This window comes from Leptospira kmetyi serovar Malaysia str. Bejo-Iso9, assembly GCF_000243735.2.
Lineage (GTDB): Bacteria > Spirochaetota > Leptospiria > Leptospirales > Leptospiraceae > Leptospira > Leptospira kmetyi.
In genome coordinates, this window is sequence record NZ_AHMP02000003.1 from 1,845,001 (window position 1) to 2,075,686 (window position 230,686).

A 230,686-nucleotide genomic window follows, 5' to 3' on the forward strand; every position below is an offset into this window, starting at 1 on the left:
TCTCAACGACAAGCCCCGGTTCCGCTCGACAACGAATCTCCCGAACTTTTGGCGACAAGCCTTCTTCCCGAAAACGAACCCGTTCCCGTAACAAGCGGAGAACCATAGAACTTAGTTCTCGTTTCTTCCTTGAAGGCAAAGAATCGGCTCAGACTTCATTCTTATTTGGGAATTCTTTCCATTCTCTTTTTAAGTTTTAGAATTTTTCTTTCTCTCGTTTCATTTCCTTCCTCGGTTGCGTCTTCGTTTTCATTTTTGATTTCAACGCAAGAGATCGCGCTCCTTTCCGGAAAGATCGGAATCGTCCTCGGTTTGTTCGCATTCTTAACAGGAGCCGGTCTCGGTAAATATATGTTCGTTCAAAATTCCGAATATACCGAAATTCATATCATTCTTCTGTTGGCGGGTTTGGCCTTGCAGATTCCGAGCATCTCCGAAAATCATTCCAACTTTTACGCAAATCTCGTCGCTTGGATCAGCTATCCTCTTCTGATCGCGGGTTGGATTTACGGAAGAAGAATCCGTCGCAAACGAAAATAGCCCCGATTCTTTTCGAAATCGGCAACGTCTTCTTTCAAAAAGATTCTTTATTCCATTGCAAAAATTATAAACCGTTTCAGATTGCCTCCTCAGTTTAAGGAGAAGTTATGGACTTCAATTTATCAGAAGATGAACTTTTGTTCATCAATTCGTTTTCCGATTTTTGTAAAAAAGAAATCGAACCGTTTGCGGAAGAAGCGGATCGTAAAAAGGAAATTCCAAGATCTCATTTTCATAAACTTGCACAGGTAGGTTATATCGGTTTGCCGCACGAGGAACAATACGGCGGCTCGAACGCGGGAACGTTTCAATCCTTGATCGCGATGCAAACTTTAGGAAAGGCTTGCGGCTCCACGTTTTTTTCCGTGGGCGCTTCGGGCGGTTTGTTCGGCTTGCCCCTTCTTCATTTCGGAACCGAAGAACAAAAAAGAAAGTATTTACCTTCCATCAACGCCGGAACCAAGATCGGTTCTCTCGGAATCACGGAACCCGATTCCGGCTCGGACGTTTCTTCGATTCGAACGGTCGCGAAAGAAATTTCCAAAGGTGTATATCAACTCTCTGGACAAAAAACGTACATCACGAATTCTCCGATCGCGGACGATTGTTTGGTTCTTGCGAGGGTTCAGGATTTAAACGGAAAAGAAAAAGGGCTTACGCATTTTTTCGTCGATCTGAATTCCAAAGGAGTTCAAAGATCCGCGCCGATGGAGAAGTTAGGTCTAAAGGCTTCGCCCACGGGCGCTTTGTTTTTCGAAGACGTGGAAGTTTCTTCGGAGGACATTCTCGGTTCGCTCGGAAAAGGTTTTAGACAAACCATGCAAACGTTCAACATGGAAAGAATTTCTCTCGCCGCGTGGTCCATCGGTTTGATGGAATCTTGTTTAGAAGAATCGAAAGCGTTCGCTTCGACGAGAAAAAGTTTCGGCAAGTCGATCGCACAACATCAATCGGTGGGAAATCTTCTCGCGGAAATTTATACGAAACTCGAAGCGTCCCGCTGGTTTACATACAACGTAGCCTGGGAAATGGAACAAGCAGATTCATTAGGAAAAGGGAATATGCATCTTTCCGGAAAATGCGCGTCCTGCAAGTTGTTCGCGACCACTTCCGCAAGAGAAGTGACCAATCTCGCGGTTCAAATCCACGGAGGCGCGGGTTTTATGGAAGAATACAAAGTCTCCAGACTTTACAGGGACGTGCGCCTCGGCGAAATCGGAGGCGGAACGAGCGAGATTCAAAAGCTGATCATTGCAGGAAGCATTATGAAAAGCTCATAAACTTCCCTTCTTGGCTCCGTTCGGATTTTCGATCATTTCCTTCAAGTAAGAATGGATTTCCGGATCGTTGTCCTGTATGAGCTGCCAAAAGGAGAATCCTCGGATCTTGTATTTTTTCAACAGATTCATCTTGGTTTCGAAGGATCGTTTGTTCATATAAAACGCGACTCGGTCGCAACCGCCCAATGTATACCAAAGAGAAGGATCGTCGTAAACATATCCTTCGTGGCGATACAAATACGGACGAAGATAAATCCAATCGCCGGTTTTTCTCGCGTCCTTAAATATTTTCGTCACGTCGGTCGGCTCTTCGGATCTCGGATTCCAGTTCGCTTTAATATACTGCGCCCTCGAATAAAAAACCGCCTTGGAAGGAATGTCGCAGTTGAGGGGCCAATCGTATCCGTAGGTGGGGATAGCCATATACAATTTAGAATTAGGAATCTTTTTAGTAGAATATTCTAATATTCTTTCGATCCACCAGGATGGCGCCTGAGGCCCCGGTCCGGGAAACGCGTTTTTTCTCGGATGCAATTCGTAGGCCATAATCTTGACCTTATCCGCGACCTTTCCCAAAAACTCGTAGTCGTGCGAAAGTTGCCCCCGATACGCTTCGTAAAAATCCACGTTCATCTTTTTTCCGGATTCTTTGCAGAGATATTCCGAAGGTTCCTCGGCGAACGTTTTCGGATGAATCGCGACGGATAAAAGTTTATTCCGTTTTTTTAATTCTCCGGACAAAAGAGTTAAGAAGGTTTCGAAACTTTCCTTTTTATCGCAGGTCATTCCCTCGTAGTCGATGTCGATCCCGTCGTATCCGTACGTTTCGATTTCTTTGAGAATTTGTCCGATATGATAGTCTCTGATTTTCGTATTTCCGTTTAAACCGATCGCATCGGAAACCTTTTCAAAATCGTTTTCCCATCGAAAGATGGTCGGTATGATTTTCGTCTTCGGCGAAATCGTTTTCAAGGCCCAGATGTAAACTTCCTGAGCCTTAGGGTTCCAGACAGATTTGATGTTCCCGGTGTTGCTCCTTCCGCCTTCCAGAGTGTATAAAAACGGATGAATCTCGTCGTAAAGAGTTATGTTCTGAGTCATCGCGACGATATCGGCGGACCAAGTAGAAGCGAGAAATTCCTTTTCGTTTTTTTCGAAAGAAGTTTCCGAATTGTTAAGCGAAGTGAGTTTTGATAAAAACGGAATTTCCTTTTCGCGAAGAAACCCCTTCCATTCGTTCTGAAAGACGAAATACGCCGCAAAAATTGCAATTAAAAAAGAAAGAATCGATATAAGTAGTTTTGATTTCAAGCCGTTGATCCCGAGTAAAAGTTCGGTTTTCAACCAGCGTAATCGGGCAACCCTCTTCTGCAATTTGAATTCCCGTCCGAAATCGTTCCGCTTGGCCGCTTTGTTTCCATTTGATTCAATAAAAACTTTCTTTCAAAGGCCGAGCGGCTCTTTTAAGATGGGTTATCTTTTCGATCCTACTTCTTTTCTTCCAAGAGACTTTTTGTGTGTTTCAAAGTTAAATTCAAGACCCCGATTCTTCTCATAATCGCCTTTCACTTTTTTCCGTTGAACGTCGCTTATGCGGAGACGTCTTCGATTCCGAAAGCGAAATCGGGAATTCTGAATTTATCGGATTGGGATTTTCACGGCGAAAAAACGATTCCCGTTACGGGAGAATGGAAATTCTTCTGGAATCGTTTTATAAAACCGAACGATTTTGATCCGAAAAATAATGCGACAGGATATGTATGGATCGAAACTCCTTCGGTTTGGAACGGAACGTCGTTTAACGGAGATACCGTGGGAAGTCACGGATTCGCATCCTACGAACTTACGATTCTCCTTCCGGAGAATATTCCGAACTCGGCGCTTACGATTCCGGACATAGGCACCGCTTACAATCTGTATGTGAACGGAAAGTTGATCGCAAACGCGGGAAACGTCGGAGACAAACCGGAAACCTCGCACGCGCTTTACAAACCTCAAATCGTCGTCCTCCCGGATTCGAAAACTCTTCATCTAGTATTACATGTTTCTAATTTTCAAAATCGATGGGGAGGTTATTGGTTTCCGATTCGAATCGGAAGTTTAAAGGATATTCTCGGAGAAGCGCAAACGAAAAAAGGAATCAGCCTAGCGGTTTGTATCGCCGCGGTTCTTATGGCGGTCTTCAATCTTGTGTTTTTCTTTTTCAGAAAAAAAGATCCCGCTCCGCTTTTTTTCGCGACTCATTGTATTCTCATTTTGATCCGAGGTCTTACCACCGGCGAACGTCTCGGGCATCTTATGTTTCCGAACGTTCCTTGGGAGATATTAAACCGACTTGAATACATTTCCGTTTATTTATCCGCGCCCGCTTTGTATGCCTTCCTCCATAGATTTTGTTATACGAAATTCTGGGAAAAGTACGGTCTTCTTTTCGACCTTCCTTATTTCGTCACGGCTTTAATCGTCGCGGTTTTTCCGAATCAGATCTACACTCTGACGCTCAATCCGATTTCGATATACGGTTTTTTCGTAACGATTCCGGGTTGGAGCATTCTACTTCTTTACGGAATCCATAAAAAATACGAGGGAGCGTGGATTTTATTTTTGGGTTATATCGTGATCATGTTCGGCACGTTCCACGATATCGCGCTTAACATGGGTTTTCTGCACACTTCGACGTATGTGCTTCCGTACGGACAACTCGCGATGATCGCTTCTCACGCGGTGTTGATTTCGAAACGTTTTTCGAATTCGTTAAACCGTTCGGAGAACCTTTCCCACAAGATGAAAAGTCTCGTTTCCTCCACGCGGGAAATCATGACCTCGGCTTCGTTCAACGCGGCGGCGCAAACAACTTTGAAAATTCTTTCCAAAAACATCGAGGATATGAATCGGAAGAATTCACTTTTGAACATCGAAAGACATTCAAAAAACGGAATATTAAATTCTTTGCCTTCCAAAAACGATGGGTTGAATATTTATTTACCGGAATCGAATTCCTCCCTTTGGAAACAATATTCTCTCGATGAAGAGGACAATCTTTCGATTCGCGACGTTTCGGGTTTTATTTCGAAAGAATCTCTGGAGATCGATCTCAAAGCGTTGCATTCTCCCGCCGTCATCGGAGAAAGTTTTCTGCTTCCGGTACAAAACAGCAAGGCGAGTTTCGTCATCTTGGATCTTCCGATCGGAATTTTTTTGAATTCCGATTCCGAAATGGATTGGGTGCAGGGAATCGCATACGCGCTCGCGCTTTCGATACAAAACGTTCTCAGACAGGATCGGGAAAAACTCGCGATCATCGGAGAATTATCGGGGGAGATCGCACACGACATAGGACATCACGTAATTCTCATCCAAAAGGTTTTGAGAAATCTCAACTCGGACAAAAACGAAAAGAAGGATTTCGATCTTGCAAGGGCCAAAAAGGAAACGGACGCGTTGGCGAACCTTTCTTTGGATATATTAGAATTTTCTAAAAAAGTAATCATTCTCGACTTTAAGGAAGTGGATATCCGAAAATTTTTCCAGGGAATCAAAGAGGATTTGGAACTTTTTTTCGAGGGAAGTGGAATCCGTTTTTCCTGCGACATCGCCGCGGATGGAACCGTTCGATTGGACCCGCTTCGGATTCAAAGACTGATTCTGAACATCGCCAAAAATTCCTTGGAGGCCATCGGCGATCGCGGCAATTTTCTTCTTCAAGTGGAAAAGGAAGGACCCATTCTTTACATCGTCTTTACGGACGACGGTCCCGGTTTCAGCGAAGAATCGAAAATCAGATTCTACAACTCCATGATGGAAACCAAAAAACCTCTCGGAAGCGGACTCGGACTTTCCATCGTTCGAAAGATCGCGCTCGCGCACGGTGGGGAAGTTTTGATCGATTCCAGTCCGGGAAAAGGTAGCAGATTTACCGTTCTGCTACCCTGCTGATTTAAAATTCCATTTCGTTTAATACTTCGTTTAACAAAATCAACAAAACGGAACCCGAAAAAAATCCAAAGAATCCTGGAGGGAAAGAAGCGATGCGACGTCGCTTCGAATCCATTCTCAATCGCAGATCGATAAGGAACCCGTATTCTCCGCGGTCGTGGGTTGACCGAATCCGAAATCGATCTTGGTCGCCCACCCGTTCGAATCATACGTATACGTCATCGCTCCGTCCGAAGAAGTGGTGGGTTTCGTCGCTCCTGCCGCGTACGTATTTGTGATCGTTTGTCCGCCGGAAGTCGTTTTAGGAAATCCTAATGTATCGTAATTGGAATACGTAACCGTAGGAGACGCGACCGCGGTCAACTGATTCGAGCTGTTGTATGTGAACGTGTTGGTCGTTGCGCCCTCTACTCTACTTACAAGACCTCTTTGAACGTGCTGATTCGAAAACGGAGGAGGATCCACAACTCCGAGTTTGGCCGCAACCGCGGTCGAATAGGTGCGGACCACGGTGTTTCCCGTGTTGGGAACGCAGGTGTAAATTTTTCCGGCCACGGCGCACGTGTATGTGGTTACTGCGGAGGAGTTACCGTCCTTTACCGCGACTTTCTGAGGAACGTTGAAACAGTTTCCGTTTGCTAATGCGACAAGAGCCGCGACCAAGGAAGTATTGTCGTCCGATTCGTTCTTTTTACAATCCGCTGATACGAGTAGAACGGCGGCGAGATTTAAGGACACGATTAATTTCTTCATTTAAGAAACTCCAAAATTTTCAAAAAGTTTTTTCCGAATCAAAAACTGATTCTGAAGAAAGATTATCATCGAACACGGATTTTGTGAATTTCGGGAACTACGGAGAAAAAGTCGTACGGTAAGTAGTCGGTTAGAAAAGACCGGAGGCTTTGAGTTGAACGAGAATACGTCCGAGTTCTATGAGATTCTCGGTTTCCAATTTTTTAAAGATCGAAGCTCTATGGGTTTCGACGGTTCTTATGCTGAGATCCAATTCTTCCGCGATCTCACGGTTCATCTTTCCGTTTGCGAGAAGGTTTAGAATTTCCTTTTCTCGTTTCGTCAATCGATTGATCAGATTTCCGATCTCTTTCGTGATTTCCGTTTCGGGTCTGAAATTTTTTACTTCTTCCGGAAACACTTTGCCGCCGTTTAAGACCGTCTTCATCGCTGAGATCAGCGCGGTCATAGATTCGCTTTTTAGAATATATCCGTCGGCTCCGAGCGCGAAAGCTTTTTGAAGATAAGACCAATCTCTGTGCATCGTTAGGAACAATATCTTCAAATCCGGAAATTTATTTTTGATCGTTTCGAGTTCTTGAATTCCATTCTCCTCTTGCAAAGAGATATCGCTGATCAGAAGATCCACTCTTGAAAAGCTCATTCTTCGAATCGCTTCCTTCAAAGAATGCGCGGAACCTACGAAATCGAATTCGGGATCGGCTTCGATCTCCGCTTGCAATCCGGTTCGTACGACGGGATGATCGTCTACAAGAAAGATTGAACTTTTTTTCGCGCGAACCATTCTACCGTAAGTTAATCCGACTTAAAACCTTGTAAATAGATTCTTTTGAAGATTATTTTAAACCGACTTCAGAAAAACCGCGACTTTCATACGTTGCAAAAAAGGAATCTGTTTTTATAACTTGATTTAATTGCCGTTAGGTTTCATCCATTGATGTCATGAAATTTCTTTTCCGTTTTGAGCTCTTTATTATCCCCTTTCTTGTTTTTATTCTAAGCACTTGCAAAATTTCTTATGGATTTCAGACGATCGGTATGCCGAAACCGGATCGTCACGATCGAACCGGAACCTTTATGGGATACGATTACTTTCTCTGGGATTGCGTTCAGGGAAAACGAACCGTGGTTTATCGTTGGGAAAAGGAGATGCCTTTTTTGGATTTTGATCCGTATCACAAGGAAGAGGTTCTTTGCGGGAATGTGACCGAGTTCGAAAGGAAGAATGGAATCGGAAAGTAAAGTCGAAATCGGAAAGTTGGCCGGAGTTACGACCCACTTTCCCTGAGAACCGGATCTTTAAACCTGGATTCCTTTTTTCTTGAGAATATCGAGCGCGGTTTGTCGTAACAAGGGATGAATTTGAAACTCGGAGGCGTCCGGAAAACTGGAAGTGGTCGTAACCCCGCCCCCCGAAACCGCAGGGTCCGCGGGTGAGGCCTTAAACTTGTCCGCGCCGATCCACTGGCTGAGAGCCCACATCATTCTTTGGAAAATTTCGTCGATCCGCTTTTGATAACCGGCCTTTTTGTAATACCCGTATGCGAGCAAGGGCATCTTCTTCTCATACATAAAATGATCCCCGAGACGAATCAGACCGTCCTTATAGTCCGCTTTTATAAAAAGATCTCTGGCTTTTCGAATATCGCCTTCGTTGAAAGCCCGGTTTCCTTCTCGAATCGTTTCGGCCCTTTCTCTGGAATCCATACTCAAACCATCGGATATTTTTCTGAATTCCGCAAGTGAAAAACGCGAGGGAGAATGGCCGGGGTTACGACCACTTTCAGGAAATTTCGGAAATTCATTCTTTTTTTAAAGCTCCCGGAAAAGACTGGCACCAAAGAGGTACTTCATGAGCGAACTCAAAGCCGGGTCCAAGGCTCCCGGTTTCACGGCACTCAACGAAAAAGGGGAAAAGGTCAAATTGACCGACCTGAGCGGGACCAAAGGAACCGTTCTCTATTTTTATCCCAAGGATCAAACCCCGGGATGTACGACCGAAGCCTGCGATTTTCGGGATAATTTTTCGAGAATCAAAAAGACCGGGTATAACGTGGTCGGAGTTTCAAAAGATAGCGTAAAATCCCATCAGAAATTTATTGAAAAGCAAGAGCTGAACTTCACCCTGATCTCGGACGAAGACGGAAAGATTTGCGAATCCTACGGGGTCTGGCAGATGAAAAAGTTTATGGGAAGAGAATTTATGGGAATCGTCCGTTCCACCTTCCTCATCGGAGCCGACGGAAAAATCTTAAAAGTATATCCTAAGGTAAGCGTGAAAGGTCATGTCGACGAGATCCTTTCCGATATCAAATCACTGGAGAAAAAATGAAACTGGATAAGAATAAAATCCAAACCTCGATCGGAAAAAATCCGTCGAAAGCGTTTTATAAACTACAGATTCTACTCAAGGATCATTTTCCCGAGAATCTAAAGACGAAATTTTCCTTACAAACATCTTCCGGAATTTTCACCGGAGACAACGGACAAGTTTTTACGGATGAATCCGAAAAGATCATCTACTTGGGGTTAGGCGATTCTTCCAAAGTGAAGATCCGCGGGGTCGCACAACATTTTTTTCAATTCGGAGAAAAGTTGAAAAAATGGGACGGGGTCGGATTGGAAATTCACCTTCCGAAAATTCTCACCACCGCCCTTTCCGCTGAATTGCTCGTGTATCAAATTCTGAATTCTTTGGAACAAGGCGCTTACGCGATCAACGTTCTTGCAAAAGAATTTAAGGAGAATTCCAAAAAGACCGGAAACGTTTCCTTTGTTCTTCAAGACGCGGCAAAAGTAAAGGAAGCAGAAAAAGGATTAAAACGCGGAAAAGTAGTCAGCCGTTACATCAACGGAGCGCGTTACATCGCACATCTTCCGGCAAATCATTTCACACCGGAAGAATTCGTATCCAGATCCAAAGAGATCGCGAAGGACAACGGACTGAAGATCACAGTTTTCGACGAACCGCAGTTGAAAAAGGAAAAGATGGGAGGAATTCTTTCCGTTTGCGAAGGCTCCGATAAAAAAGCGAAGATGATTCTTTTGGAATATACTCCCGCAAAACCGAGCACGAAGAAAAAACTCGCGATCATCGGAAAAGGTCTTACCTTCGATTCCGGCGGGATCAGCATCAAACCCGCACAAGACATGCACGAAATGAAATATGATATGTGCGGAGCCGCCGCGGCGATTCACGCAATCGGAGCGATCGCCGAACTCGGATTAGGCGTTCCCGTAATCGCGGCGATCGGAGTTGCGGAGAATATGCCGGATGCTGCGGCCATCAAACCCGGAGACGTTTATACGGCTCACAACGGAATCACCGTCGAAGTGCAAAACACGGACGCGGAAGGACGTTTGGTTTTGGGAGACGTTCTTTCTTATGTGGGAAAAAAATTCAAACCGGACTATATGCTGGATCTTGCAACCTTAACCGGAGCGATCATCATTTCTCTCGGACACGAGGCGGCCGGTGTTATGAGCAATTCCGAAACTCTTACCAATTTGTTGAAGGAAGCTTCCGCGAGTTCGGACGAAAGAATCTGGGAAATGCCTCTTTGGGACGAATATTCGGAGGACCTCAAAAGCGATATCGCCGATATCCGAAACGTAGCGGGAAGAGCGGGCGGTTCCTTATCCGCGGCTAAGTTTTTGGAAAGATTCGTGGATCCGGGAATCGCTTGGGCGCATATCGACATCGCGGGCGCCGCTTGGAGAAAAAAATCCTCGGGAACTCAGATCGGAAACGGACCAACCGGTTACGGGGTTCGCCTTTTGGTGGATCTCGCGGAAAAGATCGGAAAGAAAAAATAACCGATTTCGTCTAACGCGCTTCCGTATTAAGGATGGGGAACGCGCTTTGACGGTAACCTCAAAGAGTGGAAATGGTCGTGGCGGCAAGTACGACCATTTCCGGTTTATCTCCGATGGAATGATCCATCAGATTTTTAATTCCGAACGTTCCACCGTGTTTTCGAATCAGGATATCGGCTAACGTCAATCCCAAACCCGAAAATACCTTTTCCGTTTTGACCTTCTCGTCTATAAATTTCGCCAAACGATAAAACGGTTGTTTGACGAGGTCCTCTTGTTCTGCGGAAATTCCGTTCAGATACGAGGGATCGAACTTATTCTTAACATAAAGATTGAAAAGCCCCGCACCGCACGAAAAATACACGTCGACTACGCTTCCGCTTTCCGAATACTTCAACGCGTTTACGAGCAGTTCGTGAAACACGATCGTAAAAGAATGCAAATCGACTTTCACGAATTGTTTCTGGGAAATCTTATTTTTACTCCCGATTTTAAAACGAAGCTTTCGTTCCTCAATAGAATCACATTCGTCCTTTTCGAAAGTACGAAAACATTCGGTCAACGTTTCGACCAGTTCGTTTACGGATAGAATTTCCAACTTGGGAGCGACGTCCCGATTGAGCAAGGTCAGAGTGTCTTCGAGGCGCGTAACGTTCTTTTCGATGTATTCCGTATTCTCCGCAAGCATCGTCATCAAATCTTCGGAGATCTCGTATGCGGAGTCCTTTTTTTCCGCGGAACCGTGAATCATCTTAACCAAAGCGATCAAAGCGCCGATTCCGCCTCCGCTAAAGAGAGCGTATTTGATATTGTTGAGAGTAATCTTGGAAAGTTCGAGTAAGGAATCCAATTCCGTAAGTTTGGAACGTTTATAGGAAACCCAATCCAATTGTTTTTTGAGCCTTATATCCGATTCTTCTTCGAGCAAACGAGCCAGTCTTCGTTTATAAAGTTCTTGTGCAATTTCATCCACCACGGCTTTGTATTCGGCGTGATCGATCGGCTTGAGAATGTAATCGAATACTCCGAGATTCATCGTATCGATGATCGTATTCGGTTCCGAGTTAGCAGTCATCACTACGAAGATGGAATCGGGTTGTTCCTGTTTTACGGTTTCGATAAACTGTCTTCCGCCCATCATCGGCATTTCCAAGTCGACGAAATAAGCGTCCGGTTTGAATTCTTCCTTTTTTTCCAAGGCTTGAATTCCGTTTTGAACCTCGCAGTATTCGAGTCCTAGGTTCCGAAAGAAACGGCCGAGATGAGCTCTCAAAAGCGAATCGTCTTCCAGGATCATAATTTTAGGAAGAATTGCGGATTCGGTTTTCATCTGACCACCTCACGATTCTAAAGAATGTAGCTTCAAACGAAAGAGAAATTTTTCTGTTGAAACTGATTGAATAGTAAGACGTAAAAAATTTTATAAATCTTTTTCGAATCTATAGAATCGCGTTATGATGCCATTACGACCATGAAATAAATTATTTAAATAATGCCGAAGAACTCGGTCATTTCGGCTGTTTTGTAAAAAATTTCAGGATTTTCGATTTCGTTTTTTTAAGAATGGTTCAAAACTGAGGCAAGATTTGCCGCGAAAACAAAGGTAGCACCTCCGTTTCGCGGCATCCCTTAAGGGATTCAACCTTTACAATATTCTAAAATTCTAATTTTTTTTAAATTGTGGCCAACGCGGCGTTCGCGAGATCGTAACCTCCCGTCTGCGCCGGATGAAAACTCGGTTTCAAATACAAAAAGAACGCTTTGGAAGTTTCCAAAAACAGAATTCTCCCGAACGGTCTGGAAACTTTCATATCTTGAAAGTATTTTTTGAATCCGATTTCCTGATCGGTCAAAATAAACCAGTGTTGGAAAAACAAAACGTAACCCCAGAAAATCCAAGAGGCCAAAAAGAATCCGAAAATTCTCAAAGCATAACTGTTGGAAACCGTCTGAAGAACGTCGTAAGCAACGGATTTGTGTTCGATCTCTTCGCAAGCGTGCCAAAGAAGAAGTTCCCTCATTTCTCCGTAAGCGTGATCGTGAAATCCGTGTCTTAAAGTGATTTCCCCCATCGTAGCGGTGTAGTGTTCCATCCCTGCAGTAACAGAAAGTTTCAGTTTTTTTCCGAAGAAGAATTCAAAAAACGGAAGCATCACTTTGAACGCGCTCCATTCGAAAAATTTTACGAAACGCGCGACCGGTCTTCCTTGTTTTGCAAGAGCTTCGAGAACCTTCTCGTGTTCTTTTCCGTGTTGCACTTCCTGTCCGATAAACGCTTTGATTCCGGTTTGGAGCTGAGGATCTTTCACTTGATCCGCGTAAGCCTTTACGCTTTTGATAAAGAATCTTTCGCCTTCCGGAAAAAGAATGTGATACGCGTTGATGATATGAGTGATGAACGAATTCCCATCAAAATAGTGACTCGGCAAATCGCCCATTCCCTCAAAGTCCATCTTACGAACCGTAGGTTGATTCGCGTTGATTGGTTTCAAATTTCTCTTTTTCGTTTTCGTTTCAACGGTCATGATTTCACTCCTTCAAACTTACTATATCTTTGTAGCGATCACTATAGAATATTCTAAACCGAAGCGCGCGCCGATCTCTGAAAAGATCTGATCGATTTCGAAATCAGTAGAGAAAATCGAGACTTTTTCGAGGAAAGTGGTCGGAACCACGTCCACTTTTCGAGTTTTACGAGAGGATTTTAAGAATTCTTCTGAATTCCGGAAAGAATGGAAATGATTCCAAGCTCCAAGGTTTGGAAAAAGTCGATCCGAAAGACCGCAAAATCCGGGGAAGAATTGAGAACTTTCACTACGATCGGAGCCGGTTCGGCGTGGTGCCAAAGCCCGATGATCAGCGCGTGCAAATACGTCAGAAACAAAACGGCTTCATCCGACGTTTTGAGTTTTAAGGCCCGACAAAGTTCGGGAGCGGATTCGAGAACGCTCTTTCGAACCGAATCCTTAAAACGAAGCGCGCTTTCAAAAACCACGTTTTTTTCCAAAAGCGCAGAAGCGATCGCCATCAAACGGACCGTTCTTTGGTTTTCCTTTAGAGAATTCGTGATCCAAGACGCAAGTTCCGCCGAAGAAAGTCCCGGATTTTTAGAACGAAGAAAATTCTGAAACGCCTCGAACCAAGCGTCGTAATCCATTCTATGAATTTCGAGAAAAAGTTCTTCCTTGGTTTTGAAATAAAGATACAGAGTTCCCTTGGCGACCCCCGCCTTTTTGGCGATCTGATCCATGGAAATTTTTTCAAAAGAAGATTTGTTAAAAAGGGAAATCGCGGCCCGAACCAAAAGTTCCTTTTTGATTTTCTTATCGTCGTCTTTTACGGCTCGGCTTTTCATAAAGGCAATTCTTCGTTTTAAGGGAGAATTCTTCGAACACGAAGTCTTCTTATTTCCAACAATCTTTCCGCCGATTACAAAAACAATCCCCTTTTCCATAAAAACTTCCGACGTACGTGGTTGACAATGACTCAAGGTCATTATAAAGTGACCGAAAGTCAATACTTAATGACCTTGAGTCATTAATATAGGAGTCAAAGAAGAATGAAACGTAAAACCGTGTTAATCACAGGGTCGTCTTCCGGAATCGGAAAAGCGGCCGCAAAGTATTTCCAAGCAAAGGGCTGGAACGTGATCGCAACGATGAGAAATCCCGAAAACGATCAGGACCTTAAAAATCTTCCGAACCTACTCTGCACAAAACTCGACGTAACCAAACCCGACACGATCGAAAAGGCGATCGCAGAGGGAATCAAAACCTTCGGCGAGATCGACGTATTGGTAAACAACGCCGGTTACGGACTTGTAGGACCGTTCGAAGGAGCGAGCAAGGAACAAATCCAAAGACAATTCGATACGAACGTATTCGGAGCGATGGACGTGATTCAAAAAATTCTCCCCCACTTCCGAAACAAAAAAAAGGGACTCATTATCAACGTCGCGTCTATGGGCGGAAGAATCACCTTCCCTCTTTATAGTCTCTATCATTCCACAAAATGGGCCTTGGAAGGTTTCACCGAATCTCTTCAATACGAATTGTCTCCGTTCGGAATCCGAGTAAAGCTCATTGAACCCGGCGCGATCGCCACCGATTTTATCGGCCGTTCCTCCGACTCCACTTCCGATCAAGCTCCGGGAGAATATAAGAAATTTTCGGACGCGGTTTTTAAGAACATGGAAGACGCGATGATGACCAGTCGTTCCGAAACCGTTGCGAAAGTAATTTTCAAAGCCGCAAAAAGTTCTTCCAAACGTCTTCGTTACGTAGTAGGAATGGACGCTAAAGCGCTTTTAAGTTTGCGGAAATTTCTTTCCGACGGAGTTCTATTCTCCATGATGAAACTCGCGTTGCTTAGATCCGCGAAAGCGGCTTAACTTTAATTCCGCGTATAAGGAGAGAGTATGTTCGGAAATCGGATTCAAAAATTTTCTTTCTTATCTTTGATCGTTCTTTCGGGAATCGTCGTTTTGATTTTTTTGCAGACGGGTTGTTTGAGTTCGTTCGGCGGAACTCCCGAAGGCAAACGACTGGAAAGAATGCAGACTTCCAAAATGTTCAAGGACGGAAAGTTCGAAAACGATCCCTTTGTTCCGAATTTGATTTCCGGTTCTTACACGGAAATTCTTCGAAGACAACTTTTCGGTAACGAACAAAGAACCCCTCCTTCTCCGATTCCGGTAATTCATCCCGATCGCCAAAGTTTTTCCGCAGTTCCCAAACCGGGACTGAGAGCGATCTGGCTCGGTCACACGGGAGTTCTTGTGGAAATCGACGGAGTGAGAATTCTGACCGATCCCGTTTTTTCCGAGAAAGTATCTCCGTTTACGAGCGTAGGTCCGGAAAGATTTTTCCAATCTCCGATTTCCCTCGAAGAACTTCCTCCGATCGACGCGGTCGTGATTTCACACGATCACTACGATCATTTGGATATGATCACCGCAAAACATCTTTCTTCCAAAGGAACCAAGTATTTCGTTCCTTTGGGAATCGGCGCGCACTTGGAACGTTGGGGCGTTCCCGAGTCACAGATCGTAGAACTCGATTGGTGGGAAAAGGGAAACGTCGGGAAAGTGGAAATCATTTGCACGCCCGCGGTTCATTATTCGGGCCGGGGAATGTTCAACGCGAAGTCTACTCTTTGGTCTTCTTGGAGCGTAATCGGTCCCGAAAATAAATTCTTTCATAGCGGGGATACGGGTTATTCTCCTCATTTTGCCGAGATCGGTAAACGTCTCGGACCTTTCGACCTGACTTCGATCAAGGTCGGAGCTTACGACGTCACTTGGGAAGGAATTCACATGAACCCCGAGAAAGCGGTTCAAGCGCACGTGGATTTAAAAGCAAAACGAATGCTTCCGGTTCATTGGGGAACGTTCAATCTTGCGATTCACGATTGGGACGAACCGATTCGTCGAAGCGTCGACGCGGCAAAAAATCTTTCTGTAGACTTGGTCGCGCCGAAACCGGGCGAAGTCGTGGACGCAAAAGCACCGTTCATTTTCGAAGCTTGGTGGGAAAAGGTGAAATAATCGAAGAGTAAGATCGAAGGTGGAACGAAACGCATAACAGAAAGGTCCTCTCGGAGAGGACCGATTCAAGAACACTTTCGATCTGTTTTAAAATCCGATTATAATATTAGTTTATTATAATTTTCTAAATCGATTGGAGTTTGAACAAACTCCGAAGAAGTTTTGATCTTCGCAAAAATATATCCGAGTCCCGATAAAAACGAAGCGTGCACATACGAAGCGGGAATTTTCGTTTTTTCAAAGGAAAGTTCCTTGGTCGCGCATGCGTCCGCAATGACGGTGATATCCTTATAACCGAGATCAAAGGCGGCGCGTACGGTAGAATCGACGACCATGTGAGTCATCATTCCGTAGACAACGAGCTTCTTTACTTTTTTACGTTTCAGCTCCTCTTCCAATCCCGTGTTGATAAACGCATTGACCGTGTGTTTGATCAGAATTGTTTCTCCGGGAATCGGCCCGTTTGATTCTTCCATTTGAACCCCTGCGGTTCCGGGAAAGAAGAAGGTGGCCCCTTTCCGAGTGGAAACGTGTTGAACGTGAATCACGGGCCATTCCTTTTTTCTAAAGTATTCCAAGACGGTTTTTCCTCGACTCGCCGCTTGTTCCGCTCCTTCCAATTCGAATTTTCCTCCGGGAAAAAAATCCTTTTGTAGGTCCAAAATCAAAAGCGCCGTGTCCGCGTTTGCAAGTTCGGAAGAAACCGGATTCTCCCTTTCGTCGATCGTTGAACAGGAAACGATCCAGCATAGAATCGGAATCAACGCCGTTTTTTTGAATGAATTCATTCTTACCTCCATATTTCGAAACCTTTACAAGAATTTTCGTCTTCGTTTCTGTCGGTTTCGATCTACAGAGATTATAAAGGATCTATACTATTCTTAAAAATGATTTGTTCTAATAGTTAAAATCAGTAAAATTGATAGTATGGAAATTTCAAGTCTGAAGATATTCAGGGAAGTCGCCGTGGAAGGAAGTTTTACCAAGGCCGCGGAGAAACTTCACTACGTTCAATCGAACGTTACGATGAGAATTCAACTTTTGGAACGGGAACTCGGCGATCGATTGTTTCAAAGAACGAAGGCCGGTGTGACTCTGACTCCGAAGGGAAAAATTCTTTTGGAATATGCGGAGAAGATCCTTTTCTTTTCCGACGAAGCGCGCAAGGCGCTTTCTTCGTCGGGAGATCCGCAAGGCGTTCTTCGAATCGGTTCGGGGGAAACGACGTCTTCGATTCGACTTCCCTCTTACATCGCGAAATTTCATTCTAAGTTTCCGAAGGTAAAACTTTCGATTCATCCGGGGAACACCGGAGATCTTTTACAAGGGCTGATCAAACGGGAATTGGACGGAGCTTTTTTGTATGAGGATTTTTCCCATCCGACGACGGTTTCCCGACCTATTTTTACGGAGAATTTAAAGGTCGTAACTCCGAAAAATTTTAAAACGATCCGAGCGCTGGCCTCTTCTTTGGACAATCTTTCGATTCTCGTTTTTAAACCGGGCTGCATCTTCCGCAATCGTTTGGAGCAATGGCTCCTTTCTCAAAAGATCGGGCCGAGGTCGGCCGTTGAATTGAATTCGATGGATTCCATTCTTTCCTGCGTTATGGCCGGGATGGGAATCTCTTTGCTGCCCGAATCCATTTTGAAATCCAGAAAGTTGGACCGGTTCATTTCCAGTTTTCCAATTCCGAAAGAATTTTCGCAGGTTCGGACCTTTTTCGTGTTTCGAAAGGACGTTTCTCCGACCACGGCTTTAGGCGAGTTCCGAGATGGTTTGTTTTCTACAGTCTCTTAGGTCGGACGCGGCTTCAGGACCTCGGCGGGACCTCGCTCGAGTCTTGTTCCCGTCGTGGTTGTGGTAGGGATTTCTAGATTTTTTTCGAAAATGGCCGGGGTTCCGACCCAATTTTATGTCCTCTAAACGGATCCTAAGCTCACTTTAAATCCTTGACCTGTAGTGCACCGCCAAAAAACTGGTCTCAGATTGTGCGACGCACAAATTTGAATCTACGGAGGCATCCCATGAATTTTCGCAAGATGACCCGATTTCGTTTCCGTTACTTACTTTGGTTGCTCTTACCCTTGAGCTTCCAACTGCTTCTCGCACCACTTGCGGGAGCTCTCAATCAGAAAAAGATCGCCCTGGACGAAGAATCCATAGAAATCAAAGCCATCCAGGCGTACGTGGCGGAGGTCCGACCATCCCTTTCCTCTGAATCCCTGCAAAAACTATCCCAAGTCATTCTCCAGGAATCCAGAAGACTGGAACTCGAGTCCTGCACGTTCCGTTGTTCCGACACGGACAAAGTCAGCCTACTGATCGGATTGATCCATCTCGAATCCGAGTTCAAGGCGACCGCTCGCTCTCCCAAAGACGCCCGCGGTTTTATGCAAATCATGCCCGCAACGGCAACCTGGCTTTCCAAAAAAGAAGGCTGGAAAATCAACCTATCGGATCTTCACAAACCGGAAGTAAACATCCATCTCGGAGTTTCTTACCTAAACTTTCTTTTGGATCTGAGAAAGGGCGATACCACGAAAGCGCTTCTTTCCTATAACGCCGGACCGGGCGCCGTGGATCGTTGGGGCGGGGTTCCGGAATACAACGAGATCATTTTGAGCAACCAATCCCGTTACTTGGAATTGAGAGAAAAGATTTCCAATTCGATTCAGTAACTTTTTATAATTCGTAACTTTGAAATGCGAGTCGATGCGGTTTTCGTCTTCGGCTCGTATCCGCTTCCGATCTCCGATCCTTTTCTCGAGTGATCGATCAACACTTAACAACAATTAGGTGGGCATTCTCCGACGAACAACAAGAAGGAGGAAAGAATTAAGGAACCCAATCCGATTTATTGAAATACTTGTCTTCCATTTCCCGAAGAACGCCGGAACGCCCGATCTCGGAAAGAAAGAATTCAAAATTCCGAATAAACACGGGATCGGAAAGGGGAAAGGCCGCGCTGATATCCTCTCTTTGCACCGGTTCCAAAAGCGGTCTGAAATTGGAAGCGACCGATTTGTCCTTGAGAAGAAGTCCCTTGATATAAAAAGAATCCGCCACTAAACAACTCGCGGTTCCGTTTTTTACGGCCTCCCAAGCGGACGGCGTGTCTCCGTATGTGAAGATTCGATTGTTTTTGAATTTTTTCAGAAGATATTCGTGACGATTGGAAAACGATCGAACCGCAAACGTAATACCGCTTACGTCCGCCAAGTCGAGAATACTTCGAAAACTCTGCGTGGTGATGATATTTCCTTCCGGCGGAGGCGGCAAAGAAGTCTTTCGAATCAAAGCCGCGGGAGTGGAAATCAAATACGCCGCGCTGAATCTCACCTTTTTCGATCGTTCGAGATTGCTCGAGATTCCGGATAACGCGATATCGGCTTCCTTCTTTTTGATCGCATCCGCAAATTCGCTGAACTCGGGATAAGGAATGAATTTATACTTCACTCCCAAAAAATCCGCGTAGGCCTTTCCCAATTCGTAATCGAAACCGGGAAAACCTTCCTTTGCGTTCGGAACGTAGAACGGTTCGTCGGCGGGATTGCCTGCGACCTTCAATTCTCCCTTTTCCAAAATTTCCTTGAGTCGGGAAGAATTATAAAATTTGAATGTTTCTTCTTCCGCGTTCAAACGAGAACGTTCAAACGATCCGATAAAACAAAAGACGGTCAAAAGAATCGAATAAAAAATTCGGAAGATCGGAAATCTCATGTTCGGTAATTTTACGGAAAACGTTTCAGTCTTCCCGCAACTCCGTAAGATTTTTATAATATTCTAAACTTTCCGGATTGCTGAGAGCTTCCTTGTTGGTGACGGGTTCCCCTTGAACGGTTCTTTTTACGGCGATCTCCACCTTTTTCATGTTGATCGTGTAAGGAATGTCCGCAACGGCAAGAATTTTGGAAGGAACGTGTCTCGGCGAAACCTTATCTCTGATTTCTTTTTTCAAAACTTGAACCAAAGAATCGCTCAACGTCTTTCCGGGCGCCATCTTTAAAAACAAAACGATTCTTACGTCCTCTTTCCAATCCTGTCCTATGATGACGGAGTCCGCAATCTCGGGAAAGGTTTCGATCAAACTGTAAAGATCGGCGGTTCCGATTCTCACTCCTCCCGGATTGAGAGTCGCGTCCGATCTTCCGTAAACGACAAGACCTCCGTTCTTCGTAAGCTCCGCAAAATCGCCGTGACACCAAACTCCCGGAAAACTTTCGAAGTATGCGGACTTATATTTTTTTCCTTCGGGATCTTTCCAAAAATACAAAGGCATCGACGGAAAGGGTTGTTTGCAAACGAGTTCTCCCTTTTCTTCCATTACCGGTTTTCCGGTTTCGTTCCAAATCTCCACGTCCATGCCGAGTCCTCTGCACTGGATTTCTCCTTCGTAAACGGGAAGAATCGGATTCCCCAAAGCGAAACATCCGTTGAGATCGGTTCCGCCCGAGATCGAAGAAAGTTGAAGATCCTTTTTCCAATTTTGATAAACGTATCGAAAGCCGATCGATGTTAAGGGAGAACCCGTGGATAAAACCGCGCGCATCGAACTTAGATCCAATCCCTTCGGTTGAAAGCCGGATTTCTCCAAGGTAAGAATGTATTTCGCTCCGACTCCGAAGACGTTGATCTTTTCTTCCGCGGCGATTTGAAAAAGAATTTCGGGTCCGGGATGAAACGGATTTCCGTCGAACAAAACCACCGTCGCGCCGACGGACAAGGAACTTACGAGCCAGTTCCACATCATCCAACCGCATGTCGTATAATAAAAAATTCTTTCTTCGAGTTTCAGATCGGAATGAAGAACCAATTCTTTCCAGTGATTGATAAACACTCCGGCTCCCTGCACCATACATTTCGGAAGTCCGGTCGTTCCGGATGAATACATGATATAAACCGGATGATCGAAACCGGTTTGATAAAACTCAAGAGCCGCGCCTTGATTTTCCCGGAGAATACTTTCAAAAAAATGAATATTCTTTTTCGGATATCCTTCGGGTAAGGAAGTCGTCGTTCCTTCTTTGAAATGCAGAATCCCTTTTTTGTAATCCGATACGACGACCGCTTCGAGTGAAGGTATGGAAGCGACAATCTGCGTTAGATTCTCCGCAAGAGAAAGATCCTTTCCTTTAAACGCATATCGATCCGTGGTAAACAATATCTTAGGTTCGATTTGACCGAAACGATCCAACACTCCTTTGGCTCCGAAGTCCGGAGAACAGGAACTCCAAATCGCTCCGATCGAAGTCGTCGCGAGCATCGCGATCACGGTTTCGGGAACGTTAGGCATAAGACCCGCGACCCGATCGCCGGGAACCACTCCCCTTTTTTTCAGATCCTGCGCGACCGCGCCCACATAAGAACGAAGTTCCGCATAACTGATTTCCCTTCTCGATCCGTCCTCTCCTCTGTAAATCAGAGCGGGAAAAGAATCGTTTCTACGAAGAAGATTCTCCGCAAAATTCAATTTTGCCCCGGGAAAAAACCGAGAATCCGTAAAATTCTCCGCTTTGCGAAAAGCGGTTTCGTATTTTTGAGAATGGATCGTTTCCGAAAATTCCCAGATGCTTTCCCAAAACGCGCCGATATCCTTTACGGACCAGGCCCTGAGTTCTTCGAACGCGGTTAGATCGAGATTCTTTTTTTCTTTTAGAAATTTTCTATAACGGATTAGATTGGATGATTCGATTCGCTCGGAGGAAGGCGCCCATAACTCTTGATGCATGTAAAATCTCGGTTCTTTATTTTTTCGCTCTCTATTACATTTTTTTCGAAAGGTCGGGTCAACATGAATTTTGATTGAGAAACGGGACGCGCTCTATATGTTTAGAAAAAAATAATTCCGAGAAAGCCATTGAACTCATTCGAACACATTCATTTCGCAGAAATCATTTTGATCGCGTCCGGTATTCTTTACACTTTGCACGGTTTGATTCATCAGCTGATCGTAGGCGCGGCCGTCGGATTTTTCCAATTTCCGGATATCAGACAATCCCGTTTGATTCTGATGATGTGGATCACCACGGGCGCGTTTATGAGCTTTTTGGGTTTTCTTCCCGCGGCTTTGATTTTATTTTTCGGCCCTCAACCCGCGGTCGTTGCGACCTTGATCACCGAAGCGATCGCGGTCGGTTTCTTATCGCTTCACATTTATCTTTCCGGTTACAAAACTCACACACAACCCGTAAAGATCGGCTTCTTTTTCAGCCTCGGTTTTACGATCGTTTTGGCGGGTTATCTGGTAAGTTTGCGATTCTAAGTTAGACGAAACTTCGTTTAAGAACGCAGATTCTTTTGGTATTTGCTAAAATCCTCAAGAGCCTTTGCATACAAATGTTCTCTTAGATTGTTTTTCATCATTTCAAGAAAGACGTCCAGATTTTTGATCCCGGCGCTCACTTTGATTTTCAAAAAAGAATAATCGCCAAATACGAAAGTACCCGAGTAGGAATTGAATCGGACCGATTTGACATCGTGCCAAAACATACGTTTGTCCCTCGTAAAAAAGCCCTTCTCCAGCATCCCCGAAGAATCCACCGATACGGAATAAAACTTAGAATAGAGAAGAATCCAAATTCCGAAAAAACAAAGAAGCAGCCAAAACGATAGAAGAAAGTTTAGATTTTCATTCTCGGTTTGAGGGATCAAAAAATAAGAACCAAGAAAAAACAGAAAGAATAGAATCGAGGTAATGTATCCCGTAATCACGAAACTTTTCGGAAGTTGAAACGTATTCTTTGTGGCTTCCGGATTGTTTGTCGTATCGATAACGAATAACTTCTGAATCCAATATTTGGATCCGAAGAAAAGAAGAATGCTGAACAAAGATCCGATTGTGATTTGAACGATATATTCTTTCATGAGCAAGATTCGAATTTGTTCGCGGGCAATTTCGCGAAAACTCAAGAGTCGCTTTCTATGGATCGCGACTGTATGGAACCGAAGATTTTCCAACTACGTTGGAAACCAAATGCTTATCGCTCCGCGGTATTTGGCGACATCGTTTCTTACGGAAACTCGTTTCACAGCTTCGCTGTGAGCCAATCGCAACGCTCAGCTGCTTTTTGGCGACATCGTTTCTTACGGAAACGATGTCGGCTCGAAATAGGCTAAGTTCTCGGGGCCTTCGTGGATCACGATTCGATCCACCTTGCCGCCCGCGGTATGAACGCTTTCTTTCAAATAATGATAAAACCAACGCGCGATGTTTTCCGAAGTCGGATTGATCGTTTTAAATTCTTCCAAATCGTTGATGAGAATATGATCCAATTTCGCTACGAGTTCTTTGAGTTTCTGTTTGGAAGTGAGAAAGTCGAAACTGATTCCGTCTTCTCCGATATTCTTTTTTCCCGAAAGATACAATTCCACTTTCCAGGAATGTCCGTGAATCGGTTCGTCCGAACCGTCCGGAAAATACCGGTAAAGGAAATGAGAGGATTCAAAGCGCTCCTCGATTCTGATATAAAATCTTCCTGATTCTTCAAAAAACATAGCTCTTGACTTTCTTTCCCAGGTCTATATATTGGAAGCAACTGCAAATTCGAGGCGGTTTCGTATTCGACGAGGTTCGGCTCGGTTGTTTTTTCGCGGTTTGCAGAGGCAAAATATCTCGCAAAGTTTTTCAAGGGGCGAGTATTTTAGTGATAGGAGATATTCAATGACAGAAGTGGTCAAGCCAAGATTTTATAAGGAAATGACTGTAGGTGAGGCTATGGCTGTTCACCCGGAAGCGGGGCTTGTTTTTTCGAGCTACCATTTAGGCGGTTGCTCTCACTGCTCCATCAACGAACTCGAAACCATCGAGCAGGTTTGTATGGGTTACGGCGTGGAAGTGGATGTTCTGATTGAAAGCCTGAACAATCTTCTCGAAGACTCGGAAGACTAAAAAAATCATCCCGGGGAAAATCGATTCTCCGGGTTCTTTTCCTTTTCCCCAAATACTCTTCTTTCTTTTTTGAAACCCGCGCTTCTACGAAGCGGGCGGAATATAATAATAACGAACTCCGGCCTTTCTGAAATAATTCCGAATCCGATTGTCTTCGCTTCGGACCTCGGTTGCGTCGAGAGGTTTCAAACCTTTTCGAAACGTTCCTTCGTTGATCTGAAGAATTTCGCCTAACGTATCGAATCTATAAAACTCAAGACCGGTTTCCCTTTTGAGAACCAAAAGACTCATGGTCAAAAAACTTTCGTTTCTATATTCCTCTTCGTAGAGTCCGTATACGAACGCGCTCGGAAAAATTCTATAGACGGTCCCTTTGTATTCCACCGTGTTTTTTCTACGGTCCAAATCCTTGAGAATTGTATAAGAAGAACGATCCGTGATGAAGTAAATCGTTCCGCAGCGAAACGTAATATACTGATTTCCTTTTTTACTCGTAGCGGAAGGAAGAACGACTCCGGAAGAAATCATATCGCCGGGAGAATAATGATTCTCCGCGATTTTACCGAGACGATTGCGAAGCGACTCGTCCAAAAATTCCACCGAGTCCGTGCGTTTCATTTTTCCGAGTTGATGAAAGATCCGATCGAACTCGTTCTTTTCGTAACCCTTGTTCTTCACGAAGGTATCGAGTTGTTTTTTAAGGGACTTCAGTCGGATTTGAAAATAGGGAGAATCGTTTTTACCCGCGAGACCGAACATTTCCTCCCATAAGGATTCCAGTTCGCGGATCTCGTCCTTTTGGTCGAAGGTCTTTTTTTCAACCTCTTCCAATATGGCTTCGAATTTATGTTTTAAATCGAAAAAGAATCGGGAATCTCTTACCGGGTCCATACGCGTGTTTTTATTATCGGACGTTGTATCGTTTTTTTCAACGTGAGAATTTTTTGAAAACGACGCGCCCTAACTTTAGTTCGCGTGTTTTCTACTCTTGATGGAAAGAATGATTCCCACGGCCGTCATGGACATGATCAAGTGCGATCCGCCGTAACTCATAAACGATAAGGGAATCCCGGTCACGGGCATAAGACCGATGACGATCCCGATATTGATCGCCATGTGATAAAAAAGAAGGGCGACGATCCCCGAAGCGAGAAGAGATCCGAATCTGTCCTTACTTTCGTAACTGATCTGAAGTCCGCGCAAAGGAATCGAAAATAAAAAGAACAACAAAAACACCGAACCCAAAAATCCGGTTTGTTCCGCCCAAGAGGCGAAGATAAAGTCGGTGCTGGATTCGGGAACGTGAGGAATTCTTCCTTCGGTCATCTCCGCGTTCATAATTCCTTTTCCGAAAAATCTTCCCGAACCTACCGCGGGTTTGGACGCGCGTAGTTGATAACCCGCGCCTTGTTTGAATTCTTCCGGATTCAGGAACGCGGTCAAACGTACGACCTGGTTTTCGCGGAACGGAACCGTTTTCATCACGACCACCGCGGAGATCAGACTGATCCCCAAGATCCCGAGAGGAATATAATATTGTCTTAATGTTCTACTTCCTCTCGCGATTCGAATCCCCACCATCACGAGACTCGCGATCAAAAAGATCGCACCGAACGTCAAAAGAAGTTTTTGATTGGATAAAATCTTAAAGAAGAATCCGCCTTCCACTTCCACGACCTGATCGACCACTTCCTTAAGAGCGTTTAACGTCTTGGGCGTGAGATTCGCGGCTTTCAAATCCTTTCCGTCGAGCGCGAGCCAGATTTTTCCGCCGAGTCGATTGACCACGGATAAAAGATCGGTCTTTCCGGTTCTTTGTAAAAAGTCGGAGATGTCGTTTATCAAAGTCAGTCTGGAATATTCCACAAACATAGGAACCATCAAGGTGATTCCCCCGAACGCGAGCAAGGATCCGATATGGAGAATGTCCGCTCCTCCGAGAAAGAGCATCGTAAAAAGGATCGGCAAAAAAGAAACCGCGGTTCCGAAGTCGGGTTGCAGAAGAATAAAAACCATCGGAACGATCACGATGACGAATGGGATCGCGAGAACCACGAGGTTCTTCATATCCTTTTCTTTGAGAACCATAAACTGACCGAGCAGAATCACCGTGGACAACTTCGCGAACTCGGAAGCCTGAATCCCGATCGGTCCGATCTTCAACCAAGAACGAGCCCCTCTTCCAGAAGGAAGGTGTCCGATCCCCGGAATCAGAGTGATCATCAAAAGAAAAACCGTAAAGACGTAGATCACGAGAGCGTAAGCGCCTAACAACTGATAGTTGACCCGTGATACGAAATACATGATCACAAGACCGATGATAAAATAGAACAACTGACGATACCACTTACCGGGTCCGTCTTCGAAATTGACTTCCTGACTGTAAAGCGTCAGAACGCTGCAAAGAACTACGATCACGACCGAGATCACCAAAAAGTAATCGATCTTTTCAATGGACTTATCTGGCTTCAAGCGTTCCCTCCTGTCCGGTCGACGGTGAAGAAGGTGGAGCTATATCTTGCGATTTTTTGAATGTTCCCGGCGGGAACGCGGCGTGAAACATTTCTCTTGCAACCGGTGCGGCTCCCGCGGCCCCACCGACTCCGTATTCCACGAACACCACGATTAACACTTGTTCGCTGGCGGGCGCGTTTGCGGGTGCGTAACCCACAAACCAAGCGTGGTTCGAACCGGACGCGCCTCTTCTTCTGGTTTGAGCCGTTCCCGTCTTTCCTGCGATATCGGGTAAGAACGGTTTATTTAAAACGTATGCGGCAGTTCCGCTTTTGACCACAAGTTTCAATCCTTCTTTGATCGCCTCGACCGAAGACTGATTGATCGGAATGTCTCTTAGGATTTGAGGAGTGGTTCTATTGATGATGGAGTTATCCACGGGATCGCGGATTTCGCTCACTACGTACGGTTGATAGATTTGTCCGCGATTGAGTAAGCCCATATAAAACAAGGCCATTCCCATCGGAGTCGAGGAAATAAAACCCTGACCGATGGACAAGTTGATCGTATCTCCGTCGAACCACTTGGTTCCGTAAGTTCTTTTTTTCCAAGCGGAAGAAGGAACAAAACCGGTGATCTCTCCGGGAAGATCGACCTTGGATTTGTTTTCCAATCCGAAAAGACGGGAATAATTCAAGATCGCATCGGAACCGAGCTTGTATCCGAGATTGTAAAAATAAACCGAACAGGATTTTTGAAGAGCGTGCGCGAGATCGTTGGTTCCGTGACCGCCCTTTTCCCAACACATAAAAACCTGATCGGGAACGCCGGCGAACGTAGACTTAAGCACAAAACTACCGTTACACGAATAAGAAGTTTCCGGAGTATAACCGATCTTGTGCTGACTTTCAAGAGCGGCAAGTGCGACTAACGTTTTATATGTCGAAGCGGGAGGGAACTTGGATTGAATCGCAAGATTTAAAAATCCGCCGTTGTCTTTTACACGTTTGAAGTGGCCGGTTCGATCCGCTTTATTCTTACCCGAAAGAATGTTCGGATCGTAACTCGGATTGGATGCCATCGCAAGAATTTCTCCGGTTGCAACCTTCACCGCGATCGCGGTTCCTCTGCTGCCTTTGAGGGCCTTGTGAGCGGCGATCTGAATGTCCTTATCGATCGTAAGAATTAAATTATTACCCGGGGAAGAATGTTCCACCACGCGTTCTTCTTCGATGTTTCCTTCGGAACTTCGTTTTTGAATTCTAAATCCGTCCACACCCCGAAGTTCGGAATCGTATTCGAGTTCGAGACCGTTCTTACCGAGATATTGATAGGATTTGATTTCTCCGGTTACGAGATCGTCCCTTGTCGGTTTTCCGATATAACCCGTGACGTGCGCGAGCGCGGGTCCCATCTTGTAGATTCTTCTCGGAGAAGGAAGAAGAATGATGTATTTTGATATATTATCGAATACTGATATTCTTTCCTGTTGAGCGGTGGTGATCCCTTCCAAAAGAACGATCGGTTTTTTGGATTTGAGATTTCTGGAAAATCGCGGTTCGATCAGTTCGTCTTCGTAATACGAAATCGGAATCGAAAGCGTTCTTGCAAATTCGTGAATGAACGTTTTTACCGATGCGGGATCGTATTTAAACAAGGACGTATTTAAAACCGCGTCCAAGGAAGAATAATTCGAAACGAGAGCCATCGAAGTTTCCGGCGTAAGAAAATTCCGATCGAACATTTGGCCCCGAGCCGCGGGCATGATCTCGCTCTTTCTTACGAACTTCTCCGCTTTGAGAGCGTTGTCCGTTCCGTTGAAAATCTGAAGATTAAAAAGCTGAAAGATAAACGCGGCTAACGTAAAAACTACGAGCCCGGAAAAGATATAAAGACGAAGACGGAAACTTCTTTCAAGACGGTATTCCGACGCAGACTGCGCTCCGCCTAACAACTTACGCGTCCCCCATGTGATCCAATTGATAGATCCAAGTCAAAGCGTAAAAAAACGCGGGCGCGATCAGAGCGTTGAAGATGGAAGTGAAGAATAAGGAATAACTCATATTCTCGTGAAAGAAAAGGGAGAATAGATAATACGTAGCGACTCGGGTAACGAACGTGATCAACAAAGAATAGATCGTGATCGAAAGATAATTCTCGTGATACGCGGAACGCGCAAACTTACCCACGAGATAACCGATCAGACAAAACGTCAAAGAATGCAAACCGATCTTATACGTGACCACATTGCCGGCGGCGATTTCACCGCCGAGACCGGAGTCCGTCAAAAGACCTCCGAAAAATCCGATCCAAAGACCGTAGAGAGGACCTCTTCGTAGCGCAAAAAACAATACGAGAAGAATCATGAAGTCGGGTTTGATCGCGGAGCCGATCTCGAAAAGATTGGAACCGTTTAAGAAGTGCGCGATTAAGATACCGACCGCGATAACGAGTTTTTCTAAGATCATTGCAGGTCGTCCTCGCTCGGAGCCGCGCCCGGATTTTTCGGCGCGTTTGTCTGCGGCTTATTGCCGTTAGGCGAAAGAGGATTTTTGGATTGATTCTCTTTTTGACGATCCTCTCCCGGATAATTGAGTTCTCCGAAATACGGATTTTCGATCGTGATGTTTTGTCCTTCCGGCCAAGTCTCGAGCCATTTTTCGGGCAACTTGAGAATGATCGTTACACTTTCGAGCATCTCGAAACGAACGAACGGTTTTAAGAATGCGGTTTTGAAACTTCCGTTTCTTTGTCCTTCTTCGGTAATGATTCCCACGGGAATTCCCGCGGGAAAAACTCCTCCCCCGCCGGAAGTATAAACCGGTTTTCCGATTTTACTCAAGGACTCCGTGTATTGAATCATCTCGCTCGGTCCCATCGGATATTCTCCGAAGACTCTCGGATCGATGATGATTCCGCTGTCGATATAATTCAAAAGAGCTTCGGTTCCTCTTCCCGAGTTTCCGGAAAGATTGGCCCAAAGATTCGTATCGGGCATCGATACTCCCATGTTGAAGTTGGAGTTGATGAGAGGTTGTACGACCGCCGATCCGCCCGTAACCGCGATCACTTTACCGACAAGCGCTTCGATGATCGCGCCCTTTTGATCCACGGCTCTTGCGGTCACCGGCATATAGGGTTTGAGTCCCGCGTCGGCGCCTTTGTCGATGATGATGGTTCTATAGATCGAATTCAATCGAACGGATAAAACTTCCGCCTTTAAACTCGCGTATTTTTGTCTGCTTTGAAAACGAAGTTCTTTGCGAAGCGTATCATTCTCGCGATTCGCTTTTTCCAAATCCTGAGGAAGAAGTTTATAATCTTCCATGACCGCGACGCAAGAATCCCTTTCCTTACGAACGGTTTCAAAAGATTCTAATTTGTTATACGCGCCTTTGAAAAATCCGCCGAAGGAATCGATGGAGCCGGATACGATATCTCCGACTCTTTGGAAACTTGCGATTCCTCGTACGATTACGTTGCTTCGGAAGGTTAAGGAAAGAATGGAGAATAGAACGCAAAAGAGGAGAGAGACAGTCTCTTTACTTCGGCTGAGTTGAAACCATAACATCGAATCTTCTTTTGCTCCCCGACTTGCCCGAACCGTAAAGGTCCGGGACTAAAGCGCGTTTTTCTCGAAACGGATTAACGGATTCCCGGTTTGATGTATTTCAACTCGTCGAGATACTTTCCGGTTCCGAGAACCACACAAGTCAATGGGTTCTCCGCACGGAAAACGGGAACCCCGGTTTCCTTAGAAAGATACGTTTCCAATCCTCTCAAAAGACAACCGCCTCCGGTCAGAACGATTCCTCTTTCCACGATATCCGATGCAAGCTCGGGCGGAGTTCTTTCCAGAACTCGTTTGATTCCGTCGAGAATTTCGTCTGTCGGTTCCTTGAGTGCTTTGCGGATCTCGTTGGATTCCAGTTCGAGAGTTCTCGGTAAACCGGAGATCGCATCCCGACCACGTACTTCCATCGTCTCCGCTTTCTTTTCAGGGTAAGCGTTCCCGATCGTAAGTTTGATATCTTCCGCGGTTCTTTCCCCGACGACCAGGTTGTATTGGTTTCTGAGATATTTTATGATTGCTTCGTCGAACTCGTCCCCACCCGTACGGATGGATTCCGCGATTACCATTCCCCCTAAAGAAATGACAGCGATCTCGGTGGTTCCACCGCCGATATCCACGATCATATTTCCCGCAGGTTCGTTGATCGGGATGTTTGCTCCGATCGCAGCGGCAAGCGCTTCTTCTATGAGGAAGATTTCTCGCGCGCCCGCTTGTTCCGCCGATTCGCGAACGGCGCGTCTTTCCACCTCGGTAATTCCGGACGGAACTCCGATCACGATTCTCGGTTTTACGAAAGTGGTGCGGTTGTGCACTTTAGCGATAAAATAACGGATCATTTTTTCGACGGTTTCGAAGTCGGCGATTACCCCGTCTTTCATCGGACGGATCGCAACGATCTCTCCGGGGGTTCTACCAAGCATACGTTTTGCTTCCTGCCCTACTGCGAGAACTTTACCGGTGGCCGCGTGAACCGCAACTACGGAAGGTTCGGAAAGAACGATCCCTTGTCCTTTTACATGCACCAGAGTATTTGCCGTCCCCAGGTCGATTCCCATATCGTTGGAAAAGAGGGCATAGAGATTATCAAATATCATTTCGTGTACCTTTCAACCGTGGAGGTTTTTTATCTTTATTATCTGTTTAAAACGGAAATTCCTGCAGAACTTTCCGGCTTGGACCGGTTTCAATAATTTCAGCGGTAAGGTTCCCGGCAACCTCAAAACAAAAAAATCAGAAAACAAATTAAGCTGGATTCGATTTTAGCGGAAAAGCATTCTGTTCAACCATGGTTCAGGAAAAACCTCTCGCGGCCATAGACCTCGGCACCAATTCATTCCACATGATCATCGTTCGGGTTCGCACAAACGGAACCTTTGAAGCCATCGCTAGAGAAAAAGAATCCGTTCGTTTAGGGAATCGTCTACAGGAAGGCGGACCCATCGATCCGGATTCGTTTCGAAGAGGCATCGATTGCCTCAAACGATTTAAGATCCTCGCCGAAAACGCGGGAGCCGAAATCAGAGCGGTTGCTACAAGCGCGTTACGAGAGGCTTCCAATCAGGAAGAATTCTTAGAAGCCGCTTATCAAGAAGCCGGTATATCCATCGACGTAGTGAGCGGTTATGAAGAAGCCCGTTTGATCTACTTCGGAATCCTTCAAGGCATCCCCGTTTTCGATCGGAAGATCATGATGATCGATATCGGCGGCGGAAGTACGGAGATCTTAGTCGGCCACAGAGGCAACATTCTATTCTCCAAAAGTTTTAAGTTAGGGGCCATTCGACTCACCGAAAAATACTTCAAAGAAGAAACTCTTTCCAACTCCGATATACGAAAGTGCAGACTTTATATCGAGGAAATGCTTCTTCCGTTTCGAAAGATTCTCCGGGATTTAAAACCGGATTTGGTCGTGGGTTCTTCGGGAACGATCCAGTCGATCGCGGGAATGATTCTCGCGGCCCGAGGGGAAACCGAGGAAATTCCTTTGAACAATTTCTCCTTCGTTACCTCGGAATTCAAAAAGATCCGCAACCTGATTTTGGAAGCGGACACTTCCAAAAAAAGAGCCAAAATCCCTGGCCTGGATGCAAAACGAGCGGACATCATCGTGGGCGGAACCTTGATCCTCGAGGAAATTTTCGATCTCGCTAACGTTCCCGCGTTGACCGTTTCCGAGTTTGCGCTTCGGGAAGGAATCGTCTACGACGCCATCCGAAAATGGGAACACTTCGAGAATACGGAACATTCCAAACACCTGGACGATATCCGTCAAACCGCTGTTCACAACTTTATGCGCGCCTTTTCCCGGGACGAAGAATATTCCCAGCACGTGGCCGAGTTGAGTCTTCAGATCTTCGATCAGCTGAAACCTCTTCACAAACTCGGACAAGAACAAAGGGAACTTTTGGAAGCCGCTTCCCTTCTTCACGAGATCGGTCAATCGATATCGCATTCCGCGTATCACAAACACAGCTATTATATGATTCGAAATTCGGAGATGCTCGTGGGTTTTACGTTTCTGGAAATCGAGATCATCGCGTTGACCGCGCGTTATCACAGAAAGAATACTCCGAAACCGAAACATCGGGAGTTCAACAAACTCGCGGAAAAAAACCGGAGCCTCGTTTTACAACTCTCCGCGATCCTAAGAATCAGCTCCGCGTTAAACCGAAATCGAGGCGGACTCGTTTCTTCCGTACAGTGCAGGATCGAAAAGAATCGAATCCAGTTCGCATTAAAAACGAACAAGGGTTACGATCCTTCTTTGGAAATCTGGGCCGCGGAGGAACAAAAAGAAGCCTTCGAGGAAACCTTCGGATATTCGGTCGCGTTTACGACCGCACCGTAAACTTTTACGGAACCGAAAAGAGATCGACCGAGGTCAAAAACATTCAAAATTAATAATATTCTATTTTGCACAACAGGAGAAGGTTTTCATGAATCCAAAATTCAAACTCGGCGCGGCGATCGCGGGCGGAATTTTTATATTCTTATTTTTCTTTCGTCTCGCCTACGGATACGCATACGGTTCCAAAACCGCTGGATCGGATCTCTCTTACAACATACAATCCGGAGCAAACGGAGAAGGTGCGTTCTACAAACAAAACATCGCCTCCAAAAAGATCCGATACGAAAACGCCGGATCTCCTCCGAAAAGTGTGGATCAAAAATACGAAAAGGTTGCGACCATAGAATCCCAATCCTCCGAGATCGAAGAAGACGAAAAGAAAGTCCGCGAGCTCATCAACAAATCCGGCTCGATCATTCAGAATGAAAACAGCTCGGGTCTCAAACAAAGAAAAAATCGAATCGTCAAACTCGCGGTCGGAGTTCCTCCCGAAAAATTCGACGAACTCGTGGATCAATTCAAACAAATCGGAAAATCCCTTCTTTTGACGATCGACAAAAAAGATAAGACCAACGAATACAAGGATCTTCAGGCAAAAAAAGAATCTCTTTTGAAAACGAGAAATTCTTTGAACTCTCTTAAAAGCAAGGGTGGAAGAATCGACGAGTTCGTAACTCTCGAAAATCGGATTTTGGAAATCGAGGATGAGATTCAAAAACTGGGGATCAGTTTGGGAGAATTCGATTCCGAAAACGAATTCTGCACCGTCTTACTCACGTTATACGAAAATAAATCCTCGGACGAGATCGGAATTTTTCACCGGATCAAGGTTGCGCTCGAATGGACGATCAAGTATTATCTTCTTTTGTCTTTCTGTTTCCTTTTTGCGGTTTTGTCGGTTCATTATTCGTTTCCTGTTTTGGAAAGAATCCGCGCCCTCGTTACGAAAAAGTCGGGTTCTTGAAAACTACTTTTTAGAACCGGAATCGATTGTTCCGACAAAGTATATGCAAACAAAAGAATGGACCTTCCGATTTTCGATTGGAGTCAACCGTGATGTTTTGTGGTAGTTCCTACATTTTTGAAAACAAACGAACGGCGTAGGATGTAATAGTTACTACACTTTCCGGTAGTACGAGTAATTTGTGTTCGTTCTAAAACGCGAATCGGTTGTTCCGACAAAATATCCGCTCTAAAAAAAGATTGATCTTTTCGGACAAACTTCGGTGCGAATTTTGTTTTTCAAAAATCGAAGATCGCATAAAACGGAACGGTTCCTTACCAAATTCAAACCCGAGAGGATTTTAATGAACGTCGAAGAAGTCATGAAAGAACTGAAAAAACTCGGATCGGAATCCGTTAAAAAGATTTTTCTCAACCACGGAGCCAAAGGAGAAATTTTCGGCGTTAAGGTCGGAGATCTGAAAAAATTACAGAAGAAGATCAAAAAGGATAACGAACTTTCTCTCGGTCTTTATAAAACCGGAAACGTGGACGCGATGTATCTCGCCGGTTTGATCGCGGACGAAAAACGAATTCAAAAAAAAGATCTTCAATCTTGGGTAAAGAACGCCGGATCGCCTATGATCAGTGAATGCACAGTCGCGTGGATCGCGGCGGAAAGCGATCACGGTTGGGAGCTCGCAAGAGAATGGATCGAATCCGATCAGGAAGGAATCGCGTCTTCGGGTTGGAGCACTTTTTCCAGTTTGTTATCGATCGTTCCCGACGAACAAATCGACAAAAAAGAAATTTCCAAACTTCTCAAACGAGTCGAAACGAAAATTCACAAATCCAAAAACCGCGTGAAATATTGTATGAACGGTTTTGTCATCGCGGTCGGCGGCTTTTACAAGGAACTTTCCGAAGAAGCGTTGGAAACCGCAAAAAGAATCGGAACCGTTGAAGTGTTTACGGGAAAAACCGCTTGCAACGTTCCCGAAGCCCGCGAATACATTTTAAAGATCAAAAAGATGGGGAAGATCGGAAACAAAAAAAAGATGGCTCGTTGTTAAGCGACATTCCGTTCGGATTAAAACATTAAAACGAAACAAGCAACGAAGCGAAAGTTCCGGTCCAGTTAGTTTCGACGTTTATTTTTTACTTTGATCTAACGCGAGAATTTCCTTTGCCAAAATCGGAACAAGCTTTTGCATCCCGCATGTATTCAAGTGCGTGTAATCCCCGAAATCACTTTCTAAAAAATGCCGACTACCTACTTTCAAACTCGGAACTTCCTGATCTATAAGAATCGTATCCCATAATTGAGTTTGCGGAAGAGGAGAAACTCTCGCGTCAAAGTCGGGACGAAAGGATAAGGACAACGCGAGCACCGGAATTCCTTTTTCTCTCCAATAGGAAAATAATTCTTTCCAAGCGTCTACGGAAGACTTTCGAACCCTTTGTAACGCCGCCTCGGGACTCGGAGGCAAAGGAATGGGATCGGAATTCGGAACACAAACCCCGTCGTAAGGAATCTGTTTTCCCCAATCCAAGTATCCCTTGTTTTTTGAATATTCCATTTCCAGAAATCGATTTCGGTTTCGATTTGCGTTCCATTTATCTAGAGGGTTTCCGGAAAGAAGGCGTTCCAGATTCCTTTCCGTATAGCTGAATTCGTCCCCTTCTCCCACGATTTTTACGGTCGTAGAAACGGAAGCGTTCAGACGCAGAAAAGGGAAGATTCTCCCCAAAAGATAATACAAACCCGTGGAAATATTTTTTAGATAAAAATCTCCGAAACGAACATTTGTAAAAATTTCGGGATGAAAGGAATCGTAGTTCAATACGAGACTTTTATGCGCGCTTGCTACGTCCATATCGGAAAGCGAAAACACGGAGCCGTTTACGATGATAAGAGAAGGTTTGATTCCGATTTTTCTTTCGTATTCCCGATAACGCAAAAGAATTCCCTCCGGTTGTTCGGAAGGCCTGGGAAGAAACCAAATCGATCGTCCGATTTTTTTCTCCAACTCCTGCGGATGAATCCCGGAAAGGATCTGGCTGTCCCCCAAAAATAAAACGGGACCGTATTGTTCGTTCGTCTTCAAAGAAGTCGATTTTGTAAACAGAGAATCATCCAAAAGGGAAAGACGATCGTATAAAAAAGAATTTTTCTCCTGAAACGGAACCAAATACGGAAACGAGATCGCCTGAAACAGAATCAACAAAATCAAAAACATGATCGTTGGAAGCATTAGATTTTTATAATTCATAAATCCGTATCGCACTCGCACATCAAGCCTTTGATAAAACGTTCCTAAAACTGAAAGTAAAAAAATTCTTTCTTTTCAAACACTCCGAAAAGAAAAAATAAAACCGCTACTCCGAACGACAAGGGAATCCATCGATGCGGCCTCGAAACGATTCTTTCCAAAAACGAATCCGTTCCACTGGAAAGGATCATCCAAGGTTCCACCAAAATCAACGGAGATAACAAAAAGAACAACTTGAGCGCAAAGATCGGATTCCAATACCCTCCTCCGATCGCATTCAAAACCAAGACCCAAAGTTCTCCTGGGGAACGAACCTGAAACAACAAAAGCCCGAGCGCAAACATCCAAAACGTGAGCAAAACTCCGAACAACTTCAAAGTCCATTCTAAAATTAGAATATTCGAAGAAACGAATCTAAGAACGTATTTTTGAAACAGATTGTATCCGACCACTTGAAGTCCGCAATAACAACCCCATACCAGATAGCCGTAAGTGGCTCCGTGCCACAATCCTCCCAAAACCCATACGATCATCAGATTTACGTTCTGTCTAAACACCGAAACTCGGTTACCACCCAAAGGAATGTAAAGATAATCGCGCAACCAAGTGGACAAGGAGATATGCCAGCGTTTCCAAAATTCGGAAGGACTCGAAGAGATAAACGGAAAGTTAAAGTTGAGAGAAAGACGAAAGCCCATCATCTTTGCGAGTCCCCGCGCCGCGTCCGTATAACCGCTGAAGTCCGCATAAACCTGAAAGGCGAAACAAAACGCGATCCACAAAATCATTCCGGGCGGCAATTGCATTCCCGCTTCCATCGCCTTCCCCGTAAAAAGCAAAAGATGATCTCCGATAAAGACCTTCTTGAAAATTCCCCACAAGAAAAGAACGGCGCCGGATAAAAATCCTTCGCTCGTTATTCTTCTTTCGGTCTCGATCTGAGGCAAAAGCGAATCCGGTCTTTCGATCGGTCCCGCAAGAAGCAAAGGAAAGAATAGATCGTAAACTCCAAAGCGGATAAAGTTTTTGCAGGGAAGAATTTTTCCGGAACGTATATCCGAAAGATAACTGATATTGTGGAACGTATAAAACGAAATTCCAACCGGAAGAAGAATTTCAGGCAAGGCGACGGCCGATTTCGGCAAAACGACTCCGAGAGTATCGTTCCAAATACTTAATAAAAACAGAATATACTTAAAGAAAATCAGAATCCCTAAATTTAAGGAAATCAAAAAAGTGAAAAATCGAGAGCGGTCGCGGCCTTCTAAGTTACCGAGACGAATTCCTCCCGCGTAGTTGAACGCGATGCAGAACAAAAGAAGAAGAACCATTTCCGGTTTCCAAAAACCGTAAAAGAACAATCCTCCGAAAAACAAAAGACGGTTTTGTCCGATGGTTCCGAGACGAAGATAGATAACGTAAAAGATAAAAAAGAAAACGAGAAAATTCAGAGAATTGAATAACATTCTCTCTCTTAAGATTCTTCGAGTAGTTCGAGAATTCTTTCCTTTTCTTTCGTATCTGCCGGATAACAAAGAGTGTGTTGAATTACGGACGTTTGAAAGTCCTTGGATTTTCGATCCGTGTCGTTCAATTTATTTTTGATCTTACGAATCAGAATCTGGGTTTCCTCCCGATCCTTTCCGTCCAGAATCACAGCGTATTTCCCCTGACCGATTCTATAATTGAAATCGGATTCGGAAAGATTCTCCTGAATGGCCTTGCGCAACTCTTCGCTGTACGACGCGAAAAATCCAGAACCTTTCAGTTTTACCATTCTGGATACATTCTGAACTTTGAATATAGTCAAACTGAAGGAGCTCGCAAGTCTCGAAGCCTTGAGAATCATCTCCTGGATCTTTTCCTCCACGGGGCTGAACGGATCCTTAAAAACGGAATCCCGTTCCTGAATGAGCAAAAGATTGGAGAACACGGGCGCCAAAACCTCGGAGATTCCCACTGCGGTTTCGCGATCCGAATCCGTCCAAGGAACGTCCGTTTCGTGAACGATGAGCATTCCGACTAACCAGTGTAAGTTGATAAAAGGAATCACGATAAAATCGGACATCAGCCCCAATTCGTCGTTCGATAACTTACGCATGAGTTCGGGATGCTTTCGAAAATTTTCGATCCGAAAAACTCCGGGGATGTTGGATACGATCCCTACGATCGAACTTTCCAACGGAAGAGTGAAAGTCCCCACGTGTTCTGGAGTTAGAAGATTGGAAGCAAAAACTCGGAATTCGTTTTTCGTATGTCCGTCTAAAATCATAAAGGTGGCTCGACGTACCTTCAATTCATCCTTAAACGTCGCGATGAGTTTATCGTAAGCCTCGTCCATCGCCCGGATCGATGCGAAATCCCGAGCGAGAGAAATGATCAACTCGTTCGCGCGGATCACTTCCTTCAGGTTTTGATTTTCCTGATGCAGTTGTTCCGTATCGTAAATTCTTCTGTAAACCGAACCTGCGATTTCTCCGATGATCTTTAAAAATTCAAGATCTTCGATCGTATAATCCTCACCGCTGATCGTTTTACTTAAGATGATGATTCCGAAAAAATCGTCCATGTAACGGATCGGAACGAGTAGTTCCGCTTCGGAGCGATTGATGATTTCTTTTTCTTTTGCGGGAAGAGTCGGCTTTAAAAGTTCCTTCGCATATAAAACGGAACCCGCGTTATGCACCGCGTGATAAATTTCCTCTTCGGATGAGACGGTCCATTCTTGATTGAAATTCTCGCCTTGGTAATCTTCCAAACGGAAGAATTCTTGATTTCCGTTTTTCGAGGAAAAGATTCCGATCGACTCGGCTCCGATCTGACCCATGATCGAAAAGAGAAGATTCTCAAAGAAGTTCGCGAAGTCCGTCGACGCTCCGATTTCTTTGCTGATCTCGAAAACGGAAACGTAGTTATCCAATTTTTTTCTGGAAGCGATTTGAAGATCGATCGGCGACGTGGAGAAGTTGGAATCGTCGTCGAATAAAAATTCTCCCTGTTCTGCGGACGGCGCCTTCGAATCTTTTTTCGCGGGAGTTCGATTCGCTTCCTGTTCCGCTTCTTTGACCCAATCGGTAAACGGATCTTCGTTTGCGAGATCCTGAGTTCCGATCTCATCCAAGTCCGTCGACGTTTCTTCCGAAGCCGTTACGTCATCCAAATCGGAAAGAGATTCGTGTTCGGATTCAACGTTGGATTCGGTTTGTGTTTCCGAATCCGATTCTTCTCCGAAAAGTTCGTCCAAAGAAAAATCTTCCGCATCGGAGGAAGAATCGTGCATCGACGTCGGTTCGCCGAACGGATCCTCGCCCATCTCTTCCGTGTGAACTCCTTCCGGTGCTGCGAGTTCGTCCGGAAGATCCAAAATAGTTTCATCGCCTTCGCCCGCGTTTAGATCGGTTTCAAAGGAAGAATCCGGAAACTCGATCTGAGTATCGAAGTCATCCGAGCTTCCCAAATCGGATTCAAAATCCGTAATAGAGTCCGCAGAAGGAGGTGCGGCCATCGTCGCGATCGGAGCCTGCGTTTCCTCGCTCGAAGAAAAATCTTCGGGCGATTCTTTCCTCATACCGAGAGCTTTTTGTAAAAAACTTTTTTTACCTCGGAAAGATTCCGATTTTTTTAATAATGATTTTTTTTCTTCCGAATCGGAAGAGGATTGTGACGAGGACGCACCCGAGGAATCGGATTTGACTAACTTACTGACCCTCTCGAGCAAACCCATCGGTTATACGCCAATTTGTTTCATTAGTTTTTTATAAAGTTCGAAATAATCGGATTGGGAGAATTCGCGTATCAGATCGTCCGGAAGATTTCCGAGGAGTTCGTCCAGATACGTCATGATCCGTTTCATTTCCTCTTTGGAAGGAACCGCTTCGCCCGTCGGAGCCGCAGTTTGCGCCGCCGAATCCTCGTCCGGAGTTTTACGCAATTCCTCCATCGGAGAAAGTTCTTCCTCGTCCGCATATTCGTCGAGGACGATGATCATCTCTTCGTCTTCCACGGTTTCCGCGGTCGGAACGATATCGGTTCCGGAACCTAACGGCTGTAAGGCGGCGACGTCTTCGTCCATGGATTCGAACGCGTCCAGATCCGAAGATGCTGGAAGTTCTCCGAGAATTTCGTTCAGATCCTGGCCCTCTTCTTCGGGAGCTTCCACATCCGATAATAAATTTCCGAGTTCGTCTTCCGACAAAGCGATCGGTCCTTCGTCTTCTTCCGACGTTTCATCGGAGGTAAGAATATGATCCAACTCGTCCGTGGAAAGTGCGATCGGTTCCTCGTCTTCCAAAGGAACTTCTTCCTGTTCGGACAAAGGAGCGTCCCAATCGATCTCCGTATCGGAACCGGGAAACGCTTCGGCGCTTGCGGGTTCCGCATCATCCGTAAGAATGTGATCCAGTTCGTCCGAAGAAAGCGCGATCGGCTCTTCCGCCTCGAGATCGGAATCCGCTGTTTCGGCTAACGGAGAATCCCAATCGACTGCGTCTTCGGTGCCCGGAAAACTTTCCGACGTTGCGGGTTCTACCTCGTCCGTAAGAATATGATCTAGTTCGTCGAGTGAAAGAGAAATCGGTTCCTCCGCTTCTTCCTCGTCCGTAACGGACGGAGTCTCGGGAGAAAAGTCAAAGGAAGAAACGTCGTCGCTTGCGACTTCGGATTCTTCGTCTGCGAGAAGATTTCCGAGCTCTTCGTCGGAAAGTGCGATCGGACCTTCCTCTTCTCCGTCTTCCAAAAAGGAATCGGTCGGAGTTTGTGTTTCCAAAGCGTCGAGATCGTTCGTGGGAAGTTCAAAGTCGTCAAAGGAAAGAGAATCGTCTTCGGTGGATGTAGTTTCGGACGTTTCGCCGATTCCATCCAGTTCGTCCACGGGAAGAGAAATCAGATCGTCCTCTTCACCCGTTGAACTTTCGTCAAAAAGGGATTCTACGTTTGTGGATTCTTCCTGATCGGAGGATAATAAATTTCCGAGTTCTTCTTCGGACAATGCGATCGGTTCCCCGTCGTCCTCGTTCAATTCTTCCGTTGCGGTCATGGAATCGTCCGGTTCGAAAGAAAAATCGGAATGATCCGGGATCGTTTCCCCTTCTTCCGTTAAACCGAACTCGTCCGGTCCGCCTAAGTCTTGTTCAACGGGAAGGGAGAATGAATCGTCCTCCGAGAACATGGAACCCGTGTCTTCGGACAAAGAGTCTCCGTCCAAAAGATCCGCAAAACCGTCGCTCGAAATTTCCCCGGACGAGGAGGGAGCCGCGTCGTCCGATAATAAGTTTCCGAGTTCTTCTTCGGAAAGTGCGATCGGCTCGTTGTCCTCTTCGGAATCCAAGGAATCGACCGGTTGAAAATCGAAATCGGATTCGGAGGTCGCCGTTGAAATTTCGTCTAACGTGTCTTCCGAAAGACCCGTATCGGATTGAATGTTATCCAGTTCGTCGAGCGAAAGGGAAATCGGTTCCTCGTCTTCCGCATCCAAAGAGAAATCGGAAGTCGTAGAAGGCTCGGCGGAGGTTAAGTCGTCAATGTTGGACGAGAAATCGAATGAATCGGTAGAGTCCGTCGATTCGTTCGATTCTCCGGTTTCCAACGAATCGTCCGCGAGAAGATTTCCGAGTTCGTCTTCCGACAAAGCGATTGGACCTTCCTCGTCTCCGTTGTCGAGAGAATCGAGGGAGGGTTGAAAATCAAAATTGGATTCTTCCCTATAAGGAGTTTCTTCCGACAGGGAAGGAAGTCCATCCTCTTCGGGAAGGTCGTCCGTATGAGTGATAAAATCGGGTAAGTCGTCGTCATCGTGTTTGGCCGAAGTAGGTTCGGGCGCGCTCGTTCCGAGTATATCGTCCAGTTCGTTTCCGCTCAGAGAAACCGGACCTTCGTCATCCATGTCGTCTAACGTCATCGATGCCGGAGCGGAACCCCAATCTGGTCCGTCGCCCTCGTCCAAAATTCCTCCGAGTTCGGAATCGGATAAGGTGATATTCTCCTCTTCATCCGCACCCGGATTCGAGAAGTCCGCGATCGAAGATTCTGCGGAAGTAATTTCGCCTAACTCGTCTTCGGAGAGTGTGATCGGGCCTTCTTCTTCGGTTAAAAAATCGTCTTCGTCAAAGGACAGATCTCCGTGATCGAGTTCCTCGACGGGATGATCGTCGTCCATTGTAAAATCCTGAAGGGAGAAGTCTGGTTTTACCCCCTGCAGATCGTCTTCGTGTAAGGAGATCGGACCTTCGTCGTGAAGATCGTCCGGCAATCCGAACTCGTCGAGATCGTCCAATTCTTCCCCGAAACTGATCGCGTCGGGTTCTTCGGTAAGATAACTGTCCAACTCGGAAAAATCCTCGTCGGAATGTTCCGCTTCGTCAGCGGGTATAAAAAACGAATCATCATTTTCTAAATTAGAAATACTAGATATTCCCGAACCGGACAATCCCTCTATGTCCAGGAGTTTGTCGATTTCCGCGTCGATGAGCGGATCGGTAAGTTCGAGATCGAGCGAATCCTCGTCGAGGTTAAATTCTCCGGAGGAAGAGGATAAGGAAGAAGAACTTTCTTCCGGATGAAAGGAGAAATCGTTTTCGAAACTCGTCGGATATTCCTCTCCCGAACTCGCGATCAGACTTTCTAACGGATCGGCTTCGATGGACATGTCTTCCAATCCACCCGACTTGGATGGCGGCTCCGGTTCGTTCGAGCCCAACATGGAATCGATATCGTCGAATTGTAGCTCGTCCATACCGGAATCCTGGCTCCCACCGGGAGAATTATCATCCTTTATCATGTCGTAGTCTTCCGCCATCTTCCTAATAACATTATTCTTTCAATTCAATGACCTGTCCATCCAGGATTTCCCGGTTCAGGTCCAGTTCAATCGAAGTGTTTTTTTTAACGCCGCCCGCGGCGAAAATCAAATCCGCGAGAGTATCCCCCGCTTTGAGTTTATAAACCCCGGGTTTGTTTATATTTCCACGGATCGCCGCGGAAATACTTTCGGGTTCGAATATGCTTCGAACCCAGTCCCGGTTTCTTCTCAAAAGAAATCCGACACTTAGAAATAAAACCAATAAGCCGATCATTCGGACGGTTATTTTCATAAGCATCTTATTCCCTGATCTCCATTGTATTCGGAGAAAAGGGAATCTCTGCTACTATTTTCGGTTAGAGGGACCCCTAAAAGTTAGCGCGATGCGACTAAAATTCGGGTTTTTGTTTTTTGGAGGAGAAGATTTTTAGATGCGGACGGAGGTAATTTTTCGGCTTCCGCCAATGCCTTTTTCTCTGTTTCCAGATCGATGTCTTCTTTCAAAGCGCCGTGATCCGTGAGAATGCTGATCGAGTTTTCCTTCACTTCGATAAAGCCGCCTTCCACGGAAAGCGCCTTGATCTTGTCGCCCTTACGGATTTCCAGAACGCCGATTCCGAGAACCGCGACGAGCGGCGCGTGGTTGGGAAGGATTCCGAAGAATCCTTCGTTGCCGGGAACTACGAGTGAGTCCACCTCTCCCTTATAGAGGATCTTTTCGGGAGAGATTACGGATACGTTCAGTTTATGTGCGGACATGCACTTATCCTTTGTATCCTTTCGCTTTCTCGATCGCGTCGTCGATGGATCCGACCATGTAGAACGCCTGCTCGGGAAGGTGATCGTAGTTTCCGGAAATCACTTCTTTGAAAGAGCGAACCGTGTCCGCGAGTTTCACGTATTTTCCGGGAGCTCCCGTGAACACTTCCGCAACGTGGAAAGGCTGAGAAAGGAACTTCTCGATCTTTCTCGCTCTCGCAACGAGAACCTTGTCGTCTTCGGAAAGTTCGTCCATACCGAGAATCGCGATGATATCTTGTAAGTCTTTGTATCTCTGAAGAATTCTCTGAACTTCACGCGCTACGGTGTAATGCTCTTCTCCGAGAACCTGCGCGTTCATCACGCGGGAAGTGGAATCGAGCGGGTCAACCGCAGGATAAATCCCTTTATCGGAAATCGCACGGGAAAGAACCGTAGTCGCATCCAAGTGCGCGAACGCGTTCGCTGGAGCCGGGTCGGTCAAGTCGTCGGCAGGAACGTAAATCGCCTGAACGGAAGTGATCGATCCTTTTTTAGTGGATGTAATTCTTTCTTGGAGCGCACCCATTTCGGTGGAAAGAGTCGGCTGATATCCCACCGCGGACGGCATTCTTCCCAAAAGAGCGGAAACTTCGGAACCCGCTTGGGAGAATCGGAAGATGTTGTCCACGAACAGAAGAACGTCGGTTCCGATCGAATCGCGGAAGTGTTCCGCCATTGTAAGAGCGGATAACGCAACGCGAAGACGAGCGCCCGGAGGCTCGTTCATCTGACCGTAGCAAAGAACGGTCTTGTCGATCACTCCGGATTCTTTCATCTCTCTCCAGAGGTCGTTTCCTTCGCGGGTTCTTTCGCCCACTCCGGCAAATACGGAGAATCCACCGTGTTGTTTTGCGATGTTGTTGATGAGTTCCTGAATGAGAACCGTCTTACCAACCCCTGCTCCACCGAAAAGTCCGGTCTTTCCACCTTTGATGTAAGGAGCGAGAAGATCGATGACCTTGATTCCGGTTTCGAAGACTTCGGTTTTGGAAGTCAGTTCGTCGAACGCGGGAGCAGGTCTGTGAATCGGGCGGGTTTCTTTTACGGTGATTGCGGGACCCTCGTCGATCGTTTTACCGAGAACGTTGAAGATTCTTCCCAAAGTCGCGTCTCCGACGGGAACGCTGATCGGCTTTCCGGTGTTGGTCACTTCTTGACCGCGGATGAGTCCGTCCGTGGAGGAAAGAGCGATCGCACGAACCGCCTTACCGCCGATATGTGTTTGCACTTCCGCGATGATGGTTTCTTTTTTTCCGGAAACGATTCCTTCGATTTCCAACGCGTTATAAATTTCGGGAAGTTCTCCGTTTTCGAACTCGATGTCCAATACGGATCCGATGATCTGTTTGATTTTACCTTTATTCATCCAAGTCGCTCCAATACCATGTAGATTAGTTCAGTGAATCCGCTCCGGCAACAATCTCGGAAATTTCCTGAGTGATTTTTGCCTGTCTTACGCGGTTGTATCCGCGAGTGAGCAGTTTGATCATTTCCGAAGCCGCGTCGGTCGCGGACTTCATCGCGATTCTTCTTGCGATTTGTTCCGAACAATTCGCTTCGAGAATCGCCTTTAAGAATGCGGTCTTTACGACAAGAGGAAGCAGAGACTCAAGCACCGTTTCCGGGCTCGGTTCATACGCGATCATGTCGCTTACGCTTCCTTCTTTTGCAACTTCGAACGGAAGAACTCTCGTTACTTCCGGCTTTTGAGACGCGGAAGAATAATAGACGGTCGATACGATCTCGACCGCGTCCACTTCTTCCTTGGCGAAAAGTTCCAAGAAGAGATTCGCGAATTCTTCGGCTTCCTTATATCCGGACTTGTCGTCGAGATGTGTGTAGGTTTTTTCCGCTTTTTCACCGGCGAATTTAAAGAAGGAGATCCCCTTCTTTCCTACGATAAAAAGTCGAACGTTCACGCCCGCCTTTTTCCATTCCGCCACCTTCGCTTTTGCGAGTCGGTTTACGTTGGAGTTGTATCCTCCGCAAAGACCGCGATTTGCGGTGATGACGAGAAGCGCGACGGTTTTGATCTTGTCCGGTCTTCTGAGGAAGGGGCTATGCACCACTCCTCCCAGAGACGCAAGAGAAGACACGAGTTCCTTAATCTTGTTGGAAAAAGGATGAGACGCGTTTACCCGGTCGCTGATCTTTTTGGACTTGGCCGTTGAAACCATTTCCATCGTCCGGGTGATCTTTCTCGTGTTCTTGACCGAGGTGATTCTTTTTTTTATTTCCCTTGGAGTTGCCAAAGCGAACCTCTATCTCAGTGCTTTCTTAAATATTCTTCAGCGATCGCGCTCAAAACTTCCCCGAGTTTTTCTTCGTCGGAGATTTTCTTTTCTTTGCGGATTGCATCCAATACTTCGGAGTATTTCTCTTTAATCGTTGTTAGGAGATACTTTCCGTATTCTTGAACCTTCGCGACAGGAATCTTATCCATAAAACCGCGGGTTACCGCGAAGATTTCCACAACTTGTTCTTCCACCGGAAACGGAGAAGATACGGGCTGTTTCAACATCTGAACGATTCTGTTACCGCGATCCAACTGTGCTTGGGTTGCAGGGTCGAGTTCGGTTCCGAGCTGAGCGAACGCTTCCAAGTCGCGGAACTGAGCGAGTTCGAGTTTCATCTTACCGGCGACTTGTTTCATCGCTTTGATCTGCGCCGCAGATCCGACCCGTGAAACCGAAATCCCCACGTCTACCGCGGGACGGTTACCGGATGCGAACAAGTTGGATTGAAGATAAATCTGTCCGTCGGTAATCGAAATCACGTTCGTAGGAATGTATGCTGAAACCTCGCCTTCTTGCGTCTCGATGATCGGAAGCGCGGTCAAAGAACCAGCGCCGTATTTGTCGTCGAGTTTCGCCGCTCTTTCGAGAAGTCTGGAGTGAAGATAGAATACGTCTCCAGGATAAGCTTCACGACCCGGAGGACGACGAAGCAGAAGGGACATCTGACGATAGGCAACCGCTTGTTTAGAAAGGTCATCGTAAACTACGAGAGTAGCTTTCTTTTCGTTATACATAAAGTATTCCGCCATACTACATCCCGAATAAGGAGCGATGTATTGAAGCGGAGCGGGTTCGGCAGCGGTTGCGGAAACCACGATCGTATATTCGAGTGCGCCTTTGTTTCTAAGCATCTCAACCGTAGAAGCTACGGTAGAAGCTTTCTGACCGATCGCAACGTAAACGCAGATCACTCCGGTTCCTTTTTGGTTGATGATCGTATCGAGTGCGATGGAAGTTTTTCCGGTTCCACGGTCGCCGATGATGAGCTCTCTTTGTCCGCGTCCGACTGGGATCATCGCGTCGATCGCTTTGATTCCGGTTTGCATCGGCTCGCCGACGGGTTGTCTCATCGCGATACCGGGAGCGGGAGATTCAACGGGTCTTGTAAGTTTCGCGTTGATCGGACCTTTTCCGTCGAGTGGTTCACCTAACGGGTTTACTACGCGGCCGAGAAGTTCCGGACCAACCGGAACTTCGAGAATCCGGTTCGTTCTTTTTACGCTGAATCCTTCTTGGATTTCGAGGTAATTTCCGTAAACGACCACACCCACGGAGTTGTCTTCGAGGTTGAACGCCTGACCGAAGATTCCGTTTTGGAATTCGACCATCTCGCCGGACATCACGTTTTTGAGTCCGTAAACCCGAGCGATACCGTCTCCGATCTCGAGGACCGTTCCGACTTCTTCTACGCTGAGGTCTTTCTTATAATTTAAAATTTCCTGTTTGAGAACGGACGTAATCTCGTCTGTTTTAATTTTCATAGATGGCTCCAACCGGTAATTTCTTTTCCAGCATGGCTTTCTTGATTTCCTTGAGCTGGGAAGCGATTGACTTTTCGATTTTTAAGTCATTGAATTGTACGACAAATCCGCCCAGAAGAGACTTATCTTCCGAGACTTCCAGGATGAATTCCGATTTGAACTTTTCCGAAAGTATGGATCCGAGTTTGGTGATTTGAGAAGGTTCTAAAGAAGGATAACTTCTTACTTGCGCGCGAACTCTTCCTTTCTTCTTATCCAGCTCTTCCGTAAACTGCTTTTGAATTTCGGGAAAACTGATAAATCTTCCCTTGTTTAAAAGCACTCCGAGAAAATTCAAAGTGATCTCTGAAACCTTCCCCCGGAGATTTTTTACAAGAATCGCTTCTTTCTCTTCCACGGTTACCGTGGGAGAAAGAAAGAAATTCCTGATCTTTTCCTCTTGAAAGAGAAGCTGAACTAAATCCGCGAGTTCTTGTTCCACTTCTTCCGGAGCGGAACTTGCTCCTAAAAGCGCAGACGCGTATATTTTCGAGACACCGGAGTCGTTCATGATTTTATGCGCTCAGTTTTTTGAGTTTTTCTAGTTCGTTTTCAACGAAAGCTTTGTAGTCTTCGCTTTTAAGTTGTTTTTCCAGAACCTTACTCGCGACGGAGATCGTCATATCGACCATCTGCGCTTGGAGTTGTTCCAGAGCCTTTCCTTTAGCGAGTTCGATCTCTTTCACTGCCTGATCTTTCTGAGCTTTCACTTCTTGGTTGGTTTCTTCCAAGAGTTTGTTCTTCAGTTTCAGAGCATCGGATTTGGCTTCAGCGACGATCGCGTTCGCCTCATCTTTCGCAGAGTTCAACCTAGCTTCGTAATCCTTCAGAAGAGCTTCCGCTTCCGAACGGAGTTCTGAGGCCTTTTTGATATCGTTCTGAACGGTTTCAGCTCTTTCGTCGAGAGCATTCAGAATTACATCCCAGGCAAACTTTTTCAGAACTAAGACTACAACTAGAAAGGTAACCAGAGTCCAGACTACCAGACCCGGGTTTACATCTAGGAGGCTTAATCCCTTAGCAGCTAAGAGTACCAAGTTTTACTTTCCTTTTTCTTCGGTTGCAGCAGGTGCAGAAGCTTTTGTTTGGTTAGCAACAGTAGCTTTCAGACCTTCGTTCAGAGTTCCCGCAGCTTGGAAAGCGATCACGAGAGCGAACAGAGCGGCACCTTCGATAAGAGCTGCGGCGATAATCATAGCAGTTTGGATCTTTCCACCTGCTTCCGGTTGTCTTGAGATCCCTTCCGTAGCGGATCCACCGATTCTTCCGATTCCGAGAGCCGCGCCGAGAATTGCGACTCCTGCTGCGATTCCTACACCAATATATCCTAATCCAAATTCCATATTGCTCATTGCCTCCTGTGTTTATTGCAATATTCTACAATCAATGCCTATGCATGCTCAATCCCACGAAAAGGGAAGTAAGCAGAACGAAAATATACGCCTGAAGGAAAGCCACGAAGATTTCCAAGACGTAGATCAATCCGGAGCCGATCACCGAAACGGGAACGATTCCCCAAGATTGAAACTGAAAGATAAATCCCATCAAAGCGAGAATGATAACGTGTCCCGCGGTCATGTTCGCCAAAAGACGCACGGTGAGTGCGAACGTTTTCGCCATCGGAGAAACGATGAACTCCAAAGGCCACATAATCAGATACAAAGGAAGTGGAACTCCGTTCGGAACGGAATGCCAGATAAACTTCGGTCCTTGATAGATAAAACCCGCGGAGTAGATCAAGAACATCGTAAGAAGCGCGAGAGTCATCGTAACGGAAATATCTCCGGTTACCGTGATACCGCTCCAAATCTTCGCCAGAAACGGAGCTTCATGGGAAGAATGAGCCGCGTGATGCACCAAGGTTTCCGGAACGGGGGTGAAAATTCCCAGTTTGGTTCCCGCAAGAATACCGAAGTCTTTACCGACAACGAGCAATTCTCCGACGGAAGGAACCAATCCCATCAGGTTACAAAAAAGAATAAAGAAGAATAAAGTGAAGATGTAGTGGTAATAGCCGTGACCGTGTCCGTGCATACTTTCATCCACGATGTCCTTGCGTAAGAAGTTTACGAAAACTTCCACGGTGTTCGCGAAACGGGACTGAACCTTCAAAGGATTTCTTGCGATGATTTTCGCCGCAGGAATAAAGATGATAAAAAGAAGAAACGCGACGATCCACATCATCGTGACTCGTTTCGTGATGTGCATGTCGAAACCGCCGACATAGTGAAAACGTTTTCCGGTTTCGTGATCGGTGAAGATCGAAGAAGAGGAAGGATCGAAACCATTCTCCCCTTCGAAAACCTGCACACCTCCGAAGTTGAGCGGAAATTCCGCGTTGTCCATCAAGTGATGAACAATCACTTCATTTAGATCAAAGGCAGCTTCGTGAGAAGATTCCTCCGATGCAAATATTGGAAGTTGAAATAATACGATTAAGAGCGCAAAGAAGATAAACTTTTTTGTCATAAAAGAAGTCTTGTTTAGAACCATTTTTCGAGTCAAAAGCGGAAACGCGAATTTACGAACCACTTGCACAGAATTGGCGGTCTTCCGGCATCTTTTATATGTATGAGCGATTCCGGAAATTCAGCTCGCGAATACAACTATTAGAAAGTGGCTGAAATGAGCAATCAAAAAACCAATTATAAGATCAGAACTATCGTTCTGTGAAACTGTAATCCAAAGGGCTATTCCGTTACAAAAGAACGAGGCCGTCAAAATGCCCATTTGAATTCCCACACCTTTTTCGGGATATTTGAGAATCACAAGTATTTTGAGTAGGCAAAACGGAACAAGTAAGGACAATGCAAGAATACTTCCCGAAAGAAATTTCCGATCCGGGTAACTGAGCTCGTAAGTGATCGTCAGAATCAAAACTTGAATCGCTAATCCTATAAGATACTTTTTTAAACTCATGAGATTCTTCTTTGTGTCCTTTCTCTTTCTGGTTCCAGGAAGAATGGATCGCGACGAAAGCATATTCAAATTTGATAAATTCTTTAAAATTCGGTGGGAGATCCTACATTGTGTAGTAAGTCCGTCGATTTGTATGAGATCCTACACTTAGTAGTGAGTCCGTCGGTTTGTATGAGATCCTACATTTAGTAGTGAGTCCGTCGGTTTGTATGAGATCCTACATTTAGTAGTGAGTCCGTCGGTTTGTATGAGATCCTACACTTCGTAGTGAGTCCGTCGGTTTGTATGAGATCCTACACTTTACCGAAAACGGTCGGGATCTCCATTCTCCCCTTAACGTTGGCGAGGAGAAACCGAAGGCTTAGAAGAAGGTGGAATCAAACTCGAATCCAAAGCCGGGCCGTCCCAAATCATCCGGATAAAATCCGGATCGGAACGAAACGAATTGAAATCCTCGTCCTTTTCGAAATCCACGGTTTGTTTTCCCAAAAAGAACGCCATCTTCATATATTGAAGCATCTCTTGTTTGTTCCCTTGAAGCGCGTGTAAACAAGCAAGATTGAAAGCGAGCCTCGCGTCCCCGATGGGATTCGGAATCATTTTTTGAATCAAAGGAAGAAATTGAAAGTCCTTACTAGCGCTCGTATAAGCGATGAGATCCGCCGTAAAGTATTCTCGGGAAGAATAAAGATTTCCGGTTTTGGTTCCCTGAATGGCGCTATCGCCGATCCCAAGAAACGGAATTGTTTCCGAATAAAGTTTCGCGATCAAAGCGGCGGACGACCATTGTTTCTGTTGAATATAAGAATTAAATTTGGAAGCGGTTTCCGCGAGAATAAAATTTCTTAGAGATTCCTTGAGTTCGGGAGAATCTTCATTGCGAAACGTTTCCAAGTTTTCGATCCATTCTCTTTCCGCGGCGATCCGTTCTTGTCCTTCGCTTCGTTCCATGGCTTGCACCGATTTCGTCCAACGTTCGGACGCTTTCATCGGAAACAAAACTGCGCAGTTCAGGAAAAACCCGGCAGAACAAACAAGGAATAAAGGATAAATACGGTTTAAGCTCATAGTCGTTGATCGATTGAAAGAGTAACCAAAGGATTTGGAAAAGTTTCCCGGTTTTTTGTTTCGTAAGATTTTTTTTTGAAACCGAGCCTTTTTGTGGCTTTTCAAAAGCGAACAAATGTTCAACTTGATGGACCGTAGAATAAAAAGCGAATTCATGCGACAAGATTACCCGAAGATCAATTTCGAATCTCCCGCTATCTTAAAATACCGCCTTCCAACCGTTTGGAAAAACTCACAGGAAATCGATTCGGACAACTCGGCATCCGAATCAACGATCAATGGCGAATTTGTTTTGGATGGAAAGAAGGAAACGCATAGCATAAGACGTGGAAATCGTAGATTATCATTAGGAGAACGAAACAGGAAAAAGATCCCGAACGTCCATCCAGCTGAAATATTAAACGAAGAGTTTCTGCTTCCGATGAAAATCACCGCGTATAGACTTGCAAAAGAAACAAAACTGAATCCTACACGAATCAGCGAAATCATTCGCGGCAAAAGAGGAATTACCGCGGATACGGCGTTGCGGTTTTCGAAGTTTTTCGGAAACTCGGTGGAATTCTGGATGGGAATCCAAGACGAATTCGAAATCCGGGAGGAACGTCGCAAAATAGGACCGGAATTGGAAGGAATTCGACATTACAAAGAACTGATTAAAGCGTGATCGATTTTATTCCAAACAAAGTAAGGCGGCAAAACATAATGATTTTCTAATATAAAACTCGCTTCGAAAAAGAAATTCTTATAAAGAACAACGCTACAATATCGCCTATCGATTTATCGTTTCATTTGCACAATCCGCGATTCAAAGTCGAGTTGATTCTTATTTCTTCAAAGTAGTTCTGTAGATGATATAATAAATTCCGTACGAAAATCCGAGCAGACAAGCGCCCAACAAACCGAACGGGGAAGAATGAAATTTCGTATCCAGATAATTTCCGAGATAAACGGCACCGACCACGATAACCGCGAACTCCATTCCGAGCCCCGCGTATTCCCAAGGAGAAACTTCCTTTTCTTTCGGTTTAGAATCTTTTTGAAATCCGGATGCGTCCGGAACGTTCCGAACTTCCTTATTCTTATCTTGATCCGGATCGGAAGATTCTGAATTCTTTTCGGACATACGTTTTTAATTCCTCGTATCAGGTTAAGACGTTTTTGGTCGACGTTCCCAGAATCAGCGGAGAATCGAACCGATCCGATTCCAACGCACTTCCATTCTCCAGATTCTATAACGAAGAGTGCGTTCGATCCAACCCGCCCTGCTTTCTTCGCGCACCAAGCCGATTTCGGACGGATGACAATTCTTTACCAACTCTTCGCCTTGGTATCGTTCGGCGAACTCGGGACCTTTTTCGGAAAGTTCTTTTCCGTTTTTATATTCGCAGACGTTGTCCTTCCAGTTGATGGAAAAATAAATCACGAGCGCTTTCCCGAGAATGTCTTCGCGTTTAACGAATCCCCAAGCGCGGGAATCGTGAGAATCGTCGCGGTTGTCCCCGACGACCATGTATTGATTTTCGGGAATTTCGCACCCGATCGAAAAATTGCATTCGTAACCGTCGAGTCGTTTGCGGTCTTCTTCGTATCCTTCGAGAACGTAGTGTTCGAATCCCGGTTTCTTTTCCAAAAACAAGGATCTCGTCGGCGCGTAAAGATTGTCCAAGTCACCGAGCAAATCCCCTTCTTCCACTTCGACCGGATCGTATCCTTGAAACGTATCGGAACCCTTTTCCTTGTATTCGATGACCGAATAGTTTACGTTTCCTTTTTTCGTGGAAAGAAATTTCGAAGTGATTCGGATCGTGTCGCCCGGAAGTCCGATCACACGTTTTACGTATCGTTTTGCAAAGAATCCGTCCCTGCTGTCTCCGAGGCTCAGAGCGCGCAATGGAGGCGCAAACGTTACGATGTCTCCGCGTTTCGGATCGTCGATTCGGAAAAGTTCGGATTCGGTAAACGGCATTCGAATCGAATATCTCATCTTATTTACGAATAGAAAATCCCCGATTTTTAAGGTGGGAATCATCGATCCCGAGGGAATGTTATTCGCGTCTAAAACCGAGGATTTGAAGGCAAATACCAGGATCACGATGAGAATAAAGGAAAAAGTAGAGCTAAGCGGAGATTCTTCCCCTGGGGACGAATCTTTTGTTTTTACCTCGGGTTCCAGGTTCATAGGGAAAGCAAAAAGAATCTCACTTCAGTTGTCAATCCTGCGTTAAAAATTCTATCGGTTTTTCAAAAACCGTCGATACTTCTACTGTGAAAGAGCAGATAGACCGCAAACTCATCGAACTCAGAAGGACCCTCGTTTCTCTTACCGATCAGTATCCGATCTGCGGACTGAAAGGCGGGACCGAAACGGAGGATATGGACGCGGATGAAATCCGAATTCTCCATTTGGTGGCTAAGGATCTGATCCCGGTCACGGTTAAAATCGGAGGACCGGAGGCGAGGACGGATATCCGTATGCTCGTCAAAGAGGAGATCGAAGGGATCTGCGCCCCTATGATCGAATCCTCTTACGCTCTTAAGAATTTTATTCAGACATTAAAAAGTATGCTCACTCCCGTGAACTACGGAAAGGTCTCCAAGTCGATCAACTTGGAAACGATCACGGGTTATAAGAATCTTATGGAAATCGCCGACTCCCGTCCTTTCGAGGATTTGGATCAGGTTACGGCGGCTCGTTCCGATCTTTCGGCTTCCATGGGTTTGATTCCGGACGACGAAGAAGTGATGAGAGTAACGAAGAATATCGTCTATCTCTCCAGAGAAAGAGGCAAAAGAACCTCCGTCGGCGGCACGATTACGAAATCCAATTTCAGAAAAATCGCAGAAGTCATCGGTCCCGATTTGGTCAACTCGAGACACGTCGTCGTAAACGTTCAAGATTCGTTGAAAAAGAGCGCGGAAGAAGTAGCTGAAGCGATGTTGTTTTTCGAGATCGAACTCTACGATCTATTCTCCGTTTTAAAACCCGAAAAGGCTTTCTCTTATAAGAATAGAATGGAAACCAACCGGGAAAGAATCGGAGCGAGAAAGGTTCTCTACTCGATTCGATAAGAATGGCGAAAGATACCCGGGATCTCATTCTCAAAACCTCCCTCAAACTTTTTTCCGAACAGGGTTATCACGGAACCACGATGAGACAGGTCGCCTCCAAAGCGAGCATGTCTCTCGGGCTCGCGTATCGTTATTTCGATTCCAAGGAAGCGATCTTGGAAGGAATCATCGAATCACATGATAAAATTCTAAAACGTTACGTGACGGACGAGGTTGTCGCAAATCCGAGCCGAGAGGATCTGATCGTGAACGTTTCGGAAAGTATCATCACTTTAGTAAAGGAAAACGAGGATTATCTTCGTCTTTATTGGAATCTGATGCTTCAACCGAAGATCCATCGTTTGAAACGCCGGAACATTCATCTTGTGAATATGATCTTTTTTGAAACTTCGAAAAAGACGATCCGCTCCATTAAACCGAACTACACGGAATTCGAGATCAAAAATCTCGCGTCGACCACGATCGGTTATATGATCAATTATCTTACGAACAAAAAAGAATTCTCCCTCGACGACTTTCGGAATTACCTCGTTCACACTCTGAAGAATACATAATTCGATTCCGTTAGAATCGAATTAGCCAATTGATAGCCGAGCCTTATCTCGCGACCCATCGGGAGCGAGATTGAGTTTCTCGTTGGCTCCCAGCGAAGTTGGGAAATCCGAGCGACCCGTAGGAAGCGAGTCGCCGAGTTGCAAGGTGGTGGGAAAACCTCCGACCAAACTCCCCGTCACGGAATCGCTCTTTCCGCAAGTTCAATTCTTTGCCGAGTTGTCGTACCTCCGACAAGATTCTCCTCAAATTTATTTCCTTGCCAACCGTGCCGAGACGAATACCCTCAACCGTCGGAGACATTTCCTTTGAAGCGGATCTTATTTACGGAATTCTTCCCCGAAGGAAGTCAGGAAAAATCGGTCGCAAGCCCGTGCGAAGTCCTTTTGGAAGCGGGCGACAAACCGGCGGGTCTTCCCGAGTTGGATTGGCTTTGTTCGAAAGGTCTTGTTTGGATCGACCTCGATTCCACCGAAGGCGAAGACTTGGATTTTCTCGCAAGAGAATGCAACTTTCATCCGCTCGCAATCGAAGACTGCATCAATAAAAATCAAAGACCGAAGCTCGATGAATACGGAACTTACATCTTCATCGTTCTCCACCGTTTTCAATACGACGCGGATAAAAAAATCCTAAGAAGCAACGAGATTCACATCTTTTACAACGAAAAGTTCGTGGTAACGGTTCATCAAAAGGAAGAACCTTTGATTGAACAACTTCGGGCACGTTGTATGACACAAGGAAACCCCCTTTCCAGAGGAACCGATCAGATTCTTTATATGCTTTTCGATCAAACCGTGGATTCCAATTTTCCGATCTTGGATAAGATGAGCGAAGAGATCGTTCGGATCGAGACCCAGATCCTCGTCAATCAGGACAGCCAACAAACGATCGCAGGAATTCTTTTTTTAAAACGAAATCTGACTCGAATTCGCAGGGTTCTTTCTCCGCAAAGGGAAATCGTAAACAGTCTGATCCGGCGAGACAGTAATTTCCTAAGTCCGAAGATCCAGATCTATTTCCGGGACGTTTACGATCACTTGAGCAGATTGTATGAAACGATCGACATGGACCGGGATCTTCTCGGGAACACGATGGACGCGTATTTTTCAGTGATCTCCCAAAGAACGAACGATATTGTTAAGCGACTTACTTTGATCAGTTTGATCTTTATGCCGCTGACCTTTCTCACGGGTTTTTTCGGAATGAACTTCACGGCGATCCCGTATGACAGCCAGCCGTTTTTAATTCTTACGCTCGGACTCGCGTCCCTCATTCCGCCGGGAATGATCTACTGGTTTCGTAAAAAACACTGGTTCAAAGGATAAATCGTTCTTTAGGAAACGTTCTCCCGAAATCTTTCCTTTAAGTTCGAGACGTATTCCCTTCCGACCGGAAGAACGGTTTCGTCCTCGTCGTTTAAAAAAACCTCGTAGCCGCCGCCCGCGTTCGATTTCATCCCGGAAATATATTCCAAATTAAGAATATACTTTTTGTGAATTCTCACGAAACGATCGCTCGGAAGTTCGGCTTCCAAGTCGCCTAACAATTTCGGGGTTTCATGGTCCTTTTCCAAGCTGTGTAAAACGCATTTTTTACCGTTTGCGGTCAGATAAAGAAGTTTGGAAAGACTCATCCTGTGCAGGATCCCCGATTCGCGGAAAAACAAAAAGGTCTCCGCCTTGTTGCCCTTTTTACGGACGGATAAGAATTCCTCCACCCTTGACATCGTTTCCCGAAATCTTTCGCGAGAATATGGTTTCAAAAGATAATCCAGCGCACCGGCCTCAAAGGCGCGTAACGCGTGATCCCGATACGCGGTCGTAAACACGAGCGCGGGCGCGGGTTTTCCCCTTTCGTCCAAAACTTGAATCCCCGATTTTTCCGGAAGATTTACGTCCAAAAAAACGAGATCGAAACTTTTTTTGTCCAGGATTTCCAGAGCCTGACGTCCGTTTCCTGCGACGGATTCTATCTTAAACGAGGGCCATTCTTCCAGATACTTACGCAGAAGTTCCCGGGCGGGAGCTTCGTCCTCCACAATCAAAACTGAATATAATAAATCCTTCATACAGAATATTCCAAAAGAACCATGGTTCCCCCGGACTCCCTTTCCTCTAATTTTAAAATGGCGTCCCGAAAATTATAATCGAGTCTTGCCTGAATATTTCTGAGCGTACTTCGGATCGCCTGCATCCCGAACCCTCCTCCCGGTCCAGCATATTGCCTTCTCGAAGTGGAAATCGTTCCGTTATCTTCTATGGAAATCCGGATCTTCCCGTTTTTGATCTCCGCGCTTACGTAGATTCTTCTTTGAACGTTTTCGGAATTGATCGAATGTTTAAAACTATTCTCGACCAAGGGTTGGATCGAAAGAGGAGGAATCGAAATCCCCGAAAAATCCCCCTTACTTTCCATTCTTAGCTCCATAAAATCGGCGAAACGAATCTTCTGAAGTTCGAGATAATTCTTCGTAAACTCCCATTCTTCCTTAAAGGAAACGAGACGTTCGGAATGTCTTTCCGTCAAAAACCGATACGAATCGGACAAAAGAAGAATCGCTCGATCGGCGCGCGCCGGATCGATTTCGAGTAACGCGTGAATCGTATTCAAGGTATTGAATAGATAATGAGGGTCCATTCTCGATTGAAGAGCCGCGTAATGAAGTTCCTTGAGCGCGCTTTCGGATTCTTTCTTTTTTTCGATCAGAATCTGCATCGATTTTTCCAAAACCGAGATGAATAACGCGAGGATCAGGGAACTCAGAAGAATATTGTAAGAACCGCTGTGATGTCTTCCGGGCGATTCCTCCGTGAGAGCGATCGCATGAAGAATTCCTCCCGCGGCCACGCCCACGATCGCGGCGAAACAAGATGCTAAAATTAAAATGACACCCGATTTTATAAATCCGTGTTTTTGTCTCGAGGAGTTCAGGGATTCCACGGTCATCTCCACGATTCCGCAAACGGAATGCGTCGTAATCTGTGTCGCAAAGAAGACTTTCCAAAACGGAGAATCGGAGTTGTGGGCGATTAATAGGGCGTTCATGGTTCCGATTACGGTGTTGATGGAGAACCAAAAAAATAGTTTAAACCAACGAATACGCTTACCGGAGTTCATTTCTCATTTACCTGCTTAGATGTGCATTTGAGCGCATAATTTATTTCCCGTCATTCCGGATTTCATCCTTTGGTTCCCCTAAATCTGACGTTCATTTCCTCCAAGGATAACCTTTCGGTAAAAGAATTGCCAGTGTTTGTTTTAATAAGAAGAAAGAGGTAGGATGAAAAAAAAACAGAATCAATTGACGGAAATAAGTTTTTCCCTGTTAATAACTGATCAGGGGAATCATGAACTCGCATCGAATTTGCCTAATTCTGTTTTTATCCTTATTTTTGGCCCGGAATATGTACTCTGAACAGGTAGTCACATCGAAAAAAGACGAACCGGACGCCTATTACGGTTTGGACATAAGGGGAGTTATTTCTCCGTCCTACGGCGCGAAGTTGAACAACGACTCGAGCGGAACCGTAAACAACGGAGCCAATCCGTATCTCAATCCGAACGACCGGGTCGGGTTTTCGACTCCTTGGACTCTTCTGATGATTTCCAAAAAGTTCGAAGATACCGGAATTCAAACCGAACTCTGGGGAGAATTGATCCGCAACGTCCAGCTAACATCGGATACGCGAGTCGACGGCGGAACAAAACAAAATCCTTATATTCTCAGCATACGCAGAGCGAGCATTAAAAAAACCTGGGAGACTTCCGCCGGAGAATACACCCTGAATTTCGGAATGCAGGAACTCCCCCATACTTATACGCAGTGGAGCAACTTTTGGAGATGGAGATACATCGACCGTGGTCCTCTCGAATCACTCGGCTTCTCCCCCCAACCCGCGGACATCGGACTGAGCGCGCTCGGCAAATGGTCGATCGTAAGTTCTCAGGTGATGGTGAGCAACGGAGAAGGTTATAGAGAATCGCAAAACACCAATTCGGCGGGAATGGATATATCTTCACGCTTTTCCGTTGAACCGGAGTTAGGCGAAAAAGGTAAGGCTGGTTTTCATTTTTTTTACAGAAGGGAGAATGCGTTCGGCGCCCGTAAAAACGAGTGTTTCGAAGGAAGAACGAATTGTCTTCCGAACGACCTCAATCCGAACACGAGTCTTTTTAAAGGAAGTCGTTCCCTTCAATCCGATACGGCCGGTTCCGAATTCGATCTGATCTGGAACGGCGCGGTGAAATTCAACTTGGGAATCGGAGCCTTCGCAAAAAGACAATACGGAGGCGAAATCCGGGATCGATTCCAACCCTTCTCCGCACCGTTGGTCTACGGCAAGGATCGTTTTGGAAAAGGCGGTTATGCTTGGCTTTCGGTCGGAATCGGAAACTTCAGCATCCTGGGAAGAATCGAACGCGGAACCGGATCCAACGGAATCGTCGGTGCGACCGAAACGCAACAAAGGGAATGGATTCCCGGAACGGGGGTTCCCGTTTCGACTCAAACGTTGCCGACCGCGCTTTCGACGTCGGTTCCCGAAACGTCTAACAACGGTTATTCGAGCAAGAGTTCCTTTCGAAGAGTCAGTCTTTTTATGGAATGGATCGTGATTCCCCAGTTTAAGATGGCGCTCGGTTATGTGGAGAATACGAACTACAACTCGAACGGAATCGCGCAGAACGTTTACGTCGATCAAAACGGCGTCGAAAAAACCGAAAAGGATTATTTAAACCAGTATAGTATCGGAGGACCGGGAATCGTTTCCTATTCCTCCGTGGATAAGCAGATTATCTTAAGAACCACGATAGAGTTTTAAATTAGGAGATTGTTATGAACCACAAGGTAAAGATCGCTTCCATTCTGATTTCCCTTACGATCACGGGAAGTTCGATCGTACTCCTCAGCCAGGAATCGAAAACGGGAGACGCAAAGATCGGCTTTCTATTAGGAAAAGCGAATGTTCAAAAAGCGGGAAAAACTTCCTGGGAACCTCTCAAATCGAACGACTTTGTGGACGAAGGGGATTTGATCTCCACGGGAAACGGATCCAGAGTCACGGTTCTTTATAAGGGTTCGGAGTTTAAAATCCAACAGAACAGTAAGGTGAAACTTACAAGTCTTTACGGAGAAAACAAGGACGGAAAAGTCGAAGTCAACTCCGGGTTCGCTTGGTTTAAGATCGTCGGACTGAAAGGAAAAAAATTCGACGTATCGACCGCAACGTCCACGGCGGGCGTGCGTGGAACCGCGTTCTCCGTTTTATACGATCCGAAAACCAAGGATTCTTCCTTTTGCACCTGCGAAGGTAAGGTTGCCGTTTCGGATTCCGAAGGAAAGGAAGTCATTCAGGAAAAAGGAAAAGGAACCGTCGTTTCTCCGAAACAATCCGAGATGAAAAAAGTGGAATATGACGGAATCATTAAGAAGATGAAAACTCTTCCCGGTTTCGAAGCGAGATTGAAACAGAATCTCTCTTTGAAAAACTGTCTCTCTTGTCACACTCCGGAAGGATGGACTCCTCCCGAAGACATTCAAAAAGACGAGACGTACGGCAAACAATAGTTTCTTCTAAACCAGAAACCAACATTCTCTGAGCCCGGTTCACGCCGGGCTTTTTTGTTTTTTTGTTACAAATTCGAATTCGTTCTTGCGAAGAAATTCGATGGTTCGCGAAAGATCGATCGATTCTTTCCCGCCCTCGCCGAAGTTCGATGCGATGCGAGAATCACTTGACACCACCCTTTCCTCCGTTAGATATAATTCTTCCAAAAAAGAGATAGGAGTTATTTATGATGCCCGAATTACATATCAATTACCTTGCGGTGCTCGCCGCGGTGGTCGTTCACTTTATCATCGGTTTTTTATGGTACGGACCGATCTTCGGCAAAGTATGGATGAAGGAAATGAACATTCCAGCGGACTTCCAACCCGATAAAAAGGAAATGTATAAGTCGATGGGACTGATGGTGATCGGTTCGTTTTTAATGTCTTACGTTTTGTTCTATACGACGAACGTTTGGAGAGCCTCTTCCTGGCACGCAGGAGAAGACAATCCAGCGTATCTCTACGGATTCTTTTCCGGATTTTATACTTGGCTCGGATTTTACGTTCCGATGCTCATCAATAACGTGGCCTTTGAAGGTCGATCCTGGAAATTTTTCTCCATCGGTGCGGGATACAACTTCGTCGCCTTGCAGGCCGTTGCGATGATTCTTTCCTATTGGAGATGATCTCGTTCGACAAAAGAAAAATTCTTAAGTCCTAAAATTCTCCCCAAACCAGTTAGGACAAAAAAAGACCGCCCTTACAAGCGGTCTTTTTTATTTGAGTAGATTAGAATATTCTAATCTACTGATTCTTTTCCGGAATCGATTAAGGGCAAGTGATCAGAACCCCCGGATCGGAAGCCGCAGGTCCTCCCGCAGTCAGACGAAGTCCTCCGAATACGTACGGATACGGTTCCGTATCGGCGATCGGAAGAGTGTAAAGAAAGGAATGTGTGGTTTTCGTAATGATCCCGCAAGCGTTTCCGTTGGAAGGATTGGTAAGCGCCGGAAGACTGATGCTCGCAGGAAGCGGAATCTCCTTCAAAACGTTGTTGACCAAGGGAACGATCAAGGACGGAACCAACGGATCGACCACCGCGAGAATTCCCTTCGGATCCAGACCGAACGGATTGGGTGCACCGGCGCCCGCCGATCCTTCTAAAATATCCAGCGTATAAGAAAGGGTCGGTCCGTTCGAGATCACGATCTTAAGCGCATTCAAATTTGCGTATGCAGGATTGTTCGTAGGATTGGAGAAGGTTACGAAATCAAAGTCCGCGATCCCCTTCAAACTTGCTCTCGCAGTGCTGATGAGATACGTCGAGTTATCCGCTCTTTTTCCCAAGATCGAGAGTTGAATGTCCGTGAAGTTCACTTCCAATTTCGGTTTCGCGGTTCCGGTCACCGGCTTCAACGTTCCGTTCGGAGCTTGAATCGGATCGACCTTGATGATGATATCGTCGGTTCCGCTGATCGCGGGAACCAAGGTTCCGGTCGTAGGATTGATTCCGATCAACTGCGATCTTCCCGGAGCGAGAATGTTGATGATCGGTGAAACCTTAATCAAGGACTCGGTCAACTGAAAGAGAGGATCGGTTCCCGCATACAACTTGATCGTATCGATAAATCCTTTGTCGATGTTTAGATCCAAGGCGCGGTTCTTCCAAAGATGATACGTGGCTTGTGTGATCGAATCGACCGTTAAAGAAAGTAAAAGCCCCGGGTTCGCCGCGCTTTTGGAGAACTGATAGATATTACTCATCGGTCCCGTAGGTTTGGAAACCACGAAGCCGGTCGTCAACTGATGCGTACGAGGAGAACCGATCGGGCTCGCCGCGGTGATTCCCAAATCGATGGAACCTACGATTCCCTTATTGACTCCGGTGACTCTCACTTCCGAATCGCTTCCCAATTGAATCTTAACGTTCAAAGGAAAGTTCGCAAGCGGAGCGGGAAGATAAGAAGGAAGAGCGATGTTCACTCCGGGATTTTTCAAAGATCCGATGATCGAATTCAAAACGGAAGGAGCCACGTCTTCGATGAAGTTACGCAACATCGAACGTGTGATCAGAGGAGTCAAAGAGGGAACCATTCCGTTCGCGGCTCCTTCGGTGGTTCCCGCAAGCCAACCCGCGAGTCCGCTCGTGGTCGCCTCGAGTTTCACCTGATTGACTCTTCCGTCCCGATCCTTTACGGTAAGATTGTTCGACCAATCGGTCGTGTTGAAGTTGGAAAGATCCGTGATCGGAGTAAAAATGTTAAGCGAAGCGTCTCCGTTCGTATCCACGGTCAAACTCGCCTTACCGATCGTAGAACGGTCCGCAGGCGGAGCGTCGTTGTAATTCAAATAAGCGGTTGTGGAGAATACGAAACGGTTCCCCGCGCCGATCACGAGAAACAAGGAACCCCGGCTTCTTGCGATCATCACCATGTCGACCGCGAGAGTTTTGCCTTTGAAGTTAAAACCCAATTCTCCCGTATTGTTTGCGACCATCGATACTCCGATGTTCTGCAACGCGGGATAACCGGAAACGTTCGTATAAACGTTAATTCCCGTGATATAAACGTCGATGTCGAAATCCGTACAACTCGTAAAGATCAAAGTCGCACAACCTTCCTGCGTAAAACCTCCGGGCTCGTCTCCGGCCGGTCCGCAATATCCGTCTCCGTATCCGGTCGCCGCGTCCCCGTAGTTACGGATATAGTTGGGCATCGAAAAACTTCCGATTCCGTTGTAGTCGATGCAATAACCGCTTCTTCGAGCCGTCGTTATCGGAAGACCCGCGAACTGATTGAACGTCTGATTGGTTACCTTAAAATTTCCCGCGGTGAATCTTTCCAAAACCTTGGAAAGAAACGGCATCGCCTGAGCTTGATCCAAAATGATCGAACCGCCTTTCGCGATCATGTTATTCGGCGTAGTATTCACATTACCATAATTGAATGTGGCAAAACGTTTAAAGACCTTGCCCGAGTTTACGGTGATTTCGTAATAATAAACGTTCCCGCCTACGAAAGGGGGAAGAGCGGATGCACTCAGATTCGTATTGATCGTCGCGGTCATATCGCAAGCGACGCCGGAACTGCTGCAGATCGTAATTCCGGCCGTGTTCGTATCGCCCATATGTTTGAGTTTGATGGATTGGATCGAATTCGCGCCCGCAACCGGATTGGTGAACGTGGAAGTCAGAGTCAGGGTCGGAGTCGTCGCCTTGTTGAACGTGACGTCGTTCGTTCCACCGAGCACGTTAGTCGTGTTTATCTTATTGGTCATCAGATAATCCGGTTCCGTTTTGAACGTTTGGCTGTAACTCGTAAGACTTTGACCGTCGATGGTTTTGGAAGCGTTGGTAAGACTGAACGTATATTGTTCGTTGGTTTTGAATTCGCGATACGGATCGAATACCAAACGGGAACTGGAAGCCCAGTAGAATTCTCCGCCCTTACCCGGACCCGCGAGAACTCCGGTGCTCGGACTCAAAACCAAATCGGCTTGAACCGTCGCCTTGTTCATCGGATGAGAAAAACGGATCTCGATACTTTTGTAACGATCCACGTCCGAATACGAGGAAATAAAAAGAACGGCCTCGGGGGCCACCGCTCCGAAATTCGCGGGAAGACTCGTAGGAGTGTCCGTTTCGGTATAAGGCGCGACCACGTTAGTCGAAACCGTGATATCGGTCGCCACTCCGAAAAGGGAAAGAACGCTGTTGAGAGGAGACCCCGCGTTTTTATCCGCGGAACAACTTATTCCTAAGAAAATCGAAATCGCAAACATACCCGCGAATCTTAAAGCTTTCTTTTCGTTCATCTTCATTACCCCGCTCTTCTCTTTGTGTATCATTGTTGCACCGAAAACATAAAATTCATATCGTCCCACAACGTCGACGTGGGTTGATCGTTGTTCCAATTGTCATACATATAAAAACCCACAGGGGAGAATTTTCTTCCCGCCTGATAGATGTCCGCCATCTGACGAATCAGAGTTCCCGTGGAAAAAAGAAAGGAACGATTCGTATCCTGTGTGTTTTGAATGATGTCCGATCTTAAAAAATTCTTCAGATCCGCGAAAAGATCTTTCACCGCAAAGTCCGGATTCATAAACATTCTCGCTTCGAGATAACTGAAAAAACCGCCCGGCGTCGAGATGTAATAGCCGGTTCCGTAAAGCGATCTTCCGTACGGAGCCATCGCTTCCAACACGGGCGGAACGCTCTTGGTGAGAATATTCGTGATCGTATAAGATCTTGTGTTGTCCGGATTGTAAAACAGGGAAGAACCGAGATTCAAAAGTTGTGTGATATCGGTACTGCTCGGTGAAATGTCCAACAAAAGATTGAGAAGAAAATCCAAACTCGCGACGATCGACCAGCCCGAACTTCTGGAAAGATAATCTTTGAAAAGATTCACGACGTCGTCCACTCCGCTCCAAAGAGGATCGAAGATGTTCGTTCCGTTTACGGTCGGATAGTTCGCGACCTTGTCTCTCCACTCCGTGAACTTAGTCTCGATGTTGAACTGAACCGCGGTCGGAGTTTCGGCGTTGAGTTTGATCTCTCCCATCACCAACTTCAGTCCGTTAAAGACTTTCGTTTTAACGTTTACGTTAGCCGGAAGACCGAGTTGACCTAAGAATTTAACGAGCCCCGTAAGAAGCTGAGTTTTACCGATCAGATTCAAGGCCCCATCCTGAAAACGTCTCGTGTTTTCGGAAAGAACGCTGATTAAAGTTCGATATTCTTGCGGACCGGAACTCGTCATCGGAAAGTATTCCATCGTCGAAGCGATCGGATTTCTAAAACCGTCCGCCATACCGACCGTACGAACCTGAGTAAAACTTGGCGGAGTCGGATTCGTAGGATTGGTTGCGGTCGTATCCGGACCGTAAAACACCAAGGGCCTGGAAAGAATTTCCGCAAGACCGGTGAGGAGCGTATAAGGATTTTTGAAACCTGCGGTTTGTTGACCGGAAACCTGATCGTCCATCGCTTTTGCTAATGCGACAACGAGAGGAGTCAAAGTATTTCTTTGCTCCCAGTTCGCGTTTACTAAATCGGGAATCACACGAGTCGCCGTGGTAAAACCCAATCGTTCCAAGACGGGAACGTTGAGCGAAATTACGGGCGGAAGCATTCCGTAGATCAAATCGGGATTCGGAACGATCAAGGACCAAAGAGCCGGATAAACGAACGTAACTTGAAATGCCTGTTGACCGTCCGCGCCGAATCCCCAACCTTCGAGCAACATCACGGAATCTCCCGGAGTATTGGAAAGATAGGTAAGATCGGCGCCCGCAGCGTTATACGCCTTTACGTAGTTCGCGTTGTCGATGGTCCAACGTCCGTTGTCGGTTGCACAAGCGCTCGGAAGACAGTTCGGCTTCAAGCTGAGCATTCCCACGAGACCGTTTCCGATCGCAGTAATAAAAAGGGCCTCTTCAAAAGCCACGGTCGCCGCAAGTTTCGCTCTTACGGGGAGAACCGCGACGAAACGTTTTTCATACATCAACCACTGAAGATTTTTGTAAAAGGCTTCCTCGTCGCTGTCCACGGCGCGTTGCGCATCCGTCTTTGGAATTTCGGTAATTGTATAATATGCGTTTGTTAGGTTACCGGCGGTACTTATAGAATTTGCAGATTTTATTCCTCTTAAACCAATGAAACAATAAGAATCATTGGGTAAATTTGGTCCTGCTGCGGGAGGTGCCGTTGGGTCAAAACATCGTTTTGTAGGTGTGTCATTCGCTACTGAATCTGGAATATCTAAACGAATTTCATATCGACGAGTTTGCCAAGTCGGTTTGTAAAGAGTCTCGGAAAGATCGTTGTTTCTCGTGATCGTTCCGTCCGGAGAAAGATAATTCCCGGAACCGTCTCTCCGATTCTTATTGTAGTAAGGACCGTAACCTCCGTAGGTCACCCGTTTGATCCAGTTCAAAGCCCAGGGAAGAGTTTTGTTATAAACACGATCAAAGTTCCCGGCCGCAGGATTGGCAATCGGCGCCGTTGCACCACGAGCATTGTCCTCCAGTAGAGAAAGGACCCTACTATTCAAATTAAATTTATGTACATCCATTAAGCCAGTTACTGGATTATATCTAAAAACTTTATCGCTATTGTAGCTTAAATTCGTAATATTCTTAAAATTGAATGAATCCGAAGAACCCATCACCGACTTGAGAGAATGGATCGCGTCACCTACGGTCAATTCCCCGCCGGTGGTTCCGTTGATCCAATCGTTCGTAGTATTGGAAGTATCCCAGGTAAAACCGTAGTTGTTCGCGATCGTAAGAACCACAAAAAGGGTTTCCAAAGCGGACATGGAGCGACTGGTTCCGTCGTAAGCGCGGTCCTTACCGTCCACGTCGATGCGGATCAATTCTTTCAAAGAACCGTCCACGTTCGAAGGAGAAACCGCAAAACTCAGAAGACTTAAATTCTCCGCCGTCTTTTGCAATAAATTGACCGGAGTTGCGGTTAACGTTCCTGTGTCCAAAAGACTGCGAACGATCTGAAAGGATTCCATCATAAAGGATTTCAGTTCGGCGGGATGAAGAGGATCGCTGTAGTCCGCGTTAAACTGAGCGCCGCCCGCAGTGAAGTATTTATCCAAATTGAAAACGAGTTCCTTCATCGCGGTGTTCGGAGTTTTGAAATCGCTGAAACCGGCGCGTTTGAACATCATCTCGCCGAGATCGTAGATGATGGAGATAAAACCGTCTTTTAAGGAACGATCGGCGACTAACGCAGGATCGAAAAAGCCGTTGAGAAGACTTTCCACGCCCGCTCTTGCGTTCGCGTTCGCGATCAAACCCTTATACGCGACGTCTTCGATTTCGACCAAAAGATCGTGCGTGCTTTGGCTTTTCAGATCCGAAGAAAAGTTCATGATCGATTGAGTGACCTGATCCTTGTTCTTGGAAAGATATTCCTGACGAAGCGCGTCTGCGGAAATCGGAACGATGTTTCGCACAACGGGTTTCGGATAATGACGGATCTTTTCGAAAAGCGGCTGAACCTGATCGTAAGCAGAAGGATTTGTGGTTTCCATTTTCTCGATGAGAGAAGCGGAATCCAAACCCAGGTTTTGAATGCTGGTTCTGCTTACAAGAAGCGCGGATTGACTCGCTCTCAAGGTTCCGAGATTATCTTCCCGAGTCGCCTTTGCGAGGTTATCACCCAAGGCCTTGTTGAAATCAACCGGGTCCAAACTCACAAAAAAACTTTTGAGAACGGGAAATCCGTTTAAAACGGTGAAAAGAGAAATTCCGTCGTACGAATTGATATTATCAAAGAAAATCTTAGAATCGTATTTCGTGGATTGAGGTTTACACCCTAGAAAAAGCAGGAAAACCACCTGAAAGATTATTAGAAATCTATAAAATAGAGTTCCTTTTTCAGAAATGGCTAAGGCAAATGTGGGCTTTCGAATCTTATTCTTTTTCAAATTCATCCCTAAAATCCTCTTCGTCGGTTTCCCTGGAGGCAATACCCTGTAGCGATCGTTACGGGGTTTTATATATATACTAGATTCTAATTATTTTATAAATATATGCAAATATTTTTTTATATCAATCGTTCAAATTTTATATCGAACGCTACAGAACGTGACTTTAGGCTCACATTTTGCAAAACGAACGTTATTTTTAAACCAACTTGGAGAGAAAATAAAAAAGGCCGGCCTCCTTAGCAGGAGGCCGGCCTTGCTATACGCTTCTAAAACGCTTTTAAACGGGAAACTAGCTCGAAATCGATCAAGCCCCGGCGTTTTGAGGTGCGTATTTTTTCTTGTAAACCGCGTAGCCGATTCCCCCCAAAAGGAGAAGCAACCAGATATACCAGAATTTGATGAGAAGAATGGTGATCGCGGTAATCACAAAAGCAATCACGCCTAACACGACTTTGATGAGTCCGCCGCCCAGCTCGCCCACGAAAGGAATAAAACTCAAAAGAGCGGTCAGAGGACCGGCCATCAGAGTAAAACTGCCGAACATCGCGAGAAATCCGAAAAATCTCCCGACCCATTTCATCGTATTGTCGTCGGATTTGATATCCGCCATCGTTTCCGCAAAACCGCCCACGCTCGCGTTCAAGAATTGATTTCCTTCCGCGGAAGTGAACTGACCTACTTTGGAACCTTTGACGTCGCCGATAAAAGTCATATCTCCTTCGGGAATCGGAGTCACGGAGACCTTCACTCTTTCACAACCTTCCTTTTCGCTTTCCGCGCAGGACTTGGAACTGTGAAGATAACCGTCTCCATAAACGAAACCGTTGGTATGAATTTCGTCTTCGTTCGCGTCTCTGGAAGAAACTTGAGAAGTAAAGTTCACATCGGAAAGATTGACCGCATAATTCTTACCGTCCGCAAGAATACTTCCACCGGAAGCGGATTCGGATTGGTCTTTTACGGACTTTCTATGAAACGCCTTGGCGCGACATCCGGAAAGTTTAAAGTTGGAAGGATTCTCAGGAGAAGAAGTCCACTCAAGAACGCAGTTTCTCACTTCTTTCTTATTGCTTCCCGATCCTTCGGTTTTTACTTCCTCGTCCCAAGCATAGACTTCGGAACTCACCGAATAAGAAATGTAAGGACCGCTCTTCACGAATTCTCCGCCGAGAGGACTCGCCTTCAAGGTTCCGGTTACATACGAAGGTTGGCCTTCTTTTGCCTGTCCTGCGGGAACCGCGTTCTTCAACGCCGCGCTTGCCTGCTCGCAGGTTTCCACGTTGTAGATGATGATAAACGATACGGGTAACAAAACGATTCCCGTAAGAATACTCTTGAATGAATTTCCCATCTGGGATAAGAAACCTACGCTCTCGGTTGAGGACATTCCGTCCGGGCTTTCAAAGGCCATTGATTTTCTCCTTTTGATTGTATGTGGAAACTTTTTCAAATCCGCGGGACGCGGAAGCTGTGTGATTCTCCGCAGATTCGAAGGTTTGTAAATAATTTTTTATTCGATTTCCGTTTAAAAGAACGATCGACATATTTTTTTCGGAAGAATTTAGAAAGAAGGTATGAGATTTGGATAAAACATCCATGCGCTTTGTGTCGTTTTTATTTCCTTTTTTCATACTCTATCTTCCCGTTCAATATCTGTTCGGAAGTAAGGGAATCGGCGGCCCGATCCTCGAAATCGTTTTGATTCTTTGCGGAATTGTTTTTTGGTATTTCAATTCCAAAAACTCTTTGGAAAAGAAAACATTCGGTTCTTTTTTTGTTTCTCCTATGGTTTGGATATCGTATTGGTCCTTGTTCGTTTTTGCGGAAGGGATTTTTTATACGAAGAATGCCGCAGATTCTTTTTTGTTAGGCGACTTGGATTATACCGCTCAGCTGAGAATGATCCTTCCCGTCGCCGACGGAACGTTTTTTCAAACGCAGTATTACGGCGTGGATGAAAACGCGAATTTTCTTTCGCATCACATGGCGCCTTCCATTCTTCTTTTGTCTCCGTTTCCTTTTTTATTCGGTTCTAAACTCGGTTTCGGAATCGGAGTATTCCTCTTTGCTTCGAGTACGATTCCTCTTTTGTTTTTTTACTTAAGAGAATGTTCGATCTCCGAAGATCTTTCTCTTTGCGCCTGTCTTTTGTGGGCGGGTTCGTCCGGTTTTTATCGTTTGAATCATTCTTTGCACTTCGAGGTTTTGGTTCCGTTTTTGTGTTTGTGCGTTTTGATCGGAATCCAAAAAAGAAAGTATTGGATCTTAGGTCTCGGTCTTTGTTTTTTTCTGGGAATCAAAGAGGATCTTTCGATCTATTTGGCCGCGCTTGCGGTCGGAGCGGCATTCGCGGATTTCGAAAGAAGAAAGGAATGGATTTCCGTTTTTTGTATATGCATTTTTTATTATATTATTTTGGTTCCGGCTCTCGGTGCTTGGGCCGGTCAATCCGCACAAAGAAATTGGAAAGAATATTGGGGAGCCGGAAGCGAAAATCCTTTTACGACCGCGGTCAACTACATTCAAAATTCGGAAAGTAGATCCCAGTATTGGAAAGGATTTCGGGATCTCAGTTTGGAATGGGGTCTCGGAAATCTGACTGGCGGTTGGGTTTTGTTTCCTTTTTTCGCTTTGTATTCCGCGTTTCGTTTGTCGATTCATCCTTGGGTTCGGGATCTTTACAGCTATTATGTTTATCCTTTGATTCCGTTTCTGATTTACTTTTTGAAAACCGGAACGACTTGGATTCAAAAACGAAACGATAAAAGAACGATCCTATGGATCCTTCTTGCGTTCTTTTTGACCGTGTATCGAAACACGAAGGAAAACGATTATCCGATTCCGCTTTCGCCCGAATCCGATCGAGCGGCCGAGCTGGAAAAAATTCTCGAACAGATTCCGCCTAACGTGGACGTTTCCGCGGGGTTTCATATTTCTCCGTTCATTTCTTTGAAGAATTCCGTATATCCGATCCGTGAAACTAGAGATTGGAAAGAATGGATCGTATTGGATCTGCGATACAATTCTCCGTATTTGAGTTCGGAAAAAATTCTGCAAAGAATGGAATCGGATCTTCGTTCCGGAAAGTTGCGTTGGGTTCAAAGAACGGATCGTTTCGGCCTTCTTCGTCGGGATCAACCCGAATCCGAAACTAAAACTGAAATCAAGATCAGAGCCAAAACCCAACCGTAGTGCGCGCGGCGCGGAACCGCCTCAGTCGCGTCCTCACACAAAAGGCTTCGACAACGATCCTTCTCCGATTATTTGCTACAGTATTCTTTCAGTCGATTCTTTGCGTCGGCGTAACCCAAGTCTAAGGACTTTTGAAAATCCTTACACGCGGCGGCATTCTTTTTTAAAAATACGTAGGCAAGACCACGGTTGTGAAAAGCGACCTCGTCCTTCGGAGTCAACTGTAAGACTTTCGTATAAGTAACAGCGGAATCCTGATATCTTCCCAAACCGTATTGAGCGTACGCCAATTCAAAATACGCATACGCGTCTTTCTTATCCAGGTTCACGGCTTTTTGCGCGTCCTTTAAAGCATCGTCGTAATTCTCATCCGTATTTTCACAACGCGCCTTATGACCGTAGAGTTCCGCGTTGTATTTTTCTCCGAGATCGATCGCCTTTTGGAAGTCTTCGACGGCGGTCGGACAATCCCGCAACATCTCGTTCGCATAACCTTTGTAAAGAAACGCGCCCGTTTTATTCGGATCGATCTCCACCGCCTTTTCGAAATCCTTCACGGCTACATTATATTGTTTTAATGTATATTGAGCAAGGCCGCGGTTGTAATAACCCGAAGCGTCTCCCGGAACCAATTCCAGATATCTCGAATATTCCGTTACGGCCTTTAGATAATCTCCCTTTTCGTTCGCTTGATACGCTCGTTTGAAAATTTCGTTCGGGTCTTCGCCCGAGTTGTTTGGAGGAGGAATCGAAGCGCCGTTCGAATTCGCGTTTGCATTCGCGTTCGGATCGGAAGCGAAACTTTCTTTGATCTCATGAACGACCGCAAGAAAACCGCTCAACAAACCTTCGATCCAAGTCGGCTGTACGACAACGGTTGCGGGATCGGTTTGGTTCTTATTTTCCGAAGAACCGGGCATAAAAAGACTGAGGATTAAGATAAGAATTCCAATCAATAAAAACGAACCAAGGACTCGATTTGCCATCAGGCAATGGAAAACTAAAATTTCTAAGAATTCAACTTTTTATTCGGCAAAAATTTTCCAAAATCGATCGCGTTTTCGTTTTTTCGAAACGGAAGACCGACGAACCGTCGCCAAACGCGGGCGGTTCGCCGAAATGAAGATGAGAATCTACTCGGACTGAATGCTCAGAGTCGATTGTTTGCTCGGGTTGTGTTTTACGTCGAGACCGTAAACGAGCGCGGTCGGAACTGCGTATTGAGGATCGAACGTGTCGATCGCGATTGCAATTTTATTTCCGGCCGGAACGTCGTAAGCGACCGCGTTTAAGTCGATCGTAAGATCCACGGTTTCATACGCGGATTCGTAGATCGAAGCGGTTCCGTGAGTGATCAACTTGCCCACTCCGTTTTTTCCCACATCGTAAAAGTAAACGTTTACATTCGCTTTTCCTAATGAAGAAGAAAACTGACCTTTCCAAAAGATTTTTCCTCGGATTTTCAAAACGGAGGAAATCGCGTCGGATTCGTATACGATTCCGTTGATTCTACTCAGCCAATCCAAGGAAGCGGTGACCGGAACTTCCAGATGAGAAGCGAGAATATCCGAAAGCAAAGGAGCCCCGGTCGTAGCGATCGTATCCGCGCCCGAAAGAATTCCCGTGTTGGAATTGTTCGTGTTTTGGGTCGTCGAAATTTTACCGTCCGTAAAAAGGGTTCTCGGTTTTAGATAATACGTTTTTTCGGAAACGGTGGGAGAAGGCCAAGAAGGAAGAGTCACCCTGTCCCCGTTGAATCTTTTTTGAAACGTAACCTGAGGTTTGTTCATGATCCCGTTGTCGATTCCCTTTAACCAATAGTCGAACCAATCGTATGCGTTGGTCCAAACAGGATTAGAAAGTCCTAATATTCCTCCCACTTCCGCGGTCGCGTGAATCCCTTCGTTCAAATCCAGTTTTTTCGGAACGGTCAAAGAAGCGAAGTAATCCAACATCTGATTCGGATTAAAAAGAAAATCCTCGAAGTTGCTCGAGATATAAACCGGTTTACCGGAGGCGTTCAACTGAGAAACCAAACTCGCCGGAGAACGTTCCGCAGCCCAAGTCGTAACTCCCGCGATATCCGTATGCGAAAGAAGTTTACCGAAATTTTCCGCGATCACAGGATCCATTCTTCCCGTAAAATAACCGGCGCCCACAAGAATCAAACCCCATACCAAACGAGGAGTGTCGTTCCCGTATAAGGAACGCTTGAGATCGCCCCAACCGCTCATCGCAACCGCGGTTTTGATTCTCGGTTCGAAGCTGACTCCGATCAAAGAGATACCGGCTCCATAAGAAATTCCTGATATACCGATATTCGCGACGTCCGCTTGTGTGTTCGCCAAAAGCCAATCCACGACAGCGGACAAATCCGCTCGGTCCTTTAAACCCGCGGTGTTGATCAGACCGCCGGAGACGCCGAAGCCTCGCGTGCTATAACTCAAAACGATATAACCTTTTTTCGCGAGTTTTGCGGCGGGAACCAAATACTCGTATTCGTTCAAAGCCCAGCTGTTTACGAAGATCACCGCGGGATATTTTTGACCGGAGACAAGATTCTTCGGTTGAAAGAGATTCGCGGCAAGAACGGTTCCATCGGTGGAACGAACCGTGATCGAATCGTTGAACGTAAAACTTCCGTTGTTCTCCGCTTGAAACGCGGCGTTGATTTGTTCGGAAGTGATTCCTTGTTGAAACGTGCTCGCGGGTGCGTTCGTATTCAGAACGTTTTGCGAAGCTCCGGGAAGCAACGCTGCCAATGCGGCAATGTTTTCTTTGGAAGAATTTCCATTCCCGTCTCCGCAATTCAGATACAGTAAAAACAGGATTGCGGCCATTCCCGTTTTTAAAACACTCATTGTTTTAAATCCAATTCTCATTTTTTTCTCCTAAGTCATTTAGCGTATGAGCGCCTTTTCACTTACAAGAGAATGAGTTTACGCAAAGAAAGGATTTCATTCGCCCGAGATTCGAATTTCGGTCCAAAAAAAAGTCCTAAGTTTAGAATTAAGACAAATCGAGCGAACCTCAGTGAGCAAAATTGCCAAAAGCCGCGGAGATAAAGCGTCGGCTCATTGCGAAACAAGGATAGATTATCTAAAGAATTATTCCTATTTCTCTTCGTCCGCGCCGCCTCGACGAAACCAAGAAAATCACATTCTATTTTTATAATAGAATCTCAGCGTTTGGGACGGGATCTTCTCAAATATTCCCGAGGAGAAGTTCCGAATACGGATTTAAAGGCGAGATTGAAAGTCGCTTTGGAATTGAAACCGGAACGATACGCGACCGAAAGAATGTTCGCGCCCTCCTCGGTTTTGAGAATTTTCGCGGCTTCCTGCACGCGATACGCGTTGATAAACTTGGAAAAGTTCATTCCTTTTCTTGAATTTAGATATTCGGTAAGCTGATACGGCTTGAGATCCAACTTCACCGCGAGAGAGGAAAGATCCAAATCCTCTTGAAGAAATAATTTTTCCCCTTCCATCAGAATTTCCAATCGGGAATCGAGTTCCGAAAGATCCACTCGTTCCAATCTGGAATTCTGATACGCTTCCTTTACTGCTGGTCCGATCTCATTCAAAAGTTTCGGAGTTCTTTGATGAGAAAGATAGGCCATCACGGAATAAAACGTCGTAGCAACGACGGTAAAATACAACAATTCCAATTCTCTTAACAAATAGGCGGAAATCAAAATCAGAGTCACGCTCGCTCCGCCGGAAAGAATCAACAAAAGAAAACGACCGCCCGGTTCTTTTTTCAATTGATCGATCTTAAAGATCGATCTGCTCTCCCAGAAGATAAACGCGTAATAACCAAGGTTCACGAAAAAACCGAACAGAAAAAGAACGTCCCAAACGCTCGTGATCGATTTGCTGAAATAATCTTCGGGACGATTTCCGAACCATTCCGGAAAAATCAAAGAACAGGACGGAATCAAAATCGTAAGAAAAAAACCGGGAAAATACATCCAACGATCCGTCTTCCAAGAATAAGAATCCTTCACGGTCGCGGAAAACAAACTGTACATTCCCGCGCCCAAATACCAGGAATAGGGAACATACATGTAATTTAAAAAACGGGTTTCGAAACGGATCTCTTTGAGGATGAAATATACGTAAAAGAATAGAATGGAAGCACAGAAGTTTAAAAGAAAGACCAATCGATTTTGAATCCCGAACGGATTCCTGAGCAACGCCCCCGTCCCGATCAACAAACCGAAAACGGCTCCGAAAAAAACGGTTTCTATCAACATCGAGGACACGAGTCCAGATGGAAATCGAATCGAATTTTCAGTCCAGAAGTTTTTTACCGATCTGGCAGAAAGTTCGCTTAACGATCCGCGTTAAACGAAGTAATCTTTCGAAAAAGAGAATTCAAAAGGAATATTACAAATTCTTGATTTCGGAATGAACATACGTTTATAGGTCTATTTCGGAAGAATCACGTGAAAGATCGTTCTACCCGGTTCCGATTCGAGTTCGATTCTTCCGTCGTGTTTTTTTACGATCCTTCTGGAAATGTCAAGCCCGAGTCCGCTTCCTTCTCCCGGTCCCTTGGTCGTAAAGAACGGATCGAAAATTTTCTCCCGTACCTCGGGAGGAATTCCGGGTCCGTTATCCTGAATCGAAACTCGAACCTCATTCTTTTGATCGAGAATGGAAATTCTGATCTTTCCCTTAAACTTCATCGCTTGCAAAGAATTATAGATCAGATTGGTCCATACTTGTACGAGATCGTCCGGATACGCTGCGATCATAGGTCTGCTTGGAAAATCCAGTTCAACGTCGACTCCGCCCTTGATCTTATTGTGATAGATCGTGAGTACGGTTTCGATGTTCTCCGCAAGATCGGTGACTACCTTTCCTCTGCTTTCTTCCGTGTCGATATGCGCGTAGTTTTTCAACGCGTAGACGATCTTGGAAGTTCTATCCACCGCCAATCGGATCGAAAGAATATTCTTATACGTTTGAACCTCTTCCAAAGCGAACTTTATCAAAGGATAATGTTTCGGATCGGCAAACAAAGACGGAAACTCTTCGAGTGCGAAAGGAAGTCCGTTGTCGATCATTCGATCCGCGATGTCGTGCGCGTTTTCGAAACCGAGACCGGATAACTTCGTTCTGATGGAATGAAGCGTCGCCCTTTTGGTCTCGCGCGAAAAAATACTTTCCTTGCTTTCGATCCCTCTGCGGATCATCTCCGAAAGATTGTGGATGAACTCGGCTCCCACGGAAGAAAACTCGGAACCCATTTGTTCCATTCGATCCGCGGAAGTATTTAAGTAGGCCCTGAGTTCTCCGCTTAAGGCCGCGATTGCGCCTAACGGATTGTTGATCTCGTGCGCGATACCCGCGACAAGTTGTCCGAGCGCGGCCATCTTTTCGGAAAGAATCAACTGTTCCTGAGTTTTCTGCAAATTCTCAAGAGCGGTCGCGAGTTCGGAAGTCCTGACCTTAACGGCCTTTTCCAATTCTTCCTTGGCTTCCTTTCGTTCCGCGTTTAATAAAAGTTGTGTTACTTGTTCCGCAACCGTGACCACGAATTGTTTTTCGTATCCTCTCCAACGTCTGAGTTCGCCCGTATGTTCCAGACAAACCACTCCCTTGATCTTTCCTCTTAAAAAGAACGGTGCGTCGAGCAAGGAACGAATTCCCAAAGGATTGCTGTACGTCTCGGTCAATTCGGAAGTGCGCGGATCGTTGACCACGTCGGTCGCGTCTATAAAACGATCGCTTTGGATCGCCTCGAAGTATTTCGGATATTGTTTTAGATCGAGTTCCATTTTTTCAGGATGAGACTGCGTTTTTCGATCCCATCCCGCGATCATATTCCATACATTCGAATTTTCTTTATTAGAAATCCAGATTGTAGCTCGGTCGCAATCCGCGACCTCCGAAGCCATGATCGCGATCTTTCTCGAACCCGCTTCGAGATCCCCCGTTACGAATTCGGAATCGGTGGCCATCTCCATCAACGCCTGCGCGTGTAAGGCGATTCTTCTCGCTTGTTCTTCCCGATCCCGGGACGCGGCCTTGAGTTGTGTGATGTCCCTCGTAATCGCGATGACAAGGGAAGAATCTCCCACCTTGACCCTTCTCGCGGAAAAAAGAGTGTCCACGATCTCGCCGCTTTTCTTTTTAAACTGAACCTCGTAGTCCCGTATGATTCCTTCCGAACGCAGGATTTCGATCGCCTTGTCTCGTTCGCGGACGTCGTTCCAGATTCCGAGTTCGACCGGAATTTTGCCGAGCACTTCTTCTTTGGAAAATTCGAGCATCTCCGAAAAGTGCTCGTTCACCTGAACGTAAGTTCCGTCGGATAGATCGTTGATCGTGATCGTATCCGGGTTCATCTCGAAGATCATCTCGAAGAGGTCCTTGCTTTCCTGCATCTTCGCGAAGTATTCGTTGCGTTCGGACTCCATGCTCTTTTTGTCCGTAACGTCGATGAGCAAGGCGAGCAACATGGGTTTTCCGTCCAATTGAAAAACCCTGTTCCCCGAGAGAACGTGTTTCAAACTTCCGTCCGAGGCTTGGATCGTCGCTTCGAGGCTTGCGGTCCAACCTTTCTCTTCCAATTCCTTTTTGAGTTTGGCTCGGTCGATCGGAGTTCTCCAGATCCCGAGTTCCATCGAAGACTTTCCTATGATTTGTTCGCGAGTGTATCCGATCAGATCGCAATACGACTGATTGACCTGTCGATAGATTCCGGTTTCGAGTTCGGATAAGGAAACCGCGGCCGGTGTGAGTTGGAAAAGTTTTTCGAAAAGGTCCTTGCTTAGTCGTAGTTCTTCGTCGAGCTTTCTTCTTTCCTCTTCGGATTGTTTTTTTTCCGTGATGTCCGTTGCGAGAGAGATGACTTGTTTTCTTCCGTCGACGTCGATGACCCTTGCGGAATAAAGAATCGGGACCACGGTTCCGTCCGAAGCCTGGTAGACCGTTTCCAAATTCTTCACTTCGTTTTTTTTGGACAAGGCTTCGTAGACTTCGCTTCTAAAATTCGCGGACTTATCCCAGATATGAATTTCGGGAGTGGTTTTGCCGATGACCTGTTCCCGGGTCATCCTCGCCATTTCGAGAAATCTTTCGTTTACGTCCACGATGGTTTTGTTTTCCCAATCGGTGAGCACAAGCGCGGAAGGAACGAGTTGGAATAATTTTTGAAAAAGACTTTTGCTTCGTTCCAATTCCTTCGCGAGGTTTTCGAGATCGGAAGCGGATTCCTTGAGATCGGAAATATCGTGACCGATGGAAAGAATTTTTTTCTCACCGAAGGAATCGATCATTCTTGAGGAGAATAGGATCGTCTTGATCGTACCGTCGTAGGCTTTCAGTTTCACTTCGAGATTTTCTACGATCCCTTGTTCCCTCAGTTTCTGAAAGATCAAGGCTCGATCGGCGAGGTTATAATAAAATCCGAGATCCAAGGGAGTTTTGTTCAAGACCTCTTCTTTCGGTTTGCCGATGTATTCCAAAAATTTTTGGTTCACGTCCAAATATTCGCCGTCGTCTTTTGACAGAGTGATCGCGGAAGGATTCATCTGAAAGATCTGGCTGAGAATTTCTTCCTTTTCCCGAACCTCGTCGAGAAGTCTTTGTTTCTCCCTTTCTTCCTTGATCCGATCCGTCATCGGAACAGTGATGCTTAGGAGCGCGGCCTTGCCCTTGTATTCGATCGGTTGCGCGGAAAAAAGTCCCCAGAACTCCGTGCCCTTCGTGGTTTTAAACGGCATCTCGATGCTATCCACAAAACCGTCCCGTTTCATGATCGAAAGAACGGTTTCTCTTACTTCGGGAGAAAACCAAACTCCGAGTTCAAGAGTCGTTTTACCGATGATCTTATCGAGATCGTATTCGATCTGTTCGGCGAATCTTCGGTTTACTTCCAGAAGTTTTCCCGTTTCGATTTCGGAGATCGCCATCGGAAACGGATTGAGAACGAAAATTCTCCGCAAGGCTTCCCAACCTTCTTTGATTTCCTCATACAACTTCGCCCGGACTTCCTCGTTTCGTTTTTGTTCGGAGACGTCGCGGACGATTCCCCAGATCGCGGTCGGCCGTTTCGTTTCGTCTTGGATTACGTATGTTTTTACGCAGATGGGAAGAATTCTCCCGTCCTTACGTTGATAATCCTTATCGAATTCGTGGGAATAACCCGAGGACAAAAGATCCTCTTGGAAAATTCTTTTTTCCACCGAATTCCAATGAGAAGGCGCGAGGGACCAAAAGCTGTCCTTCTTCAATTCCTCCATAGAATAACCGGTGAGAGTTTGAAACGCAGGATTCGCTTCCAGGAAATTTCCTTCCAAATCGGCGATCGCGATTCCGTCCCGACTGGTTTCGAAAATCTGGCGAAAGAATTCCGAGTTTAATAAATTTGAGTCTAGGGCTTTCATGAGTCGGGATATATTAAAAGACGTTTAAATGTTAAAGAGATCTCGAAAAAGGAAAAACCATTTTATGACGGATTCCCGAAATTTTCGAGTCTCATTCCGTTTCGAAAACGAAATAATCGGACGGATTTCAGGAGAGAAAGGGAGAATTCAAATTCTTCTTAAGGTCCGGCGACACAACGAACATACAGAGTATTGCTCTTTCCGTTTCCGCCGATCAGACCCGAATTGAAGAATACGGCCCAAGCGTAGGTGAGATTGGTTTTCGGCGTGGAAGAAGTCCAATAATACTGGGAAACGGTTCCAGGAAAGTAAGTCGCATTAATGGAAGGATTGGTGACCGTATAATCCACGATGCTCTGTAGTTCGTTTACGTTCGGCAACCTCCAAGTGCGTCCCGCGAGATTCAAACCGTTGCAGTACGTAAGAGCGGATTGCCAAGAACTCGTTCCGCCCGAACCCGCGCCGCCTTGCCAAACCAAACCGCTTCGATTGTCCGTAACCGTACCGTCTCCGTTGTTCGTAAGAGAAGGAGCGGAAAGAGAAGTTCCCGAAACGCAACGAACTGCCATCGCCGCCGATAAAGAATTCAACTGATCGTAAAAACCCGCGTTTATTTGAATGTACCAACCCGTGTTCGCGGGGCTCGGCGCATACGGAGTTCCCGAATAAAAGTTTACGTTCGGGCTTCCCGGAAAGTTCGCAGTGTCGACTCCGGTCGGATTTTCTATATTGGAGAATCGAGCCAGTTCGTAAATCGAAGGCATTCTCCAAGTTGTAATCCCCGCGTAACCCGATCCGGCGTTCTGAGAATTCAACGCGGAGCAAGTGGAATCGACGGAAGGAAACGGGATGCTCGAAGCGGTTCCCGTTCCGCAAGCGGGACCGCTCAAACCTTCGGGACAGGTTTTCCAAATCAAACCTCGAATCGCGTCTAACGTGGTGTAGTCGTTCGTATAAATCGGATGTGCGGTCGGACCGACAAAACTTCGGTTGGAGGGAACGCTCGTAAAGTCCGCGTCTTGACTCGGATAACCCGCGTTCGCGCACGCGATATTGGTCGATGTATCGTAACAAACGGTCTGCCCCGTATCGGAAACCTTATCGGGAGAAAACGGGGAAACGGCGGGAGGAATATTCTCCAGACAACCCGCGTTTTGGTGAAGCACGCAACGCAACGTGATCGTATCCAACCAGGCCTTTGAGTAAGGAATTTCAGGATTGTACGGGTCGAACGACGCTTTGCACGAAATCGAAAACAACAGAAGGAATAAAAACGCGGTTCGAAACATAATCTTATTTAAACGAATCCGATCAAACGATAGTCAATATCTTTTTGACAGAGTCGTCTTATTATATCCGCTCGTACGGATTTATAAGACAATAATATCGAAAAATCGGAAAAGTCCGTCGATCCTTTGTTTTGGACAACGGACCGCGGGTTTCTTTTTGGATCGGAAAAATCGGATCGGAATCAACCGCGTCGATTCGGGAACGAACGACAAAAACGCAATGTCGCATTAAAAAAATCGGATCGAAACGATCGGGCTAAAAAAGAATCAAATTTTTGTTATATGTTTTGTTAAGGCGTCCCGATGTCTTTCTTCAGCTCACGACCGAACCGTTGTTCTCTTGGATCACGTGACCGTCTTCGAGAATCATACGGATCAAACGAGTCATCTCCACGGAATATTCCACGTTTAAGTGTTTGGTCACACCTTCGCAGAATCCGTTGATGATGAGAAGTTTCGCGTCGTCTTCGGACAAACCTCTGGATTGAAGATAAAAAAGCTGATCCTCGTCGATTCGGGAAACGGTCGCCTCGTAGTTTAAGGTTCCGTTTTGTCCCGACACGTCGTTGTAAGGATACGCGTGCGATTGGGAACGGTTGTCCATCATCAGACCGTCGCATTTCACGTGAGAATAGGAATTCTCGGATCCTGCGGTGAACTTGACGAGCCCTCTGTAGGAGTTCACTCCTCCGTCGAGAGAAACACCTTTTGCTAATATATTGCTTCGCGTATTTTTACCGACATGAATGATTCTCGCGCCGGTGTCTTGGATCTGTCCTCCGCCTGCAAACGCGAGAGAAAGAATATCTCCCGTGGAATGATCTCCTTGCAGAACGATTCCCGGATATTTGACCGTGTTGGCTCCGATGTTCACGTCGGTCCAGGTGATATGACCTCTTTCATGGCATAACCCGCGTTTGACGGTCCAGTTATACATGTTCTTCTTCCAGTTCTGGATCGTTGTGTAAAAGATCTTCGCGTTTTTATGCGCGACGAGTTCCACGACCGCTGTGTGAAAGTTCGTTCCCTTGTCTTGAACGGAAGAACAACCTTCCGAGTATTCGATCTCCGCGCCTTCATCAGCAATCAATAATGTTCTTTCATACTGACCCGAAGAAGCCGCGGTCACTTTAAAATACGCTTGAAGAGGCATGGGAGTTTTCACGCCTTTCGGAACGAACGCGAACGATCCTCCCGAAAAAACACAGCTGTTCAAAGCGGAGAATTTATTATCGCCGACGCTGACTACGGTTCCTAAATATTTTTTTACGATTTCGGGATATTCTCGAATCGCGGTGTCGATGTCGCAAAAAAGAATTCCGAGTTCGGTTAATTCTTTTTTTACGTTTGCGTAAACGGTTTCGGAATCGTTCATCGCTTCGATTCCAGCGAGATACTTTCTTTCGTGTTCGGGAATTCCCAAACGTTCGAAGGATTTCAAAACCTCGGGATCCACTTCGTCCCAGGATTTTTTCTTCTGTTGATTGGATCCGATATAATGCGTATAAGAATCGATGTCCACGTTGAAGTTGGGAAAAAATCCCCAAGTCGGCATCGGTTTTTGTTCGTAGATTTCGAAGGCTTTGAGACGAAATTCGGTGAGCCAAGCGGGCTCATTCTTAATATGAGAAATGGATTCTACGACTTTGCGTGTGAGACCTTTCGGAAAATTATCGGGGCGGTAAAAGCGATCTTCGTTAGCGGATTGTTTTTCCAGAACTTGTTCCATTCTCCGTTTCCTCCGGATATTAGACATCGGAAATGCGATCGAAAGAATGCATTTCGCTGTGTTTCAAAATCGAACTACAGCCCTTCGCGACTTTTACGGTCAACGAGTCTCTCAAGTGCCAGAATCCGCAGGCGGACGCCTGCGGACAGGAAAAAACTCGATTTACTGAGTGAATTAGTTCACTGCAGAGAAATAGTCTTTGGATTTTTGAGGATCCGCGACCATTGTTTTCTTTCCTTCATCCCAGTTCGCAGGGCAAACTTCGCCGTGTTTTTCAACGAATTGGAACGCCTTGATCAAACGAATCGCTTCGTCGATATTACGTCCCACGGGAAGGTCGTTGATGGTCGCTTGGCGGATTACACCGGCCGGGTCGATGATGAAAGTTCCTCTCAGAGCGACTCCACCGTCGGTTAAAACGTTGTAATCTCTGGAGATGGACTTCGTAAGATCCGCGATCAAAGGATATTTGATATCGCCGATTCCGCCTTCTTTTTTAGGGGTGTTTTTCCAAGCTAAGTGAGTGAAAGCCGAATCCACGGAAACACCGAGAACTTCCGCTCCGAGTTTTTTGAATTCCGCAAGTTGGTTATCGTATTCGATGATCTCAGTCGGGCAAACAAAGGTAAAGTCGAGGGGGTAAAAGAATAGAACCACCCATTTTCCTTTGTAATCGGAAAGTTTAATTTCCTTAATTTCTTTTCCAAGAACAGCTTCTGCTTTAAAGTCCGGCGCTAGGGATGTAACCTGAGGCATTTTGTTTCTCCTTTGTGAATTTTACTTTGAAACTTAGACCCTTCCATAGTATCTCCTCAGCCCTCGGAAGCAAATATTTTTTAGAATGATTCTAATTTTTTTTCAATTCTAAAAAATTGGGTCGGAACTACGGCCTTTTCGAAAAAGAATTTGAACCCGGCCGGATGTCGGATCGCCGTACAGCGACGAAATCGGAATTTGTGGTAGTTCCTACATTTCCAAAAACGACGGGAGGATTCTCCCGTTCCCTTTCAAAATCGATTTTTAAAACGTAAGAGTTCCCACAGTTTCCGAAAAAAAACCGAAAGAACCGGGAACAATTCCCAAAACCGTCTCGACTTTCCGTTTCAATCGAAAGAGTCTAATGAACATGGTAGAAACCGCGCTGATCATTCTCCTCTGTTGCACCACCTTAGTCGGTCCGAGAACCGGGGTTTACGACCAAGAACTCAACTACTGTTCGCCCCGCCCGAACTGCGTTTCCAGCCAGAGTTACCGATACAATTTCGTGCATCATATCGACCCGTTTCGATACACCGAGGAAAAGGAAGAAGCCTTCCAAAAACTAAAACAAAAGTTGGAAGCCGCCGACCGGGTCAGCGTTTTGGAAGTGGACGGATCTTATATCAAAACCCGATTTTATACGAGGGTCTTTCATTTTCCGGACACGGTTGAATTTTTCTTTGAGGAGAATTCAAAGACGGTTCAGATCCGTTCCGAATCCATTTTGGGTCTTTTCGATTTTCTCGCCAATCGACGAAGAATGAATCAGCTTCGCGAGGAACTCGGTTGGGAATAAAATAGAATTCAATTCTATTGGAATATTCTAAAATTATAAAGTACTCAAGCTGGCAAACCGCAATTCGATCCCAAACCGACGAGTTTTCGAAGCGGTTTTTTTTTCAAGAACGTTCACGGCGGACCGTCGACTTCCTCGATCTTCAAATCGTCGTTGTAAACGTTTCCCGAAGAAATACTCGGAGGCGCGTATAAACCGAAATGCAGTTGTGCGATCGTCTTTTTTCTGCAATAGACTTTCGCTTCGGAAACGAGGGTTCCATTCTGCCAAACCCGAACCAATCCTTCCGGATTGGAAAAATCCACGTAGATCTTCAGTTCCACCCATTGCGATTTCGGAAACGTAAGAGAAGTCGTTTGAAAGGAGGTTTGTTTCAAGCCCATCCACGGAACGTGCATTAGGTGGACGAAACCGTCGTAACTCAAATTCACGAGGACCGGACTATTCCAGTTATCCGAAGAATCGTCCGCGATGGTGGCAAAGCTGAACCATTCGTTTTCGGGGGACATCTGTTTGAGATTCATATCCAACCAGACGTTCATCGTAATCAGAACCGGAGTTATAAAACTTCCTCCGGACGTTTTGTGTAATTGGATCGTGGGATAACCCCGATGATTGTTATTCACCAAAAGACTTCCCGGAATATAGGAAGAATACACCCAACCCTTATGAGACTTCGCGCCGGTCTTCACCTGTTCCGTAGAAAGATCGTGAGAACAACTTCCGTGATAATTCTGTGGAACGATATAAAAGTTCGAAAAGTCGGAGATGGATTCGAAGGAAGTAAAAAACGTCCGATTGGACTGCGTTCGAACCAGATTGGCGGAAGGCGCGCACTGAGCTTGGTTGTATGCGGCCGCGAACAAAAACAGATTCTCCGTTTGTTTTTGAGAATCATCCGTGTTGCAACCCGCAAACCCGAACAACAACGAAAACGACAAAAGAATCGTCACGATACGAAATCGCGGGATCGGCTTGGAAAATTCTTTGTTAAAAACGCTCATATCCTTTTCAACAGTCGAGGCCCGATTCTTTTTTGATTTTGGAATTCTTTTTGAAAGTTATAGAAACAAAACCCGCAAAGCCGAACATTCTTCGTTTCAAAAACCGGACTCTGAACGAACTTCGCGCCTTAAGTTTTTAAAAGAAGAATGTCGCTTAACAATTTCAGCCCTTCAAGAAACTCATCGTTTCCTGAAGATTTTTCGCGATCTGTAAAAGACTGACCGCGCTTCCCGCGATCTCTTCGGAGTTCGCGGCGCTGTTTTGAACCGTGATCGAAATATTGGAAACCGCGTTTGCCGTTTCCGCGATCGCGACCTTTTGTTCCTTTACCGAATTGCGGATGTCCTCCGATTTAGTATCGACTTGATCGACTCCCGAACGGATCTTTTCCTTCTTCTGCTGTTGCAGTTCCATCGTCGCAACGATTTGATTGGAAGAATCCTTCAGATGTTCGAGTCCCGTTAGAATCTGCGCGTAAACGGTCACGGAATTTTCCACGATCTTTCTTCCGGTTTCGATCTCCGCGTTGCTCGTTTTGATCAATTCTTCGATGGTCATCGCGCTTGAATCCGTTTGTTCCGCGAGTCTCGTAATCTCGCTCGCTACGACCGCAAACCCGCGCCCGTGTTCTCCGGCTCTCGCAGCCTCGATCGCCGCGTTTAACGCGAGTAAGTTGACCTTCTCGGAAATTTCCTTGATGATCGCGGTGATCGATTGCATTTCCACCGAACTGTTTTCGATCTTTTCCATACTTTCGGAAAGATCGCCCATCGTCTTTTTGCCCGAATCGGTTTTGAGATACATCTCCGAAATCTTTTCCAGAGAATTCTTAACCGCATCCCCGACCTTGTTGATCATCCCTTCGAGTTCGCGCATTTCCCCATTGAACGAAGAAATCAAAGCGTATTGGGATTCCGCGTTCTTATTTACGTATTCCATACCGGAGCTAATCTCTTCCACCGATGCGGAGATTTCCTCCACAGAAGCGGACTCGGATTGTGCGTTCGAAGAAAGGTGATCCGCGGATTGGGAAAGTTGTTCGGAAGATGCCACGATACTTTCCGAAAAGTTCAGGATCGTATCCAACATCTCCTTTACCTTGATTTGAAACGAACGAAACGCCATCAAAAGAAGATAGAGTTCGTCTCTTTTTCTTTGATCCTCTTGCACTTCCACGGGATGCGAAAAGTCGGCGTTGTTGATCGCACTGCTCACAGTGGTTAAACCTTTGACCAATTGAATCGAATACACCACGGCGATAAGAAGAATATAACTGAGGGTGATTCCGGAAAGAAGAATGAACACGAACCAGCTGAACGCGAATTCCTTTTCCGCTTGGATATAAATCGCGTCCGTGATTCTCAACTGAACCTGAATCAGCTCTTCGATCTTTTCCGTAACCGGATCGATCCTCGGATACAAACGATTGTCCGCAAAAACTCCGAGTTCTTGGAAGTTCTGCGTGGTCATGAGTTCCCTGGCTTCGGCCACGGCCGCGTTCGAATCGGCGAAAAGCGGCGTCAATTCCTTGATGATCGCTTCTTCTTCGGGAACAAGATGGGTTGCGCTGTACGCGGCCCATTCTTTTTGAATTCCGGTCGTCGCCTTATCCAGATTGGCGACACCTTCGTCCGGAGTGAACTTGCCGCTTCTTACCTTATGAACGCAGTCCACGATAAAAATCGCATAAAGATCCGAAATCTTTTTCAATTGTTTTAAAGGAATCACTCTGTCATCGTAAATCGTTTCGATGTCTTCGATTCTATCCTTCGTGTTTGTCAATGCTAATGCGACAAGCAAAGCGATCGGTACCAACACCGAGCCGAAGAGAAGCATTAGTTTTTTTCGTATTCCTAATCTCTGAATGAACGTATAGATTTTTTTCATAGAATTTAAGGCGGCTCATCATAGCCTTAGAAGTTGACTCAGTCAAGTTTTTTAAAAGTGAAGACCGTTTTTACTTGTACGAGTTTATAATGTAAGCTACCTGATAGATAATGCGATGTCGTCGCCGGAAAGTTTTAGAGAGATTCTAAACGAAAGGCCTATCGAGGTCAGATATAAAGGTTTATCTTCCGTTTTCTTTCAAAGGTTGTTCATTTGTAAGAGGAAAAGAAAGCGAAAGATTACTCACATTCGTTTTGTATGCGCTTTCTTTGTGTTCGATAAGGGAAAATTCAAAAAGAAAGAACCGTTTGTATTCGTCTTAAAGAAATTCGGAATCCGTCCGTGGTTTGAATCGAATTCAATCGTTTCTAAAGCGACGTAATCAATCACGCGGCCTATAAACAATATAAGGAGCGACGATTAGGCGACCGGTTTTTCATTTCTCAGATCGCCTTGAAAGGCCTTTCCCATCACGTTCGGATAAAAGTCTTTGAGTCCTTGGATCACGAACTCGAACGGAAAATCCTCGAAAACGCCGCGGTGATTTACGTATTCCATAAACTTCTTTCCTGCTCCGTCGAAAGAATGAAAGATCGTGTCGTTCTTGCCGTCGAAATCCAAAGGAACAACTCCGAATCGTATACAAAGTTCTTTGTCGAAAACCGGAGTCGCTTTGACCCAGTTTCCTTCTATTAGAATTTCTGCATATCCGTGAAAGGCGAAAACGGTAGTTCCCAGATGACGAATCAACCGTTCGCTCGCAAGATGATTGACCACGTCCGAAAATCCGATCTTAGACGGAAAACCCAAGGCTCTCGCACCCGCCGCAAAGAGGATCGACTTCGGAATACAATAGTTCTGTCTACTTTGGGCGATCGAACTCGCCTTATAGGCTTCCTTGGAATCGGTGACTTGATACGGATTGTAACGGATTCCGTCCCGAACTCCGAGATAAAATTCCTTCAGCTTTTCCAAGGGAGAATTTTCGGAAGTCGTATGCGTTTCCAAAAACTTCTTCACTCCTTCCGAATCGTGATCGAAGTAGTAAGTCGATTTTAAATAAGGTTCCAAGGATTGCATCGAATTCCCTCTTAGAAAAATTTGAGTTCCTGTGCTATCTTTTCGCTCCGAAGATCCGCGTCCAGTCCAATCAACCGACTCTTTTCCATCGAAACGATTCGGAATCTTCCCCGATACGAGGAGTTTATTCCGGAAAGATCGGATTCTTAATTTTCTATTTTTGATATGAGAATTCATTATAAGATTGGAAATCACAAACAGATACGTATCTATTGTAAATTTGTTTTCCGGAGAGTTTTGTATGAAAGAAGTTCAGAAGCGTTTTTCCTTCGTGATCTTGATCCTTTTTGTTTTTTCGTTTTTACTCGATTGCCAAAACGAAAAAAGTTCGAATAAGGAAGATTCTTTAAAGAATCTCGCCCTTCTTACGGGTTCGTCCACTCCTTTGAAAGAGGTTACGAACGCGGATTGCACTGATCCGGCCCCGGCTTTTGCGACGTTAAACCAATCGGGAACGGGAACCTGTACGACCTGTCACAATCCGAGCAACTCAAACGCCGGTTTCGACATCACGTCCTACGCGGCCGTTCGAAATAGAATCATCGTGGGAGATCCTAAGAACAGTCTGCTTTTCATCAAAATCAATTCCGGATCGATGAGAATCTACAACAACAACTCGATCAACAAGGCCGTATTTTGTTGGATCTTGAAAGGAGCGAACCCTTGATTCTTCCCAAAAAACGAATTTTAAACACATTCGTATTTTATTCTATTTTAATGTTCTTAAGTTCGTCCGCGTTTGCGGGCGACAAAACGTCCAAGGATTGGATCGTAAAAGAAACGAAGATCCAGTTTTTGAGCGAGGCTCCCCAGGAAACGATTCGTGGAAATCTTTCCAAAGGGGAAGGAACGGCGAACTTGGAAACGAAAAAGATCTGGTTCCGAGTCGATCTGAACGATCTGAACGTTTCCAATCGTTTGATGAACCGTCACATGCACGACAATTATCTCGAAACCGAAAAGTTTCCGCTTGCGACGTTTCACGGGAACATTCTCAAGTGGGACCGAGCCTCAAAAACAGTGATCGCCGAGGGAGAATTTACTCTGCACGGAATCACGAAAAAGAATTTTAAGATCCAGGGAAGTTTCGAAGAGAAAGATAAGGAACTGACGGTCAAAGCCGATTTCGAAGTTCTTCTTTCCGATTTTAAAATCGAAATTCCTAAATTAGTGATTTTGAAACTGAATGAAAAAATCAGAATTGAAACCTTGATCGTATGGCAAAACAAAGAATGAACTCCAAGATCCGTTTCGTTGTATTCCTTTTATTTTCCGTTTTTCTTTTTGTTTCTTTTTCTCTTTCCGCCCAGGAACAAAGAAAGTCCACGTTCTTAGGAACGAGTTTAATCCACATGCCGAGCACCGAAGACGTGGGTAAAAACGGCCTCGACTTTCGTTTCAATCACAGATTCGGAGACGCAAAGTCGACTTCTTACGATTTTTTAGGTTTGGACAACGGGGCCAACACGCAACTTTCCCTGGACTACGGAGTTACCGATCGGGTCACGCTGGGAGTCGCAAGAACTTCCTTTCAAAAAACATACGAAGCGAGAGGAAAGGTTCGTTTGTTGACTCAGGATTCGAGCTTTCCGATTACGGTGAGTTTCTTCGGAGTTTTCGGACAGGAAACCCAAGAACAAAGGATGTTCTACGGTCCTTATCTGAAAGTTTCCTCGGGTAACGCCGCGTTCGATTCGGATGCGACCAAAAAATTAAACACTTACGAACTTTCGTATTCGGATCGTCAGAGCACTCTTGTTTCGTTTTTGATTTCGAGAAAATTCAGCGATTACTTTTCGCTTCAACTTTCTCCCATGTTCGTTCATAGAAACTTCGTTAAAGATCATCTCTCCAACGATAGATCGGGCTTGGACGTTTCGTTTCGGATTCATCTTTTCAAACGTTTGGATTTTACGTTCGGAACCATTCTTACTCCGAAACGGGATTACATCGGAGATTCGTACGCGACCGAAGATCGAAAAACAAAGATCAACGGTGTGGAATATTCCGCTTCCGAGGTCAACGATCTGATCGCGAGAGGAAAGACGATCGACGCGGCGATCAACAACATTCTTCTTTCCAAACCCGTGGAGTATATGACGGTTCCTTTGAGTTTCGGCGTGGACTTTGAAACCGGAGGTCACGTGTTTCAGTTATTCGTGACGAACAGCAGAACGATCGCGCAGACCCAGTTGTTACGCGGAGCCGATTACGATTACGGCAAGAAAGAATGGACCGTGGGTTTTAACATCCATCGTTATTTTTCTCTGGAAAGTTCGGACAACAACACCGCCCAGAAATCGAACTAAAGAAGAAGAATCGCCGGACGTCAACCGCCCTTAGCCATCAGATATTTTTCCATGAACTCGGTGATGTCCTTGATGTTCCGGTTGATCATCTTTCTGAGTTCGGGCGGAATGTTTTGGGACTTGATGACCCGGTAGTAGTTCAGCGCGTTTTTCAGCATTTTTCTTCTCGCGAACTCCTGCGCCTTTACGAGCATAGGTTTGTATTTATAGTATGAGTATTCCATAATACTATAATTCTTCGAAAGTTTAAACGCGTGCGGTATCTTTCCGAAATCGTATGTGAGAGTGAGAAACGGTGCGTCGTCGACTTCCGGAGGTTTTAACTCTAGAATCCCGTGGATCATTCTCGGTTCTTCTTCCTTCGGTCCGCCTCCGGATTCTTCCCCGCCGCCTTCTTCGTCTTCGGTTTCTTCTCCGAGAGGTTCCAGTCCTCCTTCGAGAACTTCTATTTCGGGTGCTTCGTCGGGTTCCGGTTCCGCACCCGCGGGTTGGCGTCCGAGATGAGGAATTTCGGGTACGGTGGATTCTCCGGTCTTTTGATATTCCGGATCGGGCAATCCTATTTTAGGAAGTTCTAATGGTTTAAATTCTTTTTCGGGCGCTTCGGAAGTTGGCGCGGCTTCGTATCGAACTTCTCCGGTTGGCGCAGGGCTCGGCGCCGAAGGCGCGGGTTCTTCGGGAGGTCGTACGGTTTTATCTTGCGGTTCGGGAAGTCGAATCGGTACGAGTTCGATCTTCGGTATGACCGGAGCTAAGAACGGCGGAAGTTCATCGCGAGTCGGAGCCTCCGGCCAATCGTGGTCTTGCGGCTCCGGCGTTGTTTGAGGTTCGGCTTCTCTTTCCCTCTTTTTTTGTTCTTCTTTTTGTTTGAGATAATCGTCTCTGAGTTTAAAAAGATCCTCTTTTCTTCGATCGTCGCCTTGTCTGCGGTCCTTTCGGTTCGGATCTTCTCCGCGGCGATCGCTTCCCGATCTTCTGCTTTCTCCGGTTCTTCGATCGACTAAGGGTAAGTCTTTGAACTTCTCCCATTCTTCCGAAAAGAATGTGTCGTCGGGAAGATCCATTGCGTTCGGATCGAGATGTTCTTGGCGAGACGGTTGTGTTGGGGGAGAGCCTCCTCCACCGCCCGGAAATCCGCCACCACCGCCTCCTGGTCCGCCCGAGGATGGGGTTCCGACCCCGGCGCCACCACCCGCGCCTCCGCTTCCTGCGCCGCCCGTTCCTGGAGATCCGGAAGGAGTTCCCACATCTCCACCGGTTCCTCCACCTCCCCCAGACGCACCACCACCTCCTCCGCCGCCGCCGGGACCGCCCATAGGAAAGGTCGGATAAACGGCTCCCCCACCCGCAGGAGAATCGGGGCTCGGTGGAGAAATACTTCCCGGAGGAAGAGAAGGACCGGGACTAAAGATATGATAAGAAACCGGACCGGGCGGTAAACTTCCGGGCATGGTCGGAGGACCGGGCAAAGCCCCGGGATCCAAAGGAGAAAGAGGAAGACTGATCGGGTTTCCGAACCCTTTCGAGATCGTATCGCCTAACGACTCGCTGATGTCCTTGATCGCACGAACCAGATCCCCCAAAGGAATCGGAGGACCGTCGTAGTTATCGGGACGATAGACTTCCTCCTCGTCGCTTTCGAGATGATTCTGGATCTGATCGATATTCTCCTGAATCTTTCCTTGGATCTCTTCGTCGGGGACGCGGGTCTTGGTTCTTTTATAAATTTCTAATGCACCGTTGTAACTCTCCTTGTCCACCAAGGCTTCCGCGTTGATGAGGGGACGACGGTGATTCGCAAATTTAGAATTATTGCGAATGATATCATCGACCTTATTTTTCAGATCGAGTTTTGGTTTCTTTCGTAGACCGGGAATGTCTTCTTTTGATTTGGGAGATTCTCCCCTGCCGGAAGGTTGTGCGCCACCGGAAGAAGGTTGTTGTCCCGCGCCTCCCGAACCCGAGGTCGGAGGACCGCCTGCTTGGGAACCCTGTGTTCCCGGCGATGCACCCGGAGGAGAAACCGGAATTTCTTTTCCACGATCTCCGCGAACGTTAGACCCACCGCCCCCGGGTCCTCCGCCCGGTCCGCCGCCGGAAGAAGATTTTCCGGAACCGGATTCTCCCTCTTTCGGTGCGGGCTTGTCTCTAAAAAGAGTATAAGCTCCCGCCCCTGCGGATAAAAGACCTAACATGAATAAGAGGAGTGTTGTCATAGGGAGAAGCTACTGTTCTTAAAATCGACAAACGCAGATACCAATCTTGAACCCGTTCGGACTTCTTTTTGTAATTGACGTCATGTATGTATAGTATATTTCTGACTTATGAAAGCTTCGGTTCGGGCAAACTTAAGTTTTGGATCCAGTCCAGACAATCCGGACGGACTTCAATTGAAAATCACCTTTGACGAAGATACACAATCTGCATACGGTGACTTCACTTGTCCGGAAAAGTTTCAAGGTCAGCCAGATGTAATCCATCCGGGAATTATATCTACGATCTTAGACGAAATCATGGTGAAAATCAATGAAGCCATGAATTTCAAAACAACCACGGGTGAGCTTACGATTCGTTTTTTACAGCCTGCCTTCGTCAATCAACCTCTTCACTTGCGCGGATGGTTCGTGAAGAAGAACAAAAAAGTGATTGAGAACAGAGCGGAAATCGAAAACGAAATCGGTAAGATCGTCGCACGTGGAAAAGGCAAGTACATCGAAGTAGACGACTGATCTTTACTTCCGCAATCAAACCGCCGATGTGGTGAAACTGGTAGACGCAGTGGATTCAAAATCCACCGGGGGCAACTCTGTGTCGGTTCGAGTCCGACCATCGGCAAGATTTTAGAAATTCAAAATTCACCGACGCAACCAAGCGTCGGTTCCAGTCGCCCCATCAGGCAAGATTTTAAACCAACAACAAACATATGACTCGAAGCGAGTTTTGGGCGTCTCCCACTTCGTGGGACCGCGCTTGGTCCGCGCTCCGGCTTACGCCTTCGGTCTCTCCTAGGGAGAGACCGCTACGCGCGCTCCCCATCGCTGACGCATTGAAATCGGACTCGCTTGTCGGAGATACGACAAGGACGATGTTCGGATCCCACTTGACTTCCTGACATTTTTCTGCTATGGAAATTTTTGCGAAATTTCCCACAAGCCCGCCACCGCCACCCAATTCGGGTGGGGGCCGCAGTTTTACGAAAAAATTGTCGGAGCTCCGACAAAATCGCCCTCGCAAAAAACATTCAAAAAACGGAATATTCTTCAGTAACTTTTATTGGCAAAAATTCTCGTGAAGATCGGATTTCGATCCTTGGACGCGACCAACTCGGCCACGCAACAAATCAAAACCACAAAGGCCAACACGAAGGAAATCCCCGCATCCCCTTGAAATCCGAGAACGGAAATATGAGAACCGATCGCGCCGATCATGATTACGGTCGCGATCATCGCGCCCAACCAACTCGTTTGCGGAATGAGTAACAACAACACGACTCCGAGTTCAAAGAAGCCGACCACGTAACGGCCGAAGGGTTCCGCGTCCAACGCCGTAAAGGTGGCGATCGAACGATCGGCGCCGGAAAGTTTAAAGTAAAACGCCGGAATCAAAATCACAATCGCGACGATTCTTGCCGTCCAATCCAGGATTTTTTTCATAGACTTTACTCCAATCAGGGTCCTTATTCTAACAATTCCGGAACGAACCTTCAAGGACTTTTCGAGGATCGCCTAAGCCGTTTCGAACTTTCCGTTTCGTTTTAACGCGTCTTCGAAAAAATCCTTCTCGATCCGATCGATCGATTTCAGAATCAATTTCATTTCGAAATCGGAAAGACCTTGAAAGAGTTCTTCTCCTTTTTGAAGAATGGCAAGACCTAAACGAATCCCCTCCACTTCTTCGGGAGTATATGTTTTAGGTTTGCTTTCCATTTTGGAAACGATCGCCTTCATCATAGAAACGATCTTGCCTAAGAGTTCCTTGTTGGAAAGAGTTTCGAAAAGTTTTACGATATCCTTTCTGAATTGATCGGCTTCCTTCTTGGGAACCTGAGCGATGATTCTATCAAATACCATGTCGTCCATCGGATCGTTACCGGCTCTCAATTCTTCCTTGGTGAATTCGAACATTAAGGTTTCGAAATGTCTTGCGGTAAGATAGGAATTCAACGCCGCAAAACCGGTCTTAAACGCGGCGCCGAGATGCCTTCCGAAACTGAACGCGGCCGCGCCCAAAGAACCGATCAAACCGAAAACCTTCGACGGACTATGAACGAATCCGGAAAGAGAATGAAAGGCTCCGTCCAAAAGAATTCTTCCCTCGTATTCGGGATAAAGAAGTTCGAGAAAATATTTTAAAAGAGTATCGATCACGGATCTCGGAATCGATTTCAATTCCGGATAACGTTCCAAATTGGAAACGCTATATCTTCGAATCAAAGAGGAACGATAAGCCCGAATCAAAACGGGAAAATCCGGATCCTTGAGAAAATTTTTCATATACCGGAAGGATGAGATTCTTCCCCGAAGAGTAAACCAAAAAAGAATTAGGATTTAAAACTGGATAAGAATTGAAGTGCCGCGTCGGCAGGCATAGGTTTGCTGTAAAAATAACCCTGTCCCTTATCGCAACCTTCCTTCTTCATCAACTCTCCGACTTCCGCGGTTTCGATTCCTTCCGCAACGACGGTCATACCGAGTTTGTGACCGAGATCGATCGCGGCTTGACAGATGAACAACGCTTCCTTATCATACGGAGCGACGCTCACAAAGGATCGATCGATTTTGAGTTCCGTAAACGGATAACGGTGGATCTGTTTCAGGGAAGAATAACCGATTCCGAAATCGTCCACCGAAAGTCCGATGCCTCGAATCCGAATTCGGGTGAGAATGTCCAAGGTCGAAGTTATGTTTTCCAACAACTGAGTTTCGGTAACTTCCACGATGAGTTGATTGTTTTTTAAACCGAAACCCTCGATCATCTTAGAAATCGTTTCGGGAAGAATGAGTTTATTCAGACTCACCGGAGACACGTTAACCGCCACAGCAATCCCCGGAAATTGTTTGTTCCAAATCGAACACTGACCCAAGGCTTGTAAAATCAGCTTTTCGGTCATCGCGTCCATCAAACTCGGATACGATTCCAAAGTGGGAATAAAAGAATCCGGAAAAACCAAACCACGATGAGGATGCGACCAACGCACCAAGGATTCGAAACCGGAAACGGTTCCCGTTTTAAAATTGATCTTGGGTTGATAAAAAAGTAGGAATTGATCTTCTCGAATCGCTTGTTCGATTTCTTCCGCGGTGATCGCGGACGCCGGTTCCTGCGCCGCTCTTTTACCCGCGACGAACGAATTCGACGTCTCGTTTTTTTTATCGGAGATGAGACCCGTGAGAACTCGTTGGTATTCCTGAATTCGAATCGGCTTTTCGAGAACTCCCGAAATTTTCAAACCGTATTGAATCGCAAGAGCCTCGGCGCTTTGTAGAACCCTGCGGTCCGCGCCGCTGATCAGAATGACGGAAACGGCTAATTTTTTTCCGGACAACATCCGCAAAACATCGACTCCGTCCACACCGGGAATCATAAGATCCAAGATGATATATTGCGTGCTTTCGCTTAGCTTTTCGAAAAACATTCCCGCTTCGTGCGCGATCGTAACCTCAAATCCGCATTGTTTGGCGAGATCTCCGAGAATACCGGCGATTTCTTCCTCGTCGTCTAAAATGAGTAGATTGGGTAACGTAGGCGGGTTCATAATGAATGGCTAATTTATAATCCGCCTAAATGATTCTCAAGAGATTTTCGAGATATGGGCCAAGGGATTTCCAAAGAATTTTCTAAATCGGCTTGTTTTGCAGAAGGGGAAAAGTAACAAACGTTCAGGTTAGAATTCGACTTCTTTGCGTTCATCACGATCTCCTTCCATTTCGAAAAATTCTCCACCCAATTTTCGGAGAATACGATCGTTTCCGAGTCGATCTTCGAAAGATTCGATTCGAAAGAACGTAAATCTTCGAATCGGCGTACGTTTGCGCCGAAACTCTGAAAGAGATAAGACGTTCTTTTGGAAGATTCTCCTCCCTTTGTAAAATAAAAAATTTTCTTAGATCCGTTCCAAGATTTGATACCTAAGGGTCGTGCGTCGGATTTTAAATCTTCGATCGGAAGATAAACGTAAAAGTCCGAACCGTAGCCGAAATGAGATTCGAAAACGATTTTGCCTCCGCTTCTTTTTACGAAACCGAAAACCATGGGAAGCCCAAGCCCCGAACTTTTTCCCTTCGGTTTTGTGGAAACGAAGGGTTCGAAAATTTTATCCGCAAGATTCGGATCGATTCCTTTGCCGTTATCCGCGATCCTAAGAAAAAAATAATTTCCTCTGTCCAGGCCAAGAGTTCTCCATTCCGCTTCGTCGTTCGCCAAAATCGTATCGGTTTCTACCAGAATCGTTCCGCCGTTTTCTTCAAGCGCTTCTTTCGCGTTTTGAAGCAAGTGCATTAGAGAATTTGCAAATTCGCTTCGATCGATTCTGCAAAGATTGCCGCCCGGTCCGGGTTCGAAAACCACGCGAACGTTTTCTGGAAAAACGTCGGATGGTTTTTCCAGATACTCCGCGATCAAACGATTCGGGTCTTCCGCTTCCGGATGAAGGGATTGTTTTCGAGAGAAGTTTAGCAATTTCTTATTTACTTCCGCGCCCCGCATCACCGCGTTTTGTGCGGAACGAATCCGGTTTAAAACGTCGGGTTGTTCCTTACATTGCATTTCGAGAAGATCCAAATTCGCGATGATGATGTTTAGAATATTATTAAAATCGTGTGCGATTCCTCCGCTGAATTGGGAGATCGTTTCCATTCGAAGAGAAACCGGATCCGTCGCCGGATCGTTTTCCGGCTTGTTTTTTTCTGAATTCAAAAGTTCATAAAACGTTTTTCCGAGGGAAAAGGCCGAAAGAATTTTCTTTTCAAGAGTTTTTTGAAAACCGGCTTTGATAGCGTTCGATTCGATCTCTTCGTTCGGAAGACCGGAAATCAATACGGCCGGAACGTTAGGCGCAACGGATCGCAACTCTTGCATCAAATCGATTCCGGTCGTCGATCCTAAAAAATGATCGATCACGAGAATTCGATACGAAGAGGGATTCGAACGTAACTCCGCGAACGCGGCGCTCGCATCCTTACATCGTTTTATATTATATTTCGGAAAAGGGATTTCGTTTACGTATTCCTGAAAAAGAATCGAATCTTCTTCGTCGTCTTCAATCAAAAGGACGCGGATCTCGTCCTCGTTCGAAGAATCGGAGTTAAACAATGGGAAGCTCCACGATCTCAAGCCAGTATTGTCCTAACGTTCGAATCGTTTCCATAAACGCGCCGAATTCCACGGGTTTTCGGATAAAAGAATTCGCGCCCAAATCGTAGGTTTGAAGCATATCCTCTTCTTCCCGGGAAGTCGTCAAAACGATGACCGGAATTTTTTTGAATTCCGGAATGGATTTGATCGTCTTCAAGGCCTCTCTTCCGTCCATACGGGGCATGTTCAGATCCAGAAGAATGATTCCAGGTCTCGGATACTTTAGAATATCAGAATATTCTCCTTTGTTTTGAAGAAATTCGAAAAGTTCCTCCCCGTCCTTTACGAAATGAAGCGGATTGATCAGATTGTTATCCCGGAATCCGTCGCGCATCAACAGACGATCGTCCGGATCGTCCTCGGCGACGAGTATATGAATCGAATTTTGATTTTTGACTTCGGGTTTCATATTTGTTAAACCGACGTGAGAGCGCCCGGAAGATCCACATAAAACGTGGAACCTTTTTGCGGAACGCTTTCCGCGTAAATTCTCCCTCCGTGAAGTTCTATGATCTTTTTACAAACGGCAAGACCGATTCCGTTTCCTTCGTAGTCTTCCCTGCTGTGCAATCTTTGAAAGAGCGTAAATATCTTATCGCCGTGCTTTTTGTCAAAGCCGATTCCGTTATCCAAAAACGTAATTTGAATCCAATTCGGTTCCGTAGGATGCGGAACGCATTGAATGATGACCTCGGGCGATTCGCTTTGATTGAACTTGAGTCCGTTCTTGATCAGATTCTGAAACACCATTCCGATTTGAGAGGGATCGCACCAAGTAAATCCGATCGGAGAATGGATCACCTTTGCGTTTTTTTCCTTCGTGTAAATTTCAAGATCTCCGATCGATTCTTTTAGGATCTTACTCAGATCCGTAAACTGAAACGGCTTCGCTTTGCTTTTGATTCTCGAATAAGATAAAAGACCTTCGATCAGATTCGACAAACGATTGGCGGAAGAGGACATTCTTTGCAGATAATCCACGGACTCGGCGTCGAGGTTCGAAGTTTTTTTCAAAAGACGATCGCCGAACGCCATGATTTTTCGCAAAGGTTCCTGAAGATCGTGCGAAGCGATAAACGCAAAATCTTCCAAGTCCGCGTTCGATCTCTGAAGTTCTTTCGTCAGATTCTCGAGTTTGATCTGAGCCTTTTGAATTTCTGTGATGTCCTTTCCCGTCGTATAAACTAACCCGTGTTCGGCGGACACGGTCGTTTTCCAAAGAATCGTTTTGACCTGTCCGTTTTTCGCGACGTATCGCAACGAAACGGAAAGATTTTTCTTATCCATTCTGAACTTGTTACGAAGTTCGATCATCGAGTCCTTGTCGTCCGGATGAACGATTTCGGTAAGATCCAAAGCGTTCAGTTCTTCGCGAGAATAACCGAGCACCTCTTCCCAAGCCTGATTGCGTTCGATCACCTGACCGTCCGTCGTGGAAAGTTGGAACATGTCCCCGGACAATTTAAAGAACTGATCCTTTTCCTCTTCGGCTTCCTTGTTCTTAAAAAGAACCTCGATCTGATCCGCAATCAATTCAAACATTTGAATATAAGAATTTACCGAATCGAGTTCCATATTCGTACAGAACTCCAGAACGTAACTTTCATGGCCCGTTCTCAGAGGAACGGCGATCCACGATTTGATTCCGGTTTGAACCGCCGAAAGCGTGCGTTTAAAACTTCTTTCCTTTTGAATATCCTGAACAAACCGGATTTTTCCCGTGGAAAAAACCTTTCCGATCATTCCTTCGCCCGGAGAAAAAACGGTTTCAAAAGAAGCCATTCTAAAACGGACAAAGATCGCTTCGATTGAATACCAAGGAGAATTTTCCTCGAGCACGAGCTTTCCGTTTTGAAACCTCCAAATCTGAGCGAAACTCCAGGAAGTTCCTTTGCAGATCGCCTCCAAAAGGATTTCAAAGGATTCCTTTACGTTGGACGCTTTAGGAATTTTGAATGCGATTTCTCGAAGAATGTTCTGCTCGGTTTCCCTTCTTCTTTTTTCCGTGATGTCCTGAAAAAAAACGGAGATGCCTTCCTCAAACGGAAACACGCGAAACTCGACTACGTTTCCCGTGTCCGCTATTTTGTATTCGAACGTCAATGGATTACGGGTTTGAACCGCGAGTTCGTATTTTTCCCTGAAAAATCGGGCGGAAGGTTCGGGATAAAGATCCCAGATCACTCTTCCGATCAATTCTTCTTTAGATTTTCCTAATATGGCCAAGGACTGTTCGTTTGCGGAAATAAATCTCCAATCCCTGGAAAGAGCGAAATACCGATCCGACATGCTTTCGATCAGGGATTGTTTTTCAGCGCGGTTTTGTTTAAGCGCATACGTCGTTTCGATCGTATCCGAAACGTTAGTCAACATCGCGAGAACCGCGTACGAATCGCCGAACGGAATCTGATTCGTGGTGATTTTCATATAAAGAATTTTTCGATCCTTTCTCCAATGTCTCCAAATTCCTCTGGATTGGATTCCCGATTCTTTGGCGTAATTTTTGATCAGACTTTCCATCTCGGACCGATCCTCTTCGGGTCGGATTTCCAAAAGATTCATCTCGGAAAATTCCTTTCTCGAAAATCCGTAGAGATAAATCGCCGCGTCGTTCACCGCAAGGAAACGCAACGTGGACGGATCGAATAAGAACGCGGGTTGCGGAAGTTTGTAAAAGATGGATTCCACCTTCGCGCCGTTCTGCGAAAAATCCTCCGCTTCGCCTTCTCTCGTCAGAATTTCGAACGTATAAAGTCTGTATCTGGATTCCGTTTCTCCGAAAGCGGGTTCCCAAAAAAAACGGAGGATATGCCGGTCTCCGAATAGCGTATCAAAGTATTCTGAATCTTGAATGTGTTTGAATAGGATTTTTTCCGTAAAGTCCGCGTAGTTGCGGATCTTTCCGTGAAGACGAAATAAAAAAGAGGAGAACGTATCGGGCTCCCGATCGAAACCGTGAAATCCCCAAAAACGGATACATTCTTCCGAAAAAAGAAGTTTCCCGGAAGGACGTTCTTCGAGTATGCAGATTTTATCATGAAAGGAAGAAATTTCCGAAGAAAATTCTTCCAAGGATTTGATTCCAGATGGTTGCATGGTGTTCGCCGAAGAAGGACAATTCTAACTTCTTTGCGAATAGGATTTCAATTAAAAAATGAGAATTTACGAATTTAGTTTTTTCTTAATTTCGTTTTTCCAGACGTGAACCTTCTTCCTTCCCGCCTCGTATCCGATTTCGTATAATTTTTGAAACTGATCCCAATCGAACGTGGAGTAACCTCCCACCGGAAGTTCAATGTATAAATCGGAATTGTCTCTGGTTCTGTTCTGGCTGTTCTTGCTCGACAACATCAACGATCGCATCATGATTTCGGCGAAACCCGTATACTTCGTTTTCAGACTTTGTCTTTTGAGATGATGAAATAATAAATTGAGAAAAGAAGGAGCCTCTCCGAGATATTGAGGACTGAGAAGATTGTGATACATTAAATCCTTGTCGATCTGTCCGCCTCCGCCCAAATCCACTGAGATCAAAATTCCCGCGCCTCTCTCCTTTAAGATCGAGCCGGGAAGATTGTCGAGAAGACCTCCGTCGACATACAATTCTCCGCTTTCCGAGAAAGGAGGAAAAATTCCGGGGATGGAAGTGCTCGATCGAACGGCCTTCCACAACAAACCTCTGTCAAAAACTTTTCTCTCCGCCTTCGTCAAGTTACACGCCACCGCGTAAAACGGAATGGGAAGTGTTTCGATGTTTCTATCCTTAAAAAATTCGTGGATCGCGTTCGAATAACGTTTTCCTCTTACGAGAGAAACGAAGGGAAACGTAAAGTCGCCGAGGATGTTTCGATCCAACCAAAAGTTTCGGATCAAGGGAAGAATATCCGAAGAACTAAGTCCCATCGCAAAGAGCCCGCCCATGATCGCACCCGCGCTCGTTCCCGAAATCATATCCACGGGAATATCGTTCTCTTCAAAACACTTTAGCAAACCGAGATGCGCAAAACCCTTCGCGCCTCCTCCCGATAATGCGACACCGATACTTTTGCCCGTCAGTCTTCTCGACATTCTTCCGAAGTCCGCGTCCACGTCTCTGCGGAGAATCGAATGAGTGATCGAAGGAAATTCCTTTAAGATCGATTCTATCTTTTTCCAATTCGAGAATTGGGAATCGATGAGAAAAACGAGTTCCTTTTGAATCTCATCGGGCAACATCGAACCGATCTCGGAATATTCCATTCCGATCGGACGATTCGGATCGATCAAAACGAGAATCCGATCCGATTGACGAAAACAGGCTTCTCTCCAACCCGGATTTTCGGTATCCGTTTTGAATATTAGCTTATCGTAATCCTTTTCCAGATCGTAAAACCAGTTTACGAGATCGCCGATCCGATACGCGTCCGATTTTCCGGTTCCGTTTTGAAAATTCTTAAACTTAGATCTTTTTTTAAACACATTCGAATCTACTAATATGGTTTTTCCGAAATTCTTAAGACCGTTCTGCAAGGATCGATAGAATTCTTCTGGCGTAGAAGACGCATTCAAAGGAAAAATGGAAACGTTTCGAACCGAGTTCGCCCTTCTATAACCTTGGTTTCTTTCGGTTCCGAGTCGATGTGCGATCGTTCCCGTAATTTGAAAAAGAGCTTCCGGAGAATTCGCGAAACTTTTTTTAAAATCCTCCCTCGATATACGAACGACCTGACTCGTTCTGGAAGCGACCACCGTCGCAGATCGTTTATCGCCGCTGAGTAAGGACATCTCGCCGATGATATCTCCTTTGCCCAATTCTCCTTCCGCAAGAATCTCCTTCGTTTTGGATCGGACCGTCCAATACAATCTTCCCGATACGAGAATGTACATCGAATCTCCCGCGTCTCCTTGTCTGAGAAGAATTTCTCCTCCTGGAATTACGAGCCATTCCATTCTCGACTCGAGATTGGATAACGTCGTTTTGTCGAGATGAAAGAGAAGTTCGACGGAGGATAAAAAAGACATGAGTTCCTTTTTGGAAGGTCTGAGTTTGGAAACGTGAAAGAGATGATTCTCCCGGTTAAGATCGTCGATCCATTTTTTCCAAGAGGAAAGTTTGTTCGTGATTCGATTTAGATCCTTCGGATCTATATAAAGAATTTCTGATATTCCCGATTGGACCATCTTATCGGGTCGATAAACGTAGTAATCGCCGGGCAACAGATCCCTCAGGATCAGATTTTTTTCTTCCGAGTTCAGAAGAGTTTCTTCCAGTTTGCCGGAGGTTACAAGACAAAGAGAACCGATCGGAATCTTAGAATCTTCCCGCGCATTCGAATTCCAAGTATGAAGTTTCAAACGGCTTTGAACGAATTCCTCTTCCGCCGCGTTTTTCCATGCCGGAAATTCGGAAGAGGTTTTGGATTTGAATTCCTTTAAGGTTCTTCGTATTTTTTGTTTTGAATCTCGAAGATGCATCGTATTTCCGAATGGACCTGAACGAACCTTTGTATAAACGGATTCGACGTAAATTTTTACGGGAGATTTACGTTATATCAAAACGTTCTTCGTGTCCATTCTTTATCGAAGAGACTTGGGGAGAATCAATTCGATTCTTATAAACCGCGATTCATTCTCCGCAACTTCCCTTCGTAAATCCGCGCGTCTTACTCGCCCAAATTCAAATCGTCGATCGAAAGGGAGAACAAACCTCTCGATGTTTTATCGAAGGACGGAAAATAAACCCTGCCTTCGAAAGGAACCGAAACCGAAATATCCGCGATCTTGGAACCGTCGTGCATAGAATAGTACAGCGGTTTTTGCGCTTTCGAATCGAGAACGAGAATTCCCGTTTTTTTGGAAATGGGCAGAATCTCCTGCGGCAAAGAAAGAAGAAAGGGTTTCAACCATGCGTTTGCGTGAACCAAATTGATAAGCGAAGACCTTCGTTTGATGATCCCGACCCAGATTCTTCCCCGATCGTCTCGTTCCAAACCGTCCGCAAGACCCGGTAAGTTTTCAAAAAGAACCTCCGAAGTTCCGGCCTTATCCCCCGATAAAAACGCGCGGACGATTCTAAACTTGGACGTTTCCGTGAACACGACCGATTCTTCTTCTCCCGCTGAATTCTGCTCGATCAAAATTCCGTCCACGAACGTAAACCCGTTCAATATTAAAGAAATGGAATCCGTTTTTCGATCATACATCCAAAGTTTTCCGTGAGGATAAAGACCGATCGCTTCCGGCACGGCCCCGCTTCCCATCGCGGCCCCTTCTCTTTCAAAAGGTTCGCTGATATAAATCCTGTTTCCGTCTTTGGAAACAGCGAGATCGTTGCAAAGAGAAAACGGTCTCGAATTGGAGGCGTTCAAATCTTTTGCGGAAATTTTCGGTCTTTCCGAAGAAATATAAACTTTTTCGAATATTCTGGTTTCCGTTTTCGGAAGATCCAAAACCAAAGGTTTGACTGCCTTGGTCCGAATATCCAATTCGTAAAGTCCGACCTTCTGCGCATCCTCGTATTTTTCTCCGCCCAAACGCGAAGCGCAGACGAGAATTTTCTCCTTGTTCGCATTAGCAAACTGCATTCCCGCTGGGTTGACCGGAGGTTTCAGCCAAGCCTCTGCCTTGCCCGTTTTAAAATCCAATTTCCAAATCCATCCGTCCATACCGGAAGCGAAGGCGATCCTTTGATCCGAATCGAAAATCAAATCGTCGTGACCGGGAAGATCGTTCATCTCCGTTTTCATTCCGTTTAAAAACGGATCCCGAGCGGATTCAACCTTGAGAATTTCGGAAGGAGTTTCTCCGAGGCGATACGAATCTCCGATCTTGATCTTTTCGGAATTACATGCGATTCCCGTAAATGTACATAAGAATATTAGAATATACAGTTTTTCTTTCATATTTTTCTCGCAAGTTGCGCCGCTCTTTTTACGTGAGGAACCTCGTCGTCCAGCCAATACGCCCGATCCTTTTCCACCACGAGAATTTCTTCGAACTTAAACCCGGCCTTTCCGCGGCCGAAATGAGGTTCGATCGCCCAAAGACCCGTTTTATCGCCTTCGTGATCCGGGGTTAACAGTTCCGGAAGAACCTTATGCGAAAGAAATTCGAAAGAACCTTGCAGACTGAACCAACTCGCAAAGCTGATCGGAAGCAACGGAAAGGAGAAATTCGGAAGATGAACCTTATAAACCCGATGACCTAAAACCGCAAACGGATATAGAGAATGAACGTTGTCGAAACCTCGTTCTTTCGAATCCCGATCGATCTTCCACCAAATCTCACTCGCGCTCATCGAAGAGGAAAAATATTTCGGAATTTCCTTTCTCAACTCGAGAAGATATTTCATACCGAAGTCCAATTCTTCGCTCGGACTCAAACAGGAAGAATAACCGATGTCTCCTATATAACCGTCCACGCCCGGAGACACGTCGAGGATAAAGGGTTCGTGCGCGGTTAATTTCTTTTTGCCGGGATGAAATTGCGTATAACGTTTGTAGCCGTCGAAACGCGCGTGTTCGCCGAACCAAGCGAACGGTCTGTGTAAAAAAACTTTCACGCCGTGATCGCGTAAAAAAGTTTCCATACGTTTTGCGGCCTGAAGTTCCGTCCATCCTTCGCGCATTTCCTTTTCGACCTCGGTCACACATCGATACGCGAGTCTTTGCGCTTTTAAAAAGCCGCTCTTTTCCTCTTCGGTCGGCAAGTGAACCGATCGGGAACTATACTTTGATATTTTTGAAGAGAATCTGGATAAGATTCCTCTTTCCGTTTCTATGGGCATGGATTCTTCTCTCAACTCGAATTGAGTAAAGAGTAACAAACGTAAAAAAGAATCGCTTGAACGAATCCGGTATCGAAAAGATTTTTTTTAGAAGATACGATCTTCGGAATCGCAGAATCGAATTTCAATGGACCTAAGATGACCGAAAAAAACGGAAGGAACGAATCCGAAATTCTCCTTAAAGGTTCTCGTAAAATGCGCGGAGTCCGCAAAACCGGCCGCGTGAGCCGCTTCCGTAAGATTGTTGCCTTCCATCAAAAGTTTAACCGCTTCGATGATCCGAACCCATAACAAATATCTTCGCAACGGAATTCCCAAATTCTCCTTAAAAAGACGGATCAATCTGTCTTCGGAAATGGAAAAGTCCTTACCGATCTCCTTCATACGAATGCTGTCCGGCAGTTCGGTTCGAATCTTTTGCGCGATCTTTTGAATTCTTTCGTCCACGATCTTTTCGGGTTTTTGAAACGGATAGACGCAACGAAGCATTTCCAGTTGGAGATCCCAGGCTTCGGAGTCCATTAAATTTCCGTAATATAGTTCCCGCAGTTTTCCCATCAAGGGAAGAAAGTTATTCGGATCCAGACGTTTTACTTCGCCCGATTGAACGAGATTGGAAATCGCTCCGTATTCGTAGGTTTCGGGATCGATCATAAGAGCGATCATTTCCACGCCGGGAGAAACGGTTTTGTGATACGTGTTCGGACCGACTAAGGCGACCCTATATTCTTCCTTTCCCTTTTCGGTTTCGATGTGGATATTTTTTTCCAAGGAAACGGCCAGTGTCGCCGCATAGTGAGAATGGAATTCGGTTTGCATCGCGTTCGTCGCGAACATCACCCTGCTTTTCCATAAGTAAAGAATTCCTTTGCGAGCGATGTCCATTCTGCTTTCGTATTCTCAGAACGGGAACGATTCCCGTTCGTTTCGAAAATTGGATTCTTTTTTAAAAAGAAACGTTAGCAAGAAAAAAACGCGGACCTCGCCGGATTCGTTCAAGCGTTTGTTCTCTTCCGCGTGTTAGAGTGGTTCAGATCCGAGACTTTCTCTGAAATTCGAACGCGGATCCGGGAGCAAAATGAAAAAGACGTTGATTCTCATCGGAGTTTTACTCGTTTCGATTTTTTTGTGGGCCGTATTCAGCGCGTCGCAAAGCGACTATCGTAGACTTGAGAATTCCGATTTTATTTTTGAAACGGTGATCTTCAACAGCCCCGATCCGGAACGTCTCGCCGTTTTTTATCAAAACGTTTTTAATGCGAAGAGAACGAATTCCGATCCGACCTGGAACCCACAGGGTTCGAACAAATCCACGATCACTCTTCAAACGCCCGATTACGAAGATCAAGGTCCGTTGTTGACCTTTCTCAAAAACGATAAGCCTCTTCAAAAATCTCCCGCTGCAAACGATCTCGGTTACGCGCATATCTGTTTTGAAACGGATGACGTTCCCGGTCTGATCCGAAAAATCACGGACCACGGCGGAAGGATCGTAAGCACCTTTGCGGATCTGAAAAAAGTTCCGGCGGTCTACGCGACCGATCCGGACGGGAACGTGTTCGAGGTCCATCTTCCTTTTCCCGCTCCTGTCACTCCGCGTACGATTTATCGCACGTTAAACTCTTTGTCAAGGACGAGCTTTAAGTTGCCGCCTCCTTCGACGGATCGAATTCGTTTTCTTCACGTAAACATCAACTCGAAAGATTGGTCGAAGACCGTTTCATTTTACAAAAATATATTTGGTACTTCCACAACCGGTTTCGAAAGAGATTACCAGGGAGAATTTATCGAACGGCTAACGGGCATTCTACGAGCCGAAGTGAAGGGACGTCATCTCGAACTTCCGGGTTATAGCGCGGGCGGTCCTACTTTTGAGGTGTTCACATACAATCGATTCTCCACCGAAAGTCCTCCGAATCTTTCCGATCCGGGAAGAATCGCGACCGGTTTTCGAGTGCGCGATCTTAAAAAAGCGGTCGAGGCCTTTGTCCGAGTAGGCGGAGTTTTGTTAAACGAAGTCGAAAACCGTTCCGCCACGATCCGGGACGTGGACGGAAACTTTCTTTTACTGACGCGTTCAAAATAAGGACCGAATCGAAATCGAAGAACCAGGATTTCCGCAAACGGAACGTTCTGAAAATTCCATTCTTTGTATATTAGAATTTTGCTAAGTATTTCGGAACTGAAATAGACGAAGTTCGTGCCGTTTCTCTGTCGTTTGTATCGTTCTTTGAAGTATTGTTTTTGATTCGGATCGGCGAAGTACGCGCGGATCTGATCGTAAACGAACGGAATGGAAGGCAAGGCGATACGTTACGTTACGTTACGTTACCTTTTTCTTTTTCTTTCCAATCGGATCCTATTCTAAAAGATTTGTCCATAAGGGACTGCATTGCGGGAAACACGTATGAATTTGAAATTACTTCATCCGAAAGGATTTTATTTTTTCGTTTTTTTTATCTGTAACATCGTTCTTTGGATGGTCTTTGAAGGAATCGAGTTCGCGATCGATTCCGAGAACTCCGCGATCCTCGCAAGATACGTCGATTACTTCGAACTCTGGATCGGAAGTTTAACTCTTTTCGGAATTTATTTTATCGCAAACGAATCGAAACGACTTCATTTCGAAATCAAGGAATCCAAGGACCTCATTCAGGATCTTCGTCATAAATCCCTTTTGAGCGCGGGCGATCGGGAAAAATTCTGGAACGGGGTGAAAAAACAATTCGAAGATTGGAAATACACCCAATCCGAAACCGAGGTTGCGGTTTATCTTCTTCGGGGACTTTCCAACCAGCAGATCGCCGGAATCCGAAACACAAGCCTCAGAACCGTCGAAGTGCAGGCATCTTCCATCTATCAAAAATCGGGAAGGAGAGGAAAACTGGATTTTATCGCCTATTTTATTATGCCCTTTCTTCCGGAAGAAGATTAGAATTTTATAATTCTTTAAAGTTTTTGTTGCGTAAAGTGACGCCGTGGGACCGGGAACAGGCGGATAAAACGGACACGAATCCGTTCGCGTTTCCGGCGTTTTTAAATCGGCTCCCGAAAACTCCGAGAAGTTTCCAAGGATAAAATAGATTAGAATCGGATCGATCGGTCGTTACAAACCGCTCTTTGCTTCGGAGGCGACTTTCGTTCGCCCTTTCTTTATACGATTTTGACATATTTAAAACGATTGGAAAGATCGCATTCATTTCGTTTGATATAAAACCGATCGGATAAAAATAATTTCCTAAAATCGGTATCGAGTTTATAAACTCGATAGTTCCTCTCCCTCTATTCAACTACAATCGAATCAATCGAAAACCGATCGGAGAGGTTATATGTCCGTCGAAATTTATTTTGCCAGCGCGATTCAATACGTCGTGTTAGGTTCAATCTATTATTACAAAAGGAAGAGACCCTTTCATAGGAAACAGGCCCTGATTCTTATCCTGATCGGTTTCAACCTTTTCATCTTCTCGAGTCAGTCTCAAATCACGAGAAACTCGCTTCTATTCGCGGGAAGTTTTCTCTATTCTTTTTTTACCATCGCGGGAACGATCATCATCTATACGGTCTGCAAAGAATCCTTCGAGTTTACCGAGAAAAAAAATTCCGCCGTTTCTCTTCAAACCGAATTCAAACGGGAGTTGTTTCTGACCGCGATCGTTTCTTTAGTTTCCAGCACGATGATCGTCTCCGTTTGGCATAACTCCGAACCGAAAACGCTTCCCAATCTTTTTGCTACGGTAAGCGGAGTTTCCATCGCGATTCTGAGTTTATACTGTCTTTATGTTCAATTCTTCATTAAGAGTTATTACGTAAAAAAAGGATTAAAACTTATCTATCTATTGATCGCGCTTATGCTGGTGGAAAAACTCAATTTAATTATCCCAGAATCGTTTTCGGATTCCGCCACGAAAATCAGCGGAATCGTGTATGTGATTTCTCCGATATTCTTATTCAGCAATTTGATTCTGTTTCCTTCTCCCAAACAAATCAGTTCGAATCGTATCGATTTATCGCCTTCCGACTCTCTCCAAAGAAGATCGAGCACCGAATACGTCGTTACGAATTTGGATCACGGAATGATTATGAGAAAACTATACGATCTGTTCGTTAAGGAAAAGATTTTTTTAGACGAAGACTTAAGGCTTCCTTCGGTGGCGGAAGAAATGGGTTTAAGCGTTCATCAGCTTTCGGCCTTTATCAACCGTTATCTTAGGACCAATTTTAATACCTTCGTGAATTATTACCGCATCCAAGAAGCGATGTCCTTACTAAAGGAAGAACCGTCGCGATCCGTTATCTCGATCGGGATGGCCGTAGGATTCAACGCCTTATCCACGTTTCAAAGATTTTTCGTCTACGCCACAAAAATGACACCGAGCAAATATCGGGAAGAAACACAAAAGGGCAACCGAATCGAATACAACCCCATATTTCAACCCATCGAATCGGAAATTCGCAGATTCGAGGAAAGATATTTCGAAGAACCGAGTATTTCGATCGTTTCCGAACATTCTAAAATTTGAATGTCCGAAGAAATTTTTATTTGCTAAACCGAATTCATCGTGTAGTTTTGTGCGGGCATTTTTCGAGGGAATTCCTCCGTAAGAGCCCGCGAGTTTAACCGATATGAATCAGTTCCTGGGTTACATATTCAATCAATTCGTTGGATTTGGAGGCGTCCTTTCTCTCATATTCGGCCTCATTCAAATTTTGAAAGGGAGAAGCACAAAGAATTTAATCGTCTTTATGATCTTCATCTCTATGAGTTTCTTTTTGATCAAAGGGCTCGTATTACTCAACGGGCTGGGTTTAAATTATTCTCATTTTTTCTCGAGCGAGATCTTTTTTATTCTACTCATCGGCCCGTCCCTTTTTATCTATTTCAACCTTTTGCTTTTGGACGAAAAAGTAAATCTGACAAGACTACTTCCTCATTACGCTCCGGCCGTTTTGTTTTTATTCTATTTCGGTTTTGATACCCTGTTTCTGATTTCCGAAGGCAAACCTTTGACGGACTTAAACGAAAAATTCGAATCTAGATACGACTTCGCGTACGGACTTTCCACCGTGATTACGATCGTTTATATGTCCGTGATTCTGATCAAATTTCTACAGCTTTTTAAGGGAAGTTTTTCGGACTACCCTTGGTCCAAACATATTATAGGAATATTAAGTATCGGAATCTCCGGTGTTCTTATCAATCTCTGGATCGATTTTCGATTCTTATTTCCGGAGTTTTCCTTTTTTCTGCAACTCTACGTTTTGGATTTATGTATGCTTACGTTGACCGTTCTTTACGCTTTCGTTATAAGCCAGATCTATCCGATCACTTTCAATATCATTTCCGAAACCTTTCGGAAGATGAGTTATCAGAAAACGACTCTTCAGAACATCGATCCGAACGATCTCGGCGAAAGACTCGAAAACCTAATGAAACGCGACAAAATATATCTGGAAACCGGAATCACGTTGAATCTTCTCGCGCAAAAACTGGAAATTAAATCGCATCAGCTTTCCGAATTTCTAAACAAGAATTTGAATAAAAGTTTTTTCACATACATCAATCATTTTAGAATCGAAGAGGCGAAAACGCGCCTGATTCACGAAACGGAAAGTTCCGTAATTAAGATCGCCTATGACAGCGGATTCAATTCCCTTTCCGTTTTTAATACGACATTTAAGAAAGAAGTGGGAATCACTCCCTCTCAGTTCAAAAAGAAACATTCGAAAAAGACGATTCTTCCCTTCGGATTCAAAGCCTCCCGAAATGGGAAGTCTCGTTAATTCGACCGTTCCAAAATAAATAAACGCGCGCGGCGTTTTATAGAATTGAGGGATCGTCTCTTCGATCTCTGTTATTCTTTTCGCATTCCATCGAGTCGGAGTGTGTCATGAATTTCAAGAGATCGCAAACGTTTCGTATTTTTTATCATCTTCGGTCGTGTTCGTTACTTTTATTCTTTCTGATCGGCTCTTCAGCCTGTCTCATGGACGACGGTAAGAAGAAGCGTTCTTTTTTCTTTTTTCCTTCGAGTATAAGTTCGGAAAGCGGTACAATTCCCGTATCTCAACCCGTGTTTCCACCGATATCCGGAAAGATCACGTATTTCTCCGCAAATACGATTTACTTAAGCGGGCAAAGCGGCGCTTTCGAATTCGAAGACATTCAATGGAGTAGTTCCCTCGACGCTTCGTATCAAATTCGTTACGGAGCCACGAATTGTTCGGACGGAATTCTTTATGATTCCTCCTCCGTCCCGGCCTCGACTTCGATCACGGTTCGCATTCACGCAATTTCCGGAGCCGCTCCTCTTGTCGTCGGCAACAATTCGGTTCGTATCTGTCTTTTCAATCCGAGCGGTTCCACTTTATGGGATTCGTATGCGTTCTCCGTGGAACGAGACGATTCTCCTCCTACCGTCAGCTTCTCGCCTTCCTCGGGCACCTTCGGTTCTTCCGCGCCGAATATTACGATTTCCTGTAGCGATTCCGGAAACTCCGGTTGTCAAGCGATCGCGTATCGTGCGGACGGAACCGCGGCTTCGATTTCAAATACCGGAGCGGCCGCGTCGGGAAGTTCCTTATATTCATCCTCTCTGTCGTTGCCGAACAACACTACAACCAATCTGAGCTCGATCGCCGTGGACAAAGCGGGTAACGTAGGAGCCGTAAATTCCGGGACGTATGTCGTGTCTTTTGGAAATCCTACGATTACGATCGTCTCTTTAAGTCAGTCGATCATTAAAGGAACGGGAAGTTCCGTTCTTCGTTGGAAATCCGACATCGCGGGAAATTATTCGGTCCGAGTCGGTAGCACAAATTGCAGCGACGGAACTTCTTTGAGTTCAGGACCCGCGGCCGCCAATACGAATATCGATTCTACGATCTTAGGTTCGAGCTTGAGCGCGGGTTCGAACACGTTACGAGTTTGCCTTACTACCGCAGGTTCCAACGAAGGAAACAGCACGACGAATATAACGTTAGACAACATTGCTCCTCAGATCATTGCAACTTCTCCCGCGCTGAGTCCGAACGCGACCGCGTTCGCGTTGAGCGTCACACAAAGAACTTTCAGCTTGACGTTTAACGAGGACATGGACACCTCTTCGACTCCGAACCCGCAACATAGGGATCAAACACAGGGAGGCGATCCGGAAATCAAATGGCCGGGAGCGGTCGGAAGTTGGAGCGCGGATAAACGAACCTATACTTTGAACGTTCAGAGCAATCTACCCGAATGGCATAAGTTCTATCTTCTTTACTCGAGTTCGTCTTTCAAAGATATCGCGGGTAACGTAGTCGCCTCCAGCCCCGTCGTTTCGGTCGTCTCCGGAAACATCAAACTCAATCACGGAACCATTTACGATACTCGAAATCTTTTACCCTCCGATTCGAGACAAACCGATTGTTCGGACGAGAATGGACTCACGATCTCCTGCGCGGGAAGCGGTCAAGATGGAGAATCGATCGGGCTTCCTTCCGGTTTATTACCGCCAGGCACTCTGACCGGTTATCCCTCGGATTACGTAACCGCCGATATTAGAAACTTACGATATTGGAAAACCTGTCTCGTCGATTACGAATGGAACGGAACAACCTGCGCGAAAATTTGCGCGGGCGCTTTTAAATGGAACGGTTCCTCCTGCGTCTCCGATCCCGGAAATCCTGCGAAATCTTTCAATCGATCCGTCGAGGACTGTTCTTCTCTCAACGTTCGGAACTCGGGATCGGGCTACGCGGGCAAAACGACTTGGAGAGTCCCCACAATATCAGAATATTATACAATTCTGGAATATGGAGGAAACGCAGGCAACGAGACCATTCTGGAAGCGTATTTTCCGGGGATTTTACGGAACAATTACGAACGCTACTGGAGTAGCACGAACGGAATCACGATCAACGCTTCGAATCGTTACGGCGCGAGCGGAAACCCTTCCTCTCCTAATCCGAACCATTCGATCGAAAACTTATCCATGGGACCGATTCCGATCGGATACAATTATTCGAATCCGTCGCTTTTGGTTACTTGGGGAGCTTGGTCGGTCACCGTTTTCGAAGGAATCACACACGTATCCAATAAATTAAAGAGCACGGGATGGACCAATCAGTTCAATTACACGTCCCTTTGTATTTCGGATTAAAAAAGGAGTATATCATGAAAATAGAATTTAATAAATTTTTAATATTAAAAACGATAGCTGGATTTATTCTTTTAGGTTCAGCGTTTCCCGTTCTTCCTTTGGACGGACCTTTTACGGATAACCTAAACGGAACGGTCACCTCGGGTAGCGGGCTCGTCTGGCAAAAGTGTTCGAGGGGACAAGATCCGACCAATTGCAGCGTTTCGGTAGCGACCACATCCAACTGGTCCGCGGCGCTCGCTTACTGTAATTCGCTTGGACTAGGCGGACGCGTCTGGAGATTGCCGAAGATCAAAGAGTTGATCAGCTTGGTGGATCACGGAAGAACGTCCAATCCCATCATCAACATCGTCGCTTTTCCGAACACCCAAGGCGCATTTTATTGGACTTCCACTTCGGGAATTTCGACGGGCACAAGTCCGAACCTCGCCCCGACAGATCCGGATACGGACCCGCAGGTACATATAGTCTCTTCCGTTGCCGGGAACGACAATACGTATCAGATCCCTCAAAACACGAAATATCGTAAAATGGCGTACATCGTTGATTTTAGAATGGGGGGCGTGATCGAGTTTTTAAAAAGCGACGCGACCACAGCTTACGTGCGATGCGTAAGCGGACCTTAATTTCGAAAGGACAAGCAATCGTAAGCAAACGAGAAAACACTTGGAGTATGCCGAATCCCTTCCGGCATACTCTTTTTTTATCAGGCCCTCGTTCGAAACGTTAGTCGAAATCGATCCGCCCTCAATCGCTCACGATCTGAAAGTAATTCTTCCCGTCTTTTAGATTTTCGTATCGTTTCCAATTGATCTTCTTTCCAACGGGAACGTAAGGATAATCCTGTTGTTTGATCTTGATCCCGTGCGCCAGAGAATAGATTCCCGCCGCGAGCGAAATCGCGACGTCCTTCTTTCGTTTGGTCATCAAGATCATATCCTTTTCCTTATCTATATAACCGATTTCTAAATAAGCGGAGATCGCGTTGATAAAGGTGGGAAGCGCGTAAGTGGAAAGATACGGTTTGTTGATCGGACCCGGTTCGGGAGAATCCTCGTCCGTCTTTCTTTTACGAAGACCGTATTGAACGAAACGCATCAGCTCCGCGGAAGCGTAGTGATTGTCTCCTCCGAAACCTTCCCGCCCGTCTTCCCTTCTCCATAGTTCGGGTTCGGCCTTTTCCCTTTCCCAAAATTTTCCTTCGGCAACGAAGTTCTTATGACTTTTGGAATACGGTCCTTTACCGCCGGCCTTCGCCAATTCTTCCCAACCCGGAATGTCCTTGTATCTCCAGCTAATCATGTTTTGGCGATATCCTTCGAACGCGGAAAGATCCGTTTTTTTACCGCTTTTGTTCGGCCAATAACCGTGGAAATAAATCCAAGCGTCCGCGACCGCGTTCTCGAGTTTGGACCAACCTTCCTTGAAGATCATCCACTCCGCCCAAGGAGAATCGTTGAACTTATCCTCGTTGTAACGACCTTCCGAAATTCCCTTTAAAACGTAAAAGGTTCGATACGAAGGGGAAAGAACCGCGGCCATACCGCCGGGATGTTCCTTATAACTCGGATTGAGATGAAGGGAAAGAACCAAGTTCGGTTTTTCGGAATTGATAAACGAAATTCTTCCCTGTTTTATCTTCTTCGTTTTTTTATCCGGATAATCGAAAAGACGATACGGAGCGTTCGGATCTTCGTTCGCGGAATATTCTTTTTCCTCCGCGTTTCCGTTACGCGTCATCACGGAGTCGATTTTAATCCAAGGAAGATCGTCGTTTGTAAACGACTTCATATACGACTTAAAGGTTTCGAAACCTTCCGGAGTTTTCGTAAGATCGAGAATCTCCTTTACTTCTTTAGCGAGTTCCAATACGACCGCGCGTTCCTTTCTGCCTTTGGAGGAAGCGCCCGACTTATAGAGTTCCAGATATTTATCCGAGATCGGATCGTATTTGTCCCCGTGGTCCTCTTTCGGTTTCAGATCGACGCCTCCGTGTCCGGGGTCGATGACAACTTTAAAGATTCTTAATGGAGACGGCGGCTGCGGATTCGAATCCGCTTCTTCCTTTTCGGGACCGGCCGTGAGGACCGCCCCCGAAAACAGGACGTAAAAAAGAATGAAATTGTTAAACGAAGAAAATTTTTGAAGACGCCTCACTATTTTTTCTGCGATTCCTTATCCGAGCTTTCGGAATACACCATATTCCGGTTGTCGCTCAGGTCTATCTTATATTTTTCGCGGACGTTCTTACTTTCCTCTTCCGGTTTGAGTTTGCTGAGAATGGAGATTCCGTATTCTTTCGCAAGACGGAAGTGTATTAGAGAATCCTTATATCGTGAATCCCTGCGCATTCTGTCGGCTTGGATCATTTGGTAGTAGGCGATCTGAAGTTTATGATGGTTCGCGGAAATCTCGCGGCTACGAGCCGAGGTGGATTGAGCCGGACCGTTTTGCGTTTGCTCCACGCTTACGATCGTATCCGCGCATTCTCCCAAAAGCTGATCGGTTCTTTTGTTATACTGATCCGAAAACTTGTTGTAGAGTTTGTCCATACTCTCCGTGGTTTCGCGCATCTTTCTTCCGGCGACCACGTATTGTCTTCTGTAATAGTAATGAAGAGCGTCGTTGTATTGTTTCCAGATGGAATTCAGATCCTCGTTCGAACCTTGGACGGTCGATCCGAAATTTTTCGTGACGGTCGCGAGGGCGTAGATGTCGTTTTTGACTCTTTCCTTGGTGGAATCGAGAGTTCTCGCGTAATGAAATTCTTCCAAATAATCGCCTTGATACTTGGGATCGTTAGCCGCGTTTGCAAGTTCGCTTCCCTTGCTTTCGTCTTTGGTTCCGGCCGTTTGAGCAGTTAGTGAGAATGTAACGAAGAATAAAACTAAGATTGAAAATCGGAAACTTTTTAATGACATGCGAATCTCCTACGCGGAAGTATAGCACAGCGTCTTAAAACGCAAGTCCTATTTTTGGGTCTTGCTTTGCGCGTCGAATCAACGCTTCTCGCGGAATCGAATCTGAAGCAGACCGTCCCCCACCGGAAAAAGCGTATAAGAAAGATCGGAACTTCTCACCTCGTCCCAAAACTCTCGAACCGCTTTGTCCGAAGGAGCTTGTCTGGAAGGATCGAAAATTCTCCCGTGCCAAAGAACGTTATCGAACACGGCGACGTCCGGTTGAAGACGTTTGAGAATCCGGAAGATCTCCGGATATAAAACCTTATCGCAATCTATAAATACGAATTTTCCCTTCCAGTCCGCGTTCGGATTTTCGTCCGCGTCCTTGAGATATTGAAGACAATGCGTTTTTAAAAGATGAATTTCAAGATCGCCGAAGGGATGTTTTTCTAAATAAGAACGAACCCTTCCGATATAATCGATTTCCCTTTCTAAGGAAATAATTTTCGCGGTTCTTTTTAAACCGGAGGCCATCCAAAAAAGCGAAATGCCGTAACCGGTGCCGAGTTCCAAAATCTCTTCGGGTTGTTCGGATTCGACGAGGAAACGAAGAACCGATCCGGAAGCCGGAGTTAAAACGGGAACGCCGAGCGAGGCCGCGTCTTCTTCCATTTGAAAAAGAATGTCGATCGGACGAGGAACCAGTTCGTTATCGATGTGTTCCTCAAGTCCGTTTAAAAAAACGGAGGTTCCGTATTTTCCCGGCGGACTTCCCTTACTCATGGCAGGAACGCATGAAATCTATGTTTTTCCTCTTTCGGAATCCTTTTGTCCAAAATCTCCCGAATATAAGGAATCGAATATCGTTTTGAAAAATGGATGAGGACGATCTTTTCGTTTTGAAAGGAGGAAAGATTTCCTATAATCTCGTCCAGATGGATATGACCCCATTCCCTCGCCTTGTTTACGTCCCTTTCCTTGTCGATGTAAGTACATTCAATAAATAGAATATTAGAATTCGCTACATCCTCGTGTTCGAGGACGTATTCTATCTTCGTATCGCCCGAAAAACTGATTACGGGAATTTCGCTTTGTTCGGAAACTTCCTTTTTTTCCTTCAACGCGAGGTTCAATTCCTCTTGGGGAAGGGATTGAAATTCTTTTTTTAGTTTTTTTCTTTTTTGATAAATCGTATAACCCTGGGAAGGAACGCGGTGAAACGTTTTGTGAGGGGAAAAAAAATGCTGAGGATCCAAATCGATCTTATCTCCGGGATTCACGGCTTTCATATCGTATGCGTACGGAAAATCCTCGATCTGAGAATAAAGATCCAAAATCTTACGCATCGGTTCTTCCAAGGCAGAAGGAAGATAGATCTTCGGAGGTTTTAACTTACGAAGGGATCTTTGGGAAATATAATACGGCAATCCGGAAGAATGATCCAGATGAGAATGAGTCAATAAAAGATTGTCCAAGTGGATTCGATTCGGATTCTGAGCTCCTATGTCGAACATCAAACTCAGGGAAGGAAGATACAAAGAGGTTCGAATTCCCCCTTCGGAAATCCCTTCGAACTGATATTGTTTGTGCTGAAACTTACAATACACTACGGAATCCTTTCTTCCGGTCCGATATGTTTTACGGTTTCATTCAATCCTTTTGTAATGTCTTTCGGTCCCGTAAGAATCGTCTTCGCGGAAGAATGGACGAAGTATTTCTTACCGACTCTTCTGAGATCGTTGATCGTAACCGCTTGGATCTTATCCCGATAATTCTTCAGATAATCGTTGGGCATATCGTGTTCTTTAAAACGAAGGTAGTTGTGAAGAATTCCCATCTTATCCGCAAACTGAAAGATAAAACGGTTCACGATGGATTGTTTGGCCGACTCCAATTCCTCGACCGTGATTTTGGAGATCGTCTCTTCGCTTAATATTTCGCGCATCAGATCGTAGACTTCCTTGGTCGTGGACGTTTTCGTCTGAGTCGTAAAGTAAACGACCCCGTAATCCTTTTCGAAATAGGTGGAACTGTTCGAAGAATACGCGAGCCCGCGATCGGAACGGATCCTCTGCATAAAGTAAGAACTAAAACCGCCGCCTCCGATGATGTAGTTCGTAAGTTGGATCGCGTAAAAATCCGGATCCTTGTGCGCGGGAAGAATCCCCGCCATCATCACGATACTTTGAGTCGCGTCCTTATCCACGCCCAAAACCTGAAACGAAAGAGAATCCAAATTCTTTTTCAAAGTTTGAGAATTGATCGGAACCGGACTTTCCACGCGGACGTTTTCTCTCGGAGGGAGAATCGAAGCGATCAAAGGTTCCGCATCTTTTCTTTGCAAATCTCCGGTAAGAAGAACGATCCTTCTCGAAACCGAAACGGTGTTCTCGAAAAAATCCCGAACGTCCTTGGACGTAATTTTCGAAAGAGAATCCAACTGCGCGCTTTTGCCGAGCACGGTTCCCTTATAGACAAGTTCCGCGGTTTTACGATAAGCGATATCGGGAAGTTTATCGTTTCTTCTTTTGATGGATTCTTCCAGATTCAGTTTTGCAACGGAAAAACCCTCTTCGCTTAACAACGGAGCCGCGATGAACTCCTTCACCAGGGGAAGAATCTCCTTTTCAAACCGGGAAAGATAAGAAATCGTGAATACGATTTTTTCGGAGTTGGCGTCCGTATCGATTTTAGCTCCGTAACCTTCGAGGGTTTCTATAAACGCGCTTCCCGGAGCGGAAGGAATTCCCCCGTGTTTCCAAGCCTGAACGAAAAGTTCGGGAACTTCGGGCGCCAGATGCGGATTGGATAAAACCCCCGCGTAGATATGAATCTCCAGATTTCGAAGCGGAAACTCTTCTCCCGGTAAAAAATAAACCTCGGTTCCCTTGCCCGACGCAAACGTCTGGACTTCCGGAAATTCGAAACTGAGTGGAGGAACCTTGACGTTCTTGACGAAATCCCCCGGAGCGGCTCCGAGAGAAACGATTCCGGTCAGCCAAAAAAGAATCAAATAGTAGAATATTCTTATATAAGAATTTCTTACTTTTACTGAGGATTTCGATAAGCCTTGTGCGAACGATTCGTTCGTCCCGGCTTTTTCGTTTTGTCCGAAAAAGGACGGTTTGTTTGGATTGGATGGATTGTAAGTCATAGTTTTGAAGTTCATCGTTTATTTTTCGGAAAGTTTCGCGTCTTTGGAAGGAGGATTGAGTTCCGCGATCGTTCTGTTTTCGGGAACGAAATATTTTTTCGCAACCCTTTGAACGTCTTCGGGAGTTACCGTATCCAAGTCCTCGTAACCTTTGAGAACTTCCTTCCAATCTCCGTAAAGAAGTTGATACAAGGAAAGAATGTCCGCGAGTTTTCCGTTGTCGTCCAAAGCTCTTAAATATCCGCCGAGGATTTGGTTTTTGATCTTAAAAAGTTCCTCGTTCGTGATGAGCTCGGTCTTCAATCGATCCAATTCTTCTTGAACGAGATTCTCCACTTTTTTCTGATCCGCGTTTTGATTGTTCGTGATGTAGATGGAAAACAGATTGGAAAGACGATCGCCCGGATCTCCGTTCCAACAATAAACTCCTTGTGCGATCTGTTCTTCGAGAACCAATTTTTTAAACAGCCTTCCGGATTCTCCTTCGGCGAGAAGCGTATCGATCACGCTGAACACCGCGTCGTCCGGATGAGGAAACGCGGGTTTGTTAAAGCCGATGATCTTGGACGGCGTGCTCGGATGAACCACGGAAACGAACTTGGGTCCGTTAAAGCCCGCGTCCGCGACTTTTTTCAAAGCCTGCGGTTTTCCTTTTTTTAAATCTCCGAAATAACTGCGGAGAATTTTTTCGGTCTTGTCGAAATCCAACGAACCGACCACGGCGATCACCATTCTTTGCGGATCGTAATAATTTTTAAAAAACGCTGTCGTCTTTTCCAAATCCAAAAAGCCGAGATTCTTTTCGTAACCGATCACGGGCATTCGATACGGATGACCTTCGGGAAAAGCGGCGTCCATATATTTTTCGCGGAGAATTCCGAGTCCTCTGTTTTCGACCCGCATTCTTCTTTCTTCCAAAACGACTTCGCGTTCCGTATAATATTCTCTTAATATAGGATTTTTCAAACGGTCCGATTCGAGTTTGGCCCAGATTTCCAAACGGTTTGCGGGAAGAAGAATCTGATAGTTCGTTACGTCGTTCGAAGTGTAGGCGTTAAAACCCACGCCTCCGTTTCTCGAATAGATATAATTGTCTTCATTAGAAATTACGAATTTACGATGTAGTTCGAGAAGAACGGCGAATCTTTTTTTTAAGGTTTCGATTTGATTCTTAAATTCGGAGGAAGGTTCTTCCCCTCTTTCCTTCATCTCTCGTTCTTGGATTCGAAGAGAATCCAAACGTTTTCCCCAAACGGCGATCTGCTCCAGATACGGTTTTTCTTTTTCGTAGTTCGTGGTTCCGATGTTCTTCGTTCCCTTAAAAAGCATGTGCTCTAAAAGATGCGCCGTGCCCGCGATCTCGGGAGTTTCATCGGCGGAACCGACTAAAAATTTCGTATAAACCGCGATCGTGGGAGAATCCTCCCGTTTCATCATCAGAACGCGAAGTCCGTTTTCCATCTGAAAGGTTTTTGTCTTTTCTTCCAAAGATTTTTTAAGACCGGAAAAAATCGTCGCGTCCGCGTAAAGAGAAACGTTACAAAGAAGCGCGCAGATTCCGAAAATCGGAAATGGTTTAAGAATCGGTTTCGTAAAACGCATAGCTACAGTCTTTCCTCTTTAGGACCTGGTGTCCAGAAGTTCCCGGAAAAATCCTGCTTCCTTTTCCTTCTGTTTCGAAAATGCTTGTCTCATGCGGCGGATCTGTTTTTTATCTTTGTCGATTCTCATTCCATTCTTCCTTTTTGCTTGTGTCCCCGCCGATCCGGAATACAGACAAAGGGTTCTGGAAAACTTCCAAGACACGGGTTTTATTTCCCGAGAATTCTTTCAGATCTTAGTCAAGGTCCCCCTTCCCGCAAAAGACGCGGGAATCAAAGAACTCAGAACTCAATGCAGAAAGATCGCGGAAACGAAACGGGATGAAATCGCAGTTTCCATTCTTCTCAAAGAAATCAGATCGAACGATCGTCTCTACGCCGGGGTCATGCCGGATTTATCGAGCAGTTCTTCCCCGGCTCTTCCGAGCCAGATTACGAGTACGACCTCGGCTTCCACCGCTCCGGGAAGTATCGCCGTTTCGGGAAGCGCTACGAACGCGACGGGAACCAATCCAACCGCCAATCAAAATCAAAGCAGCACAAGCGGAGCCGCATCGGCGACGAGTTCCTCTTCTTTGATTCCCGATCCAAAGAGCGCCGCGAAGGATCAGGAAAAGGCGAAACTTTTGGCGCAGGACGTTTTGGTTTACAGAGGAGCGTTCGCTTGGTTCTTAAATTCGATGTTCCTTTTTCGGGAAGACTACAACGATCCCGCGAATTGTACTTTCATTTATAGAAATATTCAGAAAGATTTGTATGCGAACGTTATACGAAAGGGCTTAAAACCCATCTCCAAAGAGGAAGTTTCGGAGGCTCCATGAAATCGATCCAACTTTTCGTTCTTACTTTTTCCGTCCTATTCCTGATTCAGTGTTCGTCGACTTCGACCAAAAAACCAGAAAACGAAACTCCCAAAGAAAACAAAACCACCGTCCAAGAAGAATCGAACGAAGGCGCCGCCGATGAATTTACGAAAGCGCCCGAAGGTTTTTTAAGCTCGGATACGTTTCAAGTCGTCATTTCTTCTTTGGAAGGCAACGCGGACAGCGCTCAGGATCTCGCGCGCAAACGGGCGATCAATCTTTTGATCGCCGAGAAAGGCGAGAATTTTCGTTCTTCCGATAAGGTAGTCATCAAGGAACTCGTCGAGTCCAAAGGAAAAATCGTAAAACATTCCGGTTCGATCCAAGGAAAGACTTACTTTTTGTTCCAGGTGAATTCTCCCGGTTTAAAGTCCTCCCTAAAACGTTAGTCGAAACCGCGCGGATCGCGGACGAAAAATTCTTCCTCGGTTTTCGCTCGTCTATTGGATGATTTCTATTTGTTGGATTTTGCCGGGAATGCAGATGTTCTTGTCGAAGTTGCAGTAATAGATCTTTCCGTGAATTTCCAATTCTCCCTTACCCGTTACGACTAACGGAATCGGATCTACGGAAGCGAGGTATTCCTTTTTCTTTTCCGAGGTTTTCCCTTTCACTTTTAGATCCGCTTTTTCGATTTTCAAACCGTTGCCCGCGTTGAGAAGAATCTTATGCGGAGCGTCCTTTTGAATTCCGTAGTTAGCCGGATGAACGATCTTGAGAAGATAGGAATTTCCGAAACTTTTTTCCAATTTGAATTTAACGGGACTTTCGTCTTCGGCCGAAATTCCGAAGGAAACAAAACTTGCTAAAACACAGATGAGGAATATTTTTTTCATACTAGTTTGACCGGGATGGGCTTCGATTTGTTTAAGAAAAGAATTCTTCCGTTCGGTTATCTTCGGTTATTCGGGCCTTGTAAAGAGCGGTTCGATTTCGATGGAAAATCCATCCAGAACGACGGAGGAGATTTTGCCGGAAGTAGCGGACGCGATCAGTTTGAATCCGGATTCTCCGTTGGAAAAAACTTCTACGGAGCGTTCCATCGGATCGACGATCCAGTATTCGGAGACTCCGTGTTTTTCATAGAGTTTCTTTTTAGTCTTTAAGTCGTGGTATGCGTTTCCTTCGGAAAGAATTTCGGCGACCCAATCGGGCGCGCCTTCGATTCTTTTTTCTCCGATCAAAGAACGGTTTGCTTTGGAAATATAAACAAGATCCGGTTGGACCACGTTGTGTTCGTCAAGAAACACGTCGATCGGGGAAAAGAAGATTTCTCCAAGTTGGTTACGTTCTACAAATGTGGATAGAGCATTCGAAAATTTACGAATGACTCTTTGATGCTCGGGGATCGGAGCTGGAACCATAATTATCTCACCATCCAAAAGCTCCGCCAAGGTTCCTTCCGGAAGTTCGGCGAAGTCCTTATCCGTTTTTAAATCGGTCATAGGCATAGTGGGAACTCAGGTCTCGGATTCGTTTTCAAATCCAAGAATTTAGGTTTCTGTTTAGTTGCAGATTTTGACAGAGCGTTTCCACTCTGTCAAGAAGAAGCGGATTATTTGTAGTTCGTAAATTGAACGTCGAACGGAAGATCGGAGGTTTTTAACAGATGAATCACTTCCTGAAGATCGTCCTTTTTTTTGCCGGTGACCCGGACGGATTCTCCCATGATCGTAACGTTTACCTTGAGTTTGGAATCCTTGATGAGTTTCGTCACTTCCTTGGTTTGTTCCTTTTCCATTCCCTTGCGGATTTTCACTTTCATACGAACGGTTCCGCCGGTCGCGGGTTCGATCTTGGATTTGAAGTCGAAGTTTTTTAAGCCGATTCCGCGTTTGGCCATCTTCGAAACGAGAACGTCGATCACACTTTCCAACTTCGCTTCGTTATCCGAAGTTAAAACGAGTTGTTCGTCTTCGAGTTGGATGTCGGATTTGGAGCCCTTAAAATCAAAACGATTTTTAATTTCTCCAAGGGCCTGAGTCACCGCGTTGGTCAACTCGGGTCTACTGATCTCGGAAACCACGTCAAAGGACGGATCGCTCATACTCTTTCTCCGGTTAAGATTTGTTTTGCTTCGTTCACGGCTCCGGAAATCGCGGACTCGAGATTTTGTTTCTCTTTGCCTCCGCCTTGAGCCATATCGGGTTTGCCCCCGCCCTTACCGCCTAACACTTCGCAGGCGACCTTGACGAGATTCCCGCAGTGAATTCCTTTGGAAACGAGATCGGAAGAACAAGTGATTACGACGCTTGCGTTCTCCGCGTTTCTGCTTCCGAGAATCACGAGAAGATTTTTTTCGCGGACCTTTAGGTTATCGGAAAGACCTTTTAAAGAATTCGGATCCTTGTCTTCGAAGATCGCGGAAACGATCTTGCCCGCTCCCGTATCGACGGAGGAAGAAAACACTTTTTCGATCACGGACGCGTTGTTCTCAAAGTCTCTCGATTCCAAATTCTTTTTCATTTTTAAGAATGCGGACATACTTTCTTCGATCTGAGAAGAAATCTTTTCGGAAAGATCACGGAAGAATGTGACCGCGGTCGCGCCTTCCTTCTCGAGTTTTTCCCGAATCTCATCGGGACCGGGAACGTTCGAGTTCACGAGAATTGGAGAACCTTCTCCGCCTAACTCCGATTTGATTTTTAGATTTAAGTTCTGCACGGACTCCGTGAGTTCGGCAAATCGATTCTGAAACGTTTCGATCACAGCGGGACCGCAGACGCCTTCGATACGACGGTTTCCCGCCCCCGGTGAAGATTCTTTTTTGATAAAGAAGAAACCGATTTCTCCCGTATGAGAAACGTGTGTTCCTCCGCAGAATTCCACGGAAGCGTCTCCCATCTGAACGACTCGAACACGATCCCCGTATTTTTCTCCGAAGGTCGCAACGGCTCCGGTTTTTTTGGCGTCGTCGATTCCGAGCTCCTTAGTTTCCACTTGAAAATCCTTGCGGATCGATTCGTTGACCCAGGATTCGATCTTGCGAATTTCATCGGCGGTTAACGCGGACGGGTGAGAAAAATCGAAACGAAGATATTCGGGAGAAACGATCGAACCTTTTTGAAGAACGTGATCTCCGAGAAGATTTCGAAGCGCTCCGTTTAACAAGTGAGTTCCGGAGTGATGGTATCTCAATCGTTCTCTTCGAGTCGTTTCGACTTCGGCCTCGAGTTCCTGACCGGCTGAAAATTCTCCGCTGAGAACCTCTCCGAAATGAATGATGCTGTCGTTTTCCTTTTGTGTATCCAAAACCTTGAATACGTTTTTTCCCTGACGAAGAAACCCGGTGTCGCCGACCTGGCCTCCGCCTTCGGGATAAAAAGGAGTTCGGTTTAATACGATCGCACCCGTTTGACCTTCCTTCAGGGAAGAAGCGGGTTTATTATCAAAGAATAAATGTGTAATATCCCCTTTTTCTAATACGGAAGAATATCCCAAAAATTCCGTTTTTTCGACGGATTGTCCGGTCATCAACGAAACCTTGTTGGCCTTCCAAGATTCTCTGGAAACTTGTCTGTCTTTTTCGAGTTCTTCCTGAAATCCTTTTTTGTCGAAATCGAGTCCTTGCTCGGCTACGATTTCTTCGGTCATCTCCGCAGGAAAACCGTACGTCCCGTAGAGCAAGAACGCGTCCGCTCCGGAAAAGATCGTCTTTCCGTTCGCTTTCGTTTTTGCGACAAGGGATTCGATCTTTTCGAGTCCGAGTTCCAAGGTTTTTAAGAAAAGTTCTTCTTCCGCGAGAATCGTTTTTTGAATCGCCTTCGCGTTTTTACCGAGTTCCGGATAACGCAGCTTATAGATCTCGACTACCTTATCCACGAGTTTGTAAAGAAACGGTTCTCTAAAATTCAGCTTTCTTCCAAAAAGTGTCGCACGACGAATCAAACGGCGGATTACGTATCCTCTTCCCGTTCTGTCCGGATAAATTCCGTCTCCGATCGAAAAAAGAACCGAACGGATATGATCGGTTACGACGCGGAACGGAGTTTTGTTTTCGTTCGTGTACGTGATACCGGATAATTCTTCGTAAAAGGAAATGATCTTTCTGAGTTCGTCCGTGTCGTATACGGAATCGGCGCCTTGCAATAATAAGGCGACTCGTTCCAAACCGGAACCGGTATCGATTCCCGTTTGTTTGAGCGGATGGAGATTTCCTTCCGTGTCTTGATTGAACTGATTGAAAACTATATTCCAAAATTCTAAAAAACGATCGCAGTCGCAACCCGGTCTGCAGGTTCCGCTCGTTGCACAATCCGGTCCGCCTTTTTCAATTCCACGATCGAGATAAAGTTCCGAACAAGGTCCGCAAGCCCCGCTGTCTCCGGCCGGTCCCCAAAAGTTGTCCTTTTTTCCGAGACGCGTTATGCGCTCTTTGGGAATTCCCTTTTCCAGCCAGATTTTTTCGGCTTCGTCGTCGTCCGTATAAACGGTGACCCAAATTTTATCCTTGTCAAAGCCCAAGTGATTGACCGAACAATCGAGCGCGTATGAAATCGCCTCTTCCTTAAAATAATCTCCGAAGCTGAAGTTTCCGAGCATTTCGAAAAAGGTGCAATGACGTTCCGTTCTTCCGACAACTTCAAGGTCGGTGGTCCGCAAACATTTTTGACAGGAAGTCGCTCTCGTATAAGGAAGTTCGACGGCGCCGGTAAAAAGCGGTTTGAACTGAACCATTCCGGCCGTGGTAAAAAGAAGTGTAGGATCTCCTGCGGGAAGCAGAGAAGAAGACGGAACTACGCTGTGAGCCTTGTCCTTGAAGTAGTTTAAAAAGATTTCGCGGATTTCCGCTACGGATTGGCGTTTCATGATACCTCTAAAATCAAAAAATGCCTGAAGCTCTCGGACGAAAGAGATTCAGGCATTTCAAAAAACGAAATGAAATGAAAAAGAAACTTAACGTTTGGAGAACTGAGTTCCTCTTCTCGCTTTGTGAAGACCGTATTTCTTTCTTTCCACCATTCTTGGATCTCTGGTTAAGAATCCTTCTTTCTTAACGGCTGGACGGAACTCCGGTTTGATTCTGCAGATCGCTCTTGCAACCGCGTGACGGATCGCTCCGACTTGTCCGGTGATTCCTCCTCCGCTTACGTTCAGATTCAGATCATACTTGTCTTGAACGTTCAGAAGAGAAAGAGGACGAACCGCTTCTTCGATAATCGCTTTACGGTTTTGAAGATAATCTTTGATGTCTTTGTGGTTTACGGTGATTTTACCGGAACCTTCTTTGATTTTTGCGCGGGCAACGGAGGTTTTTCTTCTTCCTACTGCCCAGATTTCTTTTGCGGGTGCCATTCAGGTCTCCTTAGATTTCCAGTTTCACAGGCTTTTGTGCCTGGAGGTTGTGTTCAGCACCCGAGAAAATTTTGCAATGGGTGAGCATTTTATCTCCGAGTTTGCTTTTTGGAAGCATTCCTTTTACGGCCTCGTAGATCACCTTTTCAGGTTGTTTTGCGATCAGATCTTTGAAAACGGTTTCGGTCATCCCACCCGGATAACGAGAGTGATGATAATACATTTTCTGAGTTTCTTTGTTACCGGTTACTTTCACTTTGGAAGCGTTGATAACGATGATATTGTCTCCGCAATCTTGATTCGGAGTAAAAGTTGCTTTGTGTTTTCCGCGAAGTCTTGCGGCGATCCCGGAAGCGAGTCTTCCTAAGGTTTTTCCTTCGGCATCCACTACGAACCAGCCTTTTACGGCATTTTCTTTCGTAAGAGAAGGAGTTTTATGCGCTTTTGATAATACTGACATGAAAAATCGTCCTGTAGGAGCCAGATTTTCGCCTTAACCCCCAAAGTCAAGAAAAAAGAGCCAAAGTACCGGAAAGAGGCCGTTTGAACCTGTTTTTTGGAGTTTGTGGGAACTCATACATCGCGGAATCTTTACGACTAATCAGAGATTTCCAAAATGTAGGAACTCATACGATTCTCCACCGAAGGAGAAATACCGAACTCCATAAACCGAATCGGTCGCAGGAGTTCCCACAAAATTCTACTTATTTGCAATCCGCTTTGAGCTGAGTAGAAATCGTAAGTTCTACTTCCGACCAAAGTTTGGTGACTCCGTCCTTTCCTTTATGCAAATCCTTGCATACAAGGTTGAGCGCATCGACCGCAGAAAGCGCTTTGAAATCGCCGAGTTCCAGTTTGGAATTCGCTTCCAGGCGATTTCCTTCTTGGATCGTAAAATTTACGTCCAACTTCTTGGTTACTCCGTTGAATTTGAGTTCGATCGCGCCCTTTCCGGAAGTTTTGTCGGAATTCAACTCCACGGAAACGACCTTGCCCTCGATCTTTCCATTCTTCTTCAAGGGATAAAAGAATGCGGACTTGATCTTAGCGTCTCTGTCGTTGTTCCCCGAATTGACCGTGTTCGGATCGATCGTGAATTTGATTCCTTTCAAGACCTTTTCGAGAGAATTTCCGGCCGTAGGTCCGACCACTTCGATCTTGTCAAAGGAACCTCCGACCCCGGTCTTTTCCGTAAACTTAAACGCCTTCCAACCGAACTTGGTGCTCGCGTGATCATACGAGTAATTGCAGGTTTGGTTTTTGGCCGGTTCTTCCGAAAATCCGGCGACAAAAGGAAGTAGGATCAAACAATAGAATAGAATGATTCGTTTCATAGTCTTTCAGACTGACCCGAAATCAAAGAAAGTCAAGGTTTTTGAAGGAAAATTCAATTTTGAAAGAATCGGAAATCATCCGCGTCCTCTATCCGCCGGGAAACATACAGACTGACGACTGTTATCTGGACGAAGAAGGTCGGATCTTCACCACCGATACGATCTGCGAAGGAACCCATTTTAGAACGGAATGGAGCGGCCCGAAAGAAATCGCAAAAAAACTGGTGGAAGTCAACGTCTCGGACATCGCGGCGGGCGGCGGAGTTCCGACCCAAGCCTTTCTCAACTTGGGACTCAGCGCGGCTTGTTCCAAGGAAGAATGGATTCTCCCCTTTTCCGAAACCTTGCAAAAAACATTAGAATCTTATAATATTACACTTTGCGGCGGGGACACCTATCGATCCCCTTCTTTGAATCTGACTTTGACCTTGGTCGGAGTTACGACGCAGGCTTGGAAACGATCCGGAGGGAAGAATGGGGATTTTTTATATCTCACCGGTTCCGTCGGACTTTCTCAACTCGGTTACAAACTTTTAAACGAACGTCTGGAAGTTCCCGAACCTCTCCGAAGCCGAGCCCTAGAAAGACATCTCACGCCCAAATCGAGATTGAACGTCGCGCGGGAACTTTCCAAACACTTTCAAGTTTCCTGTTGTATGGATCTTACGGACGGGCTTTTGCAGGATCTTCCGAAACTCGCTTCTTCTTCGGAAGTCGGATTAAAAATCGAATTGGATCGGATTCCTCTTCCCGAAAAATCCTCGGGATTTCTCAGTCTGGAAGAAGCGCTCGGTTCCGGGGAAGAATTGGAACTTTTATTCTTAAGTCCCGAGGTTTTACCGAACACGTTAGGCGGAATTGCTTTGACGAAGATTGGAACCGCAGTGAGCGATTGGAAAGGCGTAAAGTATTTTAACGCGTCCGAAACGGAAACGACTTTCCGTTATCCTGGCTTTGAACATTTTTAAGGAAGTATGAGGTCGTTTGATTCGCTACGCCGACAAGGCATAACCGGACGAACTCGTAAAAGCCGTCACAAGTATTCGCCGCTTCGAATCAAAGCCGATCAAAATCCGAATCAAACATTCTTGATTGAGAAGATTCGATTCGGATGTTTTATTTGTTAAATCGGCTTAGGAAATATCAGAGATATAAACCGAAACCGAAAATTCCGATCTGATTTTTAATCGGATCCGATGAAACTTTTCCGATTCTAACTTCCGCGTGAGATTGTTCTCCTTCCAAGAAGATATAACCTCCTCCGAAGTTCACTCTCAAACCGAGTTTCGCGTAACCGCGATAAGAATAACAATTTCCGGAACAACTACCCGCACCGATTCCCAAGGCGAGATACGGATCGAACGTTTTGCGGGGTCTCGCATGAAACGTCGGGCCTATATCGAGATAAGTGATGCTGTCTTGAATCTTCGCAGCCGAGCCGGAATCCAAAGCGCTGAGCAATAAGATCGTGGTCAACGAAGACGAGGAAGAAGACGAAGAAGAACTGGAACCCGTCATACTTTGAATGAGTAAAAGCGGCAGTAGTTGATCCGTCGGATTGGCTTTCGCTTTTAAATCGAAAACCGTGTTCGACATACCGAACAACAAACCGAAATTACCGGGAAGATATTCCGCGTAAAATCTTCCGTGATATGTCGAACCCGAATACTGCTGTTTCGAAGAACCGGAAGAAAGAAGCAAGGGAAGCAACAAGTTCGAAGAAGAGCTGGACGAACTTGAAGAACCGGAAGTCAAAAGAAGGGGTAAAAGCGCGGAAGAACCGCTGCTTGAGGATTGTTCGGAATACGTCGCGCTTCCCGCTCCGAATCCGTATTGAATCGACCAATTGCTATTTTCGTAGTTTCCGCTTGGACGATTGTTCGTGTTCCCGGAAGACTGATTGTCTTGAGCCCCGAGCTCGATCACCAGAAAGCTTGCAACTAAAGTGAAAATGAGTTTCAACAGTTTCATTGTTTTCCTACTATTTTATTTTTGTCAAAAGTAAGAAAACGATTTTCGATTCGCAATCAATAACGGATTTTTTAACAAAAGATTTCTTCGAAGAATGAATTCAAAGATTCAAAAATTATTTTTTATTGATACGATCGATGTCCGTCTTTTCTGGTAAGAAGAATATAACATTTCGCTCCAATAAAAAGGTGAGTGATCTTTCATTCTATCTTTATCGGGAAGGAATCAATTCTCAAAAGTTTCCGGCGCGCGATGCGCTCGGACACAATTTCTCGAACGAACGGCTTTCGTCACGAAACTATATTCAATGTTTAGAATATTCTTCCCTGCGAATATTACGGAACAAACTTGGACGAGCCTAGGATCAAGCCGAAACTAAAAGTTTCGATCTGATCCGAATCGATCCTGACAATCTACTGTTCTACACAGTACAGTTTTTTGGAATTCCCACAGGAATCACCGGCGCCATCGTCGATGCTGATCGGAGTAGTTCCATTTGCGGTCGCAGTCGCTCCGTTTCCAGTCGTGCTCGTAAAAGTCGAACAGGTATTTGCGGATTCCGCCCAAGTCCAAGGCCCGGTTCCCGTAACGGTGATTCCGGTCCAAATTCCATCGGCGGCGTTTCCGATTCCCGCGATCAAAGGAAACGGAAACTTTTTATTGATGTCCGTAGTTCCGACCCAAGTCCGGTTGTTCCCCGCTTGGAAATAAGAAACCTTGGACTTCAAGGGCCAATCGGTTACGCTCGGATTTCTCGTCGTTCCCACCCAAAGAAGGGCTTTGTAAGTTCCGGTCGAAGGTTTGTTCGCATCCGCGTTACAAAACGCATCCGCAGAAGTCACGGCGGCCGATTCGTCGGCTCCGAAATTACCGTTATGCGTCGATGCCGTAACGAAAATTCTTCTACTGATGGGAGTTACGGGAGCCGGTGTGTCGGCTAACGCGATCGGATAAGCCGGACAATTCGCAGTCGAACCGACGGTTGTGTTCGTGTTTCCGGCCGTCGTAGTATCTCTCCAAGTGTATTTGTATTCCACGCCGAGAACCCGATTGCCGCTCGCACTCGCGGGAAGATTGGTAAACCCGGAATATTTCGTAAACACCACGTTGCCGCTGATCATCGTATAACTATAACCGGTGGAATTCGTGGCCGTTTGTGTTCCGGTCGGAACCAGATTGCCCGCGATAAAATCGGAACCGTCGATCGATCTCGTATCCGCGATCGAATACAACTTCACGCTACCCGGAGAAATATTTCCGGTCGTCGGAGCGGAACCGGTTGGATACAAGGCAGTATTCGGATTTCCGGAAGTGTATGTGCGGTTCCAAGTTGCATCATATTTTCCTAATGGATATCCGCCTTGCAGGGTCACCATATTGTCTACGATCGAATTTAAGAAATTGCTAATACTCACCGAGGTCCCGCAGATCGAGGTAACGCTTCCTCCGCTCGTGGAGGCCACGTCCTTCAAAGAATAAACCATATCGTCGCGCCCGAGGTTGTTCGGTGTATTCAACAGCTGATTGGTGAGAGTGGCCGTTCCGATATTCGCGAGAGTTCTATAATGAGCGACCTGACCGCTCGTCGCCCACTGCGTCGAACTTGTGATTTCTCCCTTACAGAAAACTTCCGTTTTGGTATGAAAGTTGGTCAACGTAACGCCCGTATAAACGCTCGAGTCTATACTTTTAGAAACGTCGATCGTCGCATAATCGTTGCTTTGCGAATTGAGGGCCACGATTCCGTATATCTTCGTGTTCGCGCGATCGGCAAAAAGATTCAAGATGGAATTGATGCTCGCGGTTCCGGTCGCGCCGGTCGTAGTGTTTCTCAAAGAATCCAAGAAGTCCGTGTAGGTTCTTCCCGTTCCGAGAACCGGAGTTCCCGAACTTCCCGCGTTGTAATACAACGGACTTGCGGGAAACGTAACGGAACGATTCGCGGGGAAAGAACTCGGACTATCCAAAGGTCCCCAAGGAACGGACGACGTTCCTATGGAATAGTTATAACTTTCCCAGTGATTGTACATGTCGCCTTCGTCGGTGATGATGATGACCGCAGTGGGAACGGAACTTCTTCCCAAACCAACCTTCTTACTCCAAGCGTTTTGATTTGTGCCGTTGCAAGGATCTTGAGCGGCGACCGAAGTGATCGAACATTTGTCTCCGTTTGTAGTTCTTCCGCTCGAAGAACAATACGGCTGAGAAGAAGTACATTTCGAACCGCCGGAACTCGAGTTCATCAGCGCTCTTGTGGCCATAAAAATCCCGGACTCGAACTGGCTTCCGTTGTTGCCAATGGCGTTTAACGTGTCCGTGAACGTGGTCCGATCCGTGGAAGAACTTACGTCCAACCATTCTCCCGTATCTCCCGAAGGGGATTGAAGTTTCCAACTATCCGTGGTGATCACGGAAATTCTCGCGTCCAAGCCGAGGGTGGCAACACGATCGAAGAACGCGACCATCTTCGCTTTGACCGCGGTTTGAATCGGAGTCATCGTATCCGAGTTGTCGATCACAAAAAGAAAGTCCGCTTTCGGAGGAGCCTTTGTAGGAAAGGTTTCTCTCCACGTACAGGAAACGTTTCTTAAATCGGGAGGAGAAGAACCTCCTCCGCCCAAATTTCCATCGACTAACGACGAATAGGCGTCCCAAGCTCCCGCCCGTACGACCGTAACTTCGTATTTCGTATCCACCGTGGAAGTACAACTGCTTCCCGTTGCGGTCACTCGAATCGTAACGATAAACGAAGTGTCCGTGGAAGCGTCGATGGTGGTTCCGATCGACTGAGAATTATCGTTGAAGACCTTTCTTTGGATTTCGTTACGAACCCATTCCGTACTTCTGGATTGGGACGTTTGAAGAATAAAACGCGCGGACTGAACTCCCGAGTTCACCGAACCGAGAGTGATCAAACTGTAAGACGCGAACGTAGGACTCGGAGGCGGAGATTCCGCGGACGTGGAATCGTTCGCCAAAAAGGAAAGCAATGTGTTTAACGCGAGCGTCGGACTGTAATTGTCCGGAACCGAACAACTGGAACCGCCCGACTTCGTAACGATAAAACCGGAAATGGATTTGTCCTTCCCGTCGTCGAAACAGTTACCGATCGCAAGAATCGAATTCGACGTTCCCGAAGGGCATCCTGCCACCAGCCCCGCCGGAAGAGTGATCGGAACTCCGGTCGGAGTTTGAAAGACGTTTGCGAGTTGTTCGCTGATTCCGAAAAGGGTGTAACTCGCTGCGTCGCTGACTTTTTTACAAGAGACAATCGTAAGTAAAAGGATAAGAACGAAAAAAGGATGAAATAAGAACTTAACTAGAATTCGGGGAAAGAGTTTGGAGGACATTGCTTGAGTCATACGATTTTCAAATCCGATCTTTATTATTGTATTCTAACCTTCGACGACAGAATCGAAATCGTTCCTACCTTTTTCATTCAATTTTTTAATCCGAAACGTTAGTTTCCTTCGATTTAAACGTCGAAAAGGTTAATAATTTTTTTCGAAATTTTCGGATTGGATTGTCAACGACATACGGACTCCGAAAACCTGTTTTACTGAATTATAATATATGAAATGGAATAAGAATGAAACGATGTCGTAACGTCCCGTCCCTTTCAAGCGGATTTGAAGTAGAAATTCTCCCCTATTTAAACGAAATGCCTCAAATCAAAACGAATCGTATCGTTCGTATTCTAAAAACGAGATCGATCGAAACGATTATTTGTTTTCTTTGTGTCATCGTATCCGGGTCCTGTTCGAGTTTCTCTTCCAACTTCAAAGATTTTACGAATTCATCGGCGTTTCAAAAATTCTGCGGATGTCCTCCTTCCAAATTTGCGGAACCTTTGGCGAGCGGATCCAGAGAGGAAGCTTTGGGTCGTTTGCCCGAAGGGGCCTTGGACGACATGGGAACTCCGGATTATCTCGAAAAGGTTTACACGGGAATCAAATCCGATTTCGAATTCAGCGGAACCAAATTCGACACCGTTGCGGACGGACTTGAAACCAAAGGGATCGCCTTAAAAAGAATCACGGATGAGAATAAAAAGTTACGCGAAATTCTTCTTTCCATCGACGGCGACGTTTCGTTTCCGAGCGGCAAGGCGACCTTAACTCCGGCCGCGAAACTTCTGATCGAAAAGATCGCGGACGCGATGAACGCTTATCCCGAAACGAAGGTTCGAGTCGGAGGACATACGGACAGCGTCGGTTATTTTTACGCGAACCTAACCTTGAGTAAGGCGAGAGCGAATTCGGTGAAATCGGAATTATCCAAAAAACACAATCTTCCCGAAAATCGTTTCGGCGAAGTCGACGGTTACGCGGATAAGTTTAAGATCGTAGATACGATGCTCGCGGAACCGAGAAACAGAAGAACGGAAATCTACGTCGGCACGGTCCGTCTCGTTCTTTGATAAACGAAGTGAAATCATAAAAGGAAAAATTCTTTGAAAAAGATCCGTATCCTAGTTTTAAGTATTCTAATATTCTTATTTACGAATTCTCTGATATACGCGCAGAACGAGACAAAACCTCCCGCAAATCCGGGAACCGATCCGAACGCGAACGGAGACAAACAAAATTCCGCAAACGCTACGAACGCCTCCAATCAATCGATGCAAAAATATCTGGAAGCGTTCGATCACAGACTTCGGTTTAGAATCGGGGCCGGTCTTGGAGATCTAAGCCCCGCGATTCTCGACGAAACCGGACCTTCTTGGCTGAAAAATTCCCTGTTCAGACAACTCACCGATCCTGGCGCGCCTCTTGCGATCCCTTATACTTCTTCCAAGAACCTGGATATATTCACGCAACATTCCGATATTTCGTACGGATGGAAGAATAAGATCGATCTTTCCTTCAGCCAAGACAGCGTCTCGGGAAAATACGGAAGGGAGAATCCGGCTTCGGTGAACTTCGTATCTCCGAGAACCGATCGATACTACGCGTCCGCGTTCGAAGGAAAACGTTTGATCAACTTCAGAGGAGTTTCGCAAACGTTGCGTCTTTCCTACACACATCCGATCTTAAGTTGGTTGATGATCGGACCTTCGATCGGGATCCACAGATATTCGGAAAGAAACGAAATCAGTTTCGGTTCCTATTCCGTCACAAGAGAAACCGCTTCGAATCCGAACCAAATCACTTGGAGCATCGGAGGAAGCATTAACGCCGATTATACGATGTCCGGAATTCTTCCCGGGATTTTTATCAAAGCGAAAATTCTTCCCTGGTTGGAAATCCGTTCCCGTTTCGAACTCTTGAGCCGCAAAGGAAACTTTTCCCTTTTCGGTTCCCAGATTTTGGATCAGGCGAACGCGAGCGGACAACACGGTTATTTCGCTTCGGTGCCGGCTTATGGCGGAAGCGCAAAGGACAGCGGAACCTTGTTTATGGTGGAAGCCTCTCTTCGATATTGCAGATTCAGTTTGGACATTGGTCTTCTTCGTCAGGACATCACAAGAAAATACAGTTCGTATTACGGAGACACGTTAGGCTCCATCGCAAGGGCGGATTATACGGCGGGAAGCCAGGGGATCGGTTTTTCGGAAATGTCCTCAAGCTACAAACAAACCATCAACGAGGTTTATGTGATGCCCGGGGTTTCGTTTCACATGGAAGACTGGAAAATATATTAATATTTTTGAATATTAGATTCTTCCCTATCTTTTTTTAACCCAGGAAATCAGACTCCAGATCAAAGGCGCTCCGTGCAGATACAAACCGGGGAGCCAAATCGGAACCGAAAGAAAATCGGGTTGGTTGTATACGAAAAAACCCGCGTTTGAAATCAGGGCCTCCGCGCCGGTTCCGCAAACCGCAAGCAGAACGGAAAAGATCGCCAAGGGTTTTCTTTCCTGAGAAAATACGATTCGAAACGACCACGTCCCGAGATAAATCAACGCAAGAACGATCGGAGTTCCCGAAAAAATTCCGCTCGCAAGATACGCCGCGACAAACCAACCGAGGCTCAGCGTAAAGTCTCGGATTTCGAATTCTTCGCTTTCCTTTTTAAAAAAAGAGGCCCCGAAATACATTAGAAAAGTTGCAAGTATGAACTGGGGCGCGACCCACCAAGCCTGACCGAAAACGCCGGAATGAAAATAACGCAGAACGGAAAATTGAACGTGGATTTGATCGCAAAGCGCGAGGCCGATTCCTCCTCCGAGAACCAAAAGGATCAGCCTTTTCGGATTTTGAAACGGTTCTGACAGCGTAAAAAACATAGAAGCCCCTTTTTAAAGCGCCGACTCGGGTCAAAATGCCCGTCGCACGCCTGTATCGACCGCTACAAACTACGATTCGGGAGACAAAATTCAAGGTCTTTTTCGGTTTTGTGGGAACTCATACCTTTTTTCTTGCAGGACCGATGTGAACCGATTTGAATTGTTTCATTCGATAGTGAGGAAACATACAAAAATGAAGATACTCAAGTGGACCCTGGGAATCATCGGCGGCTTCGCCCTATTTCTCGTCGTCACCTTCTACGCAGGAACTCCTAAATATGAATACAAACCGACGCCGCTCCACGCGGATTTCGATTCCTATTACCATGAAAGAATAGAAATCAGTCGGAACAAAAAAGCGAGACCCGACAACGAAGAAAGGCTCGTTCGTTATTCTCCCGGCAAAACGGAATATTCCATTCTTTACATACACGGATTCGGTGCGTCCCGAGCCGAAGGCGAGGAAGTCACGGACAAACTCGCAAAGGATTTAAAAGCCAATCTTTACTACGTTCGACTTCCGGGTCACGGAACCAACTTGGAAGATCATAGGGATACGACCTTCGCGGAGATTCTTCAGGATTCGGAAACGGCTCTTTTGGAATCGGAAAAACTCGGTAAAAAAACGATTCTCATCGGAACGAGTATGGGCGGATTGATCTCCACGTACTTGGCCGCAAAATACCCCGATAAAGTTCACGCTTTGATTCTCGCTTCTCCCTTTTACGATTTTACGAGTCCGCTCGGAGGAATTTATCAATTCTCCTGGGGAAAAGAATTCGCGCATCTCGTGATGGGAAAAATCCGAAAGTCCACGGAAGAACAAAAGAAAGAACCGGCCGCCGCGTTTTGGTACAGGGATCAGTATCTCGCCGCGGTTCAAAATCTCTCGGACTTAAGAGAATACGTTTTGGGAACCGATCCGTTTTCCAAGATCACTTCGCCCGTTTTGATGTTTTATTACTATAAAAACGAAAAGGAACAGGACGCGTCCGCATCCGTTCAATCGATGTTAAACGCATTCAAAAAAGTGAATGAGAACGGAAAAGCGAGCCCTTTCAACAAGGCCGTGCGGATCGAACTGGGAAATCACGTATTGTTTTCCAAATACATGAAGAGCGACAAGGATTTGATTCTAAAGGAAGAAGAGGAATTCATCCAAAGGGTTTTCGCTCCTAAGAAGTGATTCCTTTTCCTCCTCTTTCTTTCCGAGAATGGAACGAAATTGTAAACCTCTTTCGAAACGAAGAGGTTTACGAAACCCGGATTATCTTCTCCGCTTTTTAGCCGCGGTCTTTTTCTTCGCGACTTTCTTCTTAGCCGGAGCCTTCTTCTTCGGTTTTACCTTTGCTTTCGCCTTTTTCGCGGAAGACTTTTTAGGTTTAGCCTTCTTCTTTGCCGCGCTCTTTTTCTTAGCGGGAGCTTTCTTCTTCGCGGCCTTTTTAGGAGCCGCTTTTTTCTGAGCAGGAGTTCCCGCTTTTGCCGCTTTTTGAGCGAGAATCAAAGCGCTTTCCCCTAAAGAATCCCAATCTTCTTGGAATTCGACCGGGATCTGAAGCCAGTCTTTCATCGCTCTGTTGTTTTTGGAAGGATCGAAGAGTTTCGCGCCCGGATAACGGTCGAAGATCTCTGCGATCTTTTCCGCTCCGAGTTTAAGAACGAGTTCGCCTTCGAAAAAAGCCGCAAAGGGTTTTCCGTCTAGATTCAAAGTGTTTAAACCGAACCACTTGCCGGGAGCGACTTCCTTGTGTTTGGTTTGAAAGTTATCAGTAAAGGTTTCAAAAAGAAATAGTGACATGCACCAAGAAGAATCTATTTCGAAGAGTTTTCAAGAAATAAATCTTTTCCGTTAATTTAACCAGAGGTTTACGATGCTTGCGCCTTCGATCTTCGGAAACGTCTTCACTTGAGAACGTTGAACAACAATAGTCTCGCCGTCCGAGCCGAGATCCCAAAGAGAACCTCTTAAGAATACGTTGATCCCGTGACTCGCTCCGGACTTGGAAAGTCTTCCGGCCATCGCGTATTTCAACCAAGCCTTTCCTTCTACAATCTTGCCGATGTCCTCCGAACGAACGTCCGGGGGATTCGAAGAACCGTTGTAACCCTTCCAGATCTCGGACATGGCCCCGTTCGGAGCCACATACGAAGGAACCAGAATGAAATCTACATTCTGCTTTTTGAATGTTTCGTAAACCGCGGGATACCACGAATCGGCGCAGACCAAAACTCCGATTCTACCGGCGGGACTTTCAATCGACCTTAGATTCTCCGCCGAAGAAGCGGCCACAAAGGGTTTCTCGTCCCCGATCGGATATATTTTTTGGGGAGAATTCTCCGCCACGGAACCGTCCGGTAAAAACACGAAAGAAACGTTCTTCAAAGAGCCGCTTCCGATTCGGATTACACCGGATACGATCGTCGGTTCGGGAAGAAGAATCGAACCGGCGACGATCGTGATCTTATACTTACGAGCCAAGGACGAAAACGTATTCGAATAGATCGAAAGCATCTTTTCCGCCTTCATACGAAAAAGCGCGTCTCGAACTCCGTCTTCGCCTCGGGCCGAAATCAGATTCTTAACAAAGGAAATCGGATTGCTGAGAACCAAGGTTTGCATCGCGTCTTCGATCTTTGCCGATTTTGCCACCGAGTCTTTTTCATCGGCGATTACGAGCCAAGTTCCCAGGTATTCCGGAAAAACCGCGATCGTTTTTGCATTTAAGAATTTTTCCCGATCTGCTTGCACGAGATAAGAATCGATCTTGGTCAAAAAATTTCGTTCACTCGAGTAATCCCCCGGAAACATCCAGGGTTGAATTCCGAGAAGATTTCCCTTTTGAACGTCGCGGCCCACGGTTTCCATTCTCACCAAACGAGAATCCGTTTTTTCCTTCGAGGGAGAACGGCCCGTGAACGACCAAATCGTATAAAGAATAATAAGACAAAGAAGAACGGGAAGAGAATATCGTTTGAAGGAATTCATGGCTCAGTCGAGCCAGAAAAGAAAATTCATTCAACTCTTATTTTTAAAAACAAAAAAGGCGCCGAAGGTTTTCCGTTGCGGCGCCTTCTTACTTAGATCATTTCCGTTTAAATTGCGTTTGACCGATGAGAACGAACGGAGTCACGTTTCCGTTCGAATGCCTCCGTCTCCTCCGCGGTTGTTATTGCGAACAATCAAAGAGGTTGATAAACCGAAAAGCTCCCGGGTTTTGATTTTGTAGAGCCAACAACAGGATCACATTGTTCTGGATATCGTCTTTCTTTTTGTAGCCGCAAATTGTAAGGAACCCTAACAGAGCGATCGTAAGAAGTAACTTCATTCGTTTCATATTTGTAAATCCTCCCAAGGAACAAATGAAATATTGAATCCAAACAATCGATCCGAGACAGGAACCGGCCCCAAGAATGGAAATTTTTTCTTTACTTGGGTGTAAAAACGCGTCCATACGACTTTTTATTTATACCAAGTTATATTATGATCCTCTTCGCATTATAAAGCAAGAGGCAAGATTCTCCAAATTCGTATATCCTGTTCCAAGTCGTTTCCATCGATCGCAATGGGAGAATCCAGATGAGCCTTACAGAAAATCAATTCCGAAGTTTAGTCGAATCCTTTGAAATCATCAATCTGGATCGGATTAAGTTCGCTGAATTGTTTTTTCTATATCTTAAGGAAAACAGCCCCAAATACGAAGACATCTTTTCCAGACTTCAATTGGAAGAAGTAAGATCCTTTATGGGCTCCGCGAGAAATATCGTGTTGACCGGTTCTCAAAGTATTCCTTTGGAAAAGGCGGTTCATCATTTCGGAATGGAATGTATCAAAATCTGCAACCGAGCCGACGAGATCTTTCTTTTGGAAAGGGGTTGGATTTTCGCGATGGAAGAATGGTTGGGACCTTGGTTTACGCACGAGATCGAAGAAAGCTGGAAAGAAGTTTTTAAGATGATCTACGTCTCCTCCGCCGAAACGCTTCAGTGGAGCTGAGAGAATTTTACTTTTAGAATATTCATTTTTTTTTATCTATTTTTTCGAGTGGAAACGTTTTTCCGCGTATCGTTTTAAACGCAAAAGTCTTTCGCTTCGATTTCCGATCGTCCTTCGTAAACCTCACGCCGATTCCGCAAAATATCGATTCTAAATAAACGCGGTAGAACCTTCGGACGTTTAGAACGTCCGAAGGACTTCGCTTATCAACGAAGTTTAAATCTGGACTTGTAAGTATAAGAAGTATTGAGATTCTCCGTTCCGATCGTTCCCGTAACTTGAACCGTTTCTTCGATTCCGATATACGCTTTGTCTATATCGTTCATGTTCTCCAGCGTAAGTTTCGCGTTATTCTTCGTAAACGTAATATCGAATTTCGGATAAAGATATCCGTTTACCTTATAAGTGCTGGATTGAATTCTTTCGGTCGCGTTTCCGGTCGCTTTCGTAAGCGCGGCGGTCGAAGTCGGATCGATGACGATACTCGCCTGACCGTTTCTTAAAATCTCGCCTTCGATCACGGCCGTTGCGGTCGTGTTTTCGGTTCCTTCCATCAGAGGAACGGTTTGTTTGCAAGACTCGAACACGGTTTTTGCATCGTTGAATTGAGCGCTCGCCGTCGTTGCGGTGGCGCTCATAACCAAGTCGCCGGTCAAAGTCATCTTTCCGCCCTGAGAACAATCCTGCGATTGAGAGATCAAAGAATACGGAGAAACGTTTCCTGTGGAGTAGAATCCTTGTCCGCCTCCGCTCGAGCTTCTCGCGTTGAGAGAAGCGTAGATTCCCGAAATTCCCAAACCCTGAGGTTGAAGCGCCAAAAGAAGAGCCATATCGTTTTTAGAATGGTCTTCGTTTTTGCCGCCGCAGTTCGCAAGAATCAACGTTAGGAACAACGTCGTTGTGATTTTTTGAATCATAGTCGAATCCTCCTGATCAGATCCGAACTCGCCAACGACTCTCGAGGAATTTTGTGCCTAAAAAAATTTCAAAAACGAAGAACGACTCCTCCGGACACTTCTTTTTCCCGAAAGGAAACGTTCAAACTGGGAACCACGTTCCAATTCTCAAACTGATAACCGAGAAACGCGTCCAAAATTAATACGAAAACCAAAGCCGAAACATAGGTTCTCTTTTCCTCTTCGTAAAGACCTCTTTGCATCAATCGGCCGTTCGTAAGAACGACCAACGACGATTCCCAATGAATTCGATTGAGCAAAACCACGTTTATAATTTTAGTATCGTTCGAAACAAAGGCCGCGATTTCGATCGGAGTGGGCGGAATGATTTTGGATGATTTTACGAAAGATTCCGCGGGAGATAAATAAATATAACTTTCGTAAGCGAGAAAGAGTTCCGCAAAGATCAGAAAAAATCCCAAGCTCTTCAAAGAATTGGAATCGTTTCGAACCAAACGAGACCAACCCGGAATCAATCCTTCCGCAAAGACCGCGGTCCCCGATTTTTGTTTTGTGGATGCGGAGAATGGAATTTGCTTTTCTTCTAAAGACTTGTCCGAATCGGATAAAACGGGAACGATTTTCGTTCGATCATTCCGATTCTCCTTCGATTTTATCTTTGTCGGCAGGTCGTTTGAGATGAAAATCCTTTGAACCTCGTTCAAAGAAACCGTTTCTTTTTTTCCGTTTCGATATGTGATTTCGAAGCCGTTCGCAATCGGTTTCACCTCTACGTTTGCAATCCTTTTGCCATTCTTCAGTAAAATCGACTTTGAATCGATCGTAGAAACGAAACCGAGAAAAGCAAAACAAAGAATCAAAAAAACTTTTTCGCGAACGAACGTCATATTTTTTTTACCTTAAGCTGGCACATTTTTAAAAGCAACTCGTTATCTATAACAGATGAATCAGAACACAAAAGATCGAATTTTCGATTTTGACGGTTTGTATTCGAGGAATTACGAAAAAATTTTTCGATTTCTTCTGAGCAAAAACGCATCTAGAGAAGAAGCCGAAGAAGTTTGTCAGGAAACCTTCATCAAAGTTTTGAAACATTGGGATAAGTTCGATCCGTCCAAAGGAAACGAAACCTCTTGGATGATTACGATCGCAAAGAATCTTTTTTTGGATTGGATTAAGAAGAAAGGGCCGATCGAAACAAGAGAGGTGTTCGATTCTCAAAAAGTTTTGGAATCCGTTTCCAAAGAACAAACGAACGCGAACGACGAGGAAGAAATGAAACGTCGTCTTGAAATTCTGAACGAAAGCGTGGAAAGTCTTCCGCATTTGGAAAAGAATATCATCGTTCTTCGTTTTTTGAGAAAACATACGATCAAAGAAACCGCGGAGTTATTGGGAATATCCGTAAGAACCGTAAATCGAAAGACATACGCGTCCTTGACGGTTTTAAGAAGAATATTAAAAAAATCGAATTTAGAATTCGAAGGATTATAGGAGGTCGCAGATGAAAAATGATTCGGATTCAACTCGAAGAGAAAAAATGCAAAAAGCGATCTCCAACGAAATGACTAGAAACGAACTCGGTGAATTTCTTTCGGATCCGAGCGCCCGAAAAGAATTCTTCGAATTGATGAAACTCAAAAACGAAATCGGTCTTTTGAACGAACAAGCGAACACACATTCCAACGTAACATACGTATCTTCGTTTCGATCAAAGCGGAAAATTTTCGATTTTAAAAATCCGCTCTTGGCCGCCGCGAGCGTTTTGATTCTTTCCTTACTTGCGATTTATTTTATGTTCTTTCGATATCATAGGGACGGGTTGTCGATCTCCAAATCCGTCACAACCGGGGATTGTTTCGTAGATAGGAATCCGAACGGAAAAGAGATTCTTTTTAAAGCGGGGAAGAATTCTTTTTGCGATTACAAAACGGAAGGTGATCTCGGTTTGACGTTGCGTTTGCTACCGAATTCCGAGTTTTCCGTTTTTCAAAACGAAGACGAAGCGGATCTAAATCTGAATTACGGAATCGTTTTGTTTACCACGCACAAAAATCGTTCTTCTTTGAGGATTCGTTCCAAGGTGAAGAATCTTTCCTCCGAACTTTTGGGAACCACCCTTGTTTTGATCGCGGATCCTTCTGTAAAACGATATCAGATTTTGGTTTTGGAAGGAGCGATTCGAGTGAAAGACCCGAACTTCGGCGACGCGAAACCGGAAGTTCGAGTCGGTTTCGAAGTCGTAAAGGACGATCCCGCAGGGACTCAAAGCGCATCCGATTCCAATCAGTCGAAGATCCAGATTTCAAAGATCGAACCGAACACATTCATAAAATATAAAATTCTTTCAGAGATTTTCAAATCGATCGTCGACGGCAACACGAACGCAAACGGAAATCCAAACGAAAGTCACGATGAAAAAACGGTCTCCATTCTCCGGAAAGAAACCGGATCTGCGGAATCGAGTCCGATCTTCAAAATCGTTCTGAAAAACGGAAAGAACTTCCTGGGTTCCGTGGAAGAAACGGATCGTTTCTACATTCTCACGGACAAAGAAGGAAAGAAATTCGAAATCGACAAAAAGGAAATCGAAGAACTGGAACTGATCCCTCCCGAAAATTAGGAAAAAACATTCGTATATTATAATTTTCTACTAATTACCGGAATGCTGATCGGAGGATTGCTCGCCTTACAGACGAAAGTGGTGAGTCCCGTGGAAACCAAGGAAACGAGAAAGATCTGATCCGCACATTCGTTTACGGCGTCCTTTTGATACATCTTTTTCTCGTCGATTCCCAGCCCGTCCGGAATCAAAATCGTAAGCGTCAAACCCGCAACCGCGCTGGAATGAAGCGGTTCCGGTTCGTTCAAGGCCATGATATAAACCAACTGACTGAGAAGCAATCGGTCCGAAATGATTTGTTTGGCTTCGACTCCGGTGATTAAACTCGGATTGATATTTACGTATGCGCAATTGAATCCGAAGAGGACGAAAAAGAAAAAGGTTCGACCTGTTTTTAATGAGAAACGCATTACGGAATTCCGAACATGCGAGTTTAAATTCAACCCGCGTATTTTAGACTGTTCCCGAAAAAAACGAAGTCAAACCATTTTCAAAAAGAGAGGCTTAGCGCCTCTAACACTTAGTATTTAGGCCAGTCGATCGCGTCGTCTTTGAAAAGCGGGCTGAATCCGAAAAAGATCAGTTCGTTTTCTTCGAATTGAAAGATCGCGTTGAGTTTATCGGAAAACGCGGTGATACCGTGAACGTGATCTTCGTCGTCGTGGTCATGATCTTCATGATCGTGTTCCTCGTCGTCTTCTTCGAAATCGAAGATCCCGTTTTTACTTAAGAGTTCTCGAATGCTTTCGATCGATTCTCCGATGATCGGTTTTCCGAAAAGACGAATCGAAGGATTGGAAATGGTGATGGAATACAATCGATCGCCTTCGTCCTTATCGAATTCGTATTCCGATTCCGCGGAAAAATATTCGAACCCTGTCGAAATGGAACCTTCGTAATCGTAATCGTAAACTTCGTCGGGTTCTCCGAGCTTCGCCTTTACCTCTTCTTTGGACATTCCGAAATAAAGACCGTTTAATCCCTTTCCGATTTCTATGTTCACATTTCCCTCCTTCGAGTTTGAAAATCGAAAACGATTCTCGGACCCGATTAAAACACAGGCTCTTTGAGACGTCGAACACTGACAACCTCTTAAAAAGTCGAGTCGTCCTGAAGTTTGAGATTTTTTCTAAGGTTTCTAAATTCGTTATGATTGCGATTCCAATAATCGCTTTGTATCGTCGCGTCCAAGGTCGCGTATGTAGTCATCAATCTTCCGTTGAAGTCCCGGAAGGTTTCCTCCCAGGCGAGAATTTTAAACGGAAATGAAGACTCGGCCCGAATCTTCAACGTTCTTTCCTCTTCCAAATACCAGATCGTATAAACGAACGAATCGTCCTGTTTTTGTCTGGAAAGAACGGCCCTCAAGGGTTTCAGTTCTTTGTGATTGAGTCTTACGTGAAAAAGTCCGGGGATGATTTTTAATTCTCCGGTGGGAACGTTTTCCGGATTCAACCGGATTCGATTCCAAATTTCGTCCTCCAGGATTTCCTTTTCCAAAAAGAATTTTCGATCCCCTTCCGTTTCGAAATAAGAATAGGATTCGATTCTATATCGATCGTTGTCCAAATTCAATTGTGTGAATACGTTTCCGCACCATTCCTGAGAAGACATACTCTCCTTAATCGTATTAGGATTTTGTTTTGTATCCAAAGGCGTGAACACGGAAAGAGTCATCGAATAGGCGTAGATTCCGGTCACGAAATTCTTTACAAAATTGAGCTTCAACACTTTGGCCCGATCGGTTTCGTGTTTCTCGGGCTCGTCCAGTTTGACCTGTTTGGTTTTGGAAAAATCTTCCGTGACGAACAATAGAATCGCCTTGCCCGTATGATTCTCGCCGTATCGAACTTGGTTTAAATTGTAAGAGGAGATTTCCGCGGTTCCGGATTCCCAATACGCTCGAAATCTTTCTTTGGGGTCGTCGGAGAATGGGGTCGGAGGACCGGCCTTTTTACAATCGAACAAAAATCCGAAAAGAATCAGGATGAGCGCGAGTCGGTTCATGGATCTTAGAGCTTATCTCAAAGGAGGAACTCTTCAAGAACTTTCGTTTGCCTTCGGAGATTTGTCGGAGGTACGACGGATACCGTACTCGGGATTTTAGTTTACAAAAGTTGAATTTTCTGTTAGTGGAAAGTTCGGCGATGGGGCCCACGAGCCCACCTCCACCTCCCGAACTCGGGCGGGGGCTTTCTTGTATTACGGAAAGTTTGTCGGAACTACGACAAAACCCCGCGCCAGCGATCGGAGCGATGCACTCACAAACGACCCATGGGAAATGAGTTTGAGTTAACGCAGCCGCCTTGCGGCCGAAGCGAACGCGAAGTCGCGGAAGAGCGCGGTCCTTTCGATTGAAAATCGAAAGGAGGCGCCCGTTTTTGTTAAGCGAAATGTTTTTTCCCGGCCTCGATTTTAGGAAGCGCTCAATAGCTAAGATATTGCAAGGCGCCGATGGCCAAAAGATTTCCGGGAACGAGCAAGAACCAACCGAGCGCGACCATAAAGAAACAGATCACCACGATCACGGTTACGCCCACGCTATAAGGCGCGGAATGATTGCGGGAAATTTCGCCTTCGTCGCTACTCATAAAAGTCGCGATTCCGATTCGCAGATAATAATAAAGCGCGAGCGCGGAATTCATCACGCCCCCGATCAAAAGAATTCGATTCATCAGATGTTCTGATTCTGCGAGTTTTTGAAAGAGAAACAACTTCGCCCAAAATCCTCCGAACGGCGGAACTCCCGCCAAGGACATAAAGAAGATGTTGATCGCGATCGCGGTGAACGGTTTCGCCCCCGATAAGGATTGAATCGAAAAGAACGTTACTTGTCTTGTTCCTTCTTCGAGATATGCAAGAATCGCAAACGCTCCCAAACTCATAAAAGAATAAACGATGAGATAGAATAAAACTTCTTCCTTGATTCCCGCGGAAATCCCGGCGACGATATAACCCGCGTGAGCGATCGAGGAATACGCGAGCATTCGCTTTAAATTTTCCTGTTTTAATGCGAGAAGGTTTCCGTAAACCATCGACAACAAAGCGAGAATTCCCGGCAACCAAGCCCAGGTGCTGTCTTCCAGCGGAAGCGGAAGTTTAGAATAAAGAACGAGCAACAATCCGATCGAAGCCGCTTTCGCCGCGGTCGACATGTAGCCCGTAACAGGAGTCAACGCTCCTTCGTACGCGTCCGGAGTCCACGCGTGATACGGAAACAATGCGATCTTAAACGCGACTCCCGTGATGAACAATACAAGTCCGATCTTCGCAAAATTTCCCTGATAACCCGCGATGAGAAGCGGCTTTAAAGCGACCGAGATATTCGTCGATCCGCTTCCTCCGAATAGGAACGCGATTCCCATCAACATAAAGCCGGAAGAGAAACTTCCCAAAAGAAAATATTTGAGAGTCGCTTCGAGCGAGAATAGATCGCTTCTCGCCATTCCGATCAGAATGTATAAGCAAATGCTCATAAGCTCGAGCGCCACGAACACGAGAATAAAATCCTGTCCGGCGGTCATCAGCATCATTCCGCAGGTCGCGAACAACAACAATGGGTAGAATTCGGGAAATTCTATTTTATGATTCTTTAATATTCTTGGAACGATGGCCGCGGTTCCGATCGCCATGGAGATATAAATCAGATTGAGCCAAAAGGATAAGACCGAGTTTTCGATCTGTCCGCCGAAATAGGTTCCGTTTCCCGGAAATCGAAACGCGGTATAAAACACGCTCGCAAACGCGATGAGAAGAATCAGACCGGAAACGTATCGTACGATCAGAAATTCTTTCGTTTTAAAAAGAACGGACAAACAGATCAGAAACACTCCGCCCGCCGCCAAGATCAACGCGGGAAGAATGGAAAATAAATCGAGAACGTTCGGTATCAAACTCATTTTTGCGCCTCCTCGTCCCCTTCAGGAGAGGTTTCCTTTCCTTTTCGGATCGATTCCGGCAAAGCGTATTTGCTCGGATATCCTTTGAGTCGTTCTTCGTAACGAGCCGGTTCGGTTCCCAAGGATTTGTAAGACGTGATCTTTCTCTCGAAAGGTTTATCGCTCAGATCCTTTTCCTTAAGAGAACGTTCTTCGATCACTTTCATAGATGCCGAATTTAATGCGACTCTCACGGAAGGTTCCAAAACTCTTAAGAAAGGTTTCGGATAGATTCCGATCCAGAAAATCATGATTACGGTCGGAACGAGAATCGCCCATTCCTTGAGGTTGAGATCGTGATGTTCGATCAGATTTTTGGAAGGTTCTCCGAAGATCATTCTTTTTGCGAACAACAAAAGATAACCCGCCGCGAACACGACTCCGGTTGCGGCTAATGCGCCGTATACGACGTTCGCCTTGATGCTTCCGAGTATGATTAAAAATTCTCCGATAAAGCTGTTCGTTCCGGGAACTCCGAGCGAAGAGAACACGGCGATCGCAAAGAACACCGAGAACACGGGAAGCAATTTGGACAAACCGCCCGCCTTCGCGATGTCGTTGTTGCCGATTCTTTCGTGCAACATCCCGAGCATAAAGAAGAGCATTCCCGCGGTGAATCCGTGGTTCAACATCTGAAGCATTCCACCGGCCATACCTTCTTCGGTGAAACTCAAAATCCCGAGCATACAAAAACTCATATGCGCTAAGGAAGAAAACGCGACGACTCGTTTGGAATTCTCCTGTGCCATCGCGATGACGGCCCCGTATATGATTCCGGCGATCGACAAGGCTCCGAGCAGTTCCCTGTATTCCAACATTTCTTCGGGAAAAAGAGGAATCGCCAAACGTATAAATCCGTATAAACCGATCTTCAATAAGATCCCCGAAAGGTCCACGGAACCCACGGTGGGCGCCTGAGAGTGAACGTCCGGCATCCAAGTATGCAACGGAAACAAAGGCACCTTGATCGCAAACGCCAACACGAACGCGAAGAACATAAACAAACGGATGTTTTTCGGTATCTCGGGAAGAAGTCCGGTGGACAATTCCTCGATGACGATCGTTCCCGTTTTAAAATACAAGATTAGAATTCCTGCAAGCATCAAAACAGAACCGGTGAAAGAGAAGATCAGGTACTTGATCGCGGCTTTTACGCGCTGATCCTCTCCCCAAATTCCCACCATAAGAACCATCGGAGAAACCATCGCTTCCCAGAAGATATAGAACAACACTAGATTTCCCGAAAGAAAAACTCCGTGAACGCTCATCTCGACGATCATTAGATAAACGTAAAATTCCCGGATACGATTGGTGATGCTCGACCAAGTGGCAAGTGTCGAGAGAAAGAACAACATCGAGGACATTCCGCAAAGAAGAAGACTGAATCCGTCGAGTCCGATATGATAATCCACTCTAAGATTTCCGGAAACGACGATGTCCCGGATTCTATCCACGAATTGCAAAGAAGCGTTCGACGGATCGTATTCGAAATACAATCCTACGATGATCAAAAACGGAACCAACGTAAACGATCCCGCTACGAATCGTAACCAATAAACCTTATTGGATAAGAATAGGAACGGCACTCCGATCAGAGGTAGAAATAAAAAAATGCTCAGTATATACGGCGGGAAATCCAAGTTACAGCCCCCTCAGTAGAAAAAAGGAAAGAATGACCACGGTTCCCAATACGATCAGAATCGCGTAGTCTACGATGATTCCCGTTTGAACCCTTCTAAGAACCAAAGAGATCGCCACCGCGACCCTTCCCGTTCCCCGCAAAATCAGATCGAGGAAATTTCTTTCCACGTATCCAGCTAAGAATTTTCCGAGAAGAAGAATCGGTTCCACGATAAAGTCCCTATAAAACTCATCGATGTAGTATTTTTGGGAAAGAATTCTTTTGATTCCCGTATGCGATTCTTCCGCATCGGGAATTTTTTTTCCGGTTAAGAATACGGTTCTTGCGATAAAAATTCCGGAGATCGCCACAGCGACCGAAACGGCGACCAAACTCAGTTCGATCGTTTCTCCGATTTCATGCGCGTCTAACGATTGTTTGACGATCATCTCGGAAACTTCGGTTCCTCTGAGAAATACGGGAGCGAAGTAACGCGTAAGAACGTTCACTCCTCCGAAGAAAAAATGAGGAACTTCCAAAAAGCCGGTGATCGCCGCGCCTATGGAAAGAATCACGAGGGGAATCGTCATCACGAGAGGAGACTCGTGCAAATGAGAAGCCTTATGCGATGACACTCTGGATTCTCCGTAAAACGCGAGGTAGGTCATTCGGAACATATAAAACGCGGTTAAAAGCGCTGTTACGATTCCGAGTCCGTAAAAAAGAGTCCCGTAAGCATAACTTTTTTCTAATATTAGATCTTTGGAAAAGAATCCGCTGAACGGAGGAATCCCCGAAATCGCGAGCGATCCGACGAGAAACGTGATCCATGTGATCTTCATCTGGTTTTTCAATCCGCCCATATTCCGCAAATCCTGTTCGTGATGTAGAGCGTGAATCACGGAACCCGATCCCAAAAAGAGAAGCGCCTTAAAAAACGCGTGTGTCATCAAATGAAAAAGTCCGGCGACATACGCTCCCGCTCCCATCGCGACGAACATATATCCGAGCTGCGATACGGTGGAATACGCGAGCACCTTCTTGATATCGTTTTGAAAAAGTCCGATCGTCGCGGCGAAGAATGCGGTTACCGATCCGATGATTACGATCCAATGTCCCACTTGAGGCGCGGATAAAAAGATAGGATTGAGTCTCGCGATTAAAAAAATTCCCGCGGTAACCATCGTCGCCGCGTGAATGAGAGCCGACACGGGCGTCGGTCCCGCCATCGCGTCGGGAAGCCAAACGTGCAACGGAAGTTGAGCCGACTTTCCGATCGCTCCGATAAAAAAACAAACAGCCGCCAAAGGAAGAACGTAACGAAACGAAGGAACTTCCGGAATCGCTTCCGAAATCTGAACGAAAGAAACGCTTCCGGTATACCAGAACACGAGCGCGATTCCGAGAAGCATCCCGAGATCTCCGATTCGATTCGTGATAAACGCCTTCATTCCCGCGTTGGCCGCCGACTCTTTGTGATAGTCGAAACCGATCAAAAGATACGAACAAAGCCCCACTCCTTCCCATCCAAGGAAAAGAAGTATTAAGTTTTCTGCAAGTACCAGATTGAGCATCGCGAAGATAAATAGATTCAAATACGCGAAGTAACGGCTGAATCCCGGATCTTCCTTCATATAACCGATGCTGTAAAGATGTATAAGAGATCCGATTCCGGTTATGATCAAAATCATATAAAGCGAAAGCTGATCCACCTGATACGCGAGAGAAACGTTCAAACCTCCCGCTTCAAACCAAGGAAACACGGTCACGATTTCGGGAACCGTTCTTTCCATCGGATGAAATTGAAAAAAAGACAACAAGGCCAACGCGAAGGATAAGAATACTACGCCGGTGGAAATCACTCCGGTAAAACTTCTGAGCCATTTGCCGAAAAGACCGGAGATCAAAAATCCGATCAAAGGAAGAGCGACTAACGCAGGGATTAGATTTGATATTTCCATTCTCTTCCTACCATTTCATCAGATTCATTTCGTCTACGAAACTCGTCTTTTTGATTCTATGGATCGCGATCACGATCGCAAGTCCGATCGCCGCTTCGGCCGCCGCGATGGCCATAACGAAAAACACGACCACTTCCCCGTCGACCTGATGGAGCGCCTTCGAAAAAGTAACGAATACGAGGTTCACTGAATTGAGGATCAACTCCACCGACATAAAAATCAAAACCGCGCTTCTGCGGACCATCACACCCGCGACTCCGATCGTAAAGATGATCATCGCGAGAATTAGAAAATAATGCACCGGAATTCCGGAAATCCAGAGGCTCATACGTTTCCTCCTTCTTCGCCTTTTCCTAAATTCTTTTTTCCGAGTAGAACCGCGCCGAGCACGGCCGCAAGGAGTAATATCGAGATGAGTTCGAAAGGAAGAAGGTATCGTAAGAACATCGCGCTTCCGACAACGGCCGTGTTACCCGAAATCGCAACGGCGGTCGGGTTGGACGTGTTTCCTTCTTTGGGAATCGGAAACGAATATTGTTGATTGGCGTTCGCTCCGTAACCGACTCTTTGCGAATTTTCGGACGGAATCCCGTCTTGAACCGCAGTGATCAAAAGAATCCCCAAGAACATTACAAGTCCTAAATATAATAATTTCTTAATAGGCTTTTCGAAGATAAAGAGCTTCGTGTCGTCCTCTCGTAGCGACAAAAGCATCAACACGAACACGACGAGAACCATAATCGCGCCCGCGTAAACGAGAAGTTGCATCGTCGCGATAAAGATCGCGTTCATCACCGCGTAGATCGCGGCGAGAGAGAAAAAACTCAATACGAGCAGAACCGCGGCCGTGATCGCGTTGGGATGAAAGATCACCCCTAGGGAACTGAGTATCATCACCGCCGAAAACAGAAAGAATAGAAGCAGTTGAGGTTGATCCGTATATGGCATATCGTTATATTCTTAAAATTGTATATAGATGCTTGCGATCACGATGTTCAAAATGGCCCAAGGAATGAGTTTTTTCCACCCGAGGCTCATGAGTTGATCGTATCTAAAACGGGGAAGCGTCCATCGCACCCACATAAAAAGGAACGCGAAAAACAACACCTTGCCCAAAAAGAAAAACAAACCGAGAAGAGGTTGTAATACGTTTCCTTCCAAAAGTCCGAACGGTACCTGATAACCGCCGAAAAACAAAAGCGTCACGACACAACTCATCGTGATCATGTTCATGTATTCCGCGATGAAAAATAATGCGAACTTAAACGCGCCGTATTCCGTATGAAACCCTACGACGAGTTCGGATTCGGCTTCGGCCAAATCGAAAGGAAGTCGATTCGTTTCCGCGAACATCGCCACGACAAAAAGACAAAACGCGATAAAACCCGGAAGTTTGAATATGTTCCAAAGCCCGGCTTGAGACGCGCTGATATCGGAAAGTTTTAACGATCCCGTAAGAATGACGATCGAAACCACGCTCATCCCCAAGGGAAGTTCGTAGCTGATCATCTGGGCCGTGGAACGGATCGCGCCTAACAACGAATATTTGTTGTTACTCGCCCAACCCGCGATGATGATTCCGTAAACCGCAAGAGAAGAGATCGCGAACAAAAACAAGATTCCCGTATCGGGATTTGCGACTTGAAGATCCAAAAATCCAAGACCGGTTTTTTCCGCCAACCAAGGGGGAAGAGGAATCTGCCCGCCCAAAGGAACCACGGACCAAGCCATGATCGCACAAGTCATGGAAATCGCGGGCGCGACCAAATACATGACCTTGTTCACCTGAGTCGGGAACACTTCTTCTTTGGTTAAGAATTTAATTCCATCCGCGAGAGGTTGAAGAAGTCCCCAGATCCCGGCGCGGTTCGGGCCCTTACGATCCTGGATAAAACCCGCAACCCTTCTTTCCGCAAGAGTGTAATACGCGCAAGCGGTGATGAGGATAAAAAAGAAAAGCCCGCTTTTTAAAAGCCAAAATAGAATCTCGTTCCAATTCATGGAGCAGTTCTTCCTCCCGCTGTCGCCGATTCGGAAATCTTATCTTCCTTTCTTCTCCGAGGATGATCCGGAGTCGGTTCCGGTTTGTCCTTGAGTTTTGCGTCGAACTCCGCGCGGAATTTTTGCAAGGCCGGACGAACCGCACCCACACAAGCGTCGGAAAGAGGACAGATGGTCGTTCCACCTTCCATGTTTCTGGACAAGGAAAGAATCAAGTCGATGTCTTGGGTCGTTCCTTCTCCTTCACGAATCTTATAAAGAATGTCCCGAACCCAATGAGTACCTTCGCGGCAAGGAGTACACTGACCGCAGGATTCGTGAGCGTAGAATCTCGCGAAACGATACGTGGTCTCCACGATGTCCGTGCCTTCCGCAAGAACGATGACCGCGCCCGAACCGAGCATGGTTTTGTGGGCCGCCATGGATTCGAAATCCATATTCGCGGTTTTGCATTCTTCCGCGGTGAGAATCGGAACGGAAGATCCGCCGGGAATGATCGCCTTGAGAGGTTTATCGTCCACGATTCCTCCGCAAAGATCATTCACAAGTTCTAATAAAGGAGTTCCTAATTCGATTTCATAAACGCCCGGACGTTTTACGTGACCGGAAACGCTGAAGAGTCTCGTACCCGGAGATTTTTCGGTTCCGATCTTGGAATACCAATCCGCTCCCTTGTCGAGAATATGAGGAACCGCCGAAAACGTTTCCACGTTATTCACAACGGTCGGAGAACGATAAAGTCCCGACACGGCGGGGAAAGGAGGTTTCAATCTTGGATGGCCCCTCCTGCCTTCGAGAGAATTGATGAGTGCGGTTTCTTCTCCGCAGATGTAAGCGCCCGCGCCTTCGTAAAGAATCAGATCGAAGTCGAATCCGCTTCCGAGAATATTCTGCCCCAGATATCCTTTCGCATAGGCTTCGTCGATCGCCTTTTGCATGGTTCTCGCGCCTTTTTGAAATTCTCCTCGGATATAAAAGAATCCCTTGCTCGAACCGATCGCTTTGGCTCCGATGATCATCCCTTCGATGATCTGGTGCGGAAGGTTCTCAATCAGTTTACGATCTTTGAATGTTCCCGGTTCGCCTTCGTCGGCGTTGCAGATGATGTATTTCGGTTTTGGAATGTCTTTCGGAATGAAGGACCACTTGAGTCCGGTCGGAAATCCCGCGCCGCCTCTTCCCCTAAGTCCCGACTTTTTCACCTCGGCGATGATGTCGTCCGGTTTCATCTGAAGGGCTTTTTTCATCCCGTCGTATCCGTGAACCGATTCGTAAAACTCGAGTTCGGCGGACTTAGGGTTGTCGATATATTTCGTGAGAAGTTTCATTTCTGCCATAAGGAGTTCCTTTGTCAGTTCAGGCCGCTTAGAATCTGATCCACTTTTTCGGGCGTAAGTTGTTCGTGAAAATCGTCGTTGATCTGCACCATCGGAGCGTAACCGCATGCGCCCAAACATTCCACCTCTTCCAAGGTGAACTTTTGATCCGGAGTGGTTTGTCCGAGATGAATTCCGAGTTTCTCGCAGAGATGTTTTTCGATCGTATCGTTCCCTTGCAGATAACAGCTCGAGGTTCCGCAGATTTGGATATGATATTTACCGACCGGTTTTTTATTGTAAAGAGTGTAAAACGTCGCGACCCCGTAGACTTGCGCGAGAGAGATCGGATCTCCGAGACGGTCCGCGATGTAATTCATTCCTTCCTGATCCACAAAACCGTGTTCCCTTTGTAGAATGTACAAACAGGGAAGAATCAAGGATCGTTTATCCGGAAACACTTCGAGCATCTTTTGGAATCTTTTTTCGGATTCCGCACTGAACTTGTAACTCATCAGCAGTCCAACTCCCCCGCGATCACGTTCAAGGAACTCATCGTCGCGACCGAATCCGCAAGAAGTCCTCCGCGAACGAGTTCGGAAAAGGATTGATAATACCAGAAGCAAGGGCGTCTAACGTGAACTCTCCAGGGGGATTTTTCCCCTTCGGAAACGATGTAGAATCCGAGTTCTCCGTTGGCCGCTTCGGTCGCCATGTAGTGTTCTCCCGGAGGAACCTTGACGCCGTGCATGATGATCTTGAAGTGATAGATCAATTCTTCCATGTTGTTGTAGACTTTGTTCTTTTCGGGAAGGTAGGCGTGCGGAAGATCCGCGTGCCAAGGCCCTTCCGGAATTCCGTCCACGAGTTGTTCGATGATTCGGATCGATTGACGCATCTCTTCCATTCTCACCAAACTTCTGTGAAGAACGGAACCGTCTTCTCCGACCGGAACGTCGAAGTCCACCTTGTCATACAACATATACGGTTCGTCTTTGCGGACGTCCCAATCCACTCCGGCCGCGCGGAGATTCGGTCCCGAGAATCCGTAGGCGATCGCGTCTTCCGCGGAGATTCCGCCGATTCCTTCGGTGCGTCCGAGAAAGATTTTATTTTTGAGAAGAAGACTGTTGAACTCTTCGATCGCGGGTTTTAATCCCTTGCAGATGAGTTTTACTTCTTTGACGAACTCGGGATAAAGATCCCTTTCCAAACCGCCGATCCTGCAAAAGGTCGTGGTCAATCTCGCGCCCGTCAACTTTTCGATGACTTGATAGATGTTTTCTCTGTGATGAAAGAGATGGAGCATTCCCGAAAAAGCGCCGAGATCCACTCCGAGAATTCCCGTGCAGATGATATGATCCATGATTCTCGAAAGTTCCGAGATGATCATTCTCACATACGTAACTCGATCCGGAACTTCGATCTGCATCATCTTTTCCACCGCGAGAATCCAACCGATGTTGTTCAGCGGAGTCGAAACGTAGTTCATACGATCGGTGCAGACTAGGAACTGATTGTAAGTATAACGTTCTCCTAATTTTTCGAAACAACGGTGAACGTAACCGATGATCGATTCGGCTTCTACGATTCTTTCTCCGTCGAGTTGGATCACGTTCTGGAGAATTCCGTGCGTGGCCGGATGCGAAGGTCCCAAGTTTACGAGAAGATGTCCTTCGGGAAGGTTGGCGAATTTTTGTCCGAAATGTTCGGCCGTTTTTTCGTACATCATTCTACTTTCCTCCTTCCTTTGTGATGTCTTCGTTTACGTGGATCTGAAGAAGGTCTTCGATGAGATAGTCCTGTCCGAATCCTTCCAACGGAAAATCCTTACGAAGAGGATGCCCTTGAAAGTTGTCCGGCATAAGAATCCGATCCAAACTCGGATGTCCGATAAAAGAGATTCCAAAAAGATCATATACTTCGCGTTCGGGCCAGTTCGCGCCTTTGAAAACAGAAGTGATACTCGGTACGGATTCTCCGTCTTCGAGCCGAACCTTAAATTGAATTCTGCTCGAAGCCTTACTTCCCGATCGAAGCAGATAGCAGACTTCGAAACGGGGTTCTTTTTTTCCGAGCCAATCGACCGCAGTTAAGTCGTTTAGAAAATTATAATTGAGTGTTGGATCGTTTTTCAAGGCGGACAATACGGGAACCAATCCCTCCGCTTTTAGAAAAAAAACGGGGACGTTGGAGATCGTCGTTTCCTGCGTATCCAAAAAATGAGGGAATTTTTCTTTTAGGAATCGTTCTACTTCTTCTTTCATCGTACAACCAGGGGTTTATTTCTTTCGTTCAATTCCTGGATTTTCTGCATCACTTCCTGACGTCTCGCTTCCAGCCCCTGGGTTTTCAGTTTCGCCTGTAATTTCAAAAGGGCGTCCAAGATCGCTTCCGGTCTCGGCGGACATCCCGGAACGTAAATGTCCACGGGGAGAATCCGATCCACTCCTTGCAAAACTCCGTATGTATGAAACATTCCACCCGAAGAAGCGCAAGCTCCCACGCTGATCACGAACTTCGGCTCCGCCATCTGATCGTAAATCTGACGAAGCACCGGCGCCATCTTATAAGTAATGGTCCCGAGAACCAGAATCATATCCGCCTGACGCGGTGAAAACGAAGGTCGTTCCGCACCGAAGCGCGCGATATCGTAATCGGAACAAGCCGTGCTCATGTATTCGATTCCGCAACAAGCGGTCGCGAACGGATACGGCCAAAGAGAATAACTTCTTCCCCACTGAATTACGGACTCGATGCTTCCGAGTTGAACCATATCGCCCAGGGCCTGGCCCGGGGCTTTACTCAAATCACTCAATCCCATTCCAAGGCTCCTTTCTTCCAGATATAGTATAAACCAACGACCAAGGTCAGGACAAACACAAACATCTCGACTACGAGAAAAAGTCCGATTCCCGCATTCTTAAATCCGATCAGATTGACCGCGTAAGGAAAAAGGAAAACTGCTTCGATATCAAACAGAATGAATAAGACCGCGACAAGATAAAACTTGATATTGAAAAGTCCTCTCGCATCCCCGTAGTATTGAACCCCGCATTCGAACGTGTCCTGCGGTTTGGACTTTTTTTTCGGGCCGATGAGTATGGCAAGGGTAAGAATCAGAGCGGAGAATCCGACTCCGAGTAAGAATTGAATTAATAAAGGGCCAAGGTGCTCGGGAGCGCTATCCATAGCTACTATTAGACTCCCGTTTGCATATAGCCTGTCAATCAATTTCGCGTTCCATCTCAGGGAACACAAACCCCGATTCCCAACCCGAAAATAAAAATATTCTAAATTAGGATTTCGTTACAATGGCGAATTCCGCCGAACGAAACCCTAAAAAACGGATGGACAAATGGGTCGACTGACTACTGGTAGTAAAGGAACAGAAGGGAAAACGAATTGTCCGCTCCTCGTATCGCATTTACTTTTTCCCGAATCGGGAGCCTTATTTCCTCTTTCCCGAGAATTTTCGGCGCATTCATTCTATTCTTTTTCGTATTCGTGCAGTGTGCTTCCTCGAAAAATTTCATCTTCGGAACCGTATTCGTTCGAAAGGGTTTTACGCCGGATAAAAAAGCGAGACACGTGGTTTTTCCGGTTCAGATTCGAAGCGGCTGGTTGATGAAAAACCAAAACGCGGATCAGAAAAAATTCTTAGAATCCAGAAGTTATGAAAAGCTGGAACTCGCCATTCTCGAATACGGCGGAAAGGTGCAGGACAAATACAACGCGGAAAAACAATACCGCACCGCGTTTGCGGCGGAGAATTCCTTCAGCGAAGAAAAAGGAATTCAAATCGCAAAACAACTCAAAGGCGACGTGGTCGTCTTTACGGACATGACGGATTACGGAACCGCTTCCGGTAATTCGGTGATGGAAGTCACGGTCAAAGCGATGGATGTCGACAACGGAGAAATTCTCTGGAAGGCGATCTACTCGGGGAAAGCCCGAGGTCTTCAGGACAACATCGACATTTCCATTCTCGAGTCCGAAATCTTTGAACATCTTACTGATAAATTAAAAAACAAAACGGAGTAAAAGGAGAAAAACATGGCTAAGGTAGTATTGTCCAGTTTTGCCGAACTAGAAGCCTATACGGGAAAGGAAATCGGAGTATCCGATTATCATACGGTGACACAGGAGCAGGTGAACAAGTTTGCCGACGCGACCCTGGATCATCAGTGGATTCACACCGACCCGGCTAGAGCCGCAAAGGAATCTCCTTTCGGAGGGACGATCGCTCACGGATATCTTACCTTATCCATGGCACCCTACCTCTTATCTCAAATATTAGAATTAAAGAATATTAAGATGGGGATCAATTACGGGATGGAGAAACTTCGGTTTTTAGAGCCCGTAAAAGTAGGAAGCAAGTTGAGAATTAGAGCGGAGTTGATCGAACTGAAAGACCTAAGAGGCACGGCGAGAATGACTCTGAAGATGACTTTTGAAACCGAAGGATCCACGAAAGCGGCGGCCGTAGGAGAGGTAATCTATCTATATCAATTTGCCTGATCAGAAAAAAATTTCTAAAATTGGGTAAAATATGAGTCCTAGACTGATCATCTATATGATCTCGAGAATTCGAGACGAATTCCACAGACACCTAAACCTGGAGCTGAAAGAAAAAGGTTTGGGTCCGTTAACGACCACTCACGCAGACATCCTGTTCGCGCTTGTCAAAAAGAAGAAAGCGCAGATGCAGGAGATCGCGAAGATGATCAATCGAGACAAATCCACGTTAACCGCTCTTGTCGACAAGTTGGAAGCGTTGGGTTTCGTCGAAAGAACGAGAGATCCCGAAGATCAGAGAATCGTCCATCTGGAACTAACGAACAAGGCGTATTCCGTTCGCCCTGTACTACTCGGAATTTCCAGATCGCTCGTAAACAATCTCTACAAGGGATTTACCGAGGACGAAAAAAGGGAACTGGTGCGGCTTTTGATGAAGTTGTATCAGAACCAAAATCCGGAGTCCGCCACGGTGGAGCTCCTTCAGTAAAAATTCCATGGAACCGATCGCTCAGATAACGTCTTGGATTTCCGGTACGATTCTCTTCGTCTTATCGGGACTTCATTTCTATTGGGTGGCGGGAGGAACCAAAGGAAAAAATCGCGCAATACCGGAAGTACAGGGTAAACCGGCGTTTCAACCGGGAAAACTCACCACCGCAACGGTGGGAATTCTGTTATTTCTTGCCGTCTTGTTTCCGATCGGACTCAGAATGCAGGCTCCGTTCGGAATTTTTCGCAATCTATTGGAGTACGGAACCGTATTCTTATCCTTCGTGTTTTTACTCAGAGCGATCGGAGACTTTAAACTCGTCGGGTTTTTCAAAAGAATCCGGGGAACCGACTTCGCAAAATACGACGACCTCTACTATTCTCCCCTTTGTCTTATACTTTCCCTTTTGCTGTTCGTTTCCCGTTTCTAAAAAACCGTTCTTATTTTTCAGAAAGAATTTATTTTCCATTTGATAAAAACCGGGCTTTGATTTCCATTCTTCATCCATGAAATCAAACCACAAATTTTCGGATAAACTTCGGTATCATTTCGACAACTTCATGTCCAGAGGAGGAGGTTCGGTATTCGTAGCGCTGATCACTTTGTTCCTGATCGCGTTCGTATTGCTCTCCGTATTTCGTTTGTTAGGCGGACTGATTTTTCCGGACGAATCGATCCAAGGAAAGGGAGAATTTTTGTGGAGAGTATTCCTGCAGATCTCCGACGCGGGCGCGGTCGCCGAAGACGGAGAATCGAACTGGTTCAATAAAACTACCGGAATTCTCACCGTGTTCCTCGGATTGGTGCTCTTTTCGAGTTTGGTCGCGTTCATCACGAATCAGTTCGATCAAAAAATCCAGGACCTAAGAAAAGGGAAAAGCGACGTATTAGAAAAAGATCATACGATTATTCTCGGCTTCGGAGTTCGGGTCGTGGAGATCATCAAGGAATTGATCGAAGCGAATTCTTCCGAATCGAGAGCCGTAGTCGTGATCCTCGCCGAAGAAGACAAGGAAGCGATGGACGATTATCTTTCTGAAAATCTGGAGGAAAGAAAAACGACGAAGATCATCACACGTTCCGGAACTCCTTCGAGTCTTCATTCTTTGAGAAAAGTGAACGCCGGAGAAGCGAAGTCCGTGTTGGTTCTCAATTCTTCCGGAGAAGAGGACGGTAAGGACGGCAGAAACATCGGGGACGCAAAGGTTTTAAAATCGTTGATGGCGTTAGTCGCGCTTGGTCACGAACGGGAGCTTCCTCCGATCGTTGCGGAACTCTACAACGAGGAAAATCGAATGATCGCCCAGGAACTTTCCTCTTCGATCCAAGTGATGGACGAAAGGAATATTCTCGCCAAACTTCTCGTTCAAACCTCGAGAACCTCGGGGCTCGCGGTCGTATATTCCAATCTTGTGGGATTCGAAGGCGACGAGATCTACTTCTACAAACCTTCTTCGGGTTGGAAGGGCAACGATTATCAACAAATTTCATTTCGGTTTAACGAATCGGTTCCATTGGGTTTTCGCAAAGAGGACGGTGAAATCATTTTAAATCCTTCTCAGGATTACGTTCCGAGCGATTCCGAGGACGCGATCCTTCTCGCGGAAGACGATTCCAAAATCCGTTATTCGGACTCGCCGGTCGCAAGTCCGAAGGACTTCAATCTTCCCAAAAAGAAAAGAAACAACCCTGTCGACAAACAACTGATCGTGGGTTGGAATTCGAAAAGTCCTTTGATCGTGGAAGAATACGCGAAGTTCGTTTCTCCCGGTTCGACGATCGACATTCTAGTCAAACAGATCGACGACGAGTTCAAGTCCACGGTTCTTCGTTTGAAGAAAAAATATCCGAAGATCACGTTACGCTCCTTTCAAGCCGATCTTTCCCAGGAATCGGTGATGAAACGTCTCGCTCCCGAATCTTACGATTCCGTAATATTCTTAGCAGAGGAAAAGGAGAACATAGAGGAAGTGGACGCGCAGACGATTTCGTTGTTGCTTCGTTTTAGACAATACTTCAAACGATACGCGTTCAAAACGGGCAATCAACCGTCTACTCAGCTCATCACCGAAATCATGAATTCCGAAAACACGGAGATCGTTCTCGAAACCGGAGTGAAGGACTTTCTGATTTCCAATCAGTTCGTTTCCAAGATGATGGCTCAGGTTTCGCAGGAACCGGACGTGATGAGAATCTACGAAAATCTTTTCAGCCCGGAAGGAAGCGAGATTTATCTCAAACCCGCGTCCTTATATTTCGATCATCTTCCTCAGACCTTGAGTTTCGCCGATTGTGTAGGCGCGGCTTTAAAACGCGGAGAAACCTGTTTCGGAATTCGAATCGCTTCCGAGGAATTGGAGGAGGAAAACGGATACGGAGTTCACCTAATCCCTCTTAAGGACGCGAACTTTACGGTTCGTCCCGAAGATACTTTGATCGTATTGGCGGAGGATCAATCTTAATCTCGCGTCTTAGGTAGCGAGATTGTCCGACTTCCGCGATGCGTTTAAAACGTGTTCATCGGAAATATTGAATGCGACATTCGTAAAAAAGATATTTCCAAGTAAAAAATCCGTTCTCCTTGTCTGTTCAAAATGGCAAGAAGCGTAAAAGAATCAGAGAACGGATTTTATGAAAAAAGCGAAAACTACGATCCTCCTCATTCTTCTCTGCGTCCGATGTCAGAGCGATAAAATCGATCTCGTAAGCGGCAAGGATGCGATCGAAAGAATTTCCAAAGAGATCTCGGTCATTTCCACGTTCGAAAGTTTCGGCAGTCCTAGAATCAACAATACGACCTGTAACGTCGGCACGGACAACACAACACCTTACGCCGCGCCTATCGACACCAATCCGAATGAAACGTATGCGACGGCGCAATCGATTTCGCTTCAATATCCCCAGTTCTCAAGAGTAAAAATAACCGGCAATATTTCCAATCCGACGGACAAGGATGTTTTCGTTTTTACGAGTAACCTGTTTCTCTTTGGACAATTCTCGCAGCTGACTGGCGCGGCGGCCTGTAAGATCAGCTACGGCGCGGATGAAACGATGAACAATAGTTTCTATCCAACCGGCATCAGCATGCCTCTTACGGTGGGAACGAACGCATTCAGCCGAACGATCGGAACCAATCCTTGGGAAGCCGTATACATAGGTTGCGAGGGAACCACGGGACAGGATTATACTCTGCAAGTGGATTACAACACGACCGGAACCTTTGCGAACTCGAACACGATAAGCGTAGGAATCTCTCCCGCCGGGCTTAACATGTTTACATCCCATCTGATTTTTATCGAAGCGATGGGAATCGAAAAATCGAAAACGTATACGACAGATTCTATGAATCGATGTATCGACGCGATTCGAACCAAAGGTTTTATATTTGCAATCGCAAATTACAACCGAACCTTCTCGCTCTGCGCGAGCAACAGAGCCGCTTACGAAGCGGAAAGAATATTTTTGTTAAGCGAAGACTGCACCTTAAAACCGGCCCAGGTAACGCCGAATAAAATCTACGGCACGGGAGAATGATCGCTCCGGGATACACAGCGAACGGAAGAATCCGCAAAACGAAGCCGAACTCTTGAAACGCATTCTCCTTGCGACGAACGTCGTTTAAGGAACCAATCCGTCCAAATACTTTAGAAAAGGCTGAAGAATTTTATACGACTCGATCGTATTCTTGACGAAATTTTTGGAACACAGATCCGAATCGTTCACCTTTCGTTCCACGATATAACTCGTATATTGGATCAAAGGAAGATCGGGATGTTCCTTTGAAAAACCTTTCGGAGCCGTTTTCAACTTCATGTCGGAAAGACCTTCGAATTCTTTGACGAACTTTTTGTCCTGGATAATCTTCTTTAGAATTTTAGAATCTTCTAAAATAGCTTCCCTCACCGCGCGGAGAATTTTCGTTTCGGGCATATACAAACCGCCCGCGATAAAGGATTCGTTGCCGGGTTGAACGTGGATGTAAAAAAGAGGACGGCCTAAATCTTTTCCCGAAGCGCCGATGCTCGCGCCGAAATTGGTTTTATACGGTTCCTTGTTTTTGGAAAAACGAACGTCCCTATAAATGCGGAAGATACATTTTTTAGGATCCACACCCGTCAAAGCGGGATTCACCTTTGCAAGACCGAAGATCAGTTCCGTGATCAGGTTTTCGAAATCGGTCTTCGCTTCCGTAAACGAATCCTTATTCTTTTCCAACCAGGGTTTGTTATTATTCTTCGCTAATTTTTTAAGAAAGTCGAGAGTCGCGGGATGTAACATGAAAAACCTTTCGCATAAGAATCGTATCGACGGAATCTTCGATCAAGTCAAAAACGAATCCAAGAAACGGAGAGGATCGATACGAAGCGGGCGACCCGACTCCGGCCGCCACGCAGATTTACAAAAAAAGAGCTTCGCGGAATTCTAATAAACGCCCGAAAGAAAAGAATCCAAATCCCGAGCCGTACGATCCGGAATCTCCTCCATCGGAATATGACCCGCGCCTTCGTAAACGGCGAACTTCGCGTTTTTCAAATCTCGTTTCCAATACGGAAAGTATTCGTATTTCAACCAATGATCTTCGGTTCCCCACATTACGAGAGTGGGAGTCGTAACCTCGGCGATTCGTTTCGAAATATCGGGATTCAAAAATTTTTCCCGAGCGATCTGAAATATCTTTGCGATCGCTTCTCGGTTTCCTTCTCTCATGGAAAGATCGATATATCGTTCTTTCACTTCGTCTTTCAATTTGGAAGGATCTCCGTATGCTTGACTGATTCCTCTGCTTACCAAAAAACTCGGGGTCGAAAATTTAGCGACCGGTCTTACAAGTGGATGACTTCCGAACGCGATGAGTTCGGGCAAAGGTTGCGCGTAACCCGCGGCGTCGATCAAAACCATCTTCTCTACCCGGCTCGGATAAGAAAGGGAATAGTTCCAAGAAATGTAACCGCCCATCGAGTTCCCTACTAAATAAAATTTTTCCAAACCCAGACGTTTTCTGAATTCTTCCAAAAGTTGAACTCCTTGGATCGGATCCAAAACGGAAAGATCGCCGTCGATGCCGGTCAAACCGTGACCGGGAAGATCCAAACGGATGATTCTATACTTTCCTTTGAGAGACGCGGTCCAATCGTCCCAAGTATGCAAGGACGCACAAACTCCGTGTAAAAGAATGACCGCCGGCCCCTGTCCTTCGTCTCTGTAATGAAGGTTTACGTTTCCGATCTGAACGAATTCGGATTCGGAATTGGCGTATTTCGATTTCAAAACGTCGATCGGAATCGAACCGATTCCTAAAAACCTGCAGGAACTCAAAAGAACGGACAAAAGAAGAACGACCGTTCTGAACTGAAAACTCGGAATTCGCTTCATAAATTCTCACCTAAATATTTCAAATTTTAGAATGACATATCAATCAGTTTCTAAACGCGTAAAGAACAAATTTACCGACCGGAAAAGATTTTTTCCGACAAGTCTGGGGAGAATGGAAGTTCGGGGGCTTCGTTAAAAAAGAATCAGAGAACGCCGTCTTTAAAGATCGAATCGATTCTATGAAGAATGGAGGTTTCTTTTTCGGAGGAAGAACGGGCGAGTTTCAATTCGGAAACGAGATCGCCGAGTTCCTTGTAAATCGACGTTCCCAGTTTTCTAAAATCGGGAACCCACAACGAATTCAAATCTCCCGGTTCCGCTTTCCAAAGACCTCTTGCGTATTCCCTTCTTCTGGTTTCCAAATCCTTTTTGGAAACGGAAGAGATCAAGTAAGCGTAAAGCGCGTCGACCCATTCTTCCATTCCGGGCGCGGGATTGAATCCGTGAAAACAAGTGAGATGAACCACGTTGCTGAAATTTCTTACGATTCTGATTTCGGTTCTGTGAAAACTGGAAGCGAGAATCGGACAAGCCGATTTGGATTCCTGAGTGTACCAGTTCTTTCTTCGAGAAGGAAGAAACCTCTGATGAACCCCTCTCGTGATCCCGGATTGAAGATGGTTTTGCAAAGCGTGAGAATCGCTCGGATCGTATTCGAGTTTCACGTCGAGAAGCCAAACCTTGGCCCCCTTTTTGCTCAATTCTTCCCAATCGTTATATAAGAATATCTTGTTTCTCGCATATTGCGATTTTGGAATACAGGTCTTGAAGTGTTTCTCCGGAATGCCGGACGCGTCGACCATCTCCTTTGTGAACAAAAAGAAATCGTTGTCTCCGGTGGCGATTCCTCGGGTGAACTTTCCGAATTCGAGCAAGGGAACGTAGTTTCCGACGTTTTCCTTTTCCGTATCCGTTCTTTTTTCTCCCATCTGAATCTTCTTTTCCAGGCGATGAAAGATCGGACTCCATTTGGCTTCGGGATCGGGAAACGGAATCCAATCGGTTTCGATCGATTCCACGGAACCCGCGAGAAGCTTGGACTTATCCGAAAAAAATCCGGGCTTCAACCTCGTCCAATAAAAGCCGGACTTCTTTACTTTATCAGAATTTTCTAATAAAAGAATGCAGGAGCTCGTCACCGCCTCGTCGAAAAGGCTGTCCTGCGGCGAAAGTAAAAAGAGAGAATGCAAAAGACCCGATTCCCGCAAAGCGGACTTGATAAAAATGCCGTAACCGGAATTGAAAAAATCCTGAGGCACAAGAAAGGCCGCCCTGCCTCCCCGATCGATCATATTCAAACATTTTAATAAAAAGAAAACGTAAAGGTTCGCGGTACCCGGCAGTTTTTTGTCCGATCGGCCTTCGAATTGATGGATCAATTCCTTGGAATAATTCTTATCGCTGATCTTTCTGTAAGGAGGGTTACAAAGAATGACGTCGAACTTCTGATCCTCTTTCTGAAGTAAGAAGTCGCGATCGAAAAAGTTTAGTATACTAGTTTTAGAGATTCTATCTTCGAGCGCTTGTCGACTCGAGTTCAAACATTGCAGATCCAGATCGAATCCGAACCATTCCGCGTTTATGTTGGGGAGTTTATCGAGAATACTTTTGAAAAAAATTCCGTTACCGATCGCAGGATCGAGTATACGGTGTATACGTTCCGGATCATCCGAGGAGGTGATTCTCTCGGCACCCAGAACCCAATCTACCAGGAAATCCGCGACCCTTTCGGGTGTAAAAAACTGTCCTAGATATTTATTCTTATTTTTTCGATTTACCTCTGGTGACATCTATACCGTGCAATTCCGATTCTTCGCCGTTCAAACGAAATCGTTTTTTTCTGCTTACAAGCCTCGAGCTTTTAACATCGATTAAAGACAAAAGTTTCAGAACCTGAGAAGCAAACAACCAGTAAATTATTTACCCTAGTTTACGTGTGTTAGGCGATCAATCAGTATACTATCTTTTTATATTTTAGACTTCGCGGATTCTTTTTAAGCGGACATTTAAAATATGCGTATACACATCTCCTTTGATGAATCGTACTTATCGCTCTAATACCATTCCGTTAGTCGTATTATATCTTACTTCGTTTATCAATAAACGGCGGGTTTATAACGAAGAGAACGAGTTCGGGTTTTTCTAAATTTAAAACCTTTCCAATTCCTTGGATTTGGTTTTTTGAAGATTTAGAAGCCGATTTCCGTGGCAACCTATCGTATAAAAAGGTTCGATATGCAATCGCGCATACTCCGGTTGCAAAAGAAAACGAATAAGACATTGAACCGAAGAGTATGATGTATATCCACGAATTCGGAAATTCTTGTCGATTTATGGTATAAGAAAGATAGCTTAACGTCCGAAGAGCAAGAAAATTTCTTTCTGATTATTATGAATTATATTAATGCGACATGACGTGTCACATCGACGACCACAAGTTCAACGTGCGGACGCTTGAGGAGTTTTATCCGCGTTGTCTTTGTTTCCGATTTTTTTAAGGATGAGGGTTTCCAGAGTATCGAACTTTTGTCTGCGCGCTTCTTCCAACGGACTTCTTCCGTAAACGTCCGAAAGATTGGGATCGGCTCCGAGTTCGATGAGTTTTTCGGCTAAGGAGATTCTTTTTTTGAGGATGGCTCTTAAGAGAGGGGAAATTCCTTCCGCGTTTCTATGATTGAGATTCGTTCCGGTTTTTACGAGTAATTCGGGTATTCTCAGATCCACTTCGGATTTTTCGGAAAGAAAATGAAGAGCGTTGTCCGCTCCCGCTTGAATCTGTTTTCCGTCCTGATTCTTTTCATGAAGACGGCTCGTATAATCCGACTTGGCGTTGTTCTTCAAAAGAAATTCGACGATCGGATAATGCGCGGAAGACGATCCAGCTCCGCAGGCGAGGAAAAGGGGAAATTCTTCCGGATTGCCCTTATCAAAGTTCACATCGGCGTGGTTCTCCACAAGGAATTTAACGAGCACCAGGTTCCCGTGGCGGATCGCCATGTTTAATATTGAAACCGGAAACGTTCTTGTCTCGTCGAGTTTGGATACGTATTCCAACTTCGCTCCCGATTCGATCAATCGTTTGGGAACCGCGAGGTCGTCTATGTCGAGAACCTTGACGTCCAGAAGTCCGGATAAACTTTCGGATAACACTGAATTTCCGTCTTTGTCCTGCGCGTTTACGTTCGCTCCCGAGCGAATCAAAACTTCCGCTACTTCGGGTCTATGATCGGCGATCATCAGAGCGGTTTTTCCTCTGGAATCGGAGGCGTCCACGGTCGCACCCGCTTGGATCAACAGCTCCGTTTTCTTCGGATCTCCCTCTTGAACCGATCTTAAAAACTCGCTGTCCAGCGCGGGATCGGCTAATAGAAAAATCGGGAAAATCAAAAAGAAACAAGGAAGTTTATGAATTCTTGAAATCATCGTTTTATCTATAGACCGTCTTATAATATTGAATCGGATTTTTTACAGAGTGTATATCCACATTTTTAGAATCCGCTTTTTCTCGGAATCCGAAAAACGTCCTTTTTATCTTGACCCCTTCTTCTCCTTGAGGTTCCTACTTGTTTTCGGAGTTCACTCATGCCACAATCCTTTAAAGAATATACGTATTATGACGCCACGGGACTCGCCGATTTGATCCGTAAAAAATCGGTTCATCCGAGCGAACTCGTGGAATCCGCGATCGAAAGAATCGAATCGATCAATCCCGGTTTGAACGCGGTCATCACTCGTTTTTACGAAGAAGCGAAAAAAAACGCGAAGTCAAAACTTCCCGACGGTCCGTTCAAAGGGGTTCCGATTTTAATCAAGAACATCGTTCATTCCATCGGAGGAGCTCCTCTCACTAACGGCTCGAAGTCGTATCGCAATTATATTTCTCCCGTAGATTCGGAGTTCGTAAAAAGACTGAAGAATGCGGGAACGATTTTCCTCGGACAAACGAACGTTCCCGAGTTCGCTCTGATGGGAATCACCGAACCGAAGTTTCACGGTCCGACTCGAAATCCTTGGAACTTGGAAAGAACGCCCGGCGGTTCCTCCGGCGGCGCGGGAGCGGCGGTCGCTTCGGGTATGGTTCCGGTTGCAACGGCTTCGGACGGCGGAGGATCGATTCGAATTCCCGCCGCCTATTGCGGGTTATTCGGTCTCAAACCGACTCGGGGAAGAACTCCGGTCGGTCCGTACTTCGGAAGATTCTGGCAGGGAGCTTCGGTGGATCACGTTCTTTCCAGAACGGTTCGAGACAGCGCGGCTTTTTTGGACGCGTTAGGCGGAATTGAAAACGCGGGAGCGTTCTCCTTTGACTCGCCTAAGACGAGTTATACGGCCGAACTCAAAAAACCTCCGGGTAAACTTCGGATCGCGTTCTCCACTCAATCTCCGATCGGAACTCCGGTTCATCCGGATTGTGTGGAATCCGTAGTTCATACCGCGAAACTTTTACATTCTCTCGGTCATAAGGTGGAGGAAAAAGACGCTCCCGTAGACGGTCGTGCGATCGGTCGCGCTTTTATCACGATGTATTTCGGAGAGATGGCCGCGCAGATGAAAAACCTCGAACCGATCTTAGGAAGAAAGGCGAGAATGGGAGACGTCGAATCCGTCACTTGGATTTTGGCGTTGCTCGGTAAAACGATTTCTGCGGGAGAATTCGTTCTGAACTTACAAGAATGGGACAAGGCTGCACTCGCGATGGAAACGTTTCACGAAACATACGACGTTTATCTCACTCCTACAACCGCGATGCCTCCCGCAAAGATCGGAGAACTCGAACCGAAACTCGGCGAAAAGATCGCGATGCAAGTCGTGGGTCGTCTCGGTTTGGGAAGAATGCTTCTCGCTTCGGGGCTCGTCGACGAACTCGTGGAAAAAAGTCTTTCCCGCACTCCGTTTACACAACTCGCCAATCTTACGGGACAACCTTCGGTTTCAATTCCTCTCGGTCAAACCAGCGATCAACTTCCTTTGGGCTTGCAGTTCACCGCGGCGAGAAGACGCGAGGATATTTTATTTCGTCTCAGCGCTCAGTTGGAAAAAGCTGCTCCTTGGTCGAATCATAAGTGAAAATGGAACGCGTTCCTCTTCGAAATTTCCGAAACAGAAATAGGTTCTAAATTTAAGAATGATCGATTCGATTTTCGACGCATCCGATTTCGGTAAGGCCTCCGAGTATGATTCCATTCGAGACGTGATTCGATATCTTCGAAACTGTTTCGGTAAAGAAAAAGAAGCGGCCGTTGCCTACGCTATGCTTCTTTCCATTCACTTGGCAAAACGAGGTCCTTATAGAGACGACACTCTGAAAGCGCTGGACCTTCTTTCGAAAGCGAAGGTTCGATTGGATATCGCTTGCGCTCATACAAGACCGGCTATCGACATTACTGCGGAGATTTTATTCGAGGCGCAATCGTTTGCGGACGAGGCGACCATTCCTTGCACGGAATGGCCGACCGTCGAAGAAGTCATCGAAGTCGTTTGGAAAACGGCGCGAAAATTTGCGCTTTCGGTCGATCGATAGAAATTGCGATGACTTCAGCTCTACTTCGTACTCGGCACGTAGAAGGCAGGTCCGTTGTTGTACCAGCCTAAACAGCTCGTTCCCGCTCCGCAGTATAAAGCCGGCGAATACAAAAACCTTTGCGGAGAATCCGCAGAATATGCGTAAACAGGAATCGTTCCCGGTTGCTGACTTAAATACGCATAGAATGCGACGCCTACGTTATTCCAACCGAGACAACCTGTTCCCACTGGACAGTATTCGTTCGGAGAATACATGAATCGATATAAACCATTCGAATCTTGAACCTGATATTGGTAGATCGGTACGGTTCCTGACAAAGCACGATCGAACGCGTAGAAGGCTTGCCCGTCATATTTGTAAACGACTTGTCCATTGCGGAGTAAGTTCTTTGGCAAAAACGGCAATCGACTGTAATACAGGCTCTGAACACTAAGAGCCAAATCCGAATATTGGTAGATAGCAATCGTCGCTTTTTGCAGTAATGTTTTTGGTTGGCTCAGTTTGTTGATTACGTTCCATACGATCTGACTGACAACGTTTGGAGTATAACTTTCATTTCTTTCATGTGTCAAACCGAGTTGCCAATCGTACAGACCACCGTTGAATACGGTTCCGTTATTTTCAAAAAGCCCCATCATCGCCCCGAAATGTCTTCCAGCCATCTCGACATTACTCGAATGCTGATAATTTTGTAACTGATTGGGTATTGCATCCATATAAGCTAAAATCTCAAAATTGATTGGTGCCCCGTCGTCTCCAGTTGGGTATAACTTCTTGCCTACTGTTTGTCCCGGATACGCGTAAGAGCACTCATCATTCGCACATCTAAAGTGAAGAGAATCTCCTTCTGCGGTACTAGTTCCGGTAAGTCCGTCCTTAACGGTTCCATCCGCATTGTAAAATAGACCGAAGCTCTGAAAATCTTGCATTCCGGTCGAACTGTAAACCCAGTGATTCGCTTGTTTTACTTCGAACTGCAATGGAGATCCTGATGGCCAACCGTAATTTTCAACGTTCTTCGGCCTTGGATCATTCGGATCAGGTCCGTAAATAGTCCCATAAAGATAGCTCAAACCAAAGGTTTGATTTTCAGGATAGATTAGATTTATAGGATAGGCTGGAATTCCAGTTCCGTTATAGCCAACTAAATGCCATTTAACGGTTTTCAACGAAAGATCGGTCGTCGTATCACCCGGCTGTTCTTTAAAGCAAACTAATTTTCTATATGAGTTACCGTTAGAATCATTCTCCAACCGAATTTGATACCAAGATGTGTTCCCTCCAAACACGGCCAAATTCCCACCATTCATCACATAGTTATCTATATTGATTCTCATCGATTTCGAAATATATTCATTCTGGCCCAGCATAACCACAAGTTGATATGAATTTAGTAAATTAGGATTCGAGTGTAACTCAACATCACTTGCATATTCAAGGGAGTAGTGATTACCGTTACCATCCGTTTTGTTTAGCATCGACGAGATAAAAGATGTATGCCTCCAGATATTACTTGCGGTCGGTCTATTAAACGATGCATTACCTGAAAACACAACACCCGATTCAGGATACGTACTAGAACCTCCCCAAGTATTGTATGCTTGCCATGTAGAAAATGGAAGAATGAGAAGCACATTGCTACCGGATGCCGGCACACTCGGTCTTACTACGAAATAGATATTTTGACTCGCACTCACATTCAAATAATACAAACCGGCTGGCCAGCCTGCTAAAGGAATTGTTTTCGTTAGTGTTGTCGCCCAAGGACATCCGTCCGTAGTCGAACACGCATAGATGTCTTGTGAATCGACAGGAATCGTTACACTATCTATTGGCGGATCAGAAGAAATCAAATTTGATACTCGATGGAAAGTAAACGTATGCGATACGGGAGTACCCTGAGCCGCTTTATCGCTTATATAAAATTTTATAGTCTCACCGGGTGATACGGAAGTAGTGGAACTATAGCCCTCCAAATTAGGATAAGAAGCTGAAACATCTCGAGGAGCATAAAAGGCAGTTCCACCGTTGTTCCAGCCATTCCAATTTCCGCCAACCGGAGCAAGTGAACTCGCGGTATAATAAAATCTCTGTTGCGGATAATCCACGACGTATGCGTATACGGCTTGCGTATATGAACGAAAGTTCGGAAAAGCGTAGAAAGAAACTCCGCTATTATACCAACCGCAACTGGTTCCAACTGCACAGTATAAATTGGAAGAATACATAAATCGATATCTTCCACCTGCATCCACTGCGTAGTATTGATAAATCGGAACAGTTCCCGATCGTTGATTATTAAAGGCGTAGAATGCAATTCCATTTGCAGTCCAGGCAGCAGGAGTACTGGAACTGAAAGAATAATAAAAAACCTGGCTTCCATACATATCAGTATATTCATATTGATAGATGGGTTGCGGTGCATTCGCAGGTAATACGCTTTGCCCACTGTGAAGCCGATCACGAATCGAAATCGAGCCTTCATTCGAGGAATTCGAAAACAAAAGCCCAAGCAAACCATTCGAGTTCGTATTCGAATTACAAAAATTAAAAAACACGAAAGAAATTAAAAGAAAGAGAGTTCGTTTAACAACGTGATATTGATGCATCATAGAATTCGCATCATCCGAACAAATGCGAAAGACCGTCAAGAGGTTTCGAAATTTTATAATTTTATCCTAAGTTCGTCATTATAAAAATTACGATTTTTATACAAAGATTTTGTTTTCCATTCCCCCCATGCGCGCAGATAGAACTTGATTTTTTATAAATGGATACTCCTCAAGTCGACGTTGTTCAAAACATTACGATCCAAACATTACTTCCGAATCGTATCGCTCATTCCATCCCTTCCTTCTTAAGATGTATGGACTTCCATTCCACTGAAAATAAGTCTTGATTTCAATGGAATCTTCGACAAATTCTCCCTCAATCCATGACCCGCATCCCCGTTCTACTCATCGGTCTCGGACGCATCGCGTCTCTTCTCGAAAAGGATACGCTTCGCAATCATCCCTGCACACACGCGGGAGCGATCTTTTCCGCAGAGGGCAAAAAAAGATTCTCCCTCGTAGGAGCGATCGATCCGATCGAAGAAAGAAGGGATCGTTTTTGCAAGGATTGGAATATTCCAAAAACATTATGTTTTGAAAGTTTTAAAAAATGGGCGAACGATCTTTCTTCTTCCCGAAATCAAAAAACAAAAACAGAGAATCGTCTTTCGAACGGTTCCTCTTTCGACCTCGCCGACTGCCTTGTGATCATCGCGACCCCGTCGGAAACGCACTATGAACTCGCAAAGAAGGCGATCGATTTCGGATTCCGCAGACTTCTCGTGGAAAAACCGGTTTGTCATTCTTTGCCTCTCGCACGCAAACTCGCAAAACTCTGCGCGGAAACCGGAACCGATCTGAGAGTGAATCACGAAAGAAGATATCATCCCGTTTACAGACAAGTTCGCCGTTGGATCCAAGAGGAAACCTACGGCCCGGTGAAAACGATCCGGGCTTCCGTTCTCACGTCGGCCCGCGCACCGGGCCGAGCGATCCTCGACAAAACGGGTCCTCTCTTTCATGACGGAACACACGCAGTGGACTTACTCGTTTGGTATTTGGGAATGCCCGACCGTGTGGTTTCCGTTTTGCGGTCGTATCCGAATTCTCCCGTGGAAGAACAGGCCTTGGCGCTCATGACGTATCCGAAGGGCGAAACCGTTTTTTTGGAAGCGGGAGGAATGCGGAATTATTTCCAATTCGAGCTGGACATACAGACGACGGACGCCCGATTTCTCGTCGGAAACGACGAGGTTCGCTATTGGAAATCCAAACCTTCCCGCAAGTATAAGGGATTTAAAAGTTTGACTCCGGTTTCAATTTCCGAAAAATCTTCCGCAGGCTCGAATCCGTTTCTTAATTTATACGATTCTCTCTTTCGGCATTTTAGCGGAAAACCGTCCGGGATCACGGGCGATATGGAGGAGAATCTTCAAATTCTCACCTTGCTGGATACGATCCGGAGAAGAGCCGAAAAAAGAATCCTAGAGGTTTAGAATTTTTATCTATGCTCGTGTCTTCCACAACCGGAACAACCGAACCTCAGGAAACCCAGTCGTATAAGCGTCATAGTAGCGCTTGGAGATTTTGGAACGCGAGTTCCTTCGTCTGGAAAAAGATCTGGGCTATATTCTGGTTTTTTAAACTAGGAAGAATTCTTTTTCCCTCGTACCGAGATACAAGCGTTCAGGAAAAATTCTTTCGTACTTTGGGAGAAGACTTCCGCAACTTCTTCTTATCGATGGGCGGGGTTTATATCAAACTCGGTCAGTATCTCGGAAATCTTTCTCATATCTTTCCCGATTCCTTCACCGAATCTCTTCAGGATCTTCAGGACCGGGTTCCGCCTCATCCTTTTTCCGAAGTGGAAGAACGGTTTCGTTTAGAGTTCGGTAAAGAAATCACAAAAGTATTTCCGGACATCAAAAACGTTCCCGAAGCGAGCGCGTCCACGGCCCAGGTTCACGTCGCTTCCATCGGAGGACAAAAGGTCGCGGTTAAGGTTTTGTATCCGGGGATCGAAACTCTGATCGCAAACGATCTGAGAAACATACGTTCCTTCTTAAAAAGAATCAACCGTTATCTCTTTCGTTTCGAATACAAGAAGGTTCACGAAGAAATCACACATCTCGTCACAAGAGAAACCGATCTCAAACTCGAAGCGGATTCTTACGATCGGATGAGACAACTTTTCGCGGAAGAACCGGACTATGTTTTTCCAAAAGTGATCCGCCAATTTTCGGGGAAGAGCGTTCTCGTCACCGAGTTCATCGAAGGCGTTAAGATCACGAAGGCGACTCCGATCATCAAAGGTCAGGCGAAATCAAGACCCGTGGAACTTCTCGTCCGCGCTTACGTTCTGATGATCTTTCAATATCGTTTTTATCACGCGGATCCTCATCCCGGAAATCTCATCTATACCCCGGATGAAAAACTCTGTTTCATCGACTTCGGAGCCGTGGGAGAAATCGGAGCGAGCGGCGTGTTCGCATTAAAAAAAATCTTCCTTTCGGCGATCGCAAAGGATTACTACGGGGTTGTGGGCGGTCTCGAAGACATAGGCGCGTTGTCGGCTTCGGCGGATCGGGACAAACTCGAAGAGGTCGTTCGTTATTCTTTGGAAAAACTCGGACGTTTCGTCGCGGACACGGACTACTTCCGAAATTTATCTCTGGATCAGATTCACACACGGGAAGACCGTCTCTTTCTCAAGGAGATCAACTCGAGTTTGAAGGAAATTTTTAGAATGATTCAGATCCCGGAAAATTTCATTTTCCTGGAACGTGTCCTGGGTTTATTGGTAGGGATTACCGCGATTTTAGATCCTTATAGAACCGTTTTGGATTACGGTGAAAAACCGTTCCGGACTGTCGCCACCGGCAAAGAAGGCGGACTGGAGTCTCTTTTGTTAAACGAAGATAAGAATCTTTGGGGAAATACCCTTTCCATTCCGGGAGAATTTTATAAAGTACTCCAGAACATCAATCGTGGAAGACAGGGAATTCAACTTCGAGAAGTGGAACGTCACACCCGAAAGATGTATATTCTCGGTCATCAAATCCTTTACGGAGGATTCTTGATTGCGGGAATTCATTTCGGAAATTATTATCTCGAAAAAGGAATGGAAATCCAAAGCTGGGGATTTTTCGGAGCCTCGGGATTTTTCGGACTTGTACTACTTTATTCATTTTGGAAAAACAAACTTAAAAAGAAAGGAACCTCTCCGTGAAGTATTTTGAAAAAAGATTTTTAGACGTATATCGTCCTCTTTATTTAGCCGTCATTTTTATCGGAATCGTATTGGATCTCGCGACTAAGTTTCTCGTTATTCTTTACTTTCAACCGCATCGTTATCTGGAAGTTCTCGGAAGTTTTTTCAGAATGACCCTGACCTTCAACACCGGTTTCGTGTTCGGAGCGTTTCAGGACAACGCGATCCCTTCTCTTGTCGCGACCGGAATCGCGATCGTGTTTCTCATCGGTTACCGATGGAAGAATTACGATCTCGGAAATCCCTGGGGATGGAACCTCGTGATGGCCGGAGCCTTCGGAAATTTTCTGGATAAATTCTTCGTAAAAATTCCCGGCACGGGATTTCGTTTCGGATTTCAACCCAACATGGGAGAATACATCGGAGTCGTAGACTTTCTCGATTTCGACTGGCCGGATTTTCTTTTATTTTCAAGATGGCCCGCGTTCAACGTCGCCGATTCCTGCGTTACGATCGGACTTACCATTCTTATCTTTACGATGAAACTCGAAGAGGAGAAATAATTTCTTGAAAGCCTTGGACCTGCCCATCTGGAGAAAACTGTTCAATCGCAAGGAAGCGAGCAATAAGGAAATCATTCATTTTCTCAGGGAGACATCCGTATTCGGGAGAATGAAAAAAAGAACCCTCATTGAAATCGCGAGGATGGTGCACGTTCGGGAATATCAGGAAGGTGAAACCATCTTCCGCCAGGGAGAAGTCGGAGCGGGATTTTATCTCGTCTACGAAGGTTCGGTCGTGATCCGCTCCGTGCGCGACGGAATCGAACTCGATCTCGCTCATCTCGACGCGCACGCGTTCTTCGGAGAACTTTCTCTTTTCACAGAAGAAAGAAGAACCGCAAGCGCGATCGCTCTCGAACAAACGACTCTGCTCGGATTCTTTCAACCCGATTTAAAGGAAATCATAGAAACAAAACCGAGAATCGGAATCGAAATTCTCATGAGTCTATCGACCGTGATCGTGGAAAGACTTCACAGAACCAACGGTCTTTTGGAAAAGGCTTACTTCCGGGGAAAACAAAAGAATGCGTGATCCCGCAAAGAAAGAACTTTCCGAATATTTCATTCGAACCAGTTTTTTTCTCATCGTCGCGTTTACGATCGTCGTTTCGCTTTGGGGCCTTCAACTGCTCGCCGTTCCGATGGTCATGGCATTATTGATCTTTTATGCGTTCAACGGAACGATCAACAATCTAGAAAGTCTGGGCGTCCCGAGAATTCTTTCGATCGCGATTTTGATGTTGGTCATCAGCATTCCGATATATCTTTTCATCAACTCGGTCGCGCCTCCGATCGTTTCGACTTTGAATCCTCTTTTAAAAAATTGGAAACAGGATCTGGACGAAGCGAAGTTTAAATACTTAACCGTAACCGTAAATCTTCAGTTCAACGAGTTTCCTTCGAGCTGGAACGAAACCATCCGCCCCGACGAACTCATCAAAAGAATCGCGGAGTTGATGCACGAACAGGTAAAGGGTTTCGTTTCGTACGTTCCGACTTTGATCGGTTATATGATCATCACTCCTCTTTTCGCATTTTTGTTTTTGTTAAACGGAAACGGAATGTATAAGAATCTGATCGCGCTCATCCCCAATCGTTATTTCGAAATGGCGTTGATGGTCACGTATAAGATCAACGAACAGCTCACCAACTATCTCAAAAGTTTGATGATTCAAAGCGCGATCATATGCGTCGTATCCGGTCTCGGATTTTACATCATAGGTCTTCCCTACTTTTACATCTTCGGTCTTTTTCTCGGAGTTGCGAACTCGGTTCCCTATCTCGGTCCGATCATGGGAGCGATTCCTCCTTTGTTCTTTGCGCTCGTCATCGGAGGAACCGGAGCCACGGAGTTGATGACTTCGATCTTAATCGTCGTTTTGATCGCTCAGATCATAGACAACTTCTTCATCCAACCGATCGTAATTTCCGGCTCGGTTTCGCTTCATCCGATCGTGGTCGTGGGCGCCGTTACGGTGGGCGGAGCCGCCTTGGGTTTGGTGGGAATGTTGATCGCCGTTCCGATGGCCGCGATCTTAAAGGTTACGATTCAAACTCTTTACAGTTCGATGAAAGACCACAATCTACTTTGAAAAAATCGGAAAGTCGTATACGCACGAAATCGCCTAACGTTTGTTCAACGCAGACTTGGGTTCGCGTTTCGAATCGCATTCACGAACGATTCCTTTTCGGAATTTTGAAAAACGTGCAAAGGAACGATAAACGCGCTGAGAGAAGTCACGTATAAGAACAGATATCCGTCCCCTTCCTCCAAACGATGGATCGCTTTCAAAACGTGTTTAAAAACTCCGGATTCGTTTTCCACGATCAGAGCCTCGTCCGTCAATTCCACGTTTTGAACTCCGATCATTCCCTGATTGCGTCCTTCTTTCAGAAGATTTTTTACGTTATTCTTCAATCTCCAGTAATAGAGTTTGTCCGAAAAGAAATACCATAGAATCCCGAACGCGAACAAAGGAGAATTCCAAAGAATCGACGTAAGATCCAAATTGGACCGATTGAGAAAAAGAAACACAAGAACCGCCCAAACCGGAATCAACAGCCTTAGAAAGAAAAGTCTTCTTTGGGTGAACTTGGAATTTCGAAAATGATAGAGATTAAAATTGATAACGTCTTGTTCGTTTAACGAAAAGTTGAGTTTCATATCGGATGCGGATCTTCGCGGGCCTCAGAACAAACCGTTCACGCCGTTGATCGTGACGGTTTTGATCACTTCTTTATCCTTTTCGGATTCCGCGACCTTCCAGTTTACGCCCGAGGAAGTGGACAAAAGACTTCTGCCGATTCCCTTACGACCCAAAGCGGAACCTACCCCGCCCACTCTCGCGATAAAAATATCGAACTGAGAAGACAATTTCGCATAACGTTCCAAGTCTTGCGCGTGCGAAGAATCGGATTCCAAAACGGAATCGATATGAAAAAGAAGATTTACGTTCTGGGATTTTAATTCTTCGAGACGGGCCGGATTTTTGATTTCGTTCCCGGCGACGATTCCGAAACGAAAACCGCCCATGATAAAGATCGTTTCCGCGTCTCCGGGAACCGCCGTTTTTTCCTCGGGAGAAAGTTCCCGTTTGTCATACCAATCCACGACGACCACGTTCTGAACGATCGGAACGCTGATTCTCAACTTACCGGAATCGTCCTTTCTGAAGATAGAACCGCCGATAATTACACCTTTATAATATTCGGAAATCTGCAACAACTCGTCCGAAAGGGCCTTGGACTTGTCAGCGAGTTTTTCGGGCGTCGAAGAAGAATCGTATAAGGGAAAGTATTCGGGTAAAAGAAGAAAATCGGATTTCTCTTTGGAGAGTTTCGATTTTTGATCCGATGAAACGGGTTGATTGATCTGTTTCTGAAAGAGTGTTACCTTTGCCGACGCCAATGGAGAACCGCCCGATCAATCGCCCAGAATGGACGGATCCACTCCCAAAGAATCTGCGTCTAAATTTTCGGAAGAACCTTCGGTCGCCGCCGCGCCGCCGCCCGGAATTCCGAGATCCGATTCTCCGCCGGAAGGTTGTTCCGTTTTGATTCCGAATTCCTTCTCCATTTCTTCCGGAGAAAGTTCGGTAACACCTCCGAAAAGATCCCCGCTTTCCAGACGACCCGCAAACGCGATCGCAAAACAGTAGGCTTCCATAATACACTGTTTGATCGGTTTTTTGTTCAGTCTTCTTCTCGCTTCCATGAGATCGAAACTCATCAGTTCGTCCATGTTGGTCACGATTTCCTTTTTGGATTTCATGTCCGCGATCAGCTTTTCAAGAATCTCCGACGTTTTCTCCACGAACTCCTTTACGGTAACGCGGACGTTTCTGGATTGTTGACTTCGTTTCGTTTCGAGAGAAGTCGTTTTTTTGGAAGCCTCTATATAATTGGCTCCCGGATTTTTGAGATGGTTCTTTAGTTCTTTATAATATTGATCGTAGATTCTGAACTGTTCGATCGAAGCTCTGGTGGTTTCATAATGATCGATCATCTTTTCGCGATAATCCACCTTCGCTCCGTTTACGATCGTAGGTTTGATCTCGATCTTCTTCGTGGTCATCACGAAGGAATATTCCGCGTCGAACTCCTTAAAGAAAAGCCAGGTTAAAAAAGCCTTATCGCCGGAGGGAAGAATTTCATATTCTCCCTTAGGATCGTGTTTTTTACGAAGCTGATCGAGAGGAAGCATTCTCATCAACTTCAATCCGTATTTGAGTTCCTTGCTGAGAGAATCTTCGGGATTGGTTTCCTCTTTTTTCTCCTCCACGGGAGCGTCCTCTTCGGGAGCCGCGCCGCCCGAGATCTCGTCCAATTCTTCCCCTTGCTGTCTATGACCGGGTTTTTCCTCGGGAAGAATTCCGAGAACCGCTTCCATCGTGTTGCTCAAGAGAGGAATGTTTTTGTTTTCGTTTCTAAGAACGACGAGATAGAGTTTTTCGAAAAGGGTTCCGAACAGATAATCGAATTCCTGAAGAGCGCGTTTTTTCTTGGTGTTATAAATGCTGGAAGGTTTTCCTTCGAGTTTTTCAAGAGCGGCGTAACCGAGAGTGATCGCCTTTACGTAACTTCCCTGAAACGGATAAACATAGTATAATTTTCTAAAAATCGAATATAACGGATCCTTTACTCTCGAAATGGAAACGGGAAGATCGGGAGCCGCGTTATGCGGTTCTAGGACCTGATTGACTTCTCCGTTGTCGTAAATCTTGTGCATTCTTCCCAGAAGTTCTATGTAAAGAGGATTCTGTGAGTCGAGTTCCTTGGCTATCTTACCGGCGTATGCGGGGTTCCCGAGAATATCGTTTCCGACAAAGTTCAATTCCAACAGAGATTTTTTTCCGGAGAGATTGAACTCCGACATAAAGCCGGGCAACAATTCCGAAGAGGAGAATCCGGTGACCCTTCCCAACCAACATTTGATCCGAACGGAAAGACGATTGATGAAGTTTCCCATCTCGTCTTCGAGAGCCTTTCTGTCTCTCGGACTCGGTCCCTTCGGTCCTCCGACGGAGCCTCCGCCTTTTCCGACGCCGGAACCGGAGCGGGAAGACGACGCGCCGCTTCCGCCTCGAGAAGAAGAATCTCTTCCTCCGGCCTGGCTTCTTTGACCTTGACGAATGTTAGGTTGATTTTTGGACGAGGCTTCTTCTTTCTTTTTATCCTTGTCGCTGACGACCTTGCCGCCCGCGGACTGGAATTTATCGAACATTTCTTTCCTGGCTTTATCATCCAGGTTATTCACTCCGATGGAGCGTTTTGTCTTATCGAACTCAGCCATAATGCAACCCTTGCAATCCCGCGTCTCAGTTCAAATTTGCAGTTCTGAGAAATAAATCAAGAAAGATACTGATTCATTTTACTTCTTGACAGACCTTTCTTCCAGGTGTTTTTTCGATCTGATGATAATCCGCAGCGAGATACGAGAGAACCACATCGTTCTTAGCGTTCTTGAAGATATTCTTATGGATAATTCGCGGGATTTTTATTACGAATTCGAAGAATCGGTTAAAACCGGAAATCCGGAAATCATCAGTTTTTTTCTGGGAAAGGTCAAATTCATTGACTCCTCGGGAATCGGCATCATCATCAAAGTAAGAAATCAAATCCGCGAAAAAAACGGAACTGTAAACATTTTCGGCCTCAATAAATCCCTAAACTCGGTGTTTCGACTATCGGGACTGGACAAAATTGTGAACCTTTATACGAATGAAGAGTTTCTAAACAAGTATCCGATTTTTCAGGAGTTTGTGGATCAAAATTCCAAATGAAACTAACCTTCCAATTTTTTTCTCCGTTTTTCATTCTTCTGTTCGTTCAGTGTTCTTGGGTCCAAGAAAGAAGTATCTTCTTCTGGACGAAGAACCGAAATCTGCTCTACAACTCCGAAGAAGTCGCTTATTTTAAGATCAGTCCTTCCAAAGTGGAGCAGTTCGACGAACTGGTGGCGCCCGGTCCTTTTACACATCCGAATCAACTTACCTCGGAACAATGGAAGGACCTATTGGGAAATCTGAAATACGTGAAAAAATCCTCTCTCGGTTTTTTTACCGATCACGTTTTTTCGGACGGAGAATTGGAAATCATCGCAAGAGATCTTCCCTACGTAATCAAATCCCTTCCCGAAAACAAACTTCTCGTCATGATTTCGAAATACGACGACATCCAATCCGTAATCTCCACCGAGGAATTGACTACCACCTTGATCTGGGGCGAAAAGGATAAGATCAACGTAGTCTTCGGAAAGATCAAAAAAGAAATCGTGGACAAAGCCGTCGGACTCGACTTCGCCCTTTGGACGGACATCAAGGCGATCAACCTGACTCACGTGTCGGACGGAACGGAAATTAGCGATAATGGAACGGTTCAATTTCAATTGGTTCGGAATATTCCGAATCGAAAATGGGTGATCTACAATCCGGAACAACTGGATCAGTATAAGTTTAAACCGAGAAAAAGAAACGAGATCCGCAAACTCACCGATGAAAACGATCGCCCGGGCGGCTGATCTTTGTTAAACGACTTCAGCGAGTTCGCTTAACAAAAAAGGGAGAATTTTCCAAACTCACGCGCACGATGCGGAGCGGAGATTCTCCCTTTTTTATTTTAAGATCGCGAACGCGGGAATCGGAAAACCGATTCTTCCCGATCCTAACCTACGACCGACTTACAACGTCCGCAAAGATCTCCGTCCTTGGAGATGTCTTCGGTATGTCTCCAACAACGGGGACATTCTCCCTGAGAAGGTTTTAAAACCCGAACGGAGAATTTTTCGTTCTCGTGCGAGGAAAGAATTTCCATTCCCGGATTTTTCTCGTGAACCTGAGATACAACGAAAAGAAGTTCCAAGGTTTCTTTAGGAAGAAGTTTTCCGAGATTGTTTCCGTTTTTGGAAACGATTTCCAAACCCGCTTCGAGAGACTTACCGAGTTTGCCGTCCTGTCTTGCGATCTCCAAAGCCTTTTGAACGGTTTCTCTCGCCTGCAACGCGGCTTCGAATTTTTCTTCGAGGGCCGTATTCTTCCACGATTTCAAATCGGGAAAGGTCTGCAGAAACACCGATTCTTTTTTACCGTTGGAAGCCCATACCTCTTCGGCGGTGAAACTCAGGATCGGAGCCGTAAGAACACATAACGTTTCCAGAATATGTTGCAACGCGGTCGCGGAGGATCTTCTCGATTTGGAATCTCTCGCGTCGCAGTACATTCTATCCCGAATCATATCGAAATAATCCTGGGAAAGAGTAACGGTGCAGAATAAGATCAACTTCTGATAAATCTGATGGAATTGATACGTTTCGTAACTCGCGATCGCATCCGTTACGAATTGCGAAAGTTTGGAAAGATAGAATCGATCCAACTCTTCGAGTTCTTCGAAAGGAAGATTCTTATCCGGAGTATGACCGTCCAAGTTTCCGAGAAGATAACGGAACGTGTTTCGGATCTTTCGATATTGTTCGGAAACGATCTTATGAGCGTCCTTTCCGACCTTGATATCGTCTCGGAAGTCCAAGGAACTCACCCACAAACGGAGAATATCCGCGCCGTAAACGTGAATGACGTCGGTCGTTGGATCGATTCCGTTTCCGAGCGACTTGGACATAGGATGTCCTTTTTCGTCCAAAACGTAACCGTGAGTCAGAACCGTTTTGTAAGGAGCGATTCCGCGAAGAGCCATCGAAGGCCATAAGGAAGATTGAAACCAACCTCTGTGTTGATCCGAACCTTCGAGATAAAGATCTGCGGGCGGTTCGTTCTTACGTTCGTCTAACACCGCAAAGCTGGAAACTCCCGAGTCGAACCAAACGTCCAGAATATCGTTTCCTTTTTTGAAGGAATCGCTTCCGCATTTTCCGCATTTCGTTCCGGGAGGAAGAAGATCCGAAGCTTTTTCGGAATACCAGATTTCGATTCCTTTCTCGCGAACCATCTTCGTAAAAAATTGAATGGAAGAATCGTCGAGATGAGTTTCACCGCAGGATTCGCAGGTGAACGCGGGAATCGGAACTCCCCAGTTTCTTTGACGCGACAAACACCAATCGGGTCTTGTCTCGACCATGGAGCGAATGCGAGTGATTCCCCAGGAAGGAATCCATTGAATTCCGTCGATCGCGGCAAGGGACTTTTCTCGAAGTTCGTTGAAGTCCATTTTAAAAAACCACTGCGGCGTCGCGCGGAAGATCAAAGGTTTTTTACTTCTCCAGCTATGCGGGTAAGAATGTTCGAACTCGCTGTGATGTAAAAGCATTCCCTTGTCCTTCAAGAGCTGAATGATTTCTGGGTTCGCGTCGAAAACTTTTTTACCCTGCATCAGAGGAAATTCGTCCGTATATCTTCCGTAGTCGTCCACGGGAGAAAACGGCTCGAGCCCCGCCGCAAGTCCGACCTTGTAGTCGTCCTGACCGTGACCGGGCGCCGTGTGAACACAACCGGTTCCCGCGTCGAGAGTCACATGATCGCCGAACAAAGGAATGGAAACTCGATCGATAAACGGATGTTGAAATTTCAGAGCGGCCAATTCGTCCGAAGAAATGGATTTCAATTTGTTAAGCGACACGCCGGTCGCGTTAGTCACGCTTTCCGCGAGTCCGTCCGCGAGAATGAGTTCGTCGCCGGCTTCCGTTTTAAAAATCGAATATTCGATTTTTTTGTTAAAGCAAATCGCGAGGTTCGCCGGAAGAGTCCAAGGAGTGGTCGTCCAAATCAGACAAAAACGATTCGGCGCCCCGATGACGGGAAACTTTACGTAAATCGAAGGAGAAACGTGAGGATAGTATTCGATCTCAGCTTCCGCGTGTGCCGTCGCCAAGTCGATCGACCAATACACGGGTTTTTTACCGCGATATACATAACCCTTTTGAAAAAGATCTCCGAACACTTCCACGATTCTCGCTTCGAAATCGGGGGACATGGTTTTATAAATTCTTCCCTCTTCCCAAAAACAAAGAAAGCGGCTTAAGTCCTCGCTTTGTTTTCCCACGAATTCTTCCGCGTAATTTCTACAGAGTTGTCTGAGTTCTTCGGGTCCCGTCTCGCGCGCTTTTTTTCCGAGATTTTTTAAAACCTGAACCTCGATCGGAAGTCCGTGACAATCCCAACCCGGAATCATGTCGGCATAATATCCGGCGAGCGACTTCGATTTAACGATCGTGTCCTTGAGAATTTTATTGAGAGAATGGCCCAAGTGAAAATTTCCGTTCGCATACGGAGGACCGTCGTGTAGAACGAATTCTTTTTTTCCCTTTCTTTGTTCTTTCATCTTTCGAAAGATCTGGCCCGATTTCCAAGCTTGGATCTGAGCCGGTTCTCTTTTTGCGAGATCGGCTTTCATCGGGAAGTCCGTTTTTGGCAAAAGGACTGTGGAGGAATACGGATTTTCTTTTTGGGTTTCGCTCATAGTCGTATCAATAGTCGATTTTTGTGTTCGGGAGGATCGCCTGCAGTTTATCCGCGTCCTCTCCCTTCAATGACGTTTTTTTAATATTCAATCTTTTTAAACGAGTTAAACTTTTCAATTTCTCGTAATTGGAAGGCAGTGCCTTGATTCCGGAGTTAAGATTCAGATCCAATTCCTCCAAACCGGAAAGGGACGCTAGAATTTCCACGTCCGTTTCGTTCAGAACGAGTTTGTTCTGATCCAGATACAAGGTTTTGATCGAAGGCAAAAACAAAAGTTCCGAAGGAAGAACGGTCAGATCGTTGCTACCCGCGAGCAGCACTTTCAAATTCTTTAATTTAGAAAAAGACGATGGAATCGATGTCAGATCGTTTCCGAAAAGATTGAGCTGTTCCAGATTCTTACATTCTCCAATCGAATCGGGGAGAACGGTCAGACTGTTTAAACGCAGATCGAGTTGGGTTAAGTTCGGAAAAGCGCAAACTCCTTCGGGGACCGCGGTCAACTTCTGCATTCCCAAGTCCAAGTTTTGAACCGATTCCGGCTTCGCCTTCGCCTCTTCCAAAACTTCTCCCGCATTCTTTTTGCAATCGATCCAAAGGATCGAAGATACAAGAAGAGCGAGTATGGTAACGAGTTTTTTTAACAAGGGAGAATTCATTCTTCTTTTCCTCTTTATAACGCGAAAACTTGTTCTAAACCTTTTTCATACGGTTCGTTCAATTCGGCCAAAGATACTTTCAAAGCCGCGTCCTTGATTTCCAAAGAACCGGAAGAAGTGGTTTTTCCGATCGGATAATATTTCAGTCCTTTTGCTTCCGCTTGTTTGCGAACCTCTTCTTTCGAAGCCGAGTCGATTCCGACGAGAACCGCGGTCGAAGATTCTCCGAACAAGGTAAGATCGAGACGATCCTGTTTGAGGGAAGAAAGATCGGCTTCGATCCCGAGTCCGCTGAAAAGAACGGTTTTGGAAAGAGCGATCGAAATTCCTCCGAGAGAAAGATCTCTTGCGGACTTCAAGATTCCTTTTTCGTTTAAGGAAAGAATCAGTTTACAAAGTTCTAATTCTTCTTTGATGTCGAGTTCCGGGATGTTTCCGTTTACTTGTCCGTGAATCTTCTTCAAGTATTCGCTTCCTCCGAGGGAAGGACGAAAGTTTCCGAGAACGACGAGTTCGATTCCCGCCGACTTCGGAAAGTTGGAAAGAAGTTTCGTTTTATCCTGAAGAATTCCCACCATTCCGATCGTCGGAGTCGGGAAGATCGGACCTTCGGGCGATTCGTTATAGAAAGAGACGTTTCCGCCGGTTACGGGAAGTTCGAGAAATCGGCAAGCGTCCCCCATCCCGCGAATACATTCGGAAAACATATAGTAGTTTTCCGGAATATAAGGATTTGCGAAATTAAGATTGTTTGTCACTCCGTAAGGAGCGGCTCCCGTAACGTAAACGTTTCTTGCCGCTTCGCATACCGCGAACTCCGCGCCTTTGTAAGGATCGAGATACGTATATCTCGAATTACAATCGGAGGCGGTCGCAAGAGCCTTGTTCGTATCTGGAATCGAGGACAATCCGCCGTCGAGTCCGGGTCCGATGAGTTTTACTAAACCGACTTCGCTGTCGTATTGTTCCGTGATCGGTCTTCTCGAACATACGTTCCAAGAGGAAAGAATTTTGAGGAGCACGTCTTTAGAATTTGCGCCCGAAGTCACGTCCGGGATCGAATCCGGTTTCCAGGTTTTCACCGCATCCAAATAGGAAGGACGTTTGGTTTCCCGTTCGTATCGAGGAGCTCCTCCGCCTAACACGAGTGATTCGGCGGGGATCTTCGCCTTCAACTTTCCGCCCATGTGAATTTCGATCATCCCATCCGCGGTGACTTCTCCGATCTTGACGGCGTTTAAATTCCATTTTTCGAATATAGCAACGAGCTCGTCTTCCTTTCCCTTCTTGGGAACCACGAGCATTCTTTCCTGCGATTCGGAAAGCATCGCTTCGTAAGCGTTCATTCCGGTTTCACGAAAAGGCACGAGATCCAGATCGATTCTCATCCCGGTCTTTCCCTTCGCACTCATCTCGGAAGTCGCGCAGGAAATTCCCGCCGCGCCCATGTCCTGGATTCCGATCAAAAGTCCTTTTTGAATCGCTTCCAGGCTCGCTTCCATCAAGAGCTTCTCCATAAACGGATCGCCGACTTGCACCGCGGAACGTTTCGATTCCGATTCTTTGGAAAGATCTTTCGATGCGAAAGAAGCTCCGTGAATCCCGTCTCTTCCGGTCGTAGCTCCGACGATATAAACCGCGTTTCCGATTTGTCCGCCGGTCGTCGCGCTCGCCATCTGATCGTGACGAACGATTCCGACGGTCATCGCGTTCACAAGAGGGTTCTTGGAAAAACATTCGTCGATAAAAAGTTCTCCGCCCGAGACCGCGATTCCGAGAGAATTTCCGTAGTCGCCGATTCCTTTTACGGCTCTGGAAAGAAGATATTTATTTCTGGGTTCGTCGGGATTTCCGAATCGTAGAGAATTGAGAGAAACGATCGGACGCGCGCCCATCGTAAAGATATCTCTCATAATTCCACCGACACCGGTGGCCGCTCCCTGATACGGTTCCACCGCCGTCGGGTGATTGTGACTTTCGATTTTAAACACGACCGCAAGACCGTCGCCGATGTCCATCGCGCCCGCGTTCTCTTCGCCCGCTTTTGCAAGCAGCTTATCCGAGGATGTCGGAAGAGTTTTTAATTTTAGAATCGAGTTTTTATAAGAACAATGTTCCGACCACATCGCGGAAAAAATTCCGAGTTCGGTCGAGTTCGGGATTCTGCCAAGGATTTCCTGGATCTTCTGAAATTCTTCTGAGGTAAGCCCGTGTTCCAGGGCGTCTTGTAGGGAGACGGCTTCTTTTTCCATCGATTGTCAGTATTTTTTGCAAGTCGCGCTCTGAAAATCAAATATTCCCGTAAAATTCGGGTGTGCGGAGTTCCGACCTGGGTCCGGAACGAATGCGAAGAGTTCCCGCGCTTGGACGCGAGCGGGCCTGAAAGAATACGAAGGAGTTCCTACACTTTCGGTTCTTACGGAGAATAGAACCGATCCCCGCAATGTTTCCAGAGAAAATCCAGAAGCACAGGTCGGACCTCCGTTCGCTCGGAGTTTACCATCCATCCGCCGTCTGAAATTTCAAGGGGCGACAAATCGCAGATTTCTTTTGAATCCGATCGGGTGGGAGATGCGGAATAAGAATTCAAAATCGGTTGTAAAAAATTTGAAATTTGATCCTGAGCCGAAGAGATCCGACTGCAACAAACAATAACGACAAAAAGGAATATTCCTAACGCGGCACGCATTCTGATGTATGGACCCCATGATCTTCCGACGAGTTTCCTTTGCCGGAAATAAGTTCTACTTTTACATACGTGATTCCAATTGCATCGCGCCAAAAAAAATCGAATCAAAAGGGAAACTTCGAAACTCGAAGACGAGCGAATTCTCTTTTGGGAACCGATTTATAAAAATTGATTCATAAGAATGGATAAAAATCCCAACGATCGCGGATTCCTTCGAAAAAATCCGCTATCCTAAAAAGCGGGAAAGAATATTAAAATATTCTGATATTCTTTTTCTCCGACGTGAACGCCCAAGATCCATGTCGTTTTAACGGATTTTAAAACTTTTCGAATCTTTTTAGATCGAGTAATAACCTCTTCTATAATACAACAACGGCCTCAGGCTGTCTTCCGCACCGGCCGAAACCACTCTTCCGATCACGATCGAGTGATCCCCCCCGTCCACGAACTGATCCACTTCGCATTCGATATGCGAAAGAGTTCCCGGCAAAATCGGAACATCCAGTTCTCCCGTTTTGCAACCGAGTTCCTCGATCAAAACGTGTTTGTCCGTTTTGCCCGAAGCGAATTGATTCGAAAGAGAATCCTGTCCCTGCGCCAAAATGTTCACTACGAATTTTCCGGAACTGCGAATCGGATCGTGACTCGTTATGTTCTTTTGAAGACAAAAAAGAACCAAAGGAGGATTGAGAGAAAGAGAACTAAAACTACTTACGGTTAGGCCGCTATTTTTTCCGAGATGAGAATACGTAATGACCGTAACGCCCGAAGGGAAGTGCGAAAGCGCGTTTTTAAAAACGTCTTCTGTGATTTTCATAAGGCGATCTTAAAATCGAAAGGATCTCTGTCAACCATCGAAACGAAAAAGCCGATCCGAAACAAAGCTCATTGACATTTTACATCGAACAGGGATACTAAAGAAAGAATCTCGAACATCTTGGTTTTTCATCGAGCGAAACCGAAAGGACTTACGATTCATGCGTCTAAGAATTCTCCTTATTTCGATCCTATGTTTGCCGTTTTACGTTTCCTGTCTCTGGCTGATCCGCCCTTCTGGAAATTTCGAAGAACACAAACCACCTCAAGAACCGAATTATTCAGATCTAAATTCCTGGGCCGCGCTTCCTCAAAAAAAGGACGACGCCGATCAAGTTCCTCTGGAATCGAATCTGAAAGACGAACAGGATAAGGCTTTGGTCGACGTATTCTTCATTCATCCCACCACTTTTTACGGGAGAGAATGGAACGCGGAACTCTTAAACGAAAAGGTCAATCTTAGAACGGACGACGGAACCATCAAACAACAAGCGAGCGTCTTCAACTGTTGCGCCAAAATCTACGCTCCTCGTTATAGACAGGCCACTCTTTATTCTTTTTTGGATAAATCGAACGGAAAACTTTCCTTAGATTTAGCATATCAAGATATACTTAAGTCTTTCGATCATTATATGAAACAATGGAACGGAGGCAGACCCTTCATCATCGCTTCTCATAGCCAGGGAACGCACCACGCGATCCGATTATTGAAGGATAGAATCGACGATTCTCCCCTTTCCGAAAAGATGATCGCCGCGTATCTGATCGGAGGCGCCGTTCCTATAAACTTCTACAAGACGATTCCGGTTTGTAAATCGTCTACACAAACGGGTTGCGTGATCAGCTGGAGAACCTTCGGCGAAAAAGCGGAGATACCGAAAATGGCGCACGATCCCGCCGGACCGGTAGTGTGCGTAAATCCGATCAGCTGGAAAGACGACGAACTTGTGGCAAGCGCCGAACAACACTTAGGCGGGGTTAACGGAAAGTTCAAAACGATCTATCCGAAGTTATGCAGCGCGCAGTGTGTGTCCGGGGCGCTTCGAATTTCGGAACCGCAGGCGCCCGGTTTCTCAAGATGGATCGGACAAAACTATCACGTTCTCGATTACGGAATTTTTTATAGGGACATTCGGGAGAATGTTTCGCAAAGAATACAAAACTTTCTTCAAACTCGGAAGAATTGAATTCTTTCGAAACGTTCTCGACATCGTCGAACCTTTTCGAAAGTTAGATGGAATAGGAAAATCATGACGCCTCACGAACTGGAAACAAGAACCCGGGAATTCAAAAAGATCGTCCCGAATGAGATTACGATCACCCGTTGGGAACATTCTCTGCGAGTCGCAGAAATCGCCAAAGAACTCGCGCTCATTCATTCCAAAGACGAGGCGGAACTCGCGTATCTCGCGGGAATCGTTCACGACATTACGAAACAGAAGACGCCGGAATTTCACTTAACGTTATTCAAAGAATCGGGTCAACACGATCTGGAAAAACTTCCTTCGGCGGCTTGGCACGCGTATTCGGCCGCGATCTATCTCAAATCCGAATATAAACTGGAACATGAAAACGTATTGTCCGCCGTTCGAAATCATACGCTCGGAGCGGAAACGCCCGGCCCCTTGGATCTCATCTTATACGCGGCCGACTTTTTAGGATCGGAATATGCGGAAAAGAATCCGCTTTATCCCGATTGGAGAGAACAGGCTCGGAAAAATATTTATCTCGGCGTTCTTTGCAAAGCGAAAAACACGATGGAGGATCTGATCATATCGGGAAAACCGATTCATCCGAGAACCGTTTTTACATACAATCTTGCGGTGTCGAAAAGTTCGGATAAGGTCTGACCTTTTCTAAAAGTTTTTCTTCTTATCCAATTGTTCTTCGATTGTAATATTTTGTTCATAGAGTCGTAAAAGAATATTCAAAATTTTGAAATCACTTTTATGAAAATCGAAAATAGAATCTTTTGGCTCTTCTTATTAACGTATTTCGTATTATTGTGCATAGGACTTGGCTCGTTTCCGCTGATAGACTGGGACGAAAACATCTACGGCTCCGCATCCAAAAGTATGTTTACATCGGGAGATTATCTCCGGATTTCCGTAAACGGACAGCTGTTCACCGAAAAACCCCCGTTTTATTTTTGGCTTGCGAGTTTTTTCTATTCGATTTTCGGAATCGGAGAATTTGCAACCCGGCTTCCTTCGGTTCTTTCTGGATTGTTTTCGTTCAGCGTTCTTTATTTTTTCGGTAAACGTTTGGTCTCGGAAAAATTCGGCCTACTCTGGGCCCTGATTTACTCGTCTTCCTTATTGCCCCTATTGCTTTCGAGAACCGCTTACATCGATCATCTATTCAACACGTTTCTTTTATGTTCCGTTCTTTGTTTATTCTTATACGACTTGGAACAAAAAGAAAAAAATAATTCCGTCGCTTTGAAGTGGTTGATTCTCGCTTCGTTCGGCATGGGAATCGGAACGCTCACCAAAGGACCGCTTGGAATCGCGATTCCAGCGTTCTCCTTTGCGGCGGTTCGAACCGCGGAAAAACGATTCCGATTTTCGTACATACATCTTTTGTTGTGTATGATCCTGACTTTGGGAGTTGTATCCTCTTATTATCTAACCGATTATTGGAGGCACGGAGAAGGTTTTATCGCGGGTTTTGTCGAATTTCAGAAAAAACTCTTAACCAAATCTTTAGAATCGCATACGGGACCTTGGTTTTATCATGTGCTCGTAGTCTTGATCGGTTTTTTTCCTTGGACACCTTTGTTATTCGGATACGCGCTCAAGCCGCGGACTTCGGTATTCGAAAACGGCAACACGAACACGTTTGCGAAGATCCTATTCGCGTGGGCCGGTATCGTTTTGATTATCTTCTCGATCGTTCAGACAAAACTTCCGCATTACTCGTCTTCGATTTATTTTCCACTCTCTTTCTTTGCGGCGTACGCGATTCAAAATGATAAGCGAAGTCGACTCCTTGGGTGGGTTTCCGGTTATGGAGCGATAATAGCGTTCTTTTTTCTATTATTACCCTGGATCGCACAACTCGCGATCGGCTCTTCCGACTTCAGATCGAACATCGGGGACGGGTTCGATTTCCAAATTTCCATTCTCGATTATTTGCCCGGAATTTTGATCGCGGGCTCCGTCTTAGCGTCGATCTATCTTCTCGTACGTTCGGTCCACAAAGACGAGAAATATATCGGTTTCTTTTCTATTCTTTGGATCGGGATGTTGACTTGGATATCGACTTTATCCTTTACTTTGGCGCCGAAGGTGATGGACGTTCTACAGGGAAGAATTCTAAAATTCTCGGATATCGCCGAAGCCGAAAAAGGTAAATTAGTATTTTATAAATATCTTTCATTCTATCCGATGTTCTATCGCGAAAACAAAATTCATATCGTCGGAAGTTATAAATTCAGGGACGAAGAAAGGCTTCTTACGGAACCGGACGATCAAAGATTATTCCTGGTGGCCAATCGAAACAGTTTGATGGAATTGAATTTTCTTTATCCGAAGTTGACGTTTACTCCGATCTCAAACGAAGGAGATCTCTTTTTAATCCGAGCGGAAAGAAAGAAATTTTAGAGAGAGTAACGCGCGCAAATTCTTCCCTTATCCTTTCCACTTAATGATCTCAAGTTCGAAGTTGAATCTTTGAATTTTGGAAACGGTATGAAGAATAAGACCGATCGAAAAATGAATCATAGAACCAATCATCAACCCGGTCGCAAGAATCGCCAAAGGGACGTGATAAACGTAACGGTATCGGATGTAATCTAAGATCGCGGGAAAACCGACGCATAAGGACGCAAGAAACGCGGCTCCGGCTATAAAACCGAAAAAGTGCATCGGTTTATAATCTTTGAATATCCATAGAATATTCTTAACCACCGAATAACCGTCTCGAATCGTATTCAACTTGGAAGAACTTCCCTTGGGACGATCCAAATAACGAACCGGAACTTCCAAGTAGGAAAGACGTTTATCCAAAACGTGCAAGGTCATCTCTATCTCCAACTCGAAACCTTTGGAGAGAATCGGATAATGACGAACGAAACGATTCGAAAAAATCCGATAGCCGCTCATAGCGTCCCTGATTTTCACCGCAAAAAGAAAATTAATCAGACGAATCACCAAGTTATTTCCGAAGGAATGAAACATCCTTTTGTTTTCCTTTTTGTAACTCCCGCCGCTGAGACGATCTCCCACCACCATATCGTAGTCGCCGTCCTCTCTCGCCTCGATCAATTTATGAACTTCTTCGGCGGGATAAGTCATATCCGCGTCGACCATTACGTAACAATCGGCGTAAGAAGAAGCGAAACCTTTTCGAACCGCGTTCGCCTTTCCTTGTTTGAATTCGGAAACGACCTTGCCCTTGATCTTATGTTTTTTCAGGGTCGCTTTCGCGATTTCGTTCGTGCGATCCTTGGAGTTATTATCTATGACGATAAACTCGGCTTTAGGCAGTTCCTTGAAAAAGGAAAGAATCGTATCGGCAATCGTCAATTCTTCGTTATAAGCGGGTAATAAAACCGTAATCTTTTGATTTGAATCCATGAACTTTCCACATGTTTTTAAATTCGATCGCAATCGAAATTGTATTTCGCAACTATCGGAAGAATGGATCGGTTTTCGATCAATGGAATTTTACGAATCTCCATATTACATTTTATGAATCCGTTGTAATCAAAACTAAACAAATCAAATTCGTTTTAGACTTTTCGTTCGAATGATGCCTATTTTTTAATGCGACAATGAAAAAAGCGAAAATGCGCCTCCTATTCCTTTGCATCTTTCTCCTGAGCGCTCTTATTCTTTTTAATCTCTATACGAGTTTTGTATTTCGCTCCCCGCCCTCCGTTCCCGATCGAAACATAAGCGACAAAGAAATCGAAAACCCGTATCGACATAAGACAAATTTAAAATGGATCAAATCCTCGTTTCACAATCATACAAACGAGGTTTGGTATACTCCGGGCAGAAACAGCACGGAAGAAATCGAAAAGGTATATTCAAAAAACGGATACCGAATTCTTTCCTTTAGCGATTACGAAAGAATCACTCTTCCTCAAGATAAGAATCTTTCCACGATCCCCGGCTTCGAATGGGGAACCAATCTTAGAAAAAGGCATATTCTCGTTCTCGGAGGAAAAAGACCCGAGTTCGATCCGTTTCCTTTGTATGCGGACGTTTCCAACATACAATGGGCGATCGATCGCTTTCACGAACAAGGCGCTTTCGTAACGATCAATCATCCCAAACTGAATCACAGTTTTTCTCAAAGTATGCTTTTAGGTCTCAGAGACTACGACTCCATCGAAGTTCTCAGTCCGTTCGGCGACGAAATTTCGATGTGGGACGAAATATTAAGCGAAGAGAGATTTCCGCATTGTATGGCTTCGGACGATCTGCATTATCTTCCCCGCGACGAATACGAAACCGTACGAAAACCAGACCGTTTTACGATGCGAGATTTAGTCGCGCTTCTCTACAAACCCGAAGGACAATCGCTGATGCGTTACGTTCTTTTAAACGCAAATAGATTAGAATCCAATGATATTCTAAAGTCTCTGAAGTCGGGAAACTATGTATGCGTAAGAAAACACGATCGAATTCTCGAGGACCCGAAATTGATCGAAATCGGCCTCACTTCACAGGGGGAAATCTTTTTTGAATTCGGAGAACAAGCGATCCGAGTCGAGTTTATCGGGAAACAGGGTAAAATTTTAAACGAAATTCTCGACGTAAAAAAAGGAAACTACAAGTTCCCTCCGGATGAGCCCTATATTCGGCTTCAAATCCTGTTTCCAAGCGCTTTGGTCCTTAGCAATCCCTTCTACAGGGGAAAATTACGAAAAAGATAAGGTTTTATTTCCTTTCGCTTCGATTCAGAGATTGTTCAAGTTTCAATTCTTTTTTATCACCGATGCTTTGTCGGAACAATTAAAGTTAAATGCTTTACAAACGTAGAATTTTTTGCTCCGCCGCGCGTCGGTCGGCTTTATAGAAAACGCAACGCGCATCTTCGAATATCGTCTAACGCAAATTAGCCGATTTATCCGCAACCCAACCGATCGAAAAGGAAACAAAAACCATCGCGATATATCCCAATCCGATTTGAATAAAATAATCTCCGGGGCTCATCTTAGACATCGGTAACAAAATCAAAAAGTCCAACCCCCAGTTGATGATCAGCCAAATAAAACCCGATCCAAGAAGAATGCCGAACTTCTTGCCGGAAATTTTAAGCGCCAAAGAAACGAATAAGAGACAGCCGGTAAGACTTCCCGTAATCAGCATCACGCTTTTAAAAAGAAAAATGTCCGTTAACAATTTTCCGTCCCGAGTATAAAACGGAATCGCCACAAGAAACGGAATCAACCAAAGCAAAAACCCATACCCGAAAATTCTAACCAAATGTTGTTTCATTATAAACTCCTAATATATTTAAAAAATATGCTCCTGTTTGCGTATCGCACGCGAAATCCATTCCTTACTTTTATTTCAGGAAAGGAATCCGTTTTCCCTCAAACGGAATCGGATCGGGATTCTTCGTTTGCCGCTTTTGGAAAATCGAAATCGTTCTCCGCTTCCCGAGAATTCAACAAGGAAGCAGGAAACAAAAGTCTGGAAATCATGCTCAGGGTTCCCGTTGACACTTGCATTTGATTCGAATCGAATTCGCTTAACAATTTCGTTTTCATATGTCTTCTCCGAATTTTTCCTTAAAGTATCTTCCCCAATGGGGCCTATTTCCGTCCAAATCCACAAAGTCGTATTCTTCCGAAAGTCTCCAACTGCTCGTAACCGTCCCCGTTTTTGAAAAAACGTCCGGGTCCTGTGCCAGGGCCGCGACCGCACGTCCTACGTATGCGGGAGTTTCCGATGCGATAAAATGCGGCTCCTCTAGGACCGCGTCCTTCCAATTTTTTTCCTCAACTCCGAAATGATCGAGCATCGCCTCCGATCTCAAAAAACCGGGAGTCACCGCGATCACCGATATTCCGTGGGGTTTGAGTTCCTCCGATAAATAACTTGCAAGATTTATAATGGAGGACTTAATCAAAGAGTAATATAAATTTCCTCTATATCTATTGTCGATCCCGTCCGTTATCTCGATCACAAGACCGGAACCGGTTTCGATCATCAAAGGCGCAGCGAAATAATTCGTAATCAGATGGGAATCGAGGCAGGTTTTTTGAACCTTGAGTCCGTTCTCCAGAGAATGTTCCCAGAATTTCTGAGACCACACAACGAAAGGATCTCCGCCCCAAATATCGTTGATTAGAATATCAAGTTTTCCTTGTTCTTTTTTTATTTTAGAGATAAGGGTCTTTACCTCTTCCGGTTTCGTATGATCGACTTGAACCCAAATCGCCTTTCCTCCCGCCGCCTCGATCAGCTCCGCGGTCTCTTCGATCGTTTCTTTACGATTCATTTCCGAAGAATTTCCACGAACGCTTCTTCCGGTAACGTATACGATCGCTCCTGCTTTACCCAACTCGATTGCGATCGCCCTTCCCGCTCCCCTGGTTGCCCCAGCAACCAAAGCGACCTTGCCTTCCAAATTTCTCTTTTTCATACATTTATCTTAAGCGAATAAGGATGACAAAGTCTGTCATATATCCAAAAGAATGTTTTTTACCATCGAAAAAAATTGATTTCAGTTACAGTTTAGGAAATTATATATGTCATTATCTGTCATGTATTTGGAATACGATTGAAACATGCGCGCGGATCGACTGCTTTCCATTCTTTTACAACTTCAGGCCAAAGGAAGAATCTCCTCGCGGGATCTTGCCAAAAAATTGGAAGTCTCCGAACGAACGATTCATCGGGACATGGAGGCATTGAGCGCTTCCGGAGTTCCCGTTTATGCAGAACGAGGTTCCAAAGGCGGCTGGGAACTTTCCGAAGGTTACAGAACCAATCTTACTGGAATGAAAAAGGAAGAAATTTTTTCGATGATTCTTACGAGTTCGACGCGAATCGCATCCGATCTCGGAAAGAAAAAAGATTTCGATTCCGCCTTTATGAAATTCATGGCTTCCCTTCCGCCTGCCTATCAAAAAGAAGCGGAGATGGTTCGTCAAAGAATTCATATCGACGGAGCCGGTTGGGGTTGTTCGGAAGAAGAGTTTCCGTTTCTACCTTTGATACAAGAAGCTGTGTGGCAGGAAAAAAAAATCGTTCTTCGCTACCGATCCGACGAAGAATCCAAAAAAAGAATCATTCTTCCCTTAGGACTCGTCGCAAAAGGAAAGACCTGGTATTTGGTCGCAAAATACGGAAAAGAATTCAGAACGTTCCGTATATCGAGAATCTTGGAAGCGAAACTCGGTGAATCTTTCGACAGACCGAAAAAGTTCGATCTCGAAAAATATTGGCAGGAAAGCACTCGAAACTTTTTCTCAAAACTTCCGTTCTATCCGGTTCTTCTCCGAATCAAAACGGAACGTTTCGATTTTTTCAAAATGATCTCCTACGGTAGAATATTAGAATATTCTAAATTAAATTCCGAATGGACGGAAGTCAAAGCCGATCTGGAAACGAAGGAATGGGCTTTACATCACGTTCTCGGCCTGGGAGATTCCGCGATTCTTCTCGAACCGAAAGAATTAAAAACGGAATTGATAAACGCCGCAGAAAAAATCGCCGGTTCCTATTCCACCTGATACACTCCGACCAAGTTCTCCTTTCCTTTTACGGAAACCTTGCCCAGCTCTTTGAAGGAATGTTTGATCCGATTTTTAATTTTGCGGTAACTATCGTCCGAAAGAAGAATGTCCACTCCGTATTTTTTGGTGAGTCCTTCGATTCGGGAAGCGAGATTGACCGCGTCCGAGATCACGGTTCCGTCCATTCTTTCCACTTCTCCGATCGTACCCAGCATCAAAACCCCGGTGTGAATTCCGATCCCGATTCGAATCGGTTCATAATTTCTTTCCAATCGGCTCTGATTGTGACGATCCAATTCCAGTTTCATTTCAAGGGCGGCCTCGAGCGCGTCATCGGGAGAATCCGGAAACAGCGCCATGATCCCGTCCCCGAGATATTTATCCACGAAACCTCTGTGTTTGCGAATGATGGGTCCCATCTTTCCCATATACGAATTCAAAAAATCGAAATTATCCTTCGGAGTCATCTTCTCGGAAAGTTCGGTAAAAGAACGTATATCCGAAAAAAGAATCGTCATTTCCTTCTGAGTCTGATCCCCCAATTCAATTTCCGTAATATTCTTTTTTCCTAAAAACTTCAAGAATTCCAAAGGAACAAAACGACTATAAGATTGGTTCGTGGCCTTTAAGTCCGCCGATAGATTTTCAATCGCGACAAAAGCCGCCGAAAATTTCAAAGAAAGCATATACGACTGCGCGAAGATAAACGTGAACAAGCCGAGAGGAAGATAATATCCCGTGCTTACCATCGTCTGACTCTGGAGGATATCGTTGATTGCGGTTGCGATCAACGCGAGCGCACCTAAACATGCGATGATGGCCCCGTCTCTTTTGCGATAGATGAATCTTCCGAGCCAAAAGACAAAGAGCAGAGTATAAACCAAAAGAAAAAGTTGATAAGGAATGAGAGTGAGCGCGAATATCTTCGTCGGAAAGAAAAGAATCACGAGTGAAAAAACGCCCACCACGGCAACGCTGATCTTCCAAACGAACTTAGGCATATCTTCCGGAAAGATCGTATCCATGTATTTCTGAAAGATCGGCCAAGCCAGATAAAAGGAAAGATATTCTACCTTGCTTCCCAGCTCCCATTGAATCTCGGGAAATTTTTGAAGGATAAAACGTTCGCCGGTCATCAACAAACGGATAACGATCACAAAACAAAAAAGTCCGAAGTATAAACTCGACTTGTCCTTTCTTCTCAAAGAAAATAAACCGAAATGATAAAGAGCCATTACCGCGATGCTTCCGAACAGGAACATTTCGGTCGTCCATCGATCCTCTCTATAATCGGATATGCTTTTTTTACTTCCAAGACGAATCGTTTCCCAAATGCCTCCTTTAAAATGATGAAAGTTGGATACTTCGACTTGGATCAGAATTTCATTGCCGGAAGTCGTGAATTCCGCATAACGCGGAAGATACTGCGGCCTTGATGTGTTCTCGTCCGTTCCCACGACCCCGCTTCGGATTAATTTAACTCCGTCGACCCAAACGGCGCCCGCGGTACCCACGTCCTGAAACCGGATCGCAAGAGGGTTTTGATTTTCGTTTAACAAAACTCTTAGAGTAAAAGTCCCGTAACCGTACGCGTTCGAAGAATCCAGATCCGGAATTTCAGAATAAGAATTCCAATTGCCCGGAACAAAGACGTTGTATGATTTCGTGTCCGTCGCGTTCGGATCGGGTTTCGAAAGAGTCAGCTGTTTCCAGACAAAGGACCATTCACCGTCCAACTTCACGATTCCGTCCGAATTAAAATCCCATTCTCTTAGATCTAAAACCCCTTTTTCGGCGCGAGGAGCGATTTTGGAAGAAACGGAATTGGAACAAGATACGAAAAGACTTAAAAATAAAAAGATTCCGAATGTAAAAAGGGAAGAGGTTTTATTTTTCATATATTACCTTTGTTTGAAGTCGGGAATTGAAACGGCAAAACAACGTATCCTGATCAAATCGTATAAATTTTCAAGATTTATACGACGATGGAATTCGATTTCCTCTTAAATTTTATACGTTTAAACGGAATTTGCGGAAAGACTTGTTTTTTTAAGTAAACGTTATACTCCAGGGAACGAGGTATTTCCATGAAACGAATGTTCCTTTACTTTGCGTTATTCAATCTTTTAACCGCTTCTTCGATTTGGGCTAAAACCGCGTCCAAAACGATCGTTTATCAGGAAGGGGAAACCACTTTAGAAGGCTATATCGCCTATCCGGATCTGGATTCCAAAAAGAAAGTTCCCGGCGTCTTAGTCGTTCACGACTGGATGGGTCTCAGCGAAAACTCGAAAATGCGCGCGGACAAACTCGCCGGATTGGGTTACGTGGCTTTAGCCGTCGACATCTACGGAAAAGGCGTAAGACCGAAAGCTATGGAAGAAGCCGCTAAATTAGCGAATTCTTATAAACAAGATCGTAAACTGATGCGCGCCCGGATTTTAGCCGCGTTAGAAACCTTAAAGTCGCAACCCGAAGTCGATACGAATCTGATCGCGGCGATCGGTTATTGTTTCGGAGGAACGGTCGCTTTAGAACTTGCGAGAAGCGGCGCTCCCGTTCAAGGAACCGTTAGCTTTCACGGCGGCTTGGCTACGCCCAACGTCGAAGACGCAAAAAACATCAAAGGAAAAGTTTTAGCGCTTCACGGAGCGGACGATCCTTTCGTAAAGAAGGAAGAAGTAGAAACGTTTCAAGACGAAATGAGAAAGGCCGGAGTCGATTGGCAATTTATTTCCTACGGAGGAGCGGTTCATTCTTTTACGATCAAGGACGCGGGAAACGACAACTCCAAAGGAGCGGCTTACAACGCGAAAGCGGATAGACGCTCTTGGAACGAATTGTTATCCTTTTTTAGAGAAGTGTTCCCCAAATCAAAGGAGTAACTTTTAAGACATCGAGTTTTAGCAGATGGATCGACGACGTTCGATCTACTCTAATCCGTAGACCATTCTCAAAATCGGAAAGGTCTACGGAATTCTTCGCAAGTCCAAAACCTTAAACCTTTCCGTTTATTTCTTCTTTGCTTTTTTTGGAATATACTCGTTTCCTAATATAACTCCGGAGCAAGGAGGAACCTTAAATTGATCAAACTCGTTGTGATCGAATAACGCTGTGGAATAAAAATAACTTCTGCAATCCGTAGGATTGGTAAAGAATCGGGGCTTTTTCCCGAAATTGAGAACGATCAATTTGCGATCGTTACCGGATTCCCGTAAATAGACGAGCATATCCTTAGGAACGCCGTCCTCGATCAAACGAAGAGTTCCCTCTTTCAACGCGGCGCTTTCGTTTCTCAAATGAATCACGCTTTTATACGTGTTTAAAAGAGAATCCCGATCTTCCGATTCCACGGCGACGTTTCGTTCCTTATAGTTACCGTGAACGCGGATCCAAGGTTTTCCTTTTTTAGTCGTAAAACCCGCGTTTGGCGAATCGTCCCATTGCATAGGCGATCTCGCACGATCCCGAATGATGATGTCCGCAAGACCTAAGAATTCGGAAAGAGTATCGCCTAACCAACGATAAATTCTCGCCAAAGGATCCTGAGCTTCGGTCAGTTTGATCGTTTCGTTCGTCATTCCGATCTCTTCTCCGTAATACGTGACCGGAACCCCGCGCGCGGTGAACTGAAAAAGAGCCACAAGTTTTCCCTTTTCCAAGTTATTGTTGATCTTACGCATGTAACGTCTTTGATCGTGGTTTCCGAAAACGTAAGTGGGAATATAAGGATAAGGATAAACCTCTTCCATCTTCTTGATGATTCCTTTGAAAAAGGTCATCTTGAATTTAAGAAGAAGGGTTTCGAACAAGAAGATAAGATTGAGGCCGTCCCGTTTCTCGCCTAAGTAACGTTTGATGATATGATCGTCGCCCGCGACTTCTCCCACGGAAAAACGGTCTCCGTCGAACTCTTCGAGAACGGATCTAAGTTCTTTCGCAAACTCGAAGTTATTCGGATGATTAACCGTATAAACCCTACTCTGAAAATAACCGTCGTGATCGTTTTCGGAAACGATGTATTTAAACCGAAACGGATTGTCCCTAAAATGTCTGTCCTTATAAATCGCGTGAAAGATATCCAGACGAAAACCGTCCACGCCCTTCTTAAGCCAAAAGCGTAGAACGTCGAACATCGCCTTCTTGACTTCCGGGTTATAATAATTCAGATCGGGTTGAAAGTCCAAAAAACTCGCGAGATACCACTGATCCGTATGCGCGTCGTAGTTCCACGCCTTGGGAGTAACGAAAGAACTCCAGTTATTGGGAGGCTTATTCTTCCCTTTACCGTCCCTCCAGATATACCAATCCCGTTTGGGATTTTCCCGGCTGGAGCGGGATTGTTGAAACCAATCGTGTTCGTCCGAAGTGTGATTCATCACCATATCGAAGACGATTTTCATTCCCCGTTTGTGAACTTCCTTTATTAGCTTTTCTGCATCCTTAATCGTTCCGTATTCGGGAGAAATGGAGTAATAGTCGCTAACGTCGTACCCGTGATCCATCTGAGGACTTTTATACAAAGGAGAAACCCAGATCGTTTCAAACCCTAGGTCCTTCAGATAATCCAACTTGGAAATGATTCCCGGAATATCGCCGATCCCGTCCTCGTTGCTGTCCGCAAAAGAACGAGGATATATCTGATAAATCGTGGTCTTTTGCCACCACTTGTCGATAGAACTGGATGATTTCTTTTTGGAAGTTTGTTTTTTAGCGGTCATAACTCTTCGGGCTTTAATGGAATCAAAAATATTAGAATGAAGACTGTCAAGACGGTATTGCGACAAACCGATTCGAACGGCATCGATTTCGACGCGGAACTCCGAATTGTAATATGGACTTTAGAAACCGATAATTTGTTCTGTCGCATAACAAGGGATTCGAAACGAAAAATAAAAACTGAGAACGGGAAAAAATTTTTAGATTGACAAAAAATTCATTTATTTCGACATCGAAATAAATGAGACAGGAATTTGCGATCCACCTTTTATCCAGGACCAGAGACCGAATCCAGAAATTCTTAAGCAAAGAATTCGAAAAGGAAGGAATCAAGGACTTAGTACCCGCGCACGGAGGAGTTTTGTACGCGTTAGGAGTTTCTGGAGAAATGACGATGAGCGAACTGGCAAAAGTATTGGATAGAACTAATTCGACGGTCACCGCGTTATTGGACAAGATGGAGGAATTGAAATACGTAAAGAGAATTCAATCCGAAGAAGATGAAAGAGTTTTTACTGCCGTTCTTACCGCAAAGGGAAAAACGACGCGCGAGGCGGTCATTCGAGCTTCGAATACCACCAATCAAAAACTTTATAAGGGACTTCTTCCCGAGGAAAAGGAAACCTTCATCCGGCTTTTGGAAAGAATTCATTCTAATTTTGAAAAATAGATTTTTTTGATTTTTGTTTATTATTTCGACATCGAAATAAATGGAGGAATTTATGTTTTCGGAAAAAACGATCGTAATCACCGGTTCCGCAAGAGGAATCGGAAAGGTAAGCGCGAAAAATTTTATACTCAAAAATGCGACGGTAATCGTATCGGATTTGGATTCCGTTCAAATCGAAAAGACGATCGAAGAACTCAGATCGCTGAACCGGGGAAAGGTCCTCGGAAAAGTCTGCGACGTAAAGGATAAGAATCAGGTGAAAGAACTCGCCGAATTCGCGTTTAAGGAAACGGGAAAGATAGACGTCTGGGTAAACAACGCCGGGATCATCAAGGACGATCTTCTTTTGAGAATGAGCGAGGAAAAGTGGGACGACGTTTTCGACGTGAATCTAAAAGGCGCTTTTTTAGGAACGCAAGCGGCGGCCAAATATATGATGAAAAAAGAATATGGTAGAATCATAAACATCGGTTCCGTATCCGGCTTTTACGGAAACGGAGGACAGAGTAACTATTCTTCCGCGAAGGCGGGCCTTATGGCTCTTACAAAATCCTCCGCAAGAGAACTCGCGTCCAGAAACATCACCGTAAACTGCGTAGCTTCCGGTTTTATCGACAACGACTTCGCCGCCGGAGTTCCGAAAGAGGTTCGAGAACGGGTTTTGGATACGATTCCTTTAAAGATTTCCAGAAATCCGGAAGAAGCGATCTCTTCCGCGATTCACTTTCTTGCTTCGGACGAAGCGGACTGGATCACGGGCGCGACCCTTCGCGTCGACGGAGGAATGATGATCGGTTTTTAAATTTCTGATTCGATTCCTTTTTCTCCGGGATCAGAGAACTCGGATTCCGATCTCGGAGAATCTTTTTCGATCGCATACGAATTGAGCGATGTCGATCTGTTTGTGATGATCGAAAAGAAACGTGGTCATCTTACCGAAAAATCTTCCCTTGTATTCCTCTTCCACAAAACGAATCCACGCGAGAATATCGATCAGCTCGTGCGCGATGAATTCGTAGTTCTTTCCTTCGTGTTCGAATTTCTCTCTCGGGTTATAGATCTTGTCTTCGTTTAACAAAATCACGTTTTCCAAAGTGAACGGATAATCCTTTAGTCCGCCCGCGAGTCCGATTTGATAAAACTTCTCCGCTTCGATTCCGGGTCGAAACGCGGTCGTTCTCGCGGACGCGATGTATGAAAAAATCTCGGGCGTAAGTTCGGTTTGAATTCTTTGGTTTCCGACCGTTTGTCCGGGATAACTGACTTGATGATCCAAGAACAAGGAAGTTCCGTGTTCGTCCGGTTCTAAAATACAATATCCTTTTTCCCAAACCGCCGCGAAAGGTTTAGCCACAGTGATCGGGGAAACTTCTCCGATTTTATGAAAGTTGTTTTGAATTCCGTCCAGATACGGCTGATCGCAAAAATCAAACGTGGGAAAACTGGATTGTTCCAATTCGAAATCCAAATAAAAACCGAAAGCCGACATCACGGCCAACGGATGTTCGATGATCTTTACGTCTCCGAGTTGAATATTGTGATTTCCTTTGATACATAGGGACGGGTCGAGTTCGTAATTCTTCCCCGAATGGGAAAAGCGCGAATAACGTCCCGTCGCCGGTTTTACCGTAATTTCGGAAGGTTTATTTTCCAAGGTGGAAGTTCCCCGGATTTGAAACGGATCAGTGATCGTATACGAACTTTTCAAATCGAACGGGAATCGTTCGTCTCGAAAATGTTTCGGGAATTGGATCGGATTGGAGAATCGACCGGCTTTGAGTTCTGAAATTTTTTGGGAATCTGTAAGGACCTGCATTCTAAACGACAAAGGAAGTCATTTTTTTATAAGAATGCAATCTTAAATCGGGGAAGGAAGGTTCCGGGTGAATATTCACCCGGAAAATGGAATTATACTCCGTAGAAAAGGAAAGACGCTACGATGGTCCAAACCCCTACTGCAATTCCAAAAATTCCCAATTTACCTTGGATCGGAGCAAGCTTCGCTAAAAGTTCAGCTCCTTTTTTCTTTGCTTCTTCGTTTTTGGAAAGAACGTAAGTAGAGATCGTTCCGAAACCGAGAATGAATCCGAGAACCGCTTGAACGATGTTTCCCGCGAGAGCAGTTACCCAATAAATTGGCCAAGTTGGAAGCCATCCAAGACCAAGAAGTCCTTGGAATACGATTCCGTAGATTCCCCAGAAGCAGAAAACCAAACCGATCCAACCTTGGTAAGGTGAAATCTTCGCAAGCAACTCTTTTGCGTCCGGTTTTTTTGCTAAAAGCAGAGAAGGCACAGCGAGAATGCTGAGCACGATGAGTGTAATTCCTGATACCATTAGTATCTCCTGTTGAAATTAAATTAGATTCATATCCTTTTAGCTTTATATTTTCTAAAAAGATTGTATGTATCTACAGATCGGTTAACTCTTTGGGAAGTGATTTTTTGCCCACTTTTTGCTTTTTGATACTTATTTTATAAAAAATTCATATAACTTATGTTTATCGAAATGCGTTTCGTTTGCGCTTTCCGTTGCAAAGAACTTGTTCTTGAAACGGAACTCTCGCCCTTTTAACGCAAATTCCATTCAATTTATCTAATGGAATTATAATATGATTAATTATATATAATTTTGAATATATGGTTTTGCCATGTGAGTTTACTCAATGCAAGCTCTTGTATTTCTGGTTATTTGAAAATAAAAAGAAATCAAAATGATTTCGTATGACTTGGTTCATCTTCTTTGTTCTTCACATTTCATTTTTTAAGTTCGGTTTATCGTTTCCATTTTAATCGTTTCTGTTTCGGTAAGAATCGAATCGAAGATTTAGTAAGAATCATCGGTGATCTTAAAATCAATCGAATCATAATGAGCCAAGATTTGTGAACGGATCGAAGACGCGGATTTAAAGTGCCGACTTGCCGATCGAGAATTTTTGGATTCGGAAACGTTCTTACGAGAATTCGTTTTCAGGTTTTTCTTTGTTTCTGCGGAAGTCGCAAAGTGCAAGAGCTGAAGCGAGGCGGAGTTACGACCATAAATTCTCCCGTGAAAAGAATGAATTTGCGGGAGTTTCCGATCGAGTTTCGTGGGAGTTTCTGAAAGATTTGCAGGAGTTCCTACATTCTCTCCTAAATCGAAGGACTACGAGCGAACAGAGAAACTCCAAAAGCGATTTTTTCCAAAACGAAGGAGTTCCCACACATTCCATCCCCGATTTCCAGTCGAAACTCCGTTTTTGTATGAGTTCCCACAAAACCCCACATTCTAAACCGCCCTTCCGGTACAAGCGTTTTTCCATTTTCCCCTTGACCGACAAGCGAGGTCGACCAGATTGGTTGAAAACGACTTTAAAACAGGCCGGATCGATATGTACGCTATTATTTCAGTTGGAAACAGACAATTTAAGGTAACCCAGGATCAGGAATTCCTGACCGAAAAAACCGGCAAAAACGCGGGTGAATCCTTTGACGCAAAAGTTCTTCTTTTCGCGGAATCCAGCAATAAGGTTCATATTGGACAACCCGAGCTGAAAACCGCTCGTGTTTCCTTGAAAGTTCTCGAAGACGTAAAAGGGGAAAAGATCCACGCTTACGTTTACAAAAGAAGAAAGAACTATCAAAAATCTTGGGGCCACAGACAACAGCTCCAAAAAGTAAAAGTGGTTTCTCTTTCCGCAGTTTGATCCGAATTCGGATTACTCGTTTAGGAGAATTTTATTCTTCCTTGGAAAGCGAGGGACATTCTCCCGCTTCTCTTGGAAAAAAAGGCGAGAATCTTCTCTGCTCTGCCGTCTCGGTTTTGGTTCAGACTCTTTATCTGCACCTCTACCAATCCGGCAAAGCGAAACCGGCTGAAATCCGCGACGGATATCTTCGGTTCGAAGTTCTCGAGCAAGACGCATTGATACAAAATAGCTTTGATTTGATTCTTTCGGGATTAAAAAATCTCAAAGATCAATATCCGAAAGAAATTGAACTGATAGGAGTACCAGAAAATGGCACATAAGAAAGGTGGTGGATCCTCTAAGAACGGCCGGGATTCAAATTCCCAGAGACTCGGAGTAAAACGTTTCGGAGGAGAATCCGTTCTCGCCGGAAACATTCTCGTTCGCCAAAGAGGAACTAAATTCCGTCCTGGTAACAACGTCGGTCTCGGAAAAGACCACACTCTCTTCGCTCTCGTTACGGGAAAAGTGAAGTTTGAGATGGTTTCCAAATTGAAAATGCAGGTTTCCGTTTACCCGGAATAACCCTTCATATTCAATCTCAAACCGGATGAACCGCAGTCTCCTGCCCGTTTCTGGGTCCGGACTCTGCGGTTTTTTGTTTTTAAGATCAATTTAAGAATTTAGAATATTCAAATAATATGGAATCCTTTGTAGACGAAGTCGCCATCGAAGTTTTCGCCGGTCACGGCGGGGCCGGGTCGGTTCATTTCCGAAGGGAAAAATACGTCGAGTTCGGCGGCCCCGACGGAGGGGACGGAGGAATCGGCGGCAACGTAATCATTCGCCCCAACCTTTCCATGTATACCTTGGACAAATATCTTTCCAAAAGAAAGTTCAAGGCAGAAGCGGGTTTTCCCGGAGTCGGCGATAATTGCTCCGGTAAAAAAGGAGAGGATCTGATTTTATTCGTTCCTCTCGGAACCCAAATCTACGACGAGGAAACGGGAGATCTTCTTTTTGATTTTGTCAGCGATTCTCAGGAATTCGTAGTCGTTCGAGGCGGACGCGGCGGCAAAGGAAACACCCATTTTAAATCTTCCACAAATCAAACTCCCCGTTTCGCGCAACCCGGCGAAGAGGGAGAATATAAATTCTTACGTCTTTCCTTAAAACTTTTAGCGGACGTCGGAATCGTGGGTCTTCCGAACGCGGGCAAGTCCACTTTGATTTCTAAAATCACGGACGCGCATCCGAAAATCGCGGGGTATGCGTTCACCACTCTTTCTCCGAACCTCGGCGTTGTTAAGCGAAGAGGAGATATTTTCCGTTTTACGATCGCGGATATTCCGGGCATTATCGAAGGCGCGAGTATGGGAATCGGTCTCGGTCTTTCTTTCCTTCGTCATATCGAAAGGGTAAAGGGAATTCTTTATCTATTCGACGCTTCTTCTTTGGATATCGAAGAGGATTTGAAGATGCTCCGAAACGAACTCGCGACCTACAATCCCGAACTTTTAAACCGACCTTATCTGATCGTTTTGAATAAGATCGACGTTTGGGACGATCCCGAATTCACGAAGGACGTGATCGAAAAGGTTTCCCATCTCGGTAAGGTCATCGCGATCTCAGCCGATAAGGAAACGAACTTGGAAGAACTTTTAGTCAACATGGACGAAACCTTTTTCAAAGAAGAAATCGAAAAGGTTTTGAATCCGGTCAAGGAACCCAAGTCCGCTTCGAATGCGGAGAACGATTCCTCGGACACGTTAGACGCGTTTTCCCGAAATTCCGAGGATCAAAAATGAATTCATCCGTTTTAACGCGCGCTTCCCTTTCCGATAAGATCCGTTCCGCGGAAATGATCGTAATCAAAATCGGTTCCGCCCGATTATCCGGTCCGGAATCGGAAGTGAACGATTTTCTGTTTCAATTGGTAAGCGACGTACGTCATCTCCGCGATCTCGGCAAGAAGGTGATTCTCGTTTCTTCGGGCGCGATCGCAAGAGGAAGACTTTTGTTAAGCGAACTCCCCTCTTCGATTTCTTCGGGAGATTCCCTTTCCGAAAAACAGGCGTTAGCCGCCATGGGTCAAAATAGACTCGTAAATCTTTACGACAGTTTTTTTTCCAAGGTGAACCTAAGCATCGCTCAGATTCTTTTCGGAGTTTTGGATCTCGAATCCAAAGAAGGTTATAAAAATCTAAAGAACACGTTCACTCAGCTTTTGGAATGGGGAATTCTTCCCGTCGTGAACGAAAACGATTCCGTCGCGACCGAGGAAGTGAAGTTCGGAGACAACGATATGCTTTCCGCTCTTGTAAGTTTGATCGTGGGCGCGGACCTTCTCGTCATTCTCACGGGGGTGGACGGTTTTTTAAAAGAGGACAAAGTCGTTCCTTTTTTGGATCAAATTTCCAAAGAGGATCTGAATCTTGCGGGCGGTCCGAGCGGCCCCGGAACCGGCGGAATGTTCACAAAACTCAAATCCGCGGGTTTGTTGTCCGAGTCGGGAGTTCCGACCGCGATCTTAAACGGCAAAAAAATGCACGTGATCCGGGAATTTTTGGATAAGAACGAAGTCGGAACATTAGTGGCTCCGTCGGGAAACCGCGTTTTTTCCGAAGAGGACGTAAAGGAAATCATCCGTAAAAATCGAAACGCGAACGGCAACGGGGGAAATCATATATGAAAGAAATTGAATACGTTGAAGATCTCTGTTCTCGAGCGAAAAAAGCGTCCCGCGTTCTGAAGTCGATTCCCTCTTCCAAAAAGAACAAGGTTCTTTTGGAACTCGCGGATCTATTGGAAAAACGAAAAGCGGAAATTCTCTCCGCAAACGAACTCGATCTGAAAAACGGAAAGGAAAAAAATCTTTCCTCCGCTTTGATGGATCGTCTTTTGTTAAACGACAAGAGAATCTCCTCGATCGCGGACGCGGTTCGGGAAATCGTTTCTCTTCCCGATCCGGTCGGCGAGGTTACGAGAGGTTTGACTCTTCCCAACGGACTCGAACTCGTTACGAGAAGAGTTCCGCTCGGAGTTGTGATGGTGATCTACGAATCCCGTCCGAACGTTACGATCGACGTGGGAGCTCTTTCCTTTAAATCGGGGAACGCTTGTATCCTTCGCGGCGGCAGCGAGGCCTTTCATTCCAACGCGATTCTCGTTAAACTATTTCATGAAATTCTAATCAAGGAAGGAATCGACACGGGAGCGGTCACGTTCGTGGATAAAACGGATCGTGCTTTTATGCTTCCGTTCTTTCAACAGACTTCCTCGATCGACATCGTCGTTCCGAGAGGCGGAGAAGGTTTGATTCAGTTCGTTTCCGAACATTCCAAAATTCCCGTCGTCAAACACGACAAAGGCGTTTGTAATCTTTATATCGACGAAGACGCCGACCCCGAGAAGGTGATTCCGATCGTAATCAATTCTAAGGTGCAAAGACCGGGCGTTTGCAACGCTACGGAGAATTTGATTCTTCACAACGGTTATCCGTTTCGTAAGGAATTGCTCGAAGCGCTCGCCAAAGAGGGCGTGGAACTTTTACTCGATCCTCCTTCTCTCGCTCTTTATCCGAAAGGCAAACCCGTTCGCGAAGAGGATTATCAGGAAGAATTTTTGGATCTTCGTCTTTCGGTGAAAACCGTTTCCACTTTGGAAGAAGCCTTGGCCTTTATCGAAAAAACTTCCTCGGGACATACCGAAGCGATCGTCACGGAAGATTTAAGCACGGCGAAAATCTTTACGAACTCTTTGGATTCGGCGGCGTTGTTCGTAAATTGTTCCACTCGTTTTCACGACGGGGGAGAATTCGGCCTCGGCGCGGAAGTCGGAATTTCAACGGGTAAACTTCACGTGCGCGGTCCTATGGGATTGGTTCATCTTACGACCACGACCACTTACGTCACCGGGAACGGACAGATTCGGGGTTGATCCTTTGTCCGAGGAATCTTCGATTCTTACCGGAATTTTCGGCGGAAGTTTCGATCCTCCGCATGAAGGACATTCAGGAATTCTAAAGTCTTTTTTTCGGGAAGTGCCCGAATGTAAGGAATTGTTCCTGATTCCGAATCGACAAAATCCGCTCAAGGGCGAGAAACTTTCGCCTTCTCCAAGTATATTCGAAATGTTGAATCTGTTCGCTTCCGAGTTCGACGCGCCGATCCGGATTTTGGATTTGGAATTAAAACGAACGGGACCCAGTTATACGATCCAAACGCTCCGAGAATTAAAAAATCTTTTTCCAAAGCGCGTCTTCGTTCTTTTGATCGGCGAAGACAATTACGCGAACTTTCACGAATGGAAGGATTGGAAAGAAATTTTAGACGAAGTCCGCGAAGTTTTCGTCTTTCGAAGATTTTCGGAGATCATTCCGATCAATCCGCATCTTTTAGCGCGGACCGAGTTTCGTTTTTTAAAGAATCCTTTGATTCCGGTGAGTTCTACGGATCTGAGAAATTCTTTTTCGAAAACGGATTCCGGCTCGAATGCAAGCGCGCTTCCCGTTTCCCGATACGAAAATCGAATCTCAAAACCGATCTTGGATTATATCCGAAAGAACGGGTTGTATCGGAAGTAGTTGCCGTTTGCGTCGGCCCTGCGATATTCGCAATTCTAAACACGTTTTGATAAATACGAACAAGGAATCGGAAAAGACCATATGTTGATCTTTGAAAAAGCGAATTTTTTGGGAAGAATTCCTTTCATAACTTTTTTCCTAATCGGTTTGATGTGTTTGTTGAATCTATTAGGAGTCGGCGATCTACATCTCTCTTCGAGCCAAATCGATTCGTATCACTTAGTCGCTTCGATCTTCGGACACGCCAATTTCCTGCATTTTCTAGGCAACGCATTCTATCTTTACATGTACGGCGATAACGTAGAAGACGTTCTAGGCCACGTCGTTTACTTATGCTTATTCGTTCTGCTTGGTGTCGTGGCGAACTTTGCTTTTATCTCTTTACATATTGGAGAAGAATATAGATTGATTGGAGCCTCCGGAGCAATTTCGGGAATTTTAGGTTTATATTATATTTTCTTTCCGAAAGTAAAAACGAACGTCGTAATTCCGATTCGAATTCCGTATTCCATCTTCGAAGAATATATCAGCTTGGACAACATTCCGGTTTCTTGGAGTTTTGTGTTTTGGTTCGTCATCCAGATCGCCTTTACCATTCGAGAATCTTTCGGAGTTTTAGGAATCGCATTCTCCGCGCACGCCGGAGGTTTTTTAGCGGGAACTTTGATCGGAATCCTATTCAAAAGAATCGGTTTCCTGGATCGACATTCGGAACGATTAAATAGTCTCAAGATGGATAAGATGAGCATTCTATGTCCGTCTTGTAATACTCCTAAAAAAATACCGAGATACGGAAGATACAAATGCGGCGCCTGCGAATGTGAATTCTTCTTCGATAGCAAAGGTAAAAGGATTCTGATACCTTAAGCAGTTTTTGAACTTTGAGAAATTCGTCTCATCGGTAACTTCGGCGGCACCCGCCCCTTACAAAATGAACCGGATCGCCGACTTCGGCAAAGTCGTCGTGAACCTAGGACAAGAAAATTTTAGAATTTTCAAAACGTTCTCTCCCTACAATCTGGATTCATGAAGGCGACCTTCTCCTACGACCCGGAAACGATCCGTAAAACGTTGGGTTCCGCGTCCGCAACCTGGTTTCAAAAAGAAGCCTCTATCACAAACATAACGACCGCTTCCACGGAAGCGGAGGCCGGTTCCTTATTTGTCCCTCTTCGAGGAAATCGCGACGGACACGAATTCATCCAGGACGCTCTTTCCAAAGGAGCCTCCTACTTTTTGGTCGAGGAGAATCATCCGATTTTCAAGGAACTCGACGAAGAGAAAAAAAAGAAGGCGATCCCAGTGCGAGACACGTTAGTCGCTCTTGGAAAACTCGCCGCATTTCACAGATCCAGATTCAATCCGATCGTGATCGCGGTCACTGGTTCGAGCGGAAAAACGACTACGAAAGAACTCCTCGGGAATTGTCTCAAAAATTTGGGCGAAGAAGCCTTGGTAGTTACGGAAAAGAATTATAACAACGAGATCGGACTTCCGTTTACGCTGTTCCGAATTTCGGATCAAACCAGAATCGCCGTTTGCGAACTCGGAATGAATCACAAAGGAGAAATTTCAAGACTTACCGAAATCGCAAAACCGAACTACGCGATCGTCACAACGATCGGAACCGCTCATATAGAATTTTTAGGAAGTCAAAAAAACATCGCAAAAGCGAAAGCCGAGGTCGCAGAGGGTCTTTCCAAAGACGGAATTCTTTTTTATCCAAGCACTGGAGAATATTCTAAAATACTAAAAAAGAAAACCCGCAAATACGGCGCTAAGTTCGTATTGGTAAAACCGGAGCAGACGTTTTCCATTCTCCGTAAAAACCCGTCCGGATTTTCCTTACGATACGAAAACGACGAGATCGAATGGAACCTACCCGGAGATAAACTTTTAGGAAACTTAGCCGTGGCCGTCGCTTGTTTGGAAACGATCGGAACCCCCAAAGAATGGATCCGAGAAGGAATCGCTTCCTTTAAGTCCGGAAACAAAAGACTGGATCTGCAACGCGGAAAATTTTCCGTAATCAACGATACGTATAACGCGAACTACGAATCCATGCTTTCCTCTTTGGAAGTCGCGGATCAACTCGCGGACGGTAAAGAATTTTACGCGGTTCTCGGCGACATGAAAGAACTCGGAAAACATTCCTCCGAATTCCATAAGAAACTCGGAAAACACTGCGCCGGTTTTCAAAACCTGAAGGGGCTTTTTACGTTCGGAACCGATTCCCGTTGGATCGGCGAGGAATTTGTTAAGCGAACACCCTCTTCCCGCGTTTCAAAACATTTCGAAAACACGGAGGAAGGATTGAAACAACTCGTTCAATCGTTTTTGAATTCGGTTCCCGAAGGTTCGGTCGTTTTGGCGAAAGCTTCGAGAGGAATTCAATTGGAACGCTTCGTGGATTCCCTTCCGGTTTAGTACTTGCAAACGTTCGGATCGAAAGAAACATCTTCAACAGGAGAAAGCACTTGAGCGCGAAAGTTGCAATCATAATGGGCAGTCATTCGGACTGGGAAACGATGAAGGAAGCCGAAACGATTCTGAAGGAATTCGGCGTTTCCGTTCACAAAGAAATCGTTTCCGCGCATAGATCCCCCGAGCTTATGTTAGAATTTTCTAAAGCGGCAAAGAAGACCGGTTATTCGGTCATCATCGCCGGAGCCGGCGGAGCCGCACATCTTCCCGGTATGGTCGCGTCGATGACCACACTACCCGTGTTAGGCGTTCCCGTTCAAAGCAAAACGTTAAACGGCTTGGACAGTCTTCTTTCCATCGTTCAAATGCCGGGCGGCGTTCCCGTGGGAACTCTTGCGATCGGAACCGCGGGAGCTAAGAATGCGGGTCTTCTTGCGATTCGAATCCTTTCCCTACAAGACGCGGAACTTTCGGAAAAGCTCGAACGATACAGGGATAAAATTCGAGAAGACGCTCTTTCCAAAAACAAGGACCTTCTGTGAAGTTAAACGGAACTCTTCCTCCGGGTTCCAAACTCGGAGTAATGGGCGCGGGACAATTGGCGAGAATGTTTTGTCTGGAAGCGATTCCTTTCGGATACGAAGTCTCCGTTTATTCTCCCGAAAAAAATTCTCCCGCTTCCGGAGCGGGCGCCAAAGAATACGTGGCCGCTTACGAGGACGAAAAATCGCTCGTCGATTTTTTGAAAAACATAGACGCTCTTACATTCGAGTTTGAGAATATTCCGGAAATTGCACTTTCCATCATCCAAAAATTCTCGGAAGAAAGCGGACTGGCCGTTCACCCTTCTCCCGATTGTATTCGGATCGCGCAGAACCGTTGGAAGGAAAAAAATTCTTTCCGAAAGGCTGGAATTCCGACCGTAAATTTTTATCCCGTTTTTACGGAAGAAGACAAGGCTTCCGTTCTTTCCAAAACTTCTTTTCCCTGTATTTTGAAAACGAACACGATGGGTTACGACGGCAAAGGCCAAGTCAAATGTAGATCCAAAGAAGAATTGTCAAAGGCGCTTTCCGATCTAAAGGAACTCAATCATATCGTGGAGGAATTTTTTCCGTTTAACGCGGAAGCTTCCGTGATTTTAGCGAGATTCGAAAACGGTAAAATTCTAAACTTCAAACCTTCGGAAAACGTTCATAAGAATCATATTCTGGATCTGACGTTTCATCCGGGCAAGTTTTCCAAGGAAGTCGAAACGACCCTCGTTGAATCCGCGAGAAAACTCGCCGAGACGATCGGTTACGTCGGAGTTTTCGGCGTTGAATTTTTCATCAAGGGCGAGGAGATTCTCTGTAACGAATTCGCGCCGAGACCGCATAACTCGGGACATTTCAGCCAAGATTGCGGGACACTTTCTCAGTTTGCGCTTCAATTGAGAACTCTTTGTAATATTCCTTCGCCCGATTCCATTCCCACGACGCCCGTTACGATGAAGAATATCCTGGGAGAAGATTACAAACCCGGTTCCGATCTTTGGAATTCCGCATTAGAAAATCCTTATTTTCATCTTCATTTATACGGTAAAACGGAAGTCCGCAACGGTAGAAAAATGGGGCACTGGAATTACTCGGGTCCGAATCCCGAATCCGCCTTCTCAGACTGGACTTGATCGATCGTTTTTGCGATCGGGTATAACGCGTATTTTACGATTCTTTTTAATACGAAGTGGACGCACGTTCTCCGAAATAATTTTTTGAATTGTTTCGGATTCTTCTTGGCTAAATTCCGATTTTTCGCCTCAGATGGTCGTTAGAGCGATCGTCCATGAAAACATCGAACTTGTTGAAATCCGAATATAGTTTCCTCTTCGTAAAACGTATTCTAATTTCCCCATGCGTTTGTCTTTTCGTCCATTGTTGGTCCAATCCGTTCTATCAACCTCCGATCGAATGTTTAACCGGAGGGCACAATCAGCTTTGCCCCGATCATTCTTTGAGCGCATTCTTCCAAGGTCTTTCGATCTTAAATTTCAATTCTCAAAACGCGATTTCGATTTCGAACACAACGGATCGGTCCACGATTCAATCCGGTTTTTTAGTCGGTAAGGCGGCGTTCGGTTACGACAACGTCGCCGTTTCCATCGACGACGGTCCTCCGACCAATGTGGCCGTGGTCAATTCGGTTTGGAGATACGCGTTGCCCGCGCAAGCCGTTACGGGAACTCATTGGGCGTTGGGAAGCAAACATAAGATTTCCGTAAGAATCTACAACGGACTCGGTCAGGTTTTTGCCGAAAAGGCGATCGAAGTCGTGAAGGGAACCAATCGGGATACGAACGGAGACGGTTATTCGGACGTGGTCCTCACGGTTTCTCCGAACAACGCGAACCAAGGTTATTCTCTCGTATTTTTATCGCATGCGGATACGGGAATGCCTTCCGCGTCTCCCGATACGATCGTTACGGACGGATTGGCCGGAGGTTCTTTCTTCGGAGATCGAGTCGGCGTCGGAGATTTTAACGGAGACGGTTACGCGGATATAATCGTGGGAAGTCAGGCGGCTCCCTCTTTTGCAACAATCGGTCATGCGTATATCTTTCATAGTTCCGGTCAGTCCGGAATCCCGAATCAGAATTTGGCTTCGGGAGGAAATTATAATACGTTTCTAAAAGGTCAGAACGGAGGCGATCGTCTTGGATCGTTCGTCAACGGCGCGGACGTAAACGGAGACGGATACGACGACGCGATTCTTACTTCGCCTTGGAACAACTGCAAGGGTTATACTTTTTATAGCACGGGAAACAACGGCGTTTCCTCCAAGGATTTGAGTACGGGTGGAATCGCGGATATCACCTTTTCGATCGCGACGCCGGATAACTTCGGGATCACCGCTTTCGGAGATATCAACAAAGACGGCTATACGGACATGGTCGTGGGCGCTCCGTCGTACAGCTCCAGTCAAGGAAGGGTTTACGTTTATATCTCCAACGGAACCACGTTACCCGTAACACCTCAGTATCTTCTCGCGCCGACACCGACCTGTTCGGGCACTTGTAGCTTCGGCACCTCCATTACGTTAGCCGACTTCAACGGAGATTCCTGCGCGGATCTCGGAGTGGGCGCTTCGAGCTACAACGGAAATCAAGGCGCCGCGTTCGTATATCATTCCAACTGCGGTTCGACTGCGCCTTTTTCTTCGACTCCGAATACGACGTTCATCGGTCCTTTGACTTCCACGTGCAACGGAGGAAATAATTGTTCTTTCGGAAACTTTGTTTCTTCGGGAGATTCGAACGGGGACGGATTTGCGGATCTTGTAGTCGCCGCTTTTCAAGCGACGAACAATTACGGAAACGTTTATCTGTTTCAAAGTTCGGGAAGTTCCGGAATTCAGAGCGTCAACTTGAGCGCGGGTGGAAGCGCAAGTTCGACGATAACGGGCGCCGGTGCGGGTTTGAATTTCGGATTGTTTGCGAACATGCAGGATATCAACGGAGACGGTTTATCGGACATCCTCGTTGCGGCGATGGACCCGATCTCCACCGGGCTTTCGCAGATCGGAAAAGGAAAAGTCTATTATTTTCAAAGCTCCGCCGCAACCGGACCCGTAAACGTAGACCTGAGAACGGGAGGAGTCGCGACCGCAACTTTGACGTTTTCTCTGGGAATGTCCTTCGGAAACTCGATCGCGTTCTCCCCTTTTGAATATAAAGAATCGAGTATATTCGGTTATTCTTATGGAGAATATTTCGACGACGCAATCAAAGGAATGCGGGGAACGTCGCCGTTCCCGCTACGAAAATAAATCCGAAGACTTTATACGTTCGCGCATTGAGTCGGCAAAACCGCCGATTTTAAACGTTCGGTTTGCCGATCGAGAAGTATTGAAATCCTTCCTTCTTCATCAATTCGGGAGAATACTGGTTTCTTCCGTCGAAGATCACCGAACTTTTCAGAAGCCCTTTGATCTTTGCGAAATCGGGTTCTCTGAATTCTCTCCATTCCGTCAAAAGAAGCAAAGCGTCCGCGCCTTTCAACGCCGAATAAGCGTCGGGGGCGTAGTCCACTTTTCCGTCGAAGTAAACGCCCGAAGTTTCCTTGGAAACCGGATCGTAAACCTGCAACTTTACGTTTTTATCATGTAATTTCAGAATCAACGGAATCGAAGGAGCTTCCCTCATATCGTCCGTTCCGGGTTTAAAAGAAAGTCCCCAGACCGCGAAGGTTTTGCCGCTTAGGTTCGATTCTCCGTAGAACTTTACGATTTTCTCATAGAGTCTGACTTTCTGTGCCTCGTTGACCTCTTCCACTTTGCGGATGATTTGCAACGGCGCACCTTCGTCTTCGGAAGTCTTGATCAAAGCGCGAACGTCCTTCGGAAAACAGGAACCGCCGTAACCGATTCCCGCGTATAAAAACTGTCTGCCGATTCTCGAATCGGTTCCCATTCCTTTGCGGACGTCTTCGTAGTTTCCTCCGACGGCTTCGCAAAGATTCGCGATCTCGTTTGCAAAGGAGATCTTTGTGGCGAGAAACGCGTTACACGCGTATTTCGTAAGCTCCGCCGACACGACCCCCATTCTAAGAATCGGATTTCCGTTGAGAACGAAAGGAGCGTAGAGTTGAGCGATCAAGTCTCCTGCTTTTTGAGTTTCGGCTCCGATCACGACTCGTTCGGGACGCATAAAGTCGTCGATGGCCGCGCCTTCTTTTAAAAATTCCGGGTTGGAAACGACGTCGAATTCGAGTTTGGTTTCGTTGGCGATGATCGCCTTGACCTGGGCCGCAGTTCCGACCGGAACCGTGGACTTGTCCACGATCACCTTGTATCCGTTTATGGACTTACCGATTTCCCTTGCGACCGCGAAAACCGCCGAAAGGTCGGAAGAACCGTCCGGCAACGTGGGAGTTCCTACAGCGATAAAAATGATTTCGGATTTTTCCACGCCCTCTTTGAGAGAAGTGGTAAACTCGAGTCTTTTCTCCTTCCAGTTGGTAAGGACGAGCTCGGAAAGACCCGGTTCGTAGATAGGAATGATTCCTTTTTTAAGATTTGCGATTTTCGTTTCGTCTTTATCGACGCAAATCACGTGATTTCCGTATTCCGCGAAACAAGCGCCCGCGACAAGACCCACATACCCGCTACCGATCACACAAACTTTCATATTGAGAACCAGGATTCCGTTCTTTCCCGACCGAGAAAGAAAAATAAATCGGGGTTAGATGTCTTTTTTGAGACTGCTTTGGACCGGAAGCCAGGCCGCGCCTTCGAATTTCGGCAGATCCAAACGTTCCAGTTCGAAGGAAAGAATTCCGTCCTTCCAAAGATAACTGTTTCCGACATGGTTATCGCCTTCGTGCAACGCGATCCCGAGAGAATACTTTCCCGCCGAAAAGTTCAGAGGAAGTCGGAACTCCGCGGAAACGGATTCCCCCGCGCGGATATTTTTGAGGGAATTCCCGAGATGATATGTGTTCGTTCCGAACGCTCGAATTCCGCGCGCGTCGTCGATATGAAACCCGACGGTTAAATCCGGAATATCCTTTTTGAATTTTACGCGGACTTGGATCTCCACATCCGCGCTTACGGGGAGAATTTTCGGATTCGTCTGGCCCTTATACTTTAAACCTACGGAAAGATTCTCCAAGGGAGAATCGTCTTGAAACGGAAGAACCGATTCTTGTCCGGTTCCCGCGTCCGCGATGATCTGCATGTATTCTCGAAAACCTTCCACGGGATCTCCGTCGAAAACCAGTTTTCCTTTTTCCAAAATCAAAACCCGGGAACAAACCGATTTCAAAAGTTCAAGATCGTGGCTTACGATCAAGGTCATGGTTCCTTGTTCCTGAAAGGAACGGAAACGTTGCAGACATTTTTGTTGAAAACTCGCGTCGCCTACGGCGAGCGCTTCGTCCACGATGAGAATGTCCGGTCTGGAAAACGTAGCGAGCGCAAAGCCGAGGCGCATCACCATCCCGGAAGAATATTGTTTGATTGGAATATTCTTAAATTCTTTTAAACCGGAGAATTCGAAAATCTCGTCCATGGAAGCCGCGATTTCTTTCGGACTCAGTCCCCAAACAAGGCCGTTGTAGTAGAGATTCTCCTGTCCCGAAAGTTCGGGATTGAATCCGACTCCGAGTTCGAGGATCGATCGCAGTGTTCCTGTTTTGAGAATTTTTCCGGACGCGTAAGACGAAACACCGGTGAGAACTTTTAAAAGAGTGGACTTACCCGCGCCGTTGCGACCGATCAAACCCACGATTTCTCCGGGAGAAACTTCGAAACTTACGTTCTTCAACGCGTCGTAACGGACGTCGTTCCCCAAAAAACCCAAGGTCAGAACGTTCAAGATCCTTTGTGAAGGTCCGCTGAATCCGGTATAAACCTTGTTTAGATTTTCTACTTTGAGATTCAAAGATGATCCAAGATGACGGAATGAAATTTAGAACGGCTTAGAATTCCGATCGAAGGAAAAACGACGGCCCAAGGAAGAAATTCTTTCCAATGAAACACGGGAACGAAGTCGTTTAACAAAACGAAACGGAACAACTCGAGCGGAAAATTCAAAGGGTTCCACACGTTGATCGAATGCAAAAAGCCGGAGGACAAATACAAAATCGGCAAGGACCAAAAGAAAAATTGCGAGATCAGACGGATCAACGGCGTTATATCCCGCAGAATCACGTTGGCGCGCGCCAAATAACCCTGAACGAAGGACAAGAGATAACCGACTCCGAACATTACAAAAACGGAAAGCGGAAAGAAAAACACATTCAATTTCCCTAAAACGCTCAAGACGATCAGAACCGGAACCGCGGTGACCGCGAAGTGAACGAACATCTGGACGAACGGAATCCAAAGAAAAATCTCCGGACCCAAAGGGGATCTTTTGATCAACTGGCGGTTTTCGGTGAGAATCGAAGTTCCTCGGATCATGTATTCCTGAAGAGGAACCCAGAACAAAAGCCCGCTGAACGCGTAGCCGATAAAATCCGAAGCGGATTTGGGATTTCCTTTTAAATTGAGAAATAAAAAGACGATCGTATAGATGAGGATGATGCTGAGATTTTGAACCAGCATCCAAGAGATACCGAGAGAACTTCCTGCGAATTGTAAGGCGTAATCTCGCCTCACTAAAATCCAAAGAATCGGTAAACTTTTCAACACTTCGTTCGGGCCTGAAGAACCTTACCTTCCTTACAGGAATAGATCCCGTCAATTCCAAAAATCCATTGGTCTAACAGCTCCAAACCGATCGAATCCAGAAGGCCTCCGAAATTTTCGTAGATCGAAAGGTCTTCCTCGCTCGGTTTCGAAGTGGATTCGGGATGATTGTGCGCGATGATGACCGCGGAGGCCGCGTCGTTTAGGATGATCTTTAAAAGATCCCTGGTATGAACCCCGACTTCTTCCAAGCTTCCGATGGAAACGATTTCGGCCCGGAGCACCGCACCCTCGGGAGAAAGAGTGATGAGAACAAAACATTCTCGGTTTTTAGGAATCAAACTGGTCGTGAGAAAATTGAGAAGCTGTTGTGTGGAATAACGTTTTCCTTTCAACGCCTCCCATTTGAGACGTCTTGCGAACTCGATGGCCGCAAGTAAGGTGGACGCTTTTGCGTTTCCAACGCCCGCGATTTTACGAAGATCGGAAGCCTGTTTTTGCAGAAGACCGCCGAGCCCTTTGCTCTGATACAAGATCGAACGACTCAGTTCCTCGATCGGTTGAGCCCGATTCCCTTTTCCCAGAAGTACCGCCAAGATTTCCCAATCTTCCAGGGACTCGGCTTCATACGCGATCCGCGTTCTAGGATCGGGAAAAGGACTCAACCTTTCAGAGAGTTTTCCGCTAGATTTCAAATCCGCTTCAGGTTGTTTTTACTGAGCTCAGAAAGTGAATCTGCAAACCAGGTTCCTTTTTGAACTACTTCCCCTTCAAACGCTTCTTCCAGATAATCCGCGAAGGATTTTAGATTCGACTCTCCGGCACGAGTCCGTTCTTTCCAGTTCGGACCTGCTCCGGCGAGACCACCACGTTTTCTCTGGTAATTTGCTGATTCTTGCAGAGATCGAATGATCATAGTCTTCTCTCCATTCTTAATAAATTAGACGACATAAACAGATAAAACCACAGGATAATCCACTAAACGGATATGTATATACTAATCAAAATAGTAGTAAATGTCAACTCAAAACGCTTCTTTTTTTCGAAAATCATCGATTTTAGAATGAAAAGCCGTTTCAGGTTTTAAAATCCTCGGTTTCCCTCCGTTTCTGATTGTTATCTTAACTTTTCCCCCGGACAAAACGGTTGCGTTTCGATTTTTTTTTCGAAAGAATTTTCATTTTTTTCCATTCTCCGTTCCGCAGAAACGGGTTCGTAAACCGCTCCAAGAGTGGGAAAAACAAAATTCTATCTCTTCGTTTTTCTATGTTTCCGCGTCTACGCTCCGTTAGGCGCTCAAAGCGCCGAGGAAAAATCCTCCGTTTTCGAATCGAATTTGGATTCTTCGTTTTTTCTGATTCGGAAAAACTCCGGGTTCGCGTTGGGAGGTTTGGGCCGGGCTCGAAAGAAATTTCCTCCTTCTTTCGGAGCTTGGTTCGAGTTTCCGATCTCGAACTCGAGTCAGAATCATCTTTGGAAAACCTCCTTTTTATACGAGAACCACCGGGTTTCGGAGAAAGAACATTCGGTTTCGCATCAACGTTATGCGGGGCTTCAATATTCTTTTGTTCCGGGGGAGAATTCTCCCTCTCCTTCCGTCTTTGTGGGTTGGGAAAAAAACGAAAAGGACCTCGCCGTGTTCGGAGTTTGTCTCGAAATTCCGAAACGACAATCGATCCAACTTTTCGGTAAGACCGGTTCGGACTTCAAAAACGTTTCCGTCTTTTTTTATTCTCCGCTGAACGACGAGCTTCGTTTGTTTTTGGGTGTTTCGAGGACTTGGGCCGAGGCGCGCACCGAGGACCGGTTCAGTTTGGGAATCGGTTTTTCTTGGGAGAATGTTTCTTCTTCGTTTTTCGGAAATCGAACGGACCGAGCGGCTCCCGCGGATCGAGCGGATTCAACCAACGACTTTCCGAACGAGAATTCTTCTTTGAGCTGGAAGTTCGGCTGGAACGAACGCGAATCCGGTTTTAAGTCCGAACCCGAACGCGCGAGGCTTGCGGATAAACGCGATCCAAATCCTTCGATGTCGTCGCAATCGCCGATCGCACGTTATGCGGTCCTTTTTCTTTCGGTTCAGGAATTGTTGTCGGCTGGGTTTTCTCTTTCTTCCGCTTTGAGAATTTCCAAAGAAAGTTCCCGTTCCAAGGAAGAATATTCAATTTTTATAAACTCTCTCGGTGAAAAGGATCGATCCAAAATTCTTTTTCTTTTGAAAAAGAAAAATCAGGACGCACACAAACGCGACGGCTATCGAAAGCGGGATCGCAATTTCCCGCGTTTTTCAAAGGACGTTCGATGAGAAAAGTCGTCTTACGCGCGTTTGTCTCGATTTCTTTTTTTGTTTCGCATTCGGTTTTCACAAATCCTTTGTTTGCCGTCGAATCCAGAATCGGTTTTACGATGGAAACCTACGAATCGAGATATTCTCATTCGGCAAAGGAGAATTGGTTTTTCAAAACCGTAAACTGCGACTCGAAGCGGGAACCGCAATCGCGTTCGGAGAACGCAAATTTTTTACCGATCCGAACGAATTCGATTCCGGCGGCTCCGAATCGGTTTTGTGCGAGCGGTTTTTTCGAAACGAGAAACGGAACTCCGCTCTTCTCCGCCAAAGTCGATCATCGTTTTTTCAGAGCGAGTTTCGGTCATCGTTTTCGTCCTTTGGAAAACTTTTATTTCCTACGAGACAACGATTTTTATACGGCCCTTCCGGAAATCGATCAGGCGATTCATAGGGCGGGCTTTTTCGGTTTCAAACACGGGGATTGGTCCTTAGGAACGTATTATTCCGAACAGGAAGCGAAACGCAAACCAGGGTTTTATCTTTTATCTCCTCGGAAATTGTTCGAGATCGCGGTTTCGCCCGAATCGAAAAAACATTACGTTTCTTTAAACTTTCAATCTAAGAATTTTCGTCTTCCCGGCCCGAAGATCGTTTCCAGAATCCAAACCCTCGGAGAAAAAAAGGAATTCGACGGAACGTTTTATTCTTCCCTGATTTCCGAAAGGCTCGACTCCGAGTTTAGAATCACGGGTTATCGGGGCAAAAGCGAGGATTTGTTTTCGCTCGATCCGGATCGAAAAGAACTCAAAGGAAAAGCGGAATTGGCGCGTTTTGCGATCACTTCGCATTCGGCGTTTTCGATCGAATGGATTCGCGCTTGGAACCGTCCTGTCCATAATGAAAATAAAATATTCGATTTTAACAATGTGATCGGAGTTGCGGAAGCGTTTTTGTCGAACGAAAATTCCTCCCAAAACTCCCCCTCGAATTCCGTTTCGAATCCCAATTCGAAACGTTGGGAAATCATCGCGGGAAAGGCGCCGATCGTTTACGATCCGATCTTCGGAGGAATTCTTTTTTCTCTGAGGAATTACACGAACGAAACCTTAGGCCGAGGAATCTACTACGGTCTGTATCAAAAACGTTTTACGATCGAAGCCGGTCAAGAATGGAGAATCAACGGGGACGCGATCAGCGAGGGAAAATGGTCGTTTCGTTTGAACGAGGTTTGGAATTTGGAAGGGGCTTTTTTATTTCAAAAAAAAGGAAATCATACCGATTCCCTTTTCGAGGCGAGAACCGCGAGAGACGAAACGAGCTTGGTCTTTACCGATCGTTCCTCCTCGTTTCGTTTGCGTTTACTTTCGCCCTACGTCGCGTTTTCGGTCAGTCATTCCCGGAGAAAGGAACACAAAACGGACGGGATCTGGATCAATCTCCAGGCTCAGTTTCCCTTTTGAGAATTTTAGAATATTCTAAAATTCTTTAGGGTTAGTCCAGTTTTACGCGGAACTCCTGGATCAAATGAATGAGAAAAGTCATGATTCCGGAAAAGATATAGAAAAAGATCAATCCGTAGATCAGCCAAGGCCAACGATTGAGTCCGATCAGAGCGAGCAGGATCGTGATTCCCGCCACGAGAAGAAACAATCTCGTAGGACTGAGTTTGGAACGGATCGCCGCTTGCGGTTTCGAATAACGTATATTGGAAACCATAAGAACCGCGATCAAAACGAATCCCGTGATCGTAAGCCAATGCGGAGCGGAGTTCACGTTTAAAAAGATCGGAAAAAATCCCACGGTTACGCCCGCGACCGGAGAAGGTAATCCCGTGAACGACTTAGGATCGTGAGCGACGTTGAATCTCGCGAGTCGATACGCGGCGCAGATCGGGAAGATCGCGGCGACGAGCATTCCGATCGGAAACATATCTTCCTTTCCGAAAACGTCGATCTTGTATTCACAGAGTACCATCTGATACATCAAATATCCCGGAGCGATTCCGAACGCGGTCAAATCCGCGAGACTGTCCAGATCGGCTCCGAGTTCCGAGGTCGCATTGAGCGCTCTCGCGGCCATTCCGTCGAGTCCATCGCAAAGAGCCGCCAACAATATAAAGAATCCTGCAAGTGTATACGCTTGTAATTCGCTTCCGCCTCTGGAACCCGCTTCCGACGCCACGAGCATCGCGCTGAATCCCATCGTAAGATTTCCGAGTGTAAGCGTGTTAGGAACCCAACTGAGTTTGAGTTTCATGAAAAGATCTCCTGTCTGGATGGACTGACCGTAAAATCGATATCTCTTTTGTAGCCTTTCCGAAACAAATAGTATCCCAGAGACGCTACCATCGCACCGTTATCGGTACAATAAATTTTTTTCTTCGGAGTGAAAAGTTCCACGGAATTCTTTTCCGCCCAGACTTGCAATCGTTTCTGAAGAGTGGAATTCGCAAGAACTCCGCCCGCCGCAAAGATCCGTCTGATTCCCGTTTTCGCAACGGCCCGTTTGAGATTCCTCTCCACAAGATCAAAAGCAACATTCTGGAAATTCCAGCAGATTCTTTCCTGAGAAATTTCTTTTTGTTTCTCCATCAAAACCATCACCGCGGTTTTGAGCCCGCTGAACGAAAATGCGACCTGGTCCTGAGGAAGATTTCTCAAAAGAGGAGGAAGAATCGGCTTTTCGTCCGGTGTCGGAACATACGAGTTCGCTTTCGCTTCTATGTAGGGACCGCCCGGATACGGCAAATTCAAAAGTCCCGCGACCTTATCAAAGGCTTCTCCCAGGGCGTCGTCCATCGTATCTCCGACCAGTTCCATTCTACCAAATTCCTGGAGAGTGTAAATGGCGGAATTTCCCCCCGAAAGCAATAAACCGAGAACCGGGAATTCTGTGGGAACTCCTTCCAGGTGTAACACGGCGAAGTGCGATTGAAGATGACAAACCGGTAAAATCGGCGTGCCGTAAACCATGTGAATGCAACGGGCCATCTGAGCTCCGACCATCAAGGATCCGGTCAGGCCCGGAGAAGAGGTCACGGCCACGTACGAAAGATCCTCGAACCCGATCTTCGCTTCTTCCATCGCTTCTTCGAGGAGAAGATTGATCTTTTCCAAATGCGCGCGGGACGCGATCTCGGGAACGATTCCGCCGTAAGGTTTGTGCAGATCGATCTGACTGAAGATTCTGAGGCTGAGTAATTCTTTCCCGTCGCGGACGATTCCGATCGAGGTTTCGTCGCAACTGGTTTCGATTCCCATTCCGATCATGGATTTATGATTTCTTTTCTCCCTCTTTGGAAGGGCCGAGAATTTCGATCGCTTTTCGAAGTTGAGGATCGAGTTCCAAATCCGGAATCGCACCCTGTCCTTCGGAACGGGTTCTGCTTTTGTATAAGAATTTCGCGACGTCCGTGGAAAGTTTGATTCCTTTTTCCGCGAGATATTTTTCAAAAAGAGAAAAGTTCGCTTCTGAATAATTCGGATTCTTTGCAAGAAACGCTTCGAGCATTTTCTTTTCCGCCATCTTGCGGATGTAGAATCGATCGTCCTCGGTCGGTTCCACCGATTTTACGATCACGTCTGGTTGAATTCCTTTACCGTGAATCGACTTTCCGCTCGGAGTATAGTACTTCTGAATCGTAAGCGCAATACCGGTGTTATGCGAGAGAGAATAGATATTCTGAACCGAACCTTTTCCGAAAGAAACCGTACCGAGAATTTTTCCTCTTCCGTGATCCTGCATCGCGCCCGCGAAAATTTCGGACGCGCTCGCGGAACCTTCGTTGATAAGAACGACTAACGGAAGATTGGTGAATTTATCGTTTGCGGTCGTGGATTTGAAAACGCGAACGAGTTCTCCCCCCCTTCCCCGCACGGACACGATATCCAAATCCGGTTTTAAAAATAAGTCCGAAAGAGCGATGGCAAGATCCAGAAGTCCGCCGGGATTCATTCTCAGATCCACGATCAAACCTTCGGCGCCTTTTTCTTTGAGAGAATTCAGTTCTTTTTTGAATTCGGAAAGCGTGCTGTCCTTTCCCATGAACTGATTGAGTTTGATATATCCGAGTTTTTCCTTTTCCAAAAAGGAAGAACGCACGTATCGGATCTTGATCATTTCACGAACCAAGGTAAGAAGAATCGGTTCTTTCTGATTTTTGCGTTCGAGTTTGATCGAAACCGATGTTCCGACCTTGCCTCTCATCAATTTGATGGAATCGGAAAGGGAAAGATCGTGTGTGTTCTTTCCGTCGATTTCCACGATTCTATCTTGGGGAAGAATTCCCGCCTTCATCGCGGGCGTATCTTCGATCGGAGATATGACAACGATCGCTCCGTCCGCAAAGGAAACTTCCATTCCGAGTCCGCCGAAACTTCCTCTGGTTTCCTCTTGGAGTTGGGAGAAATCGTCCTTATCCATAAAACGGGAATGAGGATCTCCCAAGGAAGAGATCAATCCGCGGATCGCGCCCGCGTAGAGTTTTTCTTCGTCCACGGATTCCACGTAATCGGAATGAATGTAAGACAATACTTCGTGAAAGATTTGGAGATAGGATTCTCCGGATTTGGAAATTCCTTTTACCGTTCCGGTGGGGAGAATGAGTGCGAAGCTGAGAAAGGAAACGATTCCGATCCAGACCATTCTTTCTTTATTTTTCATATTCTTTGATCAATGCCTCGTGTAGCGCCGGACTTGTTTGTTTCAAACGACTCAGTACACTATCGGGATCTAATCTGTACACTGAACACGCTTCGAGAAAAAACGTAAGATCTCCCGGCGCGGATTTGCCGGAAGTCGCTTTGAGGTTTGCGTTGATTCTTGCGATGCTGACTCTTTCCAATACCCTTTTTAAATCACCGTCGGTGATTTCTTTTTTGGGCGGACTGCATTGGAGGACGAAAAGGAGAATGATAAAGAGGAAAAAATTTCGTTGAAACACTCTGTCCGAAGTTTCAGTCGAGTTTCTCCCTCTGTCAATCAGTAAATTCGATACAAGCCGATCAACTTGCCCATCACGACCGCTTTCTTGGTCTTGATCGGTTTGTATTTCGGGTTTCTCGCTTCGAGACGAATCTGATCCTGTTCTTTATAATATACTTTCAACGTGGCCTCGTCTTCGATCAATGCGACTACGATTTCTCCGTTGCGTGCGATGTCTCTTTTTTCGATGATCGCAATGTCTCCGTCGTTGATTCCGGCTTCGATCATGGAATCTCCCTGCACACGAAGAGCATACATCGGAACGTTTCCTTTAGCCATCTCGTCGGGAACGGGGATGTAGGACTCGATGTTTTCTTCCGCAAAGATCGGAAGACCGGCCGCGACTCGACCGATGACGGGAATACTCGTGGCTTGCACCGGAAGAGATTCCATCGGACTTTGACGAATGAGTTCGATCGCTCTGGATTGATTCTTAGCGGTCTTGAGATAACCCTTTTTTTCGATCGCTTTGAGATGATCGTAAGCGCCTTTTGCGGTGATTCCGAATTCGTCTCCGATTTCTCGGATTGTGGGCGGGAAACCGCGTTCTTTGATGATTGCAGTGATGAATGTAAGAACAGCCTGTTGCTTGTCCGTCAGGTCTTTCATACTAAACAACTTAGTAGTGAATAAATGCTAAGTCAACACAAAAATAGTAAAACTTGTCGGTTCAGTTGGGACGGAAGTTTTGGCGACTCCGGGGCGCTCTGCGACCCTCGGGGATTCAACAACGGAACTACGAACGGACTCCGTGGATTCGACCGCTTCCGGCTTATAACTTCAAATATTCACTTTTGAGAATGAAAGATCCTCTCGAAACGATCTGAGCCCCTTCTTTCAAACCGGCTTTGATGACTACTTCGTCTC

Annotated in this window: 205 protein-coding genes, 1 tRNA gene and 5 pseudogenes (2 of these 211 running past the window's edge); 83 read left to right on the plus strand and 128 right to left on the minus strand. The window is 45.7% G+C overall.

Features of this window, described 5'->3' with window-relative positions:
* The 3 genes from LEP1GSC052_RS11010 to LEP1GSC052_RS11020 form a co-directional block, all read left to right on the plus strand.
* Positions 1–108 carry the end of an APC family permease gene (locus LEP1GSC052_RS11010; RefSeq protein WP_240631092.1) on the plus strand. Its footprint begins 1,299 nt before the window's first position, so only the last 108 of its 1,407 coding nucleotides appear in the window; its start codon lies beyond the left edge, outside the window; it ends in the stop codon at positions 106–108.
* A gap of 21 nt (positions 109–129) precedes the next feature.
* Positions 130–540 carry a hypothetical protein gene (locus LEP1GSC052_RS11015; protein WP_010574178.1) on the plus strand — a complete coding sequence of 137 codons (411 nt, stop codon included), beginning with the start codon at positions 130–132 and terminating at the stop codon, positions 538–540.
* 107 nt (positions 541–647) lie between these two features.
* Positions 648–1,820: an acyl-CoA dehydrogenase family protein gene (locus LEP1GSC052_RS11020; RefSeq protein ID WP_010574177.1), complete on the plus strand. Its 1,173-nt coding sequence runs from the start codon at positions 648–650 to the stop codon at positions 1,818–1,820.
* Here the strand turns inward: LEP1GSC052_RS11020 and LEP1GSC052_RS11025 are convergent.
* Entirely contained in the window at positions 1,815–3,026 is a 1,212-nt protein-coding gene (locus LEP1GSC052_RS11025) for a glycosyl hydrolase family 18 protein (protein ID WP_244265295.1), read from the minus strand. The two genes, LEP1GSC052_RS11020 and LEP1GSC052_RS11025, sit on opposite strands and share 6 nt — an antisense overlap.
* 309 nt (positions 3,027–3,335) lie before the next feature.
* On the opposite strand from LEP1GSC052_RS11025, the gene LEP1GSC052_RS11030 reads away from it, so the two are divergent.
* On the plus strand, positions 3,336–5,756 hold the full coding sequence (locus LEP1GSC052_RS11030; RefSeq protein ID WP_010574176.1) for a sensor histidine kinase: 2,421 nt from the start codon (positions 3,336–3,338) through the stop codon (positions 5,754–5,756).
* Between the two features lie 117 nt (positions 5,757–5,873).
* Here the strand turns inward: LEP1GSC052_RS11030 and LEP1GSC052_RS11035 are convergent, their stop codons facing one another.
* Positions 5,874–6,509 (minus strand): hypothetical protein, encoded by a 636-nt coding sequence (locus LEP1GSC052_RS11035; RefSeq protein WP_010574175.1) that lies wholly within the window; start codon positions 6,507–6,509, stop codon positions 5,874–5,876.
* Between the two features lie 130 nt (positions 6,510–6,639).
* Positions 6,640–7,293, minus strand: coding sequence for a response regulator (locus tag LEP1GSC052_RS11040; protein WP_010574174.1), 654 nt, complete (start codon positions 7,291–7,293; stop codon positions 6,640–6,642).
* A gap of 254 nt (positions 7,294–7,547) precedes the next feature.
* Here LEP1GSC052_RS11040 and LEP1GSC052_RS11045 point away from each other — a divergent pair, with 254 nt between their 5' ends.
* A complete protein-coding gene (locus LEP1GSC052_RS11045) occupies positions 7,548–7,751 on the plus strand; it encodes a hypothetical protein (RefSeq protein ID WP_020986393.1) in 204 nt (67 codons plus the stop codon).
* Positions 7,752–7,808: 57 nt separating this feature from the next.
* Here LEP1GSC052_RS11045 and LEP1GSC052_RS11050 read toward each other — a convergent pair whose 3' ends face one another.
* A complete protein-coding gene (locus LEP1GSC052_RS11050; RefSeq protein WP_010574172.1) occupies positions 7,809–8,216 on the minus strand; it encodes a hypothetical protein in 408 nt (135 codons plus the stop codon).
* A gap of 145 nt (positions 8,217–8,361) precedes the next feature.
* Between LEP1GSC052_RS11050 and bcp the strand changes: the two genes are divergently transcribed.
* Together bcp and LEP1GSC052_RS11060 are read left to right on the plus strand one after the other, a co-directional pair.
* Positions 8,362–8,841 (plus strand): thioredoxin-dependent thiol peroxidase, encoded by a 480-nt coding sequence (gene bcp, locus LEP1GSC052_RS11055; RefSeq protein ID WP_010574171.1) that lies wholly within the window; start codon positions 8,362–8,364, stop codon positions 8,839–8,841.
* Complete coding sequence (locus LEP1GSC052_RS11060) at positions 8,838–10,325, plus strand: leucyl aminopeptidase family protein (protein WP_010574170.1); 1,488 nt, start codon at positions 8,838–8,840, stop codon at positions 10,323–10,325. The genes bcp and LEP1GSC052_RS11060 overlap by 4 nt, the downstream gene beginning before the upstream one ends.
* 58 nt (positions 10,326–10,383) lie before the next feature.
* Here the strand turns inward: LEP1GSC052_RS11060 and LEP1GSC052_RS11065 are convergent, their stop codons facing one another.
* From LEP1GSC052_RS11065 to LEP1GSC052_RS11075, 3 genes are all read right to left on the minus strand, one after another.
* Positions 10,384–11,655 (minus strand): hybrid sensor histidine kinase/response regulator, encoded by a 1,272-nt coding sequence (locus LEP1GSC052_RS11065; protein ID WP_010574169.1) that lies wholly within the window; start codon positions 11,653–11,655, stop codon positions 10,384–10,386.
* A gap of 343 nt (positions 11,656–11,998) precedes the next feature.
* Complete coding sequence (locus LEP1GSC052_RS11070; protein WP_010574168.1) at positions 11,999–12,850, minus strand: metal-dependent hydrolase; 852 nt, start codon at positions 12,848–12,850, stop codon at positions 11,999–12,001.
* A gap of 179 nt (positions 12,851–13,029) precedes the next feature.
* Positions 13,030–13,680, minus strand: a complete 651-nt coding sequence (locus LEP1GSC052_RS11075) for a TetR/AcrR family transcriptional regulator (RefSeq protein ID WP_167593878.1) — start codon at positions 13,678–13,680, stop codon at positions 13,030–13,032.
* Between the two features lie 204 nt (positions 13,681–13,884).
* Here LEP1GSC052_RS11075 and LEP1GSC052_RS11080 point away from each other — a divergent pair, with 204 nt between their 5' ends.
* Together LEP1GSC052_RS11080 and LEP1GSC052_RS11085 are read left to right on the plus strand one after the other, a co-directional pair.
* Positions 13,885–14,715 carry an SDR family oxidoreductase gene (locus LEP1GSC052_RS11080; protein WP_020985695.1) on the plus strand — a complete coding sequence of 277 codons (831 nt, stop codon included), beginning with the start codon at positions 13,885–13,887 and terminating at the stop codon, positions 14,713–14,715.
* A gap of 27 nt (positions 14,716–14,742) precedes the next feature.
* The gene (locus tag LEP1GSC052_RS11085) at positions 14,743–15,870 is read left to right on the plus strand and encodes an MBL fold metallo-hydrolase (RefSeq protein WP_020986017.1); all 1,128 of its coding nucleotides are present in this window, start codon (positions 14,743–14,745) and stop codon (positions 15,868–15,870) included.
* 98 nt (positions 15,871–15,968) lie between these two features.
* On the opposite strand, the gene LEP1GSC052_RS11090 is transcribed toward LEP1GSC052_RS11085, so the two are convergent.
* The gene (locus LEP1GSC052_RS11090) at positions 15,969–16,658 is read right to left on the minus strand and encodes an isochorismatase family protein (RefSeq protein ID WP_020985652.1); all 690 of its coding nucleotides are present in this window, start codon (positions 16,656–16,658) and stop codon (positions 15,969–15,971) included.
* A gap of 139 nt (positions 16,659–16,797) precedes the next feature.
* On the opposite strand from LEP1GSC052_RS11090, the gene LEP1GSC052_RS11095 reads away from it, so the two are divergent.
* Positions 16,798–17,670, plus strand: coding sequence for a LysR family transcriptional regulator (locus tag LEP1GSC052_RS11095; RefSeq protein ID WP_010574161.1), 873 nt, complete (start codon positions 16,798–16,800; stop codon positions 17,668–17,670).
* Between the two features lie 227 nt (positions 17,671–17,897).
* Positions 17,898–18,551 carry a lytic transglycosylase domain-containing protein gene (locus tag LEP1GSC052_RS11100; protein ID WP_010574160.1) on the plus strand — a complete coding sequence of 218 codons (654 nt, stop codon included), beginning with the start codon at positions 17,898–17,900 and terminating at the stop codon, positions 18,549–18,551.
* Between the two features lie 157 nt (positions 18,552–18,708).
* On the opposite strand, the pseudogene LEP1GSC052_RS11105 reads toward LEP1GSC052_RS11100, so the two are convergent.
* Both LEP1GSC052_RS11105 and LEP1GSC052_RS11110 read right to left on the minus strand, forming a co-directional pair.
* Positions 18,709–19,512: pseudogene (locus tag LEP1GSC052_RS11105) on the minus strand (substrate-binding periplasmic protein); the annotation flags it as partial.
* A gap of 106 nt (positions 19,513–19,618) precedes the next feature.
* Positions 19,619–21,601: an acetoacetate--CoA ligase gene (locus tag LEP1GSC052_RS11110; protein WP_010574158.1), complete on the minus strand. Its 1,983-nt coding sequence runs from the start codon at positions 21,599–21,601 to the stop codon at positions 19,619–19,621.
* 129 nt (positions 21,602–21,730) lie between these two features.
* Here LEP1GSC052_RS11110 and LEP1GSC052_RS11115 point away from each other — a divergent pair, with 129 nt between their 5' ends.
* Positions 21,731–22,135, plus strand: coding sequence for a hypothetical protein (locus LEP1GSC052_RS11115; RefSeq protein ID WP_010574157.1), 405 nt, complete (start codon positions 21,731–21,733; stop codon positions 22,133–22,135).
* 17 nt (positions 22,136–22,152) lie between these two features.
* Here LEP1GSC052_RS11115 and LEP1GSC052_RS11120 read toward each other — a convergent pair whose 3' ends face one another.
* Together LEP1GSC052_RS11120 and LEP1GSC052_RS11125 are read right to left on the minus strand one after the other, a co-directional pair.
* Positions 22,153–22,737 (minus strand): hypothetical protein, encoded by a 585-nt coding sequence (locus tag LEP1GSC052_RS11120; RefSeq protein ID WP_125196204.1) that lies wholly within the window; start codon positions 22,735–22,737, stop codon positions 22,153–22,155.
* 219 nt (positions 22,738–22,956) lie between these two features.
* Complete coding sequence (locus LEP1GSC052_RS11125) at positions 22,957–23,367, minus strand: 6-carboxytetrahydropterin synthase (protein ID WP_010574155.1); 411 nt, start codon at positions 23,365–23,367, stop codon at positions 22,957–22,959.
* Between the two features lie 166 nt (positions 23,368–23,533).
* On the opposite strand from LEP1GSC052_RS11125, the gene LEP1GSC052_RS11130 reads away from it, so the two are divergent.
* Positions 23,534–23,761 (plus strand): DUF1858 domain-containing protein, encoded by a 228-nt coding sequence (locus LEP1GSC052_RS11130; RefSeq protein ID WP_010574154.1) that lies wholly within the window; start codon positions 23,534–23,536, stop codon positions 23,759–23,761.
* A gap of 84 nt (positions 23,762–23,845) precedes the next feature.
* Here the strand turns inward: LEP1GSC052_RS11130 and LEP1GSC052_RS11135 are convergent, their stop codons facing one another.
* From LEP1GSC052_RS11135 to LEP1GSC052_RS11160, 6 genes are all read right to left on the minus strand, one after another.
* Positions 23,846–24,652: a hypothetical protein gene (locus LEP1GSC052_RS11135; RefSeq protein WP_010574153.1), complete on the minus strand. Its 807-nt coding sequence runs from the start codon at positions 24,650–24,652 to the stop codon at positions 23,846–23,848.
* Between the two features lie 75 nt (positions 24,653–24,727).
* Positions 24,728–26,233, minus strand: a complete 1,506-nt coding sequence (gene rodA / locus LEP1GSC052_RS11140; protein WP_010574152.1) for a rod shape-determining protein RodA — start codon at positions 26,231–26,233, stop codon at positions 24,728–24,730.
* Complete coding sequence (gene mrdA, locus LEP1GSC052_RS11145; RefSeq protein WP_010574151.1) at positions 26,220–28,169, minus strand: penicillin-binding protein 2; 1,950 nt, start codon at positions 28,167–28,169, stop codon at positions 26,220–26,222. The genes rodA and mrdA overlap by 14 nt, the downstream gene beginning before the upstream one ends.
* 1 nt (position 28,170) lies before the next feature.
* Positions 28,171–28,683 carry a rod shape-determining protein MreD gene (gene mreD, locus LEP1GSC052_RS11150; protein WP_010574150.1) on the minus strand — a complete coding sequence of 171 codons (513 nt, stop codon included), beginning with the start codon at positions 28,681–28,683 and terminating at the stop codon, positions 28,171–28,173.
* A complete protein-coding gene (gene mreC / locus LEP1GSC052_RS11155) occupies positions 28,680–29,786 on the minus strand; it encodes a rod shape-determining protein MreC (RefSeq protein ID WP_010574149.1) in 1,107 nt (368 codons plus the stop codon). The genes mreD and mreC overlap by 4 nt, the downstream gene beginning before the upstream one ends.
* Before the next feature lie 74 nt (positions 29,787–29,860).
* Positions 29,861–30,883, minus strand: coding sequence for a rod shape-determining protein (locus LEP1GSC052_RS11160; protein ID WP_010574148.1), 1,023 nt, complete (start codon positions 30,881–30,883; stop codon positions 29,861–29,863).
* Between the two features lie 191 nt (positions 30,884–31,074).
* On the opposite strand from LEP1GSC052_RS11160, the gene LEP1GSC052_RS11165 reads away from it, so the two are divergent.
* The 3 genes from LEP1GSC052_RS11165 (at position 31,075) to LEP1GSC052_RS11175 (ending at position 34,652) form a co-directional block, all read left to right on the plus strand.
* The gene (locus tag LEP1GSC052_RS11165) at positions 31,075–32,637 is read left to right on the plus strand and encodes a Ppx/GppA phosphatase family protein (protein ID WP_010574147.1); all 1,563 of its coding nucleotides are present in this window, start codon (positions 31,075–31,077) and stop codon (positions 32,635–32,637) included.
* An 88-nt stretch (positions 32,638–32,725) separates the two neighbouring features.
* Entirely contained in the window at positions 32,726–33,601 is an 876-nt protein-coding gene (locus tag LEP1GSC052_RS11170) for a DUF4349 domain-containing protein (protein ID WP_010574146.1), read from the plus strand.
* A 343-nt stretch (positions 33,602–33,944) separates the two neighbouring features.
* Complete coding sequence (locus LEP1GSC052_RS11175) at positions 33,945–34,652, plus strand: DNA alkylation repair protein (protein ID WP_020986406.1); 708 nt, start codon at positions 33,945–33,947, stop codon at positions 34,650–34,652.
* Positions 34,653–34,730: 78 nt separating this feature from the next.
* Here the strand turns inward: LEP1GSC052_RS11175 and LEP1GSC052_RS11180 are convergent, their stop codons facing one another.
* The 16 genes and pseudogenes from LEP1GSC052_RS11180 to LEP1GSC052_RS11250 form a co-directional block, all read right to left on the minus strand.
* Positions 34,731–35,852 carry a hypothetical protein gene (locus tag LEP1GSC052_RS11180; protein WP_040912969.1) on the minus strand — a complete coding sequence of 374 codons (1,122 nt, stop codon included), beginning with the start codon at positions 35,850–35,852 and terminating at the stop codon, positions 34,731–34,733.
* Positions 35,853–35,896: 44 nt separating this feature from the next.
* Complete coding sequence (locus tag LEP1GSC052_RS11185) at positions 35,897–37,318, minus strand: MBOAT family O-acyltransferase (protein ID WP_020985614.1); 1,422 nt, start codon at positions 37,316–37,318, stop codon at positions 35,897–35,899.
* 8 nt (positions 37,319–37,326) lie between these two features.
* Positions 37,327–38,943 (minus strand): annotated as a pseudogene (locus LEP1GSC052_RS11190) (hypothetical protein); the annotation flags it as partial.
* Positions 38,944–39,407: 464 nt separating this feature from the next.
* Positions 39,408–39,576 (minus strand): annotated as a pseudogene (locus LEP1GSC052_RS21795) (GAF domain-containing protein); the annotation flags it as partial.
* A gap of 3 nt (positions 39,577–39,579) precedes the next feature.
* The gene (locus LEP1GSC052_RS11195; RefSeq protein ID WP_020986051.1) at positions 39,580–42,627 is read right to left on the minus strand and encodes a midas domain-containing protein; all 3,048 of its coding nucleotides are present in this window, start codon (positions 42,625–42,627) and stop codon (positions 39,580–39,582) included.
* A 31-nt stretch (positions 42,628–42,658) separates the two neighbouring features.
* Positions 42,659–42,940: an SLBB domain-containing protein gene (locus LEP1GSC052_RS11200; protein ID WP_040913491.1), complete on the minus strand. Its 282-nt coding sequence runs from the start codon at positions 42,938–42,940 to the stop codon at positions 42,659–42,661.
* Positions 42,941–43,023: 83 nt separating this feature from the next.
* Positions 43,024–43,407 carry an ATP synthase F1 subunit epsilon gene (atpC, locus tag LEP1GSC052_RS11205; protein WP_010574142.1) on the minus strand — a complete coding sequence of 128 codons (384 nt, stop codon included), beginning with the start codon at positions 43,405–43,407 and terminating at the stop codon, positions 43,024–43,026.
* Positions 43,408–43,411: 4 nt separating this feature from the next.
* Positions 43,412–44,815 (minus strand): F0F1 ATP synthase subunit beta, encoded by a 1,404-nt coding sequence (gene atpD, locus LEP1GSC052_RS11210; protein ID WP_010574141.1) that lies wholly within the window; start codon positions 44,813–44,815, stop codon positions 43,412–43,414.
* Positions 44,816–44,840: 25 nt separating this feature from the next.
* Complete coding sequence (gene atpG, locus LEP1GSC052_RS11215; protein WP_020985862.1) at positions 44,841–45,701, minus strand: ATP synthase F1 subunit gamma; 861 nt, start codon at positions 45,699–45,701, stop codon at positions 44,841–44,843.
* Positions 45,702–45,715: 14 nt separating this feature from the next.
* On the minus strand, positions 45,716–47,227 hold the full coding sequence (atpA, locus tag LEP1GSC052_RS11220) for a F0F1 ATP synthase subunit alpha (protein WP_010574139.1): 1,512 nt from the start codon (positions 47,225–47,227) through the stop codon (positions 45,716–45,718).
* Positions 47,217–47,777 carry an ATP synthase F1 subunit delta gene (gene atpH / locus LEP1GSC052_RS11225; protein WP_010574138.1) on the minus strand — a complete coding sequence of 187 codons (561 nt, stop codon included), beginning with the start codon at positions 47,775–47,777 and terminating at the stop codon, positions 47,217–47,219. The genes atpA and atpH overlap by 11 nt, the downstream gene beginning before the upstream one ends.
* Positions 47,778–47,781: 4 nt before the next feature.
* Positions 47,782–48,303, minus strand: a complete 522-nt coding sequence (locus LEP1GSC052_RS11230; RefSeq protein ID WP_010574137.1) for a F0F1 ATP synthase subunit B — start codon at positions 48,301–48,303, stop codon at positions 47,782–47,784.
* Positions 48,304–48,306: 3 nt separating this feature from the next.
* The gene (locus LEP1GSC052_RS11235) at positions 48,307–48,609 is read right to left on the minus strand and encodes an ATP synthase F0 subunit C (RefSeq protein ID WP_010574136.1); all 303 of its coding nucleotides are present in this window, start codon (positions 48,607–48,609) and stop codon (positions 48,307–48,309) included.
* 40 nt (positions 48,610–48,649) lie between these two features.
* Entirely contained in the window at positions 48,650–49,759 is a 1,110-nt protein-coding gene (gene atpB, locus LEP1GSC052_RS11240; protein WP_040913492.1) for a F0F1 ATP synthase subunit A, read from the minus strand.
* 96 nt (positions 49,760–49,855) lie between these two features.
* On the minus strand, positions 49,856–50,185 hold the full coding sequence (locus LEP1GSC052_RS11245; protein ID WP_040913493.1) for a hypothetical protein: 330 nt from the start codon (positions 50,183–50,185) through the stop codon (positions 49,856–49,858).
* 333 nt (positions 50,186–50,518) lie between these two features.
* Positions 50,519–51,136, minus strand: coding sequence for a TPR end-of-group domain-containing protein (locus LEP1GSC052_RS11250; RefSeq protein ID WP_240631065.1), 618 nt, complete (start codon positions 51,134–51,136; stop codon positions 50,519–50,521).
* A gap of 315 nt (positions 51,137–51,451) precedes the next feature.
* Between LEP1GSC052_RS11250 and LEP1GSC052_RS20940 the strand changes: the two are divergent.
* Both LEP1GSC052_RS20940 and LEP1GSC052_RS11255 read left to right on the plus strand, forming a co-directional pair.
* A pseudogene (locus LEP1GSC052_RS20940) lies at positions 51,452–51,571 on the plus strand (type II toxin-antitoxin system RelE/ParE family toxin); the annotation flags it as partial.
* A 1-nt stretch (position 51,572) separates the two neighbouring features.
* Positions 51,573–51,917, plus strand: a complete 345-nt coding sequence (locus LEP1GSC052_RS11255; protein WP_084492269.1) for a HigA family addiction module antitoxin — start codon at positions 51,573–51,575, stop codon at positions 51,915–51,917.
* A 159-nt stretch (positions 51,918–52,076) separates the two neighbouring features.
* Here LEP1GSC052_RS11255 and LEP1GSC052_RS11260 read toward each other — a convergent pair whose 3' ends face one another.
* Entirely contained in the window at positions 52,077–52,376 is a 300-nt protein-coding gene (locus LEP1GSC052_RS11260) for an AtpZ/AtpI family protein (protein WP_010574131.1), read from the minus strand.
* Positions 52,377–52,430: 54 nt separating this feature from the next.
* Positions 52,431–53,432, minus strand: coding sequence for a signal peptidase I (gene lepB, locus LEP1GSC052_RS11265; protein ID WP_010574130.1), 1,002 nt, complete (start codon positions 53,430–53,432; stop codon positions 52,431–52,433).
* 86 nt (positions 53,433–53,518) lie between these two features.
* Here lepB and LEP1GSC052_RS11270 point away from each other — a divergent pair, with 86 nt between their 5' ends.
* The 3 genes from LEP1GSC052_RS11270 to corA all read left to right on the plus strand — a co-directional run bounded on the left by LEP1GSC052_RS11270 (position 53,519) and on the right by corA (position 56,202).
* On the plus strand, positions 53,519–54,322 hold the full coding sequence (locus tag LEP1GSC052_RS11270; protein WP_010574129.1) for an HpcH/HpaI aldolase family protein: 804 nt from the start codon (positions 53,519–53,521) through the stop codon (positions 54,320–54,322).
* A gap of 2 nt (positions 54,323–54,324) precedes the next feature.
* A complete protein-coding gene (locus LEP1GSC052_RS11275; RefSeq protein ID WP_010574128.1) occupies positions 54,325–54,876 on the plus strand; it encodes a TetR/AcrR family transcriptional regulator in 552 nt (183 codons plus the stop codon).
* Between the two features lie 306 nt (positions 54,877–55,182).
* A complete protein-coding gene (corA, locus tag LEP1GSC052_RS11285; RefSeq protein WP_010574126.1) occupies positions 55,183–56,202 on the plus strand; it encodes a magnesium/cobalt transporter CorA in 1,020 nt (339 codons plus the stop codon).
* 8 nt (positions 56,203–56,210) lie between these two features.
* Here corA and LEP1GSC052_RS11290 read toward each other — a convergent pair whose 3' ends face one another.
* Together LEP1GSC052_RS11290 and LEP1GSC052_RS11295 are read right to left on the minus strand one after the other, a co-directional pair.
* Positions 56,211–56,945 carry a LytR/AlgR family response regulator transcription factor gene (locus tag LEP1GSC052_RS11290; RefSeq protein ID WP_010574125.1) on the minus strand — a complete coding sequence of 245 codons (735 nt, stop codon included), beginning with the start codon at positions 56,943–56,945 and terminating at the stop codon, positions 56,211–56,213.
* Complete coding sequence (locus LEP1GSC052_RS11295; RefSeq protein WP_010574124.1) at positions 56,942–57,994, minus strand: sensor histidine kinase; 1,053 nt, start codon at positions 57,992–57,994, stop codon at positions 56,942–56,944. Before LEP1GSC052_RS11295 ends, LEP1GSC052_RS11290 begins: the two co-directional genes overlap by 4 nt.
* 230 nt (positions 57,995–58,224) lie before the next feature.
* On the opposite strand from LEP1GSC052_RS11295, the gene LEP1GSC052_RS11300 reads away from it, so the two are divergent.
* From LEP1GSC052_RS11300 to LEP1GSC052_RS11310, 3 genes are all read left to right on the plus strand, one after another.
* Entirely contained in the window at positions 58,225–59,697 is a 1,473-nt protein-coding gene (locus tag LEP1GSC052_RS11300) for a hypothetical protein (RefSeq protein ID WP_040912970.1), read from the plus strand.
* 14 nt (positions 59,698–59,711) lie between these two features.
* Positions 59,712–60,443 carry a FecR family protein gene (locus LEP1GSC052_RS11305; RefSeq protein WP_010574123.1) on the plus strand — a complete coding sequence of 244 codons (732 nt, stop codon included), beginning with the start codon at positions 59,712–59,714 and terminating at the stop codon, positions 60,441–60,443.
* 227 nt (positions 60,444–60,670) lie between these two features.
* Complete coding sequence (locus LEP1GSC052_RS11310) at positions 60,671–61,111, plus strand: DUF1761 domain-containing protein (protein WP_040912972.1); 441 nt, start codon at positions 60,671–60,673, stop codon at positions 61,109–61,111.
* A 142-nt stretch (positions 61,112–61,253) separates the two neighbouring features.
* Here LEP1GSC052_RS11310 and LEP1GSC052_RS11315 read toward each other — a convergent pair whose 3' ends face one another.
* The 3 genes from LEP1GSC052_RS11315 to LEP1GSC052_RS11325 form a co-directional block, all read right to left on the minus strand.
* The gene (locus tag LEP1GSC052_RS11315) at positions 61,254–64,238 is read right to left on the minus strand and encodes an Ig-like domain-containing domain (protein WP_167593879.1); all 2,985 of its coding nucleotides are present in this window, start codon (positions 64,236–64,238) and stop codon (positions 61,254–61,256) included.
* A gap of 29 nt (positions 64,239–64,267) precedes the next feature.
* Entirely contained in the window at positions 64,268–67,879 is a 3,612-nt protein-coding gene (locus LEP1GSC052_RS11320) for a hypothetical protein (RefSeq protein WP_010574120.1), read from the minus strand.
* A 301-nt stretch (positions 67,880–68,180) separates the two neighbouring features.
* On the minus strand, positions 68,181–69,287 hold the full coding sequence (locus LEP1GSC052_RS11325; RefSeq protein ID WP_010574119.1) for a TMEM43 family protein: 1,107 nt from the start codon (positions 69,285–69,287) through the stop codon (positions 68,181–68,183).
* Positions 69,288–69,472: 185 nt separating this feature from the next.
* Here LEP1GSC052_RS11325 and LEP1GSC052_RS11335 point away from each other — a divergent pair, with 185 nt between their 5' ends.
* The gene (locus tag LEP1GSC052_RS11335) at positions 69,473–71,068 is read left to right on the plus strand and encodes a DUF2079 domain-containing protein (RefSeq protein WP_020986057.1); all 1,596 of its coding nucleotides are present in this window, start codon (positions 69,473–69,475) and stop codon (positions 71,066–71,068) included.
* Positions 71,069–71,136: 68 nt separating this feature from the next.
* Here LEP1GSC052_RS11335 and LEP1GSC052_RS11340 read toward each other — a convergent pair whose 3' ends face one another.
* The 7 genes from LEP1GSC052_RS11340 to LEP1GSC052_RS11370 all read right to left on the minus strand — a co-directional run bounded on the left by LEP1GSC052_RS11340 (position 71,137) and on the right by LEP1GSC052_RS11370 (position 83,243).
* A complete protein-coding gene (locus LEP1GSC052_RS11340) occupies positions 71,137–72,054 on the minus strand; it encodes a tetratricopeptide repeat protein (protein WP_020985692.1) in 918 nt (305 codons plus the stop codon).
* A gap of 147 nt (positions 72,055–72,201) precedes the next feature.
* Positions 72,202–73,929, minus strand: a complete 1,728-nt coding sequence (locus LEP1GSC052_RS11345; protein WP_040912975.1) for a CocE/NonD family hydrolase — start codon at positions 73,927–73,929, stop codon at positions 72,202–72,204.
* Between the two features lie 320 nt (positions 73,930–74,249).
* Positions 74,250–75,326: a helix-turn-helix domain-containing protein gene (locus LEP1GSC052_RS11350; RefSeq protein WP_010574114.1), complete on the minus strand. Its 1,077-nt coding sequence runs from the start codon at positions 75,324–75,326 to the stop codon at positions 74,250–74,252.
* Between the two features lie 174 nt (positions 75,327–75,500).
* On the minus strand, positions 75,501–79,469 hold the full coding sequence (locus LEP1GSC052_RS11355) for a PAS domain S-box protein (RefSeq protein ID WP_020986802.1): 3,969 nt from the start codon (positions 79,467–79,469) through the stop codon (positions 75,501–75,503).
* A 158-nt stretch (positions 79,470–79,627) separates the two neighbouring features.
* Complete coding sequence (locus LEP1GSC052_RS11360; RefSeq protein WP_010574113.1) at positions 79,628–80,758, minus strand: Lcl C-terminal domain-containing protein; 1,131 nt, start codon at positions 80,756–80,758, stop codon at positions 79,628–79,630.
* A gap of 313 nt (positions 80,759–81,071) precedes the next feature.
* Complete coding sequence (sufB, locus tag LEP1GSC052_RS11365) at positions 81,072–82,487, minus strand: Fe-S cluster assembly protein SufB (protein ID WP_010574112.1); 1,416 nt, start codon at positions 82,485–82,487, stop codon at positions 81,072–81,074.
* A 174-nt stretch (positions 82,488–82,661) separates the two neighbouring features.
* On the minus strand, positions 82,662–83,243 hold the full coding sequence (locus LEP1GSC052_RS11370; protein WP_010574111.1) for a peroxiredoxin: 582 nt from the start codon (positions 83,241–83,243) through the stop codon (positions 82,662–82,664).
* A 364-nt stretch (positions 83,244–83,607) separates the two neighbouring features.
* Between LEP1GSC052_RS11370 and LEP1GSC052_RS11375 the strand changes: the two genes are divergently transcribed.
* The gene (locus tag LEP1GSC052_RS11375) at positions 83,608–84,042 is read left to right on the plus strand and encodes a DUF1499 domain-containing protein (RefSeq protein WP_010574110.1); all 435 of its coding nucleotides are present in this window, start codon (positions 83,608–83,610) and stop codon (positions 84,040–84,042) included.
* Positions 84,043–84,155: 113 nt separating this feature from the next.
* On the opposite strand, the gene LEP1GSC052_RS11380 is transcribed toward LEP1GSC052_RS11375, so the two are convergent.
* From LEP1GSC052_RS11380 to LEP1GSC052_RS11395, 3 genes are all read right to left on the minus strand, one after another.
* Complete coding sequence (locus tag LEP1GSC052_RS11380; RefSeq protein ID WP_010574109.1) at positions 84,156–85,046, minus strand: heparin lyase I family protein; 891 nt, start codon at positions 85,044–85,046, stop codon at positions 84,156–84,158.
* 163 nt (positions 85,047–85,209) lie between these two features.
* Positions 85,210–86,883: a methyl-accepting chemotaxis protein gene (locus tag LEP1GSC052_RS11385; RefSeq protein WP_010574108.1), complete on the minus strand. Its 1,674-nt coding sequence runs from the start codon at positions 86,881–86,883 to the stop codon at positions 85,210–85,212.
* Between the two features lie 471 nt (positions 86,884–87,354).
* Complete coding sequence (locus LEP1GSC052_RS11395) at positions 87,355–88,014, minus strand: transglutaminase-like domain-containing protein (RefSeq protein WP_020985856.1); 660 nt, start codon at positions 88,012–88,014, stop codon at positions 87,355–87,357.
* A 241-nt stretch (positions 88,015–88,255) separates the two neighbouring features.
* Between LEP1GSC052_RS11395 and LEP1GSC052_RS11400 the strand changes: the two genes are divergently transcribed.
* From LEP1GSC052_RS11400 to LEP1GSC052_RS11410, 3 genes are read left to right on the plus strand one after another with little or no spacing between them, the layout of a single operon-like run.
* Positions 88,256–88,681 carry an LIC11213 family lipoprotein gene (locus tag LEP1GSC052_RS11400; RefSeq protein ID WP_010574105.1) on the plus strand — a complete coding sequence of 142 codons (426 nt, stop codon included), beginning with the start codon at positions 88,256–88,258 and terminating at the stop codon, positions 88,679–88,681.
* A 50-nt stretch (positions 88,682–88,731) separates the two neighbouring features.
* On the plus strand, positions 88,732–89,250 hold the full coding sequence (locus LEP1GSC052_RS11405) for a YceI family protein (RefSeq protein ID WP_084492270.1): 519 nt from the start codon (positions 88,732–88,734) through the stop codon (positions 89,248–89,250).
* Complete coding sequence (locus LEP1GSC052_RS11410; protein WP_040913505.1) at positions 89,247–90,323, plus strand: DUF5777 family beta-barrel protein; 1,077 nt, start codon at positions 89,247–89,249, stop codon at positions 90,321–90,323. Before LEP1GSC052_RS11405 ends, LEP1GSC052_RS11410 begins: the two co-directional genes overlap by 4 nt.
* A gap of 20 nt (positions 90,324–90,343) precedes the next feature.
* On the opposite strand, the gene LEP1GSC052_RS21440 is transcribed toward LEP1GSC052_RS11410, so the two are convergent.
* Positions 90,344–92,518 carry a hypothetical protein gene (locus tag LEP1GSC052_RS21440; RefSeq protein ID WP_010574102.1) on the minus strand — a complete coding sequence of 725 codons (2,175 nt, stop codon included), beginning with the start codon at positions 92,516–92,518 and terminating at the stop codon, positions 90,344–90,346.
* Positions 92,519–92,647: 129 nt separating this feature from the next.
* Here LEP1GSC052_RS21440 and LEP1GSC052_RS11420 point away from each other — a divergent pair, with 129 nt between their 5' ends.
* A complete protein-coding gene (locus LEP1GSC052_RS11420; protein WP_000648186.1) occupies positions 92,648–93,052 on the plus strand; it encodes a PaaI family thioesterase in 405 nt (134 codons plus the stop codon).
* Positions 93,053–93,074: 22 nt separating this feature from the next.
* Positions 93,075–93,158 (plus strand) — tRNA-Leu (locus LEP1GSC052_RS11425).
* A gap of 425 nt (positions 93,159–93,583) precedes the next feature.
* Here LEP1GSC052_RS11425 and LEP1GSC052_RS11430 read toward each other — a convergent pair.
* The 10 genes from LEP1GSC052_RS11430 to LEP1GSC052_RS11475 form a co-directional block, all read right to left on the minus strand.
* Positions 93,584–93,976, minus strand: coding sequence for a MauE/DoxX family redox-associated membrane protein (locus LEP1GSC052_RS11430; RefSeq protein ID WP_010574100.1), 393 nt, complete (start codon positions 93,974–93,976; stop codon positions 93,584–93,586).
* 72 nt (positions 93,977–94,048) lie between these two features.
* A complete protein-coding gene (locus LEP1GSC052_RS11435) occupies positions 94,049–94,816 on the minus strand; it encodes a hypothetical protein (RefSeq protein ID WP_010574099.1) in 768 nt (255 codons plus the stop codon).
* Between the two features lie 47 nt (positions 94,817–94,863).
* Positions 94,864–96,078 carry an EAL domain-containing response regulator gene (locus tag LEP1GSC052_RS11440; protein ID WP_020986570.1) on the minus strand — a complete coding sequence of 405 codons (1,215 nt, stop codon included), beginning with the start codon at positions 96,076–96,078 and terminating at the stop codon, positions 94,864–94,866.
* A gap of 14 nt (positions 96,079–96,092) precedes the next feature.
* Positions 96,093–97,634, minus strand: coding sequence for an ATP-binding protein (locus tag LEP1GSC052_RS11445; protein ID WP_020986754.1), 1,542 nt, complete (start codon positions 97,632–97,634; stop codon positions 96,093–96,095).
* Positions 97,627–98,085, minus strand: a complete 459-nt coding sequence (locus LEP1GSC052_RS11450; RefSeq protein WP_010574098.1) for a response regulator — start codon at positions 98,083–98,085, stop codon at positions 97,627–97,629. The genes LEP1GSC052_RS11445 and LEP1GSC052_RS11450 overlap by 8 nt, the downstream gene beginning before the upstream one ends.
* Before the next feature lie 5 nt (positions 98,086–98,090).
* Positions 98,091–100,772: a PAS domain S-box protein gene (locus tag LEP1GSC052_RS11455; protein WP_020986359.1), complete on the minus strand. Its 2,682-nt coding sequence runs from the start codon at positions 100,770–100,772 to the stop codon at positions 98,091–98,093.
* A gap of 66 nt (positions 100,773–100,838) precedes the next feature.
* Complete coding sequence (locus tag LEP1GSC052_RS11460; RefSeq protein ID WP_010574095.1) at positions 100,839–103,130, minus strand: patatin-like phospholipase family protein; 2,292 nt, start codon at positions 103,128–103,130, stop codon at positions 100,839–100,841.
* 188 nt (positions 103,131–103,318) lie between these two features.
* Positions 103,319–104,557: an SMP-30/gluconolactonase/LRE family protein gene (locus tag LEP1GSC052_RS11465; RefSeq protein WP_020986358.1), complete on the minus strand. Its 1,239-nt coding sequence runs from the start codon at positions 104,555–104,557 to the stop codon at positions 103,319–103,321.
* Positions 104,554–105,441, minus strand: coding sequence for a M24 family metallopeptidase (locus LEP1GSC052_RS11470; RefSeq protein WP_010574092.1), 888 nt, complete (start codon positions 105,439–105,441; stop codon positions 104,554–104,556). The genes LEP1GSC052_RS11465 and LEP1GSC052_RS11470 overlap by 4 nt, the downstream gene beginning before the upstream one ends.
* Before the next feature lie 87 nt (positions 105,442–105,528).
* The gene (locus LEP1GSC052_RS11475; protein ID WP_010574091.1) at positions 105,529–106,326 is read right to left on the minus strand and encodes a helix-turn-helix transcriptional regulator; all 798 of its coding nucleotides are present in this window, start codon (positions 106,324–106,326) and stop codon (positions 105,529–105,531) included.
* Between the two features lie 193 nt (positions 106,327–106,519).
* Here LEP1GSC052_RS11475 and LEP1GSC052_RS11480 point away from each other — a divergent pair, with 193 nt between their 5' ends.
* The 6 genes from LEP1GSC052_RS11480 to LEP1GSC052_RS20725 all read left to right on the plus strand — a co-directional run bounded on the left by LEP1GSC052_RS11480 (position 106,520) and on the right by LEP1GSC052_RS20725 (position 114,208).
* Positions 106,520–107,527: a VOC family protein gene (locus LEP1GSC052_RS11480; protein WP_010574090.1), complete on the plus strand. Its 1,008-nt coding sequence runs from the start codon at positions 106,520–106,522 to the stop codon at positions 107,525–107,527.
* A gap of 321 nt (positions 107,528–107,848) precedes the next feature.
* The gene (locus tag LEP1GSC052_RS11485; RefSeq protein WP_010574089.1) at positions 107,849–108,376 is read left to right on the plus strand and encodes a helix-turn-helix transcriptional regulator; all 528 of its coding nucleotides are present in this window, start codon (positions 107,849–107,851) and stop codon (positions 108,374–108,376) included.
* 394 nt (positions 108,377–108,770) lie between these two features.
* Positions 108,771–109,964, plus strand: coding sequence for a helix-turn-helix domain-containing protein (locus LEP1GSC052_RS11495; RefSeq protein ID WP_020986762.1), 1,194 nt, complete (start codon positions 108,771–108,773; stop codon positions 109,962–109,964).
* A gap of 223 nt (positions 109,965–110,187) precedes the next feature.
* Entirely contained in the window at positions 110,188–111,225 is a 1,038-nt protein-coding gene (locus tag LEP1GSC052_RS20720) for a helix-turn-helix domain-containing protein (RefSeq protein WP_167593880.1), read from the plus strand.
* Positions 111,226–111,515: 290 nt separating this feature from the next.
* A complete protein-coding gene (locus LEP1GSC052_RS11505) occupies positions 111,516–113,582 on the plus strand; it encodes an Lcl domain-containing protein (protein WP_010574084.1) in 2,067 nt (688 codons plus the stop codon).
* A gap of 14 nt (positions 113,583–113,596) precedes the next feature.
* On the plus strand, positions 113,597–114,208 hold the full coding sequence (locus LEP1GSC052_RS20725) for an Lcl C-terminal domain-containing protein (protein WP_010574083.1): 612 nt from the start codon (positions 113,597–113,599) through the stop codon (positions 114,206–114,208).
* 121 nt (positions 114,209–114,329) lie between these two features.
* Here LEP1GSC052_RS20725 and LEP1GSC052_RS11515 read toward each other — a convergent pair whose 3' ends face one another.
* The 6 genes and pseudogenes from LEP1GSC052_RS11515 to LEP1GSC052_RS11540 all read right to left on the minus strand — a co-directional run bounded on the left by LEP1GSC052_RS11515 (position 114,330) and on the right by LEP1GSC052_RS11540 (position 121,241).
* Positions 114,330–115,739, minus strand: coding sequence for an N-acetylmuramoyl-L-alanine amidase (locus tag LEP1GSC052_RS11515; protein ID WP_010574082.1), 1,410 nt, complete (start codon positions 115,737–115,739; stop codon positions 114,330–114,332).
* Positions 115,739–116,503: a hypothetical protein gene (locus LEP1GSC052_RS11520; RefSeq protein ID WP_010574081.1), complete on the minus strand. Its 765-nt coding sequence runs from the start codon at positions 116,501–116,503 to the stop codon at positions 115,739–115,741. The genes LEP1GSC052_RS11515 and LEP1GSC052_RS11520 overlap by 1 nt, the downstream gene beginning before the upstream one ends.
* Before the next feature lie 78 nt (positions 116,504–116,581).
* Positions 116,582–117,268, minus strand: a complete 687-nt coding sequence (locus LEP1GSC052_RS11525) for an O-methyltransferase (RefSeq protein ID WP_020986475.1) — start codon at positions 117,266–117,268, stop codon at positions 116,582–116,584.
* A complete protein-coding gene (locus tag LEP1GSC052_RS11530; protein WP_020986782.1) occupies positions 117,265–118,092 on the minus strand; it encodes an MBL fold metallo-hydrolase in 828 nt (275 codons plus the stop codon). Before LEP1GSC052_RS11530 ends, LEP1GSC052_RS11525 begins: the two co-directional genes overlap by 4 nt.
* A pseudogene (locus LEP1GSC052_RS11535) lies at positions 118,092–119,534 on the minus strand (M16 family metallopeptidase); the annotation flags it as partial. The pseudogene LEP1GSC052_RS11535 and the gene LEP1GSC052_RS11530, both read right to left, overlap by 1 nt.
* Before the next feature lie 123 nt (positions 119,535–119,657).
* Entirely contained in the window at positions 119,658–121,241 is a 1,584-nt protein-coding gene (locus tag LEP1GSC052_RS11540; RefSeq protein WP_010574078.1) for a M16 family metallopeptidase, read from the minus strand.
* Positions 121,242–121,332: 91 nt separating this feature from the next.
* Here LEP1GSC052_RS11540 and LEP1GSC052_RS11545 point away from each other — a divergent pair, with 91 nt between their 5' ends.
* Entirely contained in the window at positions 121,333–122,061 is a 729-nt protein-coding gene (locus tag LEP1GSC052_RS11545; protein WP_020986732.1) for a hypothetical protein, read from the plus strand.
* Positions 122,058–122,492, plus strand: a complete 435-nt coding sequence (locus tag LEP1GSC052_RS11550; protein ID WP_010574077.1) for a lipoprotein — start codon at positions 122,058–122,060, stop codon at positions 122,490–122,492. The genes LEP1GSC052_RS11545 and LEP1GSC052_RS11550 overlap by 4 nt, the downstream gene beginning before the upstream one ends.
* A gap of 51 nt (positions 122,493–122,543) precedes the next feature.
* Here the strand turns inward: LEP1GSC052_RS11550 and mpl17 are convergent, their stop codons facing one another.
* From mpl17 to LEP1GSC052_RS11585, 7 genes are all read right to left on the minus strand, one after another.
* Positions 122,544–122,939, minus strand: a complete 396-nt coding sequence (gene mpl17 / locus LEP1GSC052_RS11555) for a cell surface protein MPL17 (RefSeq protein ID WP_010574076.1) — start codon at positions 122,937–122,939, stop codon at positions 122,544–122,546.
* 66 nt (positions 122,940–123,005) lie between these two features.
* Positions 123,006–123,554 (minus strand): Uma2 family endonuclease, encoded by a 549-nt coding sequence (locus LEP1GSC052_RS11560; RefSeq protein WP_020985833.1) that lies wholly within the window; start codon positions 123,552–123,554, stop codon positions 123,006–123,008.
* 104 nt (positions 123,555–123,658) lie between these two features.
* Complete coding sequence (locus LEP1GSC052_RS11565) at positions 123,659–124,150, minus strand: YajQ family cyclic di-GMP-binding protein (protein ID WP_020986223.1); 492 nt, start codon at positions 124,148–124,150, stop codon at positions 123,659–123,661.
* Positions 124,147–126,912, minus strand: coding sequence for an alanine--tRNA ligase (gene alaS / locus LEP1GSC052_RS11570; RefSeq protein ID WP_010574072.1), 2,766 nt, complete (start codon positions 126,910–126,912; stop codon positions 124,147–124,149). The genes LEP1GSC052_RS11565 and alaS overlap by 4 nt, the downstream gene beginning before the upstream one ends.
* Before the next feature lie 87 nt (positions 126,913–126,999).
* Entirely contained in the window at positions 127,000–127,398 is a 399-nt protein-coding gene (rpsI, locus tag LEP1GSC052_RS11575) for a 30S ribosomal protein S9 (RefSeq protein ID WP_010574071.1), read from the minus strand.
* A gap of 10 nt (positions 127,399–127,408) precedes the next feature.
* Entirely contained in the window at positions 127,409–127,858 is a 450-nt protein-coding gene (rplM, locus tag LEP1GSC052_RS11580) for a 50S ribosomal protein L13 (protein ID WP_010574070.1), read from the minus strand.
* A gap of 244 nt (positions 127,859–128,102) precedes the next feature.
* Complete coding sequence (locus tag LEP1GSC052_RS11585) at positions 128,103–128,732, minus strand: YceI family protein (RefSeq protein ID WP_010574069.1); 630 nt, start codon at positions 128,730–128,732, stop codon at positions 128,103–128,105.
* A 41-nt stretch (positions 128,733–128,773) separates the two neighbouring features.
* On the opposite strand from LEP1GSC052_RS11585, the gene thiL reads away from it, so the two are divergent.
* Positions 128,774–129,700, plus strand: coding sequence for a thiamine-phosphate kinase (thiL, locus tag LEP1GSC052_RS11590; protein WP_010574068.1), 927 nt, complete (start codon positions 128,774–128,776; stop codon positions 129,698–129,700).
* Positions 129,701–129,875: 175 nt separating this feature from the next.
* On the opposite strand, the gene LEP1GSC052_RS11595 is transcribed toward thiL, so the two are convergent.
* Both LEP1GSC052_RS11595 and LEP1GSC052_RS11600 read right to left on the minus strand, forming a co-directional pair.
* Entirely contained in the window at positions 129,876–130,703 is an 828-nt protein-coding gene (locus LEP1GSC052_RS11595; protein WP_010574067.1) for a hypothetical protein, read from the minus strand.
* A gap of 413 nt (positions 130,704–131,116) precedes the next feature.
* The gene (locus LEP1GSC052_RS11600) at positions 131,117–134,065 is read right to left on the minus strand and encodes a DUF1554 domain-containing protein (RefSeq protein WP_010574066.1); all 2,949 of its coding nucleotides are present in this window, start codon (positions 134,063–134,065) and stop codon (positions 131,117–131,119) included.
* A 227-nt stretch (positions 134,066–134,292) separates the two neighbouring features.
* Here LEP1GSC052_RS11600 and LEP1GSC052_RS11605 point away from each other — a divergent pair, with 227 nt between their 5' ends.
* Positions 134,293–135,123 carry an OmpA family protein gene (locus tag LEP1GSC052_RS11605; protein WP_020986152.1) on the plus strand — a complete coding sequence of 277 codons (831 nt, stop codon included), beginning with the start codon at positions 134,293–134,295 and terminating at the stop codon, positions 135,121–135,123.
* 33 nt (positions 135,124–135,156) lie between these two features.
* On the plus strand, positions 135,157–136,347 hold the full coding sequence (locus LEP1GSC052_RS11610; RefSeq protein WP_010574064.1) for a hypothetical protein: 1,191 nt from the start codon (positions 135,157–135,159) through the stop codon (positions 136,345–136,347).
* Positions 136,348–136,371: 24 nt separating this feature from the next.
* Here the strand turns inward: LEP1GSC052_RS11610 and LEP1GSC052_RS11615 are convergent, their stop codons facing one another.
* The gene (locus LEP1GSC052_RS11615; RefSeq protein WP_010574063.1) at positions 136,372–136,935 is read right to left on the minus strand and encodes a DUF2878 family protein; all 564 of its coding nucleotides are present in this window, start codon (positions 136,933–136,935) and stop codon (positions 136,372–136,374) included.
* A gap of 193 nt (positions 136,936–137,128) precedes the next feature.
* On the opposite strand from LEP1GSC052_RS11615, the gene LEP1GSC052_RS11620 reads away from it, so the two are divergent.
* Positions 137,129–138,121 (plus strand): alpha/beta hydrolase, encoded by a 993-nt coding sequence (locus tag LEP1GSC052_RS11620; RefSeq protein WP_010574062.1) that lies wholly within the window; start codon positions 137,129–137,131, stop codon positions 138,119–138,121.
* A gap of 81 nt (positions 138,122–138,202) precedes the next feature.
* Here the strand turns inward: LEP1GSC052_RS11620 and LEP1GSC052_RS11625 are convergent, their stop codons facing one another.
* A complete protein-coding gene (locus LEP1GSC052_RS11625; protein WP_010574061.1) occupies positions 138,203–138,733 on the minus strand; it encodes a hypothetical protein in 531 nt (176 codons plus the stop codon).
* Between the two features lie 51 nt (positions 138,734–138,784).
* On the minus strand, positions 138,785–139,921 hold the full coding sequence (locus LEP1GSC052_RS11630; protein ID WP_010574060.1) for a nitrilase-related carbon-nitrogen hydrolase: 1,137 nt from the start codon (positions 139,919–139,921) through the stop codon (positions 138,785–138,787).
* Between the two features lie 591 nt (positions 139,922–140,512).
* Between LEP1GSC052_RS11630 and LEP1GSC052_RS11640 the strand changes: the two genes are divergently transcribed.
* Positions 140,513–140,929 carry a globin gene (locus LEP1GSC052_RS11640; RefSeq protein WP_010574058.1) on the plus strand — a complete coding sequence of 139 codons (417 nt, stop codon included), beginning with the start codon at positions 140,513–140,515 and terminating at the stop codon, positions 140,927–140,929.
* A 206-nt stretch (positions 140,930–141,135) separates the two neighbouring features.
* Here LEP1GSC052_RS11640 and srp read toward each other — a convergent pair whose 3' ends face one another.
* Together srp and LEP1GSC052_RS11650 are read right to left on the minus strand one after the other, a co-directional pair.
* Positions 141,136–141,846, minus strand: coding sequence for a sigma factor SigX-regulated lipoprotein (gene srp / locus LEP1GSC052_RS11645; RefSeq protein WP_010574057.1), 711 nt, complete (start codon positions 141,844–141,846; stop codon positions 141,136–141,138).
* Between the two features lie 68 nt (positions 141,847–141,914).
* On the minus strand, positions 141,915–142,733 hold the full coding sequence (locus LEP1GSC052_RS11650; protein ID WP_010574056.1) for an LA_0442/LA_0875 N-terminal domain-containing protein: 819 nt from the start codon (positions 142,731–142,733) through the stop codon (positions 141,915–141,917).
* Between the two features lie 55 nt (positions 142,734–142,788).
* Between LEP1GSC052_RS11650 and LEP1GSC052_RS11655 the strand changes: the two genes are divergently transcribed.
* A complete protein-coding gene (locus LEP1GSC052_RS11655; RefSeq protein ID WP_010574055.1) occupies positions 142,789–143,340 on the plus strand; it encodes an RNA polymerase sigma factor in 552 nt (183 codons plus the stop codon).
* A 10-nt stretch (positions 143,341–143,350) separates the two neighbouring features.
* Positions 143,351–144,469: an LIMLP_03685 family anti-sigma factor gene (gene rsx / locus LEP1GSC052_RS11660; protein ID WP_010574054.1), complete on the plus strand. Its 1,119-nt coding sequence runs from the start codon at positions 143,351–143,353 to the stop codon at positions 144,467–144,469.
* A gap of 17 nt (positions 144,470–144,486) precedes the next feature.
* On the opposite strand, the gene LEP1GSC052_RS11665 is transcribed toward rsx, so the two are convergent.
* The 15 genes from LEP1GSC052_RS11665 to LEP1GSC052_RS11735 all read right to left on the minus strand — a co-directional run bounded on the left by LEP1GSC052_RS11665 (position 144,487) and on the right by LEP1GSC052_RS11735 (position 158,498).
* Positions 144,487–144,879: a TIGR04452 family lipoprotein gene (locus LEP1GSC052_RS11665; RefSeq protein WP_010574053.1), complete on the minus strand. Its 393-nt coding sequence runs from the start codon at positions 144,877–144,879 to the stop codon at positions 144,487–144,489.
* Between the two features lie 110 nt (positions 144,880–144,989).
* Positions 144,990–145,472, minus strand: coding sequence for a hypothetical protein (locus LEP1GSC052_RS11670; RefSeq protein WP_010574052.1), 483 nt, complete (start codon positions 145,470–145,472; stop codon positions 144,990–144,992).
* Between the two features lie 89 nt (positions 145,473–145,561).
* The gene (locus LEP1GSC052_RS11675) at positions 145,562–146,476 is read right to left on the minus strand and encodes a hypothetical protein (protein ID WP_010574051.1); all 915 of its coding nucleotides are present in this window, start codon (positions 146,474–146,476) and stop codon (positions 145,562–145,564) included.
* Between the two features lie 419 nt (positions 146,477–146,895).
* Positions 146,896–148,368 (minus strand): NADH-quinone oxidoreductase subunit N, encoded by a 1,473-nt coding sequence (locus tag LEP1GSC052_RS11680; RefSeq protein WP_010574050.1) that lies wholly within the window; start codon positions 148,366–148,368, stop codon positions 146,896–146,898.
* On the minus strand, positions 148,365–150,047 hold the full coding sequence (locus LEP1GSC052_RS11685; protein ID WP_020986132.1) for an NADH-quinone oxidoreductase subunit M: 1,683 nt from the start codon (positions 150,045–150,047) through the stop codon (positions 148,365–148,367). The genes LEP1GSC052_RS11680 and LEP1GSC052_RS11685 overlap by 4 nt, the downstream gene beginning before the upstream one ends.
* Position 150,048: 1 nt before the next feature.
* On the minus strand, positions 150,049–151,989 hold the full coding sequence (gene nuoL, locus LEP1GSC052_RS11690) for an NADH-quinone oxidoreductase subunit L (RefSeq protein ID WP_010574048.1): 1,941 nt from the start codon (positions 151,987–151,989) through the stop codon (positions 150,049–150,051).
* 7 nt (positions 151,990–151,996) lie between these two features.
* Positions 151,997–152,317 (minus strand): NADH-quinone oxidoreductase subunit NuoK, encoded by a 321-nt coding sequence (gene nuoK, locus LEP1GSC052_RS11695; RefSeq protein WP_010574047.1) that lies wholly within the window; start codon positions 152,315–152,317, stop codon positions 151,997–151,999.
* On the minus strand, positions 152,314–152,937 hold the full coding sequence (locus LEP1GSC052_RS11700) for an NADH-quinone oxidoreductase subunit J family protein (RefSeq protein WP_010574046.1): 624 nt from the start codon (positions 152,935–152,937) through the stop codon (positions 152,314–152,316). The genes nuoK and LEP1GSC052_RS11700 overlap by 4 nt, the downstream gene beginning before the upstream one ends.
* Before the next feature lie 12 nt (positions 152,938–152,949).
* Entirely contained in the window at positions 152,950–153,990 is a 1,041-nt protein-coding gene (gene nuoH, locus LEP1GSC052_RS11705) for an NADH-quinone oxidoreductase subunit NuoH (protein ID WP_010574045.1), read from the minus strand.
* The gene (nuoF, locus tag LEP1GSC052_RS11710; RefSeq protein WP_010574044.1) at positions 153,987–155,327 is read right to left on the minus strand and encodes an NADH-quinone oxidoreductase subunit NuoF; all 1,341 of its coding nucleotides are present in this window, start codon (positions 155,325–155,327) and stop codon (positions 153,987–153,989) included. Before nuoF ends, nuoH begins: the two co-directional genes overlap by 4 nt.
* Before the next feature lie 14 nt (positions 155,328–155,341).
* Positions 155,342–155,821 (minus strand): NADH-quinone oxidoreductase subunit NuoE, encoded by a 480-nt coding sequence (gene nuoE, locus LEP1GSC052_RS11715; RefSeq protein ID WP_010574043.1) that lies wholly within the window; start codon positions 155,819–155,821, stop codon positions 155,342–155,344.
* The gene (gene nuoD / locus LEP1GSC052_RS11720) at positions 155,821–157,038 is read right to left on the minus strand and encodes an NADH dehydrogenase (quinone) subunit D (protein WP_040912983.1); all 1,218 of its coding nucleotides are present in this window, start codon (positions 157,036–157,038) and stop codon (positions 155,821–155,823) included. The genes nuoE and nuoD overlap by 1 nt, the downstream gene beginning before the upstream one ends.
* A 1-nt stretch (position 157,039) precedes the next feature.
* Positions 157,040–157,573 carry an NADH-quinone oxidoreductase subunit C gene (locus tag LEP1GSC052_RS11725; protein WP_010574041.1) on the minus strand — a complete coding sequence of 178 codons (534 nt, stop codon included), beginning with the start codon at positions 157,571–157,573 and terminating at the stop codon, positions 157,040–157,042.
* A complete protein-coding gene (locus tag LEP1GSC052_RS11730) occupies positions 157,570–158,130 on the minus strand; it encodes an NADH-quinone oxidoreductase subunit B (RefSeq protein ID WP_010574040.1) in 561 nt (186 codons plus the stop codon). Before LEP1GSC052_RS11730 ends, LEP1GSC052_RS11725 begins: the two co-directional genes overlap by 4 nt.
* Complete coding sequence (locus tag LEP1GSC052_RS11735; RefSeq protein WP_010574039.1) at positions 158,121–158,498, minus strand: NADH-quinone oxidoreductase subunit A; 378 nt, start codon at positions 158,496–158,498, stop codon at positions 158,121–158,123. Before LEP1GSC052_RS11735 ends, LEP1GSC052_RS11730 begins: the two co-directional genes overlap by 10 nt.
* A 249-nt stretch (positions 158,499–158,747) precedes the next feature.
* On the opposite strand from LEP1GSC052_RS11735, the gene LEP1GSC052_RS11740 reads away from it, so the two are divergent.
* The 6 genes from LEP1GSC052_RS11740 (at position 158,748) to LEP1GSC052_RS11765 (ending at position 163,851) form a co-directional block, all read left to right on the plus strand.
* Positions 158,748–159,350: a hypothetical protein gene (locus LEP1GSC052_RS11740; RefSeq protein ID WP_243397112.1), complete on the plus strand. Its 603-nt coding sequence runs from the start codon at positions 158,748–158,750 to the stop codon at positions 159,348–159,350.
* Between the two features lie 12 nt (positions 159,351–159,362).
* The gene (locus LEP1GSC052_RS11745; RefSeq protein WP_020986121.1) at positions 159,363–159,827 is read left to right on the plus strand and encodes a MaoC family dehydratase; all 465 of its coding nucleotides are present in this window, start codon (positions 159,363–159,365) and stop codon (positions 159,825–159,827) included.
* A 31-nt stretch (positions 159,828–159,858) separates the two neighbouring features.
* Positions 159,859–160,314: a MarR family winged helix-turn-helix transcriptional regulator gene (locus tag LEP1GSC052_RS11750; protein ID WP_010574036.1), complete on the plus strand. Its 456-nt coding sequence runs from the start codon at positions 159,859–159,861 to the stop codon at positions 160,312–160,314.
* Positions 160,315–160,321: 7 nt separating this feature from the next.
* Positions 160,322–160,747: a DUF3995 domain-containing protein gene (locus LEP1GSC052_RS11755; protein ID WP_010574035.1), complete on the plus strand. Its 426-nt coding sequence runs from the start codon at positions 160,322–160,324 to the stop codon at positions 160,745–160,747.
* Between the two features lie 76 nt (positions 160,748–160,823).
* Positions 160,824–162,779 carry a CASTOR/POLLUX-related putative ion channel gene (locus tag LEP1GSC052_RS11760; protein WP_010574034.1) on the plus strand — a complete coding sequence of 652 codons (1,956 nt, stop codon included), beginning with the start codon at positions 160,824–160,826 and terminating at the stop codon, positions 162,777–162,779.
* Positions 162,780–162,948: 169 nt separating this feature from the next.
* Positions 162,949–163,851, plus strand: a complete 903-nt coding sequence (locus LEP1GSC052_RS11765) for a hypothetical protein (protein WP_010574033.1) — start codon at positions 162,949–162,951, stop codon at positions 163,849–163,851.
* An 84-nt stretch (positions 163,852–163,935) separates the two neighbouring features.
* On the opposite strand, the gene LEP1GSC052_RS11770 is transcribed toward LEP1GSC052_RS11765, so the two are convergent.
* The 4 genes from LEP1GSC052_RS11770 to LEP1GSC052_RS11785 form a co-directional block, all read right to left on the minus strand.
* Entirely contained in the window at positions 163,936–164,595 is a 660-nt protein-coding gene (locus tag LEP1GSC052_RS11770; RefSeq protein WP_010574032.1) for a DUF2461 domain-containing protein, read from the minus strand.
* A 144-nt stretch (positions 164,596–164,739) separates the two neighbouring features.
* A complete protein-coding gene (locus LEP1GSC052_RS11775) occupies positions 164,740–165,690 on the minus strand; it encodes an alpha/beta fold hydrolase (RefSeq protein WP_020986027.1) in 951 nt (316 codons plus the stop codon).
* Positions 165,691–165,833: 143 nt separating this feature from the next.
* On the minus strand, positions 165,834–167,480 hold the full coding sequence (locus LEP1GSC052_RS11780) for an HsdM family class I SAM-dependent methyltransferase (protein ID WP_020986789.1): 1,647 nt from the start codon (positions 167,478–167,480) through the stop codon (positions 165,834–165,836).
* Between the two features lie 649 nt (positions 167,481–168,129).
* Positions 168,130–169,113, minus strand: a complete 984-nt coding sequence (locus LEP1GSC052_RS11785; RefSeq protein WP_010574030.1) for an ankyrin repeat domain-containing protein — start codon at positions 169,111–169,113, stop codon at positions 168,130–168,132.
* Between the two features lie 159 nt (positions 169,114–169,272).
* Between LEP1GSC052_RS11785 and LEP1GSC052_RS11790 the strand changes: the two genes are divergently transcribed.
* Both LEP1GSC052_RS11790 and LEP1GSC052_RS11795 read left to right on the plus strand, forming a co-directional pair.
* A complete protein-coding gene (locus LEP1GSC052_RS11790; RefSeq protein ID WP_020986053.1) occupies positions 169,273–170,757 on the plus strand; it encodes an amidase in 1,485 nt (494 codons plus the stop codon).
* A gap of 58 nt (positions 170,758–170,815) precedes the next feature.
* Positions 170,816–171,211 carry a hypothetical protein gene (locus tag LEP1GSC052_RS11795; RefSeq protein WP_010574029.1) on the plus strand — a complete coding sequence of 132 codons (396 nt, stop codon included), beginning with the start codon at positions 170,816–170,818 and terminating at the stop codon, positions 171,209–171,211.
* 20 nt (positions 171,212–171,231) lie between these two features.
* On the opposite strand, the gene LEP1GSC052_RS21275 is transcribed toward LEP1GSC052_RS11795, so the two are convergent.
* On the minus strand, positions 171,232–173,826 hold the full coding sequence (locus tag LEP1GSC052_RS21275) for a N,N-dimethylformamidase beta subunit family domain-containing protein (protein WP_156892117.1): 2,595 nt from the start codon (positions 173,824–173,826) through the stop codon (positions 171,232–171,234).
* Positions 173,827–174,149: 323 nt separating this feature from the next.
* Here LEP1GSC052_RS21275 and LEP1GSC052_RS11810 point away from each other — a divergent pair, with 323 nt between their 5' ends.
* The 5 genes from LEP1GSC052_RS11810 to LEP1GSC052_RS11830 are packed head-to-tail and all read left to right on the plus strand — an operon-like array spanning position 174,150 to position 179,132.
* Positions 174,150–175,262 (plus strand): Gfo/Idh/MocA family protein, encoded by a 1,113-nt coding sequence (locus tag LEP1GSC052_RS11810; RefSeq protein ID WP_010574026.1) that lies wholly within the window; start codon positions 174,150–174,152, stop codon positions 175,260–175,262.
* 11 nt (positions 175,263–175,273) lie between these two features.
* Entirely contained in the window at positions 175,274–176,995 is a 1,722-nt protein-coding gene (locus LEP1GSC052_RS11815) for an ABC1 kinase family protein (RefSeq protein WP_010574025.1), read from the plus strand.
* The gene (locus LEP1GSC052_RS11820) at positions 176,992–177,540 is read left to right on the plus strand and encodes a lipoprotein signal peptidase (RefSeq protein ID WP_010574024.1); all 549 of its coding nucleotides are present in this window, start codon (positions 176,992–176,994) and stop codon (positions 177,538–177,540) included. Before LEP1GSC052_RS11815 ends, LEP1GSC052_RS11820 begins: the two co-directional genes overlap by 4 nt.
* 4 nt (positions 177,541–177,544) lie before the next feature.
* The gene (locus tag LEP1GSC052_RS11825) at positions 177,545–178,072 is read left to right on the plus strand and encodes a cyclic nucleotide-binding domain-containing protein (RefSeq protein ID WP_010574023.1); all 528 of its coding nucleotides are present in this window, start codon (positions 177,545–177,547) and stop codon (positions 178,070–178,072) included.
* A complete protein-coding gene (locus LEP1GSC052_RS11830; RefSeq protein WP_010574022.1) occupies positions 178,065–179,132 on the plus strand; it encodes an AI-2E family transporter in 1,068 nt (355 codons plus the stop codon). The genes LEP1GSC052_RS11825 and LEP1GSC052_RS11830 overlap by 8 nt, the downstream gene beginning before the upstream one ends.
* Positions 179,133–179,176: 44 nt before the next feature.
* On the opposite strand, the gene LEP1GSC052_RS11835 is transcribed toward LEP1GSC052_RS11830, so the two are convergent.
* The 3 genes from LEP1GSC052_RS11835 to LEP1GSC052_RS11845 are packed head-to-tail and all read right to left on the minus strand — an operon-like array spanning position 179,177 to position 182,332.
* Complete coding sequence (locus tag LEP1GSC052_RS11835; RefSeq protein WP_010574021.1) at positions 179,177–179,704, minus strand: YcxB family protein; 528 nt, start codon at positions 179,702–179,704, stop codon at positions 179,177–179,179.
* 24 nt (positions 179,705–179,728) lie between these two features.
* Positions 179,729–180,448: a carbon-nitrogen hydrolase family protein gene (locus LEP1GSC052_RS11840; RefSeq protein ID WP_010574020.1), complete on the minus strand. Its 720-nt coding sequence runs from the start codon at positions 180,446–180,448 to the stop codon at positions 179,729–179,731.
* A gap of 15 nt (positions 180,449–180,463) precedes the next feature.
* Positions 180,464–182,332 (minus strand): hypothetical protein, encoded by a 1,869-nt coding sequence (locus LEP1GSC052_RS11845; protein ID WP_040912984.1) that lies wholly within the window; start codon positions 182,330–182,332, stop codon positions 180,464–180,466.
* Between the two features lie 121 nt (positions 182,333–182,453).
* Between LEP1GSC052_RS11845 and LEP1GSC052_RS11850 the strand changes: the two genes are divergently transcribed.
* Together LEP1GSC052_RS11850 and LEP1GSC052_RS11855 are read left to right on the plus strand one after the other, a co-directional pair.
* A complete protein-coding gene (locus LEP1GSC052_RS11850) occupies positions 182,454–182,822 on the plus strand; it encodes an STAS domain-containing protein (protein WP_084492223.1) in 369 nt (122 codons plus the stop codon).
* Positions 182,819–183,559, plus strand: a complete 741-nt coding sequence (locus LEP1GSC052_RS11855) for an LA_1326/LA_4305 family lipoprotein (RefSeq protein ID WP_010574017.1) — start codon at positions 182,819–182,821, stop codon at positions 183,557–183,559. The genes LEP1GSC052_RS11850 and LEP1GSC052_RS11855 overlap by 4 nt, the downstream gene beginning before the upstream one ends.
* Before the next feature lie 143 nt (positions 183,560–183,702).
* On the opposite strand, the gene ileS is transcribed toward LEP1GSC052_RS11855, so the two are convergent.
* From ileS to LEP1GSC052_RS11880, 4 genes are all read right to left on the minus strand, one after another.
* Positions 183,703–186,447 carry an isoleucine--tRNA ligase gene (gene ileS / locus LEP1GSC052_RS11860; protein ID WP_020986405.1) on the minus strand — a complete coding sequence of 915 codons (2,745 nt, stop codon included), beginning with the start codon at positions 186,445–186,447 and terminating at the stop codon, positions 183,703–183,705.
* Between the two features lie 7 nt (positions 186,448–186,454).
* A complete protein-coding gene (locus LEP1GSC052_RS11865) occupies positions 186,455–187,108 on the minus strand; it encodes a leucine-rich repeat domain-containing protein (RefSeq protein ID WP_010574016.1) in 654 nt (217 codons plus the stop codon).
* A gap of 14 nt (positions 187,109–187,122) precedes the next feature.
* On the minus strand, positions 187,123–189,360 hold the full coding sequence (gene purL, locus LEP1GSC052_RS11870) for a phosphoribosylformylglycinamidine synthase subunit PurL (protein WP_010574015.1): 2,238 nt from the start codon (positions 189,358–189,360) through the stop codon (positions 187,123–187,125).
* Positions 189,361–190,134: 774 nt separating this feature from the next.
* Complete coding sequence (locus LEP1GSC052_RS11880; protein WP_010574013.1) at positions 190,135–190,614, minus strand: flavin reductase family protein; 480 nt, start codon at positions 190,612–190,614, stop codon at positions 190,135–190,137.
* Positions 190,615–190,774: 160 nt separating this feature from the next.
* Here LEP1GSC052_RS11880 and LEP1GSC052_RS11885 point away from each other — a divergent pair, with 160 nt between their 5' ends.
* From LEP1GSC052_RS11885 to LEP1GSC052_RS11895, 3 genes are all read left to right on the plus strand, one after another.
* On the plus strand, positions 190,775–191,800 hold the full coding sequence (locus LEP1GSC052_RS11885; RefSeq protein ID WP_010574012.1) for a DUF3089 domain-containing protein: 1,026 nt from the start codon (positions 190,775–190,777) through the stop codon (positions 191,798–191,800).
* Between the two features lie 63 nt (positions 191,801–191,863).
* Complete coding sequence (yqeK, locus tag LEP1GSC052_RS11890) at positions 191,864–192,463, plus strand: bis(5'-nucleosyl)-tetraphosphatase (symmetrical) YqeK (RefSeq protein WP_010574011.1); 600 nt, start codon at positions 191,864–191,866, stop codon at positions 192,461–192,463.
* A gap of 99 nt (positions 192,464–192,562) precedes the next feature.
* Complete coding sequence (locus LEP1GSC052_RS11895; protein WP_020986606.1) at positions 192,563–194,218, plus strand: ArnT family glycosyltransferase; 1,656 nt, start codon at positions 192,563–192,565, stop codon at positions 194,216–194,218.
* A 27-nt stretch (positions 194,219–194,245) separates the two neighbouring features.
* On the opposite strand, the gene LEP1GSC052_RS11900 is transcribed toward LEP1GSC052_RS11895, so the two are convergent.
* Positions 194,246–195,193: a glycosyltransferase family 2 protein gene (locus LEP1GSC052_RS11900; RefSeq protein WP_010574010.1), complete on the minus strand. Its 948-nt coding sequence runs from the start codon at positions 195,191–195,193 to the stop codon at positions 194,246–194,248.
* Positions 195,194–195,405: 212 nt separating this feature from the next.
* Between LEP1GSC052_RS11900 and LEP1GSC052_RS11905 the strand changes: the two genes are divergently transcribed.
* Positions 195,406–196,500, plus strand: a complete 1,095-nt coding sequence (locus LEP1GSC052_RS11905; RefSeq protein ID WP_244265282.1) for a CehA/McbA family metallohydrolase domain-containing protein — start codon at positions 195,406–195,408, stop codon at positions 196,498–196,500.
* A gap of 172 nt (positions 196,501–196,672) precedes the next feature.
* On the opposite strand, the gene LEP1GSC052_RS11910 is transcribed toward LEP1GSC052_RS11905, so the two are convergent.
* The 3 genes from LEP1GSC052_RS11910 to LEP1GSC052_RS11915 all read right to left on the minus strand — a co-directional run bounded on the left by LEP1GSC052_RS11910 (position 196,673) and on the right by LEP1GSC052_RS11915 (position 198,218).
* The gene (locus tag LEP1GSC052_RS11910; RefSeq protein WP_010574008.1) at positions 196,673–197,065 is read right to left on the minus strand and encodes a hypothetical protein; all 393 of its coding nucleotides are present in this window, start codon (positions 197,063–197,065) and stop codon (positions 196,673–196,675) included.
* A 98-nt stretch (positions 197,066–197,163) separates the two neighbouring features.
* Positions 197,164–197,340 (minus strand): hypothetical protein, encoded by a 177-nt coding sequence (locus LEP1GSC052_RS21280; protein ID WP_020986287.1) that lies wholly within the window; start codon positions 197,338–197,340, stop codon positions 197,164–197,166.
* On the minus strand, positions 197,337–198,218 hold the full coding sequence (locus LEP1GSC052_RS11915; protein WP_010574007.1) for an SDR family oxidoreductase: 882 nt from the start codon (positions 198,216–198,218) through the stop codon (positions 197,337–197,339). Before LEP1GSC052_RS11915 ends, LEP1GSC052_RS21280 begins: the two co-directional genes overlap by 4 nt.
* Before the next feature lie 145 nt (positions 198,219–198,363).
* Here LEP1GSC052_RS11915 and LEP1GSC052_RS11920 point away from each other — a divergent pair, with 145 nt between their 5' ends.
* A complete protein-coding gene (locus tag LEP1GSC052_RS11920) occupies positions 198,364–199,311 on the plus strand; it encodes a helix-turn-helix transcriptional regulator (protein WP_010574006.1) in 948 nt (315 codons plus the stop codon).
* Here LEP1GSC052_RS11920 and LEP1GSC052_RS11925 read toward each other — a convergent pair.
* Positions 199,299–201,212, minus strand: a complete 1,914-nt coding sequence (locus tag LEP1GSC052_RS11925; RefSeq protein WP_020985570.1) for an adenylate/guanylate cyclase domain-containing protein — start codon at positions 201,210–201,212, stop codon at positions 199,299–199,301. The two genes, LEP1GSC052_RS11920 and LEP1GSC052_RS11925, sit on opposite strands and share 13 nt — an antisense overlap.
* A gap of 189 nt (positions 201,213–201,401) precedes the next feature.
* On the opposite strand from LEP1GSC052_RS11925, the gene LEP1GSC052_RS11930 reads away from it, so the two are divergent.
* Complete coding sequence (locus tag LEP1GSC052_RS11930) at positions 201,402–202,199, plus strand: dienelactone hydrolase family protein (RefSeq protein WP_010574003.1); 798 nt, start codon at positions 201,402–201,404, stop codon at positions 202,197–202,199.
* A 126-nt stretch (positions 202,200–202,325) separates the two neighbouring features.
* Here LEP1GSC052_RS11930 and LEP1GSC052_RS11935 read toward each other — a convergent pair whose 3' ends face one another.
* Positions 202,326–204,035 (minus strand): alpha-glucosidase, encoded by a 1,710-nt coding sequence (locus LEP1GSC052_RS11935; protein WP_010574002.1) that lies wholly within the window; start codon positions 204,033–204,035, stop codon positions 202,326–202,328.
* Positions 204,036–204,274: 239 nt separating this feature from the next.
* On the opposite strand from LEP1GSC052_RS11935, the gene LEP1GSC052_RS11940 reads away from it, so the two are divergent.
* On the plus strand, positions 204,275–204,703 hold the full coding sequence (locus tag LEP1GSC052_RS11940) for a MarR family winged helix-turn-helix transcriptional regulator (protein ID WP_010574001.1): 429 nt from the start codon (positions 204,275–204,277) through the stop codon (positions 204,701–204,703).
* 52 nt (positions 204,704–204,755) lie between these two features.
* The gene (gene fabG, locus LEP1GSC052_RS11945) at positions 204,756–205,505 is read left to right on the plus strand and encodes a 3-oxoacyl-ACP reductase FabG (protein ID WP_040913518.1); all 750 of its coding nucleotides are present in this window, start codon (positions 204,756–204,758) and stop codon (positions 205,503–205,505) included.
* Between the two features lie 30 nt (positions 205,506–205,535).
* On the opposite strand, the gene LEP1GSC052_RS11950 is transcribed toward fabG, so the two are convergent.
* On the minus strand, positions 205,536–206,519 hold the full coding sequence (locus LEP1GSC052_RS11950; protein ID WP_010573999.1) for a UDP-3-O-acyl-N-acetylglucosamine deacetylase: 984 nt from the start codon (positions 206,517–206,519) through the stop codon (positions 205,536–205,538).
* A 92-nt stretch (positions 206,520–206,611) separates the two neighbouring features.
* Positions 206,612–207,040 carry a hypothetical protein gene (locus LEP1GSC052_RS11955; RefSeq protein WP_010573998.1) on the minus strand — a complete coding sequence of 143 codons (429 nt, stop codon included), beginning with the start codon at positions 207,038–207,040 and terminating at the stop codon, positions 206,612–206,614.
* A gap of 1,033 nt (positions 207,041–208,073) precedes the next feature.
* Here LEP1GSC052_RS11955 and rplU point away from each other — a divergent pair.
* The 12 genes from rplU (at position 208,074) to LEP1GSC052_RS12020 (ending at position 219,183) form a co-directional block, all read left to right on the plus strand.
* Positions 208,074–208,388 carry a 50S ribosomal protein L21 gene (rplU, locus tag LEP1GSC052_RS11965; RefSeq protein ID WP_010573996.1) on the plus strand — a complete coding sequence of 105 codons (315 nt, stop codon included), beginning with the start codon at positions 208,074–208,076 and terminating at the stop codon, positions 208,386–208,388.
* The gene (locus LEP1GSC052_RS11970) at positions 208,385–208,711 is read left to right on the plus strand and encodes a ribosomal-processing cysteine protease Prp (protein WP_010573995.1); all 327 of its coding nucleotides are present in this window, start codon (positions 208,385–208,387) and stop codon (positions 208,709–208,711) included. The genes rplU and LEP1GSC052_RS11970 overlap by 4 nt, the downstream gene beginning before the upstream one ends.
* Positions 208,701–208,955, plus strand: coding sequence for a 50S ribosomal protein L27 (rpmA, locus tag LEP1GSC052_RS11975; protein ID WP_004458439.1), 255 nt, complete (start codon positions 208,701–208,703; stop codon positions 208,953–208,955). Before LEP1GSC052_RS11970 ends, rpmA begins: the two co-directional genes overlap by 11 nt.
* Positions 208,956–209,071: 116 nt before the next feature.
* On the plus strand, positions 209,072–210,178 hold the full coding sequence (obgE, locus tag LEP1GSC052_RS11980; protein ID WP_010573994.1) for a GTPase ObgE: 1,107 nt from the start codon (positions 209,072–209,074) through the stop codon (positions 210,176–210,178).
* Positions 210,175–211,062 (plus strand): glutamate 5-kinase, encoded by an 888-nt coding sequence (proB, locus tag LEP1GSC052_RS11985; protein WP_010573993.1) that lies wholly within the window; start codon positions 210,175–210,177, stop codon positions 211,060–211,062. Before obgE ends, proB begins: the two co-directional genes overlap by 4 nt.
* Positions 211,059–212,309: a glutamate-5-semialdehyde dehydrogenase gene (locus tag LEP1GSC052_RS11990; RefSeq protein WP_020986376.1), complete on the plus strand. Its 1,251-nt coding sequence runs from the start codon at positions 211,059–211,061 to the stop codon at positions 212,307–212,309. Before proB ends, LEP1GSC052_RS11990 begins: the two co-directional genes overlap by 4 nt.
* Before the next feature lie 4 nt (positions 212,310–212,313).
* Positions 212,314–212,955, plus strand: a complete 642-nt coding sequence (gene nadD / locus LEP1GSC052_RS11995; protein ID WP_020986159.1) for a nicotinate (nicotinamide) nucleotide adenylyltransferase — start codon at positions 212,314–212,316, stop codon at positions 212,953–212,955.
* An 81-nt stretch (positions 212,956–213,036) separates the two neighbouring features.
* Positions 213,037–213,822, plus strand: a complete 786-nt coding sequence (locus LEP1GSC052_RS12000) for a rhomboid family intramembrane serine protease (protein ID WP_010573992.1) — start codon at positions 213,037–213,039, stop codon at positions 213,820–213,822.
* Between the two features lie 159 nt (positions 213,823–213,981).
* Entirely contained in the window at positions 213,982–215,382 is a 1,401-nt protein-coding gene (locus LEP1GSC052_RS12005; protein WP_020986362.1) for a UDP-N-acetylmuramoyl-tripeptide--D-alanyl-D-alanine ligase, read from the plus strand.
* A gap of 50 nt (positions 215,383–215,432) precedes the next feature.
* On the plus strand, positions 215,433–215,921 hold the full coding sequence (gene purE / locus LEP1GSC052_RS12010; RefSeq protein ID WP_010573991.1) for a 5-(carboxyamino)imidazole ribonucleotide mutase: 489 nt from the start codon (positions 215,433–215,435) through the stop codon (positions 215,919–215,921).
* The gene (locus LEP1GSC052_RS12015) at positions 215,918–217,048 is read left to right on the plus strand and encodes a 5-(carboxyamino)imidazole ribonucleotide synthase (protein WP_020985804.1); all 1,131 of its coding nucleotides are present in this window, start codon (positions 215,918–215,920) and stop codon (positions 217,046–217,048) included. Before purE ends, LEP1GSC052_RS12015 begins: the two co-directional genes overlap by 4 nt.
* A gap of 155 nt (positions 217,049–217,203) precedes the next feature.
* Complete coding sequence (locus LEP1GSC052_RS12020) at positions 217,204–219,183, plus strand: FG-GAP-like repeat-containing protein (RefSeq protein ID WP_156892118.1); 1,980 nt, start codon at positions 217,204–217,206, stop codon at positions 219,181–219,183.
* A 49-nt stretch (positions 219,184–219,232) separates the two neighbouring features.
* Here the strand turns inward: LEP1GSC052_RS12020 and LEP1GSC052_RS12025 are convergent, their stop codons facing one another.
* Genes LEP1GSC052_RS12025 through LEP1GSC052_RS12045 form a run of 5 tightly spaced genes read right to left on the minus strand, consistent with a single transcriptional unit; the run spans position 219,233 to position 223,462 of the window.
* The gene (locus tag LEP1GSC052_RS12025) at positions 219,233–220,543 is read right to left on the minus strand and encodes a UDP-glucose dehydrogenase family protein (protein ID WP_010573989.1); all 1,311 of its coding nucleotides are present in this window, start codon (positions 220,541–220,543) and stop codon (positions 219,233–219,235) included.
* Positions 220,544–220,597: 54 nt separating this feature from the next.
* Complete coding sequence (locus tag LEP1GSC052_RS12030) at positions 220,598–221,797, minus strand: ABC transporter ATP-binding protein (protein ID WP_010573988.1); 1,200 nt, start codon at positions 221,795–221,797, stop codon at positions 220,598–220,600.
* The gene (locus LEP1GSC052_RS12035; RefSeq protein WP_040912989.1) at positions 221,794–222,549 is read right to left on the minus strand and encodes an ABC transporter permease; all 756 of its coding nucleotides are present in this window, start codon (positions 222,547–222,549) and stop codon (positions 221,794–221,796) included. Before LEP1GSC052_RS12035 ends, LEP1GSC052_RS12030 begins: the two co-directional genes overlap by 4 nt.
* Entirely contained in the window at positions 222,543–223,241 is a 699-nt protein-coding gene (locus tag LEP1GSC052_RS12040; RefSeq protein WP_040912991.1) for a JAB domain-containing protein, read from the minus strand. Before LEP1GSC052_RS12040 ends, LEP1GSC052_RS12035 begins: the two co-directional genes overlap by 7 nt.
* Positions 223,238–223,462, minus strand: coding sequence for an LIC12298 family protein (locus LEP1GSC052_RS12045; RefSeq protein WP_010573985.1), 225 nt, complete (start codon positions 223,460–223,462; stop codon positions 223,238–223,240). The genes LEP1GSC052_RS12040 and LEP1GSC052_RS12045 overlap by 4 nt, the downstream gene beginning before the upstream one ends.
* 315 nt (positions 223,463–223,777) lie before the next feature.
* Here LEP1GSC052_RS12045 and LEP1GSC052_RS12050 point away from each other — a divergent pair, with 315 nt between their 5' ends.
* Both LEP1GSC052_RS12050 and LEP1GSC052_RS12055 read left to right on the plus strand, forming a co-directional pair.
* The gene (locus tag LEP1GSC052_RS12050) at positions 223,778–224,851 is read left to right on the plus strand and encodes a hypothetical protein (protein WP_010573983.1); all 1,074 of its coding nucleotides are present in this window, start codon (positions 223,778–223,780) and stop codon (positions 224,849–224,851) included.
* A complete protein-coding gene (locus LEP1GSC052_RS12055; protein WP_425268410.1) occupies positions 224,743–226,296 on the plus strand; it encodes a hypothetical protein in 1,554 nt (517 codons plus the stop codon). The genes LEP1GSC052_RS12050 and LEP1GSC052_RS12055 overlap by 109 nt, the downstream gene beginning before the upstream one ends.
* A gap of 31 nt (positions 226,297–226,327) precedes the next feature.
* Here the strand turns inward: LEP1GSC052_RS12055 and pssA are convergent, their stop codons facing one another.
* The 6 genes from pssA to LEP1GSC052_RS12085 all read right to left on the minus strand — a co-directional run.
* Positions 226,328–227,092, minus strand: coding sequence for a CDP-diacylglycerol--serine O-phosphatidyltransferase (gene pssA / locus LEP1GSC052_RS12060; RefSeq protein WP_010573982.1), 765 nt, complete (start codon positions 227,090–227,092; stop codon positions 226,328–226,330).
* A complete protein-coding gene (tsaD, locus tag LEP1GSC052_RS12065; protein ID WP_010573981.1) occupies positions 227,089–228,105 on the minus strand; it encodes a tRNA (adenosine(37)-N6)-threonylcarbamoyltransferase complex transferase subunit TsaD in 1,017 nt (338 codons plus the stop codon). The genes pssA and tsaD overlap by 4 nt, the downstream gene beginning before the upstream one ends.
* A gap of 4 nt (positions 228,106–228,109) precedes the next feature.
* Positions 228,110–229,498, minus strand: coding sequence for a S41 family peptidase (locus LEP1GSC052_RS12070; protein ID WP_020986601.1), 1,389 nt, complete (start codon positions 229,496–229,498; stop codon positions 228,110–228,112).
* Entirely contained in the window at positions 229,488–229,778 is a 291-nt protein-coding gene (locus LEP1GSC052_RS12075) for an LA_1448 family UV-C exposure upregulated protein (protein ID WP_010573980.1), read from the minus strand. Before LEP1GSC052_RS12075 ends, LEP1GSC052_RS12070 begins: the two co-directional genes overlap by 11 nt.
* Before the next feature lie 38 nt (positions 229,779–229,816).
* On the minus strand, positions 229,817–230,428 hold the full coding sequence (gene lexA, locus LEP1GSC052_RS12080) for a transcriptional repressor LexA (protein ID WP_010573979.1): 612 nt from the start codon (positions 230,426–230,428) through the stop codon (positions 229,817–229,819).
* Between the two features lie 163 nt (positions 230,429–230,591).
* Positions 230,592–230,686, minus strand: partial view of an efflux RND transporter periplasmic adaptor subunit gene (locus LEP1GSC052_RS12085; RefSeq protein WP_010573978.1) — the end only. It continues 1,087 nt past the right edge of the window; 95 of the gene's 1,182 nt are visible here — the last part of the coding sequence; its start codon lies beyond the right edge, outside the window; the stop codon is at positions 230,592–230,594.

Excerpts from the sequence above, each read along its gene's own strand:
- LEP1GSC052_RS11020 (WP_010574177.1), top strand. The coding sequence starts at position 648 with ATGGACTTCAATTTATCAGAAGATGAACTTTTGTTCATCAATTCGTTT.
- LEP1GSC052_RS11035 (WP_010574175.1), bottom strand. The coding sequence starts at position 6,509 with ATGAAGAAATTAATCGTGTCCTTAAATCTCGCCGCCGTTCTACTCGTA.
- LEP1GSC052_RS11040 (WP_010574174.1), bottom strand. The coding sequence starts at position 7,293 with ATGGTTCGCGCGAAAAAAAGTTCAATCTTTCTTGTAGACGATCATCCC.
- LEP1GSC052_RS11045 (WP_020986393.1), top strand. The coding sequence starts at position 7,548 with ATGCCGAAACCGGATCGTCACGATCGAACCGGAACCTTTATGGGATAC.
- LEP1GSC052_RS11050 (WP_010574172.1), bottom strand. The coding sequence starts at position 8,216 with ATGGATTCCAGAGAAAGGGCCGAAACGATTCGAGAAGGAAACCGGGCT.
- bcp (WP_010574171.1), top strand. The coding sequence starts at position 8,362 with ATGAGCGAACTCAAAGCCGGGTCCAAGGCTCCCGGTTTCACGGCACTC.
- LEP1GSC052_RS11060 (WP_010574170.1), top strand. The coding sequence starts at position 8,838 with ATGAAACTGGATAAGAATAAAATCCAAACCTCGATCGGAAAAAATCCG.
- LEP1GSC052_RS11065 (WP_010574169.1), bottom strand. The coding sequence starts at position 11,655 with ATGAAAACCGAATCCGCAATTCTTCCTAAAATTATGATCCTGGAAGAC.
- LEP1GSC052_RS11070 (WP_010574168.1), bottom strand. The coding sequence starts at position 12,850 with ATGACCGTTGAAACGAAAACGAAAAAGAGAAATTTGAAACCAATCAAC.
- LEP1GSC052_RS11075 (WP_167593878.1), bottom strand. The coding sequence starts at position 13,680 with ATGAAAAGCCGAGCCGTAAAAGACGACGATAAGAAAATCAAAAAGGAA.
- LEP1GSC052_RS11080 (WP_020985695.1), top strand. The coding sequence starts at position 13,885 with ATGAAACGTAAAACCGTGTTAATCACAGGGTCGTCTTCCGGAATCGGA.
- LEP1GSC052_RS11085 (WP_020986017.1), top strand. The coding sequence starts at position 14,743 with ATGTTCGGAAATCGGATTCAAAAATTTTCTTTCTTATCTTTGATCGTT.
- LEP1GSC052_RS11090 (WP_020985652.1), bottom strand. The coding sequence starts at position 16,658 with ATGAATTCATTCAAAAAAACGGCGTTGATTCCGATTCTATGCTGGATC.
- LEP1GSC052_RS11095 (WP_010574161.1), top strand. The coding sequence starts at position 16,798 with ATGGAAATTTCAAGTCTGAAGATATTCAGGGAAGTCGCCGTGGAAGGA.
- LEP1GSC052_RS11100 (WP_010574160.1), top strand. The coding sequence starts at position 17,898 with ATGAATTTTCGCAAGATGACCCGATTTCGTTTCCGTTACTTACTTTGG.
- LEP1GSC052_RS11110 (WP_010574158.1), bottom strand. The coding sequence starts at position 21,601 with ATGCATCAAGAGTTATGGGCGCCTTCCTCCGAGCGAATCGAATCATCC.
- LEP1GSC052_RS11120 (WP_125196204.1), bottom strand. The coding sequence starts at position 22,737 with ATGAAAGAATATATCGTTCAAATCACAATCGGATCTTTGTTCAGCATT.
- LEP1GSC052_RS11125 (WP_010574155.1), bottom strand. The coding sequence starts at position 23,367 with ATGTTTTTTGAAGAATCAGGAAGATTTTATATCAGAATCGAGGAGCGC.
- LEP1GSC052_RS11130 (WP_010574154.1), top strand. The coding sequence starts at position 23,534 with ATGACAGAAGTGGTCAAGCCAAGATTTTATAAGGAAATGACTGTAGGT.
- LEP1GSC052_RS11135 (WP_010574153.1), bottom strand. The coding sequence starts at position 24,652 with ATGGACCCGGTAAGAGATTCCCGATTCTTTTTCGATTTAAAACATAAA.
- mreD (WP_010574150.1), bottom strand. The coding sequence starts at position 28,683 with ATGATCTTAGAAAAACTCGTTATCGCGGTCGGTATCTTAATCGCGCAC.
- mreC (WP_010574149.1), bottom strand. The coding sequence starts at position 29,786 with ATGTTATGGTTTCAACTCAGCCGAAGTAAAGAGACTGTCTCTCTCCTC.
- LEP1GSC052_RS11160 (WP_010574148.1), bottom strand. The coding sequence starts at position 30,883 with ATGATATTTGATAATCTCTATGCCCTCTTTTCCAACGATATGGGAATC.
- LEP1GSC052_RS11165 (WP_010574147.1), top strand. The coding sequence starts at position 31,075 with ATGGTTCAGGAAAAACCTCTCGCGGCCATAGACCTCGGCACCAATTCA.
- LEP1GSC052_RS11170 (WP_010574146.1), top strand. The coding sequence starts at position 32,726 with ATGAATCCAAAATTCAAACTCGGCGCGGCGATCGCGGGCGGAATTTTT.
- LEP1GSC052_RS11175 (WP_020986406.1), top strand. The coding sequence starts at position 33,945 with ATGAACGTCGAAGAAGTCATGAAAGAACTGAAAAAACTCGGATCGGAA.
- LEP1GSC052_RS11180 (WP_040912969.1), bottom strand. The coding sequence starts at position 35,852 with ATGAATTATAAAAATCTAATGCTTCCAACGATCATGTTTTTGATTTTG.
- LEP1GSC052_RS11185 (WP_020985614.1), bottom strand. The coding sequence starts at position 37,318 with ATGTTATTCAATTCTCTGAATTTTCTCGTTTTCTTTTTTATCTTTTAC.
- LEP1GSC052_RS11195 (WP_020986051.1), bottom strand. The coding sequence starts at position 42,627 with ATGATAAAGGATGATAATTCTCCCGGTGGGAGCCAGGATTCCGGTATG.
- LEP1GSC052_RS11200 (WP_040913491.1), bottom strand. The coding sequence starts at position 42,940 with ATGAAAATAACCGTCCGAATGATCGGCTTATTGGTTTTATTTCTAAGT.
- atpC (WP_010574142.1), bottom strand. The coding sequence starts at position 43,407 with ATGTCCGCACATAAACTGAACGTATCCGTAATCTCTCCCGAAAAGATC.
- atpD (WP_010574141.1), bottom strand. The coding sequence starts at position 44,815 with ATGAATAAAGGTAAAATCAAACAGATCATCGGATCCGTATTGGACATC.
- atpA (WP_010574139.1), bottom strand. The coding sequence starts at position 47,227 with ATGAAAATTAAAACAGACGAGATTACGTCCGTTCTCAAACAGGAAATT.
- atpH (WP_010574138.1), bottom strand. The coding sequence starts at position 47,777 with ATGAACGACTCCGGTGTCTCGAAAATATACGCGTCTGCGCTTTTAGGA.
- LEP1GSC052_RS11235 (WP_010574136.1), bottom strand. The coding sequence starts at position 48,609 with ATGGAATTTGGATTAGGATATATTGGTGTAGGAATCGCAGCAGGAGTC.
- atpB (WP_040913492.1), bottom strand. The coding sequence starts at position 49,759 with ATGGTTCTAAACAAGACTTCTTTTATGACAAAAAAGTTTATCTTCTTT.
- LEP1GSC052_RS11245 (WP_040913493.1), bottom strand. The coding sequence starts at position 50,185 with ATGAGTTTAAAAAAGTATCTTATAGGATTAGCGATTCAAGTTTTGATT.
- LEP1GSC052_RS11250 (WP_240631065.1), bottom strand. The coding sequence starts at position 51,136 with ATGGAACGAAGCGAAGGACAAGAACGGATCGCCGCGGAAAGAGAATGG.
- LEP1GSC052_RS11260 (WP_010574131.1), bottom strand. The coding sequence starts at position 52,376 with ATGTCCGAAAAGAATTCAGAATCTTCCGATCCGGATCAAGATAAGAAT.
- lepB (WP_010574130.1), bottom strand. The coding sequence starts at position 53,432 with ATGAACCTGGAACCCGAGGTAAAAACAAAAGATTCGTCCCCAGGGGAA.
- LEP1GSC052_RS11275 (WP_010574128.1), top strand. The coding sequence starts at position 54,325 with ATGGCGAAAGATACCCGGGATCTCATTCTCAAAACCTCCCTCAAACTT.
- LEP1GSC052_RS11290 (WP_010574125.1), bottom strand. The coding sequence starts at position 56,945 with ATGAAGGATTTATTATATTCAGTTTTGATTGTGGAGGACGAAGCTCCC.
- LEP1GSC052_RS11295 (WP_010574124.1), bottom strand. The coding sequence starts at position 57,994 with ATGAACTCCGGTAAGCGTATTCGTTGGTTTAAACTATTTTTTTGGTTC.
- LEP1GSC052_RS11300 (WP_040912970.1), top strand. The coding sequence starts at position 58,225 with ATGAACTCGCATCGAATTTGCCTAATTCTGTTTTTATCCTTATTTTTG.
- LEP1GSC052_RS11305 (WP_010574123.1), top strand. The coding sequence starts at position 59,712 with ATGAACCACAAGGTAAAGATCGCTTCCATTCTGATTTCCCTTACGATC.
- LEP1GSC052_RS11310 (WP_040912972.1), top strand. The coding sequence starts at position 60,671 with ATGATGCCCGAATTACATATCAATTACCTTGCGGTGCTCGCCGCGGTG.
- LEP1GSC052_RS11315 (WP_167593879.1), bottom strand. The coding sequence starts at position 64,238 with ATGAACGAAAAGAAAGCTTTAAGATTCGCGGGTATGTTTGCGATTTCG.
- LEP1GSC052_RS11320 (WP_010574120.1), bottom strand. The coding sequence starts at position 67,879 with ATGAATTTGAAAAAGAATAAGATTCGAAAGCCCACATTTGCCTTAGCC.
- LEP1GSC052_RS11325 (WP_010574119.1), bottom strand. The coding sequence starts at position 69,287 with ATGGCCTTTGAAAGCCCGGACGGAATGTCCTCAACCGAGAGCGTAGGT.
- LEP1GSC052_RS11335 (WP_020986057.1), top strand. The coding sequence starts at position 69,473 with ATGCGCTTTGTGTCGTTTTTATTTCCTTTTTTCATACTCTATCTTCCC.
- LEP1GSC052_RS11340 (WP_020985692.1), bottom strand. The coding sequence starts at position 72,054 with ATGGCAAATCGAGTCCTTGGTTCGTTTTTATTGATTGGAATTCTTATC.
- LEP1GSC052_RS11345 (WP_040912975.1), bottom strand. The coding sequence starts at position 73,929 with ATGAGTGTTTTAAAAACGGGAATGGCCGCAATCCTGTTTTTACTGTAT.
- LEP1GSC052_RS11350 (WP_010574114.1), bottom strand. The coding sequence starts at position 75,326 with ATGTTGATAGAAACCGTTTTTTTCGGAGCCGTTTTCGGTTTGTTGATC.
- LEP1GSC052_RS11355 (WP_020986802.1), bottom strand. The coding sequence starts at position 79,469 with ATGAAAGCCCTAGACTCAAATTTATTAAACTCGGAATTCTTTCGCCAG.
- LEP1GSC052_RS11360 (WP_010574113.1), bottom strand. The coding sequence starts at position 80,758 with ATGTTTCGAACCGCGTTTTTATTCCTTCTGTTGTTTTCGATTTCGTGC.
- sufB (WP_010574112.1), bottom strand. The coding sequence starts at position 82,487 with ATGGAACAAGTTCTGGAAAAACAATCCGCTAACGAAGATCGCTTTTAC.
- LEP1GSC052_RS11370 (WP_010574111.1), bottom strand. The coding sequence starts at position 83,243 with ATGCCTCAGGTTACATCCCTAGCGCCGGACTTTAAAGCAGAAGCTGTT.
- LEP1GSC052_RS11375 (WP_010574110.1), top strand. The coding sequence starts at position 83,608 with ATGAACATGGTAGAAACCGCGCTGATCATTCTCCTCTGTTGCACCACC.
- LEP1GSC052_RS11380 (WP_010574109.1), bottom strand. The coding sequence starts at position 85,046 with ATGAGCGTTTTTAACAAAGAATTTTCCAAGCCGATCCCGCGATTTCGT.
- LEP1GSC052_RS11385 (WP_010574108.1), bottom strand. The coding sequence starts at position 86,883 with ATGCTTCTCTTCGGCTCGGTGTTGGTACCGATCGCTTTGCTTGTCGCA.
- LEP1GSC052_RS11395 (WP_020985856.1), bottom strand. The coding sequence starts at position 88,014 with ATGCAATCCTTGGAACCTTATTTAAAATCGACTTACTACTTCGATCAC.
- LEP1GSC052_RS11400 (WP_010574105.1), top strand. The coding sequence starts at position 88,256 with ATGAAAGAAGTTCAGAAGCGTTTTTCCTTCGTGATCTTGATCCTTTTT.
- LEP1GSC052_RS11405 (WP_084492270.1), top strand. The coding sequence starts at position 88,732 with ATGTTCTTAAGTTCGTCCGCGTTTGCGGGCGACAAAACGTCCAAGGAT.
- LEP1GSC052_RS11410 (WP_040913505.1), top strand. The coding sequence starts at position 89,247 with ATGAACTCCAAGATCCGTTTCGTTGTATTCCTTTTATTTTCCGTTTTT.
- LEP1GSC052_RS21440 (WP_010574102.1), bottom strand. The coding sequence starts at position 92,518 with ATGTTAGGTCTTTTATCCGCAGGGGCGGGAGCTTATACTCTTTTTAGA.
- LEP1GSC052_RS11420 (WP_000648186.1), top strand. The coding sequence starts at position 92,648 with ATGAAAGCTTCGGTTCGGGCAAACTTAAGTTTTGGATCCAGTCCAGAC.
- LEP1GSC052_RS11430 (WP_010574100.1), bottom strand. The coding sequence starts at position 93,976 with ATGAAAAAAATCCTGGATTGGACGGCAAGAATCGTCGCGATTGTGATT.
- LEP1GSC052_RS11435 (WP_010574099.1), bottom strand. The coding sequence starts at position 94,816 with ATGAAAAATTTTCTCAAGGATCCGGATTTTCCCGTTTTGATTCGGGCT.
- LEP1GSC052_RS11440 (WP_020986570.1), bottom strand. The coding sequence starts at position 96,078 with ATGAACCCGCCTACGTTACCCAATCTACTCATTTTAGACGACGAGGAA.
- LEP1GSC052_RS11450 (WP_010574098.1), bottom strand. The coding sequence starts at position 98,085 with ATGAAACCCGAAGTCAAAAATCAAAATTCGATTCATATACTCGTCGCC.
- LEP1GSC052_RS11455 (WP_020986359.1), bottom strand. The coding sequence starts at position 100,772 with ATGCAACCATCTGGAATCAAATCCTTGGAAGAATTTTCTTCGGAAATT.
- LEP1GSC052_RS11460 (WP_010574095.1), bottom strand. The coding sequence starts at position 103,130 with ATGCATCTTCGAGATTCAAAACAAAAAATACGAAGAACCTTAAAGGAA.
- LEP1GSC052_RS11465 (WP_020986358.1), bottom strand. The coding sequence starts at position 104,557 with ATGAAAGAAAAACTGTATATTCTAATATTCTTATGTACATTTACGGGA.
- LEP1GSC052_RS11470 (WP_010574092.1), bottom strand. The coding sequence starts at position 105,441 with ATGCCCATAGAAACGGAAAGAGGAATCTTATCCAGATTCTCTTCAAAA.
- LEP1GSC052_RS11475 (WP_010574091.1), bottom strand. The coding sequence starts at position 106,326 with ATGGACATCGCTCGCAAAGGAATTCTTTACTTATGGAAAAGCAGGGTG.
- LEP1GSC052_RS11480 (WP_010574090.1), top strand. The coding sequence starts at position 106,520 with ATGAAAAAGACGTTGATTCTCATCGGAGTTTTACTCGTTTCGATTTTT.
- LEP1GSC052_RS11485 (WP_010574089.1), top strand. The coding sequence starts at position 107,849 with ATGAATTTGAAATTACTTCATCCGAAAGGATTTTATTTTTTCGTTTTT.
- LEP1GSC052_RS11495 (WP_020986762.1), top strand. The coding sequence starts at position 108,771 with ATGTCCGTCGAAATTTATTTTGCCAGCGCGATTCAATACGTCGTGTTA.
- LEP1GSC052_RS20720 (WP_167593880.1), top strand. The coding sequence starts at position 110,188 with ATGATCTTCATCTCTATGAGTTTCTTTTTGATCAAAGGGCTCGTATTA.
- LEP1GSC052_RS20725 (WP_010574083.1), top strand. The coding sequence starts at position 113,597 with ATGAAAATAGAATTTAATAAATTTTTAATATTAAAAACGATAGCTGGA.
- LEP1GSC052_RS11520 (WP_010574081.1), bottom strand. The coding sequence starts at position 116,503 with ATGTCATTAAAAAGTTTCCGATTTTCAATCTTAGTTTTATTCTTCGTT.
- LEP1GSC052_RS11525 (WP_020986475.1), bottom strand. The coding sequence starts at position 117,268 with ATGAGTAAGGGAAGTCCGCCGGGAAAATACGGAACCTCCGTTTTTTTA.
- LEP1GSC052_RS11540 (WP_010574078.1), bottom strand. The coding sequence starts at position 121,241 with ATGCGTTTTACGAAACCGATTCTTAAACCATTTCCGATTTTCGGAATC.
- LEP1GSC052_RS11545 (WP_020986732.1), top strand. The coding sequence starts at position 121,333 with ATGCGGCGGATCTGTTTTTTATCTTTGTCGATTCTCATTCCATTCTTC.
- LEP1GSC052_RS11550 (WP_010574077.1), top strand. The coding sequence starts at position 122,058 with ATGAAATCGATCCAACTTTTCGTTCTTACTTTTTCCGTCCTATTCCTG.
- mpl17 (WP_010574076.1), bottom strand. The coding sequence starts at position 122,939 with ATGAAAAAAATATTCCTCATCTGTGTTTTAGCAAGTTTTGTTTCCTTC.
- LEP1GSC052_RS11560 (WP_020985833.1), bottom strand. The coding sequence starts at position 123,554 with ATGCCTATGACCGATTTAAAAACGGATAAGGACTTCGCCGAACTTCCG.
- LEP1GSC052_RS11565 (WP_020986223.1), bottom strand. The coding sequence starts at position 124,150 with ATGAGCGATCCGTCCTTTGACGTGGTTTCCGAGATCAGTAGACCCGAG.
- alaS (WP_010574072.1), bottom strand. The coding sequence starts at position 126,912 with ATGAAACGCCAATCCGTAGCGGAAATCCGCGAAATCTTTTTAAACTAC.
- rpsI (WP_010574071.1), bottom strand. The coding sequence starts at position 127,398 with ATGGCACCCGCAAAAGAAATCTGGGCAGTAGGAAGAAGAAAAACCTCC.
- rplM (WP_010574070.1), bottom strand. The coding sequence starts at position 127,858 with ATGTCAGTATTATCAAAAGCGCATAAAACTCCTTCTCTTACGAAAGAA.
- LEP1GSC052_RS11585 (WP_010574069.1), bottom strand. The coding sequence starts at position 128,732 with ATGAAACGAATCATTCTATTCTATTGTTTGATCCTACTTCCTTTTGTC.
- LEP1GSC052_RS11595 (WP_010574067.1), bottom strand. The coding sequence starts at position 130,703 with ATGAAACTGTTGAAACTCATTTTCACTTTAGTTGCAAGCTTTCTGGTG.
- LEP1GSC052_RS11600 (WP_010574066.1), bottom strand. The coding sequence starts at position 134,065 with ATGACTCAAGCAATGTCCTCCAAACTCTTTCCCCGAATTCTAGTTAAG.
- LEP1GSC052_RS11605 (WP_020986152.1), top strand. The coding sequence starts at position 134,293 with ATGAAACGATGTCGTAACGTCCCGTCCCTTTCAAGCGGATTTGAAGTA.
- LEP1GSC052_RS11615 (WP_010574063.1), bottom strand. The coding sequence starts at position 136,935 with ATGTTTTTTACGCTGTCAGAACCGTTTCAAAATCCGAAAAGGCTGATC.
- LEP1GSC052_RS11620 (WP_010574062.1), top strand. The coding sequence starts at position 137,129 with ATGAAGATACTCAAGTGGACCCTGGGAATCATCGGCGGCTTCGCCCTA.
- LEP1GSC052_RS11625 (WP_010574061.1), bottom strand. The coding sequence starts at position 138,733 with ATGTCACTATTTCTTTTTGAAACCTTTACTGATAACTTTCAAACCAAA.
- LEP1GSC052_RS11630 (WP_010574060.1), bottom strand. The coding sequence starts at position 139,921 with ATGAATTCCTTCAAACGATATTCTCTTCCCGTTCTTCTTTGTCTTATT.
- LEP1GSC052_RS11640 (WP_010574058.1), top strand. The coding sequence starts at position 140,513 with ATGAGCCTTACAGAAAATCAATTCCGAAGTTTAGTCGAATCCTTTGAA.
- srp (WP_010574057.1), bottom strand. The coding sequence starts at position 141,846 with ATGATTCAAAAAATCACAACGACGTTGTTCCTAACGTTGATTCTTGCG.
- LEP1GSC052_RS11650 (WP_010574056.1), bottom strand. The coding sequence starts at position 142,733 with ATGACGTTCGTTCGCGAAAAAGTTTTTTTGATTCTTTGTTTTGCTTTT.
- LEP1GSC052_RS11655 (WP_010574055.1), top strand. The coding sequence starts at position 142,789 with ATGAATCAGAACACAAAAGATCGAATTTTCGATTTTGACGGTTTGTAT.
- rsx (WP_010574054.1), top strand. The coding sequence starts at position 143,351 with ATGAAAAATGATTCGGATTCAACTCGAAGAGAAAAAATGCAAAAAGCG.
- LEP1GSC052_RS11665 (WP_010574053.1), bottom strand. The coding sequence starts at position 144,879 with ATGCGTTTCTCATTAAAAACAGGTCGAACCTTTTTCTTTTTCGTCCTC.
- LEP1GSC052_RS11675 (WP_010574051.1), bottom strand. The coding sequence starts at position 146,476 with ATGAACCGACTCGCGCTCATCCTGATTCTTTTCGGATTTTTGTTCGAT.
- LEP1GSC052_RS11680 (WP_010574050.1), bottom strand. The coding sequence starts at position 148,368 with ATGAGTTTGATACCGAACGTTCTCGATTTATTTTCCATTCTTCCCGCG.
- nuoL (WP_010574048.1), bottom strand. The coding sequence starts at position 151,989 with ATGGAAATATCAAATCTAATCCCTGCGTTAGTCGCTCTTCCTTTGATC.
- nuoK (WP_010574047.1), bottom strand. The coding sequence starts at position 152,317 with ATGAGCCTCTGGATTTCCGGAATTCCGGTGCATTATTTTCTAATTCTC.
- LEP1GSC052_RS11700 (WP_010574046.1), bottom strand. The coding sequence starts at position 152,937 with ATGCCATATACGGATCAACCTCAACTGCTTCTATTCTTTCTGTTTTCG.
- nuoH (WP_010574045.1), bottom strand. The coding sequence starts at position 153,990 with ATGAATTGGAACGAGATTCTATTTTGGCTTTTAAAAAGCGGGCTTTTC.
- nuoF (WP_010574044.1), bottom strand. The coding sequence starts at position 155,327 with ATGGCAGAAATGAAACTTCTCACGAAATATATCGACAACCCTAAGTCC.
- nuoE (WP_010574043.1), bottom strand. The coding sequence starts at position 155,821 with ATGAGTTACAAGTTCAGTGCGGAATCCGAAAAAAGATTCCAAAAGATG.
- nuoD (WP_040912983.1), bottom strand. The coding sequence starts at position 157,038 with ATGATGTACGAAAAAACGGCCGAACATTTCGGACAAAAATTCGCCAAC.
- LEP1GSC052_RS11725 (WP_010574041.1), bottom strand. The coding sequence starts at position 157,573 with ATGAAAGAAGAAGTAGAACGATTCCTAAAAGAAAAATTCCCTCATTTT.
- LEP1GSC052_RS11730 (WP_010574040.1), bottom strand. The coding sequence starts at position 158,130 with ATGGGATTGAGTGATTTGAGTAAAGCCCCGGGCCAGGCCCTGGGCGAT.
- LEP1GSC052_RS11735 (WP_010574039.1), bottom strand. The coding sequence starts at position 158,498 with ATGGATAGCGCTCCCGAGCACCTTGGCCCTTTATTAATTCAATTCTTA.
- LEP1GSC052_RS11745 (WP_020986121.1), top strand. The coding sequence starts at position 159,363 with ATGGCTAAGGTAGTATTGTCCAGTTTTGCCGAACTAGAAGCCTATACG.
- LEP1GSC052_RS11750 (WP_010574036.1), top strand. The coding sequence starts at position 159,859 with ATGAGTCCTAGACTGATCATCTATATGATCTCGAGAATTCGAGACGAA.
- LEP1GSC052_RS11755 (WP_010574035.1), top strand. The coding sequence starts at position 160,322 with ATGGAACCGATCGCTCAGATAACGTCTTGGATTTCCGGTACGATTCTC.
- LEP1GSC052_RS11760 (WP_010574034.1), top strand. The coding sequence starts at position 160,824 with ATGAAATCAAACCACAAATTTTCGGATAAACTTCGGTATCATTTCGAC.
- LEP1GSC052_RS11765 (WP_010574033.1), top strand. The coding sequence starts at position 162,949 with ATGAAAAAAGCGAAAACTACGATCCTCCTCATTCTTCTCTGCGTCCGA.
- LEP1GSC052_RS11770 (WP_010574032.1), bottom strand. The coding sequence starts at position 164,595 with ATGTTACATCCCGCGACTCTCGACTTTCTTAAAAAATTAGCGAAGAAT.
- LEP1GSC052_RS11775 (WP_020986027.1), bottom strand. The coding sequence starts at position 165,690 with ATGAAGCGAATTCCGAGTTTTCAGTTCAGAACGGTCGTTCTTCTTTTG.
- LEP1GSC052_RS11780 (WP_020986789.1), bottom strand. The coding sequence starts at position 167,480 with ATGTCACCAGAGGTAAATCGAAAAAATAAGAATAAATATCTAGGACAG.
- LEP1GSC052_RS11785 (WP_010574030.1), bottom strand. The coding sequence starts at position 169,113 with ATGATTTCAAGAATTCATAAACTTCCTTGTTTCTTTTTGATTTTCCCG.
- LEP1GSC052_RS11790 (WP_020986053.1), top strand. The coding sequence starts at position 169,273 with ATGCCACAATCCTTTAAAGAATATACGTATTATGACGCCACGGGACTC.
- LEP1GSC052_RS11795 (WP_010574029.1), top strand. The coding sequence starts at position 170,816 with ATGATCGATTCGATTTTCGACGCATCCGATTTCGGTAAGGCCTCCGAG.
- LEP1GSC052_RS21275 (WP_156892117.1), bottom strand. The coding sequence starts at position 173,826 with ATGATGCATCAATATCACGTTGTTAAACGAACTCTCTTTCTTTTAATT.
- LEP1GSC052_RS11810 (WP_010574026.1), top strand. The coding sequence starts at position 174,150 with ATGACCCGCATCCCCGTTCTACTCATCGGTCTCGGACGCATCGCGTCT.
- LEP1GSC052_RS11815 (WP_010574025.1), top strand. The coding sequence starts at position 175,274 with ATGCTCGTGTCTTCCACAACCGGAACAACCGAACCTCAGGAAACCCAG.
- LEP1GSC052_RS11830 (WP_010574022.1), top strand. The coding sequence starts at position 178,065 with ATGCGTGATCCCGCAAAGAAAGAACTTTCCGAATATTTCATTCGAACC.
- LEP1GSC052_RS11835 (WP_010574021.1), bottom strand. The coding sequence starts at position 179,704 with ATGAAACTCAACTTTTCGTTAAACGAACAAGACGTTATCAATTTTAAT.
- LEP1GSC052_RS11845 (WP_040912984.1), bottom strand. The coding sequence starts at position 182,332 with ATGGCTGAGTTCGATAAGACAAAACGCTCCATCGGAGTGAATAACCTG.
- LEP1GSC052_RS11850 (WP_084492223.1), top strand. The coding sequence starts at position 182,454 with ATGATAATCCGCAGCGAGATACGAGAGAACCACATCGTTCTTAGCGTT.
- LEP1GSC052_RS11855 (WP_010574017.1), top strand. The coding sequence starts at position 182,819 with ATGAAACTAACCTTCCAATTTTTTTCTCCGTTTTTCATTCTTCTGTTC.
- ileS (WP_020986405.1), bottom strand. The coding sequence starts at position 186,447 with ATGAGCGAAACCCAAAAAGAAAATCCGTATTCCTCCACAGTCCTTTTG.
- LEP1GSC052_RS11865 (WP_010574016.1), bottom strand. The coding sequence starts at position 187,108 with ATGAATTCTCCCTTGTTAAAAAAACTCGTTACCATACTCGCTCTTCTT.
- purL (WP_010574015.1), bottom strand. The coding sequence starts at position 189,360 with ATGGAAAAAGAAGCCGTCTCCCTACAAGACGCCCTGGAACACGGGCTT.
- LEP1GSC052_RS11880 (WP_010574013.1), bottom strand. The coding sequence starts at position 190,614 with ATGAAAATCACAGAAGACGTTTTTAAAAACGCGCTTTCGCACTTCCCT.
- LEP1GSC052_RS11885 (WP_010574012.1), top strand. The coding sequence starts at position 190,775 with ATGCGTCTAAGAATTCTCCTTATTTCGATCCTATGTTTGCCGTTTTAC.
- yqeK (WP_010574011.1), top strand. The coding sequence starts at position 191,864 with ATGACGCCTCACGAACTGGAAACAAGAACCCGGGAATTCAAAAAGATC.
- LEP1GSC052_RS11895 (WP_020986606.1), top strand. The coding sequence starts at position 192,563 with ATGAAAATCGAAAATAGAATCTTTTGGCTCTTCTTATTAACGTATTTC.
- LEP1GSC052_RS11900 (WP_010574010.1), bottom strand. The coding sequence starts at position 195,193 with ATGGATTCAAATCAAAAGATTACGGTTTTATTACCCGCTTATAACGAA.
- LEP1GSC052_RS11905 (WP_244265282.1), top strand. The coding sequence starts at position 195,406 with ATGCGCCTCCTATTCCTTTGCATCTTTCTCCTGAGCGCTCTTATTCTT.
- LEP1GSC052_RS11910 (WP_010574008.1), bottom strand. The coding sequence starts at position 197,065 with ATGAAACAACATTTGGTTAGAATTTTCGGGTATGGGTTTTTGCTTTGG.
- LEP1GSC052_RS21280 (WP_020986287.1), bottom strand. The coding sequence starts at position 197,340 with ATGAAAACGAAATTGTTAAGCGAATTCGATTCGAATCAAATGCAAGTG.
- LEP1GSC052_RS11915 (WP_010574007.1), bottom strand. The coding sequence starts at position 198,218 with ATGAAAAAGAGAAATTTGGAAGGCAAGGTCGCTTTGGTTGCTGGGGCA.
- LEP1GSC052_RS11920 (WP_010574006.1), top strand. The coding sequence starts at position 198,364 with ATGCGCGCGGATCGACTGCTTTCCATTCTTTTACAACTTCAGGCCAAA.
- LEP1GSC052_RS11925 (WP_020985570.1), bottom strand. The coding sequence starts at position 201,212 with ATGAAAAATAAAACCTCTTCCCTTTTTACATTCGGAATCTTTTTATTT.
- LEP1GSC052_RS11930 (WP_010574003.1), top strand. The coding sequence starts at position 201,402 with ATGAAACGAATGTTCCTTTACTTTGCGTTATTCAATCTTTTAACCGCT.
- LEP1GSC052_RS11935 (WP_010574002.1), bottom strand. The coding sequence starts at position 204,035 with ATGACCGCTAAAAAACAAACTTCCAAAAAGAAATCATCCAGTTCTATC.
- LEP1GSC052_RS11940 (WP_010574001.1), top strand. The coding sequence starts at position 204,275 with ATGAGACAGGAATTTGCGATCCACCTTTTATCCAGGACCAGAGACCGA.
- fabG (WP_040913518.1), top strand. The coding sequence starts at position 204,756 with ATGTTTTCGGAAAAAACGATCGTAATCACCGGTTCCGCAAGAGGAATC.
- LEP1GSC052_RS11950 (WP_010573999.1), bottom strand. The coding sequence starts at position 206,519 with ATGCAGGTCCTTACAGATTCCCAAAAAATTTCAGAACTCAAAGCCGGT.
- LEP1GSC052_RS11955 (WP_010573998.1), bottom strand. The coding sequence starts at position 207,040 with ATGGTATCAGGAATTACACTCATCGTGCTCAGCATTCTCGCTGTGCCT.
- rplU (WP_010573996.1), top strand. The coding sequence starts at position 208,074 with ATGTACGCTATTATTTCAGTTGGAAACAGACAATTTAAGGTAACCCAG.
- rpmA (WP_004458439.1), top strand. The coding sequence starts at position 208,701 with ATGGCACATAAGAAAGGTGGTGGATCCTCTAAGAACGGCCGGGATTCA.
- obgE (WP_010573994.1), top strand. The coding sequence starts at position 209,072 with ATGGAATCCTTTGTAGACGAAGTCGCCATCGAAGTTTTCGCCGGTCAC.
- proB (WP_010573993.1), top strand. The coding sequence starts at position 210,175 with ATGAATTCATCCGTTTTAACGCGCGCTTCCCTTTCCGATAAGATCCGT.
- LEP1GSC052_RS11990 (WP_020986376.1), top strand. The coding sequence starts at position 211,059 with ATGAAAGAAATTGAATACGTTGAAGATCTCTGTTCTCGAGCGAAAAAA.
- LEP1GSC052_RS12000 (WP_010573992.1), top strand. The coding sequence starts at position 213,037 with ATGTTGATCTTTGAAAAAGCGAATTTTTTGGGAAGAATTCCTTTCATA.
- LEP1GSC052_RS12005 (WP_020986362.1), top strand. The coding sequence starts at position 213,982 with ATGAAGGCGACCTTCTCCTACGACCCGGAAACGATCCGTAAAACGTTG.
- LEP1GSC052_RS12020 (WP_156892118.1), top strand. The coding sequence starts at position 217,204 with ATGAAAACATCGAACTTGTTGAAATCCGAATATAGTTTCCTCTTCGTA.
- LEP1GSC052_RS12025 (WP_010573989.1), bottom strand. The coding sequence starts at position 220,543 with ATGAAAGTTTGTGTGATCGGTAGCGGGTATGTGGGTCTTGTCGCGGGC.
- LEP1GSC052_RS12045 (WP_010573985.1), bottom strand. The coding sequence starts at position 223,462 with ATGATCATTCGATCTCTGCAAGAATCAGCAAATTACCAGAGAAAACGT.
- pssA (WP_010573982.1), bottom strand. The coding sequence starts at position 227,092 with ATGAAACTCAAACTCAGTTGGGTTCCTAACACGCTTACACTCGGAAAT.
- tsaD (WP_010573981.1), bottom strand. The coding sequence starts at position 228,105 with ATGATCGGAATGGGAATCGAAACCAGTTGCGACGAAACCTCGATCGGA.
- LEP1GSC052_RS12070 (WP_020986601.1), bottom strand. The coding sequence starts at position 229,498 with ATGAAAAATAAAGAAAGAATGGTCTGGATCGGAATCGTTTCCTTTCTC.
- lexA (WP_010573979.1), bottom strand. The coding sequence starts at position 230,428 with ATGAAAGACCTGACGGACAAGCAACAGGCTGTTCTTACATTCATCACT.